The organism is Mycobacterium sp. MAC_080597_8934 (assembly GCF_000523975.1).
Lineage (GTDB): Bacteria > Actinomycetota > Actinomycetes > Mycobacteriales > Mycobacteriaceae > Mycobacterium > Mycobacterium avium.
Map to the genome: position 1 here is coordinate 57,672 of NZ_JAOS01000019.1, position 227,101 is coordinate 284,772.

Consider the following 227,101-nt stretch of genomic DNA (forward strand, 5'->3'; position numbering starts at 1 on the left):
GCAGATGACCGCCACCGCCGGCGATCCCGCTTCTTTGACGGCCTTAGCGACGCCGGCGGCGTCGACGGTTCCTGGGTTGACCGCCTCGATGCCCCCGGAAGCCAGCAGGTTCGACGCGAAGGTCGCGCGAATGTTGTTCTCGGCCAACGGCCCCAGCGGCAGCAACAACACCTGCGGGCGCGAGCCGGTGCGGGCCAGGTAGGCGTCGGAGCGGTCGCGCAACGCCTCGAAGTCGGTGGCGTACCGGATCAGCTTGCCCGCCGCGAGCGGCGAATAGGACGAATCGCTGTGCGGCAGCGCCGGTTCGGCGAGGTTGGGGAATTCGTTGACGCCGGTGATCGCGGTCCGCCGATGCGCGATGTCGTCGCGGCGGCGGGCAGCGATCTCGGCGATCTGGCCGGCGATGAAATCGCGGGCCTCGGCGAATCCCCCGCGCGCCTCGATGGCCTGGAAGTGCTGCCAGGCCTGCTCGGCCAGCCGCTGGGTGAGGTCCTCCACGAACCAGGATCCCGCGGCCGGGTCCAGCACCCGGCCCACGTGCGACTCCTCGAGCAGCAGCAGCTGGGTGTTGCGGGCGATGCGGCGGGCGAAACTCGTTGCGGTGCCCGGGAATCCACCGTCGATGGCCACATCGAACGGGAACACCAGCAGCGAGTCGGCGCCGCCGACGCCCGCCCCGAACGCGGCCAGCGTGCAGCGCAGCATGTTCACCCAGGGATCCCGCTGAGTCATCATCGGCAGCGACGTCTCGGCGTGCACCACGGCCGCACCGGCGTCCGGCTCGCCGACCACCTCGGCCACCCGCGCCCACACCGTGCGCGCCGCGCGGAACTTGGCGATGGTCATGAACTGGTCGTCGTCGGCGGCGAACCGGAAGCTGATCTGGCGCAACGCCGCAGCGATCGTCAGCCCCGATTCGGTGAGCACCCGCAGGTAATTGACCCCGGCCGCGATCGAGGCGCCCAGCTCCCATGACGCGTTGGCGCCCAGGTTGTGGAAGGCGGGCCCGTCGACGGTGATCGCCCGGACCCCGGTGTGACCGGCGGCCCGCTTGGCGACGGCGACCACGTCCTTGAGCTCCGGGGCGGGGCGCCCGCTCAGCGCCGCGGTCAGCGGGTCGCCGGCCAGGTCGATCGACACGGTGGCGCGCTGGTCGGGTTCGATCTCGTCGGCCAGGCCCAGCACCGCGTCGCTGGCCCCCGGGTAGTCGGCGCCGGCCTCCAGGATCAGCGGCGCCATGCTCAGGTAGACGCCCTGCAGGCTGTCGGCCACCTGGTCGGGCGCCACGCCCGACTCGCCGATCCGCAGCAGCACGGCGCCGGCGCCGTTGCCCAGCGCGTCGAGCACCGCGGAGTTGATGTCCTTGGCCGCGACGCCGGGCACCGGGGTGGCCGGGAACGCCTCGGCGACCTTCCAGCCGGACCTGACGTCGCGCAGCGCGTCGCCGCCGCGCACGAACGGCCACTCGCCCGGCAGCGGTGGTTCGGGCAGCTCGTCGAGCGCGGTGTAGAGCGCGCGGATCGCGATCCCGTCGTAGGTCGGGGTTTCCAGCAGCCGCTCCGGCGCGTCCCCCAACTGCTCGGGGTCCTTCCGGGTGCTTTTGGCCAGCACTCCGGCAACCGCACTGCGCCAACGCCCGCGAACCTGTTCCAGGTCGGCGAGTTCGGGTACATCAATGGACACCGATTGCTCCCTTTTCCCAGCATTTGGGCAACAGCTTTGGGGATACCACTTGACTACCGAGGCTAATTGATCGGGGCTCCGCGCTGAAAACCGCCGGCCGGCCCGCGCGGTCCGGATTTGGAGGGAAACGCCAGCCGCGGGAAACGCTGGATTCACCTGCGCCCCGTAATCTTGGAAGGCGTGACGGGTTCCGCCACCAGCAAAATCGCCGAAACACTGCGCGATCTCGGCTGCGCGATCGGCGCGGCCGCGCGCGGTGTGTCCCGGTCGCGGATCGCCTGGACAGTGGCGGGCATCACAGCGCTGGTGGTGCTGGCGTCGTTGATCCCGCTGCCCTCGCCGGTGCAGATGCGCGACTGGGCGCAGTCCGTCGGGCCGTGGTTCCCGCTGGCGTTTCTGCTCGCGCACATCGTGGTGACGGTGGTGCCCGTGCCGCGCACCGCGTTCACCCTGGCGGCCGGGCTGCTGTTCGGCCCGCTGCTGGGGGTGGCCATCGCGGTGGCCGCCAGCACCGCGAGCGCGATGATCGCGATGCTGCTGGTGCGCGCGGCCGGCTGGCGGTTGACCCGGCTGGTGCGGCACCGGTCGATGGACACGGTGGAAGAGCGGCTGCGGCAGCGGGGCTGGCTGGCGATCGTGTCGCTGCGGCTGATCCCGGCGGTCCCGTTCACGGCGCTGAACTACGCCGCGGGTGCGTCGAGTGTGCGGGTGCTGCCCTATGGGCTGGCCACCCTGACCGGGTTGCTGCCCGGCACCGCCGCGGTGGTGATCCTCGGCGACGCGCTGGCCGGTCACCCCTCGTCGCTGCTGTACCTGGTGTCGGCGCTCACCAGCGCGCTCGGGCTGACCGGGCTGATCATCGAGATCCGCCACTTCCGCCGGCACCACCGCCGCGCACACCGGCACCGCGACGACGAGCCCTCCCCCGAGCCGGCCACCATCGGCTGACACCGAATTTCGCTGAGCGACTTCGCTGAGAGCGCCGCGCGATGCGGCAAAGATCGATCTAATGGTGAGCGTGGACGCGCTGGAGCTCGCCAGCTGGGGGACGCCATACTCACCCGCTCGTACCGTTGCGCTGCCGCTCGGCGCGCTGGTGCTCGCGGTGCTGGCCGTGTTGGGTTTTCTGCCCGGCCGCGCCGAACGGCGGCGCAAGCCGGGCGCTTTCCCCGCCACCGATGTGCTGCCGCCGCGTCCGCGCACCCACACCACCTTGCTCACCCTGGCGGCGGTGTGCAGCATCACCGCGCTGGTGGCCGCGGTGTGCCTGCTGCCGAGGGCGGCCACGCCAGCGCAGCAGCCCACCCCGCCGCCCGTGCTGGCGCCGATCGACCTGCCCGCGGCCAGCGCCATCGGCCCGGGCGCCGGGATCTACGTCGACTACACTGACGGCTCCGGTGGAATGGGTTGCACCGCAGGGTTTTTGGTGCACACCAGCAGCGGCCAGGCCGGCATTCTCACCGCTGGCCACTGCAACCGTCCCGGCGAGCCGAGCAAGGTGACGATGAACCTAGGCGGCGTGCTGCCCTACGCGACCCTGGGCACGTTCAGCCAGACGATCAGCGAGGGCGTGCACGACGAACAGCACGACATCGGTTTGATCATCCTGGACGGCGACAACGTGCCACAGTCGCCGGCGATCGCGGCGTCGGTGCCGGTGTCCGGCGTCGCCGCCAATCTGCAAGTGGGACAACAGCTGTGCAAGTTCGGCATGGGCTCGGGCGCGGACGCCTGCGGGCAGATCGTCGAGATCACCGGCAGCAAGGTGAAATTCCTGGCCGGCGGCCAGTGCGGCGATTCGGGCGGGCCGGTGTACCGGTACGAGAACGACGGCACCGTCAGCGCCGTCGGCATCCTCATCCGCGGCGGTGACCCCTACACCCGCAAGGCCGGGTGCGCGGCCCGGGCCAAATTCTCGGTCGCCGAGCTGGTGCGGCCGTGGCTGGACACATGGCGGCTGACCATGGTGACGGCACCGTCGGCGCCGCGCTGATTCGTTCGTCTTCAGCTTGGCTTCAGGCTGGCGCCCTACCGTCTGCTGGTGACTGGTAATACGGTGCGGGACCGCCGTTTTCGCGCTGCGCCGATCGAGGATGGAGGGACATAGTGAGGATGAGACAAGCGATCGCTGGTTCGTTGATCGCGGGAGCGCTCGGGGTGGCCGCGGCGGGCTTCGGCGCCGCGGTGGCGAGCGCGGATCCCCCGCCACCGCCGCCGGGCCCGGGACAGCCGTGGGGGCCGGGGCCGGGCGGCCCGGGCGGGCCGGGTGGACCGGGTGGACCGCCCCCGCCGCCGGGTGGACCGCTGGGCCCGCCGCCGGGTGGGCCGGGCGGGCCTCCGCCACCGCCGGGCTGGTGATGCGTAGACGGGTGGCCGCCTCGAGCATTCGAGGCGGCCACCGTTCACTGTGTGGTCGCCCGCGGCAACGTGAGCCGGAACCGGGCGCCGCCCCGATGCGGCAGGCACACCAGGTCGCCGCCGTGCGCGCGGGCCAGCGCCCGGGCGATGGCCAGGCCCAGCCCGGCGCCGCCGTGGTCGCGGGCGCGGCCGGCATCCAGGCGCACCAGCCGGTCGAAAATGTGCTCCCGCTCGTCGTCCGGGATGCCCGGGCCGGTGTCGGTGACGGTGATCTCGGCGGCGCCGTCGCCGGCGCGCAGGTCGATCTCGATGGCGCCGCCGGCCGGGGTGTAGCGGCGGGCGTTGTCGAGCAGGTTGGACACGATCTGCGACAGCCGGGTGGCGTCGGCCCGGACGTTCAGCGCGGTGAGTCCCGTGCGGCGCACGCCGATTTGGGGTGCCAGCAGGGCCGCCCGGTCGGCTTCGTCGCGCAGCACGGCGGCGACGTCGACGTCGTGCAGTTCCAGCGGGAGCCCGGCGTCGATGCGGCTCAGGTCCAGCATGTCGTTGACGAGTCGCCCGGCGCGGCGCGCGTCGGAGAGCAGCAGGCCGGCCCGACGGTATTGCCCGTCGTCGGGGTGTTCGGAGGCGCCGTGCGCGAGTTGCTCGGCGGCGACCTGCATGCCGGCGATCGGGGTGCGCAGCTCGTGGGCGGCGTCGACGAGGAAGCGCCGGGTCGCCGTCTCGGCGCGCTGGGCGGCCTCGGCGGCCTGTTGGGCCCGGCGTTCCGACATCTCCAGGGCGTCCAGCATTGTGTCGAAAGCGCTTGCGGCGCGGCCTAGTTCGGTGTCGGCGCGGTGTGGGCGCAACCGGCGGCCGCGGTCCCCGGTGGTGATGGCGTTGGCCAGCGCGGTGAGCCGGTCCAGCGGGCGCAGGGCCGCCCGGCTGACCGCGATCAACAGCAGCGCCGCGATCAGCAGGGTCACGATGCCGGCGGCGATCATCAGACCCCGCAGTTGCCGGGTGACCTGAGTGGTTTGCGTGGTGTCGGCGACCAGGATCAGCCGCGCGCCGTCGGGCAACGGGTGCACGACGGCCGTCGCAGTCGTATCCGGCGGCGGGCCGGGCGGGGGCGGATAGGGCGGTGGGTACGGCGGCGGGTAGCCCGGCGGCGGATAAGGCGGCGGTAACGGCGGCGGGTACGGCGGGGGCGGTTCGACCGGCCCTCGGCCAGGTGGGGGCTGATCACGCGGTCCCCGTAGGCCTGGCCGTCCGCGGTGACGACGAGCGCGCGGATCCCGCCGCCGTTGAGCTCGGCGGCGAGCAGGTCGGGGGCGGTGTGCGCGGCGCTCAGCGCGTCGGCCCGCGACGTCGCGGCGAGCAGCCGGTCGTGCAGGTTGCGGCGGGCGAGCACGCCCATCGTGACGTCGATGGTGACGCCGAGCACCACCAGCAGCACGGTCAACAGCGCCAGCACCACCAGCGTCACCCGGCGTTGCAGCGACGGCGTCGGCGTCATGACCGCTCGGGTTGCAGACGGTAGCCGATGCCGCGGACGGTGTGCAGGATCCGCGGGCCGTGCGCCTCGAGCTTGCGCCGCAGCCCGCTGACGTGAACCTGCACCAGGTTAGGGTCGTAGGCGTCGTAACCCCACACCCCGTTGAGGATCTGGCCGGCGCTGACGATCCGGCCGCGCTGCTCCACCAGAAATGTCAGCACGCGCAGCTCGGTGGCGGTCAGGTCCAGCCGGTGACCGCCGCGCGCGGCGACTCCGGCGCCGGGGTCCAGCGTGACGTCGCCGACCTGGATCACCTGTGGCAGCCGTCCCCGCCGGCGCAGCACCGCGCCGACCCGCGACACCAGCTCGGCCAGCTCGAAGGGCTTGATGACGTAGTCGTCGGCGCCGCCGTCCAGGCCGCGCAGCCGGTCCGGCAGGCCGTCGCGGGCGGTGATCAGCACGATGCCGATGTCGCCCCAGTCGCGGATCACGTCGATCAGCGCGAACCCGTCGCGTCCGGGCAGCATCACGTCGAGCACCACCAGGTCGGGCCGGATGCCGTCGAGCAGCTCTTCGAGTCGCTCGCCGTCGCGGCGGGCCTCGGTGTGGTAGCCGACCTCGGTGAGCGCCTCGCTGACCATCTCGCGGATGGTCTCGGAGTCCTCGACGACCAGCACCCGCGGGGTGCCGACGGTGAATTGGCCGGCCGCCCCGCGGAGACAATCCGTCATGGCCACCATTGTCGGCGCCGGTGCTGAAACCAACCTGAAGGCGTCGGTGCGCCGGCGTCGCATCCCGCCCCGTTGGCACCAATCCTGCCCCGTCGGCACCAATCCTGCCCCGTCGGCACCAAACGCCCCGTTGGCACCAAGAAGTGGGGGTGTGTCAAGTGCCCGCCTCACAGCGACAACCTCGTTAGGACGTCTGACCTGCGGAAACGCGTTGTCGCTGTGAGGCGGGCACAACACCGCTTCTCTCCTCGGGAAACGCAAGTGGCGCCTGGGGCTCAGCGGACAGCCCTTCCTTCAGATCCACTTCAGCTGCGGCTCCTACCGTCGCGACCATGACCACGAACGACGACATCAGCACCACAACACCCGCGCCGCCGCCGGCCGCGCACCAACCGCCCGAGCGACGCCACTCCACCGGCGTGGTGATCGGCGCCGGCGTGGCGGGCGCGCTGCTCGGCGCGGTCGGCACCGTGGCGGCCATCGCCTTCGCCTGGATCATCAGCGTCGGACCGCCCGGCCCGCCGCCGCCGCCGCCCGGGCCGCCGCCGATGTGGGCCGCACCCCGATGCCGCCCCCGCCGCTGCACGGGCCGCCGGGACCCCGCACGGCTTCCCGCCGCCACCACCGGGCGAGGCGTTCCCGACGCCGCCGCCGCCCTCGCCGCGCCCCTGAGGGCAAGATGGGAGGCGTGTCGGCCGCCCGAGCCTCGTCGCTTTCCGCCAGCATCGCCGCGCGGCTGCTGCGGTCGCGCCGGCTGATGCGGGCACCGATCTGGATCTACCGCGCTCGCGGGGGCGCGGTGTTCGGATCACGCATCCTGCTGCTCGAACACGTCGGCCGAAAGTCCGGGGCGCCGCGCTACGCGGCGTTGGAGGTCGTCGACCACCCGTCGCCCGACGTCTACGTCGTCGCCTCGGGCTTCGGCCGAAAAGCCCAGTGGTTCCGCAACATTCGGGCCAATCCACGGGTCCGGGTGTACGCCGGCAGCCATCCGCCCCGGGCCGCCACCGCGCGCGTCCTCGACCAAGCCGAGGCCGACCGCGCCCTGGCGGCCTACCGCACCCGTCACCCGCGGGCGTGGCAGCGGATGCGGCCCGTGCTGGAAGAGACGCTCGGCGTGCCGATCACTGACACCGGCACCCCGCTGCCGATGGTCGAGTTGCGCCTCGATTAGCTCTCGTCGGGCCCCCGCACCGTCATCGCGGCGAACAACGCCACAAACAGCGCGGCCGGAAGACCGTTGACGACCTTGTCGCGCACCCGCACGTGCGCGCCGACCGCGAGCACGAAGTACAGCGTCAGCATCGCCGTCGTCAGCCGGGCCAGCCCGGGAAAGCGGGTGACCGACAGCAAACCGACCGCCGCGGCCGCCTTCACGACCGGCAGCACCGGCCGGATGTTGTCCGGAACACCCAGGTTGTCAAGGGTTTTGCGGATCGGGGCGACCTGGACGCCGCACGCGACCGCGTCGACGGCGTGGAACACGCCCAGCGCCGCGTAGGTCTTCGGTGAAGTCAACGCACTCATGCGGCAATCCTAGGGAGGCTATTGGGTCAGCTCCCCCGTCGGGCCGTCCGCCGGCTGGCGGGCGATCGCCTCGGCCTTGGCCACCGCCTGCGCGATCGCCGGATCGGTCTCGGTGGAGAACCAGTCCGCGACGTCGGCGTCGTCGTCGGCGCTGTGCTTGGGCACGTCCTCGACCGGCGACGGCTGGAACCGGAACACCCCGTCCTGGCCCGGCGTGCCCAGCAGCTTGGTGAATCCCTGCAGCGCCGCGCTGAAGTCGCTGGGCACCACCCACACCTTGTTGGCGTCGCCGCGCGCCATCTCCGGCAGCGTCTGCAGGTACTGGTAGGCCAGCATCTCCGGGGTGGGCCGGCCGGCCTTGATCGCGGCGAACGTCTTCTCGATGGCCTTGGCCTGGCCCTGCGCCTGCAGGTAGGCCGCGGCCCGCTCACCCTGGGCGCGCAGCATCCGGGACTGCCGGTCGGCCTCGGCCGCCAGGATCGCGGCCTGCTTGGCGCCCTCGGCGGCCAGGATCTGCGCCTGCTTCTGGCCCTCGGCCTCCTTGATCGCCGACTCGCGCATGCCCTCGGCGGTCAGGATCATCGCCCGCTTCTCGCGGTCGGCCTTCATCTGCTTTTCCATCGACGCCTGGATCGACGGCGGCGGGTCGATGCTGCGCAGCTCCACCCGCGCCACCCGCAGGCCCCACCGGCCGGTGGCCTCGTCCAGCACGCCGCGCAGCTGCCCGTTGATCTGGTCGCGGGAGGTCAGCGTCTGCTCCAGCGTCATGCCGCCGACCACGTTGCGCAGCGTGGTGGTGGTGAGCTGTTCGACGCCGACGATGTAGTTGCTGATCTCGTAGACGGCCGCCTGGGGAACGGTGACCTGGAAGTAGACGACGGTGTCGATGTTCAGCGTCAGGTTGTCCTCGGTGATCACCGGCTGGGGCGGGAACGACACCACCCGCTCCCGCAGATCCACCCGGGCCCGGATCCGGTCGATGAACGGCACCAGCAGCGTCAGCTGCCCGCTGACCGTACGGCTGTACCGACCCAGGCGTTCGATCACCGCGGCCTCCGCCTGGGGTATCAGCGCGACCGACTTGGCCACCACCACGATGGCGAAGATCACCAGAACGGCCAGCAGCACCAAACCAGCAACCGCACCTTGCATTGGAATTCCTTTCTCTTGCAGCCCTTTTCGCTAAAGACTGCTCTTGAAGACCACTGCGGTGGCGCCGTCGATCTGCATGACGGTGACCGGCTCACCGGGTTCGTAGACGTCGTTCTCGTCGAGCGGACGCGCCGTCCACACCTGGCCGTCCAGCTTCACCTGGCCGCGGTCGCGGGCGACCCGCTCGAGCACCAGCGCGGTTTTGCCCTCCAGCGCCTCGATGCCCAGCTGCGGCACCGCGGCCGGGGTCAGCCGGCGCCGCAGCGGCGGGCGCACCACCACCAGCAGCAGCACCGAGACGACCAGGAACACCGTCCCGTTCAGCCACACCGGGAAATCGGTCAGCCAACTGGTCAGCGCCGCGGCCAGCGCGCCCCCGCCGAGCATCACCAGGAACAGATGGCCGGTAAGGGCCTCCGCACCGGCCAGCACCAGCGCGAATATTAGCCAAAGCACCGCGGCGTGCATGCGGCAAGAATACGCGTGATCGGCCTTCCCGGGGCAAAACAACTACACTGCCTTCTCGTGTGGTGTCCCAGTGTTTCGCTGTCCCTGTGGGCCAATGCCTGGCTCGCCGGCAAGGCCGCGCCCGACGACGTCCTCGACGCGTTATCCGTTTGGGCGCCAAAGCAATCGGTGACCGCGTATGATGCCGTCGCCGCGGGCCACACCGGGCTGCCGTGGCCCGACGTGCACGACGCCGGGACGGTCACGCTGCTGCAGACGCTGCGCGCCGCGATCGGCGTGCCGGTGGGCTCCGGACTGATGCGCGGGACGATCAACGTGGTTTTGCCGGTACCGGGCGATGTGCGCGGGCTGGCCCCCGGCACCCAGTTCGAGCAGGACGCGCTGGCCGCCGGCGAGGCGGTGATCGTCAGCAATCCGCACCAGCCCGGCGCCGCCGTCGGGCTGGTCCCCGAATTCTGTTACGCCGACGACGACGATGGGTCCCAGGACTACGCGCTGACCGAATTGTGCGCGCTGAGCTGGACGGTCTATTCGCTGCCCGGGGCGCCGGTGCTGGACCATCACGAGCTCGGCGACGCCGAGTACACGTTGCGCTCCGCGGTGCGCTCGGCCGCCGAGACGCTGGGCGCCATCGGCCTCGGCTCGGCCGCGTCCGACGTCGACGACCCACGGGGGCTGGTCGAGCAGTTGCTGGAATCGGCACGGCAGCACCGCATTCCGGATCACGCGCCGTCGCGCGCGTTGCGGGTGCTGGAGAACGCCGCGCACGTCGACGCCATCATTGCGGTGAGCGCCGGGCTGAGCCGGTCGGATTCGCCGGACCGATTCGCCGCGCCGATCGCCGCTGGCCTGGAACCGCTTGGCACACAATCGTCGTCGGAGGCGCGCATCGCCGGCGATGCGCTGCGGCCGCTCACCGCGGTGGTGCGTTCGGCGCGGATGGCCGCGGTCACCGCGATCCTGCATTCCGCCTGGGGCGATTAGGTTCTAGCCGGTAGCTTGGGCCGCGCAGTGCGGCGGCCGGCACGGTGCACCGTTGACGCTGGCCAGACAACCGGGCACCTGGTCGGGGCCGGTCACCCGGGCGGGCGTTCGGCCGCAACGCAATTCGTCGATCAGGTCGGCCGCCAACCGCGCGAAACGCGGCTGGGCGTTGGGCGTCGACGCGCGCGCCATCAGCATCCCCGCCGACTCGGCCTGCGCGCGCAGCTCCTCGTCGAGGTCCCACACCACCTCGATGTGGTCGGCCACGAACCCGATTGGGCAGACGATGACGGCCCGGGTGCCGGATTCGGCCAGGGCGCGCAGATGGTCGGCGACGTCGGGTTCGAGCCAGCGGACCTGGGGTGGCCCGGAGCGCGACTGCCACACCAGGTCGTGCTCGGCGTACCCGGCGGCGGCCGCCACAAGCCTTGCGGCATAAGCGACTTGGCGGCTGTACAGTCGCGGCCCCACGCGCTCGTCCGCGGCCACCGGGACCGAATGCGCGGTGAACACCAGACGCGCCCCCGCGGGTACCTTCGCCGCCGCGTCGGCGATCGCGCCGGCGAACATCTCCACGAACAGCGGATGGTCGAAATACGGCCGCAGCTTGACCAGTTCGGGCGCGCCCGGCCCGGCCGCGGTGCGCGCCCGGGCGATGTCCTCGACGTACTGCGTGCAGCTGGAGTAGCCGCTCCAGGCGGAGGTGGTGAACACCGCGGCGCGCCGAATCCCGTTGTCGCGCATGACCTTCACCGTGTCTTCGACGTAGGGCTCCCAGTTGCGGTTGCCGAAGTAGACGGGCAGGTCCTGGGCGGCCCGCAGCTGCTCGATCAGCGCGCGGTTGATGCCGTTGATCGGTGACACCCCGCCGAAATGCAGGTAGTGCTCGGCGACGTGGTCGAGACGTTCCGGCGGCACGCCGCGGCCCCGGGTGACGTTCTCCAAGAACGGCCGAACCTGCTCGGGCCCTTCCGGCCCGCCGAAGGACAGCAGCAGGACGGCGTCGAAATCCATTGCCGTCTACAGCAATTGGGTGCTGGCGCCGCCGTCGGCGTAGATGATGGTGCCGGTGGTGGCCGGCAGCCAGTCGGACAGCAGCGCGCACACCGTCTTGGCCACCGGGGTGGGGTCCTTCATGTTCCAGCCGATCGGGGCCCGCTGATCCCAGCCCTCCTCCAGCAGCCGGATCTGCTCGGCCGCCTGGTCGCCGAGCACGCCGCCGACGATCCCGGCCATCGCCAGCGTGCGGATCGGGCCCGCCGCAACGAGATTCGAGCGCACGCCGTGCGGCCCGGCCTCCCGCGCCACGAACCGGTTGACCGACTCCAGCGCGCTCTTCGCGACCGTCATCCAGTTGTAGGCCGGCATCGCCCGGCTGGGGTCGAAGTCCATACCCACGATCGACCCGCCGGGGTTCATGATCGGCAGCAGCGCCTTGGCCAGCGAGGCGTACGAATACGCCGAGATATGAATGCCTTTGGAGACATCCTCGTACGGCGCGTCGAAGAACGGGTTGATGCCCATGCCGGTCTGCGGCATGAAGCCGATCGAGTGCACCACCCCGTCGAGCCTGTTGCCCTCGCCGATCTCGGCGGTCACCCGCTGGGCCAGGGTGTTCAGGTGCTCCTCGTTCTGCACGTCGAGCTCGATCAACGGGGCCTTCTCCGGCAGCCGGTCGACGATGCGCTGGATCAGCCGCAGCCGGTCGAAGCCGGTCAGCACCAACTGCGCCCCCGCCTCCTGGGCCACCTTGGCGATGTGAAACGCGATCGACGAGTCGGTGATGATCCCGGTGACCAGGATCCGTTTGCCGTCGAGCAGTCCTGCCATGTCCGTCCTTAATGTCCTTGTGTGCTGGTTGGAATCAGTGGCCCATGCCCATACCGCCGTCGACGGGGATCACCGCGCCGGCGATGTAACTGGCATCCTCGGAGGCCAGGAAGCTGACGGCCCCGGCGACCTCCGCGGCGGTACCGACCCGCTTGGCCGGGATGAACTCCAGTGCGCCCGCCTGGATCCGCTCGTCCAGCGCGCGGGTCATCTCCGTGTCAATGTAACCGGGCGCGACGACGTTGGCGGTCACACCCGCCTTGGACAGTTCGCGGGAGATCGAGCGGGCCATCCCGATCAGGCCGGCCTTGGCGGCCGCGTAATTGGACTGGTTGCCGATGCCCCACATGCCGGACACCGAGCCGATGTAGATGATGCGGCCGAACCGCTTCTTCTGCATGCTGCGCGCCGCGCGCTGGGTCACCCGGAACGCCCCGGTCAGGTTGGCGTTGATGACCTCGGTGAACCGCTCCTCCGTCATCCGGATCAGGAATGCGTCCTTGGAGATACCGGCGTTGGACACCAGCACCTCGACCGGCCCCTGGTGCTCCTCCACCTCTGTGAAGGCGCGGTCGACGGCGTCGTTGTCGGTGACGTCGCACTCGACACCGAACAGCCCGTCGGGCGCCCCGGATCCGCGGTGCGTGACGGCCACCTTGTGGCCGTCGGCGGCCAGCCGCTGGGCGATCGCCAGACCGATGCCCCGGTTTCCTCCGGTCACCAGGACGGAGCGGGAGACGAATGCCGGTCTGCCGTAGTCGGCGGCACTTTCGGTGGTGTTCTCGGTGGCCGTGTCAGTCACCCCGTCAACCTATCGCCTCGGCTGATCGGCCCGGAAACCGGCTGGCCCCGCTCGTAACGCCAGGGCGGAAATCCGGGCGAGTTTGCGCCGTGGCGTTACGAGCGCGCCACGGTGTCGGTGTGGCGCAGCACACTTTCGCCATGACGGACCCCTTCCTGGGCAGCGAAGCCCTGGCCGCGCGGTTGCTGTCTCGCCACGAGTTGCGCAGCCGGTACGTCGCGCTGCACCGGGACGTGTATGTCGCTCGCGACGCCGAGTTGACGGCGGTGGTGCGGGCGAAGGCGGCATGGCTGCGGTCGCGCCGGCGCGGCGTGCTGGCGGGTTTCTCGGCCGCCGCGCTGCACGGTTCGAAGTGGATCGACGCGGCGCGGCCGGCCGAGATCATCGACACCAATCGCCGTCACGCCCGCGGGGTGCGGGTTTGGGAGGAGCGCATCGAGTGCGACGAGATCACCGTCGTCGACGGCATGGCGGTCACCACGCCGGCGCGCACCGCGCTTGACCTGGCGCGCCGCCATCCCATGGGCGTGGCGGTCGCCGCCATCGACGCCCCTGGTGCAGGCGACGGAGCTGAAGATGGCGGACGTCGAGCTGCTCGTGGACCGCTACCGCGGTCGGCATGACATCAAGGCGGCCAGAGCGGCATTGGCACTGGTCGACGGCGGCGCCCAGTCGCCCAAAGAGAGCTGGCTGCGGGTGCTGCTGATCGACGCCGGGTTCCCGCGGCCGCAGACGCAGATCCCGGTGCGCAACGAATGGGGTTGGGCCGAGGCGTATTTGGACATGGGATGGGAAGAGATCAAGGTCGCCGCGGAGTATGACGGCGACCAGCATCGGGCGAGCCGCTATCAGTACGTCAAAGACATCCGCCGGCTCGAGATGCTCGAGCGGTACGGGTGGATCGTCGTACGGGTCATCGCCGAGGACCGTCCCGACGAGATCATCCGCCGGGTGCGCGACGTCCGGCGACGCCGCTCGTAACGCCACGGCGGAAATCCGGCCGAGATTCCGCCGTGGCGTTACGAGCGCGGCGAAGAGGGCGCGCCCGGCGAAGAGGGCGCAGCGCGGCGAAGAGGGCGCGCCCGGCGGGCGCGCCCCACCTAGGTGGGCAGGCGGCGGTTGATGAGCAGCGCGGTCAGCGCGGCCAGCGCCAGCACCAACGCACCCAGCCGCACCCAGCCCACGCTCGCGTCGCCCTTGATGGTCTCGTAGCCGATCTGCTGCTGCAGCGTCGCGTACACCGACTTCAGCTCCTGCAATGACGCTGCGTTGTAAGCGTTTCCGCCGGAGAGCTGGGCCACCTTCTTCAACGTCTCGTCATCGACCGGCACCGGCTGGCGCTGGTCGTTGATCTCCACGAACCCGTACGGGGTGCCGAACGAGATGGTCGAGATCGGCACGCCCTGATCCTTGGCGGTGCGCGCGGCGGTGAAGGCGCCCTTCGGGTTGTCCGGATTGGTCGGCATCGTCTCCTTGCCGTCGGAGAACAACACGATGCGCGCCGGCGGCGGCTTGTCGCCGCCGCCGATCACCGCGCCCACCGTCGCGATCGCCTGCAGGGCGGTGAAGATGCCCTCGCCGGTGGCGGTGCGGTCGGCAAACTGCAGCTTGTCCAACGCGTTCTTGGTGGCCTCCCGGTTGGTCGTCGGCGACACCAGCACCGTCGCGGTCCCGGCATAGGCGATCAGCCCCAGGTTGATACCGGGGGTCAGCTCGTCGGCGAACTGCTTGGCCGCCTCCTGGGCGGCCGCCATCCGGTTGGGCGCGACGTCGGTGGCCCGCATCGACTGCGACACGTCGATCACCAGCATCACCACCGCGCGGTTGCGGGGAATCCGGACGTCGTTCGTCGGGCCCGCCATCGCGATGGTGAACAGCACCAGCGAGGCCACCAGCAGGATCGCCGGCAGATGCCGCCACGTGGACGGCCGCTTGGGCGCGACGCTTTCCAGCAGCTCCATGTTGGCGAACCGCAGCATGCGCCGCTGCCGCGCCAACTGCATCAAGATGTAGAGCGCCGCCAGCCCGGCGACGACGAGCAGGAACAGGAAGAACCACGAATGTTCGAAGCCCGACAACGACATTGGGCCGAGGAACGGCAGGCTCATATTCGAGTCACTGCCGCCCCGCCAATGCCCCGCGCCGGCGGGATTCCACGAACCGCACGATGTCGGCGATCCAGTCGCGGTCGGTGCGCAGCGTCAGGATCGGCGCCCCGCAGCTGCGGATGGTGCGCGCGACGTCGGCCCGGTGCGCCGCGGCGGCCTTGGCGAAGTCGTCGCGCAGCTGGGCGTCGATGGTGAACTCACGGGTCACGCCCGTCTCGGCGTCCTGCAGCACCACGTCGCCGATGTCGGGCAGTTCGACGTCCCGCGGGTCGAGCACCTCGATGGCCAGCACCTCGTGCCGGGCCGCGATCGCCCGCAGCGGCCGCTGCCAGTTGATCGGACCGAGGAAGTCGCTGATGATCACCGCCATGCCGCGCCGGCGTTCCGGACGGCGCAGCGCGTCGATGGCCGTCGCCAGATCGCCGCGCACCCCGACCGGCGCCCGCGGTGTGGTCGCGATGGTGCGCAGCAGCGTCTGCTCGTGCTGGCGCCCGGACCGCGCCGGCACCCGAGTCATGGTGGCGCCGTTGGCAATCAGCGCGCCGAGCCGGTTGCCGCCGCCGCTGTTGAGGAAGGTGATCGCGGCCGCGGCCGCCACCGCCAGGTCGCGTTTCTCGCAGACGGTGGTGCCGAAGTCCAGGCTGGCCGACATGTCGACCACCAGCCAGGTCTCCAGCTCGCGGTCGGCGATCATCTGCCGCACGTGCGGATGCGTGGTGCGCGCGGTGACGGCCCAGTCCATCCGCCGCACGTCATCGCCGGGCTGGTACTCGCGCGACTCCCCCGGCTCGGATCCCGGCCCCGGGATCAGGCCCAGGTGGTCGCCGTGCAGCACCCCGTCGAGCTTGCGTTTGACGGTGAGCTCGAGCGTGCGCAGCGCCGCCGACAGCTTCGGGTCATCGATCTGCCCGCGCTGCATCGAGGGCGGATGCAGCACCGGCCTCTTGGGGTCGGTCACCGACCGCTGGCCGCACCGGCAGGCTGCATCACCGGGGGCACCGAATGCCCTTGCTGCGGAACGGCATTCACTTGAGGCAGGGCGACCGTCTGCAGCACCCGGTTGATGACGATCTCCGGCGAGATCTCGTCGGCCAGCGCGTCGTAGGTGAGCACCAGCCGGTGCCGCAGCACGTCGGGAATGACGTCCACGACGTCCTGCGGAATCACGTAGTCGCGGCCGCGCACCAGCGCCAGCGACCGCGCCCCGGCGATGATGCCCAGCGAGGCGCGCGGCGAGGCGCCGAACGAGATCCACGTCTTGACGTCGTTCATGCCCAGCTGTTCGGGGTGCCGGGTGGCGGTGACCACCCGCACCACGTAGTCGACCAGCGCGTGGTGGACGAAGACGTTGGCCGCGATGTCCTGCAGCCGGACCAGGTCGCCGGTGTTGAGGATCTGCTTGGGCTCCGGCGGGCGCACGCCCATCCGGTAGATGATCTCGCGCTCCTCCTCCGGCGACGGGTAGCCGACATTGATCTTGAACAGGAAGCGGTCGCGCTGGGCCTCGGGCAGCGGGTAGACGCCCTCGTGCTCGATCGGGTTCTGCGTCGCCATCACCAGGAACGGGTTGGGCAGCGGGAACGTCTTACCGCCGATCGACACGTGGCGTTCCTGCATGACCTCCAGCAGCGCCGACTGCACCTTGGCGGGCGCGCGGTTGATCTCGTCGGCGAGCAGGAAGTTGACCACCACGGGGCCCAGCTCGGTGTCGAACTCCTCCTTGCCCTGCCGGTAGATGCGGGTACCGATGATGTCGGTGGGCACCAGGTCGGGGGTGAACTGGATGCGCGCGAATGTCCCGCCCACCACCTTCGCGAAGGTCTCGACAGCCAGCGTCTTGGCGACGCCGGGCACACCCTCGAGCAGCACGTGGCCCTTGGACAGCAGGCCGACCAGCATCCGCTCGACGAGCTGGTCCTGGCCCACGATGATGCGTTTGACCTCGAAGATGGCCCGTTCCAGGGTCTGCACCTCGGCGGCCAGGCCATTGCCGGCACCGGCGCCGCCGGTCGGCGCTTCGTGCGCGCCCGGGCCGGACTGCCCGCCCGGGCCCGAGTAACCGCCGGCGCCTGGCGGCGGCCCACCTGCTGCTGTCATCGATAACCCTCCAGAGCTCAATCGGACACGACTGCCGGGCAGCGACGTGCCCTCGTCCAACTATTCCAGGCCCGCCGAATTCCGTCGACGCTCGCCCAGCCGATGGCCGGGCCGGCCCGCGATCAGTACTCGATGATCCTAGTCAGGAACGGCGTCATGCCGGGCTTGCGCACCGGGCTGACGGTGACCTTGCCGGCGCTGCCGGACGCCTCGAGCATCTGCCCGTTGCCCAGGTACATGGTGACGTGCTGGGACCCGCCCGGGCCGTAGAAGATGAGGTCGCCGCGGCGGGCCTGGTCCTGCGGGATGTGACGCCCGGCGTTGTACTGGTCGCCGGAGAACCGCGGGATCAGCACGCCGACCCCGGCGAAGCCGTAGCGCATCAGCCCCGAACAGTCGAACCCGGTGATGTTGGCGCCGTCGCCGACACCCTTGCTGGGACCGTCCAGCGAGCCGCCGCCCCACGAGTACGGCACCCCCATCTGCGACCCCATCCGCTTGATCACGTACTCGATGGCCTGCCGGCCGTAGACCCGCGGGATCTTGCCGCCCGGGTTGGACGGCGTGGCCGCGGCCGCGGGCGCGTCGTTGCCGCCCAGGTTGATGCCGAGCCCGCCGAGGAATTGCTTGCCCAGGTTCAGCGTGGTCTGGGTGGCCTGCGCGGTGGCCTGCAGCGAGGCGTTGGCGACGGCGAGCGGATCGCCCGGGGCGCCGGCACTGATCTGGGCCGGCAGGGTGGGATCCCACTCGCCGGGGTCGGCCAGCGCGGCCGGCGTCGGTGCCACGGAAAACATCAGCCCGGTCACCATCGCGGTGATCCAGGCGAAGACGATGAGACGAAACCGGTTGCGGCGCATGGCTCCTCGTTCACTGCTCACTTGCTCACCACTCGATGTAACGGACCACGTAGGGCGTCATGCCGCTGGTGCGGACGGGGGCGACGCGGACCTTCAACCCGATATCGGGCGCCTCGAGCATCTGGCCGTCGCCGAGGTAGATGGTGACGTGCTGGGAGCCGCCCGGTCCGTAGAAGATGACGTCGCCGCGGCGCATCTGCGAGGACGGGATCTTGCGGCCCAGGTTGTACTGCGAGCCCGAGTAGTGCGGCAGCTTGATGCCCACCCCGGCGAACGAATACAGCACCAGCCCCGAACAGTCGAAGCCGACGATGTTGGCGCCGGAGTCGATGCCCTTGCTGGGGCCGGCCGCGTTGCCGCCGCCCCAGGAGTAGGGCACCCCGATCTGCGACATGCCGCGACGGATCACGTACTCCGTCGCCTGCCGCCCGTACACCCGCGGGATGCGCGCCCCGACCCCGCCGGGCGCCGCGTTGGTGATGCCGGTGTCGTCGGGCTTGAGGATGCCGAGCTGCTGCAGGAAGTTGCGGCCGAGACCGGCGGTGACCTGGGTCGAGGTGGCCGAGATGCCCAGCACCTGGTTGATCACCGCGATCGGGTCGCCGGGAACGTTGGCGCTCGGGATCATCGGCAGGGTGGGGTCCCAGGCGCCGTCCCATTGCCGGCCCGCGGACGGCGCCGGCGCGCCCGCCGATCCCGTCTCCCAGCGGTCGCCCGAGCCCGGGGTGGACAGCTGACGTTTGGCCGCCTCCAGCTTGGCCTGGGCCTGGTCCCGCTCGGTGGCCAGCCGGATCATCTGCTCGCGCTGCTCGTCGAACTTCTGCCGGGAGTTGGTCAGCGCGGCCACCGCGGCGTCCTGGCTGGCCTTGGCGTCGGCGGCGGCCTTGTCGGCGTTCTGCTTGGCCAGCCGCGCCGCCGACTCCCTGTTGACCTGCTCGGTGCGGGCCTGCTGCAGTTTGGCCATCACCGTCTGCGAGCTGGCGGTCAGGCTCTTGGCGGCGGCCTCGGTGGCGATGATGTCGTCGGGGTTGCGGGCGGTCAGGTAGCTGTTCGACGGGCCGTTCATGTAGGCCGCCGCGGCAAACGTGTCGAAGCGGCGCTGCGCGCCGGCGATGGCGGCGTTGGCGTCCTTGACCGCTTGCTGGCTGGCTTCCAGGTCGTGCTGGGCGGCGGCCGCGTTGTCCCGGGCGGTCTCCACGTCGACCAGCGCCTTGTTGACGCTTTCCTGCTCGGTCTGGATTTCGGCGCTGAGGTTCTGCAGGCGCTGGTTGGCCTTGGCGACGTTGGCGATCAGGGCGGCCAGGTTGTCGGCGGCGGGATCAGCCTGCGCCAGGCCCGGGGTGCAGATCAGCAGGGCCACGCTCAACACCGACGGCACGACGGGCCGAACCAGCCTCGCGGCCGGCCGCGCGGAAGACCCCCAGCGTGTGCGTCTCATTCGACTCAGGTCTCCTACGGCTCAACGCAACGGGTGGCGCCGACCACGGAATAATCGTTAGGCACCAAAGACAACACCAGCATCATTTGCACCGTACGTCACACAATTGGGCGCGCAAACGCTCCACCGAAATCGCACTCTCTACGTGCGTTTAATGTGACCGAACGGTTATCTGCCGGGTTTGCCGCGGCGCGGCGGGCCGGTTGCGGCCCGAAGCCGGACGGGCGTGCTACGCGGTGTTTGTCGGCGTCACGGTGTCGGCGCCGGCCGCATCGGGCGGCGTTGCTGCGCCCCTGCTGCGGACCTGCAGCACGCGGGTGCCGACGGCCGCCGCGAAGACCGCGATCAACAGGAAGATGGTCAGCCCGGTCCAGGGGAACTCGGGCGTGTCGAGCTCGTGCAGAAAGTGCTGCGCGGAGACCACCGGGTTGCCGGTCTTGGCGATGTCCTCGCCCGCCTCGAGCGTGACGCGCGGGAACTGGGTGCTGTAGCTGCCGACGTAATTGGGGCTGAGGGTCAGCACCGTGGCGTCGTGGTAGTCCGCGCCGACCACCGTCGAGATGTCGCGCAGCGGGGTGTCGTTCGGCGGATTGTGGTCCAGCAGCACGATTTTGAGGTTGATGCCCTCGGCGCGCGCCTGGTTGACCACCTCGAGCAGGCCGGGCATGGCGGCCGGCGGCGCGCTGACCCCGGTGGCCGCGACCGCAGCCTTGACCATCGTCATGTCGACGTCCACCGGAATGTAGAGCGGTGGCGCAGAATCGTGCCCGGTCATCGTCGTCCCTCCTGCTGCGGCGGTCACGCTGGCGTGACGCTCGGCCCCGGCGGTCACTCTAGTGTGACGCTCGGCGGGCATTCGGGGCCGAACGGGGGTTTAAACCGGCGGGAACGGCGATAAGACTGAGATCAGGACCGCCGACGTAATGCAGGACAAGCGTACTGTTAAAGTTGGCACCGTCGCCGACACGGCCCGTCGGCGGAAGAACTAAATCCTTGGGAGTTGAAGTGACTGATTCTGTGAACTCGTTCGGAGCCCGCAACACCCTCAAGGTCGGCGACAAGAGTTACCAGATCTATCGCCTCGACGCCGTCCCCAATACCGAGAAGCTTCCCTACAGCCTCAAGGTGCTGGCCGAGAACCTGCTGCGCAACGAGGACGGCAGCAACATCACCAAAGACCACATCGAGGCCATCGCGAACTGGGATCCCAAGGCGGAGCCCAGCATTGAGATCCAGTACACGCCCGCCCGGGTGGTGATGCAGGACTTCACCGGGGTGCCGTGCATCGTCGACCTGGCCACTATGCGGGAGGCGATCGCCGACCTGGGCGGCAACCCGGAGAAGGTCAACCCGCTCGCGCCGGCCGACCTGGTGATCGACCACTCGGTGATCGCCGACCTGTTCGGCACGGCCGACGCGTTCGAGCGCAACGTCGAGATCGAATACCAGCGCAACGGCGAGCGCTACCAGTTCCTGCGCTGGGGGCAGGGCGCCTTCTCCGACTTCAAGGTGGTGCCGCCGGGCACCGGGATCGTGCACCAGGTGAACATCGAGTACCTGGCCCGGGTGGTGATGGAGCGCGACGGGGTGGCCTATCCGGACACCTGCGTGGGCACCGACTCGCACACCACGATGGTCAACGGCCTGGGCGTGCTGGGCTGGGGCGTCGGCGGCATCGAGGCCGAGGCCGCGATGCTCGGCCAGCCGGTGTCGATGCTGATCCCGCGGGTGGTCGGCTTCAAGCTGACCGGTGAGATCCAGCCCGGCGTGACCGCCACCGACGTGGTGCTGACGGTCACCGAGATGCTGCGCAAGCACGGCGTGGTCGGCAAGTTCGTCGAGTTCTACGGCGAGGGGGTGGCCGAGGTGCCGCTGGCCAACCGCGCCACCCTGGGCAACATGAGCCCCGAATTCGGTTCCACCGCAGCGATTTTCCCGATCGACCAGGAAACCATCGACTACCTGAAGTTCACCGGCCGCAACGCCGAGCAGGTGGCGCTGGTCGAGACCTACGCCAAAGAGCAGGGCCTGTGGCACGACCCCGCCCACGAGCCGGCCTTCTCGGAGTACCTGGAGCTCGACCTGTCCCAGGTGGTGCCCTCGATCGCCGGGCCCAAGCGCCCCCAGGACCGAATTGCGTTGTCGCAGGCCAAGTCCGTCTTCCGCGAGCAGATCCCCAGCTACGTCGGCGACGGCGACGGGCAGCAGGGCTACTCGAAGCTGGACGAGGTGGTCGACGAGACGTTCCCGGCCAGCGACCCGGGGGCGCCGTCCAACGGCCACGCCGACGACCTGCCCGCGGTGCAGTCGGCCGCCGCGCACGCCAACGGCCGCCCGAGCAACCCGGTGACGGTCCGCTCCGACGAGCTGGGCGAGTTCGTGCTCGACCACGGCGCGGTGGTGATCGCCGCGGTCACGTCGTGCACCAACACCTCCAACCCCGAGGTGATGCTGGGCGCGGCGCTATTGGCGCGCAACGCCGTTGAGAAGGGGCTGGCCTCCAAGCCGTGGGTGAAGACCACGATGGCGCCGGGCTCGCAGGTGGTCCACGACTACTACGACAAGGCCGGGCTGTGGCCGTATTTGGAGAAGCTCGGCTTCTATCTGGTCGGCTACGGCTGCACCACCTGCATCGGCAACTCCGGTCCGCTGCCCGAGGAGATCTCGAAGGCCATCAACGACAACGACCTGTCGGTGACCGCGGTGCTCTCGGGTAACCGCAACTTCGAGGGCCGCATCAACCCGGACGTGAAGATGAACTACCTGGCATCGCCGCCGCTGGTGGTGGCCTACGCGCTGGCCGGCACCATGGACTTCGACTTCGAAAAGCAGCCGCTGGGCAAGGACAAGGACGGCAACGACGTCTACCTGAAGGACATCTGGCCGTCGCAGAAGGACGTCTCGGACACCATCGCATCGGCGATCAACTCCGAGATGTTCACCAAGAACTACGCCGACGTCTTCAAGGGTGACGAGCGCTGGCGCAACCTGCCCACCCCGAGCGGCAATACCTTTGAGTGGAGCCCGGATTCGACGTACGTGCGCAAGCCGCCGTACTTCGAGGGCATGCCAGCCGAGCCCGAGCCGGTCGCCGACATCTCCAGCGCGCGGGTGCTGGCGCTGCTGGGCGACTCGGTGACCACCGACCACATCTCCCCCGCCGGCAGCATCAAGCCGGGCACCCCGGCGGCGCAGTACCTCGACGAGCACGGCGTGGACCGCAAGGATTACAACTCCTTCGGCTCGCGGCGCGGCAACCATGAGGTGATGATCCGCGGCACGTTCGCCAACATCCGGCTGCGCAACCTGCTGCTCGACGACGTGGCCGGCGGCTACACCCGCGACTTCACCCAGGACGGCGGTCCGCAGGCGTTCATCTACGACGCGGCGCAAAACTATGCGGCACAGAACATTCCGCTGGTGGTGCTGGGCGGCAAGGAATACGGGTCCGGCTCGTCGCGAGACTGGGCGGCCAAGGGCACCCGGCTGCTGGGCGTACGCGCGGTGATCGCCGAGTCGTTCGAACGGATCCACCGCTCCAACCTGATCGGGATGGGTGTGATCCCGCTGCAGTTCCCGGACGGCAAATCGGCCAAGGACCTGGGGCTGGACGGCACCGAGGTGTTCGACATCACCGGCATCGAAGAGCTCAACAAGGGCAAGACACCGAAGACGGTGCACGTCAAGGCGAGCAAAAACGGTTCGGACGCAGTCGAATTCGATGCGGTGGTGCGCATCGACACCCCCGGTGAGGCGGACTACTACCGCAACGGCGGCATCCTGCAGTACGTGCTGCGCAACATGCTCAAGTCCGGCTGACCCGGCCGACGACTCCCTGCCGGATGCCCAGCTAGATGCCAAAAGTCAGCGAGGACCATCTGGCGGCCCGGCGCCGCCAGATCCTCGACGGCGCCCGCCGCTGCTTCGCCGAATTCGGCTACGACAAGGCCACGGTGCGCCGGCTGGAGCAGGCCATCGGGATGTCGCGCGGCGCGATCTTCCACCACTTCCGGGACAAGGACGCGCTGTTTTTCGCCCTCGCCCACGAGGACGCCGAGCGGATGGCCGAGGTGGCGTCGCGGGCCGGGCTGATCCAGGTGATGCGCGACATGCTGGCCGCGCCCGACCAGTTCGACTGGCTGGCCACCAGATTGGAGATCGCCCGCAAGCTGCGCAACGATCCGGCGTTCAGCCGCGGCTGGGCGGAACGCTCCGCCGAACTGGCGGCCGCGACCACCGACCGGCTGCGTCGGCAGACCGAGGCGCACCGGGTGCGCGACGACGTGCCCGGCGATGTGCTGCAGTGCTACCTGGAGTTGGTGCTCGACGGGCTGGTGGCCCGGTTGGCGTCCGGCGAGGATCCGCAGCGGCTGTCCGCGGTGCTGGACCTGGTGGAAAACTCGGTGCGGCGCAACGACTCCCGGCCGGGCTAGGCGCGCGCCGCCTTGGCCGTGCGGTTGGGCCCGCCGCGGCTGCGCATCGTGGTCCCCGACTCGCGCAGCATGCTGTGAATCGACCCGTAGGACCGGCCGGTCCGCGCGACCAGACTGCGGATGCTGGCGCCGCTTTCGTAGGCGTGACGTAGCTCGTCCAACAACTGGTCGCGCGAGTTGGCCGACCGCTGCACTGTTCTTCTCATGGCTCCTCCGACGCCCGGACACATCGCAAGCCCCTAGAGTAGAAAGCCGTCGCCGGGTGCGGGCGGATTTCGCCGAATCGCCTGCGGCGGCGTGCCGTCAGATCAGGCGAGCTCGATGAGATCGCGGTATTCGTCGGACCAGTAGTCCTCGGTGCCGTCGGGCAACAGCACCACCCGCTGCGGGTCGAGGGCCTCGGCGGCGCCCGGGTCGTGCGTCACCAGCACCACAGCGCCGGTGTAGCTGCGCAGCGCGTCGAGCACCTGCTCGCGCGAGGCGGGATCGAGGTTGTTGGTCGGCTCGTCGAGCAGCAACACGTTGGCGGTCGACGCGACCAGACCGGCCAGCGCCAGCCGGGTCTTCTCGCCGCCGGACAGCGTGCCGGCCGGTTGGTCGAGTTGGGGCCCGCTGAACATGAACGCCCCCAGCAGGCCGCGCAGGTCCTGCTCGCCGGAATCCGGTGCGGCGTGGCGGATGTTCTGCCAGACGGTCGCATCGTTGTCCAGCGTGTCGTGTTCCTGCGCGAAATAGCCGATCCGCAAACCGTGTCCGGGCTCGATCCGTCCGGTGTCGGGCGTCTCGGCGCCGGCCAGCAGGCGCAGCAGGGTGGTCTTGCCGGCGCCGTTGAGGCCCAGCACCACCACCCGGGAGCCGCGGTCGATGGCCAGGTCCACCCCGCTGAACACCTCCAGCGACCCGTAGGACTTGCTCAGCCCGGTGGCGGTCAGCGGGGTGCGCCCGCAGGCGGCCGGCGTGGGGAACTTGATGCGGGCCACCTTGTCGGCGACGCGCTCCTCGTCGAGCGCGGCCATCATCCGGTCGGCGCGACGCAACATGTTCTGTGCCGCAACGGCTTTGGTGGCCTTGGCGCCCAGCTTGGCGGCCTGGGTGCGCAGCGCGGCGGCCTTGCGTTCGGCATTGGCGCGTTCCCGGCGGCGGCGCTGTTCGTCGGTGGCCCGCGCGTCGAGGTACTTCTGCCAGCTCATGTTGTAGACGTCGACCTCGCCGCGCACCGCGTCCAAAAACCAGACCCGGTTGACGACGTCGGCGAGCAGCTCGACGTTGTGGCTGATGATCACCAGCCCGCCGGTGTGGGCCCGCAGGAAGTCGCGCAGCCAGCCGATCGAATCGGCGTCCAGGTGGTTGGTCGGCTCGTCGAGCAGCAGCGTGGTCGCCGAACCCGAACCGGTGGCCCCACCCTCAGCGGCGGCGAACAGGATGCGGGCCAGCTCCACCCGGCGGCGCTGCCCGCCGGACAGGGTGCGCAGCTGCTGCGTCAGCACCCGTTCCGGCAGGCCGAGGCTGGCGCAGATGCGGCTGGCCTCGCTCTCGGCGCCGTAGCCGCCCAGGGCCACGAAACGCTCCTCGAGCTGGCCGTACCGGCGGATCGCGCGGTCGCGGGCGTCGTCGTCGGCGACCTCGGCCATCAACGCCTGCTGCTTTTCCAGGTCGGTGAGCAACACGTCCAGCCCGCGCGCCGACAGCACCCGGTCGCGGGCCAGCACGTCCAGGTCGCCCTCTTTGGGATCCTGTGGCAGATAACCGATTTCGCCGCTGCGGGCGATCGTCCCGGCGTACGGCTCGGTCTCCCCCGCCAGGATGCGTAGGGTGGTGGTCTTGCCGGCGCCGTTGCGGCCGACCAACCCGATCCGGTCGCCGGGCTGCACGCGCAGGTCGGGCCCGTCGGGTGAGAGCAGGATGCGCGCGCCCGCGCGGACCTCGAGGTCCGTGGCCGTGATCACGATCGCTCTCCTGAACTGAAAACTATTTGTCGTCGGTGAACACCGGCGGCCGTCGTTCCGCGCGCGCGGCAACCGCTTCCTCGAAGTTGGCGGTGAGCAGGCGGACGAAAAGCTGTCCCAAGCCCTCGGCTTGCATGTGCCCCTCCAGGCTACCGGCGTCCAGTCCACTCCACAGCGTGCGCTTGGTCAACTCGATTCCCGGCCGGGAGAACGCCGCGATCCGCGCGGCGATGGCGTAGCAGGTGTCCAGCAGTTGCTCCTCGGGCACCTGGCAGGACACCAGGCCGATCCGCTCGGCCTCTTCGGCGGTGACGTCGCGGCCGGTCAGCATGATCTCGAAGGCCCGCGACGACCCGATCGCCCGCGGCAGCAGGTAGGACAGGCCCAGCTCGCTGGCGGTGAGCCCGTTGTTGATGCCCGCGGCGCGGAAGTAGGCGCTGGTGGAGGCCACCCGGATGTCGGCGGCCAGCGCCAGGCACAGGCCGCCGCCGATGGCCGGGCCGTTGACCGCGGCGATCACCGGTTGATGCAGCCGGCGCAGCGCCAGGATGACCTCGTCGAGGATCTCCATGGACCGCAGCGCATAAGTGGGCCGGGTCAGCCCCTCGACGTGGGGCACCGCGCCCGCGGACTTGTGGTCGGCGCCCGAGGAGAAGCCGCGGCCGGCCCCGGTCAGCACGACCACCCGCACCGCGTTGTCGTAGGTGACCTTCTGCAGGGCCTCCTTGAGCGGGACCATGACGTCGAACGCCATGGAGTTCATCCGCTCGGGGCGATTGAGGGTGATCAGCGCGACGCCGGGCCGCGGGTGGTCTACCAGTACCAAACTCACCCGTGCACGGTAGCGCGTCGGGTTATTCGCCTTGCTCGGCGATGGCCGCGTCCACGTCGAACGCGCGGACCTGCTGCACCAGGTCTTCCAGAGCGGCGGGCGGCAGCGCGCCGGGCTGGTTGAACAGCAGTTTGCCCTTCTTGAAGGCCATCAGCGTGGGAATGGACCGGATCTGGGCGGCCGCGGCCAGCTGCTGTTCGGCCTCGGTGTCGACCTTGGCGTGCACGATGTCGGGGTGTTTCTCCGACGACGCCTGGAAAGTGGGCCCGAACTGGCGGCAGGGGCCGCACCAGGACGCCCAGAAGTCGACGAGCACGATGTCGTTGCCCTCGATGGTTTCGTTGAATTTCTCGGCGGTGAGATCGACTGTTGTCACATTTGCTCCCAACGCGCGGCGGCCACCCGATGTTCCCGGACCTGAGCGGCGCCGGCCTGGTTACGGTTGCGTACGTTTTCTCGCGTCCGACAGACTGAGCCTGACGCTCCGCCGCCCGCAACGAGCAGTGAGGGAATCACGTTGGGCCACTACATCGCTAACGTTCGTGATCTCGAGTTCAACCTGTTCGAGGTCCTCGATGTCGGCGCCGTGCTGGGCAGCGGAGGCTACGGCGACCTCGACGAGGAGACGGCGCGCACCATCCTGGCCGAGGCCGCGCGCCTGGCCGAAGGCCCGGTGGCCGAGACCTTCGCCTTCGCCGACCGCAACCCGCCGGTGTTCGACCCGGCCGAGCACGCCATCACCGTGCCCGAGGAGCTGGCCAAGACGGTGGCCGCGCTCAAGGAGGCCGGCTGGTGGCGGCTGGGCATGGCCGAGGAGATCGGCGGCATGCCCGCCCCGCCGCCGCTGGCGTGGGCGGTCAACGAGATGCTGATCTGCGCCAACCCGTCGGCGAACTTCTTCTGCCTGGGCCCGTTCATGTCCCAGGCGTTGTACTTAGAGGGCAACGAGCAGCAGCGGCGCTGGGCCGCCGAGGGTGTGGAGCGCGGCTGGGCGGCCACCATGGTGCTCACCGAACCCGACGCCGGCTCCGACGTCGGCGCCGGCCGGGCCAAGGCCATCGAACAACCCGACGGCACCTGGCACATCGAGGGCGTCAAGCGTTTCATCTCCGGCGGGGATGTGGGCGACACCGCCGAGAACATCTTCCACCTGGTGCTGGCCCGCCCCGAGGGCGCCGGCCCGGGCACCAAGGGGCTGAGCCTGTTCTACGTGCCCAAGTACCTGTTCGACCCGGAGACATTCGAATTGGGGCCCCGCAACGGGGTTTTCGTCACCGGCGTGGAACACAAGATGGGCATCAAGTCCTCCCCCACCTGCGAATTGACTTTCGGCGCAACGGATGTGCCCGCCGTCGGCTACCTGGTCGGCGACGTGCACCGCGGTATCGCGCAGATGTTCACCGTGATCGAGCAGGCGCGGATGACGATCGGGGTCAAGGCCGCCGGCACGCTGTCCACCGGCTACCTCAACGCGCTGGCCTTCGCCAAGGAGCGGGTGCAGGGCGCGGATTTGACGCAGATGGCCGACAAGACCGCGCCGCGGGTCACCATCATCCACCACCCCGACGTGCGTCGCAGCCTGATGACCCAGAAGGCGTATGCCGAGGGCCTGCGCGCGCTCTACATGTACGCCGCCGCACATCAGGATGATCAAGTGGCGCAACGTGTTTCGGGTGCCGATCACGACATGGCGCACCGGGTCGACGATCTGCTGCTGCCGATCGTGAAAGGGGTGAGCTCGGAGCGGGCCTACGAGGTGCTGACCGAGTCGCTGCAGACGCTGGGCGGTTCGGGCTTCTTGCAGGACTACCCGCTCGAGCAGTACATCCGCGACTCCAAGATCGACTCGCTGTACGAGGGCACCACCGCCATCCAGGCGCTCGACTTCTTCTTCCGCAAGATCGTGCGCGACCGCGGCCAGGCCCTGCAGTTCGTGACGGCTCAGATCACCGCGACCGTCGACGACTGCGACGAGGCGCTGCGGCCGATCGCCGAGCTGCTGCAGACCGCCTTCGACGACGTCACGGCGATGACGGGTGCGCTGACCGGCTACCTGATGTCGGCGGCCGAGCAGCCGACCGACATCTACAAGGTGGGGCTGGCGTCGGTGCGCTATCTGCTCGCGGTCGGCGATCTGCTGATCGGGTGGCGGTTGCTGGTGCACGCCGACGTCGCACAGCGCGCGCTGGCGGCCGGCGCCGGCGGCGACGACGAGGCGTTCTACCGGGGCAAGATCGCGACCGCGGCGTTCTTCGCCAAGAACATGCTGCCGCGGCTGAGCGGGCTGCGCGGCATCATCGAAGCCATCGACGACGAGATCATGAAGCTGCCCGAAGCGGCGTTCTGAGCAGCTCCGCCGGCGAACCCACAGGTTAGGCACAGTTTCAGCGGGTAAACCATGACGTTGGCGTTAAACCGGCGATTGGAGAAACCTTGATGTCTGCCAGCTGTCACGGGCTCGCCCGCGTCGCGGTGTTCGCCGTGGCGGGAGCCACCGCGGTGTCCCTGTCCGCCTGCGGCACGTCGAACAAGTCCAGCCCCACCTCGACGTCCACCTCGACCTCCACGGTGACCTCGACCAGCACCTCCGCCGCCCCGAACGCCGAAGCGAAGGTCAGCGGCCTGATCGCGTCGGTGGCGGGCAACTCCATCCAGGTCACCAAGGAAGACAACGGCACCGCCGCGGTGAACTTCACCTCCACCACCAAGATCACCGAGGCGGTCCCGGCCGGGCTGCCCGACGTCACCCCGGGCAGCTGCGTCAGCGTCAAGCCGACCGAGGGCTCGGCGCCCGGCCAGCCGGTCACCGCCGCATCGGTCAAGATCAGCCAGTCCGTCAACGGCGCCTGCCCGAAGCCGCACCAGCCCACCCCGGGCGGATCCAGCAGCCCGGCCCCGTCGCTGCCGCCGTCGCAGGCGCCCGCCAAGCCGGCCCTGGTCCGCGGCTCGGTGGCCTCGGTCTCCGGTAACACCATCAACGTCACCGGCACCGACCCCAGCGGCAACACCACCCAGACCACTGTGACGGTCGACGACAAGACCAAATACACCAAGCAGTCGTCGGCCAACACCGACGCGATCACGCCCGGCAAATGCCTGTCCGCGCGCGGAACCAACGACAGCGGCGGCGCGCTGCAGGCGACCAGCATTCAGCTACGTCAGGCCGTCGACGGCAAGTGCGGCAAGCCCAAGCAGCCCGGCCACGGCGGATGAGCCCGGCCGGCCCCGCCTGAGATTGCCGTCACTTCTGCCGGGCGCGGCGTGAGAACCGCGGCCGGCGGGGGTACTTGCTGACGACGGCGAACCGCGCGATCGGAGAAGAGTCTGTGCCTGCCTTTTCGTTGAAGCCGCGGCGGACGCAGATCGCGATCGGCGCGGTGATCGCCCTCATCGTGTTCGGGGTGGCCATGTGCGGGCCCTCGCACGACTCGTCGAGGAGCAGCGCCCCGCCGGCCGTCACCGCCGTCCCGCCGCCGGCACCCAGCGCGGCGCCCCCCGCGTCACCGGCGCCGCCGCCGGCGGGCAGGGACTACGTCGAGGGCATGGTCCAGTCGAATTCGGGCGGCACCATCGCGCTGCGGACCCGCACCGGCTCGGCCACCGTGGACTACACCCCGCAGACGCGGGTGGTTCAGGTCGGCCCGGCGAAGCTGGCCGACGTGACGCCCGGCAGCTGCGTGAACGTGCGCGCCACCCCGCAGAGCGCGCCGCCGCCCGGCGCGATCACCGCGCAGTCGGTGACGGTGACCCCGGCCGCGGACGGCAAATGCCCGCCGCCGGCCGGGTTCTTCGGCACGGTCGCCTCGGTGGACGGCAACACCATCGCCGTCACCGGCCTGGGCCCCGGCGGCCCCACCAACGTGACCGTCGCCGACTCGACGTCATACCAGAAGCAGACGCCGTCGGACGCCCAGGCGATCACGAATGGAAAGTGCTTGGGGGCCAATGGAACTCAAGACGGCGGGGTGCTGCACGCGACGATGATCAGCCTCGAGACCTGCCCGCCGATGGGGCATCCGCACCACCACCCGCACCTGCCACACCTGCCGCTGCACCTTTAGCGGCTGTTCAGGCGGGCTGCTTTAGACGGTTCTAGACGGTGAAGCCGAGCGCGCGCAGCTGCTCGCGGCCCTCGTCGGTGATCTTGTCCGGGCCCCACGGCGGGTTCCACACCCAGTTGATCCGCAGGTCGTCGACCAGGCCGGCGCCCACCAGCGCGCTGCGCGACTGGTCCTCGATGACGTCGGTCAGCGGGCAGGCCGCCGACGTCAGCGTCATGTCGATCAGGGCGACCGTTCCCTCGTCGCCCTCCTCGACGTTGAGCCCGTAGACGAGCCCCAGGTCGACGACGTTGATGCCGAGTTCGGGGTCGACGACGTCGCGCATCGCCTCCTCGACGTCGGCGAGCAGTTCGTCATCCGGCGCGGTGGTTTCGCTCATCGGTCACCTCTCTTCTCGAATAGGCTTGGGCCAGCGCGTCTTTGCACGCCATCCAGCCCAGCAGCGCGCATTTCACCCGGGCCGGGTATTTGGCCACTCCGGCGAACGCGATCCCGTCGCCGAGCACGTCCTCGTCGCCCTCGACGGCGCCGCGCGAGGACACCATCTCGGCGAACGCACCGATGGTGTCGAGCGCCTCCTCGACGCTGCGGCCGATCACCTGCTCGGTGAGCACCGAGGTGGCCGCCTGGCTGATCGAGCAGCCCTGGCCGTCATAGGAGACGTCGGCGACGGTCTCGCCGTCGTCGGACAGCGTCACCCGCAGGGTGACCTCGTCACCGCAGACCGGGTTGACGTGAAACACCTCGGCGCCGAACGGTTCCCGCAACCCGCGATGCTGCGGGTGCTTGTAGTGATCGAGGATCACGTCCTGATACATCTGTTCCAGACGCACGGCTCACGCTCCGCCGAAGAAGTCCAGGGCGCGGCGCACACCCGCCACCAGGCGGTCGACCTCGTCGGCGGTGTTGTACACCGCGAAGGACGCCCGGGCGGTGGCCGCCAATCCGAACCGGCGGTGCAGCGGCAGCGCGCAGTGGTGGCCCACCCGCACCGCCACGCCCTCGTCGTCGAGCACCTGCCCGACGTCGTGCGCGTGCACCCCGTCGACGACGAAAGACACCGGCGAGCCACGGTTTTCGGTCGACGTCGGCCCGACGATGCGGACCGCGTCGATACCGGACAGGCCCTCGATGGCCGCGGCGACCAGCCGCTCCTCGTGGGCCTGCACGGCGTCCATGCCGAGGGCGCCGAGATAGCGGGCGGCCGCGGCCAACCCGACCACCTGGGAGGTCATCGGGGTGCCGGCCTCGAACCGCTGCGGCACCTGCGCGTAGCTGGAGGACTCCATGGTCACGGTCTCGATCATCGAGCCACCGGTGAGGAACGGCGGCAGCTGCGACAACACCTCGCGGCGCCCGTAGAGCACGCCGATCCCGTTGGGGCCCAACATCTTGTGCCCGGAGAACGCGGCGAAGTCGACGTCGAGCGCGTGGAAGTCCACCGGCTGGTGCGGCACCGACTGACAGGCGTCCAGCACCGTCAGCGCGCCCACCGCGCGGGCCCGCCCCACCAGCTCGGCAACCGGCGACACCGCCCCGGTCACGTTCGAATGATGGCTGAAGGCAACCACTTTGACCCGCTCGTCGAGCTGCAACGAGTCCAGGTCGATCCGCCCGTCGTCGGTGACGCCGTACCAGCGCAGGCTGGCGCCGGTGCGCCGGGCCAACTCCTGCCACGGCACCAGGTTGGCGTGATGCTCCAGCTCGGTGGTGACGATCACGTCGCCGGGGCCGACGGCCCGCTCGAAACGGTTGTCCCCCAACACGTACGACACCAGGTTGAGCGCCTCGGTGGCGTTCTTGGTGAACACCAGCTCGTCCGGGTCGGCGCCGACGAACGCCGCGATGTCGGCGCGGCCCTGCTCGTAGGCGTCGGTGGACTCCTCCATCAGCTGGTGCGCACCGCGGTGCACGGCGCCGTTGGAGGTCAGCAGGAATTCCCGCTCGGCGTCGAGCACCTGCAGTGGGCGTTGCGACGTCGCACCGGAATCCAGGTACGCCAACTGGTTTCCGCTGCGCATGATCCGTTTCAGAATGGGGAAATCGGCGCGGATCGCGGCCACATCCAGTTGTGTCGCCGTCATGCTTACGCCCCCGCTGCCGCCGCTTGGGTGAAGCGCACGTAGCCGTTCTGCTCGAGTTCGTCGGCCAGCTCCGAGCCACCGGATTCGGCGATCCGGCCGCCGACGAAGACGTGCACGTATTCGGGGTGGATGTAGCGCAGGATGCGGGTGTAGTGGGTGATCAGCAGGATGCCCCCGTGCTCGGCCTGCGCGTAGCGGTTGACGCCCTCGCTGACCACCCGCAGCGCGTCGACGTCGAGCCCCGAGTCGGTCTCGTCGAGGATGGCGATCTTGGGCTTGAGCAGCTCCAGCTGCAGGATCTCGTGGCGCTTCTTCTCCCCGCCGGAGAAGCCCTCGTTGACGTTGCGCTCGGCGAACGCGGGGTCGATCTCGAGGGCACCCATGGCCGCCTTGACCTCTTTGACCCAGTGCCGCAGTTTGGGGGCCTCGCCGCGCACCGCGGTCGCCGCCGAGCGCAGGAAGTTCGACACCGAGACGCCGGGCACCTCGACGGGGTACTGCATGGCCAGAAAGATGCCGGCGCGGGCGCGCTCGTCGATGCTCATCGCCAGCACGTCCTGGCCGTCCAGGGTGATGGAGCCAGAGGTCACCGTGTACTTGGGGTGACCGGCGATGGCGTAGGACAGCGTCGACTTGCCCGAGCCGTTGGGGCCCATCAAGGCATGCGTCTCACCGGATTTCACCGTCAGGTCGACCCCGTTGAGGATGGGGATCTCGCGCTCGGACTCGGCGGCGTTCGGGTTCACGACGCTGACGTGCAGGTCTTTGATTTCCAGAGTGGTCATGAAGCTGTTGCTCTCGATTCGGTGAAGGCCAGTTCGTGTTCGATGGCCGCGGTGAGGCGTTCCCGGATCTCGGGCACCGCGATCTTGGAGATGATTTCGGCGAAGAAGCCGCGGATCACCAGGCGCCGCGCCTGCTCTTCGGGGATGCCGCGGGAACGCAGGTAGAACAGCTGCTCGTCGTCGAAACGGCCGGTGGCACTGGCATGTCCGGCCCCGGCGATCTCGCCGGTCTCGATCTCCAGGTTGGGCACCGAGTCGGCGCGGGCGCCGTCGGTGAGCACCAGGTTGCGGTTCACCTCGAAGGTGTCGGTGCCGGTGGCTTCGGCGCGGATCAACACGTCGCCCACCCACACGGTGTGCGCGTCGGGCAGCGCGGAGGCCGGATCGCCTTGCAGCGCACCCTTGTACAGCACGTTGGATTTGCAGTCCGGCTGCGCGTGGTCGACCAGCAGCCGCGACTCCAGGTGCTGGCCGTCGTCGGCGAAGTACAGGCCCAACAGCTCGGCGTCGCCGCCGGTGCTCGTGTAGCGCACGTTGGCGGTCAACCGCACCACCTCACCGCCGAGGGTGACCGCGACGTGGCGCAGCACCGCGTCCTTGCCCAGCCGGGCGTGGTGCATGCTGACGTGCACGGCGTCGTCGGCCCAGTCGGCCAGCCACACCACGGTGAGCCGGGCGGCGTCGTCGACGACGAATTCGACGTTGTCGGCGAGGGTTCCGCTGCCGCGGTGGTCGATCACCACCACCGCCTCGGCGAGCTCTTCGACGCGGATCTGCAGATGCCCGTAGGCCACCGCACCCTCCCCGGGCCCGGTGACGGTGACGCCGATCGGCTCGGCGATTTGGGTATCGCGCGGCACGGTGATCAGGGTCGCGGAGTTGAACGACGAAAACGCCTGCGCGGCAACACGGTCCGTCGGGATGCCGCCCTGGCCCAGCCGCTCGTCGCCGCGGCGCACGGTCTGTACCCGCAGGCCGGGTTGCTCTCCGACGCTGACCTCGGCCTTGCCGGTGGCGGGCGCCGAGCCGTCGTGCAGGCCGCGCAGCCGGCGCAGCGGGGTGAACCGCCAGATCTCGTCGCGGCCGTGCGGCACCTCGAAGGCGTCCACGTCGAAGGAGGCGAACAGCTCCCCCTTGTTCGCGGCGGCCAGGGACGAACCCTCAACCGCTTCAGTCAGATTCGTCACTACCCGACCGCGCCTTCCATCTGCAGCTCGATCAGCCGGTTGAGCTCCAGCGCGTACTCCATGGGCAGCTCCTTGGCGATCGGCTCGACGAAGCCACGCACCACCATCGCCATCGCCTCGTCCTCGGTCAGCCCGCGGCTCATCAGGTAGAACAGCTGGTTCTCGCTGACCTTGGACACGGTGGCCTCGTGCCCCATGGTGACGTCGTCCTCGCGGATGTCGACGTACGGGTAGGTGTCGCTGCGGCTGATCGTATCCACCAGCAGCGCATCGCATTTCACGCTGGAACGCGATCCGTGCGCGCCCTTGTTCACCTGGACCAGGCCGCGGTAGGAGGTGCGGCCGCCGCCGCGGGCCACCGACTTGGACACGATGTTGCTCGACGTGTTCGGGGCCAGGTGCAGCATTTTCGCACCGGTGTCCTGGTGCTGGTCCTCGCCGGCGAAGGCCACCGAGAGCACCTCGCCCTTGGCGTGCTCGCCGGTCATCCACACCGCCGGGTACTTCATGGTGACCTTCGACCCGATGTTGCCGTCGATCCACTCCATGGTGGCGCCGGCCTCGGCCCGGGCCCGCTTGGTGACTAGGTTGTAGACGTTGCCCGACCAGTTCTGGATGGTCGTATACCGAACGCGCGCATTGGGTTTCACGATGATCTCGACGACCGCCGAGTGCAGCGAGTCGGACTTGTAGATCGGCGCCGTGCAGCCCTCCACGTAGTGCACGTAGGAGCCCTCGTCGGCGATGATCAGCGTCCGCTCGAACTGGCCCATGTTCTCGGTGTTGATCCGGAAGTAGGCCTGCAGCGGGATGTCCACGTGCACGCCCGGCGGCACGTAGATGAACGAACCGCCGCTCCACACCGCGGTGTTCAGCGCGGAGAACTTGTTGTCCCCGGCCGGGATCACGGTGCCGAAGTACTCCTGGAAGATCTCGGGGTGTTCGCGCAGACCGGTGTCGGTGTCCATGAAGATGACGCCCTGGGCTTCCAGGTCCTCGCGGATCTGGTGGTAGACCACCTCGGACTCGTACTGGGCCGCCACCCCGGCGACCAGCCGCTGCTTCTCGGCCTCCGGGATGCCCAGCCGGTCATAGGTGTTGCGGATGTCCTCGGGCAGGTCCTCCCAGCTGGCGGCCTGCTTCTCGGTGGAGCGCACGAAGTACTTGATGTTGTCGAAGTCGATGCCGTCCAGGTTCGAGCCCCAGGTCGGCATCGGCTTGCGCTCGAAGATGCGCAGCGCCTTCAGCCGGGTCTGCAGCATCCACTCGGGCTCGTTCTTCTTCGCCGAGATGTCGCGGACGACGGCCTCGGACAGGCCGCGCTGGGCGCTGGCGCCGGCGACGTCGGAGTCCGCCCAGCCGTAGCCGTACCGCCCCAGCGAAGCGATCGCCTCTTCCTGGGTCAGCGGCGCGACGGCCGTCTTGCTGGCCTCGGGCGTGAGGGTCATAGGGACGCTCCTTTGTTGCTCGTGGTGTGGCGGCGCGGGCTGGGCGCCTTGGCTGTCTGAGCCAGCGGCACGTGCGTGGTGCACGCGCAGTCGCCGTTGACGATGGTCGCCAACCGCTGGACATGGGTGCCCAGCACCTCGGCCATCGCCTGCTGTTCGGCGTCGCACAGCTCCGGGAACTCCTCGGCGACGTGCGACACCGGGCAGTGATGCTGGCAGATCTGCACGCCGTGGATCGGCCCCCCGACCTGCGTGGTGGTGGCGACATACCCCGCCTTGGTCAGCGCGGTGGCGATCCGCTGGGCGGCCGCCTCGATGTCGTCGTCGGCCGCGCTGGCGGCGCCGGGGACACCGGCCAGAATGGCGTCGATGCGCTGCCGGGCGAACGCCTGAACCGCCTCCTCACCGCCGATTTCACGCAGCTGGCGCATGGCCGCGGCGGCCAGATCGTCGTAGGCGTGGTCGAGCTTGGCCCGGCCGGCCGACGTCAACCGGTAGCGCTTGGCCGGACGGCCGCGACCCGCGTGCTGCCACGCCGCGGGTGCGATGGACTCGGCGTCGCCCGCCTCGATCAGCGCGTCGAGGTGGCGCCGCACCCCGGCGGCCGCCAGACCCAGCCGGTCACCGATCTCGCCGGCGGTGATCGACCCGGATTCCAGCAGCAGGCGCACGATGGCGCGGCGGGTGTGACCATCCGGCACAGCCGCGCCCGCCGCGCCCACGGCAGCGTCATCGAGGCTGGTTCGGATTTTCACAACACCAGTGTGACGCAATTGCGGGGATCGGTCTAGCAAGGGTGCCCTGGGTGGACGGTTGCCCTGGTCACACCGGATAGGCTGCACTGATGGCAGCCCGCCACCACACGCTGAGCTCGTCGATCGCGAGTCTGCACGGCGACGAGCAGGCAGTGGGCTCGCCGCTGAACGATACCGAGCTCACCGCGCTGCGCCGCACCCGGCTGTTCGGCGCCAGCGGCACCATGCTGATGGCGATCGGCGCGCTGGGCGCCGGGGCCCGGCCCGTGGTGCAGGACCCCACATTCGGCGTGCGGCTGCTGAACCTGCCGTCGCGCATCCAGACCGTGTCGCTGACCATGACCACCACCGGCGCGGTGATGATGGCGCTGGCCTGGCTGATGCTCGGCCGGTTCGCGCTGGGCACCCGCCGGATGTCGCGCGGCGACCTCGACCGCACCCTGCTGCTGTGGGTGCTGCCGCTGCTGATCGCCCCGCCCATGTACAGCAAGGACGTTTACTCCTATCTGGCGCAGAGCCAGATCTCGCTGGAGGGGCTCGACCCGTACCGGGTCGGCCCGGCCTCCGGGCTGGGGCTGTCGCACATCTTCACGCTGTCGGTGCCCACGCTGTGGCGCGAGACGCCCGCCCCGTACGGCCCGCTGTTCCTGTGGATCGGGCGGGGCATCTCGGCGATCACCGGGGAGAACATCGTCGCCGCGGTGCTGTGTCACCGGCTGGTCGAGCTGATCGGGGTGGGGCTGATCGTGTGGGCGACGCCCCGCCTGGCCCGGCGCTGCGGCGTCGCCGAGGTGAGCGCGCTGTGGCTGGGCGCGGCCAACCCGCTGCTGATCATGCACCTGGTGGCCGGCGTGCACAACGAGGCGCTGATGCTCGGGCTGATGCTGGCCGGGGCCGAATTCGCGCTGCGCGGAATCGATTCCGCGCGGCTGCTGCCGCACTCGCTGCGGCCCGGCCCGGACTGGGAGCCGCTGGGCATGCTGCTGGCCGGCGCCGTGCTTATCACGCTGTCGTCGCAGGTGAAGCTGCCGTCGCTGCTGGCGCTGGGCTTCGTCACGATGGCGCTGGCCTACCGCTGCGGGGGCAACCTGCGCGCGCTGCTGCTGGCCGGCGGCGGCATGGCGGCGCTGTCGCTGGCAGTGATGGCGCTGGTCGGCTGGGCGAGCGGGCTCGGGTTCGGCTGGATCTACACGCTGGGCACCGCCAACGTGGTGCGCAGCTGGATGTCGCCGCCGACGCTGCTGGCGCTGGGCACCGGGCAGGTCGGCATCCTGCTGGGTCTGGGCGATCACACCACCGCGGTGCTGGGGCTGACCCGCGCGATCGGTGTGCTGATCATCACGGTCATGGTGGGCTGGCTGCTGCTGGCCGTGTTCCGCGGCCGGCTGCACCCGATCGGTGGGCTGGGCGTCGCGCTGGGCGTCACCGTGCTGCTGTTTCCCGTCGTGCAGCCCTGGTATCTGCTGTGGGCGATCATCCCGCTGGCCGCCTGGGCGACCCGCACCGGTTTCCGGGTGGCCGCCATCGTGATCAGCCTGGTGGTCGGCATCTTCGGCCCCACCGCCAACGGCGACCGGTTCGCCCTGTTCCAGATCGTCGACGCCACCCTGGCCAGCACCGTCATCGTGGCGGTGCTGATCGCGCTGACCTACACCCGGCTGCCGTGGCGGCCGCTGCCGGCGCCGCAGCGGGCGCCCGACGGTCAACCGGTGATCGATCCGGTGGCCCCCGCGCGGTCCCAATCGACCCCCCGGCCGGCGCCGGCGCATGACGCCTACGCTGATTCCACGTGAGCGCGGACGTTCCTGAAACGGTCGTGCGGCTGCGCGGGGTCAGCAAGCACTACGGATCCACCACGGCGGTCCGCGATCTCGACCTCGAGGTGCACGCCGCCGAGGTGCTGGCGCTGCTCGGCCCCAACGGGGCGGGAAAGACCACGACGGTCGAGATGTGCGAGGGCTTCGTGCGCCCGGACGCCGGCACCCTCGAGGTGCTCGGCCTGGACCCGATCGCCGACAACGCCCGGCTGCGGCCGCGGATCGGGGTGATGCTGCAGGGCGGCGGCGGCTATCCCGCGGCGCGCGCCGGCGAAATGCTCAACCTTGTGGCCGCCTACGCCGCCGACCCGCTGGACCCCGCCTGGCTGCTGGACACGCTGGGCCTGACCGACGCCGCCCGCACCACCTATCGGCGACTCTCCGGCGGCCAGCAGCAGCGGCTGGCGCTGGCCTGTGCGCTGGTCGGGCGGCCCGAGCTGGTGTTCCTCGACGAGCCCACCGCGGGCATGGACGCACATGCCCGGCTGCTGGTGTGGGAACTGATCGACGCGCTGCGCCGCGACGGGGTGACCGTGGTGCTGACCACGCATCAACTCAAGGAAGCCGAGGAGCTGGCCGACCGGCTGGTGATCATCGACCACGGGGCGACGGTGGCCGCGGGCACGCCCGCGGAGTTGATGCGCAGCGGAGCCAAGGACCAGTTGCGGTTCAGCGCACCGCCGCGGCTGGACCTGTCGCTGCTGAGCGCCGCCCTACCCGAGGACTACAAGGCCACCGAGCTGACACCGGGCGAGTATCTGGTCGAGGGCCCGGTCGACCCCCAGGTGCTGGCCACGGTCACGGCGTGGTGCGCCCGGATCGACGTGCTGGCCACCGACATGCGCGTCGAACAACGCAGCCTCGAGGATGTGTTCCTCGACCTCACCGGCAGAAAGCTACGGCAGTGACTGATTCCGGCGTCTTCCCCGTGGGCACCTTCACCCCCAACCCGCGGCCCAGTGCGGTGCCGAAAATGCTTGCCGCGCAATACGGTTTGGAGCTCAAGCTGTTGCTGCGCAACGGCGAGCAGCTGCTGCTGACCATGTTCATCCCGATCACACTGCTGGTAGGGCTCACCCTGTTGCCGCTGGGCTCGTTCGGCCAGCACCGCGCCGCCACCTTCACCCCGGTCATCATGGCGCTGGCCGTGATCTCCACCGCGTTCACCGGGCAGGCCATCGCGGTGGCCTTCGACCGCCGCTACGGCGCGCTGAAACGCCTTGGGGCGACACCACTTCCCGTGTGGGGCATCATCGCGGGCAAGTCGCTGGCCGTCGTCACGGTGGTGTTCTTGCAGGCAATCCTGTTGGGGGCAATCGGTTTTGCGCTGGGATGGCGGCCGGCGTTGGCCGCGCTGGCGCTGGGTGCGGCGGTGATCGCGCTGGGCACCGCGGTGTTCGCGGCCCTGGGGCTGCTGCTCGGTGGGACGCTGCGGGCCGAGATCGTGCTCGCGCTGGCCAACCTGATGTGGTTCGTCTTCGCCGGCCTGGGCGCGTTGACCGTGGACAGCGGGGTGATCCCGGCCGGCGTCAAATGGGCGGCCCGGTTGACGCCCTCGGGCGCGCTCACCGAGGCGCTCTCCCGGGCGATGACCCTGTCGGCGGACTGGTTCGGGATGGCCGTGCTGGTGGCGTGGGGGGCGCTCGGCGCGCTGGGGGCGCTGCGCTGGTTCCGCTTCACCTGACGGCCCGGGTGCCGCTCGCCCTGGGTGCCCGGGTGCCGCCGGGGCACGACGCGGGGGCCGCCGGGGCACGACGCGGCCCGGGTGCCCGGGGCACGACACGTACATGGTGGCGAAGACACGCCGACACCCGTGTGCGTGGTTTAAAACTCGTGGACCCGGCGGGCTTACTACGGGCTGTAGTTTTCGGTCGCATACCATCGGGCAATGCTCGGACGAACACTGCTGCGGTTGGTGGACCTGCTGCCCAATCCCAGCGTGGGCGTCCAGCGCCTGATCGCCCTGGCCGTCATCCTGACCCAGGGCGGAATCGCCATCACCGGCGCGATCGTCCGCGTCACCGCCTCGGGCCTGGGCTGCCCCACCTGGCCGCAATGCTTCCCGGGCAGCTTCGTCCCGGTGCCGCACGCCGAGGTGCCGCGCATCCACCAGGCCGTCGAATTCGGCAACCGGATGATCACCTTGGCGGTCGTCGTCGCCGCGGCGCTGGCCGTGCTGGCGGTGACCCGGGCGCGGCGACGGCCCGAGGTGCTCGTCTACGCCTGGCTGATGCCGGTGTCCACCGTCGTGCAGGCGGTCATCGGCGGCATCACCGTGCGCACCGGGCTGCTCTGGTGGACGGTGGCCATTCACCTGCTGACCTCGATGACGATGGTGTGGCTGTCGGTGCTGCTGTACGTGAAGATCGGCGAGCCCGACGACGGGGTGGATCAGCCGCGGGTGCCCACCCCGCTGCGGGTGCTCACGGCGCTGTCCGGCGTCAACCTGGCCGCGGTGCTGGTCACCGGCACGCTGGTGACGGCCGCCGGGCCGCACGCCGGTGACCGCAGCCCGACCCGGACGGTGCCGCGGCTCGAGGTGCAGGTCGACACCCTGGTGCACCTGCACTCCTCGCTGCTGGTCGCCTACCTGGCGCTGATCGTCGGGCTGGGTTTCGGGCTGCTGGCCGTGCGCGCCGCGCGGCCCATCCTGCTGCGGCTCGGCGTGCTGCTGGTGCTGCTGTGCGCGCAGGCCGCCGTCGGCACCGCGCAGTACTACACGGGGGTGCCCGCCGCGCTGGTGGCCGTGCACGTGGCGGGGGCGGCCGCGTGCACCGCGGCCACCGCCGCGCTATGGGCGTCGATGCGACAGCGGGCCCAGGCCGAGCCGCTCACAGGCTGACTCGACCGCCAGCGCGAACCGGCGCTGCGCGGCCTCGCGGCCCGGGGTGTCGAGGTGTCGCCAGCCCAGTTCCGGCGCGACCAGGTCCAGCCGCACCAGCCGGTCCCCGGCCAGGTCGGCGCGCGCGAACAGCACCTCCGGCACGCCGATCCCGGTGTGGTCGGCGGCCACGGCGAGCGCGGCGTGGCCGAGGTCCCAGGACTCGAATTCCGGCTCGGCCGGCCAGGCGTGCGACTGCGCGCCGCCCAGGAAGATCAACGATGTCTCGGGCTGAGCGCCCGGCCGCGTCGGCACACCGCCGTCGCGCAGGTCGCGCAGATAATGCGCGTCAAGGTTCCACGCCAGCGCCGCGGGCGGGTTGAGCACGTGGCGCGGGCGGCCGGTCCAGGCCAGGAACTCATCGCGCCGCGCGGCATCCGGGCCGGCCCGCACGATCACCAGGTCGGCGTGCAGCGTCTCGGGGTCCTCCCAGGGCAGCCGGCGCGCGTGCAGGCCACGCCGGCGCAGCGCGGACACCAGCCCGGGATCGTCGCGGCGACCCGCCAGCACGATGCGGGGATGGAAGACGTCCGGACGGGCGAGTTTCATGCCCGGGCATGATAAGCACATGCACGCAATCGAAGTCAGCGAAACCGGCGGCCCCGAGGTGCTGCGCTACGTCGAAACCCCCACACCCACGGCCGGGCCGGGGCAGGTGCTGATCAAGGCCGAGGCCATCGGCGTCAACTACATCGACACCTATTTCCGCTCCGGGCAGTACCCGCGCGAGCTGCCGTTCATCATCGGCCAGGAACTGTGCGGTACCGTCGCCGCCGCCGGTGACGGCGTCGACGGCTTCAACGTCGGGGACCGGGTGGTCAGTGCCGCGGCGACGGGCGGCTACGCCGAATATGCAACGGCCCCAGCGTCTTTGACCGCACACGTGCCGGACGAGGTGGCCGCCGACGTGGCGGCCTCGGCGCTGCTGAAGGGGCTGACCGCGCACTACCTGCTGAAGTCGGTGTATCCGGTGCAGGCCGGCGACACGGTGCTGGTGCACGCCGGCGCCGGCGGGGTCGGGCTGATCCTGACGCAGTGGGCGCACCTGCTGGGCGCGCGGGTGATCACCACGGTGTCGACGCCGGAGAAGGCGCGCCGGTCGGCGCAGGCGGGTGCCGACGAGGTGCTCTCCTACCCCGACGACGCCGACGAATTCGGCAGCCGGATCCGCGCGTTGACCGAAGGCGCCGGGGTGGCCGCGGTGTACGACGGCGTGGGCGCGAGCACGTTCGACGCCAGCCTGGCCAGCCTGGCGGTGCGGGGCACCCTGGCGCTGTTCGGGGCGGCCAGCGGCCCGGTTCCGCCGTTCGATCCGCAACGCCTCAACGCCGCCGGCTCGGTGTTCCTGACCCGGCCGTCGCTGGCGCACTTCATCCGCACCGGCCAGGAATTCAGTTGGCGCGCAGAGGAATTGTTCGCGGCGATCGCCGCCGGCGACATCACCGTCGAAGTGGGCGGACGCTATCCGTTGGCCGACGCGGCCCGCGCCCACCGCGACCTGCAGGGCCGCAAAACCACCGGCTCGATCGTGCTGCTCCCCTAGGCATTTCACTCAGGCCACATGGGCCACGGCGCGAGGACGATGGACGAAGTGCCCGCCTTTGAGCGACAACCGTTGAGGCGAGCCGATTGTCGCTGCGAGGCGGGCACACGCGGTCCACTTCCGCGCAGCGACGGGCGTGACGGATGTGACGCGGGACCGGGCCCGGCGCCAGCAGCTCACAGCAGCGTCGGCAGCCCGATCGCCGAGTCGATCGCCAGCGCGCAGAACACCACCGCCAGGTAGTTGTTCGACTGCAGGAACAACCGCAGCGGCTTGACCGGCTCGCCGGCGCGCACCCCGGCATAGAGCTGGTGGGCCATCGCCAGGAACCACACCCCGGCCACCACGGCGACCGCCGCGTACAGCCAGCCCGTGGCCAGCGCCAGCGCCAGCGTGGCCAGCACCGTCAGCCAGGTGTAGACCAGGATCTGCTTGGTCACCTGACGCTCGGTCGCCACGGCCGGCAGCATCGGGACACCCGCCGCCTTGTAGTCGTCCTTGTACCGCATCGCCAGCGCCCAGGTATGCGGCGGCGTCCAGAAGAAGATGATGGCGAACATCACCAGCGCCGGCCACTGAATCGTGCCGGTGACCGCCGACCAGCCGATCATCACCGGCATGCAGCCGGCCGCGCCGCCCCACACCACGTTCTGCGAGGTGCGTCGCTTGAGCAGCAGTGTGTAAATGAACACGTAAAACGCGATCGTCGCCAGCGCCAGCAGCCCCGACAGCAGGTTCGTCGTCCACCACAGCCACAAGAACGAGCCGGCCGTCAGCACCAGCCCGAACACCAGGGCGTTGCGGGTGGGCACCGCCGCCCGGGCCAGCGGCCGGCGTGCGGTGCGCTTCATCACCTTGTCGATATCCGCGTCGGCCACGCAGTTCAGCGCGTTGGCGCCGCCCGCGGCCAGCATCCCGCCGATCAGCGTGTTGACGATCAACAGCGGGTTCACGGTGCCGCGCTGGGCGAGCAGCATCGCCGGAATCGCGGTCACCAGCAGTAGTTCGATGACCCGCGGCTTGGTCAGCGCCAGATACGCCAGCACGGTGCCTGGTATCCGGCTTGGCGTTTGGCTCGGCGCGACGCGCCCGCGAACGCTCACGCAATAACTCCTTGGGGTCGCAGCGGCGCGCAGCATCTACTACACACGATGGTAGACCGGGTGGCGGCGATGCCGGGCCCGTGGGTCCCTTCCCGGCCGACTTTTCCCGGATTCCCGAACTGAATGTTAAGGCCTGACGACGGGCGCGTAATTTTCACTCCTACCGGCCGCGGGTACCCGAAAACCTGCACTGCACCAGCCGGCCCTCCCGCACTAGGGTGGGATTGATCAGCTCGATGACCCAAGGACTGAGTCTGTGACGACACTTGAAGAGATCTCTGCGCTGACCCAACCGCACCTTCCCGACGACTGGTCCGAGCTGGACTCGGCCGCCGTCGACACCATTCGGGTGCTGGCCGCCGACGCGGTGCAAAAGGTGGGCAACGGACATCCCGGGACGGCGATGAGCCTGGCTCCCCTGGCCTACACGCTGTTTCAGCGGGTGATGCGGCACGACCCCAGCGACACCCACTGGCTGGGCCGGGACCGGTTCGTGCTGTCAGCCGGGCACAGCAGCCTGACGCTGTACCTGCAGCTGTACCTGGGTGGCTTCGGTCTGGAGCTGTCCGACATCGAGTCGCTGCGCACCTGGGGCTCCAAGACGCCCGGGCACCCGGAGTTCCGGCACACCAAGGGTGTGGAGATCACCACCGGCCCGCTGGGCCAGGGCCTGGCCTCCGCGGTGGGCATGGCGATGGCCTCCCGCTACGAGCGCGGGCTGTTCGACCCGGACGCCGCCGCCGGCACCAGCCCGTTCGACCACTTCATCTACGTGATCGCCTCCGACGGCGACATCGAGGAGGGCGTCACGTCGGAGGCCTCGTCGCTGGCGGCCGTGCAGCAACTGGGCAATCTGATCGTGTTCTACGACCACAACCAGATCTCCATCGAGGACGACACCAACATCGCCCTGTGCGAGGACACCGCCGCCCGCTACGAGGCCTACGGCTGGCACGTGCAGCGCGTCGAGGGTGGCGAGAACGTCGTCGCCATCGAGGAGGCCATCGCCGCCGCCAAGGCCGTCACCGACCGGCCGTCGTTCATCGAGCTGCGCACCATCATCGGCTATCCGGCGCCCAACGCGATGAACACCGGCAAGGCGCACGGCGCGGCGCTGGGCGAGGAGGAGGTGGCCGCGGTCAAGAAGATCCTCGGCTTCGACCCGGACAAGACGTTCCAGGTGCGCGACAAGGTGATCGCCCACACCCGCAAGCTGGTCGACCGCGGCCGGGAGGCACACCAGAAGTGGCAGACCGATTTCGACGCCTGGGCGCAGCGCGAGCCCGAGCGCAAGGCGCTGCTGGAGCGGTTGACGGCCGAGAAGCTGCCCGACGGGTGGGACGCCGACCTGCCGCACTGGGAGCCGGGCTCCGACGCGATCGCCACCCGCAAGGCCTCCGGCGCGGTGCTCAACGCCGTGGCGCCGAAACTGCCCGAGCTCTGGGGCGGCTCGGCCGACCTGGCCGAGAGCAACCTCACCACCATCAACAACGCGGATTCCTTTGGGCCCCCGTCGATTTCCACCAAGGAGTTCACCGCCTCCTGGTATGGCCGGGTGCTGCATTTCGGTGTCCGCGAACACGCCATGGGGGCGATCCTGTCCGGCATCGTGCTGCACGGCCCGACCCGCGCCTACGGCGGCACCTTCCTGCAGTTCTCGGACTACATGCGTCCGGCGGTGCGGCTGGCCTCGCTGATGGACATCGACACCATCTACGTGTGGACGCACGATTCCATCGGGCTGGGTGAGGACGGGCCGACGCACCAGCCGATCGAGCACCTGGCGGCGTTGCGCGCCATCCCCAAGCTGTCGGTGGTGCGTCCGGCCGACGCCAACGAGACCGCCTACGCCTGGCGCACCATCCTGGCCCGCGGCAACGGCAGCGGCCCGGTCGGATTGGTCCTGACCCGCCAGGGCCTGCCGGTGCTCGAGGGCACCGACGCCGACGGTGTCGCCCGGGGCGGCTACATCCTGGGCTCGGACGGCGAGGAGGCCGGCCAGGAGCCCGACGTCATCCTGATCGCCACCGGCTCGGAGGTACAGCTGGCCGTCGAGGCGCAGAAGTTGTTGGCGGACAAGGACATTGTGGCGCGGGTGGTGTCCATGCCGTGCGTGGAATGGTTCGAGTCCCAGCCCGACGACTACCGCGACAGTGTGCTGCCGCCGTCGGTGTCGGCCCGGGTGGCCGTCGAGGCCGGGGTGGCGCAGAGCTGGCACAAGCTGGTCGGCGACACCGGGAAGATCATCTCGATCGAGCACTACGGCGAATCCGCCGACTACAAAACGTTGTTCCGTGAATTCGGCTTCACTGCCGAAGCCGTCGCTGCCGCCGCGGAAGAAGTCGTGGACAACTGAGGAAAGGGTAATTCACATGACCGCTCAGAACCCTAACCTCGCGGCACTGAGCGCCGCGGGGGTTTCCGTGTGGCTGGACGACCTGTCCCGGGACCGGCTGCGGTCGGGCAACCTGCAAGAGCTGATCGACACCAAATGCGTTGTCGGCGTGACCACCAACCCGTCGATCTTCCAGAAGGCGTTCGCCGAGGGCCACGCCTACGACAGCCAGATCGCCGAACTGGCCGCGCGGGGCGCCGACGTCGACGCCACCATCCGCACGGTCACCACGGACGACGTGCGCAACGCCTGCGACGTGTTGACCCGCGAGTGGGAGAACTCCGACGGTGTCGACGGCCGGGTGTCCATCGAGGTGGACCCGCGGCTGGCCGGCGACACCGACAAGACCATCGCCCAGGCCGTCGAGTTGTGGAAGATCGTCGACCGGCCCAACCTGTTCATCAAGATCCCGGCGACCCAGGCCGGGCTGCCGGCCATCACCGCCGTTCTGGCCGAAGGGATTTCGGTCAACGTCACGCTGATCTTCTCCGTCGAGCGGTACCGCGCCGTGATGGACGCCTACCTTGCCGGCATGGAGAAGGCGCGCGAAGCCGGCCACGACCTGTCCAAGATCCATTCGGTGGCTTCGTTTTTCGTGTCCCGGGTGGACACCGAGATCGACAAGCGGCTGGAGAAGATCGGCGGCGAGCGGGCGCTGGCGCTGCGCGGGCAGGCCGGCGTGGCCAACGCCCGGCTGGCCTACGCGGCCTACCAGGAGGTGTTCGAGGGCGGCCAGCGCTACCAGGCGCTCAAGGCCGACGGGGCCCGCGTGCAGCGCCCGCTGTGGGCGTCGACGGGGGTGAAGAACCCGGACTACTCCGACACCCTCTACGTCACCGAACTGGTCGCTCCCAACACGGTGAACACCATGCCGGAGAAGACGATTGACGCGGTCGCCGATCACGGCGTGATCCGCGGCGACACCGTCACCGGCACCGGTCCGGACGCCCAGCGGGTGTTCGACGAACTGGCCGCGGTCGGCGTCGACCTGCCGGACGTCTTCGTGGTGCTGGAGAACGAGGGCGTGGAGAAGTTCGTGGATTCCTGGACCGAGCTGATGGAGGAAACGCAGAAGCAGCTGGGCTCCGCCTCCAAATGAGCCCGGCTCGCACCGCGCAGCAATGGCATAACCCGTTACGCGACAAGCGCGACAAGCGGCTCCCGCGCATCGCCGGGCCGTGCGGAATGGTGATCTTCGGCGTCACCGGCGATCTGGCCCGCAAGAAGGTCATGCCCGCCATCTACGACCTGGCCAACCGCGGGCTGCTGCCGCCCAGCTTCTCGCTGGTCGGCTTCGCCCGAAGGGATTGGAGCACCCAGGATTTCGGCAAGGTGGTATACGAGGCCGTCAAGGAGCACTGCCGCACCCCGTTCCGGCAGGAGAACTGGGATCGGCTGGCCGAGGGATTCCGTTTCGTGCCAGGCGCTTTCGACGACGACGAGGCGTTCGGCCGGCTCGCCGAGACGCTGGACAAACTCGACGCCGAGCGGGGCACCGGCGGTAATCACGCCTTCTACCTGGCCATCCCGCCCAAGTCCTTCCCCGTCGTGTGCGAACAACTGCACAAGTCCGGGCTGGCCCGCCCGCAGGGCGACCGCTGGAGCCGAGTTGTCATCGAGAAGCCGTTCGGCCACGACTTGGAGAGCGCGCAGAGCCTGAACAAGGCCGTCAACGCCGTCTTTCCCGAGGAGTCGGTCTTCCGCATCGACCACTACCTGGGCAAGGAGACGGTCCGCAACATCCTGGCGCTGCGGTTCGCCAACCAGTTGTTCGACCCGATCTGGAACTCGCACTACGTCGACCACGTGCAGATCACCATGGCCGAGGACATCGGCTTGGGCGGGCGGGCCGGCTACTACGACGGCATCGGCGCCGCGCGCGACGTCATCCAGAACCACCTGATGCAGCTGCTGGCGCTGACCGCGATGGAAGAGCCGGTCAGCTTCAGCCCGTTGGCGCTGCAGGCCGAGAAGATCAAGGTGCTCTCGGCCACCCACCTCGCCCACCCGCTCGACGAGACCACCAGCCGCGGCCAGTACACCGCGGGCTGGCAGGGCGGCGAGAAGGTGGTCGGGCTGCTCGACGAGGAGGGCTTCGCCAAGGACTCGATCACCGAGACGTTCGCCGCCATCACCCTCGAGGTGGACACCCGCCGCTGGGCCGGGGTGCCGTTCTACCTGCGGACCGGAAAACGCTTGGGCCGCAGGGTGACCGAGATAGCCCTGGTGTTCAAACGCGCGCCGCATCTGCCGTTCGACGCGACGATGACCGATGAGCTGGGCGCCAACGCCATGGTGATCCGGGTGCAGCCCGACGAGGGTGTCACGCTGCGGTTCGGTTCCAAGGTGCCGGGCACCGCGATGGAGGTCCGCGACGTCAACATGGACTTCTCCTACGGGTCGGCGTTCGCCGAGGAATCACCGGAGGCCTACGAGCAGTTGATCCTCGACGTGCTGCTGGGTGAGCCGTCCCTGTTCCCGGTCAACGCCGAAGTCGAATTGGCTTGGCACATCCTCGATCCCGTGCTCGACAACTGGGCGAGCGGCGGCAGGCCCGAGCCCTACGAGGCCGGCACCTGGGGCCCGGATTCGGCGTTCGAGATGCTGCACCGGACGGGCCGCGAATGGCGGCGGCCATGATACGCAGCGATGAAAAGGAGTGGCGCAATTGATCATTGACATGCCGGACGCCACTACCACCGCGGTCAACAAGAAGCTGAACGAACTGCGGGAAAGGGTCGGCGCCGTCGCCATGGGTCGGGTGCTGACCCTGATCATCACTCCCGACAGCGAGGAGATCCTCGAGGAGTCGCTGAAGGCGGCCAACGACGCCAGCCATGAACACCCCAGCCGGATCATCGTCACGCTGCGGGGCAACCCGTACGCCGACAAACCCCGCCTGGACGCGCAGCTGCGCGCCGGCGGCGACACCGGGGCCAGCGAGGTGGTGGTGCTGTGGCTGTCCGGGGCGCTGTCCGGGCACGCCGCCAGCGTGGTCACCCCGTTCCTGCTGCCCGACATCCCGGTGGTGGTCTGGTGGCCGGACGTGGCGCCCGCGGTTCCCGCGCAGGATCCGTTGGGCCGGTTGGCGATTCGCCGCATCACGGACGCGACCAACGGGGTCGACCCGCTGGCGGCGATCAAGAGCCGGCTGCCCGGCTACACCGCGGGCGACACCGATCTGGCCTGGGCACGCATCACCTATTGGCGGGCGTTGCTGGCCGCGGCCGTCGACTTGGCGCCGCACGAGCCGATCGAATCGGCGCTGGTGTCGGGTTTGAAGACCGAGCCGGCGCTCGACGTCCTGGCCGGCTGGCTGGCCAGCCGCATCGACGGCCCGGTGCGCCGGGCGGTGGGCGAGCTCAAGGTCGAACTGGCGCGCAGCAGCGAAACCATCGTGTTGAGCCGCCCGCAGGAGGGCCGCACCGCCACGCTGAGCCGCACGTCCCGCCCGGATGCCCTACTTCCGTTGGCGCGCAGGGAAACCGGCGAGTGTCTGGCCGAAGACCTGCGCCGGCTGGACGCCGACGAGATTTATCAATCAGCGCTGGAAGGCATCGAGAAAGTGCAATACGTGTGAGCACCCGCATCGAAATTTTCCCGGACAGCCAGGCCCTGGTCACCGCCGCCGCGGCGCGACTGGTCGACACCATCGCCGACGCCGTGGCGGCCCGGGGCCGGGCGCTGATCGTGCTGACCGGCGGCGGCAACGGCATCGGGCTGCTGAAGTCGCTGGCGGGGCGGCCGATCGACTGGTCGGCCGTGCACCTGTTCTGGGGCGACGAACGCTACGTTCCCGAGGACGACGACGAGCGCAACGAGAAGCAGGCGCGTGAGGCGCTGCTGTCCCATGTCGACATTCCGTCCAGCCAGGTGCACCCGATGCCGGCCAGCGACGGCGAATTCGGCAGCGACCTGGCCGCGGCGGCGCTGGCCTACGAGCAGCTGCTGGCCGCCAACGCCGCGCCCGGGCAGCCGGTCCCGAATTTCGATGTGCACCTGCTCGGCATGGGCCCGGAAGGCCACATCAATTCGCTGTTCCCGGACACCCCCGCGGTGCTGGAGACCACCCGCATGGTGGTGCCGGTCGAGGACTCCCCCAAGCCGCCCCCACAGCGAATCACGTTGACGCTGCCCGCGATTGCGCGCTCCCGCGAGGTGTGGCTGATGGTGTCGGGCGCCGGCAAGGCCGACGCGGTGGCCGCGGCCATCAACGGCGCCGCCCCGGTCTCGGTGCCCGCGGCCGGGGCGGTCGGGCTGGACACCACGCTGTGGCTGCTCGACCGGGAGGCCGCCGCCAAGCTGCCGCCGGGCACTGCCGTCCAGGGCTAGCCGCACCGTCGGGGCCTGCCGCGGCCCGGGGCGGGTGATAATGACGGGCATGGCAGACAGAACCGTGCGCGGGGGCCAAGAGCGAAGCCGGATCAAGACGCTCACCCAGGCCGCGCTGAACGCCGACAAAACGGTCGAGCAGGTCGAAGACGTCCTCGACGGTTTGAGCAGCACGCTCAAGGAGCTCAGCAGTTCCCTCGCGGCGCTGAACGCCACGGTGGAGCGGATGGAGACCGGCCTGGACCACCTGGACGGCACGCTGGCCAGCCTGGATGATCTGGCCAAGCGGCTGATCGTGCTGGTCGAGCCGGTGGAGGCGATCGTCGCGCGGGTCGACGACTTGGTGAAGGTGGGCGAGACGGTGATGTCGCCGCTGTCGGTCACCGAGCACGCGGTGCGCGGCCTGGTGGATCGGCTGCGCAACCGGACCGCACAGTAGCCGCCCGGCGGAACCTCGATGGCCACCCTGCTGCTGCACCATCCCGACTTCGCCGCCCACCGGACCGCACCCGGCCATCCGGAGCGCCCGGATCGGTACCGCGCCGTGGCGGCCGCGCTGAGCCGGCCCGGGTTCGACGCGCTGGTGCGCGAGACGGCCGAGCCGGCCGAGTTGGCGACCACGCGCTACGTGCATTCCAACCGCTACGTCGACGCGCTGGAAGCGGCGCGGCCGCAACACGGTTACGTCTACCTCGACGGCGGCGACACCATGATGGAGCCCTCGACCTGGGAGACGGCGCTGCGCGGGGTGGGCGCCACGCTGCAGGCCGTGGACCGGGTGCTGGCCGGTGACGTGCAGAACGCGTTCGTGGCGTGCCGTCCGCCGGGGCATCACGCCGAAACCGAACGGGCCATGGGCTTCTGCTTGTTCAACAACATCAGCATCGGCGCGCGGCACGCCCAGCGCAAGCACGGGCTGATGCGGGTGGCCATCGTCGACTTCGACGTCCACCACGGCAACGGCACGCAGCAGATCTTCTACTCCGATCCCAGCGTGCTGTACGCGTCCACCCACCAGATGCCGCTGTTTCCCGGCACCGGCGCGGCGGCGGAAACCGGGGTGGGCAACATCTTCAACTCTCCGCTGGCACCCGGGGACGGCGGCGCCGAATTGCGGGCCGCCTTCACCGATCGGATTGTGCCTGCGCTGCAAGCCTTCTCACCCGAGTTGATCATCGTGTCCGCCGGCTTCGACGCCCACGAACGCGATCCGCTCGGCTCACTGACCATGACGACCGACGACTTCGGCTGGGTCACAAGGGAATTGATGAAGTCGGCGGAAAAGCTCTGCGACGGCCGGCTGGTGGCGGTGCTGGAAGGCGGTTATGACCTGCAGGCCCTTGCCGATTCCGTCACCGCGCATGTCGGTGAGCTGCTGAAGGGCTGACTCAGCTCGCCTTCTGGTGCATCTCGGGATAGGGCCCGCCGACCGGTGTCGCCGCCGCCAGGACGTTGTCGACGGCGGCCAGGTCGGCATCCGACAGCGTGACGTCGGCCGCGCGGGCGCTCTCCTGCAGGTAGTGCAGGTGCTGGGCGCCCACGATGGCGACGTGCACACCCGGCTGCGCCAGCACCCGCGCGATCGCCAGCTGGCTGATCGTCACCCCCAGGTCGGACGCCAATTCCTGAAGCTGCGCAACGACTTCCAGGTTGCGCAGGAAGCCGTCACCGCTGAAGATGTCGCTCTTGGCGCGCCAATCCTGCGGGGCGAACCGGGTGTCCGGCTTGACCGTCCCGGTCAGCAAACCGTGCGCCAGCGGGCCGTACACCATCACCCCGATGTCGTGCTCGCGGGCATACGGCAGCAGCGTGTCCTCGATGTCACGCCGGAACAGGTGATACGGCGGCTGCACGACCTCCACCGGCAGCGTGGCCGAAAACTCCTCCACCTGAGCGGTGTCGTAGTTGGACACCCCGACATGCCGAATCTTGCCCTCCGACACCAATTCCGCGAGCGCCCCGGCGGTTTCGGCGGCCGGCATCCGGGGGTCGGGCCAGTGCACCAGGTACACGTCGATGTGGTCGATGCCCAGCGCGGTCAGGCTGGACTCCACGCCCTTGCGCAGCCATTGCGGGCTGGCATCGCGGACCAGTCCGCTGTCGGTGGCGCGCAATCCACCCTTGGTGGCGATCACCACCTCGTCGCGTGCGCGGGCGAGGTCGTCGCGCAAAGCCTTGCCCAGCAGGCGTTCAGACGCCCCGAAGCCGTACTGCTGGGCGGTGTCGAAGAAGTTGATCCCGAGGTCGCGGGCGCTGCGGATCATGGTGATCGCGGCGTCCTCGTCGGCATGGCCCCAGTCACTGCAGAACTCCCAGGTGCCGAACGCCAACCGGGAAACCTCGAGCCCCGTCTTGCCGAATGTGATGGTCTTCAAATGCCAACCTCCCCCGTTGGTGTAGGCGCCCCCGGCACGCGGGCGGCGCGGCCAACTCAACCATAACGACGCCGCAGCGCGGTGACGCAACGCCAACGCTCAGCGCGGGAAGTAGCGGCTGTCGTTGTCGACGGCGTCGAAAATGTCCAGGGCGTGCTGGAACGGCCCGGACGTGATGCGCTGATCGGTGGCATACGAGTGGTCGAGTTCGAACACGGTGCACAGCAGCAGCGCAAGCAGCACCGCGACGGTGCCGGACACCACGACGTGGCCGACGGTGCTGCCCAGCCGCAGGAAACCGGTGAAGGCGACCAGCACCACCGCGCCGAAGATCAGGCCCGCCCACAGCAGCGGGGGTATGCGCGGTTTGGTGCCGACGATCCGCTCGTTGCGGTCGGATGCCAGCTCGCTCAGCTGGTTGAGGAATTGCTGATTGATCGGCCGGGCGGCGATGTTGGGCTGCTGGCGACCGACGGTGCGATACATCCGGGTGATCGCGGCGCGGGCGCCCTCGTTGCGCTGCTTGTTCCACTCCGGACCGGCCACCGCGCCGGCGTATTTGCGCAGCAGCTCCTGGATTTCGGTGCGTTCCGGTTCCGGCATGGCCACGCTCTGGCGGTACATGGTGGTCAGCGCCGACGCCTCGGCGGACACCACGACCTGGGTGGACGAGAAGTGCTCCCAGGTGGCCACCACGGTGAAGCCCAGCAGCGCACCGTAGACGAACCCGACGACGGTGAGAAACGACGCGATCGCCGGGTTCTGTTGCCGGCCGTGCAGCAGCCGGCGCCCCAGCCAGATGGCACCCACCGCGACCGCGATCGCGGCGGCGACCGCGCACACCAGCAGCAGCCACAGGGGAAGGCCGGGTCCGCTCACGGGTCTCCTTGGTCGAGGTCGCGTCGGCTCAGCGTATGCGCGACCGGGCCGCCGGGGTGAGCAATTCGCGTGTCGTCAGCCGCTGTTTCGCAGCGCGCTGGCCAGTCCGTTCATCGTCAGCAGGATGCCGCGCTGCACCAGTTCGTCGTCGTCGCCGCTGCGGTAGCGGCGCAGCAGCTCCACCTGCAGGTGGTTGAGCGGCTCGAGGTAGGGGAAGCGGTTGAACACCGAACGCGCCAGCGCGGGGTTGTCGGCGAGCAGGTTGTCCTGGCCGGTGATCAGCTTGTGCATGGCGATGGTGCGGCGGTGCTCGTCGGCGATCTTGCCGAACACCCGCCGCCGCAGTGCCGCGTCGTCGACCAGCTCGGCGTACTGCGCGGCCAGGCCCAGGTCGCTTTTGGCCAGCACCTGGGCCAGGTTCGACAGCACGCTGCGGAAGAACGGCCAGCGACGGTACAGGTCGTGCAGGATGTCGACCCGCTCGGCCCGGCTCTGCGGGCCGGCCGCGATCCACTGCTCGAACGCCGAACCGGTGCCGTACCAACCGGGCAGCATCACCCGGGACTGACTCCAGGCCAGCACCCAGGGAATGGCGCGTAAATCCGCGATGGACTCGGTGGGCTTGCGTGAGGTGGGCCGGCTGCCGATGTTCAGCGAGCCGATCTCGCTGACCGGGGTGGAGGCCATGAAGTAGTCCACGAAACCCGGTGTCTCGTGCACCAATTCGGCGTAGGCGCGCTGCGCCAGCACCGCCACCTCGTCGAGCACGGCATACGCGGGTTCGGCGGTGTCGCCCAGGCCCTCGACGTCGAGCAGCGTCGACTCCAGCGTGGCGGCCACCAGGCTTTCCAGATTGCGTTGCGCCACTTGAGGTTCGGCGTATTTGGCGGCGATCACCTCGCCCTGCTCGGTGAGCCGCAGCGAGCCGTTCACCGCGCCGGGGGGCTGTGCCAGGATCGCTTCGTAACTCGGCCCGCCGCCGCGCCCGACGGTGCCGCCGCGACCGTGGAAGAGCCGCAACCGAATTCCGGTTTTGTGGGCCACCTCGACCAGCGCCAGCTCGGCGCGGTACACCGCCCAGCTCGACGCCAGGTACCCGCCGTCCTTGTTGGAGTCGGAGTAGCCCAGCATCACCTCCTGGCTCTGTCCGCGGGCGGCCACCAACGCCCGGTACAGCGGGAGCTCGAGCATCGCGTGCAGGATCGCCGCGCCGTTGTGCAGGTCCTCGATGGTCTCGAACAGCGGCGAGATGCCCACCGGGCAATAGGGTTCGGGGCCCGACGCGTCGATCAGCCCCGCCTCCTTGAGCAGGATCGCGGCCTCGAGCACATCGGAGACCGAGCGGCACATCGAGATGACGTAGTTGGGCACGGCGGCCGGGCCGTACCGCCGGATGGCGTGCGCCGCCGCGCGCACCACACCCAGCTCCTTGTCGGCCAGCTCGGACAGTTCCGCGCGGTCCCCGACCAGCGGCCGGCGGGTGCCCAGCTCGGCCGCCAGCAGCTCCACCCGCTCGTCCTCGGGCAGCGACCGGTAGTCCGGGTGCACGCCCGCCCAGGCCAGCAGCTCGGCCACCACTTCCTCGTGCACGTCGGAGTTCTGCCGCATGTCCAGGCCACACAGGTGAAACCCGAAGACCCGCACGCCTTCTCGCAGCAGGGCCAGGCGGTCGTCGGCCAACAGTGCGCTGCCGTGCGCGCGCAACGACGCGTCGACGGTGTCGAGGTCGGCCCGCAGTTCGGCCGGCGTGGCGTACGGCGGCAAACCCAGGTCCAGCTCGTGTTGCGGTCGGCGGTCCAGGATCTCGGCGGCGGTGGCGGTGAGCCGGCCGCGGATCACCCGCAGCGCCCGCCGGTACGGCTCGTCGGCGCGGGCCTTCTCGGCGCAGTCCTCGGCCAGCGCGGCCAGCTCGGGGGTGACCGCGACCAGGCGCGCCGACATCGACAGCTCCTGCTCGCAGGCGGTCAGCTCGGCCAGGTAGTGCGCCAGCGCGGTGTAGGCGGCGTCGCCGGTGGCCCGGCGCACCACGTCGGCCGTCACGTTGGGGTTGCCGTCGCGGTCGCCGCCGATCCAGGAGCCGGGTGCCACGATCGGCTCGTCGAGCAGGTCGGCGCCGGGCCAGCGGGCCCGCAGCGCGTTGCGGACCTCGGCGTTGACCTGCGGGATGACCTTGAAGAAGGCGGCGGCGTAGTAACGCAGCCCCACCTCGATCTCGTCGGTGATCTGCAGGCGGGACAGCCGGATCAGCGCGGTCTGCCACAGCGTGAGGACCTGGCGGCGCAGCTCCAGCTCGATGTTGCGGCCGTCGTCGGTTTCGGTGTGCCCCTCGGCGTGCAGCCGCATCAGCTCGGTGATCCGGTGCTGGGTGACGAAGACGGTGCGCCGCCGGGTCTCGGTGGGGTGGGCGGTGATCACCGGGGACACCACCGCGCCCCGCAGCGCCTCGGCCACCGTGGCCGAATCGAGTTGTGCGCGATCGAGTTTGGCGTAGGTGGCGGCCAGGCTGCTGTCCTGCGGCGGTTCGCCGGCGGCGACGTGGATCGCCCGGCGGCGCTCCCGGTGGATGTCCTCGGCGACGTTGGCCAGCAGCGCGAAATGGCTGAAGGCGCGGATGACCGGGATGGCCTGGTGGATGTCGATGCCCGCGAACATCCGGGCCAGCTCGGCCCGGTCGATCTCGGAGCGCCGCACCCGGAACGATTCCACCCGGGCGCGTTCGACGAGCTCGAACACCTGCTGGCCGTTCTGCTCGCGCACCGTGTCGCCCAGGATGGCGCCGAGCAGCCGGATGTCGGCCCGCATCGGCTCGGTGGCCTCGCGCCCCACCAGGGTGCGCTGGACGGCGCCGATCGGTTCCAGCGTGCCCTCGGATGCCTCAACCATGGAACCCAGTATCGGTGCCGGCGCCGGCGGCCGCCCGTCGGCGCAATCGCGGCGCCCGGGGCCGCCCGGAATTGTCGCGCGGCCGCCCGCGTTGGTTGACGACATGTCCGCCGGAATCATTCTCATGGCCCACCCCGACGCCGCCAATCTGGTCGACGACGTGATCGCCCAGGCACGACGCGCCCACGAGCTCGGGGTCGGGCAGGTGTGGCTGGCCCAGCAGCAGAGCTATGACGCGATCGCGCTCGCCGCGCTGGTCGGGGCCGCGGTGCCCGGGCTCGGCGTCGGCACCTCGGTGGTGCCGATCAACCCGCGTCACCCGCTGATCGTGGCCTCGTTGGCGCAGACGGCGCAGGCCGCCGCGCACGGCAACTTCAGCCTCGGGCTGGGGCTGGGCGCGGCCGACCTGGAACGCCGGACATTCGGCACCGAATGGCCCAACACGATCACGCGGCTGCGCGAGCACCTGACCATCCTGGGGTCGGTCTTTCACAGCGGCGCCGTCGACTTTCACGGCAGCGAACTGTCCGCCGCCCCCAGCTTTCCGGTGCGGGTCCCCGGCGGCACCCCGATCCCGGTGTACGTGGCGGCGATGGGACCCAAGGCGCTGCAGGTCACCGGCGAACTGGCCGACGGGACGCTGCCCTATCTGGCGGGGCCCCGGACCATCGAGGAGTTCATCGTGCCCCGGATCACCAAGGCGGCCGCCGAGGCGGCCCGCCCGGCGCCGCGGATCATCGCCGCGGTGCCGGTGCTGCTGTCCGACGACGTGGAGGGCGCCCGCGCCGCCGCCGCACAGCAGCTGAGCTTCTACGAGACCATCCCGTCGTATCGCAATGTGATTGCCCGAGAAGGACTTTCCAATGCCGTTGAGCTCGCCGCGATCGGGCCGGAGGAGTCGGTGCTGCGCCAGGTGCGCCGCTATTTCGACGCCGGAGCAACCGATGTGGTGCTGAGCCCGCTGGACCGCTCGGCTTCCGTCGACCGCGAGGCGCTGTGGCGGCTCACCGCCGCGCTGTGAGCCGCGCGGGCAGTCGGTCAGCGGTACTTGATCAGCAGGGCCATGCCGATGATGCAGACCAGCCAGATGCCGGTGATGAACAGCGTCAGCCGGTCCAGGTTCTTCTCCACCACCGTGGACCCGGACAGGCTGGACTGCACGCCGCCACCGAACAGCGTGGACAGCCCGCCACCCTTGGCGCGGTGCAGCAGCACCAGCAACACCACCAGGATGCTGGTGACGACCAGGGTGATCTGCAAAGCCAACTGCATGACGGCCAGCCTACCGGGGCGGGCTCGTTCTCACGGCAGCGGCCCGCCGGCGGCGATGGCGGCCAGGGTGGCGAACTGCTCGCCGTCCAGCGACGCGCCGCCCACCAGGCCGCCGTCGATGTCGTCCTGGGCAATCAGCTCCCCGACGTTCTTCGCGTTCACCGAGCCGCCGTAGAGCACCCGCACCGAGTCGGCGATCTGCGCCGAGGCGAGTGACGCCAACTCTTTCCGGATGGCCGCGCACACCTCTTGAGCATCGGACGCACTGGCCACCCGTCCGGTTCCAATCGCCCACACCGGCTCGTAGGCGATGACGACCTTGCCGATCTGCTCGGCGGACAGCCCGGCCAGCGAGCCGCGCAGCTGCTCCTCGCAGTGGATGACGTGGTTGCCCGCCTCGCGGACCTCGAGGTGCTCGCCGATGCAGATGATCGGGGTCAGCTCGTGCTTGAGCGCGGCCGCGGCCTTGGCGGCGACCAGCGCGTCGTCCTCGTTGTGGTAGGTGCGCCGCTCCGAGTGCCCGACGACGACGAACGTGCAGCCCAGCTTGGCCAGGAACGCGCCGCTGATGTCGCCGGTGTAGGCGCCCGAGTCGTGCTGGGACAGGTCCTGGGCGCCGTAGCTGAGCCGCAGCTTGTCGCCGTCGACCAGGGTCTGCACGCTGCGCAGGTCGGTGAACGGCGGCAGCACCGTGACGTCCACCTTGTCGTAGTACTTGTCCGGCAGCGCGAACGCGATCTTTTGCACCAGCGCGATGGCCTCGAAGTGGTTGAGGTTCATCTTCCAGTTGCCGGCGATCAGTGGCTTGCGGCTCACGCGGCGCCTCCCGTCGGTTGCGGACGTCCCAGCACCTCGATGCCCGGAAGTGCCTTGCCCTCAAGGTATTCCAGCGACGCCCCGCCGCCGGTGGAAATGTGCGAGAAGCCGCTCTCCGGGATGCCCAGCGCGCGCACCGCGGCCGCCGAGTCGCCGCCGCCGACCACGGAGAAGGCGCCCTTGCCGGTCGCCGCGGCGATCGCTTCGGCCAGGCCCTTGGTGCCCGCGGCGAACGCCGGGAACTCGAACACGCCCATCGGCCCGTTCCAGAAGATCGTCTCGGCGTTGGACAGCAGCGCGGTGAACCGCTTGACCGATCCCGGCCCGATGTCCAGGCCCATCAGGTCGTCGGGGATGGCGTCGGCCGGCACGGTCTGCGGCGCCGCGTCGGCGGCGAACCTGTCGGCCGCCACGATGTCCACCGGCAGCCGCAGCACGTCGACGTAGGTGTCCAGCAGCCGGCGGCAGGTGTCCACCATCTCGGCTTCCAGCAGCGACTTGCCGACCGAAAACCCTTGCGCGGCAAGGAAGGTGAAGCACATGCCGCCGCCGATGACGATGCTGTCGGCCTTGGTGGCCAGCGACTCGATGACGCCGAGCTTGTCGGACACCTTGGACCCGCCGAGCACCACCGCGTAGGGGCGTTTGGTGGAGCCGGTCAGCTGCTCCAGCACGGCGATCTCCTCGGCCACCAACGTGCCGGCGTAGTGCGGCAGCAGGGTGGCGACGTCGTACACCGAGGCCTGCTTGCGGTGCACCACGCCGAAACCGTCGGAGACGAAAGCGCCTGTGGGACCGACCAATTCGGCCAGCTGCCGGGCCAGCGCGAGCCGCTCGGCGTCGTCCTTGGACGTTTCGCGGGCGTCGAACCGGATGTTTTCCAGCAGCAGGACGTCGCCGTCGGTCAACCCCTCGGCGCGGGCCAGGGCGTCGGTGCCCACCACGTCCGAGGCCAGCTGCACGTGCCGGCCCAGCTGCTCGCCGAGCGCGGCGGCCACCGGGGCCAGCGACAACGCCGGGTCCGGCCCGTTCTTGGGACGCCCGAGGTGCGCGGCGACCACCACCTTGGCGCCCGCCTCGACCAGTGCGCTCAACGTCGGCACCGACGCGGTGATCCGGCCGGGGTCGGTGATCCGGCCTTGCTCACCATCGGAGTCCAGCGGCACGTTCAGGTCCGAACGCACCAGCACACCGCGTCCGGAAACACCTTCGGCGAGAAGGTCTTTGAGATTGTGGACAGCCACGGCTTACAGCGACTTGCCGACCAGGGCGACCAGGTCGACGAGGCGGTTGGAGTAGCCCCACTCGTTGTCGTACCAGGACACCACCTTGGCTTGGTTGTCGATCACCTTGGTCAGCCCGGAGTCGAAGATCGAGCTGTGCGGGTCGGTGACGATGTCGCTGGAGACGATCGGCGCGTCGTAGTACTTCAGGATGCCCTTGAGCCGGCCCTCGGCGGCGGCCTTGAACGCCGCGTTGATGTCCTCGACGCTGGCCGGCTTCTTCAGCTCGGCGGTCAGGTCGGTGACCGAGCCGGTGGGGATCGGCACCCGCAGCGCGTAGCCGTCCAGCTTGCCCTTGAGGTTGGGCATGACCAGCCCGATCGCCTTGGCCGCGCCGGTGGAGGTGGGGACGATGTTCAGCGCGGCGGCGCGCGCCCGGCGCAGGTCCTTGTGCGGCCCGTCCTGCAGGTTCTGGTCCTGGGTGTAGGCGTGGATCGTGGTCATCAGGCCGCGGACGATGCCGAACTCGTCGTCGAGCACCTTGGTCAGCGGCGCCAGGCAGTTGGTGGTGCACGACGCGTTGGAGATGATGTTCTGGCTGCCGTCGTACTTGTCGTCGTTGACGCCCAGCACCACGGTGATGTCCTCGTCGGTGGCCGGCGCGGAGATGATCACCTTCTTGGCGCCGGCGTCAAGGTGGCCCTTGGCCTTGGCCGCGTTGGTGAACAGCCCGGTGGATTCGACGACGACGTCGACGCCCAGGTCGCCCCAGGGCAGCGCGGCCGGGCCCTCGCGCACCTCCAGCGCCTTGATCTTGGCCGGGCCCACCACGATGGTGTCCTCGCCCTCCAGGCTGACGTCGTAGGGCAGCCGGCCCAGGATGGAGTCGAATTTCAGCAGGTGAGCCAGGGTGCTGTTGTCGGTGATGTCGTTGACCGCGACCACCTCGATGTCGGCGGTGCCCTGCTCCTGTTGAGCCAGCAAGGCCCGGTAGAAGTTGCGCCCGATTCGACCGAAGCCGTTGATGCCTACCCGGACCGTCACTTGTCTCTCCTCCGTCTTCTTTCCTGTGTCGGCTGATTTGCGCTCGTCGCCAGCCTAGATCAGTGCCGCGGCCGGTTGCCGCTCCGGTATCGCCCCGGTGACCTCGGCCACAGCCTGCGCAAGCTAGCCGCCGCGGCGGCGCAGCCAGGCCAGCGCGGCCTCGGCGGCGTGATAGCCACACAGCCCGTGGATGCCCGGTCCCGGCGGCGTGGACTGCGAACACAGATAGACACCGGGCACGCCGGTGGCGTACGGGGTGACCGAGACGCGCGGCCGGAGGATGACCTGCAGCCCGTCGTTGGCGCCGCCGAGGATATCGCCGCCGATGTAGTTGGCGTTGTAGGCGGCCAGGTCGGCGGTGCCCCTGCTGACGGTGGCGACGACGCGGTCGCGGAATCCGGGCGCGAACCGCTCGATCTGGTCGACGACGAGGGCGGTGGCGTCGCCGGTGTAGCCGAACGGCACGTGCGCGTAGGCCCAGATCGGGTTGATGCCGCCGGCCGAGCGGGACGGGTCGGCCAGGTATTGCTGTCCCACCAGGACGAACGGGCGCGGCGCCAGCTTGCCCTGCGCGCGTTGGCGTTCGGTGTCGGCGATCTCGGCGAAGCTCCCGCCCAGGTGCACGCTGCCGGCCCGGGCGCAGTGCGGGTTGGTCCACGGGATGTCGCCCTCGACGGCGAAGTCGACCTTGAACGCCGAGGAGCCCTGCCGGTAGCGGCGGTAGGACCGCGCGATGCGCCCCGGCATCAGCTCGCCGTAGAGCCGCAGCGCCGCGGCGGGGGTCAGGTCGAGCATGACGATGTCGGCGTCCGGGATGTCGCGCCGGTCGCTGACCGTGACGCCGGTGGCGACGTCGCCGCCGTGCGCGCGCAGGGCGGCGACCAGGGCATGGATGATCGAGCCCGATCCCCCTTCGGCGACCGGCCAGCCGTACCGGTGCCCGCTGGCCAAAAACAGCAGGCCCAGCGAGGCGGTCAGCGGACGGTCCAGCCGGGTGTAGATGTGCGCGGCGGCGCCGCCGAACAGCGCCCGGGCCTGCTCGGTGTGAAACCAGCGGGCCAGCACGGTGGCCGGCAGCAGCGCGCGGGGCCCGAACCGGGCGAGGCGCACCGGATGGTGCGGGACGCGCAGCACCGGGCGCATCAAATCGCTTGCCAGCTGGTCGAATCCGGCCGCCAGGTCCCCGACGGCGCGCCGCCACCGGGTGGCGTCGGGCCCCATGCCGGCTGTCGTCTGCTCGATCGACCGGTACAGCACACCGGCGCTGCCGTCGTCGAGCGGATGGGCGCAGTCGATCTGCGGCCACTTCCACACCAGCCCGTAGCTCGGCAGGTCGATCTCCATCCAGAACGGCGAGCCGACCCCGAACGGGTGGGTGGCCGAGCACAGGTCGTGGATGACCCCGGGCACCGTCAGCTCACCCGACCGCGCTCCCCCGCCGGGCGTCTCGCCGGCCTCGAGCACCTGCACCTCGACGCCGCGGCGGGCCAGCTGGATCGCCGCGGCCAGCCCGTTGGGCCCGGCCCCGACCACCACCGCCCTAGCCATGGACGTGGACGGGGTATTCGTCGCCGGGCTCGGGCCAGGGCTGCCGGCTCAGCATGCTCGCGACGTCGACGTGGCCCGCTTCGATCAGCCCGGTCTTGGCGTCGACGATGCGGTAGGCCTGCGTCTGGCGCTGGATGGGTTGGGCTTCCAGGATGATCACCCGCACCTCGCCCTCGTCGAAGTTGCAGCGGCGCTGCACGGCGGCCAGCAGCTGTTCGTTGTGCAGGTGGCCCTCGCCGAAGTTCCAGCCGATCAGCGGGCCGGCGACGATCTCGCCGTCGCGCAGCAGGTAGTCGGCCTCGTCGGCACCGCCGGGCAGGGCGCGCGGCACCAGCCCGCCCAGCGCCCGCCCGTGCGTGTGCATCGACCGCCAGCCCATCAACTTGTCGATCATCAGTTCGGCGGATTGCGGATCATAAAGGCGAGCAAGCTGATTCGGAACCAGCGCCGACGCCTTGGTGATGTTGGCCTCGATCTTGTCTTCGGCGCCCCTGCGGAAGCACCAGGTGCTGGTGGCCCAGTTGCCCGCGTAGTAGCGCATCGCCGGCAGGAACGAGATCTGTTGCGGGAAAAGGTTTCCCAGGATCGGCACCACGGCCAGCGCGGCGATCAGGATGCTCAGCAGCAGCGGTGAGCTCAGCCCGGTGGCCGTGACGCCCGCGTAGTGCCCGAACAGGTAGAACAGCGAGAAGATGAAGAAGACGTTCCACTCCAGCGGGACTCCCATCGGAATGGTGGAGGCGATGTTGAGGTGGAACAGCACCATGAAGGCGATCAGGAACCAGGCCCAGCGGTGTCCGTCGGCGACGAACACCAGCACCAGCGGGACCAGGAATTCGGCGGTGGTGCCGCCGACGTGGGCCATCACCTTCGGGATCCAGGACGGCCGCAGGTCGTCAACGGGGTCGAGATAGAGCCGGCGTTTGAACCAGTTGAACGCCCGGGCGCGCAGCAGCGGGCTGTTGCTCATCATGACCGCCACCACGTAGGGGAAGTGGTGGTTGAGCTTGGAGGTCGCCGCGCCCCACCACAGCGCCAGCATGATGATCTTGAAGGCGGCGATCTGGTCGGTGAAGCCGAAAAAGAAGACCAGCAGCGTCAATCCGTAGTGTTCGCCCCGCGCGGCCAGAAAGATCGTCTTGTCCCGCAACCCCAGCAGTGCCAGCGCGACGATGGCCGGCACCACCAGGACGGGATCGATCAGGCCGACGTCGCCGGCCGCGGTGACCGGCCCGCCCCGCCCCGGCGACAGCAGCGCCGCGACGCCCGAGCCCAGCACCACCAGATACAGCGCGACGTCGACGACGGTGCGGCTGTCCCCGGCGGTGAACGGGACCTTGTCCGGCCACGGCGGCAGCCGAATCGTGTTGGGCCGCAACCAGTACAGGAAGCCGCCGAACGGCGGCCAGAACCGCGCGGTCAGCGGCCCCGATCCGCAGCCCAGGCCCAGGATCTCGAACAGCAGCGTGAAGACGACCAGCTTCTGGTACACGATGGGCTGCGTCCACCAGTCGGCGATGCGCCCGAGCCCGCCCAGGCCCGGCGTCAGCGAGATCACCGCGGCCGCGCCGGCGACGTAGCCGGCGATCTTGAACACGTAGAACAGGTACACCGCATACGGGGAGCCGAAGCCGTGCTCGACCCAGTGCCGGGTCATGATCTGCCGCCGGGTCGACCGCGGCAGGCCGGTCCAGGTTTGGGGGTCGACGTCGGGAAACTCCGGGGTCATGAATCCCATGGGAGGCCTCGTTCCTCTGCACCGAACAGCTGGCCCATCGAATGTATCGGCACCGCCGGGCGGGTGTGTCGATTCGGTGGGTGCCGGTCGCGGCCGCGCCCGCAATTGGTCGGCGACTGGTGGGCCGGCGGTGGCCGGGTGGTGGCGAAAAGCGCTGCGGGAGCGGCGGTTTCAGGTCCGCCGGGCGAATCGCCGGCGCAGTTTGTCGATCAGGCCGTCCACCGCCTGCCGATCCTGCTCGGCGATGCGGGTCAGGCGCCGCAATCCGGCCACCGCGTCGGCGTCGCCTTTTGCCTCGGCTTTCGCGATCTTCTGCCGATACCCGTCCAGGCGCTGGTCGATCAGGCCGCGCCGCCCGGTGAGCAGGCGCATGAAGTAGTCGGCCTGCTGCTGGTCCGCGGTGTCCGGCACGGTGTGCGGCTGGGTGACCGGCTTGGTGATCGGCACGGCGTCCGGCTTGGTGGCCGGCCGGCGCCCGCGCCGGTCGGGGGTGCCGGCCGTGCGGTGCGGAGCGCTCGAGCGCGCGCGGCGCTCGGGGGACAGACCGGCTACGTCCATCGCATTCCGTTTCTCCGGGGGTCAGTCGGGGCGTCGTAACAGTAACCTCCCGGCCGGGGCCGCGCCACGCGCCGGAACGAAAAAGGCGAAACACCATGACAGCGGCCCGCCGCCGGTCGCTACCATCGAGGGACTCGACGCGGCCCCGGCGGCCTCGGGCGAGCGTCAAGGGAGGAACGTGACCGACAGCGACAACGCCGACGGCGGGGACATCGGCAAATTCGACCCCGTCCTGACCCAGCGCCTGATGACGGTGATGCGCCCGGTCCTCAAGGCCTACTTCCGGTCGGAGGTGCACGGCCTGGAGTCGTTCCCGCCCGGCGGGGCGTTGGTGGTCGGCAACCACTCCGGCGGCATGTTCCCGATGGACGTGCCGATCTTTTCCGTGCACTTCTACGACAAATACGGCTACGACCGGCCGATCTACACGCTCAGCCACGACATCCTGATGACCGGGCCCACCGGGGACTTCTTCCGGCGCACCGGCTACATCCGGGCCAACCGGGAGAACGCGGCCGAGGCGTTGCGGTCCGGCGGCGTGGTGATCGTGTTCCCCGGCGGCGACTACGACGCCTACCGTCCCACCCTGGCCGAGAACGTCATCGACTTCGACGGCCGGAAGGGGTACGTGCGCACCGCGATCGAGGCCGGCGTGCCGATCGTGCCGGCGGTGTCCATCGGCGGGCAGGAGACCCAGCTGTACCTGACCCGCGGCACCTGGCTGGCCGAGCGGCTGGGCATCAAACGCCTACTGCGTAGCGCGATCCTGCCGGTGTCGTTCGGCTTCCCGTTCGGGCTGAGCGCGGTCATCCCGCCGAACCTGCCGCTGCCGGCCAAGATCGTGACCCGGGTGCTCGACCCCATCGACATCGCCAAGCAGTTCGGCGAGGACCCGGACGTCGACGAGGTCGACGAGTACGTGCGCTCGGTGATGCAGCAGGCGCTGAACGAGCTCGCCGCCGAGCGCCGGTTCCCGATCCTGGGCTGAGCCATGCCGAATCCTGTGCGCGAGACCCTGGGCCTGATCGCCACCATGCGCCGCGCCCGGCTGCTCGCACCCATGCGGCCGGACCGCTATCTGCGGATCGCCGCGGCCATGCGCCGCGAGGGCATGGGCATGACGTCCGGATTCGCCGCCGCCGCGCAACGCTGCCCGGACCGGCCCGGGCTGGTCGACGAGCGGGGCAGCCTGACCTGGCGGCAGCTCGACGAGCGGTGCGACGCGCTGGCGGCCGCGCTGCAGGCGCTGCCGTCCGGTGCGCCGGCGGTGATCGGGATCATGTGCCGCAATCACCGCGGCTTCGTCGAGGCGCTGGTGGCCGCCGACCGGATCGGCGCGGACATCGTGTTGCTCAACACCTCGTTCGCCGGGCCCGCGCTGGCCGACGTGATCACCCGCGAGGGTGTGGACGCCGTCATCTACGACGAGGAGTTCACCGCGACGGTGGACCGCGCGCTGGCCGGCAGGCCCGACGCGATCCGCATCGTGGCGTGGACCGACACCGAGCACCAGCACACCGTCGACAAGCTGATCGCTTCGAAGGCCGGGGCGCAGCCCATCCGCACCGGGCGCAAGGGCAAGATGATTCTGCTCACCTCCGGCACCACCGGAACTCCCAAGGGCGCCAAGCAATCCGGCGGCAACGCCGGCATCGGCACGCTCAAGGCGATCCTGGACCGCACGCCGTGGCGGGCCGAGGAGCCCGTCGTGATCGTGGCGCCGATGTTTCACGCCTGGGGCTTTTCCCAACTGCTGCTGGCCGCGTCGTTCGCCTGCCCGGTGATCACCCGGCGCAAATTCGACCCGGAGGCCACCCTGGACCTCATCGACCGGCACCGGGCCACCGGCCTGGTGGTGGTGCCGGTGATGTTCGACCGGATCATGGATCTGCCCGCCGGGGTGCGCCGCCGTTACGAGTGCCGGTCGCTGCGCTTCGCGGCGGCCTCGGGGTCGCGGATGCGTCCCGACGTCGTCGTCGCGTTCATGGACGAGTTCGGCGACGTGATCTACAACAACTACAACGCCACCGAGGCCGGCATGATCGCCACCGCCACCCCGGCCGACCTGCGGGCCGCCCCCGACACCGCCGGCCGGCCCGCCGGCGGCACCGAAATCCGGATCCTGGACCCGGAATTCAACGAGCTGCCCGCCGGCGAGGTGGGCACCATCTACGTCCGCAACAACACCCAGTTCGACGGCTACACCTCGGACAGCAGCAAGGACTTCCACGAAGGCTTCATGTCCTCGGGCGACCTCGGGTACCTGGACTCCGCGGGCCGGTTGTTCGTGGTCGGCCGCGACGACGAGATGATCGTCTCCGGCGGCGAGAACGTCTACCCGATCGAGGTGGAGAAGACGTTGGCGACACATCCCGACGTGGCCGAGGCGGCGGTGATCGGCGTGGACGACGAGCAGTACGGGCAGCGGCTGGCGGCGTTCGTGGTGCTGGCACCGGAGGCGCGGGCGACGCCCGAGGCGCTCAAGCAACACGTGCGCGACAACCTGGCCAACTACAAGGTGCCCCGCGAAATTTCGGTCCTCGACGAGCTGCCCCGCAGCAGCACCGGCAAGATCCTGCGCGCCGATTTGCGGGCCCGGGTGGGCGGCTGATGCGGCTGATGCGAACGCTCCGCAAGCCCCGGCCGCTGGCGCGCGCCACACTGGAATTGGCCAACGCCGCCAATGGATTTCGGCCATTGGCCCGCAAGGGCTACAGCACCGTGCTGATCTTCTGGTTCGGCTGGCCGGCCTCCGAGGTGCCGGGCATCTACTTCTCCGCCTCGCTGCTCGATGCGCTGCGGCGCGGGCGCCGGGGCGACTTCGCCGGCCGGCGCGGTAAGGCGGCGCTGGCCCTGACCGCGGCGTCCTGGGCGATCCTGGGCGTGATCAAGTATCGGGGCATCACCACCCCGGGCCCGGTGCTGGAGGCGGGGTTGCGCGACCAACTCGGTGACGACTACACCGAGGCGCTGAACAAGCTCCCCCAGTCCCGCCCGACCCGCAGCGGGCGGCGCACCCTGCCGCTCGGCAACATCGTGGCTCGGCGGCGCTATGTCGAGAAGACGAACGTGGTGTCCTACGGTCCGCACGGCCGCGCCAACCTGGCCGACATCTGGCGGCGCCGTGATCTGCCGCGCGACGGCAAGGCCCCGGTGCTGCTGCAGGTGCCCGGCGGCGCCTGGGCGATCGGAATGCGCCGGCCGCAGGCCTATCCGCTGATGAGCCATTTGGCCGCACGTGGTTGGGTGTGCGTGTCGATCGGCTACCGGGTGTCGCCGCGGCACACCTGGCCCGACCACATCGTCGACGTCAAGCGCGCGCTGGCCTGGGTGAAGGAGAACATCGCCCGCTACGGTGGTGATCCGAATTTCGTGGCGATCACCGGCGGGTCGGCCGGCGGGCATCTGTGTTCGCTGGCGGCGCTGACCCCCAACGACCCGAAGTACCAGCCGGGCTTCGAGGATGCCGACACCTCGGTGGTGGCCGCGGTGCCGGTGTACGGCCGCTACGACTGGTTCACCACCGAAGGCGAGGGGCGGCGCGAATTCGTCCAGCTGCTCGAAAAGTTCGTCGTCAAAAAGAAATTCGCCACCCACCGCGACATCTACGTCGACGCCTCGCCGATCCGGCGGCTGCGGGCCGACGCGCCGCCGTTCTTCGTCCTGCACGGCCGCGACGATTCCCTGATCCCGGTCGGCGAAGCGCAGGAGTTCGTCGAGGAGCTGCGCGCGGTGTCGAAGTCGCCGGTCGCCTACGCCGAATTGCCGCATGCCCAACACGCTTTCGACATCTTCAGCTCGCCGCGGGCGCATCGGTCTGCGGAGGCCGTGGCGCGGTTTTTGTCCTGGGTGTACGCGACAAATCCGCCCGAGCGCGACTGAGTCTCGTCGCCGGGGCATCGTACTTGTCGCCGGCCCGGGTTTCTCTGGGGCTCGAGCGTCACGCCAGAGTGGCTCCCGGGCTCGAGCGTCACGCTGGCGTGACGCCCGGGGGTGTGGATAGGCGGGCCGTACTGAACTGTCGTTCGTTGCGGTTTATGCGACGCTGCCGCGATGGTGGAGCCATTCATCGGCAGTGAGGCCGTCGCGGACGGAGAAGTAGTCAAGAGCGCGTTGCGAACGCGCTACAAGAGATTGTTCCGCGATGTGTATATCCATCCTGGCGCCGAACTCTCGGCGCTGACTCGCGCCCGCGCAGGATGGCTGTGGTCGCGTCGGCGCGGCGTCATCGCTGGCCTGTCGGCTGCCGCCGTTCACGGCGCCCGGTGGGTGGACGCGACGGCACCGCTGGAGATTCTGCATAGCAACAGAAACCCGTTGCCGGGATTGCGGATTCACAGTGACCGTCTTGAAAGCGACGAATACGCCCTGATCGACGGTGTTCCCGTGACGACGCCGGCCCGGACGGCTGTCGACCTGGGATGCTGGCATCCGGTCAACGACGCGGTGGCCGTGATCGACGACCTGCTTCGCGCAACCGACTGCAAGGTAGCGGAGTGTCAGCTGCTCGCCGATCGGTATCCGGGCCGACGCGGCATGCAGTCGGCGCGCGCGGCGGTTGGGCTCGCGGATGCCGGCGCGCAGTCGCCAAAGGAAACGTGGTTGCGACTGTTGCTGATTCGGGCGGGGCTTCCCCGACCACAAACGCAGATCCCGGTCAGTGACGAGTTTGGCGGCGTGACGTACTACCTCGACATGGGTTGGGAGGAGTTCATGGTCGCTGCCGAGTACGACGGTGAGCAACATCGCCGGGACCGCTGGCAATACACGTGGGACATCAGGCGCCGCGAAACGCTCGAGCGCCTGGGCTGGATCGTCATTCAAGTGGTCGCTGGGGATCGCCCCGCCGACATTGTCAGCCGGGTCAGCGCCGCCTTGGCCCGGCGCGGCGTCACGCTAGCGTGACGCTCGCTTGCGGCGGTCACGCTAGCGTGACGCTCGCCGAAGAGACTTCCGCTCGCTAAAGCAAACTCGCGCTCAGCCGGTCTCGCCCGCGGCGGCCTTCTCCAGATCGGTCAGGGCCGGCTCGATCCGATCGGCCATGTCGTCGATGTCGTTGGCCACCTCGGGGGTGGTGACGAAACCGAAGTCCAGGTAGTCGGTGTAGGAGAAGCAGGTGATGTTCAGCGCGACGTCCATGACCGGCGGCCCCAGCGGCACCAGCGAGTCCAGCTTGGCGCCGGCCATGTACAACGGGAACGGCGGGCCGGGCACATTGGACACAACCAGGTTGATGGGAGCCAGGTTTCGCGACAACCCGCTGGCCGTGTAGGCCCGCGCGGCCAGGTGCAACAGCCCCGGCGGGGTGGTCTCCGTCAGCCCCATGATCTGATGCGCCGACAACGCCTTGGCCATCAGCTTGGCGCTCTGGGTGCTGTCGTGGATGGCCCGCAGCCGCTCGCCGGGATCCTCGATGTGGGTGGCCAACGACACCGTCATCGAGCTGACCTTGTTGCCGATGTCGTCCTTGTTCTCGTCGGTGCGGGTGGAGACCGGGATCTGCGCGATGAGCGGCTTGGCCGGCAGCTCACCGCGCTTCTGCAGATAGTCGCGGACGGCGCCGGCCACCAGGGCCAGCACCACGTCGTTGAGCTTGACGTCGTAGGCGTCCTTGATCGCCTTGGCGCGGGCCAGTTCCACCCGGCAGCCGGTGACCCGGCGGTGCGGCGAAACCGGCGCATTGAAGCGGGTTTTCGGCGCTTCGAAGTAGCGTGGCGGCCGGCTGCGCACGCCGAGCGTGGCAACCTGCTGGCGCACGGTCTGCTCCAGCAGCCGCGCGATGCGGAACGGCGTCTTGACGCCGACGTTGATCAGCGCCCCCACCGCGCGCCGCTCCAGCCCGGGCAGCTGGAACCCGACCAGCGATCCCACCGTCTCCTGTTGCGGCGGCCGGGGTTCCGGCGTGGCGTCCAGCAGGATCTCGCCCAGCCCGGCGCCGGAGACACCGTCGACGATGGCGTGATGCATCTTGGTGAGCGTCGCGAACCGGCCGCCCGCGTTGCCGTCCAGGCCCTCGATCACCCACATCTCCCACAACGGCCGCGAGCGATCCAGCTTGTAGGACATCAACCGGCCCACCAGCTCCTCGAGCTCGCGGCGACCGCCCGGAGCGGGAACACCGATGCGGCGGAGGTGGAAATCGACGTCCAGCTCCTCGTCTTCGACGAACCACGGCCGGTCCAGTCCCAGCGGCGCGCCGGTGACCCGCCATCGCAACTGCGGCACCTCCGGCAGTCGCTCGATCAGTAATTGACGGAGTCGTTCAAAGCTGTACTCCGCGGACCCCTTCGGGTCGCAGATCGCCAACGCCCCCACATGCATATGCCAGCCGGCGGTTTCCGCCGACCAAAACGCCGCATCGACACTCGAAAGCCGTTTCATCACCCGACCGTAGCCCCCCAACCCCCGTCGCGACCAGCAATGGCAAACAAACTACCCGCCGCCTCGGCGCCGGAAGCGTCCACATGGCCAGCGGTCCGACGCGGCTACCGGCGGGCACCCGTCTGCGTCGGTAGCGGTAGCGGGCGGGTGGCTCACTGGCTCCGATCGAGGGGAGCCGCCGGCGAATTCGGCGACGCCGGGCTCGGCATCGATCTGGTCCACGCCGGTGGGACCGACAAGATCCCGATCGCCGCGCCCCGCCCGACGCTCACCCGGGGCGCCGCGGGATTCGTGCCGCCGCCCGCGCCGGGCCGCGGCGAGCACATCACCGCGGCCCTGCCCAGCGCGGCGGCCTTATTGAGGGCACTGAGGTGGTTGAGCGCGAAGTCCAGCGGCGCCGACAGCGAACTCAACCTGGACAGCGCCCCCGTCGCCGACAGCAAAGACGTATCGAAGGTGGCCAGTGGCGAGACGGACAGCGCGCCGAGCGCGTCGGAGATGGTCGAGATCACTTGTCGGCCAGTCGTTATGACCTCCGGTGCGGCGGTCAGAGCCCAGTTGCGCGACGGTGAGGTGCCCCCGGCGGGCGCGGGGTCGGCGGCGGGTGGCGGCGATTCGAACGGTGTCAGCTTCCAGACGCCGGCCGAGGCGCGGGCGTAGGCATACATGGCGGCGGCGTCTTGCGCCCACATCCGTTCGTAGTCGGCGTCGGCATCGGCGACCGCCGGGCTGAGCTGACCCAGACAGTTCGCCTCGGCCAGCGAGATCCGTCGCAGCCGGTTGGCAGCGATCACATGGGGTGCCACCACCGCCGCGAGCGCCAAGCCGTAGGCACCCGCGGCCGCCGTGGCCTGGGTGGCCGTCTGCCGGGCCCGCGCGGCGGTGGCGTCCAGCCACGCCAGATAGGGCGCGACGGCCTGGGTGATCGCGGTGGTCGACGCGCGCTGGTCTCCCCGATCCAGCTCAGCGATCACCGCCCGGTAGGTCAGCGCCGTGTCCGCGAGTTGGGCGCCCAGCACACCCCAGGCCTTGGCGGCGTCCATCAGCGATCCGGCGCCGGGGCCCGAATGCATCCGGCCCGAATTGCTTTCCGGCGCACGGGTGCCGAAATCCATCACTGGCCCCAGCTCAAGGGCAGGCGTTTGGTGCTGCAACATCAGGCTTTTCTTTTCAACGGTGATGGATACGCCGCGGCAGTGGGTGTTGATCAGCCGCCGGCCTTACCGGCCTCGGCGGACTCGAGTTGACGTGGGCAGTACGACTTCGCCGATATCGTCGCGAACTGGGCGGCGCCGTTGGTGGTCAGTGCGGGGTTGTTGTCCCGCAGGTCGTTGAGGAGTTGAAGGCCGGAGACGCCGCGAGCGAGCAAGCCGCACACCGCTTTTCCGGCGCTCACGGCTTGGCCCGGGTCCTGAAAACTGATCCCCACCTTGTGCAGATCGGCGATGAAGACCTCATTGTTGTCATCGGCGGCCGCCTCGTCCTCTCCCGGGACGGCGTGCGCGGGTACCGCGGTGACGATGCCCAGCGCTACACCGAGAAGCGCTAGCAGCAGTTTCATGCATCCTCCTTCGATGCTCTATGGCGGTGTGCGGCGGCGACGCGGAAACCGTTGCGCTACCCCAGTTTCGATGCGGGCGATCCGACCGCGACTTGCTCTCCGTCCGTCACGTGCACGGCGTGCACGCCCGGCGTCGTCCTGAGCCTGGCGACCAGGTCGTCGAGGCCGGCCTCGTCGACGTTCCAGTGCTGCACCTGCTCGGGCATCTCCTGCAGTTGAGCGATGATGCGGTCGAGCCTGACCGGTCCCTGCCGGCGCTCGCCGGTGATCGCGCGGGTTGGGATGCCCGTTGTGCTGACGACGCGCGCCGCCGGGCTGCCCAGCGCGCCGCCCGCCAGACTGCCCAGGGTCGCCTCGTTCACCACGCCCGAGAAATCCGACGCCGCGGCCGCGGCCAGGCTGGTGGACGGCAGCGCGGTGGAGGCCAGCCTGATCGCCGGGGCGGCCGTCGCCCAGCCGGCCGGCACCGACAGCTTGCCCACTGTCGGCGCATTACCCAGCACGGCCGATACGGGCTTTGCCGCGATGCCGGAAGCGATGTGGCCGGGCGACGCCAGCCCGGCGCCCAACGACGATTTGGCCATCGCGGCACTCCACGGCGCATAGATGAAGAAGTTCTTCCACTGCGAAACCCCAAGGCCGATGGTGGCATTGACGACGTTGGTCCACGTCGCCTGAGTGCCGACCTGCGAAATGCTCGAATACAGCGTCTCCCAGAACGGTGCTATCTCCGTGCTCCCCGTGGCACCGCCGATCAAGTTCTGCCAGAACTGGGTGTATTGACCGGTGAGCGAGGTGATGTAGGCCTCTAGCTGTTTCAGCCAGGACGACAGCGACGTCGACTCCGCCGCGGCCGCGGCGGCCGCCTGGGTCGCCGGTCCGGCGTCATTGGTGGTGGCCGGCGCCTGCTCGAACGGCGTCAGCTCACCGGCCGATTCCGACGCGGCGGCATAACTGAACATGGCGGCGACGTCTTGGGCCCACATCTGGCCGTACTCGTCCTCGGTCGCCGCGATCGCCGCGTCGTTCTGCCCCAGGATGTTGGTCTGCAACAGCGTGGCGAGCAGGCTGCGGTTCGCCGCCACCACCGCCGGCGGCACGGTGGCCGCGATGGCCGCCTCGTAGGCGGCGGCCGCGGCCCGGGCCTGAGCGGCAGTCTGCTCGGCCAGGCCGGCCGTGGCCGAAAGCCACGCCACGTAGGGCGCCGCCGCGGCGGCCATGGACTCCGACGACGAGCCCTGCCACGATTCGCCGACCAGTTCCGAGATCACCGAGGCGTAGGAAGCCGCGGTGCCGTGCAATTCGGCGGCCAGCCCGTCCCATGCCGCCGCGGCGGCCAGCAGCGGAACGGCGCCCGGGCCGACATGGATCTGGGTGGAGATGACCTCCGGTGGCAGCGTCGCGAAATCGCTGAAAACCATTGCTGTATCTCCTATTTCGCGTTCGGCGGAATGACGATGACGGTGGACGTGGTCGCGAGGTCGTCGACGGCCACGGCACCGGGCACACGCACGGTCGACCCGGCGGCGGCGCGGGTCGCGGTCCCGCCGACCGCGCGTCCGGCCATGCTCGACAGGGCCGTCGGGCCGAACATGCCCTGCTGACCGTTGACGGCCATCGCCGGGGCGGCGTCCAGCATGGTCTCCGGCAGCTCGGCGGCCACCGTCCGGACCGCCGGGACCGCCGAGGCCCAATTCGCCGGCACCGACAACGCTCCGACCAACCCGGCACGGCCCGCCGACGCCGAAACCGTGCCCGCACTCGACAGCGCGGTCGAGCCCGTCAGCAGATCGCTGCGCAGCAGCGGCGCCAACACCCCGGTGAGCGCTTTGGGGTGCAACAGGGGTCCGATTCCTTGGATGCCCGTCCCCACGCTCGGGATGCTGAGCGCGATCTGGTACCAGTTCTTCGCCAGATTGGCCACGCCGAGCGGCGTGTACGGCCCGGAGATGGTGCCCATGACGCTGTTGAAGGTCTTCAGAATCCCGGTGATGTCCGTCAGGCTCAGCGGGAGTTGAGCCGTCGCCGTCACCGCGGTCGCGTTCACCTGCGCCGCGACGGGGACTTGCGTAACAGCTTGTGACAGTGCGGATTCCACGCTGGATGCGGTCGACGACTGCAGCGCGGAGGCAGCCGCGGCCGATTGGTCGGCCGCGGCGTTGGCGTCGGCGGTCTGTGGTGGTGCACCGAACGGGGTGAGCCGGGTCGCGACCGCCGATGCGCCGGCATAGGCGTACATCGCGGCGGCGTCTTGGGCCCACATCTCGGCGTAGTGGGCCTCCGTGGCCGCGATCGCCGGGGTGTTCTGGCCCAGCACGTTGGTCGCGATCAGCGACGCCAGCAACGCCCGGTTGGCGGCGATCACCGGCGGCGGGACGGTGGCCGCGAAAACCGAGTCATAGGCCGCCGCCGCCGCCGTGGCCTGGGCGGCGGTCTGCTCGGCCTGCGCCGCGGTGCCGTCGAGCCAGGCGATGAAGGGCGCCGCCGCGGCGGCCATCGCCGTCGACGAAGGCCCATGCCACAAGGTGCGCAGCTCCGCGATCGCCGAACTGTACGACGCTGCGGCCGAATGCATTTCGGCCGCCAGCCCGTGCCAGGCCGCCGCCGCTGCCAGCAACGGCGCCGACCCCGGTCCTGAGTAGATCCTGCCCGAGTTGATCTCCGGCGGTAACGACCCGAAATCCATGCATTCCTCCGCCTCCGGCCGTGTCGCCACGTCCGGCCTAATCCGTGCCGCCGCCAGCGCATCACCATGAGTTTGCTGGGCGGCGGTCATGTCCGCGTGTAGCCGAGACACTAGCCAGGGGTTACGGAATCGCCCTTCGCCACGATCGGCCGGTATCGCCGGCGCCGCCGGGCCGCGCCGCGAGCGCTGGGAGTCGGCGCTTCGGCGAACAAGTCGCCGATATACCGCTTTACCTCGGGCGAATCCGGCACGGCGAGGCGGTGAATGGGTGTCGCAAAGCCGGAGCGGGCGTTCCCCGGGCGCCTATCGGTGAATAAAAATCTCGATACCACAAATTGTGTTGGCCGCGGATTTGTTTAGCTACCGCACCCGCACGGCGGCGCGCGACCGCCCATCGGAACGAGCCCGCCAGCGCGGCGTCAGCGGGAAAATGGGTGGAGGAGCACGTAATCCGACGCGGTGCGGCCGATATGCCCGTGACTCATATCGATTTCAAAGAAATTATGTCATCGCTATGAAATTTGCTGTCCAGGAGACGCGCCTTTAATCGGCACTTGACCGAACCGGCACGCCAAGTTACGCGCGGGAATTTACCCCGTCAGCACATTATCGAATACGCCGACCCATATTCAATTCATAGAATTCGGCGCGGCAGGGACACGGCAGGGGCGAAAGGGTGACTCGGGACGGCGTGCCCGCGGCCACGCACGCCGACACTCTCGGCGAATCGGGCGCTGCGAGCCAGGGGCGCCCCACGACTCCGCGCCGCGCTCCGGGCTTTGCCAGCGCGACGACGCGCCGTCGGCGCGCATCGCCACCGCGCTAGGCGTCCTCGAGCAGGTCCGGCGTCACCGCCGACTCGGTGTCGGGAATGCCCTCGATCTTGGCCTTGCGGTCGGCCATCGACAACAACCGCCGAATACGGCCCGCCACAGCGTCTTTCGTCATCGGCGGGTCGGCGAGGCGGCCAGCTCCTCCAGCGAGGCCTGCCGGTGCTCGACGCGCAGCTTGCCGGCCGAGGCCAGATGGTCGGGCACGGTGTCGCCGAGGATCTCCAGCGCCCGCTCCACCCGGGCCGCCGCCGCCACCGCCGCCCGCGCCGAGCGGCGCAGGTTGGCGTCGTCGAAGTTGGCCAACCGGTTGGCCGTCGCGCGCACCTCGCGCCGCATCCGGCGCTCCTCCCAGATGAGCCGGGTGTCCTGGGCGCCCATCCGGGTCAGCAGCGCGCCGATCGCCTCGCCGTCGCGCACCACCACCCGGTCGGCGCCGCGCACCTCGCGGGCCTTGGCACTGACCCCCAGCCGGCGCGCCGCGCCCACCAACGCCAGCGCGGCCTCCGGCCCGGGGCAGCTGACCTCCAGCGCCGACGAGCGGCCCGGCTCGGTCAGCGACCCGTGCGCCAAGAACGCTCCGCGCCAGGCGGCTTCGGCGTCGGCGATGCTGCCGCCCACCACCTGGGCGGGCAGCCCGCGCACCGGGCGGCCCCGGTTGTCCAACAGGCCGGTCTGGCGGGCCAGCGCCTCACCGTCGTTTGCCACCCGCAGCACGTACCGGGTGCTCTTGCGAATCCCGCTGGCGGACAACACATGCACGACCGCGTTGTAGCCGTAGAGCTCGAAAATGTCCTTGCGCAGCCGCCGCGCCACGTTGCCCAGATCCACCTCGGCCTCGACCACGACGCGACCGCCGACGATGTGTAGGCCGCCGGCGAACCGCAGCAGGGACGTGACCTCCGCCCGGCGCGCACTGACCGATTTCACGACCAGGCGGCTCAGTTCGTCCTTGACTTCGGTCGTCATCGCCACGCGTCGTCACCCCTTGGTCCGCTGCCGGCCGGTCCGTTGCCACCTGCCGGTGGGCTTGCACCGTCAACCCGAATATCCGCGGTGGCCGTGACCGGGGATGCGCCCGGGGCCTTGCGGGCCGCCCGGACCCCGTCCAGGGCCGCCGCGAGCTTGCCTGGATCATGTAAAGGTGTACCAGGTCTGGCCACGTCGGCGAAGTGGACCTCGGCCGAAAGCAGTGTGGCGGTGCGGCGCAATTGCTCGCGTTCCCGCTCGCTGGGCACCCGTTCGGCGTCGATGATGATGTCGTGCACGGTGAATCCCGGTGCGTGCTGGGCGAGTACGTGCAGATGACGCTCGACGGAGAAGCCCGCCGTCTCCCCCGGCTCGGCCACCAGGTTGAGCACCAGCGCGCGGCGGGCGGTGGTCGCCCGTAACGCCGCCGCCAGCCCGGGCACCATCACGTGCGGAATGACGCTGGTGAACCACGAGCCCGGGCCGAGCACCACCAGGTCGGCGGCCATGATGGCGTCGACGGCCTGCCGGGTCGCCGGCGGGTTGTCCGGCAGCAGCCGCACCCGACGCACCTTGCCGGGCGTGGTCGCGATCGCCACCTGCCCGCGGATGACCCGGAACATCCGCGGATCGGCCTCCAGGCCCGACACGTCGGCCTCGATCTGCAGCGCGATCGGGCACATCGGCAGCACCCGGCCCTTGACGCCGAGGATGCGGCCCAGCTCGTCGAGGGCGGCCACCGGGTCGGCCAGCACCTCCGAGAGCCCGGCCAGCATCAGGTTGCCGATCGGGTGCCCGGCCAGCGCGCCGCTGCCGCCGAACCGGTGCTGCAGGATGGTCGCCCACAGTCGGCCGTGCGGGCTGTCAGAAGCCAAGGCCGCCAACGCCATTCGCAGATCGCCCGGCGGCACCACGCCCAGCTCGCTGCGCAGCCGGCCCGAAGACCCGCCGTCGTCGGCGACGGTCACCACGGCGGTGACATAGGGGGTGAGCCGGCGGGCCGCCGAGAGCGTCGCGTACAGGCCGTGTCCGCCGCCCAGCGCGACGATGCCCCGGTTGATCGGCTCGCTCATTCGCGGCCCAGATCCCGGTGCAACACCCGCACCGACAGTTGGGCCTCACCGTGCTGGGCCTGCAGCCGTTGCATCAGCGCCTCGGCGATCGCCACGCTGCGATGCTTGCCGCCGGTGCAGCCGATGGCGACCGTCATGTAGCGCTTGCCCTCCCGGCGGTAGCCGTCGACGACCAGAGACAGCAACCGATGGTAGGCGTCGAGAAACTCGGCCGCGCCGGGCTGGCCCAACACGTAGTCGCGCACGGCGGGATCCTGCCCGGTGCGGGGCCGCAATTCGTCGACCCAGTGCGGGTTCGGCAGGAAGCGCACGTCCATCACCATGTCGGCGTCCATCGGCAGGCCGTACTTGAAGCCGAACGACTCGACGGTGACGCTGATGGTCGCGCTGGCGCCGCCGCCGAACGCCCGCTCGATGGTCTCGCGCAGGGCACGCACCGACAGCGTCGAGGTGTCGATGATCAGATCCGCGGTGGCCCGCACCGGCGCCAGCATCCGCCGCTCGGCGGCGATGCCCTCGGCTAGCGTCTGATCGCCCTGCAGCGGATGGCTGCGGCGGTTCTGCTCGTAGCGGCGCACCAACATGTCGTCGGATGCTTCCATGAACACCACCCGCGGAGCGATGTTGCGGGTGGCCAGTTCGGTGCGCACCGAGTCCAGATCGCCGGTGAAACCGCGCGACCGCACGTCCATCACCACCGCCAGCTGGGTGATCCGCGAGCCGGCGTCCATGCCCAGGTCGACCATCCGGGTGATCAGCTGCGGGGGCAGGTTGTCGGCCACATACCAGCCGAGGTCCTCGAGCACCTTGGCCGCGGTACCCCGTCCGGCGCCGGACAATCCGGTCACCAGCACGACGTCGATGCCGGCCCCGTTTTCCAGGTGCGCGTCCACCGGCCGGCTCCCCGCGAGCTCACCCGGGCCCGTCACGGCGCGGCCTTGGACTCGTCGGGCCGCAACGCCTCCAGGACGGCGGTCGCGGTGGCCACCCCGATGCCGGGTACGGCGGTGATCTGGTCGACGGTGGCCTCCTTGAGGCGGGCTATCGATCCGAAATGGCTTACCAACGCCTTGCGGCGATGTTCTCCCAATCCTGGCACCGAATCCAGCACCGATGCCGTCATTCGCTTGGATCGCTTGCTGCGATGGTAGGTGATGGCGAACCGGTGCGCCTCGTCACGGACGCGTTGCAGCAGGTACAACCCCTCGCTGTTGCGCGGCATGATGACCGGATCGGGCTCCGAGGGCACCCACACCTCTTCCAGCCGCTTGGCCAGGCCGATCACCGCGACGTCGGTGATGCCGAGCTCCTCCAGCACCGCGCTGGCCGCATTGACCTGCGGCGCACCGCCGTCGACCACGTACAGGTTGGGCGGGTAGGCGAACCGGCGCGATTTTCCTTCCGGCGAAAGCATATTCGGGTCGTTCTGCTCGCTCAGGTGTCGCGCGAACCGGCGCCGGGTCACCTCGGCGATGGAGGCGACGTCGTCGGAGCGCCCCTGCCCGGCGGCTTCCCGGATCGCGAAGTGGCGGTAGTCCGATTTGCGCGGCAGGCCGTCCTCGAACACCACCAACGACCCCACCACGTCGGTGCCCTGCACGTGGCTGATGTCCACGCACTCGATGCGTAGCGGCGCCTCGGACAGGCCGAGGGCCTCCTGAATGTTCTGCAACGCAGCCGATCTGGCGTTGAAGTCGCCGGCCCGCTTCAGCTTGTGTTGCTGCAGAGCCTCTTTCGCGTTGCGCTGCACGGTTTCGGCCAGCGCCCGTTTGTCGCCGCGGCGCGGCACCCGCAACGCCACCCGCGACCCGCGCAGCCCGGACAGCCAGCTGGTCAGCTCGTCGGCGTTGGACGGCAGGCAGGGCACCAGCACCTCGCGCGGCACCGGGTTCACCGATTCGTCTGCGGCGCCACCCAATTCGGCCTGCTCGCCGTAGAACTGGGCCAGGAACTGCTCCACAAGCTGTTCCTCGCCGGAATCGCCGGGGTCGGCGGACTTCTCCACGATCCAGCCGCGCTGACCGCGCACCCGGCCGCCCCGCACATGGAACACCTGCACCGCGGCCTCGAGTTCGTCGTCGGCGAAGGCCACCACGTCGGCGTCGGTGCCGTCGCCGAGCACCACGGCCTGTTTCTCCATCGCCTGCTTCAGCGCGCCCAGGTCGTCGCGCAGCCGGGCGGCCCGCTCGAAATCGAGTTCGGCGGCCGCGGCGTTCATCTGCTGTTCCAGCTCCCGGGCGAACCGGTCGGTCTTGCCGGACAGGAAGTCGCAGAAGTCGTCCACGATCTGGCGGTGCTGCTCGGCGCTGACCCGACCGATGCACGGCGCCGAGCACTTGTCGATGTAGCCGAGCAGGCAGGGTCGGTCAATCTGCTTGTGTCGCTTGAACACTCCCGCGGAGCAGGTGCGGGCCGGAAACACCCGGGTGAGCAGGTCCAGCGTCTCGCGGATGGCCCAGGCGTGCGAGTACGGCCCGAAATAGCGCACCCCCTTGCGGCGCGGGCCGCGATAGACCATCAGCCGCGGGAACTCCTCGTTGAGGGTGACGGCCAGCACCGGGTAGGACTTGTCGTCGCGGTAGCGGACGTTGAAGCGCGGGTCGAATTCCTTGATCCAGTTGTATTCGAGCTGCAGCGCCTCGACCTCGGTGTTGACCACCGTCCACTCGACCTTGGCCGCGGTGGTCACCATCTGCCGGGTGCGCGGGTGCAGGTTGGCGACGTCGGCGAAGTAGGACGTCAGCCGGCTGCGCAGGCTCTTGGCCTTGCCGACGTAGATGACCCGCCCGTGCGGATCCCGGAATCGGTACACGCCGGGCTCGACCGGGATGGACCCGGGTGCGGGGCGATAGGTGGCGGGATCTGGCACAGATCCAGGCTAGTAGCCGGCGGCGACGCGGCCGGCACGGTGCGGCGGCCGGTCTACTGTGGGGCATACCGCTCGCCACGGGCGACCCGTTGCGACTGAGGGGTTGGGAGGGAATTGGCCGTCGAGTCCTCGCTTGCCTGGTTGCTGCGGCCCCTTGGGGTCGACGCCTTCCTGAACGAGATCTGGGCGACCCGGCACCATCACATCGACCGCTGCCGGCCCGGCTACTTCGACGGGCTGTTGCCGGGACCCTCGGCCGTCGACGGGCTGCTGGAGCAGGTGCGGCCGGACCCCGCCGCGGTGCGGCTGGTCAAGGACGGCGAGGACCGGGATCCGGCCGGTTACCGTCGCGGCGACGGCACGCTGAACGCCGGCGGCGCCCGCGACGGCCTGGCCGACGGTTACACCCTGGTGCTCAATGGGCTGGAGCGGTATCTGCGCACGGTCGCCTCGCTGTCGCACGCGATCGAGGTCGAGCTGAACTTCCCCACCCGGGTCAACGCCTACGTCACTCCCCCGCACTCCACCGGGTTCGTCCCGCACTACGACCCGCACGACGTGTTGGTGCTGCAGATCGAGGGCTGCAAGACGTGGCGGGTGTCCGACGGGCCGCCCGTGCCACCGCAGCAGATCCAAAGCCGCAAGGGCGTCGGCGCCGACGGCCCGGCGTCGTGGACCGATGTGTGCCTGCGACCCGGCGACGTGCTGTATCTGCCGCGCGGCCAAGTGCATTCGGCCCGAACACATTCCGAGCCGTCGGTGCATCTGACCGTGGGGCTGCACGCGCCGACGGTGCTCACCCTCGTCACCAGCGCGCTGCACGCGCTGAGCCTGCGCGATCCCCGGGTGCACGACCGGCTGCCGCCGCGCCATCTGGACGACGCCCATGTTCGCGCCGGCTTGGGCGAGGCGGTGCGCGACGCGGTGCGGGCCCTGGACGACGACGCCGTCATCGCCGACGGTCTCGGCGCGATGGAGGAGGTGTTGGTGCGGCGCGGCCGGTGCCCACCGGTCGGGTCGGTGCGCGACACGGTCGGGGTGGACGGGCACACGCTGGTGCGCAAACACCAGCCGCTGTATGCCCGGGTGACGCGCGCCGGCGACGGCGTGGTGCTGCAGTTCGCTCAACTGTCGGTGAGCGCCGGATCCGACCACGAGGCCGCGATGCTGTTCCTGGCCGGCCGCGCCGAGCCGTTCCGGGTGGCCGAGCTGCCCGGGCTGAGCGCCGCGCAGCAGATCGGGCTGGCGCAGACGCTGATCCTGAACGGGTTTCTGGCCCGGCTGTCCGACGACTGACAGTCAGCTTCGCATTTCCGGTGAATCCGCCGGAATCTATCCGTATCTGCGGATATCTTCGGGTTACCCTCCATTACCTACGGGTCGCCTCGTTCGTCGGGGAGGAGCGCGTCATGGCAGCAGGGTCCGCCGCGGGGAGACGGCGATGACCATGCCGATCTGGGCCGCCTTCCCGCCGGAAGTGCATTCGGCGGCGCTGTCCAGCGGACCCGGCCCCGGGTCGTTGCTCGCGGCCGAGCAGGCCTGGCAGGCGCTGAGCGCCGAATACGCCTCGGCCGCCGCCGAACTCGGCGACCTGCTGGCGGCGGTGCAGGCCGGCACCTGGCAGGGCCCCAGCGCCGAGGCGTTCGTGGCCGCGCACGTGCCCTATCTGGTATGGCTGTTGCAGAACAGCACCAACAGCACGGCCGCGGCCCGGGAGGCCGAGACGGTGGCCGCGGCCTACACCGCCGCGCTGTCGGCGATGCCGACGCTGGAGCAGCTGGCCACCAACCACGCCGTCTTCGCGCAGTTGGTGGCGACGAACTTCTTTGGCGTCAACACGATTCCGATCGCGCAGAACGAGATCGAGTATCTGCAGATGTGGCTGCAGGCGGCCACCACGATGGCGATCTACGAGGCGGTGTCGGAGACCGCGATGACGTGGAAACCGCCCACCGCGCCGCCGCCGCAGATCCAGAAAACCGGCGTCGCCAACCAGGACGCCGGCGGCGGCCCCACCCAGCTGAGCTGGTGGGTGACGCGGGTGCAGGAGGTGGCCAGGGCCATCAGCGGCGACCTGAGCCAGTCGCTGTCGAACCCGTCCGCGACGTTGTCGGACCTGATGAGCGATCCGCTGCTGGCCACCGAGGTGCCGCACTGGGCGGGCGAGTCGCTGCTGTACTTCACTCCGCAGGTGCCGCAGTTGACCCAGCTCTCGTTCGGCCTGATCGCGCCCTTCATCCCCGCCGCCGTGGGGGCGCCGGGTGTGGCCGGGCTGGCCGGACTCGCCGGGTTGGCGGGGGGCGCCCCCGCGCCGTCCTGCCCGGGGTGGCGGCCGCGCCCTCCGGCGGTGGAGCCGCTGCCGTGCTGGCCCCCGGCCGGGCGCCTCCGCCGCGACCGTGTCGCCGGCCCGGCGCCGCGGCACGCCGGCCACCGCACCGGCCCCGGTCGGACCACCCACGCCGCCGCCAGCCACCGGCGTTCCCGGCTTCAGCGCCCCGTACGCGGTCGGGCCGCCCGGCCTCGGGGCCGGCGGAAACCTGTCCGCCGGGACCCGCGCCGGACAGACGTCACCCGATTTCGCGACGGCGGCGGCGCCGGCCGCGGCGGACCGGCGCGAACAGGTCCGCCGCCGGCGGCGCCCGCGGCCGGGTCAGATCGACCCCGGATACCGCCACGAATACCTCGACACCGACCCCGGCGGGGACCCCGAATCCGTGACCGCCTCGGACCGCGGCGCCGGCTCGATCGGGTTCGCCGGCACCACCGGCACGACCGGTTCGGCACCCGTGGGGTTGACCACAGTCGCCGGTGATGCGCTGGACGACGGCCCGCGAATGCCGCTGCTGCCCGGCAGCTGGAGCGGCGAAACCGAGGACCCGGAAAACGGGCAGGTCGGGGGCGGCTGAGCGGGCCGCGGGGCGGGGCGGCCGGTTTGGCCGGCCTCAGTTCCGGCTACCAAGCTTCTAGCTCAACGTAGAGTGGGTGCGAAGCGATGGAGGGAGTCCGTAAATGATGAAGCGCTCGTTGGCCAAACTGGCCGTCACCGTCGGCGGCCTGGCATTGGCGTCGACCGCTGGGGCCGGGGTCGCGTCGGCCGACCCCGATTACGGTCCGATGATCAACACCACCTGTAGCTACGACCAGGCGATGCGCGCGGTCCACGCGGAAAACCCGATGGCCGCGCAGTACCTCGACCAATCGCCGCCCAACCAGCAATTCCTGCAGCAGTATCTGGCGTCGTCGCCCGATCAGCGGGTGAACCTGCTGCATGCGATCGAGCACAACCAGGGCGCCCAGCAGGCGCTGCCAATCTTCCAGCAGATGATGACGGACTGCACCCGGTACTGAGCGTCCGCTGACCCGGCCCCCTGCGCGGCCGGGTCAGCCCTGCAGGTCGGGGCGATAACGCGCCAGCAGTGAGCGCACGGTGTCCATGGCGTCCACGGCACGGCCCTTGTCGACGGCCTGGATGGCCATCACCGGGATGTACTCGTCGTCGGGCAGGTCGATGCGCGCCCACCGGTGACCCACCGGGAACGAGACGCCGACGACGTCGGGCCATTCGATCAGCTTGTCGCCCAACAGGTTTCGGACCGACACACCGGCCGGACCGATCCGCAGCCGGGGCCGCGCGAACAACAGCACCACGCCGGCGATCACCAGGCCCAACACCGCGATGGCCACCTGGTCGGAGGTGCGGAACACCACGCCGGTGGATCCGACCTTGAGCAGCAGGCCCAGGGCGATGTGCGCGGCGGCGATGAGAACCGCTGCCCCGTAGACGAATAACGGGGTGCGGTGCGGGCGCAGTACCACATCCCAGCGTTCGGGTTCCGGCGGGGTCACGACCGAGCGCGCAACTCACGCAGGGTGAGCGCGGCGGACAGCGCCGCCCCGGCCGCCTGCGCCCCCTTGTCCTCGGCCGAGTCCGGCAGCCCGGCCCGGTCCAGCGCCTGCTGCTCGTTGTCGGTGGTCAGCACGCCGTTGGCGACCGGCGTCGACGCGTCCAGCGAAACCCGGGTGATGCCCTGGGTGACGGCGTCGCAGACGTACTCGAAATGCGGTGTCTGCCCGCGGATCACGACGCCCAACGCGACGACGGCGTCGTGGTTGCGGGCGAGTTCCTGTGCGACCACCGGGATTTCGATGGCACCGAGCACGCGGACCACCGTGGGGTTCTCGACTCCCGAGTCGGCGGCGACTTTGCGGGCACCGGCCAGCAGCGCGTCACAGATCCGACTGTGCCAGGTGCTCGCCACGATGCCCAGCCGCACGCCGGACGCGTCGAGCGCCGGCATCTCCGGCACGCCGGCGGCTGGGCTCATGGGCGCCACTCCTCCTCATCGCTTCGCTCTGCACCATCGCTCCGCTCTGCATCATCGCCGGCGCGGCTCACAGGGCGCCGCCGAATTCGCCTGGCAGATGGACCGATTCGTGAAAATCATCCAGGCCGGCCAGATCGTGGCCCATCTTATCGCGCTTGGTCATCAGGTAACGAATGTTCTCGGCGTTGGCGCGCACCGGCAGCGGCACCCGCTCGATGATGTGCAGACCGTAGCCGTCCAGCCCCACCCGCTTGGCGGGGTTGTTGGTCAGCAGCCGCATCGAACGCACCCCCAGATCGACCAGGATCTGCGCGCCGATTCCGTAATCCCTTGCGTCAGCAGGCAATCCGAGTTTGAGGTTGGCGTCGACGGTGTCCTCGCCGGCGTCCTGCAGCTGGTAGGCCTGCAGCTTGTGCATCAGCCCGATGCCGCGGCCCTCGTGCCCGCGCATGTACAGCACGATGCCGCGCCCCTCGCGGGCCACCATGGCCATGGCGGCGTCGAGCTGGGGTCCGCAATCGCAACGGCGCGAACCGAACACGTCACCGGTCAGGCACTCCGAGTGCACCCGCACCAGCACGTCGTCGCCGTCGGAGTTGGGGCCGGCGATCTCGCCGCGAACCAGCGCGACGTGTTCGACCTCCTCGTAGATGCTGGTGTAACCGATGGCGCGAAACTCGCCGTGCCGAGTCGGGATCCGGGCCTCCGCGATGCGCTCGATGTGCTTCTCGTGCTTGCGGCGCCACTCGATCAGGTCGGCGATGGTGATCATGGCGAGGTCGTGTTCGTCGGCGAACACCCGCAGCTCGTCGGTCTGCGCCATCGAGCCCTCGTCCTTCTGGCTGACGATCTCGCAGATGGCGCCGGCCGGCTGCAGGCCGGCCATCCGGGCCAGGTCCACGGCGGCCTCGGTGTGACCGGGCCGGCGCAGCACGCCACCGTCCTTGGCGCGCAACGGAACCACATGACCGGGCCGGGTGAAATCCTCGGCGATGCTGGTGGGATCGGCCAGCAGGCGCATGGTGGTGGCCCGGTCCGAGGCCGAAATCCCGGTGCCCACACCGTTTCTCGCGTCGACCGTGACCGTGTAAGCGGTCCCGTGCTTGTCCTGGTTGACCGCATACATCGGCAGCAGGCCCAGGCGGTCGCAGATCGCCCCGTCCAGCGGCACACACAGGTAGCCCGAGGTGTAGCGCACCATGAACGCCACCATCTCCGGCGTCGCCTTCTCGGCGGCGAAGATCAGATCGCCCTCGTTCTCCCGGTCTTCGTCGTCGATGACGATGACGGCCTTGCCGGCCGCAATGTCGGCAACCGCCCTTTCGACGGAGTCCAACCTCGTCATCTCTGCTACCTCGCCGTCCCCGCTTGGCGGCGGGAACACTGTAGAAACGGCTCACACGAGAAGCCCACGTGTTGCATTCAGTATGAACCACGGCGGCGCCGCGGTTATTGCCATGGCTTGATCAGCGGGACATCAGCCGCTCGACGTACTTGGCAATCACGTCGACCTCGAGATTGACCTGCGTCCCCACCGGGGCGCCGCCCAGCGTGGTCAGCTCCCGGGTGGTGGGGATCAGCGACACCTCGAACCAGTCGCGGGGCTCGCCGCCCAGCCCGGACACCGTCAGCGAGATGCCGTCGACCGTGATCGACCCCTTCTCCACCACGTAGCGGGCCACCTCCGGCGGCACCTCGATGCGCACCACCTCCCAGTGCTCGGACGGGGTGCGCGCCACGATCCGCCCGGTGCCGTCGACGTGGCCCTGCACGATGTGCCCGCCCAGCCGGCTGTTGACGGCGGCCGCGCGTTCCAGGTTCACCCGGCTGCCGACCTGCAGCGCGCCCAGGTTGGACCGGTTCAGCGTCTCGCCCATCACGTCGGCGGTGAACCGGCCGTCGGGCAGCAGCTCGGCGACGGTCAGGCAGACACCGTTGACGGCGATCGAATCGCCGTGCCCGGCGTCGGCGGTCACCACGGCCCCGCGGATGGTCAGCCGCGCCGCATCGGCGAGCACGTCGCGGGCGGTCACCTCGCCGAGCTCCTCGACAATTCCGGTAAACATCCCCCCAGGCTAATTCGCCCCCGCGCAGGCTGGTGAGCAGGGCAAACACCGCCGCCTGTGAGACACCGGCCCCCCGCGTTCACCAGGGCAGTCACCGGCACCCTCTACGATGCTGGGTATGCAGACCCGCCGCCGCCTATCGGCCGTTTTCGCATCCCTGACCCTCGCCACCGCCTTGATCGCCGGCTGCTCGTCGGGCTCGAAGCAGAGCGGTGCGCCGCTGCCCGACCCCACCAGCCTGGTCAAGCAGTCGGCCGACGCGACCAAGAACGTCAAGAGCGTGCACCTGGTGCTGAGCATCCAGGGCAAGATCTCCGGGCTGCCCATCAAGACGCTGACCGGTGACCTCACCACCACGCCGGCCACCGCCGCGAAGGGCAACGCCACGATCACCCTGGGCGGCTCGGACATCGACGCCAACTTCGTCGTCGTCGACGGCACCCTGTACGCCACCCTCACCCCGAACAAGTGGAGCGACTTCGGCAAGGCGTCCGACATCTACGACGTGTCGGTGCTGCTCAACCCCGACAACGGGCTGGGCAACGCGCTGGCGAACTTCAGCAACGCCAAGGCCGAGGGCCGCGAAACCATCAACGGTCAGAGCACCATCCGGATCAGCGGGAACGTCTCGGCGGACGCGGTGAACAAGATCATGCCGCAGTTCAACGCCACCCAGCCGGTGCCGAGCACCGTGTGGGTCCAGGAGACCGGCGACCACCAGCTGGTTCAGGCCAACCTGCAGAAGAGCTCCGGGAATTCCGTGCAGGTGACGCTGTCGAATTGGGGCGAGCAGGTCCAGGTCACCAAGCCCCCGGTGAGCTCGTGACCGCTCAAACCGGGCGTCGCGTCGCGATCAGCGCGGGCAGTCTGGCGGTGCTGCTGGGCGCCCTGGACGCCTACGTGGTCGTGACGATCATGCGCGACATCATGACCGACGTCCACATCCCGATCAATCAGCTGCAGCGCATCACCTGGATCATCACGATGTACCTGCTGGGCTACATCGCCGCCATGCCGCTGCTGGGCCGGGCGTCCGACCGGTTCGGCCGCAAGCTGGTGCTGCAGGTCAGCCTGGCGCTGTTCATGGTCGGCTCGGTGGTCACCGCGCTGGCCGGGCACTGGGGCGACTTCCACCTGCTGATCGGCGGCCGCACCATCCAGGGTGTGGCCAGCGGCGCGCTGCTGCCGGTCACGCTTGCGCTGGGCGCCGACCTGTGGGCGCAGCGTAACCGGGCCGGCGTGCTCGGCGGCATCGGCGCCGCCCAGGAACTCGGCAGCGTGCTCGGCCCGCTGTACGGGATCTTCATCGTCTTCCTGTTCCACGACTGGCGCTACGTGTTCTGGATCAACGTGCCGCTGACCCTGATCGCCATGGTGATGATCCAGTTCAGCCTGCCCTCGCACGAAAAGGTGGAGCAGCCCGAGAAGGTCGACCTGGTCGGCGGGGTGCTGCTGGCGGTCGCGCTGGGCCTGGCGGTGATCGGCCTGTACAACCCGGAGCCCGACGGCAAGCAGATCCTGCCCAGCTACGGGTTGCCGCTGGTGCTCGGCGCGGTCGTGGTGGGGATCCTGTTTCTGCTCTGGGAGCGCTTCGCCCGTACCCGGCTGATCGAGCCGGCCGGGGTGCACTTCCGCCCGTTTTTGGCCGCGCTGGGCGCGTCCCTGTTCGCCGGCGCGGCGCTGATGGTGACGCTGGTGGACGTGGAGCTGTTCGGCCAGGGCGTGCTGGGCCAGGACCAGACGCAGGCCGCCGGGCTGCTGCTGTGGTTCTTGATCGCGTTGCCGATCGGCGCGGTACTGGGCGGGTGGATCGCCACCCGGGTCGGCGACCGGGCGATGACGTTCGTCGGGCTGCTCATCGCCGCCTACGGCTACTGGCTGATCCACTACTGGCGCCAGGACGTGTTGAGCCAGAAGCACAACGTGCTCGGGCTGTTCAGCGTCCCCGTGCTGCACGCCGACCTGTTGGTGGCCGGCGTCGGCCTGGGCCTGGTGATCGGGCCGCTGACCTCCGCCGCGCTGCGGGTGGTTCCGTCCGCCCAGCACGGCATCGCCTCGGCGGCCGTGGTGGTGGCCCGGATGACCGGCATGCTGATCGGTGTGGCCGCGCTGAGCGCGTGGGGCCTGTACCGGTTCAACCAGATCGTGGCGAACCTGACCGCCGCGATCCCGCCCAACGCCAGCCTGCTGGAGCGCATCGCCGCGCAGGGGACGATGTACCTCAAGGCGTTCGCCATGATGTACGGCGACATCTTCGCGGCCACCGTGGTGATCTGCATCGCCGGTGCGCTGCTGGGCCTGTTGATCGGCGGCCGCAAGGAACACGCCGAGGAACCGGAAATCGTTGAGCCGCAAGCGGTCTCGCTGGGTGAGCGTTAGCCGCTGCGCGGTATCAAGCTGAGCAGCAGGTCGGGGCCCACCCGGTCGACCCCGTCGAACTGCCAGCGCAGCGCCTTCGCGATCGTCGGCACCCCGACGTCGTCGACCGCGGTGACCGGGCCACCCAGCAGGGTGGGCGCGAGGTAGACCAGGATCCGGTTCACCAGCCCGGCCCGCACGAACGCGCCGGCCAGGGTGGGGCCGCCCTCCAGCAGCACGTCGGTGCGGTCCGACACCGCCTTGAGCACCTCGGCGGGATCATGCGTGCGGATCACCATGGTCCGCGAATCGTCGTTGAGAACCTTTGCCTCCGAAGGTATTTCGCGCATCCCGACGACCACCCGCAGCGGCTGCCGGTCGGCCAGCGTGCCGTCGGGCAGCCGGGCGGTCAACGCCGGGTCGTCGGCCAGCACCGTGCCGGTCCCCACCACGATCGCGTCGGCGGCCGCGCGGCGGCGATGCAGGTCCAGCCGCGAGGCTTCGCTGGAAATCCATCGGCTGGACCCGTCGGCGGCCGCGCTGCGCCCGTCGACGCTGCTGGCGTATTTCCAGGTCAGATGCGGCAGCCCGGTGCGCTGCTTGTGCAGCCACTCCCGCAGCGGGCCGCCGGACACCTCGTCGGCCAGCAGCCCGGAGCGCACCGTCACGCCCGCCTCCTGGAGCCGACCGGCGCCGCCGGCGGCCTGCGGGTTCGGGTCGGCGACGGCGTAGACCACCGTGCTCACCCCGGCCTCCAGCAGCGCGTCCACGCACGGCGGCGTCTTGCCGTGGTGGTTGCACGGCTCGAGGGTGACGACGACGGTTCCGCCGGCGGCCAGGTCGCCGGCGCGGCGCAGCGCCAGGATCTCGGCGTGGTCGCCACCGGCCGGTTCGGTGCCGCCGACGCCGACCACCTCGCCGCGGCCGTCCAGGACGACCGCGCCCACCGGCGGGTTGGGATAGGTGTTGCCCTTGACCTGATTGGACTGTTCGATCGCCAGGCGCATCGCGGCGTCCAGGCGGTCGCCCAGCGACGCGGTCATCGACGCAGGTGCTGGGACGCGCCCAGGGCCTGCCGGCGCAGCGCCTCGACCGCGGCGGCCGGGTCGTCGGCGCCGTACACGGCCGACCCGGCGACGAAGCAGTCGACGCCGGCCTCGGCGGCCTGCTCGATGGTGTCGGCATTGATGCCGCCGTCGATCTCGACCAGGATGGTCAGCTCACCCGCGTCGATCAGCTTGCGGGCGGTGCGCACCTTGCCGAGGACTTCGGGGATGAAGCTCTGGCCGCCGAAGCCGGGCTCCACCGACATGATCAGCAGGGTGTCGAACTGCGGCAGGATCTCCAGGTACGGCTCCAGCGGGGTGCCCGGCTTCACGCTGATCCCCGCCTTGGCGCCGGCGGCGCGGATGTCGCGGGCGACGCCGATCGGGTTGTCGGTGGCCTCGGCGTGGAAGGTGACGTTGTGGGCGCCGGCCTCGGCGTAGGGCGGCGCCCAGCGGTCCGGGTTCTCGATCATCAGATGGCAGTCCATCGGGATCGTGGTGGTGGCCAGCAGGCTCTGGACCACCGGCAGCCCGATCGTGAGATTCGGCACGAAGTGGTTGTCCATCACGTCGACGTGCAACCAGTCGGCGCCGGTCACGGCGGCGGCTTCGTCGGCCAGCCGGGAGAAGTCGGCGGACAGGATCGACGGCGCGATCAGCGGTCCCCGCGGCTGTCCCGTGTTGCAAGGCATGAGCGCCAGACTACTGAAGCGGCGCCGCTCGGTTCACATCCGGAGACCGTCCTACTCCGCTTCGCGGCGCAGCGCGGACGCGGCCAGGTCCATTTGTGTCGCGGCCGCCCTACCCCGCTTCGCGGCGCAGCGCGGACGCGGCCAGGTCCATTTGTGTCGCGGCCGCCCTACCCCGCTTCGCGGCGCAGCGCGGACGCGGCCAGGTCCATTTGTGTCGCGGCCGCCCTACCCCGCTTCGCGGCGTAGCGCGGCCGCGAACATTGCGTCGGTGCCGTGCCGGTGCGGCCAGAGCTGAACATGCGGCCCGTCGCCCAGGTCGGCGACCGGCTCGAACAGCGGCCGGGCGTCCAGCGCGCTGACCGGGTGGCGGCGCAACGCGTCGGCGACCACGCCGACCGTCTCGGCCAGGTGCGGCGAGCAGGTCGCATAGAGCACCACCCCGCCCGGCCGGGTCAGCGCGATCGCGGCGCCCAGCAACTCGCGCTGCAGCTTGGTCAGCGTCGGCACGTCGCCGGGCTGCCGCCGCCACCGGGCCTCCGGCCGGCGGCGCAGCGCCCCCAGCCCGGTGCACGGCGCGTCGACGAGCACCCGGTCGAACGCCGGCTGCAGGCCGGTGTGCCGCCCGTCCACCCGCAGCACCTCGACCGGCAATCCGCGGGTGTTCTCGACCACCAGGTCCGCGCGACGCGGCGCCGGCTCGACCGCGGTGACCCGGAACTGTGGCCCCGAAAACCTTTGGGCGCCAAGGGAAGCCAGCAGAGCCGTCTTGCCGCCCGGCCCGGCGCACAGGTCCAGCCACCGTCCGCAGTCGCCGTCCACCGGGGCCAGCGTCAGCGCCCGGGCCACCAGTTGGCTGCCCTCGTCCTGGACCAGGGCCAGCCCGTCGCGCACCGGCGCCAGCCGGCCGGGGTCGCCGCCGGCCAGATACACCGCGAAGGGCGAGTGGCGGCCGACCGTGCCGCCCACCGCGTCGGCCAGCTCGGCGGCGGTCAGCGCGCCCGGTCGCGCCGCCAGATGCACCTGCGGTCGTTCGTCGTCGCTGGCCAGCACCGCGTCGAGTTCGGCCGCGGCGGCGCCCAGCGCGTCGGCGAAGGCCTGGGCGATCCACCGGGGATGGGCGTGCACGAACGCGGCGTGTCCGATCGGATCGCGGGCCGGGTCCGGGGCTAGCTCCTGCACCCAGGACCGCTCGTCGCGGCCGGCGATCCTGCGCAGCACCCCGTTGACGAAACCTGCTCGCGCCGAGTCGAATTCGATGGCGGCCTGCTCGACGGTGGTGGACACCGCGGCGTGGGCATCCACCCTGGTGCGCAGCAACTGGTAGGTGCCCAGGCGCAGCAGGTCGAGCAGCACCGGGTCGATGGCTTCCGGCGGGCGCCCGGCCGCCGCGCCGATGACCGCGTCCAGCAGGCCCCGGGTGCGGCAGGTGCCGTAGGTCAGCTCGGTGGCGAATGCGGCGTCACGGCCGGTGATTCCGCGCTCGCGCAGCAGTGCGGGCAGCGCCAGGTTCGCATACGCGTCGCGCTCGCTGACCGCCCTCAACACCTCGAAGGCCGCACCCCGGGCCGGGTCCAGCGGCCGGCGCCTCTTGCCGCGCCCCCGCTGCTGTGGCCGGCTCATGTGGCCCGCGCCGCGGGATCGAGCCGGGCGCCGCGCGCCCAGTCCACGGCGTTCATGAATTTCTTTCCGGGCGGCTGGATTTGATCCAACCGCACCGGATCGGATGCGGTGCCCACCCAGACGCTCTTGCGGTCGACGTGAATTGCGCCGGGCGGCAACGGTTCCGGCGGAGCGGGCAGGTCGGAGGCCGCGCCGAGCCGCACGGGTCCGAGTTTGATGCGCAGGTCGCCGATCACCGTCCAGGCGCCCGGGTTGGGCGTGACGGCGCGGATGCGGCGCTCCACCACCGGCGCCGGCAGGTCCCAGCGCACCCGGGCCTGCTCGACGGTGATCTTGGGCGCGATGCTGACGCCCTCGGCTGGTTGCGGTCGCGGCGTCAGCGTCGAGTCGGCGATGCCGTCCAGGGTGGCGGACAGCAGCTCCGCGCCCGAAACCGCCAGTCGCGCAAGCAGTTCCCCGGCGGTGTCGGTGGGGCGGATCGCCTCGGTCACGACCCCGTAGATCGGGCCCGAGTCCAGGGCCGGCTCGATCCGGAACGTCGTCGCCCCGGTGATGGTGTCCCCCGCCGCGATGGCCGCCTGCACCGGCGCCGCGCCGCGCCAGGCCGGCAGCAGCGAGAAGTGCAGGTTGATCCACCCGTGCGGGGGAACCGCCAGCAGCTCGTCGCGCAGCAGCGCGCCGTAGGCCACCACCGCGCAGCAGTCCGGCGCCAACTGCGCCAGTTCGGCGACGAATTCGGGCGAGTTCGGCCGCGCCGGCCGCAGCACCGGGATTCCGCGGTCGAGCGCCTCGCGGGCCACCGGCGACGGCTCGGGCTTGCCGCGCCGGCCGGAAGCGGCGTCGGGCCGGGTCAGCACGGCGATCACCTCGTGGCGCGGCGAGTCGAGGAGGCGACGCAGCGCCGGCAGCGCGGGTTCGGGCGTACCGGCGAAGACGAGGCGCACCGGCACAGTCTAGAAAGCCCCGGCGAAGTACGGCCGCGGCGTCGCACAGAAATTGCGTGCGTACACTATTGCTTGTGGCTACTATTGCTCAGAGCAATTGTTTGTCCGGGGTGGTCCCACCTCGCGACATCGCCTTTCCGTCCCACCAGGAGGCCAGATGACCCTCGACACCACCACTGCCGACGCTTCGGTGGCCGCCCGCCATCGCACGGTATGGGCGCTGGGCGACTACGCCCTGATGGCCGAGGAGGTGATGGCCCCGCTGGGTCCCACCCTGGTCGAGGCCGCCGGGATCGGGCCGGGCGTGCGGGTCCTCGACGTCGCCGCCGGCTCGGGCAACATCACGTTGCCGGCCGCCGCCGCCGGCGCGTCCGTCGTCTCCACCGACCTCACCCCCGAACTGCTGCAGCGGTCGCGGGACAGGGCCGCCGGCATGGGGCTGACGATCGACTACCGGGAGGCGAATGCGCAGGCGCTGCCGTTCGGCGACGGCGAGTTCGACGCGGTCGTCTCCGCGATCGGCGTGCAGTTCGCCCCCGACCACCAGCGCGCCGCCGACGAGCTGGTCCGGGTGTGCCGGCCGGGCGGACGGATCGGGCTGATCAGCTGGACCCCGGAAGGCTTCTTCGGCCGGATGCTGGCCACCATTCGGCCCTACCGTCCCAGCCTGTCGCATCCGGTGCCGCCGGCGGCGCTGTGGGGCCGCCCGGGTTATGTGCGCGCGCTGCTGGGCGAGCGGATCGGCGAGATCACCACCGCGCGGGGCATGTTGCCGGTGAACCGGTTCGGCAGCGCCGAGGACGTGCACGCCTACTTCAAGCAGCACTACGGCCCGACGATCGAGGCGTACGCGAACATCGGCCACAACCGGGTGCTGGCCGCCGAACTCGACGCCCAGCTCGTCGAACTCGCCGCGCAGCACCTCAGCGACGGCACCATGGGCTGGGAGTACCTGCTCGTCACCGCCGAAAAGCGAAGCGGCTGAACGGTTTACAGGTCGATCTCGGCGTCCAGGTGGACGTCGGGCTCGCCCCCGGCAGCGGTGAAGGCGGTCAGCGCGCGCACCAGGCCGTGCCGCTCCGCGGGCGGCATCTTCGCCACGATGGCCGCGATCTCGGCGCGCCGGTGCGCGGTGACCTGGTGCACCACGTCGCGGCCGCGGGTGGTCAGCGCGGCGAGCAGCTCGCGCCGCGAGGTCGGGTGCGGCAGGCGGTCGATCAGCCCCGCGGCCACCAACCGGTCGACCATCCGCCCGGTGGCCGACGGTTGCACACCCAGCAGCCCGGCCAGGGTGGCCAGGTTGACCGGGCCGCGGTTGGACAGGATGACCAGGGTCCGGAACTGCGGGATGGTGATGGTCTCGTCGACCTGCCCGACCGAGCGGGCCGAGATGGCCATCAGCAAACGGGAGGCCGTCAGCAAAGCGTCGGTGATCGCGTCCAGCGACTCGTCAACCGTGGTGTGGTCCGCGGCCATATCGCCCCTCTCGGGATGGTCTCCGGCCTGTCGGCGGCGAAGGAAAGAAAGTGTAGCAACCTTCTAATGTCGTAAACAGTGATTATTGCATGCGCATACTATCGCCTAGGTTAACGGTTTGTGGCGGTCAGCCGATGTGCAGCGGGTCGATCTGCACCCTGGCCGGTTCGTGGGTTTGCCGGGCGCTGAGCACGCCGACGCCGCGGCGCAGCGCCGCCGCCAGCGCCAGGCCGTCGCGGCGCGGCACCCGCACCAGCATCCGGGTCACCGGGGCGCCGGGCGGGGTTCCCGCCGGGCGGCGCGCCCCGGGCGGCAGGTCCACCGGCCCGAGCAGGTCGGCGTGCAGGGTTTGCCCGCCGGTCAGTCCGGCCTCATCCAGCAGCGCGTTCACCGCGGCCGGGGTTCCGTCGACGGCGGCCATGTGCACGCTGGGCGGCAGCCCGACCTCGGCCCGCGCGGTCAGCTCGGATTCCGCGTGGCCCACCGGATCCCAGCGGATCAGCGATTGCACGGTGGGAAGCGACGTTTCGGCGACCACCATCACCACCCCGCCGTCCCCGCGGGGCCGCACCAGCGCAGCGGCGGTCATCCAGCGCCACAACGCGTCCTCGGCCGCGCGCAGGTCCTGCCGGCCCAGCAGCGCCCAGGTGTCCAACAGCAACGCCGCCCCGTAGTCGCCGCGCGCCCGCGGTTCGGCCCCCGGCGTGGCGACCACCAGCGCGGGCCCGTCGGCGACCTCGGGCACGACGGCGTCGCCCGACGAGGTGATCACCGTCGTGCCCGCAAACGCGCGGCCGAGCTCCTCGGCGGTGCGGCGGGCGCCGACGACGACGGCGCGCACCGCGTCGGAGCCGCACCGCGCGCACCGCCGCGTCGGGTCGACGCGCCCGCACCAGCGGCAGACCAGCCCGCCGCCGCCCTCCCCGGCGACTCGGCCAGCGAGAGCGGCCCCGTGCAGTGCCGGCAGCGGCGATGGTGCGGCAGCGCGCGCAGGCCAGCGACGGGACGTAGCCCCGACGCGGCACTTGCACCAGCACCGGCGCCCGTGCTGCAGCGCCGAGCGGGCCGCGCGCAGCGCGACGGACGGGATGCGCGCGGTGCGCGCCGCCGGGTCGCGCTCGTCGGCGTAACCCGTGTCGTCGAGCGCGATCACCCGCGGGGTGCGGGCCCGCACCACCGGCCGGGCGGCGACGATGTCGTGCGCCCAGCCGCTGCGCACCAGCGCCTGGGCCTCCGCGGTGCGCGCGTAACCGCCGATCAGCGCGGCGCAGCGGGCCTGGTGCGCGCGCAGCATCGCCACCTCGCGGGCGTGCGGATAGGGCGCCCGCGGCTCGGCCAGGCTGTCGTCGGCGTCGGCCCACACCATCACCAGGCCCAGGTCGCTCAGCGGCGCGAACACCGCGCTGCGGGTGCCGATCACCACCCGCGCGCTGCCGCGCAGCGCCGCCAGCCAGCGCCGGTACCGGGCGGCCGGGCCCAGCCCGGCCGACAGGGCGACCACGCCGGCCGCGTCGATGCGGGTCGTCACGGCGTGGCTGAGCGCGTCCAGATCGCGCTGGTCGGGGACGATCGCCAGCACCGACCGGCCGGCGCGCACGGTCTGGGCGGCGGCCTCGGCGAATCGGTCGGTCCACGGCTCGCCGGGCAGCGCCTGCCAGACCGCCCGGGCGGCCCGCGACTCGGCCAGCGCGGCCAGGAACTGGGCGCCGCGGCCGTAGCCTTCCCAGCCGGACGGGTCGACCGGCGCCGGCATCGGTATGCCGGCCGCAGCCCGGGCCTCCCGCTCCACCCTGGCGTGCCGGCCGGCACCGCCAGCCGCAACACGTCGGGGCGGGTACCCGCGTAGCGGGCCGCCACCGCGTCGACCAGCCGCCGGATCTCCGCCGTCAGCACCGGCTCGGGCGACACCACCCGATCCAGCCAGCCCAGCTTGCCCTGGTGGTCGGTGTCGTGGCGGCGCTCCAGCAGGAACCCGTCGACCAGCCGGCCGTGGAAGCGCACCCGCACCCGCACGCCGGGCTGGGCGTCGTCGGACTGCTCGGCCGACACCAGGTAGTCGAATTCGCGGTCCAGGTGCGGCACCGACAGCATCGGCAGCACCCGGGCGATGGGTTCCACCTCGACCGGCGTGCGCGGACCCGGGCTCACGGCCGCCCTGGGCCGCGAAACGCGTTGCTACTCAACGGGTTCCACGGCATCACCGATCGCGTCGCCGGTCGCTTCGCCGGCCGCGTCGCCGGCCGCTTCGCGACCGAAGAAGAATCCCGCCGTGATCAGGATCTGGGCCGCCGCGTACGCCCACCAGATCGGCACCGCCAGCGCCTCGTTGCCCAGGATGAACCGGCCGATGGCGATCATCGAGTCCGACGCCGCGAAACACACCGCGCCCACCGCCGTCCAGATCGTCGGCAGTTTCGCCAGCAGCGCCGCGCACACCATGGCGGTCAGCACCACGATGTACAGCGTGACCGGCAGCGTCAGCTTGTCCGGGCCCAGACGCGGCCAGAACCAGACCAGCAACCCGATCGACGCCAGGCACATCAGGACCGCCGCGGCGATCCGCGGCGTCGACGGCCGACCGGGCCCGGACGCGCCGGAGGGCAGCGGGACCAGCGGCAGCAGGACGCCGATGAAACACATGTGCGCGAACAGAAACGCCGCCAGGCCGACCAGGAAGGACAGCGTCCACCACGGCAGGGCGAGCACCCAGTCGCCGACCGCCGACAGCAGCAGCGCCGGCATCAGCCAGCGCCGCTCCCGCACCTGTCCGTGCCCGGCGGCGGCCAGCGTCAGCAGCAACGCCATCGAGGCCTTGAACGCCGGCTGCAACACCCAGTGCCCGGTCAGCTCCACCCCGGGCGGGGAGCGCAGCGCCAGCACGGTCAGATAGATGCCGTAAGCCAGGGCCACCCAGCCGGCCACCACCCAGGCGCCGGCGACCAGACGGGGTGCGTACGGTACCTCCATGCCCCGCTTGGACAACCCTGCCGACGAGAAACCCGGGATCGACCCCATCCTGCAGAAGGTACTGGATGCGGTTCCCTTCCGGCTATCCACCGAGGACGGAATCGACGCGGCCCGGCAGCGGTTCCGCGACCTGCCGCGCCGGCCGCTGCATCCCGAGCTGCGGGTCGAGGACCGCACCATCCCCGGCCCGCAGGGCGCGATCGCGGTCCGGATCTATTGGCCGCCAATCCATTCCGAGAGTCGCCCGGCGCCGGTGGTGCTGTACTTCCACGGCGGCGGTTTCGTCATCGGCGACCTGGACACCCACGACGGCACGGCCCGCCAGCACGCGGTCGGCGCCGGGGCGATCGTGGTGTCGGTGGACTACCGGCTGGCCCCCGAACACCCCTACCCAGCCGCGGTCGAAGATGCTTGGGCCGCAACGCTTTGGGCGGCCGAGAACGCGGCCGGGCTGCACGGCGACCCGGGCCGGATCGCCGTGGCCGGGGATTCGGCCGGCGGCACCCTCGCCGCCGTGACGGCACAGCGGGCCCGCGACCGCGGCGGGCCGCCGGTGCGGTTCCAGCTGCTGTGGTACCCGTCGACCATGTGGGACGCCTCGCTGCCCTCCTTCGCCGAAAACGCCACCGCGCCGATCCTCGACGTCAAGGCCGTCGCCGAGTTCTCCCGGTGGTACGCGGGCGATGTCGACCTGTCCGACCCGCCGGCCGACATGGCGCCGGGACGGGCGACGGACCTGAGCAATCTGCCACCGGCCTACATCGGGGTGGCCGGGTATGACCCGCTGCGCGACGACGGCATCCGCTACGGCGAGCGGCTGGCGGCCGCAGGTGTCGCCGCGCAGGTGCACAACGCCGAGACGCTGGTGCACGGCTACCTGGGCTATGCCGGTGTGGTGCCGGCGGCCACCGCCGCGATGGAGCGCGGCCTGGTCGCGCTGCGAACCGCCCTGCAGGGCTGAGGCCCGGGCGTACGGTGGATCCATGACACAGCCAGGCGGGCACCGATGAGCTCACCAGCAGTTCCCGACCACCACACGCTGATCATCGGCGCGGGATTCTCCGGCATCGGCGCGGCCATCAAGCTGGACAAGGCGGGGCTGCCCGACTACCGGGTGATCGAGGCCGGCGACGGGGTGGGCGGCACCTGGCACTGGAACACCTATCCCGGTATCGCCGTGGACATTCCGTCGTTCTCCTACCAGTTCTCCTTCGAGCAGAGCCGGCACTGGTCGCGCACCTACGCGCCCGGCCGCGAGCTCAAGGCCTACGCCGAGCACTGCGCCGACAAGTACGGCATCCGCTCGCGAATCCGGTTCAACACCAAAGTGTTAGCCGCCGAGTTCGACGACGAACAGCGGCTGTGGCGGGTGCAGACCGACCCCGGCGGCGAAGTCACGGCGAGGTTTTTGATCAGCGCGTGCGGCGTGCTGACGGTGCCGAACCTGCCCGACATCGACGGCGTGGACTCGTTCGCCGGCATCACGATGCACACCGCGCGGTGGGATCACGGCCAGGATTTGCGCGGCAAGCGCGTCGCGGTGATCGGCACCGGCGCGTCGGCCGTGCAGGTGATCCCCGAGATCGCGCCAATTGTCTCGTCGCTCACCGTGTTTCAGCGCACCCCGATCTGGTGTTTCCCGAAGCTGGACGTCCCGCTGCCCGCGCCGGCGCGCTGGGCGATGCGCTTCCCCGGCGGCAAGGCGCTGCAGCGGCTGCTCAGCCAGGCGTACGTGGAACTGACCTTCCCGATCTCGGCGCACTACTTCACGGTGATCCCGCTGGCCAAGAGGATGGCCGCGCTGGGACGCGCCTATCTGCGGCGGCAGGTCCGCGACCCGGCGGTGCGCGAGCAGCTCACCCCGCGCTACGCCGTCGGATGCAAGCGCCCCGGCTTCCACAACGGCTACCTGGCCACGTTCAACCGCGACAACGTGCGCCTGGTCACCGAACCGATCGACAAGATCACGCCCGACGCGGTGGCGACCACCGACGGCGAAACCCACGAGATCGACGTGCTCATCCTGGCGACCGGCTTCAAGGTGATGGACCCCGACAGCGTCCCCACGTTCGCGGTCACGGGCAGCGGCGGTCGCTCGTTGAGCCGGTTCTGGGACGAGCACCGCTTGCAGGCCTACGAGGGTGTCACCGTTCCGGGCTTCCCCAACCTTTTCACGGTGTTCGGCCCGTACGGTTACGTCGGCTCTTCGTATTTCGCGCTCATCGAGGCGCAGACCCATCACATCGTGCGGTGCCTCAAGCGGGCCCAGCGCCTGGGCGCTACCCGCGTCGAGGTGAGCGAGGAAGCCAACGACCGCTACTTCGCCGAGATGATGCGCCGGCGGCACCGGCAGATCTTCTGGCAGGACAGTTGCCGGTTGGCCAACAGCTATTACTTCGACAAGAACGGCGACGTGCCGCTTCGGCCGGGCACCACGCCGGAGGTGTACTGGCGCAGCCGGCGATTCGATCTCGACGACTACCGCTTCACCGGCTGAGTCACAGGCAACCGAGAATCGCGTCCGCGAGGTAGTCGAGCTGCTCGACCGAGGCGGAGGTCGGATGGAAGAGCAAGCGGTCGAAGCCGAGGTCCCGATATCGGCGGACGGTGTCGCGGGCGTCGGCTGCCGAACAGACCATGTCGGCGACGTTCACCTGGGCATACCCCGGCGCGAATGCGTAATACCGCGCCAGGTGGTCCCTTCCGGCCGCTACGGTCTCGGCCGGACCCAGCGCGAAATTCACCGATGCCTGGAGGTACGGGCGCGCGGGGCGGCCCGCGTCCTGCCAGCCGCTGCGGATGCGCGCCGCCACGTCGGCCTGTTCGTCATAGAGGCGCACCGCCCCGGCCGCCCACCCGTCGCCGGTGGTGACGACCCGGCGCACGGTGGCCGCGGACCGCCCGCCGAACAGCAGCGGAATCCGCACGGGCGCACCACATAAGGCGGTGCCATCGGCGAGAGGTTCGCCGGCCCAGAGGCTGCGCAGCCGCTCGACCTGCGCATCGAGGGCCCGGCCCCGCCGGTGAAAGTCGGCGCCGGTACCGGCATATTCGTCGCTCCGGTTGCCCACACCCAGTCCGACGGTTAGCCGACCGCCCGAGACCCGCGCCAGGCTGACGAGTTGCTTGGCCAGCGGGATGACCGGATACATCGGGGCCAGTAGGACATTGGTCACCAGGGTCAGTTCGTTGGTGGCGCCGGCCGCGGTGGCCAGCGCGATCAACGAGTCGACACCCGAAGAGAACAGCCGATCGATCGTCGCGACGGATTCGAAGCCGAGCTCTTCGCCGCGACGTGACCACTGCGCGACGGCGGGTCCGGGAACGTCGGCGATGTGGTTCGGCAGGCCGATTCCCAGTTTCACCGCGCTTCCTCCGCCGCCGGGATGGTGTTGCCGGCCTGTTGCATTGGGCGCCTCCGATGCCGAAAGTGTGTGGCTCCATGGTGGGCGGCACCGCACCTTTTAGCCAGCAGAACCGCGTCGGGCGTCAAAAACAGACCATCCATCGCGAATTCATGTAGATTTTTCCCACGATGGAGGCGCTGGACGGTCATATTCTGCACGCGCTGCAGCTGTCACCGCGCGCGCCCTTCCGGCGTATCGCCGAGGTCGTCGGCGCCGGTGAACAGACCGTCGCGCGTCGCTATCGCGCGCTGCGCCGCGACGGAGTGCTCCGCGCCGTCGGCGTGGTCAACCCGCGGGTATACGGCGAGTGCCAGTGGATAGTCCGGGTGCGCGCCAAGCCCGACGACCTACTCCGGCTCGCCGAGGCGCTGGTCCGCCGAGCCGATGTCACCCACGCCAACGTGTTATCGGGCGGCACCGAGCTGGTGTGCGTTGTCCGCGCTCCCCTGGACGACACCGAGGCCGGTCTGCTACACCGCCTGCCCCGCACGTCAACGGTCCTCGACATGCGGGTCGACTTGGTAATCAACGTTTTTGGCGCACCGATGCACGCGCACTGGACCGGACATGGACACGCCCTGGACGGGCACCAGGTCGCCGCGCTGCGGCCAGCGCACTGCGCACACCCGGATCGGCCCGTCGGACCGACGCCGGAGGATCAGCCGCTGCTGGATGCGCTGGCCGAGGACGGCCGCATTTCCGACAGCGCCCTGGCCGGGCTCACCGGGTGGTCACCGGCCCGCGTCAAACGCCGGATGGTCGCCCTGCAGGGCAGTGGCACCCTCTCCTTCGACCTCGACGTGCTGCCGGAGCGGCTCGGATTCATGCTGCACGCCATAATCTGGATATCGGTTGTGCCGCAACACCTCACGTCGGTGGCCGAGCAGATCGTGCGGCACGACGAGGTCGCGTCGGTCGCCACGGTCAGTGGCCCCGCCAACCTGATGGTCGTGGTGATCTGCCGCGACCCCGAACACTTCTACCGCTACCTTGCTGAGCGCCTGGCCAGCGTCGACCACATCCAGGCGTACGACGTCAGCGTCCGCAGCAAGCGGCTCAAGCAAGTCGGCTCGCTGATCGCACACGGCAGGTTGGTCCGCGCCGCACGCTAGGCTCGGCGCATGGCGAAGGAATTCGGAAGCATCGACGAATCGCTGCGCGACTTCATCCGCGAACAGGCCGTGTTCTTCGTCGCCACCGCGCCCTCCGAGGGAGGACGAATCAACCTGTCGCCCAAGGGATATTGCGACACGTTCGCGGTGCTCGACGAGCGCACCGTGGCCTACCTGGACCTGTTCGGCAGCGGCGTGGAGACCATCGCCCATCTGCGCGACAACGGCCGCATCACTGTCATGTTCTGCTCGTTCACCCGCAACTCGCGGATCCTGCGGCTGTTCGGAACCGGGCGGGTGATCCGGCCCGACGACGCCGAATTCGCCGATCTCATCACGCATTTCGGTGACCGGCATGCGGGGATCCGCGCCATCATCGTGGTCAATGTGGAGCGGATCGCCGACGCGTGCGGATTCGCGGTGCCCTACTACGAGCTGGTCGACGAGCGACCGGTCCTCAACGCGTATCACCACAAGGCCTCCGACGAGGCCTACACCCGGCTGATCAACCGCAACCGGCGCAGCATCGACGGGCTGCCCGCGCTCGATTCCGACCACCCGGGCCCACCGCGGTGACCCGTCGAACGTGACACTGTGGTCACGCTCGGCGCCGAGCGTGACTGCGACGTCACATTCGAGGCGGCGGCCACTCTAGATGGCGCGCTTGAGGTCGTCGACCTTGTTCAGCTGCTCCCAGGGCAGTTCGACGTCGGTGCGGCCGAAGTGCCCGTAGGCGGCGGTCTGCGCGTAGATCGGGCGCAGCAGGTCCAGGTCGCGGATGATCGCGCCGGGACGCAGGTCGAACACCTCCGGGACGATCTTCTCGATCTTGACCGGGTCGACGGTCGCGGTCCCGAAGGTCTCGATGAACAGCCCGACCGGCGCGGCCTTGCCGATGGCGTAGGCCACCTGCACCTCGACCCGCTCCGCGAGCCCGGCGGCGACGATGTTCTTGGCCACCCAGCGCATCGCGTACGCCGCCGAGCGGTCCACCTTGGACGGGTCCTTGCCGGAGAACGCCCCGCCGCCGTGCCGCGCCCAGCCGCCGTAGGTGTCGACGATGATCTTGCGCCCGGTCAGCCCGGCGTCACCCATCGGGCCGCCGACGACGAACTTGCCGGTCGGGTTGACCAGCAGCCGCGTCGAGGAGGTGTCCAGCGTGTCGTGCGCCAGGTCGTTGAGCACGGTGTTGAGCACCTTTTCCCGGATGTCGGGGGTCAGGGTGTTCTCCAGGTCGATGTCGGCCGCGTGCTGAGTGGAGATGACCACGGTGTCCAGCCGGACCGGGACGTCGTCCTCGAATTCGATGGTCACCTGCGTCTTGCCGTCGGGGCGCAGGTAGGGCAGCACGCCGTTCTTGCGGACCTCCGTCAGCCGGCGCGACAGGCGGTGGGCCAGCGCGATGGGCAGCGGCATCCGCTCGGGGGTGTCGTTGATCGCGTAGCCGAACATCAGGCCCTGGTCGCCGGCGCCCTGCGCGTCCAGCGGGTCGGCGGCACCCTCGACGCGGGTCTCGTGGGCGGTGTCGACGCCCTGGGCGATGTCGGGCGACTGCGCGCCGATGCCGATGTTGACCCCGCAGGACGCCCCGTCGAAGCCCTTGTCCGACGAGTCGTAGCCGATGTCGAGGATGCGCTCGCGGACCGTGTTGGTGATGTCGGCGAAGGCCTCCTTGGCCGTCGTCGTCACCTCGCCGACCACGTGCACCTGCCCGGTGGTCACCAGGGTCTCGACCGCGACACGTGAGCGGGGGTCCTGCGCCAGCAGGGCGTCGAGGACCGAGTCGCTGATCGCGTCACAGATCTTGTCGGGATGTCCCTCAGTCACCGACTCACTGGTAAACAGGCGACCCTTTTCGCTCATGCCAATCCTTCCAAATAGTTAGTCAACCGAATTATATCGGCCCGCATCAGCCCGGCCGGCACCCCGTCCCGGTGCCGGGAAGAACTCGACCGCTTTACCCGCTGTCCCCGTGCAGGAACGCGGCGATCGCATCCACGATACGACTGGCCATCAATGTCTTGGAGCCGTGCTGCAGTGCGGACTCGGTGCCGTCGGAGGCCAGCAGCCAGCCGTCGTTGCTGTCCACCTCGAACGCGCGGCCCTCGCCGACGGCGTTGACCACCAGCAGATCGCAGCCCTTGCGCTGCAGCTTGGCCCGGGCGTGAAACAGCACGTCGCCGCTGGCGTCGCCGGTCTCGGCGGCAAAGCCGACGATGGCCCGCATGTTGGGCAACTGCCCGTGGGCGCGGGCCCGCACCGCCCCGGCGAGCACGTCGTCGTTGCGCACCAGCTCGATCGTCGGGGGCGCCGTCTCATTCGAGGCGCTCTTTTTGATCTTCGCGGCGGCAACGTGCGCGGGCCGGAAGTCGGCGACCGCGGCGGCCATCACCAGCACGTCGGCCTCCGGGGCGCGCTTGGACACCGCGTCGCCCAGCTGGGCCGCGGAGCTGACGTGGACGACCTCGACACCGGCGGGATCGATCAGCCCGGCGGTGTGCCCGGCGATCAGGGTGACCTCGGCGCCGCGCTGGGCCGCCACCCGCGCCACGGCATAGCCCTGCTTGCCAGAGCTGCGGTTGCCGATGAAGCGCACCGGGTCGACCGGTTCGCGGGTGCCGCCGGCGGTGACCAGCATCTTGCAGCCGGCGAGGTCGTAGGGCAGCGCGTCGTGGCGTTCCAGCAGCAGGTGGGCCAGGGTGGTGATCTCCTCGGCTTCGGGCAGCCGGCCCGACCCGCTGTCCGTCCCGGTGAGGCGCCCGGCGGCGGGCTCGAGCACCACCGCGCCCCGCCGGCGCAACGTGGCCACGTTGTCGACGGTGGCCGGGTGCAACCACATCTCGGTGTGCATGGCCGGCGCGAACAGCACCGGGCATCGGGCGGTGAGCAGCGTGGCGGTCAGCAGATCGTCGGCCCGGCCGTGCACCGCGCGCGCCAGCAGATCCGCCGTCGCCGGCGCCACCACGACCAGGTCGGCCTGCTTGCCGAGCTGGACGTGCGGGACCTCGGGAACGTCGTTGAAGACGCCGGTGTGCACCGGCTGGCCGGAGAGCGCCTCAAAGGTGGCCGCGCCGACGAAACGCAGCGCGGACTCGGTCGGGATGACCCGGACCGAATGACCGGCCTCAGACAGCTGGCGGACGACGGTGCACGCCTTGTAGGCGGCGATGCCGCCGGAGACGCCGACGACGATCCTCGCGGCCCGTGTAAAAGCCCGATTGCGGTCGTACACAGCGCGCCCGGCCCGGCCCCGTTACTCGCCCTCGGTGTGCTCGAGCAGGTCGCCGTGGATCTCGCGCAGCGCGATCGAAAGCGGCTTCTCCTGCAGCCCCGGCTCGACCAGCGGGCCCACGTATTCGAGGATGCCCTCGCCGAGCTGGTTGTAGTAGTCGTTGATCTGGCGAGCCCGCTTGGCCGCGTAGATGACCAGCGCGTACTTGCTCGAGACGCGGTCCAGCAGCTCGTCGATGGGCGGGTTGGTGATGCCCAGCGGGGTGTCGTAGGCGCCCGGGCCCCCGGCGGACGGATCGAACCGGTCGGGGACGGCGGCCAGCGCCGCGTCGGACTGCGAGTTAGTCACGTAGGTCAATCTCCTGGCGGATTGGAGCGGCTCGTCGCTACCGGAAAGCCACTGAAAAATATTGAGGATTCGGTGCTCAATCGGGATGGGAGGTGCTCTGGCGCCCGGTCCGGCCAGACGTATCGTGCCGGTCCGGCGCAGTTCCCACCAGCAAGGATACCAATTCGGCGCAGGCAGACTCCAATCGACTGTTGACCACCACCCGGTCGAAGTCGTGTTGGGCCGCCATTTCGACGCGGGCGGTCTGCAGGCGCCGGGCGATGACCTCCGGGGTTTCGGTGCCCCGGCCGATCAGCCTGGCCTCCAGGTCCTCCCAGCTGGGCGGGGCCAGGAACACGGTGAGCGCCTCGGGCATCGCCTTCTTCACCGCCCGGGCGCCGGCCAGGTCGACCTCGATCAGCACCGGGCAGCCCCGCGCGACGGCGGCCCGCACCGGCGCGGCCAGGGTGCCCGACCGGTGCAGCCCGGAGTGGATTTCGGCCCACTCCAGCAGCGCGCCCTCGTCGATGAGCTGCTGGAATCGGGCGGGGCTGACGAAGTGGTAGTCGACGCCGTCGACCTCGCCCGGCCGCGGTGCCCGCGTCGTGGCCGAGACGGAGAAATGCAGGTTGGGGACCCGCTCGCGCAGGCACCGAACCACTGTCGATTTGCCGACCGCGGAGGGACCGGACAGCACGACCACACGTCCGTCACCTGATGGTTCGGGACGCGTCCCATGCCGGACGTCCGGTCCCCCGTCGGCAGTCACGGGCGCTCCCGGTCGGATGCGCCCACGGCTCGGGTCCGATGGCCCGCCTCCTCAGGCCGTGCGGCCTGCATCGTCGGCGGGCGGGTTAGGAGCCGAACTTTTCCAGCAGAGCCTTGCGCTGACGATCGCCGAGACCGCGCAGGCGGCGGGTGGGGGCGATCTCCAACTCAGTCATGATTTCCTGCGCCTTGACCTTGCCCACCTTGGGCAACGCCTCGAGAAGCGCCGAAACCTTCATCTTGCCCAGGACTTCGTCGGTCTCGGCGTCCTTGAGCACCTGACTGAGGTTGGTGCCGCCGCGCTTCAGCCGGTCTTTGAGCTCGGCTCGGGCTCGACGTGCGGCAGCCGCCTTCTCCAACGCGGCCGCGCGCTGCTCGTCGGTCAACTGGGGAAGGGCCACGATTCCTCCGTATCTGATCAATCAATCTCAATCGATCTCTTTGTGTCTCTGCCGGGTACTTCAGCCAGCGGAGACGACCGTACTCAGGCCTCCTGACGAAATCTAACCCGCCCCCCTGCTTAACGGGGCAAACTCCCAGCATGTACCGGCGTGTGGGGGGCCGCGGCGACGTGGCGTGCGACGTCGATCGAGGTTGCGCGCGGCGCCGCCGGGGCGGCTCCCGCATGGTCGTTTCGGGCCGTCGCCGCGCCCGCGACCTGCGGCTTTGACGTTTCCCGGCGGCGTGGGCCCGCGGCGCCGGGGTGGTTGCGCGACGCGGCACCGGCTGCGGCGGGCGCCCGGTGCGACGGATCACGTATTCGTCACGGCGTGTCGCGCGTGTCGCGCTGCTGGTCGATAGCGGGTCGATCGCCGGTCACGGCGGGTCACGGCTTCGCTTGCGGCCGATCCGGGGGTCGCGATCGGATACCATCGGGGCGTGTCGAACCTGCGAATTCGCCAGGCGGCTGAGCTGCTCGGCGTCAGCGACGACACGGTGCGCCGCTGGATCAACCAGGGCGCATTGGAGGTCGGTCACGACGCCGCCGGCCGCAAGGTGATCGCCAGCGAGGACCTGGCCCATTTCTCCCGCACCAACGCCCCCGCCCCGCCGGCCGACCCGCTCAGCATCGGCAGCTCGGCCCGCAACCGGTTCGTGGGCCTGGTCACCTCGGTGGTCAGCGACAAGGTGATGACCCAGGTCGAGATGCAGTGCGGCCCGTTCACCGTGGTGTCGCTGATGAGCACCGAGGCCGCCGAGGAGCTGCAGCTGCGCCCCGGCAGCGTCGCGGTGGCCGTCGTCAAGGCCACCACCGTCATCGTGGAAACCGCCCGGCCCAGCACGACCGTCGCGTCGGACTGAGTCCGCTACACGTCCAGGTAGGCGACGGCGTCCAGCATCCGGTCGGCCGCCCCGCGCAGCTCCGCCACGTCGGGACCGGCCCGCAGCACCTCGCGGGCCACCGCGGGCAGCAGCTGCCCCGGTTCCGCCCCGCCCAGCCCGGCCAGCGCCTCGGGCCGCCCGCCCTGCACGCCGAGCCCGGGCACCAGCACCGGGCCGCCCAGCGCGCTCAGATCGGGCGGCTGCAGCACCGTCGCCCCCACCACGACGCCGACGTAGCCGGGCCCGGCCGGGTTCGTCGACCGATTCACCACCGCCGCCTGGTCGACCACCAGCTGGGCCACCGTGCGGCCGTCGAAGGCGGCCCGCTGCACGGTGGCGCCCTCCGGGTTGGAGGTGGCCGCCAGCACGAACACCCCGCGGTCGTGCGCGGCGGCGGCTTCCAGCAGCGGCCGCAGCGAGCCGAACCCCAGGTAGGGCGAGGCCGTCACCGCGTCGGCGGCCAGCGGCGAGTCACCGGCCCAGGCGGCGGCGTAGGCGGCCATGGTGGTGCCGATGTCGCCGCGCTTGGCGTCGGCCAGCACCAGCACCCCGGCCGACCGCAGCGCGGCGATGGTGCGTTCGAGCACCGCGAATCCGGCCGCGCCGTAGGCCTCGAAGAACGCCACCTGCGGCTTGACGACCGCGAATCCGGCGAACGCCTCGACGCAGATGTCGCAGAAGGCGGCTAGCCCGTCGGCGGTGGTCGGCAGGTCCCACGCCCGCAGCAGCTCGGGGTGCGGGTCGATGCCCACGCACAGCGGCCCGCGTTGCGCTTTCGCGGCGGCCAGCCGGGCGCCGAACCCGGTCACCGCGGCCCCTTGTCCGAGGCGATCTGGCTATGCAGTTCCTGCAGGCTGCGCACCCCGATGTCGCCGCGGATGCCGGCCTCGATGCCCTGCACGGCGGCCGAGGCGCCCTGCACGGTGGTCACGCAGGGAATGTTGACCGACACTGCGGCGGAACGGATTTCGTAGCCGTCGATGCGCGGGCCGGAGTTGCCGTAGGGCGTGTTGATCACCATGTCGACCTCGCCGGCCTTGATCGCGTCGACGGCCGACATCTCGGGGCGGCCGGGCTGCGGGTCCTCGAAGTGCTTGCGCACCTCGTCGCAGGGAATTCCGTTGCGGCGCAACATCTCCGCGGTGCCCTCGGTGGCCAGCACCCGGAAACCCAGGTCGGCCAGCCGTTTGACCGGGAACACCAGTGAGCGCTTGTCCCGGTTGGCGACCGACACGAACACGGTGCCCTGGGCCGGCAGCGACCCGTAGGCGGCGGTCTGACTCTTGGCGAAGGCGCTGCCGAAGTCGCGGTCGATCCCCATCACCTCGCCGGTGGACTTCATCTCCGGGCCGAGCAGCGAGTCGATGCCGGCGCCCTCCACGGTGCGGAACCGGTGGAAGGGCAGCACCGCCTCCTTGACCGCGATCGGGGCGTTCAGCGCGGCGTGCGCGCCGTCCCCGGACGCGGCCAGCATTTCCTCCGCGCGAAGCTGGGATATGGTGGCGCCCAACATGATCCGTGCACACGCCTTGGCCAGCGGGATGGCGGTGGCCTTCGACACGAACGGCACCGTGCGGCTGGCGCGCGGGTTGGCTTCCAGCACGTAGAGCACGTCGTCCTTGAGCGCGTACTGCACGTTGAGCAGCCCCACCACCCCGATGCCGTGCGCGATGGCCTCGGTGGCGCGCCGCACCTTCTCGATGTCGCTGCGGCCCAACGTCACCGGCGGCAGGGCGCACGCCGAGTCGCCGGAGTGGATGCCGGCCTCCTCGATGTGCTCCATGATGCCGCCGATGTACACCTCGGTGCCGTCGCACAGCGCGTCCACGTCGATCTCGACCGCGTCCTCGAGGAAGCGGTCGACCAGCACCGGATGCTCGGGTGAGAGCTCGGTGGCGCGGGTGATGTAGTCGCGCAGCGTCTCCTCGTCGTAGACGATCTCCATGCCCCGGCCGCCCAGCACGTAGGACGGCCGCACCAGCACCGGGTAGCCGATGTCCACGGCGATCCGGCGGGCCTGCGCGAAAGTCGTTGCGGTGCCGTACTTCGGCGCGGGCAGGCCGGCCGCGGTCAGCACGTCGCCGAAGGAGCCGCGGTCCTCGGCCAGGTCGATGGCCTCCGGCGGGGTGCCCACGATCGGCACGCCCGCGTCGGCGAGGCGTTGCGCCAGCCCGAGCGGGGTCTGCCCGCCGAGCTGCACGATGACGCCCACCACGCCCGGGCCGCCGGCGCCGGACTGCTGCTCGGCCCGGAACACCTCGAGGACGTCCTCGAAGGTCAGCGGCTCGAAATACAGCCGGTCGGCGGTGTCGTAGTCGGTGGACACCGTCTCGGGGTTGCAGTTGACCATCACGGTCTCGAAACCGGCCTGGCTCAACGTCGTCGCGGCATGCACGCAGCTGTAGTCGAATTCGATGCCCTGGCCGATCCGGTTGGGGCCCGAGCCGAGGATGAGCACCTTCGGCCGCTGCGGCTGCGGGGCGACCTCCGTCTCGGCGGCCGGGTCGAGTTCGTAGCTGCTGTAGTGGTAGGGGGTCTTGGCCTCGAACTCGGCCGCGCAGGTGTCGACCGTCTTGTACACCGGGTGCACGCCGAGGCGTTCGCGCAGCGACCGCACCCCGTTCTCGCCGGCCAATTCCGGTCGCAGCGCGGCGATCTGGCGGTCCGACAGGCCGTGGTGCTTGGCCCGCCGCAGCAGGTCGGCGTCCAGCACGGGGGCGCCGATCAGCTCGCCGCGCAGCGCGACGAGTTCGCCGATCTGCGCGATGAACCACGGGTCCACGCCGCTGGCCTGCGCGACCCGTTCCACCGGGGCGCCCAGCCGCAGCGCCAGCTCGAGGTCGTAGAGCCGGCCCTCGGTGGGCGTCTGCAGCCGGGCCAGCACGTCGTCGAGGCCGCCGTCGGGGTCGGGCTTGGTCCAGAATCCGGCGCGGCTGGTCTCCAGCGAGCGCATCACCTTGCCCAGCGCCTCGATGAAGTTGCGGCCCAACGACATTGCCTCGCCGACGGATTTCATGGTGGTGGTCAGCGTGGGGTCGGCGCCGGGGAACTTCTCGAACGCGAACCGCGGCGCCTTGACCACCACGTAGTCCAGGGTGGGCTCGAAGCAGGCCGGCGTCTCCTTGGTGATGTCGTTGACGATCTCGTCCAGGGTGTAACCGATGGCCAGCTTGGCGGCGATCTTGGCGATCGGGAACCCGGTGGCCTTGGAGGCCAGCGCGCTCGAGCGCGACACCCGGGGATTCATCTCGATGACGATCAGCCGGCCGTCTTTGGGGTTCACCGCGAACTGGATGTTGCAGCCGCCGGTGTCCACCCCGACCTCGCGCAGGATCGCGATGCCCAGGTCGCGCATCCGCTGGTATTCGCGGTCGGTGAGCGTCATCGCCGGGGCGACGGTGACCGAGTCGCCGGTGTGCACGCCCATCGGGTCGACGTTCTCGATCGAGCACACCACGACGACGTTGTCGTTGCCGTCGCGCATCAGCTCGAGCTCGAATTCCTTCCAGCCGTAGATGGATTCCTCGATCAGCACGTTGGCGCTGGGGCTTTCGGCCAGCCCGGCGCCGGCCATCCGGTCGACCTCCTCGACGGAGCGCGCCATCCCCGAGCCCAGGCCGCCCATGGTGAAGCTGGGCCGCACCACCACCGGCAGGCCCAGCTCGGCGACGGTCTCGCGCACCTCGTCCATGGTGAAACACACTCGGCTGCGGGCGGATTCACCGCCGACCTTGGCGACGATGTCCTTGAACCGCTGCCGGTCCTCGCCGCGCTGGATGGCGTCGAAGTCGGCGCCGATCAGTTCCACCCCGTAGCGGTCCAGCGCCCCGTTCTCGTACAGCGCGACGGCGGTGTTCAGCGCGGTCTGCCCGCCCAGGGTGGCCAGCAGCGCGTCGATCTTGTTGCCCCGCTCGGCCTGCTGCGCGATCACCCGTTCGACGAAGGCCGGCGTGATGGGCTCGACGTAGGTGTGGTCGGCGTACTCCGGATCGGTCATGATCGTGGCCGGGTTGGAGTTGACCAGGCTGACCTGCAGGCCCTCGGCCTTGAGCACCCGGCAGGCCTGGGTGCCGGAATAGTCGAACTCGCAGGCCTGCCCGATCACGATCGGGCCCGAGCCGATCACCAGGACGTGGTTGAGGTCGGTGCGCCGGGGCACTAGCGGTCCCCTTCCATCAGCTCGATGAATTGGTCGAAGAGGTAGTTCGCGTCGTGCGGGCCGGCCGCCGCCTCCGGGTGGTACTGCACCGAAAATGCCCGTCCGTCAGCGAGTTTCACGCCCTCCACCACCCCGTCGTTGGCGCAGGTGTGGCTGACCACCGCCGCGCCGAACGGCGTGTCGAAGGCCTGGCCGGCCTCGCCCTGCAGCGCGAAGCCGTGGTTCTGCGCGGTCACCGCCACCCGCCCGGTGGCGTGGTCGATCACCGGGATGTTGATGCCGCGGTGACCGAACACCATCTTGTAGGTGGACAGGCCCAGCGCCCGGCCCAGGATCTGGTTGCCGAAACAGATGCCGAACAATGGGATTCCGGCGCCCAGCACCTCGCGGGTGACCGCCACGATGTGGTCGGCGGTGGCGGGGTCGCCGGGCCCGTTGGACAGGAACACGCCGTCCGGCCTGAGGTCGGCGATCTGCTCGAAGGTCGCCGACGAGGGCAGCACGTGGCTGCGGATGCCGCGACGGGCGAAGTTGCGCGGCGTGTTGGTTTTGATGCCCAGGTCCAGGGCGGCGACGGTAAACCGCGGCGGCCCTTCGGGTTCCACGATGTAGGCGTCCGGCGTGCTGACCTCGCCGGCCAGGTCGGCGCCCAGCATGGACTGCTGGCCGCGCACCCGCTGCACCAGTTCGTCCGGATCGGCCAGGGCGTCACCGGAGAACACCCCCGCCTTCATCGAACCGCGGGTCCGCAGGTGGCGCACCACCGCGCGGGTGTCGATGCGAGCGATGCCCACGATGCGCTGGCGGATCAGCTCGTCCTCCAGGCTTCCGGTGGCGCGCCAGTTGGACACGCGCGGCGACGGGTCGCGCACCGCGTAGCCGGCCACCCAGATCTTGTCGCCGCGGCTCTCGGCGTCCTCGCCGTTCCAGCCGGTATTGCCGATCTGCGGCGCGGTGGCCACCACGATCTGGCGGTGGTAGCTGGGGTCGGTCAACGTCTCCTGGTAGCCGGACATGCCGGTGGAAAACACGGCCTCGCCCAGGGTTTGGCCGATCGCCCCGAACGGTGTGCCGGTGAAGACGCGGCCGTCCTCGAGCACCAGTTGCGCCTTGCCACTCACGAACGCCGCTCCTCCCGCCCCGGCTGCAGCCAGCCGTCGTATTCGCCCCGGTTGTTGGCCCGGAAGCCGGTGTCGATCTCCACGCCCGACGGCAGCCGCCACCGGATCGCCAGAATCGAGTTGCGGGCCGCGACCTTTCCGGCCATGCCCCGCTCGGTGCGGACCGCGCTGATCGACTGCTGGGGGATCCAAATCGGGGTGGCGCGAATGCGTTCCAGCAGGATCCCCTCCGGGTAGCGGGTCAGCGCCGCCTTGCTCCGGTAGCCCAGATCGCCGGCCGTCACCCGGTCGTTCCAGGCCGGCGACAGGGTGCACCCGACATAGACGCCCTGCAGGGTGGCCGTCGCGGTGCCGACCTTGTCGGGCACCCCGGGCAGCTCGCCGATCAGCTCGGCCTGCCGCCGGGCGCGGCGCACCCAGCCGCGCATCATCAGCTGGATCACGACCGCGATCACCACCACCAGCACGGCCGCGAAGATCAGCGAGCCCACCAGCGTGCCGGAATTCATTGGCCCCGCTCCTCCTCAGTGCCGCCGCTCATGCGGCGCACCGCATCCTCGCCGGCGCGGTTCATACCGGGCACTTCCCATCGCGGGCGGTGACCTTGCCGCGCAGCAGGGTCGCGGTCACGGTGGCCGGCAGCGTCATCGCCTCGTAGGGGGTGTTGGCCGACCGGCTGGCCAGGTCCGACCCGGCCACCGTCCAGCTGGCGTCGGGGTCCACCACCGTCAGGTTGGCCGGCTCCCCCACCTCCAGCGGGCGGCCGTGATCGGGCAGATTTGCGATGCGCGCGGGGTTTTCGCTCATCACCTTGGCGACGTCCCGCCAGGTCAGCAGCCCTGGGCGGACCATCGTGTGGACCACGATCGACAGCGCCGTCTGCAGCCCCAGCATGCCGGGGCGGGCCGCAGAGAACTCCACGCACTTCTCGTGCTCGGCGTGCGGCGCGTGATCGGTGGCCACACAGTCGATCACGCCGTCGGCCAGCGCCCGGCGCAGCGCGGCCGCGTCGGCCGCCTCGCGCAGCGGCGGGTTGACCCGGTTGCGCCCGTCGTAACTGGCCAGCCGGGAGTCGTCCAGCATCAGGTGGTGCGGGGTGACCTCGGCGGTGATCGAGATGCCTTGCTGCTTGGCCCATTTCACGATCTCGACGGTGCCCGCGGTGGAGGCGTGGCAGATGTGCACCCGGGCGCCGGCGTCGCGGGCCAGCAGCGCGTCGCGGGCGACGATCGATTCCTCGGCCGCCCGCGGCCAGCCCGCGAGTCCCAGCCGGGCGGCGGTGGGCCCCTCGTGGGCGACCGCGCCGACGGTCAGCCGCGGCTCCTCGGCGTGCTGGGCGATGAGCACGCCCAGGCCGGTGGCGTATTCCAGGGCGCGGCGCATCACCAGCGGGTCGTGCACGCAGACGCCGTCGTCGGAGAACATCCGCACCTGCGCGGCCCCCGCCGCCATCATGCCCATCTCGGTGAGTTCCTTGCCGGCCAGACCCATGGTGACCGCGCCCACCGGGTGCACGTCGACCAGGCCGACCTGCTGGCCCCGGTGCCATACGTGGTCGGTGACCACCGGGCTGTCGGCGACCGGGTTGGTGTTGGCCATCGCGAACACCGCGGTGTAGCCACCCAAAGCCGCAGCGGCCGAACCGGTTTCGATGTCCTCGGCGTATTCGCGGCCCGGCTCGCGCAGGTGGGTGTGCAGGTCGACGAACCCGGGCAGCAGCACCTGGCCGGTGGCGTCGATGACGTCGGCGGTGTCGGGGATGTCGAGCCCGGCGCCGATGTCGGCGATCTGCCCGTCGTCGACCAGGACATCGACCCGGTCGCCCTCGCCGTACAACCGGACTCCGCGCAGCAACACGCTCATGCGGCGATCTCCTCCGCGCCCACCAGCACGTGGAACAGCACCGCCATCCGCACGTGCACACCGTTGGAAACCTGTTGCAGCACAGCAGATTGCGACGAGTCCGCCACCGAGGAGGCGATCTCCATGCCGCGCAGCATCGGGCCCGGGTGCAGCACCACGGCGTGGCCGGGCAGCATCGCCTGGCGGCGATCGGACAGCCCGTACAGGGACGAGTACTCGCGCACCGACGGGAAGAAGCCACCGTTCATCCGCTCGGCCTGCACGCGCAGCATGAGCACCGCATCGGCGGCGGGCAGCTCGGCGTCGAAGTCGTTCGACACGGTCACCGGCCAGCCCTCGACGCCGACCGGCAACAGCGTCGGCGGGGCGACCAGCACCACCTCGGCGCCCAGGGTGGACAGCAGCATCACGTTGGAGCGGGCCACCCGGCTGTGCAGGACGTCGCCGACGATCACCACGCGCCGGCCCTCGATGCCGCCGAGCCGCTGGCGGATGGTCAGCGCGTCCAGCAGCGCCTGCGTCGGGTGCTCGTGGGTGCCGTCGCCGGCGTTGATCACCGACGGCCCGGCGTCGCTGGAATCGCCGTTGCCGCAAGTCCATTCGGCAAGCAGGTGCGCGGCGCCGGAGGCCGGGTGCCGGATGATCAGCGCGTCGGCGCCGGCCGCCCGCAGCGTCAGGGCGGTGTCGCGCAGCGACTCCCCCTTGCCCACCGAGGACCCGGCGGCGCTGACGTTGATCACGTCGGCGCTCATCCACTTGCCGGCCACCTCGAAGGACACCCGGGTGCGGGTGGAGTTCTCGTAGAACATGGTGACGACGGTGCGGCCACGCAGCGTCGGCAGTTTCTTGATCTCGCGGCCCACCAGCGCCTGGGCGAACCGGTCGGCGTCGTCGAGGATGGCGGTGGCGTCGTCGCGGCTCAGGTCGCCGGCGGCGAGCAGGTGGCGGGTCATCGCGAGATCACCACCCCGTCGGCGCCGTCGTGCTCGGCCAGCAGCACGTGCACGCTCTCGCTGCGCGAGGTGGGGACGTTCTTGCCGACGTAGTCGGCGCGCAGCGGCAGCTCGCGGTGACCGCGGTCGACCAGCACCGCCAGTTGCACCACCCGGGGGCGGCCCACGTCGCGCAGCGCGTCCAGTGCCGAGCGCACCGAGCGGCCGGAGTAGAGCACGTCGTCGACCAGGATCACCAGCGCGTCGTCGATGCCGCCGGCCGGGATCGAGGTGGCCTCCAGCGGCCGCGGGGGTTTTTGCATCAGGTCGTCGCGATACAGGGTGATGTCCAGGGCGCCGTGGCCGACCTCGACCCCGCTGTATTCGCCGATGTTGCGGGCCAGCCGGTCGGCCAGGGTGACGCCGCGGGTCGGGATGCCCAGCAGCACCACCCGCGGCCCGTCCGGACCGTCCAGCGCGGTCTTTTCGATGATCTGATGCGCGATGCGGGAAACGGTGCGGCCGACGTCGGCCGCCGACATCAACTCCCGGGAATCACCGGACGAGCCGGTGTTGCCCGCAGCACCCATGCGAAACTTGACCTCCTTCTCCGCCTCACCGGACGGATCGTTAAAGGATGTCGACTGCACGGCAGCGTAGCACTAATTTCGCGGGCGACCGCGCGCGGCGGCCGTGGCGGCCCGCCCGCTAACCTGACCAGGTGAATCGCGTGACCCTCGACGCCAACAGCGTCTCCATCCGCGAAGTGTGCGACGCCGGCCTGCTGGCCGGGGCGGTGACGATGGTCTGGCAGCGCGGAGAACTGCTGCAGGTCAACGAGATCGGCTACCGGGACGTGGAGGCGGGGCTGCCGATGCGCCGCGACACCCTGTTTCGCATCGCGTCGATGACCAAACCGGTGACCGTCGCGGCGGTGATGAGCCTGGTCGACGCGGGCAAGCTGAGCCTGAAGGATCCGGTCACGCGCTGGGCGCCGGAGCTGGCCGGCGTGCGGGTCCTCGACGACCCGCACGGCCCGCTGGACCGCACCCACCCGCTCGACCGCGCCATCCTGATCGAGGACCTGCTCACCCACACCAGCGGGCTGGCCTACGGATTCTCGGTGTCCGGGCCGATCTCCAAGGCCTACATGCGGCTGCCGTTCCAGCACGGGCCGGACGCCTGGCTGGCCGAGCTGGCCAAGCTGCCGTTGGTGCACCAACCCGGCGAGAAGGTCACCTACAGCCACTCGATCGACCTGCTGGGTGTCATCGCCGCCCGCATCGAGGACAAGCCGTTCCACCAGGTTCTCGACGAACGGGTGCTGGGCCCGGCGGGCATGACCGACACCGGGTTCTTCGTCTCGCCGCAGGCGCGGCACCGGGCGGCGACCATGTACTCCCTCGACGAGCACAGCCGGCTGCAGCACGGCGTGATGGGCCCGCCGCACGTCACGCCGCCCGCGTTCTGCAACGCCGGCGGCGGGTTGTGGTCGAGCGCCGACGACTACCTGCGCTTCGTGCGAATGTTGCTGGGCGACGGGACGATCGACGGGGTGCGGGTGCTCTCGGAAGAGTCGGTCCGGCTGATGCGGACCGACCGGCTCACCGAGGCGCAGAAGCGGCACAATTTCCTGGGCGCGCCGTACTGGGTGGGCCGCGGCTTCGGGCTGAACCTGTCGGTGGTCACCGACCCGGCAAGGAGCATACCGCTTTTCGGCCCGGGCGGGGTCGGCACGTTCAGCTGGCCCGGCGCCTACGGGACGTGGTGGCAGGCCGACCCGACGGCCGAGCTGATCCTGATCTATCTGATCCAGAACCTTCCCGACCTCACCGTCGACGCCGCCACCGCCGTCGCCGGCAACACGTCGCTGGCCAAACTGCGCACCGCCCAGCCCCGGTTCGTCCGCACCACCTATCGCGCGCTCGGCCTTTGAACCGCACCGCCATGCCCGAATACCCTCCCGACCGCATCACCGGGCCCCGGCTGTCGCTGCGGCTGCCGGTGCTCGACGACGCCGGCCCGCTGTTCCAGCGGGTCGCCCGCGATCCGCAGGTCACCAAATACCTGCTGTGGGCGCCGCATCCGGACGTGGCGGCCACCCGGCGGGTGATCACCGAGAAGCTCAACGCCAGCGCGGACGAGAAGACCTGGGTGATCGAGCTGCGGCACCGCGGGGAGGTGGTCGGGCTGCTCAGCTGCCGGCGCACCGCGCCGCACTCGGTGGAGATCGGCTACTGCCTGGGCCGGCGGTGGTGGGGCAAGGGCCTGATGTCGGAGGTGCTCGGCATGCTGCTCACCGCGCTGGACGCCGACCGTGAGGTCTATCGCGTGTGGGCCACCTGCAGCGTCGACAACCAGCGCTCGGCGCGCCTGCTGGAGCACGCCGGGTTCTTCCTGGAGGGCCGGCTGGCCCGGCACGCCGTCTATCCCACCATGGGGCCCGAACCGCAGGACAGCCTGCTGTATGCAAAGATCCTGCGCTGACTAGCTTTTCACGGCCCGCTCGCGGTGTTCCAGCGCCCGGCGCGCGTACGCGCGCACGTCGGCGTCGGTGTCCTTGAGCGCGATCCCCAGGGCGTCGCGGGCGGCCGGCTCGCCGGCCCACCGGGTCAGGGCGAGCACCGCGGCCTTGCGCACGTCCAGGTGCGCGTCGCCCAGCGCCTCGCCCAGCAGCGGCACCGCGACCTCGGCGGCCGCACCGGCCAGCGCCCGCGCCGCGCCTTCGCGCACCTGCCACGCCGACGCGCGCAGCGCCTGCGTGATGGCCCCGTAATCGTCTGGGCCGCAGCCCAATTCGCCGAGCGCGGCCAGCCCGGCGGCACGCACCAGCGGGTCGGGGTCGGCGACCAGCGCGCGCACCGCCCCGCCGGCCGGACCCGTCCCGTCGCGCAGCGTCGCCAGCCCGGCGGCGGCCGCGATGCGCACCTCCCGGTTCTCGTCGCCGGCGGCGTCGACCACCCCGTCCACGTCGTCGACGGACACCAGCGCCCGCACCGCCTCGATGCGCACCCGGTGATCGGGATCGCCCAGGGCGCGCCGGTACCGGGCGGCGTCGCCGGCGCGGCGCGCGGCCAGCACGTACAGCGCGGCCGCCCGCACCACCCGGTCGGACGAATCCAGGTGGGCGCGAACCGATTCCGGTTCGGGCAGCACCTCGACCAGCTCCCGGACGCCCTCGGCGGCGGCGGCGCGCACCGCGGCGGCGTCGTCGCCCAGCGCGGCCAGCAGGGCGGGGGCGTATCCCTCGGGGGTGTTCTCGGTCAGCGTCGCCACCGCGGTGCGGCGCACTCCGGGATCCGGGTCACCCAGGTAGGGCGCCAGCTCGGCCACACTCGGCTCGTCGAGTGCCAGCACCGCGGCGATGCGCGGCGACGGCGGCTCGAAACCCGTTGCGGGGGAAGCGATGCGGGAGGCAGCGCTGGCCGGGGCCTGGCCGCCGATCAGCGGCGGCTGCTGCACCGGGTGCACGGTCTGGTCGACCGGCGGCAGCCCGTCCAGCTCCGGAACCGGCACGAAATACGGTGCCACCGGCCGTTTGAGGAACACCATCCGGCCGTCGTCGCCCTTGCGCAGGTTGAGGTGATAGCCCCATTGATTGTCGTCGCGGCCCGGCAGGTCGGCCCGGTCGTGGTAGAGGCCCCAGCGCGATTCGGTGCGGGTGTGCGAGGACCGGGCGGCCATCTCGGCGCAGTCCCGGATGAACGACACCTCCACCGCGCGCATCAGCTCGTGCGGGTTGCGGGCGCCCATCTCGGCGATCTCGGCGCTCATCCGCTCGAAGGTGCGGATCGCGATGGACAGCTTGGCCGCCGTCTTGGGCGGCGCGACGTAGTCGTTGACGAACCGGCGCAGCTTGTACTCCACCTGCGGCTGCGGCGGCCCGTCCGGGTGGCGCAGCGGCCGGTAGATGAGCTCGTGCGCCTCGCGCAGCTGGTCGGCCGGAAGCTGTTGCGGCGCTGCCACATCGGCCAGGGTCGAGGCGGCATGGGTGCCGGCCAGGTCGCCGAACACGAACGCCCCGATCATGTAGTTGTGCGGGACGCAGGCCAGGTCGCCCGCGGCGTACAGGCCGGGCACCGTGGTGCGGGCATGCTCGTCGACCCACACACCCGACGCGGAATGCCCGCTGCACAAACCGATTTCGGAGATGTGCATCTCGATGTCGTGGGTGCGGTAGTCGTGGCCGCGGTTGGCGTGGAAGGTGCCCCGGGTGGGCCGTTCCGTGGTGTGCAGGATGTTCTCCAGCGCGGTCAGCGTCTCGTCGGGCAGGTGCGACACCTTGAGATAGATCGGTCCGCGCGCGGAGTCGATCTCGCGTTTCACCTCGGCCATCATCTGGCCGGACCAGTAGTCGGAGTCCACGAACCGCTCGCCCTGCGCGTTGACCTGATACCCGCCGAACGGATTGGCGACGTAGGCACACGCCGGGCCGTTGTAGTCCTTGATCAGCGGGTTGACTTGGAAGCACTCGATGCCCGAGAGCTCCGCGCCGGCGTGGTAGGCCATCGAGTAGCCGTCGCCGGCGTTGGTCGGGTTCTCGTAGGTGCCGTACAGGTATCCCGACGCGGGCAGCCCGAGCCGGCCGCACGCCCCGGTCGCCAGGATGACCGCCTTGGCGCCGACCGTGACGAATTCGCCGGTGCGGGTGTGCAACGCGGCGGCGCCGACGGCGCGGCCACCGCTGTCGGGGTCGACCAACACCCGCACCGGCATCAGCCGGTTCTCGATGCGGATCCGCTCGCGCATCGAGCGTTGCCGCAGCACCCGGTACAGCGCCTTCTTGACGTCCTTGCCCTCGGGCATGGGCAGCACGTACGACCCGGAGCGGTGCACGCGGCGCACGGCGTATTCGCCGTGCTCGTTCTTTTCGAACTTCACCCCGTAGCGCTCCAGCCGCTGCACCATGGCGAAGCCGCGGGTGGCGGTCTGATAGATGGTGTGCTGGTTGACGATTCCATCGTTGGCGCGGGTGATCTCGGCGACGTAGTCCTCGGGTTCGGCCTTGCCCGGGATCACCGCGTTGTTGACGCCGTCCATGCCCATCGCCAGCGCGCCGGAGTGCCGCACGTGCGCCTTCTCCAGCAGCAGCACCTGCGCCCCGTGCTCGGCGGCCGACAGCGCGGCCATGGTGCCCGCGGTGCCGCCGCCGATCACCAGGACGTCACAGTCCAGCCGGAGCGGGGCGGTGGGGTCGGGTATCTGCATCAGGCGGCCTCCGCGTGGTTGAGTGCGTCGATGATCTGCGCCCGCAACTCGGCGTGCGGGCGGTCGCTGCGCGGCTCGGGCACCTCGACCGACGCCCGCGGCGGCTCGCCGGCGCGGCCCAGCACCACGATGCGGTCGCCCAGGGCCAGCGCCTCGTCGACGTCGTGGGTGACGAACACGATGGTGGTCGGGTGGGTGCGCCAGGTGTCGATCAGCAGCCGCTGCATGGCCGCGCGGGTCCGGGTGTCCAGCGCGCCGAACGGCTCGTCCATCATCACCGCGCGCGGCGCCCCGGCCAGGCCGCGGGCGAGCTGGACGCGCTGGCGCATCCCCCCGGACAGGCTCTTGGGCAGGTAGTCGCCGAACCCGGCCAGCCCCAGCTCGGAGATCCACCGCTCGGCGGCCGCGCGCCGGCCGGCCCGCGGCTGGCCGCGCAGCCGCAGCGCCAGTTCGATGTTGGACCGCACCGTGCGCCACGGCAGTAAGGCGTTGTCCTGGAACACCATTGCGCGATCACCCGAGGTACCGGTGACCGGCACGCCGTCGGCCAGCACCCGGCCGCCGTCGGGGGTCAGCAGGCCGGCCAGGGCCCGCAGTACCGTCGACTTGCCGCAGCCCGACGGCCCGGTCAGCACCAGGATCTCCCCCGGGCGCACCACCAGGCTCAGCTCGTTGATCACCGCGGGGCCGTTGTAGGACAACCGAACTCGGTCCAGCTCGAGGCGCATGGCGGTCACCGCGCACCGTCCTGGGCGCGCGGCAGCCACCGGGTCACCCGCCGGCCCACCAGTTCGACGGCCGCCGACGTGGCGAACCCCAGCACGCCGATGGTGATGATGCCGACGAACACCTGCGGGTAGGCCAGCACGGTGTAGTCCTGCCAGGTGCGGTAACCGACCCCGAGACGGCCCGAGATCATCTCGGCGGAGATCACGCAGATCCAGGCCACGCCCATGCCGACGGACAGGCCGCCGAACACGCCCGGCAGGATGCCGGGCAGCACCACCTGGGTCAGCACCTGCCAGCGGCCGCCGCCCAGCGTGCGCACCGAGTCCTCCCACAGCGTGGGCAGCGCCCGCACGGCGTGCCGGGTGGAGACCATGATCGGGAAGTAGGCCGCCAGGAACGTGATGAACACGATGCCGGCCTCGTCGGTGGGGAACAGCAGGATGGCCACCGGCACCATCGCGATGGCCGGGATGGGCCGGGCCAGTTCGGCTAGCGGCCCGAACACGTCGGCGAACAACCGCGAACGGCCCAGCAGCACACCGGTCGCCACCCCGATGACGGCGGCCAGCCCGAAGCCGGTCAGGATCCGCAGCAGCGACTGCGCCAGATCCAGCCAGTACTCGCCGGCCGCCAGCCGGCGGTGCAACGCGCCGACGATCTCGGTGACGGTGGGCAGCGTGTCGAAGCGCAGCAGCAGCCGCACCTTGTCGGCGGTGAGCAGCTGCCACAACCCGATGGCGGCGGCCACCGAGACCACCCGAAGCACCCGCGACTGCCACCGCAGCGTGCCGCGGCGGGGGCGGGCCAGCGGGGGCGCCGAAATCACGCCGCCCACCACCTGATCGGCCACCACTTGGGCTGTCATACCGAACCTCCCAGTGCCTGTTGGTAATTCACGGCGATGCTGCCGGGGTGCGCGGCCAGGTAGCGGCCCGCCCCGGCTGCGGTGCCGAACGGCAGATAGTTCTGCCCGTCTTTGACCCAGAACGCCTTGTCGGCGAACCAGCGGGTGCCGAACTCGGTGTCGGGGACGTAGGCCGCGCGGACCCGCGCGCCGCGGCCGAGCGCGTCGCGCACCGCCCGCAGCAGGCTCGCCGGGTCGGCGGTGGTCTGCGTCGTGTCGGCGCCGTCCAGCCACAGCTCGCCGGCTAGCGCCGGGTCGCCGCGCAGCGTGGACGGGTTGGTGGTGCGCGCCCGGGCGGCTTGGTAGTCCAGCCCGCGCGCGGTGAACACCGCCCGCAGTGGCTCGTCCACGACGAACTTGTCCACGTCCAGGTCGGCGAAGTCGCCGATCGACTTCAGGTAGGGCACATCGCTTTTCAGCGCTTCGGTCAGCGACGGCTTGAGCGTGGTGTCGAACGAGGTGCCGCCCGGGCCGTTGTAGAGGTACACCACCTCCGGGGGCAGCCCGCTGGCGTCGGCGACGATGCGGGCGGCCTGCAGCGGGTGCGTGTTGAGGAAATCGGTGGCGTCCAGTTGCGCCTGCAGGAAGGCGGCCAGCACCTCCGGGTGGGCCGCCGCGTAGGAGCGGCGCACCACCACACCGTGCAGGGTGGGCAGGTTCAGCTCGGCCCCGTCGTAGAGCAGTTTGGCCTTGCCCTGGAACACCAGCAGACCGGGCCAGGCCACGAACTGCGAAAGCGCTTGCACCTGACCGGATTCCAGCGCCGACGCCCCGACCTGGGGCTGCTGGTTGAGCACCTCGACACCGTTGACGCCGGCCCGGCTCAGGGCCCGCACCAGGGTGCCGTGGCCGGCCGAGCCCACGCTGGCCGAGACCTTGGCGCCGGCCAGGTCGGCCAGGTCCTTGGCCCGCGACTCCGGGCTGACCACCACCATGTTCAGCGCGCCCTTGGGGTTGTAGCCGGTGATGGAGACCATCTCGGTGCGGGCCAGCGGGTTGGCCTGCGTCTTGGAGCCGTTGATCAGCATCGGGTAGTCGCCCATCGAGCCGATGTCGATCTTTTCGGCGAGCATCTGCGCGGTGATCGGCGCCCCGGTGTCGTAATCCTGCCAGCGCACCGCGTATTTGGTGCCGGTGCGGGTGGTGATGTCGGCCAGGCGGCGCTCCAGGTAGCCCTGGGCGCGCAGCAGCGTGCCCGCGGTGACGGTGTTGATGGTCTTGGACTGGTAGCCCACCACCACGTTGACCACCCCGGCCGACTGGGACAGGGATTCCAGCGAGCACCCGGTGCCCAGCGCGGCGACCGCGATCAGCACCGACGCCAGCAGGGCGGCATGTCTTCTCATGGAAGTTCCTGGGGGTGAACGCTTTTCAGCGAAGCAGGTAGGGCATGTTGACGGTGACCGCGCCGGTCGGGCAGCGGGCGGCGCACGGGCCGCAGTACCAGCATTCGTCGACGTGCATGTAGGCCTTGCCGGTGTCGGTGTCGATAGCCAGGGCATCGAGCGGGCAGACCTCGACGCACAGCGTGCAGCCCTCGATGCACAGCGACTCGTCGATGGTCACCGGCACGTCGACGCGGGTGTTGTGGATCAGCGTCATGAGTTGCTCCTCATCGGCTCGGCTCTGAACAGGTTGCCGCGCATGGTGATTCGATCGCCCCGCATCCGGATGTACTCGAGGTCGACGGGAGTGCCGTCGGCCAGGCTGGTGAGCCGCTCCAGCATCAGCAGCGCCGCGCCGTCGGGCACCTGCAGCGTGGCCGCCGAATGCGCGTCGGCGGGGATGGCCTCGAGCGCCAGCGCCGCCGAGCCCAGCCGCTGCCCGCTGACCTGTTCGATGAGGGCGAACACGTCGTTGGTCTCCAGCGAATGCTCCAGCACCTGGCGGCCGATCGGGGGGGCCAGGTAGGTGAGGTCCAGGCTGAGCGGCAGCTCGCCGAGGTAGCGCAGCCGCTCGATGAACACCGCCTGCTCCCCCGGCGCCAGCCGCAGTCGGCGGGCCACCGACGGCGGCGCCGTGACCGGCATCGCCGCGCGCACCTCGTTGCGCACCTCGCCGAGGCCCTTGAACGTCTCCTTCAGCCCCAGCAGCGCGTCCAGGGCGTGGTCGTATTTGCGCTGCGCGACATGGGTGCCCACCCTGGGCCCGCGGTCGATCAGGCCTTCGCGCTTGAGCACGGCCAGCGCCTCGCGAATCGTGTTGCGCGACACCGAGAATTCGTCGGCCAGCTCCAGTTCGGCGGGCAGGCCGTCCGGGTAGGCGTCGGCGTGGATCTGCTGGCGCAACACGTCGGCCACCCGTCGGGCCCGGTCGGCCCGCGGTCCCCCGATCGGTACTGGATGCGCCACGACGGTCACGCTAACGCAGCTCAGGGGCGGTTTCCGGGCCGGCGACCGGGGTCGCAGCCGGCGACCGACGGCATTGCGCCGGGTGGCGTTCGGGCCCGACCAGCCAAAACCGCGGCGCGCCGGGTCATTGCGCCACCCGCGGCCACCGGCGGGGTTTGTGATCCGGATGAGCAGAACTGCCGGCCCGGTCACGCTACGGTGGGCATGCTGAACATCCCGATGACGGAGGATGACCGCACATGAGCACAGCTGACGGGGTGTCGAGCCAGACCTGGACCAAGGTGCCCGCGATCACGCTGGGCTTCTGGGTGATCAAGGTGTTGGCGACGACGCTGGGCGAAACCGGCGGCGACACCGTCACGATGACGCTGGATTGGGGCTACGCGGCCGGGGTGGCGCTCTTCGGTGTCACGCTGGTGCTGCTGGTGGCGGCGCAGATCCTGGCCGCGCGCTTTCACCCCGTCCTCTATTGGGCGACGATCGTGGCGTCGACCACGTTCGGCACCGTGCTGGCCGACTTCGCCGACCGTTCGCTGGGCATCGGCTACACCGGCGGGTCGCTGCTGCTGTTGGCTTGTCTGCTGGCCACTTTGGGTCTTTGGCGCTGGTCGCAGGGCACGGTGTCGGTCGCGACCGTGCACACGCCGAAGGTCGAGGCCTTCTACTGGGCGACCATCACGCTCTCCCAGACGCTGGGCACCGCGCTGGGCGACTGGCTGGCCGACACCCGCGACTTCGGCTACCGGCGCGGCGCCCTGGTCTTCGCGGCGGGCCTGCTCGTGGTCGCCGGCCTGTACTTCTGGACGGGCGTGTCGCGGGTCGCCCTGTTCTGGGTCGCGTTCATCCTCACCCGGCCGCTGGGGGCGACCGTCGGCGATTTCATCGACAAGCCCGTCGCCCAGGGTGGCCTGGCGTGGAGCCGCCCGCTGGCCACGGCGGTGCTGGCGGCGCTGATCGCCGTGCTGCTCATCGTGATACCGCAGCGGCCGGGCCGGCACCCCGGAAGGCCGGAAACCGGTGCGGCGCAATCCCCCACTGCGACCTGACTCTCAACGATTTCACAGCGAATTCTGCGTACCGTCGTCGGCGGCGAGACCAAATCAGGACCGGACGAAGGAGCGGGCATGCCACCCGTGCCACGGCAGCGGGTCGGGGCGCCGCTGATGATGCTTCCCCCGATGGGCTTGCGGGAACAGCCGATCCACGAATGCCCCACCATGTGGTTCAACCGCGATTTCTTCGAATCCCCTTGGCCCGGCTGGACGGTCGACGTCGATCTGACCCGGCCGACGACGTTCGTCAGCCACACCGATCCCGGCGAGACACTGCGCGGCCACCCGGTGCGCATCAGGCTGGAGCATCCGGGCGTGCTGTGGGTGGCGACGAACCGGTTCGCCCGGATGGGCGGCCCGTTCGCCGAGGTGCTCATCGAGGCCCGCTGGCCCGACTAGCGGGGGTCGACGTAGCGTGAACGCATGAAAGTCCTGCTCGTCGAGGACGAGCCCCGGCTGGCGGCGACGGTGGCGCGGGGACTCAAGGCGGAGGGATTCGTGGTGGTGACCGTCGGCAACGGCGTCGACGGCCTGGCCGAGGCCACCGAAAACCCTTTCGACGTCGTCATTCTCGACATCATGCTGCCCGGCCGCAGCGGGTACGAGGTGCTGCGGCGGATGCGGTCGAACAACGTGTGGACACCGGTGCTCATGCTGACCGCCAAGGACGGCGAGTACGACGAGACCGACGCCTTCGATCTGGGTGCGGATGACTATCTGACCAAACCGTTTTCGTTCCGGGTGCTGGTGGCGCGGCTGCGGGCGCTGGTGCGCCGCGGCGCGCCGGAGCGGCCGGTGGTGCTAACGGCCGGGTCGCTGTCGCTGGATCCGGCCCGGCACACCGTCCAGCGCGGCTCCACGCCGATCGCGCTGACGCCGCGCGAGTACGGGGTGCTGGAGTTCCTGATGCGCAACAAGGACGTGGTGGTGACCAAGGCCGACATCCTGGCGAACGTGTGGGACGCGCATCACCACGGGCCGGACAACGTGGTCGAGGTGTACGTGGGCTACCTGCGCCGCAAGATCGATGTTCCGTTCGGCACCAACACCATTGAGACGATCCGGGGGGTCGGTTACCGGCTGCTGTGCTGAGCCGGGTGTTGCGGCAGGGCCACCGTCAGGGTGGTGCCCCCGCCCGGCCGGTCCCCGATGGTGACGGTGCCGCCGTGCGCCGCGACCACCTCGGCGACGATGGCCAGGCCCAGCCCGGCCCCACCGCCGCTGCGCGCGCGATCGGTGTCCAGCCGCACGAACCGCTCGAACACCCGGCTCCGCTGCGCCGGCGGTATGCCCGGGCCGTCATCGCCGACGGTGAGCACCGCCGTCCCGTCACGGCTGCCGACCTCGATGGCGACGCACGAAACCGCGTGGCGCACAGCGTTGTCCACCAGGTTGCGGATCATGCGCGTCATGGCCGTCGGGTCGGCGAGCAGCCGCGCCGGGCGGATATCGGTGTGGACCGCGCAGTCGGCGTCGCGGCGCACCCGGGCAGCTTCCGCCTCGGCGAGGTCGTCGAGAGCCACCGGCTCCTTGCGCCGCAACAGGTTTCGCTCGTCGGCGCGGGCCAGCAGCAGCAGGTCGTCGATCAGGGCGCGCATCCGGTGCGCCTCGGGCAGCAGGGTGTTGACCGCCAGCTCGGCGTCCAGCAGCTCGGGGTGCGCCTCGGCCACCTCCAGCCCGGAGATGATGGTGGTCAGCGGGCTGCGCAGCTCGTGCGACGCGTCGCCGACAAAGCGTTGCTGAGCACGGTGTCCCGCTTCCAGCCGGGACAGCATCTCGTTCATGGTGACCGCCAGGGCCGCGATCTCGTCGCGGCCGTCCGGGACCGGCACCCGCTCGGCCAGGTCCGACGCCGAGATGTCGGCCACCCGGGCGCGGATCGCGTCCACCGACTTCAGCGACCGACGCACCAGCCAGTACGTCGCGCCGGCCGCCACCGCGACGATGACCGGCGCGGTAGTGGCCAACAGGATCGCCAGGGTGCGTGCGGTCGCCTCGACCGCCTCGCTGCCCCCGCCGACCAGCACCGTGTACACCCCCGAGCGGGTGGCGACCTTCTGGCCGCTGACCCGCATGTCGTCGCCGGACACCGCGTCGTCGGGCAGGCCGCGGCGCAGGGTGAAGTCGAAATCAGCGGTCGGCACCAACGGGGTGGCCGGCGCGGAGCCGGACCGCTTGACCACGCTGCCGTCCGGACCGATCAACTGGGTGGCCACCACCCGCTGGTCGGTGGTCAGCAGGGCGTTGTCGAGTTCCTCGCGTGAATCCGACTGCAGCGCCTTGGCGATGTCGCGAACCCGTTCGGCCGCAGCGTAATCCACGCCGGACAGCAACGACCGGTACAGGATGGCGTCCAATCCCGCGCCGGCCACCGTCAGCGCGCAGAACACGACGATCGCCGCGACCGCCGCCGAGCGGGCGGAGATACCCAGGTGCACGCCTTCGATTCTGCAGGCCCGCGCCCCGCCGGAGAACACCGAGAACGGTGCGCTTCTCAGCGGCCTCTCAGCGGCCCCGTCCTAGGCTGGCACCGACATGGTTGGTACTGCACGCCCGCCGCGCGGTGAGCATCGAGCGATGGCCCGGATGCTGGTCGCCGCCGTCGTCGCGGTGGGCTCCGGGGTGCTGGTGGCGGCGCCGGCCGGCGCCGACCCGAGCCCGTTCGGCACGCTGAGTTCGAGTTGCCGGGACCAGGCCGCGGCCGGCCGGGACGCCCTCATCCAGGGCATCCACCGCGGTGTGGCCGACTGGCCGGTGAGCGCCCCGCACACCTCGGCCCGCACCACCTGCCCCGCCGGGCCGACCCCGGCCACCGGCTGAGAGCTCAGCCTCCGTCGGCGACCGACGGCACCGCGCCGGCGCCGTTGTGCGCGCCGTTGCCGCCGGAGGCGTCCGCGGGCAACTCGAAGGCCGCGGTCACCGAACCCACCGCGGCGGTCGCGGCGTTGCGCTGCGCCTCCATCCGCGCCAGCGCGGTGTCGGTGAACACCGACAGCCCCAAATCCGGGTTGTAGCCGTGGATTTCCTTCACGTCGAGCTGGGCCAGGAAGTAGACGATCTCCTTGGACACCACCTGGCCGGGCACCAGCACCGGGAAACCCGGCGGGTAGGGCACCACGAAGGTGGTCGACACCAGGTTCTTGCCCTCGGCCAGCCGCCGCCCGGCCGTGCCGATCAGCACGTGCTCGCGGTCGGACTCCTCGTACCCGGCGTAGAACGCCGACCGCATGTCGCCGAAGTTGCATTCGTCGACCGGCCGGAAGGCAACGTCGAATTCGCTGAAGTCGGGCAGGTGCGGCAGGTCCTCGGTGATCTCCTCGACGTGGCGTCGTTGCAGCGCCCGGTCGGCGGCGCTGGCCTCCTTCTGGATGCGATCGAAATCCGTTGCCACCCTTCGTAACACGTCGAGCAGATAGTGGACGCTGGACCAGGTGACGCCGATGGTGAAGATCAGCAGCACGCTGTTGATCGAGGTCTTGTTGATCTGGATGCCGAAGCGTTCCATCAGGATCTTCTCCCGGAAGTCGTACCCGTTCATGCCGGTCGCGCCGACGAACAGGGTGACCCGGGTGGCGTCCAGCACGAACTGGTCGGAGCGCCACGCCTCGTTCCACTCGGCCAGCGCCCCCTGCCGAACCTCGCGGTAGGAGCTCACAGACGACGCCCGGAACTCCTCGGGCACCAGGTCGGACTCGTCGAGGATGCGGAACCACTTGCTGATCAACCGGTCCTTGCGGACCCGGTGCCGGAACACCAGCGCCATGTCGTAGACCTGCCGGACCAGCTGGAAGCCCTCGATGTCGACCTGGCGGCGGGCCAGATCCAGCGACGCCAGCAGCTGTTGGTTGGGCGAGGTCGAGGTGTGGGTCAAAAACGCCTCACCGAACGCGTCGCGGGTGAGCGCGTTGAAATCCTGGTCCCGCACGTGGATCATCGACGCCTGGCGCAGCGCCGAGAGCGACTTGTGCGTGGAATGGGTGGCGTAGACCCGCACCCGAGCGGTGGCCGGGTCGGGCAGCAACTCCCGCTCGATCCACTCCGAACGGTCCACGCCCTGCATCGACGCGGCCCATTTCCGGTACTGCTCAACGTAATCCGGCGAGGCCAGCATCTGCTCGAGCCGCTCGGCGGCCACCATCGCGGTGCGCTGCCGGGCCCACGGCACGGCGGTGGCGAACGCGTACCACGCCTCGTCCCACAAAAAGCAGATGTCCGGTTTGATCGCCAGCACCTCCTGCATGACCTGCAGCGGGTTGTAGACGACGCCGTCGAAGGTGCAGTTGGTCAGCAGCAGCATCCGCACCCGGTGCAACTGCCCGGCCGCCTCCAGGTCGAGCAGGGTCTGCTTGATGGTGCGCAGCGACACCGCCCCGTAGATCGCGAACTGCGGCAACGGATAGGCGTCCAGGTACAGCGGGTACGCCCCAGCCAGCACCAGCCCGTAGTGGTGCGATTTGTGGCAGTTGCGGTCGATCAGCACGATGTCGCCGGGCCGGGTCAGCGACTGCACGACGATCTTGTTGGCGGTCGACGTGCCGTTGGTGACGAAGTAGGTGTGGTCGGCGTTCCAGGTCTTGGCCGCCTTGTCCATCGCCTTCTTGATGTTGCCGTGCGGGTCCAGCAGCGAGTCCAGGCCGCCGGAGGTGGTGGAGGTTTCGGCCATGAAGATGTTGCGGCCGTAGAACTCCCCCATGTCCTGCAGCGAGCGGGAGTTGAAGATGCTGGCCCCGCGCGCCACCGGCAGCGCGTGGAACTGGCCGACCGGGGCCGCCGCGTACGCCCGCAGCGCGTCGAAAAACGGTGTGGCATAACGGTTCCGCAGCCCGGCGAGCACCGTGCTGTGCAGGTCGGTGACGTCGTTGAGCCGGTAGAAGGTGCGGTCGTAGACGTCGGGTTCGGTGTCGTCGCCCGCCGCGATCGACTCGTCGGTGAGCAGATACAGGTCGATGTGCGGGCGCAGCTCGCGGATCCACTCGCCGCACTCCACCCAGTCGTTGGCGCGGTCGGGGATGACGCCGTCCGCGTCCTCGTTGGGCCCGAGCAGGGTGTTCATCAGCGGCAGCCGGTCGCGGGAGCGCAGCGGCAGGTCGTCGCGGATGATCGCGGCCTGGATCTCGCCGTTCAGCGCGACCGCGGTGATGGCGTCCTCGACGCTGGGCACCACCAGGATCTCGAACTGCACGTCGTCGGACGGGTTGCGCAGCGCCCGCAGGCATTCGGCCAGGCTGTCCGGTGCGGTGCTGGGGGCGTCGTCGGCCAGCAGCACGGTGTAGAAATGCTGCTGCTTGGCCTGGGCCACCAGCTCCTGGTCGTCCAGCGGCGCCGACGTGTCGAAAAGCCCTGCGCGATCGCCGTATTCGCTCAACAGCCGCACCGCCAGGGAGACCTCCTCGGTGAGCCGCACCGTGGACAGGCTCTCCAGGTGGGCGCGGAAGATCGCCAGGTTCTCCGCGCCGGGGTACAACCAGTAGCGCTCGTAGGCGGCGATGCGGTCCAGCAGGCGCTTCACCCGGGCCACGTCGTGCGTCTTGTCCAGCCCGGCCAGGTCGACCTCGGCGAGGTGCCGGCAGGCGTCGTCGAGCAGATTCCAGGTGTCCACCCGGGCGTACGACGGGTTGGCCACGGCCGCCAGCGCGGACACCCGCAGCCGTCGCGGCTGGGTGCTGTATCGGATCATGACCTCACCTGCTCTTCTCGCATCGCCGCCGCTGCAGTCCAGCTCGTATTGTCATCCCGCCGCGCCCCCGCCCGTGGTCGTTTCACCTCAGCTTGGTCAGCGATCCGGCTCGTCGTCACCGTCGATCACCCGCCGGTTACCCCGGCCGCCGTCCACCCAGCGCAGCACGGGCAGCTCCCAGCGGCGGGCCGGCAGCTCGGTGACGTCGGACAGTGAGCGCACCACGCCCTGGGTCAGGCCCATGATCGCGGCCATCACCGGCAGCAGCGGCCGCAGCGGCGTGGCCGCCGAGCGCACGGTGCTGATCCGGCGGGCCACCGCCACCCGTTCGACGCAGTGATACAGCCAGGCGCCCACGCCCAGGGCGTGGATCGCCAGCACCGAGGCGACGATGCTCAGGTGGTAGGCGGCGCACACCACCGCGCCCACCACCACCGTCGCCGCCAGCACGGCCGCGACGACCAGGCGCAGCTCCAACCGGGTCACGTGTCCCGGGGACCCCGCACCGCCCGGGCGGCCGCCCTGATCTGCGGCGTCACCAGCATGACCTGGCCCAGCACGCCGTTGACGAAGCCCGGCGAGTCGTCGGTGGACAGCTCCTTGGCCAGCTGGACGGCCTCGTCGACGGCGACCGGCTCGGGCACGTCGTCGGCGTACAGCAGCTCCCACACCGCCACCCGCAGGATGGCGCGGTCCACGGCGGGCAGCCGGTCCAGCGTCCAGCCCTGCAGGTGCGAGCTGATCAGGTCGTCGATGTGGGCGGCGTGGTCGCCCACCCCGCGGGCCACCGCGGCCGTGTACGGCTGCAGGGGCGCCACTTCGGGGTTAGTGTCGGCCAGGCCGGTCCGGACGTCGACCACCTCGGCCGGGCTCAACCCCCGCGCCTCGGCCTCGAACAGCAGGTCGACCGCGCGCTTGCGGGCCTGATGGCGTCCCCTCAGGGGTTTGCTCACGCGTTGACGCGCCCCAGGTAGCTGCCGTCGCGGGTGTCCACCTTGAGCTTGTCGCCGGTGTTGATGAACAGCGGCACCTGGATCTCCGCGCCGGTTTCCACGGTGGCGGGTTTGGTGCCCGCGCTGGACCGGTCGCCCTGCAGGCCGGGCTCGGTGTGGGTGACCTCCATCTCGACCGACACCGGCAACTCGATGTACAGCGGCGACCCGTTGTGGAACGCCACCTGCACCGGCATGCCCTCCAGCAGGAACCGGGCCGCGTCACCCACCAGCGACTCGGGCAGCGGGTGCTGCTCGTAGTCCTGGCTGTCCATGAAGACGAAGTCGCTGCCGTCGCGGTACAGGTAGGTGGTGTCGCGGCGGTCGACGGTGGCGGTCTCCACCTTCACCCCCGCGTTGTAGGTCTTGTCGACGACCTTGCCGGACAGCACGTTCTTCAGCTTGGTCCGCACGAACGCCGGGCCCTTGCCGGGTTTGACGTGCTGGAACTCGACGATCTGCCACAGCTGGCCGTCGATCACCAGGACCAGTCCATTCTTGAAATCGGCAGTGCTTGCCACGGTGCGCCTATATCTCCTCGGGGATGGACGGCCGGCGGTGCGGCCGTCGTGGGACTTGTCGGCCAGTTTAGAGGGCGCCGGCGGGCGTCAGGCCAGGACGGCCAGCTCCTTGGGGAACCTGGTCAGCAGCTCGGGGGGCTTGCCGGCGGTCTCCGGCGGCACCACCAACGTGTCCTCGATGCGCACGCCGCCGCGGCCGGGCAGATAGACGCCGGGCTCCACGGTCACCACCGATTCGGCGCGCAGCGTGCCGGTGGAGGTGGCGCCGATGCCCGGCGCCTCGTGGATCTCCAACCCGACGCCGTGGCCCAGGCTGTGGCTGAACTGCTCGCCGTAGCCGGCGTCGGCGATCACCCGGCGGGCCGCGGCGTCCACCTCGCGCAGGTCGGCGCCGGCCCGCAGCGCCTCCCGGCCGGCCCGCTGCGCGTCGGCGACCAGCCGGTAGATCTCCAGCTGCCAGTCGGCCGCCTTGGTCAGCACGAAGGTGCGGGTCATGTCGGAGTGGTAGCCGCCGACCAGCGCCCCGAAGTCGATCTTGACGAAGTCGCCGTCGGCCAGCACCGCGTCGGTGGGGCGGTGATGCGGGATCGCCGAGTTGGCGCCGGTCGCCACGATGGTCTCGAAGGAGATCCCGTCGGCGCCGTGGTCGAGCATCAGCGCCTCCAGCTCCCGGCTGACCTCGCGTTCGGTGCGGCCGGGCCGCAGCCCGCCGCCGTCCACCAGCGCGGTGAGCGCGGCGTCGGCCGCCTCGCAGGCCAGCCGCAGCAGCGCGACCTCGCCGGCGTCCTTGACCTCGCGCAACGCCTCGACGGTGCCGGCGGCCTTGACCAGCTCGGTGGCCGCCTTGCGGCCGTCCAGCTCACCCGTCAGGGCGTCGAATCCGTCGACGGTGACCACGTTGCTCTCGAAGCCCAGGGTGCGTGCGCCCGCCTCGGCGGCGCGGCCGGCCAGATAGCGGCCCAGCGCGCGTTCGATGGCGACGTCGAGGTCGGGGGCCTGCTCGGCGGCCTGGGTCCGGTACCGGCCGTCGGTCGCCAGCACCGGGGGCCGGTCGTCGGCGAACACCAGCAACGCGCCGTTGGAGCCGGTGAATCCGGACAGGTAGCGGACGTTGATCAGGTCCGTGACCAGCAGCGCATCCAGTCCGTCGGCCTCGAGTCGTGCCCTGAGCCGGTCCCGGCGTTGAGAATGTGTCACGGGTCTTGACGGTACTCGCTACGCTTTTGGGCCATGAGTAACTGGATGCTGCGCGGATTGGTGTACGCCGCGGCGATGGTCGTCGTCCGATTGTTCCAGGGTGCGCTGATCAACGCGTGGCAGACGCAGGCCGGGCTGTTCAGCGTGGTGCTGCTGCTGTTGTTCGTCATCGCGGTGGCGGTCTGGGGCGTGTTCGACGGCCGGGCCGACGCGATCGCCAACCCCGACCCGGACCGCCGCGGCGACCTGGCGATGACCTGGCTGCTGGCCGGCCTGGTCGCGGGCGTGCTCAGCGGCGCCGTCTCCTGGCTGATCGCCCTGGTGTACAAGGGCCTCTACACCGGCGGGCTGATCAACGAGGTGACGACGTTCGCGGCGTTCACCGCGCTGTGCGTCTTTCTGCCCGGCATCATCGGCGTGACCATCGGCCGCTGGCGGGTGGACCGCAACCCGCCGCCGCGCCGGCCCGGCCACGACGACGAGCGCGCCGACACCGACGTTTTCTCCGCGGTGCGCGGCGACGACGCGCCCACCGGCGAGATTCCGGCGGCCGGCGCCCAGACCGAGGCGCACACCGCGGCGGTCGCCACCGCCGAGCGGGAGGCCGAATCGCCCACCGAGACGATCCCCAGCGCCGGGGACGACCCGAAGACCGAGGTGATCCGCACCGAGCCCGAACCGGGCGGCGAACCCGGCAAGGCCTAGGCGGGCCGGCCGGCCAGGTAGCGCAGGGCGAGCAGATAGCCCTGCACCCCTAGCCCGACGATCACCCCGGTGGCCACCGGGCTCAGGTAGGAATGCCGCCGAAACTCTTCGCGCGCATGCACATTCGAGATGTGCACCTCGATCAGCGGGGCGCTCAGCTCCGCGCACGCATCACGCAACGCCACCGAGGTGTGGGTCAGACCGCCGGCGTTGAGGATCACCGGCTGGTTCGCGTCGGCCGCCCCGTGGATCCAGTCCAGCAGTTCGGCTTCGCTGTCGCTTTGCCGCACAATGGCTTTCAGCCCCAGCGCGGCGGCCTCGGCCTCGATCAGCGCGGCCAGCTGGTCGTGCGTGGTGTCGCCGTACACGTCGGGCTCGCGCCGGCCCAGCCGGCCCAGGTTCGGGCCGTTGATCACCTGCACGATCATGAGGCGTCCTCGTCGGCCAGGGCGGCATACGCCGCCGCCAGCAGCGACGGGTCCGGGCCGGCCAGCCGGCCCGGCTTGGCCAATCCGTCCAGCACCACGAACCGCAGCACCCCGGCGCGGGACTTCTTGTCCCCGGCCATGTATTCCAGCAGCTGCGGCAGCGCGTCGGCGTCGTAGCTGACCGGCAGGCCGAGCGCGGACAAGATGGTGCGGTGCCGCCGCGCGGTGGCGTCGTCGAGCCGCCCGGCCAACCGGGCCAGCTCGGCGGCGAAGACCAGGCCCACCGACACTGCCGCGCCGTGCCGCCACCGGTAGCGCTCGCGGCGCTCGATCGCATGCCCCAACGTGTGCCCGTAGTTGAGGATTTCGCGCAGCTCCGACTCCTTCTCGTCGGCGGCGACGACGTCGGCCTTGACCGCGATGGCGCGCTGGACCAGCTCGGCCAGCACCTCGCCGGACGGGTCCACCGCGGCCCGCGGATCGGCCTCGATGAGGTCGAGGATCGCCGGATCGGCGATGAAGCCGGCCTTGACGACTTCGGCCATGCCGGCCACCAACTCGTTGGGCGGCAACGTGTGTAGCGTCGCGAGGTCGACCAGCACCGCGAGCGGCTGGTGGAAGGCGCCGACCAGGTTCTTGCCGGCGTCGGTGTTGATGCCGGTCTTGCCGCCGACGGCGGCGTCGACCATGCCGAGCAGGGTGGTGGGCACGTGCACGATGTCGACGCCGCGCAGCCAGGTGGCCGCCGCGAAACCGGCGACGTCGGTGGCCGCGCCACCGCCCAGGCTGACCAACGCGTCCTTGCGGCCGATTCCGATGCGGCCCAACACTTCCCACAGGAAGCCGACGACCGGGAGGTCCTTGCCGTCCTCGGCGTCCGGGATTTCGATGCGGTGCGCGTCAACACCCTTGTCCGCCAACCGCTTTCGGATCACCTCGGCGGTCTCGGCGAGTACGGGCTGGTGCACGACGGCGACCTTGTGCCGGGCGCCGAGCAGTTCGTCCAGCTCGCCCAGCAGCCCGGTGCCGATGATCACCGGGTAGGGCGGGTCGACGGCCACCTGCACGGTCACCGGTTCGCGGGTGGTTCTCATGTGGCGGCCCGGCAGGCATCGGTGGCGGGCAGCCGCGACACGATGTAGCGCACCACCGCGCCGGGGTTGCGCCGGTTGGTGTCGACCCGGATGGTGGCGGCCCGCCGGTACAGCGGGCTGCGCTCGGCCAGCAGCGCGCGGTACTTCTCGGCGCGATCCGGCCCGGCCAGCAGCGGGCGCACCGTGTTGCCGCCGGTGCGCCGCACCCCCTCGGTGGCGCTGATCTCCAGGTAGACGACGGTGTGGCCGGCCAGCGCCTCGCGCACCCCGGGGCTGGTGACCGCGCCGCCGCCCAGCGACAGCACGCCGTCGTGCTCGGTCAGCGCCGCGCGCACCACCTCCTCCTCGATGCGGCGGAACTCCCGCTCGCCGTCGGTGGCGAAGATCTCGGCGATGGGCCGGCCGGTGCGCTGCTCGATGGCCGCATCGGTGTCCAGGAAACCCACCCCGAGCGCCTTGGCCAGCCGCCGCCCGATGGTGGACTTGCCGGAGCCCGGCAGCCCGATCAGCACCGCTTTGGGCGCCATCACGCGGTTCCCGGGCGGCCGGCGCCTCGCGCTCGGCGACCGCCGCCGGTAGGCGTCGATGTTGCGGCGGGTCTCGGCAGCGAGTCGCCGCCGAACTTCTGCAGCGCCGCGCGGGCCAGCACCAGCGCCACCATGGCCTCGACCACCACCCCGGCGGCCGGCACCGCGCACACGTCCGAGCGCTGGTGGATGGCGACGGCCTCGTCGCCGGTGGCCATGTCGACGGTGGCCAGCGCGCGCGGCACGGTGGAGATCGGCTTCATCGCGGCGCGCACCCGCAGCGGCTGGCCGTTGGTCATGCCGCCCTCCAGCCCGCCGGCCCGGTTGGTCGAGCGGACCACGCCGTCGGGGCCGGGGTACATCTCGTCGTGGGCCTGGCTGCCGCGGCGGCGGGCGGTGGCGAAACCGTCGCCGATCTCCACCCCCTTGATCGCCTGGATGCCCATCACCGCGGCGGCCAGCTGGCCGTCCAGCCGGTTGTCGCCGCTGGTGAACGAGCCCAGCCCGACGGGCAGCCCCAGCGCCACCACCTCGACCACGCCGCCCAGGGTGTCGCCGTCCTTCTTGGCGGCCTCGATCTCGGCGATCATCGCCTGTTCCGCCGCCTCGTCGTAGGCGCGCACCGGGCTGGCGTCGATCGCGGGCAGGTCGCCCGGGCCCGGGGGCGGCCCTTCGTACGGCGCCGACGGGCCGATCGCGATCACGTGCGAGAGCACCTCGACGCCGAGCGCCTGGCGCAGGAACGACCGGGCGATGGTGCCCGCGGCCACCCGCGCCGCGGTCTCGCGGGCGCTGGCCCGCTCCAGCACCGGCCGGGCGTCGTCGAACCCGTACTTGAGCATGCCGGCGTAGTCGGCGTGGCCGGGCCGCGGCCGGGTCAGCGGGGCGTTGCGGGCGCTGTCGGCCAGCTGCGCCGGGTCGACCGGGTCGGTGGCCATCACGGTTTCCCACTTGGGCCATTCGGTGTTGCCGATCTCGACGGCGATCGGTCCGCCCAGGGTGAGGCCGTGCCGCACCCCGGACAGCACGCTCACCGCGTCCCGCTCGAAGCTCATCCGGGCGCCGCGGCCGTACCCGAGGCGGCGCCGGGCCAACTGTTCGGAGATGTCGGTGGAGGTGATCTCCACCCCGGCGACCATGCCTTCCAGCACGGCCACCAGCGCGCGGCCATGCGACTCCCCGGCGGTGATCCAACGCAACACGGGTCCCATCTTCCCATGTCGAGTTCCGAAAGGCCGATTCGCGCAGGCCCCCCACGTTCAGGAGGGGGACAGCGCCGGATGCGCCAGCCGCCGGCCCGGGACCGCGTCGAGCAGCGCGCGGGTGTAGTCCGCGGCCGGCGCGGCGAACACCGCCGCGGTGTCCCCGGTTTCCACGACGCGCCCGGCGCGCAGCACCACGACGCGGTGCGCCAGTCGCCGCACCACCGACAGATCGTGCGAGACGAACAGATAGGTCAGCCCCAGCTGCCGCTGCAGCCGCAGCAGCAGGCCGACGATCTGGTCCTGGGTGACGACGTCGAGCGCGGACAGCGGTTCGTCGAGCACCACGATCTGCGGGCGCAGCACCAGGGCGCGGGCGATCGCGACCCGCTGGCATTCACCGCCGGAGAGCTCGCCCGGCCGCCGGTCCAGCTTGTCGTCACTCAAGCCGACACTGGCCAGGGCCTCGGCGATGCGCTGCGCGCGGCGGGCCCGGTCGTCCACCCGGTAGGACCGCAGCGGGCCGTCCAGGATCTGGCGCACCGTCCAGCGCGGGTCCAGCGCCGACCCCGGGTTCTGGTAGACGAACTGGATGTCTTGCCAGTGCCGGCGCCGGGCCCGCGCCGGCAGCGCGGCGACATCGCGGCCCAGCACCCGCACCGTGCCCCGGGTGGGGGTGAGCAGGCCGACGACCATTTTCGCCGTCGTCGACTTGCCCGACCCGGACTCCCCCACCAGCGCCAGCGTCTCGCCCCGCCGGACGGTGAAGGCCACCTCCGCCACGGCGGTGTGCCGGGCCCGGGCACCGAGCCGGAACTCCTTGGCGACGCCGGCGACCTCGATGACGTCCTCGGAGCCGGCGGGCGCGGCGGCCGGCGCCGGAGCCGTGAGCCGGCGGACGAGATGCGCGGCGTACTCGGTGCGCGGGGCCGCGACGATGGCCTCGGCCGGCGCGTCCTCGACGACGACGCCGCCGCGCATCACCACGATGCGCGACGCGTGATCGGTGGCCACCCCGATGTCGTGGGTGATGAAGACGACGGTGGTGCGCTGCTCGGCGACCAGCCGATCGAACACGGCCAGCACGTGCCGCTGGACGGTCACGTCGAGGGCGGACGTCGGCTCGTCGGCGATCAACAGCCCGGGGTTGAGGGCGAACGCGATCGCGATGAGCACGCGCTGGCGCATGCCGCCGGAGAGCTCGCCCGGATACTGTTTCAGGCGCTGCGCGGGGCGGTCGATCTCCACCCGGTCCAGCAGCTCGATGCAGCGCCGCCGCGCCTCGCGCCGGGACAACCGCTCGCCCTTCAGGGGGAAGATCTCGGCGATCTGGGATCCGATGCTGCGCACCGGGTTCAACGACGTGGCGGGATCCTGCGGCACCAATCCCACGGTGCTGCCGCGCAGCCGGCACCACTGCCGTTCGCTCAGGCCCAGCACGTCGCGACCGGCGATGGTTAACGACCCCGCGGTGATCCTCGCGGCCGCCGGCAGCAATCCGACCACCGCGTTGGCCAAAGTCGTTTTGCCCGAACCGGATTCACCGACCACGGCGACGAATTCGCCCGACGACACCGCCAGGTCGACGCGGTCCAGCGCCACCCTGGGCACCGCACCGGGATAGGTCACGGTCAGACCGGACACGTCGAGCAGCGGTGGACCCATTGTGCGTTCTCTTCTCGTTCAGATGCGGTGCGACGTCAGCGCCCGGCGGCTGAGCACGCCGAGCGCCAGGATCACCGACAGGACCACGGCGCCGGGCAGGGTGGACAGCCACCACGCGGTGGCCAGATAGCGGCGGCCCTCGGCGACTAGCAGTCCCCACTCCGGTGTCGGCGGCGGGGCGCTGTAGCCGAGGTAACCCAACGCCGAGATCAGTAGGATCGCACCGCTGAGATCGATCACCGCCAGCGCGATCACGGCGCCGGCGGCGTTGGGAACGATATGGCGGCGGATGACCGACCAGCGGGTCTCGCCGGACAGAAAGGCGGCCTCGACGTAGTCCAGCGCCCGCACCCGCAGCACTTCGGCGCGAAACACCCGCGCGAAGACGGCGATCGATCCGATGCCCACACCGATGCCGACCGACAGCGGTCCGGGGCCGTAGGCGGTGACGATCCACACCGACGTCAGGAACCCCGGCAGCGCCAGCAACACGTCGGACGCTCGCATGGCGACGGCATCGACCACGGGCCCGCTGACGCCGGCGGCGATGCCGACGGAACTGCCGAGCAGCAGCCCCACCGCCACCGCCAGCCCCGCGGTGGCGACGGTGTGCGAGGTTCCGTAGATGACCCGGGTCAGCACGTCGCGGCCCAGGTGGTCGGTGCCGAACCAGTGCGCCGCGCTCGGCGGCTGGAACTTGTCAACCGGCCTGCCCTTCAACGGGTTTCGATCGGTGAACAGCCCTGGAGCCGCCGCCCAGGCGGCGGTCAGGATCAGCACCGCCGCGGAGATCCGCACCGGCCAGGACGCCGTGCGCGCGCTCATCCGAACCTGCCCAGCCGGGTGGTGAACCCGCGGCGCTGCACCCGGGTGACCCGCGGGTCGAGCAGCGGATAGATCAGGTCCACCGCCAGGTTGGCCGCCACGATCGCCACCGCCGTCAGCAGCACCAGGCCCTGGATCAGCGAGATGTCCTGGCTGGACACCGCCTGCAGCAGCACCGCACCCACTCCGGAGCGGGAGAACACCGTTTCGGTGACCACCGAGCCGCCCAGCAGTGCACCGACGGTCGTCGCGGTCACCGTCAGCGCCGGCCCGGCGGCGTTCTTCACGACGTGCTTGCGGATCACCCAGCCCGGGGTGCCGCCCTTGGCCCGCGCGGTGTTGACGTGCGGCAGCGCCAGCGTGGCGTCGATGTTCTTGCCCAGCACCTGCGCGATCGGCGCCGAAACGGGCACCGCGAGCACCAGCGCGGCGACCAGCAGCGACGTCACGGATCCGTCCGGGAACAACGAGATCAGGCCGAGCTGCACCGAAAACACTTGCAGCACAACCAATCCGAGCCAAAACGTGGGGACCGCGCCGAACAGCGGCGGGATCGCGCGCAGCACCGACCGCACCGGCGCGCAGGTGGTCGCCAGCGCGGTGACCGACACCGCGAACAGCACCGCGAACGCGGTGGCGGTGGCCGCCAGTTTCAGCGTCTCGCCGATCACCCCGCCGATCCGGTCGGTGACGGCCTGACCGCTGGACAGCGAGAAGCCGAAATGCCCGTGCAGCACCTGGTTCAGCTGCGCGAAGTACTGCACCCACAGCGGCCGGTCGTAGCCGTAGAACGCCTTGACCTGCGCGACGATGTCGGGGTTGAAGTAGCCCTCCCCCTTGGCCACGAAGATCGCCGCCGGATCGGCCGGCAGGATGCTGACGCCCCAGAACACCAGGCTGAAGACCGCCAGCAGCACGATGGCCGACTGGCCGATCCGGGCGAGAACGTAGCCGAGCATCCCCCTCACGCCTTCCAGGCGCTCTGCAGCAGCGGCTCGGTGTAGCGGGTGAATTCCACGTGCACGTTGGGTGCGGCCGCGTGCACCTGCACCTCATCCCACAGCACCAACGCCAGCTGGTCGTCGATGATCCTGCGCTGCTCGCGGGCGACGACGTCTTTGAGCCGCGTCGGGTCGGTCTGCCGCAGTTCCTCCTCGGACAGCGCGAGCAACGCGTCGTTCTGCGCGAACGTCAGGTTGCTTTTCGGGCGGCCGAACAGCAGGCCCAGCCCGATGTTGTACTGGATCCTGGTGCCGAACAACGGAGTTGACGATTGACTGCTGGAGGCATTGAAGAACGTCGTGTCGCCTGCCCGGTTCTGCAGCACCACGCCCAGCTCCCGCCACTGCTGTTCGATGAACTCGAACGCCGGGCGGAACACCACGCTCTGGTTGGACGCCGCCAGCGTCAGAACAAGTTTCTTGCCGTCCTTTTCGCGCACCCCGTCGCCGCCCGGCTTCCACCCGGCCGCATCGAGCAGGCCGGCCGCCCGCTGCGGCTGATACCCGATGTCGGCGCTCACATCGGCGAACAACGGATCGTCGTGTCCCAGCACGGAATCGGCCGCGCGATAACTGTCGGAGAGCACCGTGTCCACCACCGCCCGACGGTCGATGCCCAGTTGCAGCGCCCGGCGCACCCGGACGTCGTCGACGACCTGGTTGTTGATCCGGAACCCGACCAGGTTCGCGGTCTCGGCGGGAGCCGCCACCGGGATCACCTGCAGGCCACCCTGTTTGAGCGCGGGTTCGTCGGTGGGCTGGATTCCGCGGGCCACGTCCACCTGATGGGATTGGACCGCGCCCGCGCGCAGGCCCGGCTCGCCGATCACCCGGAAGACGACCTTGTCGACGTAGGCCGGCCCCTGGTTGGGCCACGACGACGGCGGCCACGCGTAGTCCGGGCGCCTGGTGAGCACCACCTGCTGGTCGGGGATCTGCGACTGGTACACGAAAGGGCCTGAGCCGATGACGTTTTCAACCTTGGCCTGGCGCTGGTAGTCGAGCGCCAGCGTGGCCGGTGCGCGGATGCCCGCGCGGCTGTAGGACAGCACCTTGTAGAAGTTGGTGTTGGGCCGGTCGAGGAACACGGTGACGACGTTGCCGCTGACCTCGCTGTGGTCGTAGCCGACGAAATCGGCGAAGGCCGGCATCTTCTTGGCCGGGTCACCCTTGCCGAGCTGGTCGAAATTCGCCTTGACCACCTCGGCGGTCAGCGGTGTGTGGTCGCTGAAGCTCACCCCGTCGCGGATGGTGAAGGTGTACCGGGTGGCGTTCTGGTTGCGGGAGAAGGTTTTCGCCAGCCACCCGCGCACCGCGTCGGTTTTCGGGTCGACGTAGACCACCCGGTCGAGCAGCTGGAACATCAGGTTGTTGGCGCTGTAGTTGGCGGCCATGGTGTCGGTGACGAACTGCACGTCCGAGTAGGTCAGGGTGCCGCCGCGCACCGGCGGACCCGTGGGTCCGGTGCTCGCGGTGTGCCGATGGCCGGAACACCCCGCCGCCAGGACGCACAGCATCGCGCCCAGCGTCGCGGTGCGCGATGCTACCTTCGCCATGCGAGCGGGTCAGAAGAAGCTGGTGTCGGGCAGGGCGGCGCCGTTGACGACGACATCGCCGAGCACCCGCGCCTTGTAGACCGTCGGGTTGTGCGAGAACAGCGTCCGCAGATTACGCCAGTGCCGGTCCAGCAGCGCCGACGCCTGGACAGCGGACGCACCGCCGGCGTCGAACACGCGTGACGCCGCCCGCAGCGCGGGCTCCTGGATCGCCACCTTGACACGGGCGGCGGCGATCGATGCCGCGGCTTCCAGTTCCGGATCGATCCCGGTGTCGCGGGCGGCCTGCAGCGCCGGGGCGAGCTCGGCCGCCGCGTTGCGCACCAGGGCGTGCGCGGTGTAGGCCACCGCGTCGATCTCGCCGACGATCTGCAGCAGTTGCGGGTCAGCGGTCGGGGTGTCGGCGCTGGCGAACGTGTAGGTCCGGCGCCGCCCGCGCACCAGCGCCGCGGCGTCCTCGGTCAGGCTGCGCAGGATTCCGGCGGCCACCGCGTGCAGGTACAGCTGGACCAGCGCGCCGCGGGCCCGGTTGACGCCGATGGTCGAACCGAGCGGGAACACTTCGTCGTCGGCGACCGCAACGTCGTTGAATACCGTTGTGCCGCTTCCTGTCTGGCGCTGACCGATGCCGTCCCAGTCGTCGAGGTGCTCGACCCCGGCCCGGTCGACCGGAATCACCACGGCGGTCGGCGCGCCGTCGTCGTCCTGCGCGGTGATCCGCAGGTAGTCGGAGAACTGCGCGCCGGTGCTGTAGAACTTCCTGCCGCGCAACCGCAACCCGTCGGGAGTGGTGACCAGCCGGGTGTCACGGTGGTTGCCGCCCACCGACTTCTGGCTCTGTTCGGCGTTGGCGCCGCCGATCAGCCCGCCCTCGGCGACCACCGCGATCCACCGGTCGCTGCCCGGGCGTCGCGGCGTGACTTGCAGCTCCTCGACCAGTGCGTAGTGGATCCGCAGGATGTGCGCCAGGTCGGGGTCGGCGGCGGCGAGCGCGACGAGGTAGTCGAAAAACTCCGGCGCCGTGTAGCCGGCGCCGCCCAGCTCGCGGGCCAATCGCAGCGCGCCGAGCCGATGGTCGCGAACGAGTTTGAGCCCACGCAGCGGCGGTTCGGTGCCCCCGTCGGCCAACCGCAGGCGGTAGTCCGCGGCGATCTCGGCCAGCACGGGCTGCACCGCCGCCGCGCCCGCGGGTGTGTCCTGCCGGTGAAATGCAACGGGCATACGTGTCAGAGCCTTCCGGATGCGTCCGCGCCGCGGCGGTCCGCGGCAACAGCGACCAAACCTAGGCGCCGCCGCGCAATGCCGGCAACGGTTTACCGCGTCACAATTTTTAAGCGGAACACGCTGTGGTCAGCCATCTTTCGGCCCGCGACGATCGCGGGAGTTGCATCGCGCAGGCGGCCACGTAGCGTCCTGGTTCATGGCTGTTGCGCTGTCCGTCGGGATCGAGCTGGCCGGCGACGGAATCGGGGAACGCTCGCCCGCTTCGGGTATCGCCGGTCTGGCGCACCGCCTGGAGTCCGCCGGTGTGCACTACTGGGTGATCGGCGCCGACCGGGCCGAACCGCCCGCCGCGCCCAGCCTCGACGCGTCGGTGATCGCCACCGTCGCGGCCCGGCACAGCAGCCACCTGGGCCTGGTCGTCGCGGCGGCACCGCACCGCGACCACCCCTACAACCTGGCCCGCCGGCTGGTCTCGGTCGACCACGCGGCGCGCGGGCGGGTCGGGTGGTTCGCCCTGGACGCCGACCGGCGCATCGCCCTGGGCGCCGGCGCCGACACCTGGACCGGCGCCGCCCTGGGTCCGGCGCACACCGCGGAGGCGATCGCGGCGGTGCGAACACTATGGCGCACTTGGCCTTTCGCGTCGGTGCTGGGCGACCGCTCGACCGGCGTCTTCGCCGACACCACCCGGCTCCGCCGGGCCGACGTGCGCGGTGCCTATCGCATCGCCGGGCCGCTGAGCGTGCCCGGCTCGCGGCAGGGCGACCTGCCGGTGTGGCAGCACGCCGGTGCGGCCACAGCGGATGCGGACGTGGTCGTCGTCGAGGACGGCGCCCCGGTGCCCGACGGCGCCGTGGTCCGGGTCCGCTCGGTCGATCACGCGGCGCTCGACCGGGTCGCGGGCACGCCGGGCGCCGCCGGCGTGCTGCTGCGGGTGCCGGCCGACGCGCTGACCGCGGTGCTGGACGACGTCGTGGCGGCCGCGTACCGCCGCGGCCTGCTGGCCACGCCGGGCGCGGGCACACTGCGGCAACGACTTTCGCTACCCGTCCCGGCCGCCCCCGACCTGTCGCATCATCCCCGCGCCTTCGACGATGCGCCGAACGCGGGGGCCCGGCTGTGAGCCGCCGCGAGCGCGGCCTGACGCTCAACGTCAACGTGTTGAACCTGGGCATCCACACCGCGTCGTGGCGGCGATCGGCCGAGCCGCCGACCGCGTTCACCGATCCCGGCTACTACGTGCGGATGGCCCGGATCGCCGAACGCGGAACGCTGGATGCGCTGTTTTTGGCCGACGGGCCGGCGGTGCGCGATCATCCGGCGCTGCGCCCGTCGCAGGCCCTGGAGCCGAGCGTGATCCTGGCGGCCGTCGCCGCCGAAACCGAGCATCTCGGGCTGATCGGCACGTTCTCGTCGACGTTCAACGACCCGGTGGAGCTGGCGCACCGGCTGCTCAGCCTCGACCAGCTCTCCGGTGGTCGCCTGGCGTGGAACATCGTCACCACGTATTCGGAAGCGGCGGGCGGCAACTTCGGCCTGGCCGATCTGCCGGACCGCTCGACGCGGTACCGGCGGGCCGCGGAGTTCGTCGACGTGGCGCTGGCGCTGTGGCGCGACGCCGCGACCGGCGGCGGCGTCGATCACCGCGGCGAATTCTTCGCCGTCACCGGCTCGTTGCCGCAGGGCCCGTCCCGCAGGGCATCCGCTGCTGGTCCAAGCCGGCGGGTCGCCGCAGGGCCGGGAACTGGCCGGCCGCGTCGCCGACGCCGTGTTCAGCGCCGAATTGGACCTGGACGCCGCGATCGAGCACTACCGCTACGTCAAGGACGCCGCCGTGGCGCACGGCCGCGGTCGCGACGCGGTGCGCATCCTGCCGGGACTGATCACCACCATCGGCAGCAGCCGCGCCGAGGCGCAGCGGCGCTACGAGGAGCAGAACGCGCTGCTGCCCGCCGGCCACGACGTCGAGCGGTTGTCACAGACCCTGGGCGCCGACCTGTCCGGGCTGCCGCTGGACGAACCCATCCCCGCCCGGCTGCTCGGCAGTGTGCCGGATCCGTCGAAATTCGTTGGCTCCCTGGGTTTTCGGGAGTCGGTGGTGCGCCTGGTCGTCAGCGGCGGGCTCACGCTGCGGCAGACGCTGCGGGCGTTCAGCGGGTCGGGTCACCGGGTGATCGTGGGATCGCCGGTCGACGTGGCCGATACCATCGAGCAGTGGTTCGGCGCCGGCGCCGCGGACGGCTTCAATCTGATGCCCGACGTCTTCCCCGACGGTCTGGAGGTGTTCGTCGACGAGGTGGTGCCGATTCTGCGGTCGCGCGGGCTGTTTCGCGCGTCGTACGCCGAGGCGACGCTGCGCGAAAGGCTCACCGGCGACCGGCACGTCGTCGCGGCATGAACGCAAGAAGGAAGGTGCGCGGTGCCCGCCGAGGCTAGCCGATTTCTCTGGTACATCCCGAACACCGTCGAGCCGGGCCATCGCGGTGACGACACCGTCGACGGCTGGGGCAGCCTGGACTACTCGGTGGACCTGGCGTCGCGCGCCGAGCAACACGGTTGGGAGGGCGCGCTGATCGGCACCGGCTGGGGACGGCCGGACACCTTCACCGTCGCCACCGCGATCGCCGCGCGCACCACCGCCTTCGCGCCGCTGGTGGCGGTCCGGCCCGGCTACTGGCATCCGGCGCATTTCGCCAGCGCGGCCGCCACCCTGGACCGGCTCAACGGCGGCCGGCTGTTGGTCAACATCGTCAGCGGGGCCGACGACGTCGCCGCCTACGGCGACACCGAGGTCGACAAGTCCCGCCGGTACGACCGCACCCGCGAATTCATCCGGCTGCTCCGCCGGTTGTGGACGCAGGACGACGTCACCTTCCACGGCGAGTTCTTCCGCGTCGAGCACTCGACGCTGCGGCCGCGCCCGCTCGGTGCCGAGCAGGGCCGGCACCCGAAGCTGTATTTCGGTGGGGCCTCGCCGGCCGCCGAGCAGGTCGCCGCGACCGACGCCGACGTCCAGCTGTTCTGGGGCGAGTCGCTGGACGGCATCGCCGAACGCATCGACCGGCTGAAGTCGTTGTCGGACAAGCTCGGTCGCGAGCACCCGCCGCTGGAGTTCGGCCTGCGGGTGACCACCCTGGTGCGCGACACCTCCGAGCAGGCCTGGCGCGACGCCGAGGCGAAGGTCGCCAAGCTGGCCGGCACCCCGACCATGATGCTGCTGCACGACCCGGCGGGCTCCGAGGGGCAGCGGCGGCTCAACGACCTGGCCGCGCGCGGCGAGGTGATCGATTCCTGCCTGTACACCACGCCGAGCAAGTACGGCGGCGAGGGCGCGGGGACGACCTGGCTGGTCGGCTCGGCCGCCGAGGTCGCCGCCGCGCTGCGCGCCTACGCCGACCTGGGGGTGAGCCATTTCGTGCTGTCGGACACCCCGTACCAGTCGGAGGTGGTCCGGCTCGGCGATCAGCTGTTGCCGCTGCTGCGCCATACCGCCCTGGCGAACTGAGGCCGATCAGAACAGGGCCAGCCCGGCGCCGGCCGCGGCGGCCAGGCACAGCGAGGGCCCGTGCGGCACCGCCGGGCCGGCCCGGCGCACCCGGGCGAGCACCCCGACCAGCGCGGTGAGCAGCGGCGCGGCCAGGGCAGCCAGAAACCACACGCCCACCCCGCCGCAGCCGGTCAGCGCGCCCACTCCGAGCGCCAGCTTGACGTCCCCGGCGCCCATCCCGCCCGGCGCCACCGCATGGACCAGCAGATAAATCGCGGCCAGCGCGGCGGCTCCGGCCAGCGCCGACGGCCCGCGCCCGGCCAGGCCGGCGGCCGCCAGGATCGCGGCGGCCCCGGTCAGGGTCAGTGCGTTGGGCAGCCGGTGTTGCCGGATGTCGTAGCAGCTCAACACCGCCAGCCAGGTCAGCACCGCGCCCGCGGCCGCAATTCGCATGCGCGGCAGCCTAATCCGCGTCGGCCGCCGCGCAAGTCATCGCTTCGCGCGGGGCGGGCAGCCCGGTGAACTGTTCCACCTGGGCGAAGGCCTGGTGCAGCAGCATCTGCATGCCGCTGATCACCCGGCCGCCGGCGGCGCTCACCGCGGCGGCCAGCGGGGTGGGCCAGGGGTCGTAGACGGCGTCGAGCAGCACGCCGACGCGCGCCAAGGTGCCGGCATAGCGTTCGGCCACCTCCGCCGGCAGGGTGCTGACCAGCACCTCGGCCGCGGCCACCTCGTCGGCCAGCCCCGCGCCGTCCAGGGCGCAGAACCGGGTCGGCACGCCCAGCTCGTCGCCGAGGCGCACCAGCCGGGCCGCCTTGTCGGGGTTGCGGGCCACCACGGTGATGCCGGCGACGCCCAGCTGGGCCAGGCCCGCGACGGCCGCCGGCGCGGTGCCGCCCGATCCACAGACCAGCGCCCATCCCGAAGCGGCGCCCAGCGCGCCGGCGACGCCGTCGATGTCGGTGTTGTCGGCCCGCCAGCCCGTCGCGGTGCGCACCAGGGTGTTGGCCGATCCCACCCGCCGCGCCCGCTCGGTGCGCTCGTCGGCGAAGCGCAGCGCGGCGAATTTGCCGGGCATGGTCACCGACACCCCGACCCACTCGGGGCCGAACCCGCCGACCACGCCGGGCAGCTGGTCGGCGTCGCATTCGATGCGCTCGTAGGTCCAGTCGTGCAGGCCCAGCGCGCGGTAGGCGGCCAGGTGCAGCTGCGGGGATTTCGAGTGGGCAATCGGCTTGCCCAGCACGGCCGCCCTGCGGGGCCCGGCGGCTTGACCGGGCGGCGACCCGCTGCGCCCGGCTCCGCCGCGCTTGCGATCGCCGCTAGCGGGGGGTGCTGTCGAGGACACCGTTGTGCTTAGCCAGCTCGATGTTGGCCAGGTGCTGCTGATAGTCCTTGGTGAACAGCGTCGTCCCGGCGGCGTCGATGGTGACGAAGTAGAGCCAGTCCCCCGGCGCGGGGTGCTCGGCGGCGTGCAGCGCGTCGATGCCGGGCGAACAGATCGCGGTGGCCGGCAGGCCCTGCGACACGTAGGTGTTCCACGGCGTCTTCTGGCCCCGGTCGGCGTCGCTGGTGGCCACCTCGCGGCGGTCCAGCGGGTAGTTGACCGTCGAGTCGAATTCCAGCGTGTGGTGGGCGTGCAGCCGGTTGTAGATCACCTGCGCGACCTTGGCGAAGTCCGGGGTGTTGGATTCCTGCTGCACCAGCGACGCCACCACCAGGATGTCGTAGGGCGACAGGCCCATCGCCTGGGCGGTGTCCACCAGCCCGGACTTCAGGTACTCCTCGGCCCCGGCGCTGATCAGCCCGGCCAGGATGCTCTCCGGGGACGCCGACGGGTCGACGTTGAAGGTGCCCGGCGCGATCAGCCCCTCGATCCGGCGGTGGTCCCTGCCCAGCTCGTTGACCGGTTCCAGCGCCCACGGCGGCACCGACAGCGCCGCGGTGGTGCTGTTGGTCGCGGCCGCGCGCAGCTGCTGCACCGGCACGCAGCGCCGGTTGCCGTCCAGGTCCACGCAGGTGGCCTGGGAGATCAGGGTGAAGATGCCGGGGTTGACCTTGTTGGTCTTCATGTCGGTGGTGTCGTCGAGCTGACGGCCCTCCGGGATGACCAACCGGCCCACCCGGCTGTTGGGGTCGGCCAGCCGGGCGACGGCGTCGGAGGCCGGGATCTCGGTGCGCATCCGGTAGAAGCCGGGCTGGATGGAGTCGATCTTGCTGTTGCCGTGCGCGGCGTTGACGAACGCCCGCACCGTCTTGACCACGTGCTGGTTGTGCAGCGTCTCGCCGACCATGGTGGTGGAGTCGCCGGCCTGGATCTGGATCACCAGGTCGCGCTCGCCGCTGCCGCTGTAGTCGTCGCCCGGCCCGAACACGGTGTGCCACAGCTTGCCGCCGGCGAACACCCCGGCCAGCACCACGACGACCAGCAGCGCCAGCGCGGCGCGTAGGGCGAAGCGCCGCCGGCGCCGGCCCCGCTCGGCCCTGTTCCGGGCCATCCGGCTGGACCTGCGCCGCGGCGGTCCCACCGCCTCGGGCTCGGCGCGCTCGCGGCGGGCGCTGTCAACCATCGCCGGCCTCCCGGACCGCCGCGCGGCGCTGGTCCAGCCAGCTCTGCAGGATGGCCACCGCCGCCGCCTGGTCGATCACCGCACGCTGTTCCTTGGCGCGCACCCCGGCGGCGCGCAGCGAGCGCTGCGCGGCCACGGTGGTCAGCCGCTCGTCGGCCAGCCGCACCGGGGTGGGCGCGATCCGCCGGGCCAACTGGTCGGCCAGGTCGATGGCGTCCAGCGCCGACGCGCCGGTGCGGTCGGCCAGGGTGCGCGGCAGCCCGACGACGACCTCGACGGCCCCGAGCTCGGTGACCAGCGCGGCCAGCCGGCGCAGGTGTTTGCCGGAGCGGTCGCGGCGCACGGTCTCCACCGGGGTGGCCAGCACGGCGTCGGGGTCGCTGCAGGCCACCCCGATGCGCACGCTGCCCACGTCGATGCCGACCCGCCGGCCCCGGCCGGGGTCCTGGTCAGGGTCGCCGGGCCGGTCGGGGACGCGGTGCTGTGTCAAGACCACTCAACCGACCCGCGCTATCGCGGCGATCTCGGAACGCACGGCGTCCAGCGCCGCGTCGATGCCGGCCGGATCCTTGCCCGATCCCTGCGCCAGGTCCGCCTTGCCGCCGCCGCGCCCGTCGACCGGCGCCGCCAGCTGCTTGACCAGGTCGTTGGCCCGGATGCCGAGATCCTGGGCGGCCTGGTTGGCGGCGACTGCGTACGGCACCGACCCGCCCTCACCCTCGGCGATCAGCGCGACCACCGCCGGATCGCTGCCCAGCTTGCCGCGGATGTCACCGACCAGCGAGCGCAGGTCGGCCGCCGTCATCCCGCCGGACATCCGCTGCGCCACCACGCGGACGTTACCGATCCGCTCCGCGCCCGCGGCGGCGTTGCCGGCCGCGGCCCGCGCGGAGGCCAGCCGCATCCGCTCGAGTTCCTTCTCCGCGGCCCGCAGCCGCTCCACCAGGTTGGCCACCCGGGCCGGCACCTCCTCCGACGGCACCTTCAGCGACGACGCCAGCCCCGCCATCAGCGCGCGTTCCTTGGCCAGGTGCCGGAACGAGTCCAGCCCGACGTAGGCCTCCACCCGGCGCACCCCGGAGCCGACCGAGGATTCGCCCAGGATGGTTACCGGCCCGATCTGCGCGGAGTTGTGCACGTGCGTGCCGCCGCAGAGCTCCAGCGAGAACGGGCCGCCGATCTCCACCACCCGCACCTGCTCGGGGTAGCTCTCGCCGAACAGCGCGATGGCCCCCATCGCCTTGGCCTTCTCCAGCTGCTCGGTGAAGGTGTGCACCTCGAAGTCGGCCTGCACGGCCTGGTTGGTCACCTCTTCGATCTGGGTGCGCTGCTCCTCGGTCAGCGGGCCCTGCCAGTTGAAGTCGAAACGCAGGTAGCCCGGGCGGTTCAGGGAGCCCGCCTGAACGGCGTTGGGCCCCAGCACTTGTCGCAGCGCGGCGTGCACCATGTGGGTGCCCGAGTGGCCCTGGGTGGCGCCGCGGCGCCACTGCGGGTCGACCGCGGCGATCACGGTGTCGCCCTCCACGAATTCACCGGACTCGACGTTGACCCGGTGCACCCACAGGGTTTTGGCGATCTTCTGCACGTCGGTGACGGCGGCCCGGGCGCTCTCGCCGGCGCCGGTGCCGCTGATGGTGCCCTCGTCGGCGATCTGCCCGCCGGACTCGGCGTAGAGCGGGGTGCGGTCCAGCACCAGCTCGACCCGGTCCGCGCCGTCGCCGCCGTGGGTGACCACCGGCACCCGTTTACCGTCCACGAAGATCCCCAGAATCCTTGCCTCCGAGGACAATTCGTCGAAACCGGTGAACTCGGTGGGGCCCGCGTCGACCAGTTCGCGATACGCGGTCAGGTCGGCGTGCGCGTGCTTGCGGGCGGCGGCGTCGGCCTTGGCCCGGCGGCGCTGCTCGGCCATCAGCTCGCGGAAGCCCACCTCGTCCACCTGCAGCCCGGCCTCGGACGCCATCTCCAGCGTGAGTTCGATCGGGAACCCGTAGGTGTCGTGCAACGTGAACGCGTCGGAGCCCGAAATCGATTTCGCCCCAGTGGCTTTGGTGGTGCTGGCCACTTCGTCGAACAGTTTGGAGCCGGCCGCCAGGGTGCGGTTGAACGCGGTCTCCTCGGCGACGGCGATGCGGGCGATCCGGTCGAAGTCGGTGACCAGTTCGGGATACGACGGGCCCATCGCGTCGCGCACGGTGGCCATCAGGTCACCGACGATGGGCCCCTCGATGTCGAGCAGCCGGGCCGAGCGGATGACCCGGCGCAGCAGCCGGCGCAGCACGTAGCCGCGGCCGTCGTTGCCCGGGGTGACGCCGTCGCCGATCAGGATGGCCGCGGTGCGGCTGTGGTCGGCGATGATCCGGTAGCGCACGTCGTCGTCGTGGTTGCCGGCGTCGTAGGGCCGCGGGGCGCGGGCGGCGACCGCGTCGATGACGGGCCGCAGCAGGTCGGTCTCGTAGACGTTGTGCACGCCCTGCAGCACGAACGCGACCCGCTCCACACCCATGCCGGTGTCGATGTTCTTGCGCGGCAACGGCCCCAGGATCTCGAAGTCGGTCTTGGAGGTGCCCTCGCCGCGCTCGCTCTGCATGAACACCAGGTTCCACAGCTCGACGTAGCGGTCCTCGTTGGCGATCGGCCCGCCGCCCACGCCGAACTCCTCGCCGCGGTCGTAGTAGATCTCCGAGGACGGGCCGCACGGGCCAGGGATGCCCATCGACCAGTAGTTGTCCTCCATGCCGCGGCGCTGGATGCGCTCCGCGGGCAGCCCGGCGATCTCCTGCCACAGCCGCACGGCCTCGTCGTCGTCGAAATAGACCGTCGTCCAGATGCGTTCGGGGTCAAGGCCGTAGCCGCCCTGCTCGACGCTGCCCGTCAGCAGCGTCCACGCCAGTTCGATGGCCTCGCGCTTGAAGTAGTCGCCGAACGAGAAGTTGCCGGCCATCTGGAAGAAGGTGTTGTGCCGGGTGGTGATGCCGACCTCGTCGATGTCGGGGGTGCGGATGCACTTCTGGATGCTGGTGGCCGTCGGGTACGGCGGCGTGCGCGCGCCCAGGAAGTAGGGCACGAACTGGACCATGCCCGCGTTGACGAACAGCAGGTTGGGGTCGTCGAGGATCACCGACGCGCTCGGCACCTCGGTGTGGCCCGCCTTCACGAAGTGATCAAGAAATCGCTTCCTGATCTCGTGTGTCTGCACTTTCCAGCCCGCTTCTTCCCGTTGCTTTTCTGCGTTGACGTGTAATCCCAGCCTATTCGCTGGAATATTGGACCACCGCGCCGCTAGCCCTCCAAAAAGCTCAGCCGCACGGAGCGTTGCGGGTTGTCGCGGTTGAGGTCGACCAGCACGATGCTCTGCCAGGTGCCCAGCATCGGCTCCCCCGCCGAAACCGGGACCGTCACCGACGGCGCGACCAGGGCCGGCAGCACGTGGTCGGCGCCGTGGCCCGGGGAGCCGTGCGCGTGCCGGTACCGGTCGTCGCGGGGCAGCAGCCGCTCCAGCGTGTCGACCAGGTCGTCGTCGGAGCCGGCGCCCGTCTCGATGACGGCCACCCCGGCCGTCGCGTGCGGGACGAACACGTTGCACAGGCCGTCACCGCGGGACCAGCAGAACCCGCGCACCGCCTCGGTGAGATCGACGATGCGGCGACGGGAGGTGTCCACGTCCAACACATCGGTATGCATTCGAACCAGCCTACGGCGCGGGCGTCGCGACCAGCCAATCGTTTGTGAGCGCGACCACATTTGGGCATTGCGGGCCGCCACCGGTGAGAGGAAGGTAACTGGTGGGACCGGTGGCGCCACCGGGGTGCCACCCCGACACGGAAGGGGTCGACCGTGTACGCACGCTCTACCACCATCCAGGCGCAACCCCTGTCGATCGACATCGGAATTGCGCACGTTCGCGATGTCGTCATGCCCGCCCTGACCGAGATCGACGGGTGCGTGGGGCTGTCGCTGTTGGTGGACCGGCAGTCCGGCACCTGCATCGCGACCAGCTCGTGGGAGTCGATCGACGCCATGCGGGGCAGCGCCGCGCGGGTGGCGCCCATCCGGGACCGGGCCGCGTTGATGTTCGACGGCAGCGCGCGGGTCGAGGAGTGGGACATCGCGCTGCTGCACCGTGACCACCCGTCCCGGGACGGCGCCTGCGTGCGCGCCACCTGGCTCAAGGTGGTGCCCGACCAGCTCAGCCGGTCGCTGGAGTTCTACCGGTCCTCGGTGCTGCCCGAGCTCGAGCAGCTCGACGGGTTCTGCAGCGCCAGCCTGATGGTCGACCACCCGGCCTGCCGCCGGGCCGTGGCCTGCTCGACGTTCGACTCGATGGACGCGATGGCCCGCAACCGCGACCGGGCCACCGAGCTGCGCAGCAGGCGGGTGCGCGAGCTGGGCGCGGAGGTGATCGACGTCGCCGAGTTCGAGCTGGCGATCGCCCACCTGCGGGTGCCCGAGCTGGTCTAGGGGGCGCGCTCGCGAGCGTCACGCCAGCGTGGCGGCGGCGGTCGAGCGTCACGCCAGCGTGACGCTCGGCGCGCTTAGGGCAAGGCGTCGCCGGGGAACCCGCGGCAGGCGTGCACCTCGTAGGTGAAGACGCCCGCCGCGACCCCGGGGTCCTCGCTCATGATCCGGGTGGTCTCGTCGACCGTCGCCGCGAACACCCCGACGCCGCAGACGTCGGACCCGTCGCTGACCGGCAGCACCACCGCGAGCACGCCGTCGTCGCGCAGCCCGAAATTGCGCCGGCCGTGCTCCCAGATCACGCCGGCCGCTGACTCGTCGCCGAACCCGGGGCCGCGCTTGAGGATGACGACGCTGTAGGGCTTGGCGGTGGTCAGCAGCCGGCCCATCTCCTCGTCGGTGAAGACTTTCATGACCGTCCCCTCTTGTTGCGGATGATCGCGCGCAGCCGGTCCAGCCGCCCGGCCATTTCCCGCTCGGCGCCGCGGCCTGTGGGCCGGTAGTAGTCCACACCGACCAGCTCGTCCGGCGGATACTGTTGTGCCACAACACCATCCGGGTGGTCGTGGGAGTACTGGTAGCCCTGGGCGTGGCCCAGCGCCGCCGCACCCGAATAGTGTCCGTCGCGCAGGTGGGCGGGCACCAGGCCGGCCTTGCCGGCCTTGATGTCGCTCATCGCCGCGCCCAGCGCGGCGGTGACCGCGTTGGACTTCGGCGCGGTGGCCAGATAGACGGTGCAGTGCGCCAGGGTGAGCTGCGCCTCGGGCATGCCGATCAGCGCCACCGTCTGAGCGGCCGCCACCGCCACCTGCAGCGCGGCCGGGTCGGCCATGCCGATGTCCTCGCTGGCCAGGATCATCAGCCGGCGCGCGATGAAGCGCGGGTCCTCCCCCGCCACCAGCATGCGGGCCAGATAGTGCAGCGCGGCGTCCACGTCCGAGCCGCGGACCGATTTGATGAAGGCGCTGATCACGTCGTAGTGCTGGTCGCCGTCGCGGTCGTAGCGCACCGCGGCCTCGTCCAGGGACTGCTCGACGGTCTGCACGGTGACCGATTCGCCGGCCTCGGCGGCCACCTCCAGCGCCGTCAGCGCCCGCCGGGCATCGCCTGCGGCCAGCCGCACCAGCAGGTCGACGGCCTCGGGCGCGACCCGGACCCGCCCGCCCAGGCCGCGCGGGTCGTCGATCGAGCGGCGCACCACGGTGCGGATGTCGTCGGCGCTCAGCGGCCGCAGCTGCAGGATCAGCGACCGGGACAGCAGCGGCGCCACCACCGAGAAGGACGGGTTCTCCGTGGTGGCCGCCACCAGCAGCACCACCCGGTTCTCCACCGCGGACAGCAGGGCGTCCTGCTGGGTCTTGGAGAACCGGTGCACCTCGTCGATGAACAGCACGGTCTGCTCGCCGCGCAACAGCGCGGTGCGCGCGCTCTCGATCACCGCGCGCACGTCCTTGACACCCGCCGACAGCGCCGAGAGCGCCTCGAACCGGCGGCCGGTCGCCTGGGAGATCAGCGCGGCCAGCGTGGTCTTGCCGCTGCCCGGCGGCCCGTACAGGATGGCCGATGCCACGCCCGAGCCCTCCACCAGGCGGCGCAGCGGCGACCCGGGGGCCAGCAGGTGGTCCTGCCCTACCACCTCGTCCAGCGACGCCGGGCGCATCCGGACCGCCAGCGGCGCACCGGCCGGCACGCCCAGGCCGTGGTCGCCCGGCGGCGGCGCGCCGGGCAGGTCGAACAGACCGTCGGACACGGCTTCAGGCATACCACGCGGCGGCGACGCGCAAGCCGGCTCGCGGCCGTCGACCCGCGCGCGCCGGCGTCATCTTTGCTAAGTTCCGGTTTGCCGAATCCGGTGCGCGTTCGCTCCCGGTAAGTCGAGCCGGCGGAAATCCAACAGCAAGGACGGACATGAGCCAGCCCCCCGAATATCCAGGCACGCCGCCCGAGCCGCCGCCGGGGTACGGCCCGCCGCCGGGGTACGGCCCGCCGCCGGGCTACGGCACGCCTCCCCCACCGCCGCCGGGCTATGGCCCGCCGCCCGGCTACGGGGCGCCCCCGCCCGGCTACGGCCCGCCCCCGGGCTACGGCCCCCCACCCGGGTTCGGCGGCCCGCCCAAGCCCGCGTTCAGCGTGGGCGAGGCGTTCGGCTGGGCGTGGAACGCCTTCACCAAAAACCCTGTGGCGCTGATCGTTCCGACGCTGGTCTACCTGGTGGTGCTGGGCGGTGCCTCCACGCTGATCGGGCTGAGCCAGGACGTCGGCACCTCCGGCGGCGGCTCCGGCGACGACTACTTCACCTTCACCGCGAACCTCAACGGCGGCGGGATGGCGCTGCTGGTGCTGGGCTACCTGGTCGCCTACCTGGTGGGCGCGTTCGCCCAATCCGCCTACCTGTCCGGCTGCCTCGACCTGGCCGACGGCCGCCCGGTGACCATCGGGTCGTTCTTCAAGCCGCGCAACTTCGGCATGGTGTTCCTGGCCGCGCTGCTGGTCGGCATACTCACCTCGATCGCCTCGGCGCTGTGCTTCCTGCCCGGCCTGATCCTGGGCCTCTTCGCCCAGTTCACCATCCCGTACGCCATCGACCGGTCGGAGTCGGCCGTCAAGGCACTCAGCTCCAGCTTCTCCACCGTCACCGCGAACTTCGCCAACGCCCTGCTGGTTTGGCTGGCCGAGTTCGCGCTGGTGGTGGTCGGAGCCCTGGCATGTGGAGTCGGGCTGCTGCTGGCCGCGCCGGTCGCCGCCCTGGTCGGGATCTACGCCTACCGCAAGCTGTCCGGCGGCCAGGTGGCGCCGCCGCCGGGCTACCAGCCCGGCCCGCCGCCCGGCTATCAGCCCGGCCCGCCGCCGGGGGCCCCGCCGGCGTAGCGGCCGGCCGCGGCCACTCCCGGCGCGCCGGGCTCCCCCGGCCGCGCCGCGTGCGTACCGTGCAGCTGTAATGGCGTTTGCGGACAAGACATTCGGCACCGGTGGACCCTCGGCGGCCGCCGGCGGCTCCTACGACGCCGACCGCCTGCTGGCCGGGTACCGGGCGGCGCGGGCCCAGCAGGCGCTGTTCGACCTGCGACAGGGCCCGGCGAGCGGCTACGACGAATTCGTCGGCCCCGACGGCAAGGTGCGCCCGGCCTGGACCGAGCTGGCCGACGCCATCGGCGAACGCGGCCGCGCCGGGCTGGACCGGCTGCGCTCGGTGGTCCGCGGCCTGATCGACCACGACGGCATCACCTACACCGACGTCGAGCCCGGCGGCCGCGGCCAGGAGCCGCGGCCCTGGCAGCTGGACACCCTGCCGATCGTGCTGTCGGCGGCCGACTGGGAGCCGCTGGAGGCCGGGCTGCTGCAGCGGTCGCGGGTGCTCGACGCGGTGCTGGCCGACCTGTACGGGCCGCGCAGCCTGCTCACCGAGGGCGTGCTGCCCCCGGAGCTGCTGTTCGGCCATCCCGGCTACCTGCGCGCCGCCAACGGCATCGAAATCCCGGGCCGTCACCAGCTTTTCATGCACGCCTGCGATGTCAGCCGGCGCCCGGACGGCGGCTTCGCCGTCAACGCCGACCGCACCCAGGCGCCCTCGGGCGCCGGCTACGCGCTGGCCGATCGGCGGGTGGTGGCGCACGCGATTCCCGACCTGTACGAGCGGATCGCACCGCGGCCCACCACACCGTTCGCGCAGGCGCTGCGGCTGGCGCTGATCGACGCGGCGCCCGACGTCGCCCAGGACCCGGTGGTGGTGGTGCTGTCGCCGGGCATCTACTCCGAGACGGCGTTCGACCAGGCCTATCTGGCCACCCTGCTGGGTTTCCCGCTGGTGGAGAGCGCCGACCTGGTGGTGCGCGACGGCATGGTGTGGATGCGTTCGCTGGGGACGCTGAAACGGGTCGACGTGGTGCTCCGCCGGGTCGACGCCGAGTACTGCGATCCGCTGGACCTGCGCGCCGACTCCCGGCTCGGGGTGGCCGGCCTGGTGGAGGCGCAGCATCGCGGGACGGTGACCGTCGTCAACACCCTGGGCAGCGGAATTCTGGAAAACCCTGGGCTGCAACGTTTTCTGCCGGAGATGGCACGGCACCTGCTGTCCGAAACGCTGCTACTGCCCAGCGCGCCGGTCTACTGGGGCGGCATCGACGCCGAACGTTCACACCTGCTGGCCAATCTGGCGTCGCTGCTGGTGAAGTCCACGGTGGGCGGGAAAACGCTTGTCGGGCCGGCGCTTTCGTCGCGGCAGCTGGCCCAGCTGGCGGCCCGGATCGAGACGGCGCCGTGGCAGTGGATCGGCCAGGAGCTGCCGCAGTTCTCCTCGGCGCCGACCGATCACGCCGGCGTGTTGTCGTCGGCCGGGGTCGGCATCCGGCTGTTCACCGTGGCCCAGCGCGGCGGCTACGCGCCGATGATCGGCGGCATCGGCTACCTGCTGGCCGCAGGACCGGCGGCGTACACGTTGAAAAGCGTTGCGGCCAAGGATGTCTGGGTGCGTCCGACCGAGCGGGCCCGGGCCGAGGCGGTCGGCGTGCCCGCCGTGGAGCCGCCGGCGAAGACGGCCGCGGGCACCTGGGCCGTCAGCTCCCCGCGGGTGCTGTCCGAGCTGTTCTGGATCGGGCGGTACGGCGAGCGCGCGGAGAGCATGGCCCGGCTGCTCATCGTCACCCGCGACCGCTTCCACGTCTACCGCCATCACCAGCACAGCGAGGAAAGCGAGTGCGTGCCGGTGCTGATGGCCGCGCTGGGCCGCATCACGGGCACCGACACCGGCACCGGCGCCGCGGCCGGTGGCGATGCGGCCGAGACGATCGCCGTCGCGCCCTCCACGCTGTGGTCGCTGACCGTCGACCCGCAGCGGCCCGGCTCGCTGGTGCAGTCGGTGGAGGGGCTGGCGCTGGCCGCGCGGGCGGTGCGCGACCAGATGTCCAACGACACCTGGATGGTGCTGGCCGGGGTGGAGCGGGCGCTGGCGCTGGACAGTGAACCGCCGGACTCGCTGGCCGAGGCCGACGCGCTGCTCACCGCGGCGCAGACCCAGACGCTGGCCGGGATGCTGACCCTGTCCGGGGTGGCCGGCGAGTCGATGGTGCGCGACGTCGGCTGGACCATGATGGACATCGGCAAGCGGATCGAACGCGGCCTGTGGCTGACGGCGCTGCTGCGGGCCACGCTCACCGTGGTGCGCGGCGCGGCCGCCGAACAGACCATCCTCGAGTCGACGCTGGTGGCCTGCGAGTCCTCGGTCAGCTACCGGCGCCGCACGGCGGGCAAGGTGAGCGTGGCCGCGATGGCCGAGCTGATGCTGTTCGACGCGCAGAACCCGCGGTCGCTGCTCTACCAGGTGGAGCGGCTGCGCGCCGACCTCAAGGACCTGCCCGGTGCATCCGGGTCGTCGCGCCCGGAACGGCTGGTCGACGAGATCGGCACCCGGCTGCGCCGGTCGCATCCCGCGGAGCTGGAACGCATCAGCGACGACGGGCGGCGCGCCGAGCTCGCCGAGCTGCTCGATTCGGTGCACGCCGAGCTGCGCAGCCTGGCCGAGGTGCTCACCACCACCCAGCTGGCGCTGCCCGGCGGCATGCAGCCGCTGTGGGGTCCCGACGTGCGCCGCGTGATGCCGGCCTAACCGGCCCCGTCGACCACGGCGTGGATGAACTGCATCTTCTCCAGCACCGCGGCCGGCAGCACGAACGGGTACAGGTCGTCGTGGCCCATGGACCGGTTCACCATGTTCAGTGACCACGACAACGGCAGCCACGTGTCGATGATCGTCTGAAAAGCGCTGGGCCCCAACGCCGGACGATCGATGGTGGCCGACGCCGGGGCCAGCCCGCACCACGCCGAGGTGTCCAGCGTGTCGCGGATGTGCAGGTAGTGGGCGAACGTCTCGGCCCAATCCTCGCTGGCGTGCATGGTGGCATATGACGAGACGAAGTTCTCCTGCCAGCCCTCCGGCGCGCCCTCGCTGTAGTGCCGGTCCAGCGCCTGCTGATAGTCGGCGTCGGGATCGCCGAACAGCTCGTTGAACCGGCGCAGGTGGTCGGGGTGCGGGGCGATCAGCCGGTAGAAGTAGTAGTGCCCGATCTCGTGCCGGAAGTGCCCGAGCAGCGTCCGGTACGGCTCGTCCATCTCGACCCGCAGCTGTTCGCGGTGCACGTCGTCGCCCTCGGCCAAATCCAGTGTGATGACCCCGTTCTGGTGACCGGTCAGCACGTTCTCGTGCGCGCTGGACAGCAGCCGGAAGGCCAGGCCGTAGTCGGGGTCCTGATCACGCCCGACGATCGGCAGCCGCAGCTCGTGCAGCTCGGCGATCAGCCGGCGTTTGGCCGCCTCGGCGCGGGCGAACTCGGCCAGCCCCACGGTGTCGGCGTCGTTGGGCCGCTCGGTGGTCAGCACGCAGGACGCGCACAGCAACCGCGGCTCGTTCACCGGGACCAGCCAATTGCATTCGGCCAGAAGCAGATTGGCGCACAACTGGTATTCGCTGGCGGGCACGAAGCCGGCGTGCCCGCTCGTCTCGTCCTCCGAGATCACCAGCAGTGCCATCTGCTCGATCGAAAACCCCAGCGCGCTACCGCAATTCAGGCAGGTGGAGTTCTCGAAGGTTAGGCGCTGGCCGCACTTGGGGCAGGTGAAGTCACGCATAGGGCACCACGTCGACGGACACGTCGATCACGCTGTGCTGTGAGTTGGTGTAGATGATGCCCCGCAGCGGCGGGACGTCGGCGTAGTCGCGGCCGCGTCCCACCACGATGTAGCGCTCGTCGATCATCTGGTCGTTAGTGGGATCCACTCCCAGCCACTCGAATTGACCGGGCTCGTGCGGGGTCCACACGGCGGCCCAGGCGTGGGTGGCGTCGATGCCGATCATCCGGTCCTTTCCGGGAGGGGGGTCGGTGGCCAGATACCCGGACACGTAGCTGGCCGCCAACCCGTGGGCGCGCAGGCAGGCGATCGCCAGCCGCGCAAAGTCCTGGCATACCCCTTCGCGGGCCGCCAGAACCTCGGCGACCCCGGTGGAGATCGTCGTCGACCCGCTCCGGTAGGTGAAGTCGGTGAAGATCCGCGACGCCAGGTCCCGCAGCACCTCGATCAGCGGCCGCCCGGGCGCGAAACTGGGTGCGGCGTAGTCGCGCACCTCGTCGGTGATCTCCGGCGGGTCGAGGTCCAGGGTGAATTCGGTTGCCAGCGCCCCGCGGCGGCCGGCCGGGCGGGCCGCCTCCCAGGGCTGCACCGCCGGCCCGGTGGTGTACAGGCCCGGCGCCGGCGGGTTGACGTCGACGATGGAATCGCTGGTCACCGTCAGGCTGTGGTGCGGTTCAGTGACGTGGAAATAGGAGCTGATGTTGCCGTAGCAGTCGGTGCTGGTGGAGCTGTCGGCCGGGGCCGGGTCGATGGTCAGCCGATGGGCGACGCAGCGCTGCCGCAGCGAGTCCCGCGGCGTCAGGAAACCCCGGCCGTAGGAGCTGGTCACCACGTCGGAGTAGCGGTACTCGGTGCGGTGGGTGACGCGGTGGCGGCGGGCGGCCCCGCCGTCGGCCTGCTGATCGGCTTCGGGCACAAGGCTGATCACATCACACCGGGGCCGCCGCCGCGGTCGCGATGCCGCCGCGTTTGCCGATCCGGCGGCGGCCGCGCCGAAACGGGAGCACAATCGAGAGCGTGGCCACGTGGTACGACGTCGCCCGCATCGTGGGTGAGCTGGCCCTCACCTCCGAGCCGTCACCGCACGACTGGCGGGTCGGCAAGAAGTTGCTGGCCTGGGAGCGCCCGCTGCGGCCCTCCGAGCGGGAAGCGCTGGCCCGCACCGGCGCCGAGCCCACCCCGGGCGACGTCCTCGGTGTCCGGGTGGCCGACGAGGGCGTCAAGTTCGCGCTGATCGACGACGCGCCGCAGACCTTCTTCACCACCCCGCATTTCGACGGCTATCCCGCGGTGCTGGTCAACCTGGACGCCATCTCGGTGCGCGACCTCGAGGAGCTGATCACCGAGGCGTGGCTGACCCAGGCGCCGCGGAAACTGGTGCAGGAGTTCCTGGCCGACTCGCGGTGAGCCCCTCACCCCGGCCGCAGGTCGATCACCCGTTGCAGATCGTCGACGCAGGCGCCGACGGCGTCGGCCAGCGCGACGTGCGGCTCCCGGTCGCCGCCGTCGCCCGAGCGCAGCCGCGCGGCGTGCCGGCGCGCCGAGCCGAGGTACACGCACGCGCCGGCCGGATCGCGGTCGGCCAGCGCGGTCGCCGCCGCCAGCACCAGCAGCACCGTCGACACCGGCTGCCCCTGCCGGTCGCCGGGGCCGGGGGCCACCGCGCGGGCCAGCTGCAGCACCGAGCCGGCCAGCAGCGCGACGTGCACGGCCTGATGGTCGGCGGCGCGCACGGCGTCGCGCAGGCCCCAGCGTCGCGGCGCGATGGCGACGACGTGCCGGGCGGTGGTGCGCGCCTCCAGCAGGCCGCTGAGCTGTTCGTGCACCCGGTCGACGGCGCTCAGCGGCCAGTCGGGCGGGGCCGCCCGGCGGCCGGAGGAAACGTCGGCGGCCCGGGACAGCACGTCGTGCAGCACCGCCAGCACGCCGGCCCGGGCGGCGCCCAGCACGGTGCGCGGGTCGGCCGGGAACAGCAGCACGGCCACGACGATGGCCACCGCGCCGCCGATCAGCGCGTCGAAGATGCGTTCCGGCCCGGCGCCGCCGCGGTACAGGGCCAGCACCAACAGCGCCGAGACCACGGTCTGGTTGGCGAACATCATCCCGTGCCCGATGAAGCCGCCCCCGATGAACACCGCGGCGCCCAGCGCGACCAGCGCGGCGACCGCGATGGGCAGCGCGCCGGGACCGAGCATCCCCTGCACCACGGTGCCCAGCCCGATGCCCAGCGTCACCCCGATCATCATCTGGACGGCCCGTTGGGCGCGCAGCACGTTGCTGGTCGACAACGACACCGCGGCGGCGATCGGCGCGAAGAACGGTTGCGGATGGTCCAGCACGTCGTGGGCCAGGTACCAGGACAGGCCGGCGGCCAGCGACGTCTGCAGCAGGTTGAACCACACCGCACCCAGCCGCTTGCCGCCCGCCCGCACGGCGGTGCGCATCAACGAGGGCACCGCCGAGCCGCGCATCGGTCAGGTCCGGATCAGCTGGAACAGGGGGATCACCCGGCTGGTCTTGGCCTGGTACTCGGCGAAGCCGGGGGCGGCCGCGGCGACCTGGGCGAACAGCGCGTCGCGCTCCTCGCGGGGCAGCTCGCGCGCGGTCACGTCGAAGCTGTCGGTGCCGATCTCCACCCGCGCGGCGGGGTTGGCCCGCAGGTTGTGCACCCAGGCCGGGCTGACCGGGGCGCCGGCGAACGAGCCGATCACCAGGAGCTTGCCGTCGATGCGGAAGTAGGCCAGCGGCGACACCCGGGGCTGACCCGACTTGGCGCCGGTGGTGTGCAGCAGCAGCAGGTCGGCACCCTCGAACTGGCCGCCCACTTTGCCGTCGTTGGCCCGGAATTCGTCGATGATGCTCTGGTTGAACGCGTTGATGGTGCCGGTGTCCGGAATATCAGTCATGCCTGCTCAACCCGGTCCGGCTTGACGTCTATTCCGGACTTCGTGCTGCTCGTTTGTTGCTGTTAGCTGTGATGGCTGCGCAAGAAACACCCTGGTCAGGATAGTTGGTTCTGACGGGTGCCTAAAGTGCTGTTGAATCTACTGCGGACTGACTGCGGACCGGGACTACAACGGTACGGTCCGTCACTTGTCGGGGCCCGCGCCGGTAAACGTCGTGGGGAACGGAATGTCGTCCGGGGCAACGTCATGCGGGAAGTACACCACGTCCATGGACTTGATTGAGCGGTTACACGCGGGCCGTTGAATGGCCTCGGAGAATCCGCTCGACCCGATCCAGCAGCTCGCTCGGGTTATCGTCGGTGGCATCTTTCCAGGCCGCGAGGGCGTTGAGGAGGTTAATCGGCTGGACGCTGAGCTGGGGGCCCAACAGTACAGTGTGGTCACTGTTGGAATCCGCCGCGCAATAGGAGATCTCGACTTGGTATGACCGGCTGCCCGCCCCATTCGGGATCTTGGGCACGATCGACAGAACGCACTCACGCGGGATTTTGATGAACTCGGCCTTGGGCGCGGCCAAACGCACGGTCAGCGCCGACGGGGAAATACACAAAATGCATCGGCGCCACATCCGAACTGCGGAGTAAACGAACAGCGGTGTCGGAATCAGCAGGATGATGCCCGTGACACGAAGCCATACCGGATTGCCGGGGGCAAACCCCGCGCCGACGCTGGCGGCCCCTAGCAGGGGGACCAGCACGTTCAAGACGTACGCATTTCCCTCGTACCACGGGAGATACCTGCACACGATCTCGTTCCCCGACCGGTTGACTCCCGGCCGAAAAATCCGGCGTCTGCCGAGGACGAAGAGGAGTGCCGTGCAGAATCCGATCAGCGACAAGTACCACTGCACTCCCGCCGACGTTGCCACCACTGTGACCAGAAGTAGGGCGACGCCGAACGCGTACCGCAGTACCCGCCCCCACCCCCCGCTGGCCTCACTGTTGGGCATCAGTGACGGTCTCGCATTGTGGTTGCCGGAGCACTGCGGTGGTGATCGTCGGAAGCTGGACCTGCCACCGCCGCACGCTTGTGGACAGCCAGCCAGATATTCGCCCGCTCCACCGGTGAATCGCGTAGCACGGTCATCGTGAGTTGCGCGATCAGCGTCTCCTCTTCAGCCGTAATGATCCGCGATCGTGACACGCTCTCGATCGCGCCCAGCTCGTGGGTAATCTGCATCGCAAGCAACCCCTGAACTCCGACAGATTCACCGGCAAGGCCGAGTTCACGATTTAGTTCGCAACACCCAGGCGCCGTCTGCAACTGCTGCTCGACCAGCATCGCGAACACGTCAGCAGGGTCCAAAGCGGCCTGGACTCGATGCATCGTCAACACGGCGTTGGCGCCAAACACGTCGATGCACGGGTCGGTGCGACAAACCCACACGGACTCCGACGGCCGAATCGAAGGGTTCCCAGCCCCGCGGTACCCCCACCTCCACGACAAGCCCGGCAAACCGCTCGACCGGAGACACAGCCAGGCCGTGCTTCTCCGTGTATTCATCGAATCGCATCGTCGCCGTCCTACCCGAAACCGAAGACCGATTCCACGCCGTGCACCGCACTACCGACGGCATCCGCGACCGGCTCCCAGGCCACTTCGACCAACTTAGATCCCCCCCAGGCGGCGACCGCTCCCACACCGGCGCCCACCACCAGACCAACTGCGGTCCCGGCACCCGGAATGACCGAGCCGATCGCTGCACCAGCTGCCGCGTCCGCGGCAAGACCACCAACCGTCGCGCCAGCCCATAGCCCGGCAGCAGTTCCTGCAGTCTCTCGGGTGACGGCCTCGGCCGCCGAGTTGCCGTCATGCATGTCGGACATGACGGCCGGTATGGCGCTGGCCGCAGCAACCACCCCACCGATACGAGAGAACCCCCTCAGCTCGACGCCGCCGACCTTGGGGTCCTCCAACCACTTCAATAAGCCCGGATCAGCCTTGCCGGGACCGGTGCCGGGGGACTCAGCGATCAAGTTGGTCGTAGCCTGACGCACACCGTCGGCGGTACCACCGGCGACCGCACCCGCAGCCCCGATTGCCACATCCCCCGTCGTCGGGGTCAACGCGGGCCCCCCGCCGGGGTGGTCGACCGGTGCCGGGACGGGTCCCGCCTGGACGCCGGTGGAGTCATACCCGTCTGCGTGTAGCGTTCCCAGTGCATTCTGAAACGAGCTTGAGTACCCGTCGCGTGTCGCTTGCAGCTGACCCAGCGCGGCTTTGGTATCGCGGATGGCGTCGTCTTCGCGGGCAGTGATGAACGCATCAAGTGCATGTCGATCTTCTGCAGTGAGTTTGGGATCTTTTTCCATCTCTACCGCTTGGCCGATGAAGCCATCCAGTTGCTGCAGCCGAATTTCCAACGCTGCGATCTGCCCCGCCGCGGTTTTTTGCGCCTCGGCCAGGCTCGCGGCGATGTTTTCCAGGTCCGCACCGATCTTGGGCAACTGAAGAGATTGCGCCCCTAGGGATTTCGTCACCCGCTGCACTTCAGCCGAGTCGTTGATCGGGTGGTCTCCGTCTTGATGATTCCAAGCAGCGTCAAAGCGGTCGCGGGCTTGCTCAAACGAGTGGTTCGCCTCGGCGGTACACCGCCCGGCAGCATGAAAGGCCTCCGCGAGCTAGAAATCCGAAAGGGACTACCGGCCTGCAAGCTCCGGTCGACTGCCCATGGGTCACCACCGGCTTCAGCGATCAGCGCAGAAATGCTGATGTAGCGGAGTTGCATGGAATCGTCAGGTGTTCTTGATCAGCCCGGGCCCGAGCACGCCCACCATCGGTGACGGGTCGTCGACACAACGCGGCAGACCGACAAGCATCGCTACTCTTCCGCGCACGGGAAAAGACTACCGCCCGGCTTGTCGATCAATTCACTTTCGGACTGTGCGCGGCGTAGGTGCTCAAGCCGCATACTTCGTCAATTCAGTTACGGCCATCTGTGGCCTGATGCCGCCGAATCCACCCGCACGGCTATCCGCGCGGTGATCGCGGAGCGGATGAACACCACTGCGGACCAGCTGCGGCCCACGAGCACCTGAGCGAGCCGTTCGCTGAGGTCAATGGGGTTTGCTGGGCTCCGGCTTGACGTCTATTCCGGACTCCTTGCGCTGCTGTTCGGTGATGGGCGCCGGCGCGTCGGTGAGCGGGTCGACGCCGCCGCCGGTCTTGGGGAAGGCGATCACCTCGCGGATGGAGTCGACCCGGGACAGCAGCGCGTTGATCCGGTCCCAGCCGAACGCGATCCCGCCGTGCGGGGGCGCGCCAAAGGTGAACGCCTCCAACAGGAATCCGAACTTCTCCTGAGCCTCGGCGTGGTCCAGGCCCATCACCGCGAACACCCGCTCCTGGATGTCGCGGCGGTGGATACGGATCGAGCCGCCGCCGATCTCGTTTCCGTTGCAGACGATGTCGTACGCGTCGGCGAGCACGTTGCCGGTGTCGGTCTCGATCGCGTCCTCGTATCCCGGCTTGGGTGCGGTGAACGCGTGGTGCACCGCGGTCCACGCCCCGGAGCCGACGGCGACGTCACCGGCGGCGGTGGCGTCGTCGGCGGGCTCGAACAGCGGCGGGTCCACCACCCAGACGAGCGCCCACGCATCGGGGTCGATCATGTCGAGCCGGCTGGCGATCTCGCTGCGGGCCGCGCCCAGCAGCGCCCGCGACGGCTTGGCCGGCCCGGCCGCGAAGAAGATGCAGTCCCCCGGTGCGGCGCCGACGTGCCCGGCCAGCCCGGCGCGCTCGGCCTCGGAGAGGTTCTTGGCCACCGGCCCGCCCAGCTCGCCGTCCTCGCCGACCAGCACGTAGGCCAGGCCCTTGGCGCCGCGTTGCTTGGCCCACTCCTGCCAGCCGTCCAGGGTGCGGCGCGGCTGCGAGGCCCCGCCCGGCATCACCACCGCACCCACGTACGGCGCCTGGAAGACGCGAAATGTGGTGTCTTTAAAGAACTCCGAGCACTCGACGAGCTCGAGTCCGAACCGCAGGTCGGGCTTGTCGGAGCCGTAGCGGGCCATCGCGTCGGCGTAGCTGATCCGCGGGATCGGCCGGGGGATCTCGTAGCCGATCAGCGCCCACAGCGCGGACAGGATCTCCTCGGAGATCGCGATGACGTCCTCGGCGTCGACGAAGCTCATCTCCATGTCGAGCTGGGTGAACTCGGGCTGGCGGTCGGCGCGGAAATCCTCGTCGCGGTAGCAGCGGGCGATCTGGTAGTAGCGCTCCATCCCGGCCACCATCAGCAACTGCTTGAACAGCTGCGGGCTCTGCGGCAGCGCGTAGAACGAGCCGGGATGCAGCCGGGCCGGCACCAGGAAGTCGCGCGCCCCCTCCGGGGTGGAGCGGGTGATGGTCGGGGTCTCGATCTCGACGAAGTCGTGCCGCGCCAGCACTTCGCGCGCGGCGGCATTCACCTTGGAGCGCAACCGGATTGCCGCGGCTGGCGCGTCGCGGCGCAGGTCCAGGTAGCGGTATTTCAGCCGCAGCTCCTCGCCGGCGGGCTCGTCGAGCTGGAACGGCAGCGGCGCGCTTTCGCCCAGCACGGTCAGCGACGACGCGTTGACCTCGATGTCGCCGGTGGCGATCTCGGGGTTGGCGTTGCCTTCCGGGCGGATCTCGACCAGCCCGGTCACCGCGACGCAGAACTCGGCGCGCAGCCGGTGCGCCTGCTTGAGGACGTCCGGGTCGCGGAACACCACCTGGGTGATTCCGGAGGCGTCGCGCAGGTCGATGAAGATGACGCCGCCGTGGTCGCGCCGGCGCGCCACCCAGCCCGCCAGCGTTACCTGCTGCCCGGCGTCGCTACTTCTCAGCGAACCGGCGGCGTGGCTGCGCAGCACAAAAACACTCCCCTTGGTCTGAAACGAAAGCCAAGTCTAGAGGAGGTAACTTTGGTCCTATTGCCACCACCATCGCACTCGTCGGTCCCGGCGCCGTCGGTACGACGGCGGCCGCGCTGCTGCACCGGGCCGGTCATTCGGTGGTGGTGTGCGGCCGCACCCCGCGCGAGCGCATCGAGCTGCGCCCCGACGGCGCCGACCCGATCGTCGTCCCCGGCCCGGTGCACACCGATCCCGGTCGGGTGAGCGGCCCGGTGGACGTGGTGCTGCTGGCGGTCAAGGCCACCCAGAACGCCGGCGCCGCCGGCTGGCTGGCCCGGCTGTGCGGCGAACACACCGTCGTCGTGGTGCTGCAGAACGGCGTCGAGCAGGTCGAGCAGGTGCGGCCGCTCTGCCCGGACTCGCCGGTGATCCCGGGCATCGTCTGGTATTCGGCGACGACCCAGCCGCAGGGCTGGGTGCGGCTGCGGACGGAGCCCGCCCTGGTGCTGCCCAGCGGGCCGTCGGCGCAGGCGGTGGCCGCCCTGCTGCGCGACGCCGGCTGCCGGGTGGACTGCGACCCCGACATCATCACCGCGGCCTGGCGCAAGCTGCTCACCAACGCGCTGGCCGGGTTCATGGCGCTGTCGCGGCGCCGGTCCGGGATGTTCCGCCGCGACGACGTCGCCGCCCTGTCCCGGCGCTACGTCGCCGAATGCCTGGCGGTCGCGCGGGCCGAGGGCGCCCGGCTGTCCGACGACGTGGTCGACGAGCTGGTCGAGCTGTTCCGCAGGGCTCCCGAGGACATGGGCACCTCGATCCTGTCCGACGCGGAGGCTCACCGGCCGATGGAGTGGGACGTCCGCAACGGGGTGATCGCCCGCAAGGGACGCGCCCACGGGCTGCCCACCCCGATCAGCGACGTGCTGGTGCCGTTACTGGCCGCGGCCAGCGACGGCCCCGGCTAGATTGATCCCATGTTCGATTGCGAGCGCGTCGGCCTCGACTTCATCGACTCGGCGCCCGTGGTGTTCCGCAACAGTGTCGATTTGGCCATCACCCCCGAGCAGCTGTTCGAGGTGCTGTCCGACGCCGCGGCCTGGCCGCGCTGGGCGACGGTGATCACCAAGGTCACCTGGACCAGCCCCGAGCCGCGGGACGTGGGCACCACCCGGGTCGTCGAGATGCGCGGCGGTATCGTCGGCAACGAGGAGTTCCTGGCCTGGGAACCGTTCACGCACATGGCATTTCGGTTCAACGAGTGCTCGACCCGGTCGGTGGCCGCGTTCGCCGAGGACTACCGGGTTCAGGTCATCCCCGGCGGTTGCCGGCTGACCTGGACCATGGCCCAGAAACCCGCCGGGCCGGCGAAACTGGCGATGGCGGTGGTCAGGCCGCTGCTGAACCTGGCCCTGCGCCGCTTTCTGCGCAACCTGCGCAGCTACACCGACTCCCTAGCGACCCGGCAACCTTAGGAGCGTGTCATGACCTTCAACGAGGGCATGCAGATCGACACCAGCACCGCGTCCTCGTCCGGCGGCGGCGGGATGGGAATGGCCGTCGGGGGCGGCGGCCTCGGGCTGATCATCCTGCTCGGCGCGTTGTTCCTCGGCGTCGACCCGGGCCGCGTCATGCCCCAGCAGCAGACCAACACCGGCGGCTACTCGGCGCCCGGGTTCGACCTGAGCCAGTGCAAGACGGGCGCCGACGCCAACAAGTACGTGCAGTGTCGCGTGGTCGCCACCGGGAACTCGGTGGACGCGGTGTGGCATCAGCTGATGCCGCGCTACACCCGACCGCACGTGCGGTTGTTCACCGGCCGGGTGAACACCGGCTGCGGCCCGGCCACCACCGCGGTCGGGCCGTTCTACTGCCCGGTGGACCAGACGGCGTACTTCGACACCGACTTCTTCCAGGAGCTGGTCGACCGATTCGGTTCCAGCGGTGGGCCTTTCGCGCAGGAGTACGTGGTGGCCCACGAGTACGGTCACCACGTGCAGAACCTGCAGGGCGTGTTGGGCCGCTCCCAGCAGGGCGCGCAGGGCGCCGGCGGCAACGGGGTGCGCACCGAGCTGCAGGCCGACTGCTACGCCGGCATCTGGGCGCACTACGCCTCCACGGTCAAGCAGGAGAGCACCGGTGTGCCCTACCTGGAGCCGTTGAGCGACAAGGACATCGCCGACGCGCTGTCGGCCGCCGCGTCGGTGGGCGACGACCGCATCCAGAAGCAGGCGACCGGCCGGGTCAACCCCGAGTCCTGGACGCACGGTTCCTCCGAGCAGCGCCAGAAGTGGTTCACCATCGGGTACCAGACCGGCGACCCGAAGCAGTGCGACACCTTCTCCGCGCCCGACTTGGGTTAGGCCGCAAGCAGTTTGCGCAACTCGGCGCGGCCCTGCTCGTCGAGCGGCAGCAACGGCGCGCGCGGGTCGCCGACTTTGAAATCGAGCAACTCCAGGCCGGCCTTGACGGTGGTGGCCAGCCCGCCGGCCACGATGAAGGTGAGCAGCGGCTTGAGGTCGTCGTAGAGTCGCTGCGCGGTGTCGAGGTCGTTCGCGCGCACCGCGTCGTACAGGTCGATGCATGGTTGCGGCCGCAAACACGGTGCGGCCGTGCACCATCCGGACGCCCCGGCCTTCAGCGCGTCGAGCACCAGCGGGTTGCTGCCGTTGTAGAAGGGCAGCCGGTTGCCGGACAGCTCGGCGATGCGCTGCATCCGGGTCAGGTCGCCGGTGGACTCCTTGACCATGGCCACGTTGTCGATGGATTCGAACATCCGCACCAGCAGCTCCGGCGGCATGTCCACGCCGCTGGTGGCCGGGTTGTTGTAGGCCATGATCGGGATCGAGATGGCGTCGCTGATGCTGCGGTAGTGATGGAAGATCTCCCGCTCGGTGAGCTTCCAGTAGGACACCGGCAGGATCATCACCGCGTCCGCCCCGGCGCGCTGCGCGTATTGGGCGCGCCGAATCGTCTTGGCGGTGGTCACATCCGACACTCCCACGATCACCGGCACCCGGGCGGCGACGGCGCTCAGGGTGGTGTCGATCACGGCGTCGACTTCGGGCTCCTCCAGGTAGGCCAGCTCGCCGGTGCTGCCCAGCGGCGCGACCGCGTGCACGCCGGCGGACACCAGCCGCTCGACCAACGCGGCCAGCCGCTCGGTGTCAATCCCGTTGTCGGCGAAGGGCGTAACCGGGTAGGCGATGATGCCGTGGATCTTGGGTTCGGTCAAGGGTTGGCTCCTCAGCTGGTTAGCGCGTCGGGATGGCGGGCCAGGGCCCGGCGGGCGTAGTAGGCGAAGTTGGCCCGGCTGCGCTGCGGCGACAGCGTCCAGTCGTGGGCCTCGCGGGCCAGCTCCTCGGGCAGCTGCTTGACGGTGCCGGCGGCCATCGCGGCCAGCTGCAGCTTGGCGGCGCGCTCGATGAGGATTCCCAACGAGCACGCCTCCTCGATGCTGGCGCCGGCGATGACGTGGCCGTGGTGGGCCAGCAGCACCGCCTTCTTGTCGCCCAGCGCGGCGGTGATGATCTCCCCCTCCTCGTTGCCGACGGGCACGCCCGGCCAGTCCGCCAGAAACGCGCAGTCGTCGTACAGCGGGGTGGTGTCCATGTGGGATACCACCAGCGGGACCTCCAGCATGGACAGCGCCGCCACGTGGAACGCGTGGGTGTGCACGATGCACTGCACGTCGGGGCGGGCACGGTAGATCCAGCTGTGAAAGCGGTTGGCGGGGTTGGCCATTCCGTCACCCTCGAGGACATTGAGGTCCTCATCGACCAGCAGCAGATTGCCGTCGGTGATCTCGTCGAAGCCCAGGCCGAGCCGCTGGGTGTAGTAGGTGCCGTCGGCCTCGGCGCGGGCGGTGATCTGCCCGGCCAACCCGGAGTCGTGCCCGGCGTCGAACAGCGCCCGGCAGGTCAGGGCCAGCTTCTGGCGGGTGGTCAACGGCGAATCGGCGGCGTCCCGGCCCTGCAACGCCGTCAACTGCTCGGCAGCCCGGCGCATCAATTCCGATTTCGAATCGGTGAACGTGCTGGCCATGTGACACAATGTAGCAGGTTAGGAAACCTTGTGTCATAGGAGCCTCGTGACAGCACTGCTGCGCCCCGTCCGCAGGCAACGCGGCCTCACCCTGGAGGCGCTGGCTGCGCAGACCGGCCTAACCAAGAGCTACCTGTCCAAAATCGAACGCGGCCAGAGCACCCCGTCGATCGCGGTCGCCCTGAAGGTCGCGCGAGCCCTCGACGTCGACGTCGGGCGGCTGTTCTCCGACGAGGCGGCCCGGGAGAAGATCGCCGTCGAGCGCGCCGGTGGCCCCGAGGGCCGGCGCTACCGGGTACTGGCCTCGTCGATGCTGGGAAAGACCATGTCGCCGTTCGTGATTCGCCCCACCGAACAGCTGGCCGACGACCCGCACCCCGAGCACGCCGGCCAGGAGTTCCTGTTCGTGCACGCCGGCAGGGTCGAGCTCGACTACGGCGACCAGACGTTCACGCTCGGGCCCGGCGACAGCGCGTATTTCGACGCCTCGGTCAGCCACAAGGTCCGCTCGGTCGGGCCGGAACCCGCCGAGGTCGTCGCGGTGGCGCACGCCGAACCGGGAAGCGCGGCGTTCGCCGGCTGACTAGCTGGGCCGGCAGGTGACGGTGGTCGTTGCGTCCTGCTGCACGACCACCTGGCCGTCCACGGCGATCTCGCAGTGGAACTGGGCGGGGCCGTTTCCCGAGTCCGGCCAGTGCAGCATGCCGCTGGCCGTGATGCTGGCGAACTGGTTCGGGTTTGCCAGCGTGGCGGTGTAGGTGACCGGCGTTCCGCCGCTGAGCGGGGCCTGCACGCTGGTCGAGAATTTCGACGGGTCGGCGTTGAAGGCGGCCTGGCTGGGCGGGTCGGCGTTCACGTAGGAGACGTTGGCGGTCACATTGTTGGGGCTCGTCACGGTGTAGGTCACCTGGTGGCCGTCCGCATGCGCCGCCGCCGGCGTGAGCACCGCCGCCACGGCCATCGTCACCGCTGAGATCGCGCTCGCTGTCCTGTGCACGTTCGTCATATCGAAAACGCTACCGGATTCGTTAGCGACGGTTCGCTGTTTACCGGCGGCTGCGCCCGCGCTCACCCGGCTCGGGTATGAAGCAGACATGAGCGATGAGCCCACCCAGCCCCCGAACCCGGCCGGCGCCGACGCGCCCGGCGTCACCCGCCGCCGGTTGCTGACCACCGGCGCCGTGTCGGCGGCGTTGGGGGTGGGCATCGGCGGCGGCGCCACGCTGCTGTGGTCGCAGTCCGCGCGCTCGAGAGGGCCCTGGCCGTGGCTGCAGCCCGACCGCAACGGCGCACCGCCGGTGGCCGGGCTGCACCTGCAGTTCGGAAAGAACGCCGGCACCGAGGTGGTGGTGTCTTGGCACAGCACCGACGCCGTGCGCAATCCGCGCGTCGTGTTCGGAACCCCGGCGTCCGGGTTCGGCCGCACGGTGGCCGCCGACACCCGCACCTACCGGGATGCGAAGTCGGGCATCGAAGTTCGGGTCAACCATGCCCGGCTGACCGGCCTGACGCCGGACACCGACTACGTCTACGCCGCGCTGCACGACGGCGCGCAGCCCCAGCAGGGCACCGTGCGGACCGCGCCGATGGGCCGAAAACCCCTGCGCTTCACCAGCTTCGGTGATCAGTCGACGCCCGCGCTGGCCAAGATGCCCAACGGGCGGTACGCCACCGACAACATCGGCTCGCCGGCCGCCGCGGACACCACCATGGCCATCGAGCGGATCGGCCCGCTGTTCAACCTGGTCAACGGCGACCTGTGTTACGCGAACCTGGCGCAAAACCGGATCCGCACCTGGTCCGACTGGTTCGAGAACAACTCACGCTCGGCGCGGTTTAGGCCGTGGATGCCGGCGGCGGGCAATCACGAGAACGAATTGGGCAACGGCCCAATCGGTTACGGCGCCTACCAGACGTATTTCGCATTGCCCGACTCGGGGTCCAGCCCGCAAACCCGCGGCCTGTGGTATTCGTTCACCGCCGGGTCGGTGCGGGTGATCAGCCTCAACAACGACGACGTGGCCTTTCAGGACGGCGGCAACTCCTACGTGCACGGCTATTCGGGCGGGGAGCAAAAGCGTTGGCTGGCAACCGAACTCGCCGCCGCGCGGCGCGACCCGGACGTCGACTGGCTGGTGGTGTGCATGCACCAGACGGCGATCTCCACCGCGGACCGGACCAACGGCGCCGATCTGGGCATCCGGCAGGAATGGCTGCCGCTGTTCGACCAGTATCAGGTCGATCTGGTGGTGTGCGGCCACGAGCATCACTACGAGCGCTCGCACCCGTTGCGCGGCGCGCTGGGCACCGACACCCGTACCCCGATACCGGTGGATACCCGCAGCGACCTCATCGACGCCACGCGCGGCACGGTGCACCTGGTCATCGGCGGCGGCGGCACGTCGGCGCCGAGCAACGCGATGTTCTTCCCCGAGCCCCGCTGCCGCGTGCTGACCGGCGTGGGCACGTTCGACCCCGGGCTGGGGCGCAAGGCGCCGATCTATGTCATCGAGGACGCGCCGTGGTCGGCGTTCCGTGACCGCGACAACCCTTACGGCTTCGTGGCTTTCGACGTCGACCCCGGCCCGGCCGGCGGCAATACCTCGATCAGCGCGACGCATTACGCGCTGACCGGCCCGCTCGGCGAGATGTCGGTGATCGACCGATTCACGCTGACCAAGCCGCGCGGCGACGGAGCCCGCTGAGTTCTCGGAGTGTTCGGGTTTTCCGGCTTGTCAGAACAGCGTCGGCTGAGCGGGTTCGGGCGCCGGCGCGGCCGCAACCGCTCGGGAGAACGGGCGGTGATCACCGCCCAGCCGGTACTTGGCGATCAGCGGTGCGGCGCGGTGCCGCAGCATGTCGCGATAGCTCGGCGGCAGGTAGGCGCCGCGACGGTACAGCTCCCGGTAGCGGCCGACCAGCTCGGGATGCGAGCGGGCCAGCCATTCCATGAACCAGCCCCGCGTCGAGCCGCGCAGGTGCAGGCCGAAGACCGTGACGCTGCCCGCGCCGGCGGCCGCGATCTGGCCGAGCAGGTCGTCGAGGTGCTCGACGGAATCGGTGAGGTAGGGCAGCACCGGCGCCACCATCACGTGGCAGTCCAGCCCGGCGGCGCGGATCGCGCTGATCAGACCCAGGCGCGCCTGCGGCGTCGGGGTGCCCGGCTCGACGTCGCGGTGCAGCTCCGCGTCGCCCACCGCCAGCGACACCGCCACCGAAACCGGAACCTGCGCCGCGGCGTTCGCGATCAGCGGCAGGTCCCGGCGCAGCAGCGTGCCCTTGGTCAGGATCGACAGCGGGGTGCCCGATTCGGCCAGCGCGCCGATGATGCCGGGCATCAGCGCATACCGGCCCTCGGCCCGCTGGTAGGGATCGGTGTTGGTGCCCAGCGCGACGGTCTCGCGCCGCCACGACGGCCGCCGCAGTTCCCGGCGCAGCACCTGTGCGACGTTGGTCTTGACGACGACCTGGGTGTCAAAGTCATTGCCGCAGTTCAACTCCAGGTATTCGTGGCTGGGCCGGGCGAAGCAGTACCGGCAGGCGTGCGAGCAGCCTCGGTAGCCGTTGACGGTGTAGCGGAACGGCAGCGCCGAGGCATTCGGCACCTTGTTCAGCGCGGACTTGCACAGCACCTCGTGGAAGGTGATGCCCTCGAACTGGGGCGCGCGCACGCTGCGCACCAGACCGAGGCGTTGCAGCCCCGGCAGCGCCCCGTCCTCGACGGGTTTCCCGTTGACCGCGACGGCCTGACTCGCCCACCGCATGCCAGTAATTCGAACACCAGTTCGAGATCGAGTCAAGGGCCTCTGCGGTCAGAAGGGTGGCGGCTCCTCGTCGTCGGGGTCGGGTGGCGGTGCGGGTCCGGGTGTCGCGGGCTGGGTGTCGAGTCGGGTGCGGCGGTTGTGGTTGCGTTCGGTGGTGATGCGGTGGGCGCGGGTGTGGCGGCGCAGCGGCATCATGGCGGTGCGCTCGCCGCAGCGGTGCTCGGTGTCGGGCTTGGCCGGCGACACGGCCCCGGTGGGTGTGCATAGCGTCGGGAACAGCAGCGCGCTGCCCGGGGTGGTGACGTAGGTGTCGCCGTCGGGCAGGGTCCAGATCACCGTGCCGTCGGGCAGTTGCCGGTCGCGCCAGCCCCAGAACGTTTTCAGCAAATGATGGCCACGGCACAGGCATTTGAGGTTCGACGGGTGGGTGGGCCCGCCCTGGGCGTACGGGATCGTATGGTCCACATCGCAGTCGACGGCGGGGCGATCACACCCGGGCGCCCGACAGGTCAGGTCCCGGCAGCGGATGAAGTCGGCCAGCCGGGCCGACGGGGTGTAGCCGGGTTCGGGCCCGCCCTCGGGCACCGCCACCGGCACCAGCCGCGCCGAGGCGGCCAGCTCGGCGATGACCTGCGCCGGGATCAGCCCGTCGAGCCCGGCCACCACAGCGGGCGTAGCCCCGCGGCCGGCGACGGTGGCCTGTTCGGCGACCACGTGGATCACCACAGTGCTGCGCGGCGCCGGCGCGGCTGCGCTCGGGCAGTCCGGTGATCCGCAGCCACACGCCAGCCGCCCGGCACCGGCGGCCAGCGCCCCCAACGCGTCGGCGCGCCGCTGGGCGCGGCTGCGCGGATCCCCCGCACACACTCCACTGGCCAGCTCGTCGAGCCGGCGATCCAGGGCATGCCCGTCGGGCCCGAGGACGTTGCCTTCCACCCAGGCCATCCCCGACTCGTTGGCCCGCACATCCAGATACCGGCCGGTCACCGCGTCGCATGCCCGGCGCACCGCATCGGCATCCACGGCCGCCACTACCCGATCCACCGCGGCGGCCAGCCCACCGCGGGTCAGCGACGGCCGCCGCGACACCAAGACGGCCAGCGTGGCGTCCACCCGGGCCAACACCTGCGCATCAGTGATCAAATCGGTGCGAAACACCAGGGTCTGAAACGCCCGGTAATCGATGCCCCCGGCCGCGAACACCGCCCCGACCTGCGGCAACCGTTCCCGCATCGCCATCGCATAACGCAGATAGCTGTGCCCCATCGCCACGCTGCAGCCCAGCGCCGCCCCCACCTGCGCGGCCACCGCCTCCCAGGCATCGGCGGCCCAATCCGCCCGCTCCCCCGTCTCCCGGCAACGCAACACCAACAACTCGGCAACCGCCACCAGCCGGGCCGCGGCGGCCCGCGCCTCGGCCCGGGCCGCCTCCCGCGCCCGATCGAGCAGCGCCACCGCCTCCGGCGTGGACCGCGACGCCACCACATACTCGAATATGTGTTCGACCATAGCACCGTCCACCGACCGCGTTGACTCGTCGGAAATGCGCGCGTATGGATGGGTCGTTGCCTCATGGGAAATGCGCGCGTACGCCCAGTGGATGGGGTTGACGTTGGCACAGCGCAGAGCAATCACCGAGGCGGCTGCGACCCGCTACCAGCAGGCGAGCAAGCGCGGGAAGGGCCGGATTCTTGACGAGTTGTGCGCCAATACCGGGTGGCACCGAAATCACGCGCGCAAGGCGTTTAAAGCGGCGCTGCAGCCCAAGAGCATTCAGGAGCCTCAACCCACCCAGGAAGGTCAGGAAGCGCGTGTTGTATCTCTCCGGCTCACAAGTGATTACGAACGCTTGTTGTACGTCGTTTTGCCGGCGTTTCATCTGATGACCGACGTGCTCAAACTGTTCGATCAACTCTCAAAGACGCCGACATGAGATTAGCGAATTCGGTACTCAGCCATGCGATCCGAGTGGCACCATTCCGGTATGACTTACTCGTTTCGCAACTGATTCAGGCTGGACGCTAGCCGGGTCGATTCCAAAGAGTCTGAGCTTGAACCGGATGGCGACGGCGGGGAAAAGATCGTTATCGGGAGAAACTACCGACTGCCCGCGAGGTTATGATCCGGATGGAAACTGTCCCTAACCTGCGGCGATGAGTTTTAAATCTGCTGGGGAAACGCAATTCGTGGTCAGCTCAACGTGTGTTCCGAAGGGTCGAGAGGGTCAGGAATTCATAGCGATTGGTCGGCGCTCACCCTTGCGCCACAACGTGTTTCGTCAGATCGCGGTGAGAGACGCTCGCCGAATCCCTACTCGGGAGTCGTGCTCGTGCGCGATCTATTTCTTGTCGCGCGGTAGTCGGCAGCCCGTGTAGCCCGACACAACGAGGTTTCCCCGGTAACCCACTTTGATGAAGATGCCGGTGGGGCCGTAGAAGCCGACGTCGTGGTTTCCGGGGTTGTTCTGCATCACCTGGATTTCAGTGGCGTCGATCTTGGCCGCGGCTTGTTTGGCGGCCTCTTGGATGGTCGCCCACTGCTGCTCGGAGACCGACACGTTGGCGGCAACTTGATCCGGCAGGAAGTAGCCTCGCCCGTCCGTTTGTTCATACGGTTTTTCGCAGCCTAAGCCTGAGCCCTCGTGCGGTGTTTCCCACGTAACCGAGGGGACCACTTTGCCTGCTGCCGCAGTGATTTCGTTCATGGCGGCCTGGACCTGAGCTTGGGTGTCCTCGAACGACGGCAGAGATTTCAGCACTTGCAGGGCCTTGGCGGCGTCGTTGGGTGGTGTCGGCGCATCGGGTTGGTTCACGTGGCATCCTCCTGCGGCTAGTGCAATTGCGGCCACGGCCGTGCACAGGATCCGGTGGCGTTGTTGGTTCTGGCGTCGTGTCATCTGGTGGTCGCTCACTTCGTGATAACCGCCTTGTCTCCCAGGCCAGCGAGGACGGCGAATCCTGGGGCTGTTCTTCTCGATCCTGACCCTGATCGTCGTCATCGTCATCCCCAGCAAGAAATGACGGGACGGCGCCAGCTAAGGCTAGCGGCCCAGTTGTGAAAGAACTTCGGCGACAACGGAATCCAGTTCCACCGACACCTGCGAGCCGGTCTGCAGATCCTTCACGCCCACCGTGCCGGCGTCGATGTCGCGATCGCCGAGAACCAGGGCGATGCGGGCACCGGAGCGGTCGGCCGCGCGCATCGCGCCCTTGAGCCCCCGCGCGCCGTAGGCCATGTCGACGCGCACGCCGGCGGCGCGCAGCCCGGCGGCCAGCACGGCCAGCCGCAGCTTGGCCTGATCGCTCAGCGGGACGCCGAAGACGTCGCAGCGCGCCGCCGAGCCCACGCTCTTGCCCTCGGCGCGCAGCGCCAGCAGGGTACGGTCCACGCCGAGCCCAAAGCCGATGCCGGACAAGTCTTGTCCGCCGAGCTGACGCATCAGCCCGTCGTAGCGGCCACCGCCGCCGATGCCGGACTGGGCGCCGAGACCGTCGTGCACGAACTCGAACGTGGTCTTGGTGTAGTAGTCGAGCCCGCGCACCATGCGCGGGTTGATCACGTAGGGCACCCCGAGCGCGTCCAGGTGCGCCAGCACGGTGTCGAAGTGCTGCTTGGCCGCATCGGAGAGGTGATCGAGCAGCACCGGCGCGTCGGCCGTCATCGCCCGCACCTCGGGCCGTTTGTCGTCGAGGACGCGCAATGGATTCAGCCGAGCGCGCCGCCGGGTTTCTTCGTCGAGGTCGAGACCGAACAGGAAGTCCTGCAACAGTTCCCGGTATTGCGGACGGCAGCTGTCGTCGCCCAGCGAGGTGATCTCCAAGCGGAACCCGTCCAGTCCCAGCGAGCGGAACCCGGCGTCGGCGATGGCGATCACCTCGGCGTCCAGCGCGGGGTCGTCCACCCCGATCGCCTCCACACCGACCTGCTGCAGCTGGCGGTAGCGACCGGCCTGGGGGCGCTCGTAGCGGAAAAACGGTCCCGCATAACACAATTTGACCGGCAGCGCGCCCCGGTCCAGGCCGTGCTCGATCACCGCGCGCACCACTCCGGCCGTACCCTCGGGCCGCAGCGTTACCGAGCGGTCGCCGCGGTCGGCGAAGGTGTACATCTCCTTGGACACCACGTCGGTGGATTCGCCGACGCCGCGGGCGAACAGCGCGGTGTCCTCGAAGATGGGCAACTCGATGTCGCCGTACCCGGCGCGGCGGGCGCCGTCCAGTAGGCCGGAGCGGACCGCGACGAACTGCGCCGAGTCCGGCGGCACGTAGTCGGGCACACCCTTGGGAGCGCTGAATTCCGGCACGGGCTACAGGCCTTCGAGGAACGGGTTGAGGCGCCGTTCGGCGCCGATGGTGGTGGCGTTGCCGTGCCCGGGCAGCACCACGGTGTCGTCGTCGAGCACCAGGAGTTTGTCGACGATCGACGTCAGCAGGTCGCGTCCGCTGCCGCCGAACAGGTCGGTGCGTCCCACCGAACGTTCGAACAGGGTGTCGCCGGTGAACACGACCTGCTTGTCCGACGACACCCGGAAGCACATCGATCCGCGGGTGTGCCCCGGCGTGTGGTCGACGTTGACGGTGACGCTGCCCAGGTCGAGCTTGTCGCCGTCCCGGTCCAGCTCGACCACCTGCCTGGGCTCCCGGAAGAAGGCGCCCGCCGCCAGCTGCGCCAGCCGCGGACCCAGGCCGTAGATGGGGTCTTTCAGCATGAACCTGTCCTCGGGATGGATGTAGGTCGGGCAGCCGTAGGTGTCGGACACCTTCTGCGCCGACCACATGTGGTCGATGTGCCCGTGGGTCAGCAACACCGCCGCCGGGGTCAGCCGGTGCCGGTCCAGGATGCGCCGCAACGGGCCCATCGCCCGCTGCCCCGGGTCCACGATCACGGCGTCCGTCCCCGGCCGCTGCGCCAGCACATAGCAGTTGCACGCCAACATGCCGGCGGGAAATCCGGTGATCAACACGGTTCCCAGTTTCCCACGGGGCCCACTTGACACGGCTCGCGGCGCCCACATTAGCCTGAGCTGGCCAGCTGGGGCAGCAAGATTCACCGACCATGGAGGCATAGCGGCCGTGCCGACCAACGAACAACGACGCGCCAACGCCAAACGCAAGCTGGAACGGCAGCTGGAGCGCCGCGCCAAGCAGGCCAGGACGCGACGGATCCTGCTGATCGCGGCCGGCTCGATCGTGGCGGTGGCGGTGATCGCGGCGGTGGTCGTCACGGTCCTCAACAACAGGCACGAACACAAGGCCAGCACCGCGGCACCGTCCACCAGCACCGCCGCGCCGGAGACCACGACGCCCGGGCAGCCGAGCCAGGTTCCGCCGCTACCGCCGTTCAAGCCGTCGGCCGACGTGGGCGCCAACTGTCAGTACCCGCCGTCGCCGGAGCCGGCGGCCAAGCAGGTCAAGCCGCCCCGCACCGGCAAGGTGCCCACCGATCCCGCACAGGTGAGCGCCAGCATGGTGACCAACCAGGGCCACATCGGCCTGATGCTGGCCAACAACGAATCCCCTTGCACCGTAAACAGTTTCGCGAGTCTGATCGGTCAGAAGTACTTCGACAACACCAAATGCCACCGGCTCACCACCTCGCCGTCCCTGGGCGTCCTGCAGTGCGGCGATCCCAAGGGCGAGGGCACGGGCGGACCGGGCTACCAGTTCGCCAACGAATACCCGACCGACCAGTACCCGCCCAACGACCCCAAGGCGCAGCAACCCGTCCTCTACCCGCGCGGCACCCTGGCCATGGCCAACGCCGGGCCCGGCACCAACGGCAGCCAATTCTTCATGGTGTACAAGGACTCCCAACTGCCGCCGCAGTACACCGTTTTCGGCAAGATCCAGGACGACGGGCTCGCCACGCTGGACAAGATCGCCAAAGCCGGTGTCGCCGGGGGCGGCGAGGACGGGGCCCCCGCCACCGAGGTCACCATCACCTCGGTGCTGCTCGACTGATTCGCGCCGTCGACGGCTTATGGTCATGGGGTGACGCTGGATCCGGACTCGTTCGGTCACTACCGAATCCTGGAGTTGCTGGGTCGCGGCGGGATGGGGCGGGTGTACCGCGCCTACGACGCGACGACGGACCGGGTGGTCGCGCTGAAGGTGCTGCCGCCGCACCTGGCCGAAGACCAGGACTTCCAGCAGCGTTTCCGCCGGGAGGCACGCATCGCCGCCGGTCTCAACGACCCGCACGTGGTGCCGATCCACGGCTACGGCGAGATCGACGGCCGGCTCTATGTCGACATGCGGCTGATCGAGGGCCGGGACCTGGCGCACTACATCACCGAAAACGATGGCCGGCTCAGCCCGCAGCGGGCCGTCGCGGTGATCGAACAGGTTGCGGCGGCGCTGGATAGCGCGCACCGGGCGGGGTTGATCCACCGCGATGTCAAGCCGATGAACGTCTTGGTCACCACCGCACGCGATTTCGTCTATCTGATCGACTTCGGCCTGGCCCGCGCGCAGGCCGACACGGCGCTCACCCAGACCGGCGCCACCATGGGCACCGTCGCCTACATGGCCCCCGAGCGCTTCACCGGCACCACCGATCACCGCGCCGACGTCTACTCGCTGGCCTGCGTCTTGCACGAATGCCTGACCGGGAAGCGCCCGTTCGCCGGCGACAGCCTCGAAGAACAGCTCAACGCGCATCTGAACACGGCGCCACCGCGGCCGTCGGCAACCGCGCCGGAGGTGCCTGCGGCCTTCGACGCGGTGATCGCCCGCGGCATGGCCAAGGACCCCGAGCGGCGGTACCAATCGGTGACCGAGCTGGCCGAGGCGGCCAGGGCCGCCCTGGCGCCGGGGGCGGTCGAAAAGCCTTCCGCGCCAACGCCGCAACCCCGGGCTGCGCGCCGGGTGCGGGCGGCCGTCGTCGGCGCGTCGGCCCTGACGCTGGCCGTGGTGGCGGCGGTGGTCGTCGCGATGGTGACGCACGGCCACGGCTCGCGCGGGCGGCGCCGAAGACGCCCGGCTCCCCGGCACCCGGCCGGACCGCGCCGCCGCTGCCGGCCTTCGTGGCGCCGCCGGACCTGGGCGCCAATTGCCAATACCGGGCGGTGCCGGATCCGTCCTCGCGGCCGGTCAGCCCGCCCCCGTCGGGCCGGGTGCCGACCACGCCCGGACAGATCGGCGCGGTCATCGCCACCAACCTCGGCGACATCGGCATCAACCTGGCCAACTCCGAATCACCCTGCGCGGTCAACAGTTTCATCAGCCTGGCCCGGCAGCGGTTCTTCGACAACACCCAGTGCGCCCGGCTGGTCGACTCCCCCGACGGCGGATCGCTGTTGTGCGGCGGCCCCGACGTGGACGGCTCCGGCGGCCCCGGCTACGAATTCGCCGACGAGTATCCCGCCAACCAGTACCGGCCCGACGACCCCGCGCTGCGAGCGACGCTGCTGTACCCGCGCGGCACCGTCGTGATGGCCACCGAGGGCCCCAACACCAACGGCAGCCAATTCGCGTTGATCTTCCACGATTCCGAGATGGACCCGCAGAGCACGGTTTTGGGCACCATAGACCCGGCCGGGCTGGCGACGCTGGACAAGATCGCCCGGGCCGGCATCGCCGGTAACCGGCCGAGCGGCCCGCCGGCCAACCCGGTGACCATCACCTCGGTGCGAATCGGCTAGGGCTCAGGCGGCGGAGGTCACCCGGTAGACGTCGTAGACGCCTTCGACGTTGCGCACCACGTTGAGCAGGTGGCCGAGGTGCTTGGGGTCGCCCATCTCAAAGGTGAAGCGGCTGATGGCAACCCGGTCACCGGAGGTGGTGACCGACGCGGACAGGATGTTGACCTTCTCGTCGGCCAGCACCCGGGTGACGTCGGACAACAGCCGGTGCCGGTCGAGCGCCTCGACCTGAATGGCCACCAGGAACACCGACGACGGCGACGGCGCCCAGTGCACCTCGATGATGCGCTCGGACTGCTGCTGCAGCGAGGCGGCGTTGGTGCAGTCGGTGCGGTGCACGCTCACCCCGCCGCCGCGGGTGACGAACCCCATGATCTGGTCCCCAGGCACCGGCGTGCAGCATTTGGCCAGCTTGGTCAGCACGCCCGGGGCACCGGGCACCGACACGCCGACGTCGTCGCTGCTGCGCGGGCGGCGCAGCATGGTGGTCGGGGTGGACCGCTCGGCGAGGTCCTCCTCGGCCTGGTCGATGCCGCCGAGCTCGGCCAGCAGCCGCTGCACCACGTGCCGGGCCGACACATGCCCCTCACCGATCGCGGTGTAGAGGGCCGACACGTCGGCGTAGTGCAGTTCGCGGGCCACCGCGCTCATGGATTCGGCATTGACCAAGCGCTGCAACGGAAGTCCGCCGCGGCGCACCTCGCGGGCCATCGCGTCCTTGCCGGCCTCCAGGGCCTCCTCGCGCCGCTCCTTGGCGAACCACTGCCGGATCTTGGCCTTGGCCCGCGGTGACACCACGAACTGCTGCCAGTCCCGCGACGGGCCGGCGTTGGCCGCCTTGGAGGTGAAAACCTCGACGACTTCCCCGTTTTCCAGCTTGCGTTCCAGCGCCACCAGCCGGCCGTTGACCCGGGCGCCGATGCAGCGGTGCCCGACTTCGGTGTGCACGGCGTAGGCGAAGTCGATCGGCGTCGACCCGGTGGGCAGGGTGATCACGTCGCCCTTGGGGGTGAACACGAAGATCTCTTGTACCGCAAGGTCATAGCGCAGCGACTCGAGGAATTCGCCCGGGTCGGCGGCTTCCCGCTGCCAGTCGAGCAGCTGGCGCATCCAGGCCATGTCGTCAATCTCGGCGGCGGCGTGCGGGTGCGGAACGCCGTTGCGGCCCTTGGCTTCCTTGTAGCGCCAGTGCGCGGCGATGCCGTACTCGGCGGTGCGGTGCATGTCGCGGGTGCGGATCTGCACCTCCAGCGGCTTGCCCTCCGGCCCGACGACGGTGGTGTGCAGCGACTGATAGACGCCGTAGCGCGGCTGGGCGATGTAGTCCTTGAACCGCCCGGCCATCGGCTGCCACAGTGAATGCACCACGCCCACAGCGGCATAGCAGTCCCGGATCTCGTCGCACAGGATGCGGATGCCGACCAGGTCGTGGATGTCGTCGAAGTCGCGGCCCTTGACGATCATCTTCTGGTAGATCGACCAGTAGTGCTTGGGCCGGCCCTCCACCGTCGCCTTGATCTTCGACGCGTTCAGCGTGTTGATGATCTCGGCCCGCACCTTGGCCAGGTAGGTGTCCCGCGACGGGGCCCGGCCGGCGACCAGCCGGACGATCTCGTCGTACTTCTTGGGATGCAGGATGGCGAACGATAGGTCCTCCAACTCCCACTTGACACTGGCCATACCCAGCCGATGGGCAAGGGGCGCAATGACTTCCAGCGTCTCGCGGGCCTTGCGGGCCTGCTTCTCCGGCGGCAGGAACCGCATGGTGCGCATGTTGTGCAGCCGGTCGGCGACCTTGATCACCAGCACCCGCGGGTCGCGGGCCATCGCGGTGATCATCTTGCGGATGGTCTCGCCCTCGGCGGCGCTGCCCAGCACCACCCGGTCCAGCTTGGTCACCCCGTCGACCAGATGACCGACCTCTTCGCCGAATTCCTCGGACAGCTGGGCCAGGGTGTAGCCGGTGTCCTCGACGGTGTCGTGCAACAGCGCGGCCACCAAAGTGGTGGTGTCCATGCCCAATTCGGCCAGGATGGTGGCGACGGCCAGCGGATGGGTGATGTAGGGGTCGCCGGAGTGGCGCAACTGGCTGGCGTGCCGCTGGTCGGCGACCTCGAAGGCGCGCTGCAGCAGCTGCACGTTGGCCTTGGGGTAGATCTCGCGGTGCATCGCCACCAGCGGCTCCAGCACCGGGTTGAGCGTGCTGCGCTGGGCGGTCATCCGCCGGGCCAGCCGGGCGCGGACCCGGCGCGACGCGCTGCTGGACGTCTTGAGCGATTCGGTCGGCGGCTCGGGAGTCTCGATCACCGGGTTGGGCGGCGACTCCGCCGGCGCGTCAAGCGCTTGCGCCGCGCTGTTTTCCTCCGCCACGATGCTCACCTCCGAATTCGAGGATATCTCCGATGTCGCGGGGCTACTGGCAAGTCAGGCTGTGCACCGGCAACGGCGCCAGCGCCGCCCGCCCGCCCAGCGCACCGAGTTCGAACACCACCGCCGCCGCGGTCACGGTGGCGCCGGTGCGCCGCAGCAGCCGGGCCGCCGCGGCCAGGGTACCGCCGGTGGCCAGCACGTCGTCGATGATCACGATGCGCCGCCCACGCAGGTCGATGCCGTCGGCGGGGATCTCCAGGGTGGCGCTGCCGTATTCCAGGTCGTAGCGCTCGGCGTGCACCGGCGGCGGCAGTTTGCCGCCCTTGCGGATGGCCAGCACCCCGGTGTGCAGCCGGTCGGCCACGGCCGCCGCGACCAGGAACCCGCGCGAGTCGATGCCGGCCACCAGGTCGGCGCCGGACGCGTGCCGGGCCAGCGCGCCGGTGACGGCGGTCATCGCCGTCGCGTCGGCGAACAGCGGGGTGAGGTCCTTGAACTGGATGCCGGGCTTGGGGAAATCGGGCACCTGCCGGGTCAGCGACGCGACGAGCTCCGCGACCGGCGTCGCTTCGCCGGCGTCCGTCATGCCGACCTCACTGCACCAGGGCCCATCGGTCCATGTTCCACCCCGCGCCCCACCGGGTGGGGTTCTTGCTCACCGCGTACATCTTCTTGGAGATCAGCAGGGTGCGCTGCTGCCGGTACAGCGGCAGCGTGGGCAGGTCGCCCCACAGCACCGGGGCGGTCTCGGCCAGCAGCCGGACCCGCTCGGCGGGGTCGGCCGACACCGCCAGCGCCCCGATCGCGTTGTCCACCTGCGGATTGGAGTAGCCGGACAGGTTGTTGCCGTTGCCGGTGTGCAGGGCGTAGGCGTCCATCGCCGACGACCCGCTCGACCCGCTGCCGGTCGCCCCGCCGGTGCTGGCCAGCAGCGCGTCGATCTTGCCGTCCCGCAGCGCCTGCGGGCCCGCGCTGTCCAGGGTGACCCCGGAGACGGTGATGCCGGCCGGGGCGCAGGCCTTGGTGATGACGCCGACGTTGACCGCGAGCCGGGCGTTGGGCCCCTGGTAGCCGATGCGCACCGCGAGCGGCGCGCCGCCCAGCGCCTCGCGGGCGGCGAGCGGGTCGGCCTTGCCGAACGGGGCGGCCTCGGCGGCGCCGTCGCCCGCGGAGACGGCGTCGTCGACGGCCGGGTCCAGGCGGGAGTTGGCGATCGGCGTCCCGGCGTCCTTGGCCAGCACGTCGCGGGGGGTGCACAGCGCGAACGCGCGGCGGGCCTTGGGCGCCGACAGCGGCCCCTGCGGGGCGAAGATCAGCTGCTCGATGCCGTCGGAGGGGGCGTCGGAGCGGTCGTAGTTGTCCGGCGTGGCCAGCGTACCCGAGGAGCCGGCGGCCACGTCGACCACGTCGACGCTGCGGTTGTTGACCCGGTCCTGGATGTCGGGGCCCTGCGGCCACACGGTGATCCGCTTGGTGATGGCCTTGGGGCCCCACCACCGGTCGTTGGCGACCAGCACCACCGCGCCGCCGTCCAGGACGGCCTGCAGCTTGTAGGGCCCCGACGACGGGAAGTGCTTGACGATCTCCTCACCCTTCAGCCCGGGTTTGAGGTCCCAGATGGTGTTCCACAGCCTGGCGATCTGCGCCACCAGCGGCGCGTTGTGGCTGAGCAGGGCCGCGGTGACGTCGACGTTGAGCTGGTCGGCGATGACGTGCGACGGCATCAGCGTGGTCGCGGTGAACAGCTGGTTGTAGTCGACGATGCCGCGGTCGGGGACGAAGGACACCCGGGCCTTCTTCTGCCCGGGCATGCATTCGACGTTGGCGATGTCGAGGTAGCCGGCCTGGGTGGCGGCGTTGAACTCCGGGTACCGGCCGGACTGGGCGGCCCAGGCCAGCACGATGTCGTCGCAGGTCACCGGCTTGCCGTCGGAGTAGACGGCGTTGTCGGCGATCTGGTAGTCGAGCACCAGCGGGGTGCCGCCGACCACCGAGACGGTGCCGAAGTCGCGGTCGGGGACGGTTTGCCCGTCGGGGCCGTGATAGCTGAACCCGACGAGGGTGCGGGCGAACGCCTGCGCTCCGGCCGAGGCGGCGCCGACGACGGTGTTGGGGTTGTAGCTGCTCAGCGGCCCGTCGACGACGTAGTCGATCTCGGCCGCGGCGCTGCCCGCGCAGCCGGCCAGGGTGACGCCCGCGACGACCAGCACGGCCACACCGATGCCCACCCACCCCGTCAGGCCGCGACGGCCGATGCGGATGGCCACGTGTCTACCGCCGGCCGATGTTCCGCTTGCCGGTCGGACGCCGGGCGCCGGTGGGCCGCACCGGGCGGGCGCCCGGCGCCGGCTTGCTCGGCGCGGGCCGGGACGACCGCGACTCCCGCTCGGCCTCGGTGGCCTCGTCCCCGGACCCGGCGGGAGTCTCGGCGGCGTCGTCGGCGGTGCTCTCGGCGCTCGCCCGCGCGCCGCCGGCGCGCCGCTTGAGCACCCGGCGGGTGTGGGTGCGCACCAGCTCGGTGCGCTCGCGCAGCGTGACCAGCAGCGGGGTGGCGACGAAGATCGACGAGTAGGTGCCCACCAGGATGCCGACCAGCTGCACCAGCGCCAGGTCCTTCAGCGTGCCGACGCCCAGCAGCCAGACCGCCACCACCATCAGCGCCAGCACCGGCAGCACGCCGATCAGGCTGGTGTTGATGGAGCGCATGAACGTCTGGTTGATCGCCAGGTTGGCCTGCTCGGCGAAGGTGCGCCGGTTGGTGTGCTGGAAGTCGCGGGTGTTCTCCTCGACCTTGTCGAACACGATGACGGTGTCGTAGAGCGAGAAGCCCAGGATCGTCAGCAGGCCGATGACGGTGGCCGGGGTGACCTCGAAGCCCACCAGCGAGTACACGCCGGCCGTCACGGTCAGGTCGAAGAACATCGCCGCGATGGCGGCCAGCGTCATGTACCGCTCGTAGCGGACGGTGATGTAGAGCCCGACCAGCGCCAGGAACACCACCAGCGCGATCAGCGCCTTGTCGGTGATCTGGTCGCCCCAGGTCTCCGAGACCGCCGAGTCGCTGATGGCCTGCTTGCTGGGCTTGCCGTCGGCGCCCTTGGGTCCGAACGCGTCGAACAGCGCGTTGCGCAGCTTGGTGGTCTGGTCGTTGGTCAGCGTCTCGGAGCGGATCTGCACGGTGGCCGCGGCGCCGTTGCCGACCACGACCACCGACTCCGGGTCGGTGCCGAGGGTCTTGCGGAACACCTCCTGCACCTGCGCGGTGTGCACCGTGCCGTGCGTCCCGGCGGCGGGCATCGACACCGTGGTGCCGCCGTTGAAGTCGATGCCGAAGGTGAAGCCGCGCAGCGCGATGGACAGGATCGCGACCGCGACGATCGCGCCGCTGATGCCGAACCACAGCCGGCGCCGCCCGACCACCTCGAACGCGCCGGTGCCGGTGTAGAGGCGGGACAGGAAGCTGTGCCGCGGCAGCCCGGCCGCGGCGGCGTCGCTGTCGGTCAATTCCGAAGCGCCCGAAGAGGTTTCGGTGATCTCGGTCGCGCCCTTGGCGGCTTTGGAGGCCTTGGAGGAAGTCATCGCTATCCCTGTCCCGTGCTCACGTGCGCCGCCGCCCGGCGTTCGCGGGCGACCTGCTGAACAGCGCCCAGGCCGTTGTAGGCCGGCTTGGCCAGCGTCGGCGACTTGGACGCCAGGTATACCAGCGGCCAGGTCACCAGGAACACCACCACCAGGTCCAGGATCGTGGTGAGGCCCAGCGTGAACGCGAAGCCCTTCACCTGGCCGATGGCCAGGAAGTACAGCACGGCCGCGGCCAGGAAGGTGACCGCGTTGCCCGAGACGATCGTCTTACGCGCCCGCGTCCAACCGCGGGGCACCGCCGAGCGGAAGGTGCGGCCTTCGCGGATCTCGTCCTTGATGCGCTCGAAGAAGACCACGAAGGAGTCGGCGGTGGTGCCGATGCCGATGATCAGACCGGCGATGCCGGCCAGGTCCAGCGTGTAGTTGATGTACCTGCCCAGCAGGATCAGGATCGCGAAAACCATTGCGCCCGAAGCGGCCAACGACAGCGCGGTGAGCAGGCCCAGCACCCGGTAGTACAGCAGCGAATACAGCAACACCAGCAGCAGGCCGATGGCACCGGCGATCAGCCCGGCGCGCAGCGAGGTCAATCCCAGTGTGGCCGAGACGGTTTGGGCCTCCGATGACTGGAAGGACAGTGGCAACGACCCGTACTTGAGGACGTTGGCCAGCTGCTTGGCGGTGGCCGCGGTGAAGGGCGGGTCGCCGCCGCTGATCTGGGTGCGCCCGCCCGGGATCGCTTCCTGGATCATCGGGGCGCTGACGACCTGGGAGTCCAGGGTGAACGCGGTCTGGGTGCCGATGTGGGCGGCGGTGAAGTCCGCCCAGGTGTTGGCGGCGGCGGGTTTGAACTGCAGGTCGACGACGAAGCCGATGCCGCGCTGGTTCTGGCTCGCGCTGGCGTCCTTGATCTGGTCGCCGCTGATGATCGACGGGCCGAGCAGGTAGGCCACCTTGTGGTCGGTCGAGCAGGTGATCAACGGCTGGGCGGGGTCGTCGTTGCCGGCCAGGATGTCGTCCTTGTCGCAGCGAGTGGCCTGGAATTGCAGGGCCAGGAACTGGATGCCCTGACGGGTGCTCTGCCGCCACTTCTTCTCCTCGGCGATGCGCTCGGCGAGGTCCTTGCGCGGATCCGGCGGGGCGGGTTGCTCGCCGGGCGGCGCCTCCCCTGGAGCCGGGGCCGGAGCGGGCGCCGGGGCCGGGCCGGGCGCCGGGCGGAGCGGCGCCGGGCCGGCCGGCGCCGGGCCGGAGCGGCGCCGGCTGGGCGACGGCGCGGTCCTGCGGGTAGGCCGCGGCTGAGCGGTGCGGCGCCGGCTGGCGGCGCGGGCTGGCGGCGCGGGTACGGCTGGCCGGGGGCCGGCTGCCCCGGCGCGGGCGCGGCTGGCCCGGTGCGGCTGGCCGGGCGCAGGTTGCCCGGGCTGGCGCGGCGCGGGCTTGGGCTCGCCGCTTTGCGCCGGCATCGAGTTGAGCACCGGGCGGATGTAGAGGCGGGCGGTCTGGCCAGGTTGCGGGCCTCGTTGCCGTCGTTGCCGGGGACCGTGATGATCAGGTTGTCGCCGTCGACCACCACCTCCGAACCCGACACGCCCAGCCCGTTGACCCGGGCGCTGATGATCTGCTGCGCCTGGGCCAGCGCCTCACGGCTGGGCGCCGACCCGTCGGGCGTGCGCGCGGTCAGCGTGACGCGGGTGCCGCCCTGCAGATCGATGCCGAGCTTGGGCGCGGCCCGCTTGTCCCCGGTGAGGAACACCAGCAGGTAGACGCCCACGAGCAGCAGCAAGAAGACCGAGAGGTAGCGGGCGGGGTGCACCGGCACGGACGACGATGCCACGTTCCTTCAATCTCCTCGAGAATCGGTTCCTTGCCCCGGACAGAGCCTAGAAAAGACTACGTGGCCGCGGCCCGACGGTTGCGCGAGCGGTCCGCCGGCGCGGCATTCGGCGCGGGATGGCCGTCAGGAATCCTTGCTGACCGAGCCCTCGCCGGCGGAATCGTCGCCGTCGACCAGGTCGTCCTCGTCGTCGGGCAGGATCCGGTCGCGGATCGCCAGCTTCATCCAGGTGGTCACCACACCCGGCGCGATCTCCAGGTCGACGGTGTCGTCGGTGAGCCCGACGACGGTGGCCTGCAGCCCGGACGTGGTGTGCACCCGGTCCCCCGGCCGCAACGACTCGTGCAGCTCGATGGTGGCCTGCATGGCGCGCCGCTGCCGGCGTGACGCGAAGTACATGAACCCGCCCATGATGAGCAGGAACGGCAGGAACAGGATCAGACTCTCCATGGACACGCCTGTCTTTCGTCGGGATTCTCGGGGCAATCGGGGGTCGAGTGTGCCCGTTCAGTCTGGCAGGCCGCGGGTCGCGCGCGGCCGCGGTGCCCGCCGGCGCCAAGCTCGATAGGCTTTGGACGCGACGTGACACGCGCGCCGCGGGGAGGAGCAACTGGTGGCCAGGCTCGAGCAGACTCGCCGGCTGGTCACCGAGATCCCCGGCCCGGCGTCGCTGGAACTGAGCAAACGCCGCGCGGCCGCGGTGTCGCACGCGGTGAACGTGTCGGTGCCGGTGTTCGTCGCCCGCGCCGGCGGCGGCATCGTCGAGGACGTCGACGGCAACCGGCTCATCGACCTCGGCTCCGGGATCGCCGTGACCACCATCGGCAACTCGGCGCCCCGGGTGGTCGACGCGGTGCGCGCCCAGGTGGCCGAGTTCACCCACACCTGCTTCATGGTGACGCCGTACGAGTCCTACGTCGCCGTCGCCGAAACGCTGAACCGGATCACCCCCGGGGCCGGTGAAAAGCGCTCGGTGCTGTTCAACTCCGGCGCCGAGGCCGTCGAGAACGCCGTCAAGGTCGCCCGCGCCTACACCCGTAAGCCGGCCGTGGTGGCCTTCGACCACGCCTACCACGGCCGCACCAACCTGGCGATGGCGCTGACCGCGAAGTCGATGCCCTACAAGGGCGGCTTCGGCCCGTTCGCGCCGGAGATCTACCGGGCGCCGCTGTCCTACCCCTACCGGGACGGGCTGCTCGACAAGGAACTGGCCACCGACGGGGAGAAGGCCGCCGCGCGGGCCATCAACATCATCGACGGCCAGATCGGCGCCGACAGCCTGGCCGCGGTGATCATCGAACCGATCCAGGGCGAGGGCGGGTTCATCGTTCCCGCCGAGGGATTCCTGCCCACCCTGCTGGACTGGTGCCGCCGCAACGACGTGCTGTTCATCGCCGACGAGGTGCAGACCGGGTTCGCGCGGTCCGGCGCCATGTTCGCCTGCGAGCACGAGGGCATCGAGCCCGACCTGATCTGCACCGCCAAGGCCATCGCCGACGGGCTGCCGCTGTCGGCGGTCACCGGCCGCGCCCAGATCATGGACGCCCCGCACGTCGGGGGCCTGGGCGGCACCTTCGGCGGCAACCCGCTGGCGTGCGCGGCGGCGCTGGCCACCATCGAGACGATCGAGAGCGACGGCCTGATCGAACGGGCCCGGCAGCTGGAACGCCTGATCACCGAACCGCTGCTGCGCCTGCAGGCCCGCGACGACCGGATCGGCGACGTCCGCGGTCGGGGCGCCATGATCGCCATCGAACTGGTGAAGTCCGGCACCGCCGAGCCGGACAAGGACCTGACCCAGCGGCTGTCCGTCGCCGCGCACGCGGCCGGCGTCATCGTGCTCACCTGCGGCATGTTCGGCAACATCATCCGGCTGCTGCCGCCGCTGACCATCAGCGACGAGCTGCTCGCCGAGGGCATCGACATTCTCGGCGGGTTGTTGGCCGACCTGTAAACCCCGTCGGGTCTCCGGCTCGGGTGCGCAATCTCACAGACACCACGGCGGCCGGGTCATGGTGGAATACCGTTACTTTAGCTAACGTTCTATACATCAGCGCCATGTCAATGCCGACAGCGCTCATTTGACTCGTTATTTTTCATTCGCAAGGGATCTGTTATGTCGACTGCCACCCATGACGAACGACTCGACCGTCGCGTCCACGAACTCATCGCCACCGACCCGCAATTCGCCGCCGCCCAACCCGACCCGGCGATCACCGCCGCCCTCGAACAGCCCGGGCTGCGGCTGCCGCAGATCATCCGGACCGTGCTCGACGGCTACGCCGACCGGCCGGCGCTGGGACAGCGCGTGGTGGAGTTCGTCACGGACGCCAAGACCGGGCGCACGTCGGCGCAGCTGCTCCCCCGGTTCGAGACCATCACGTACGGCGAAGTGGCGCAGCGTGTTTCGGCGCTGGGCCGCGCCCTGTCCGACGACGCGGTGCACCCCGGCGACCGGGTGTGCGTGCTGGGCTTCAACAGCGTCGACTACGCCACCATCGACATGGCGCTGGGCGCCATCGGCGCCGTCTCGGTGCCGCTGCAGACCAGCGCGGCAATCAGCTCGCTGCAGCCGATCGTGGCCGAGACCGAGCCCACCCTGATCGCGTCCAGCGTGAACCAGCTGTCCGACGCGGTGCAGCTGATCACCGGCGCCGAGCAGGCGCCCACCCGGCTTGTGGTGTTCGACTACCACCCGCAGGTCGACGACCAGCGCGAGGCCGTCCAGGACGCCGCGGCGCGGCTGTCCGGCACCGGCGTGGCCGTCCAGACGCTGGCCGAGCTGCTGGAGCGCGGCAAGGACCTGCCCGCCGTCGCGGAGCCGCCCGCCGACGAGGACTCGCTGGCCCTGCTGATCTACACCTCCGGGTCAACCGGCGCCCCCAAGGGCGCGATGTACCCGCAGAGCAACGTCGGCAAGATGTGGCGCCGCGGCAGCAAGAACTGGTTCGGCGAGAGCGCCGCGTCGATCACCCTGAACTTCATGCCGATGAGCCACGTGATGGGCCGAAGCATCCTCTACGGCACGCTGGGCAACGGCGGCACCGCCTACTTCGCCGCCCGCAGCGACCTGTCCACCCTGCTCGAGGACCTCGAGCTGGTGCGGCCCACCGAGCTCAACTTCGTCCCGCGGATCTGGGAGACGCTGTACGGCGAATTCCAGCGTCAGGTCGAGCGGCGGCTCTCCGAGGCCGGGGACGCCGGCGAACGTCGCGGCGTCGAGGCCGAGGTGCTGGCCGAGCAGCGCCAGTACCTGCTCGGCGGGCGGTTCACCTTCGCGATGACGGGCTCGGCGCCCATCTCGCCGGAGCTGCGCAACTGGGTCGAGTCGCTGCTCGAAATGCACCTGATGGACGGCTACGGCTCCACCGAGGCCGGAATGGTGTTGTTCGACGGGGAGATTCAGCGCCCGCCGGTGATCGACTACAAGCTGGTCGACGTGCCGGACCTGGGCTACTTCAGCACCGACCGGCCGCATCCGCGCGGCGAGCTGCTGCTGCGCACCGAGAACATGTTCCCGGGCTACTACAAGCGGGCCGAAACCACCGCGGGCGTCTTCGACGAGGACGGCTACTACCGCACCGGCGACGTGTTCGCCGAGATCGCCCCCGACCGGCTGGTCTACGTCGACCGCCGCAACAACGTGCTCAAGCTGGCGCAGGGCGAATTCGTCACGCTGGCCAAGCTGGAGGCGGTGTTCGGCAACAGCCCGCTGATCCGCCAGATCTACGTCTACGGCAACAGCGCCCAGCCCTACCTGCTGGCGGTCGTGGTGCCCACCGAGGAGGCGCTGGCCTCGGATGACCCCGAGACGCTCAAGCCCAAGATCGCCGACTCGCTGCAGCAGGTCGCCAAGGAGGCCGGCCTGCAGTCCTACGAGGTGCCGCGCGACTTCATCATCGAGACCACCCCGTTCAACCTGGAAAACGGTCTGCTGACCGGGATCCGGAAGCTGGCGTGGCCGAAACTGAAGCAGCACTACGGGGAACGGCTGGAGCAGATGTACGCCGACCTGGCCGCCGGACAGGCCAACGAGCTGGCCGAGCTGCGCCGCAACGGTGCCCAGGCGCCGGTGCTGCAGACCGTGAGCCGCGCCGCGGGCGCCATGCTGGGTTCGGCCGCCTCCGACCTGTCCCCCGACGCCCACTTCACCGATCTGGGCGGAGACTCGTTGTCGGCGTTGACATTCGGCAACCTGCTGCGCGAGATCTTCGACGTCGACGTGCCGGTGGGCGTCATCGTCAGCCCGGCCAACGACCTGGCGGCCATCGCGAGCTACATCGAGGCCGAGCGGCAGGGCAGCAAGCGCCCGACGTTCGCCTCGGTGCACGGCCGGGACGCGACCGTGGTGCGCGCCGCCGACCTGACGCTGGACAAGTTCCTCGACGCCGAGACGCTGGCCGCCGCGCCGAACCTGCCCAAGCCGGCCACCGAGGTGCGCACCGTGCTGCTGACCGGCGCCACCGGCTTCCTGGGCCGCTACCTGGCCCTGGAATGGCTGGAGCGGATGGACATGGTGGACGGCAAGGTCATCGCCCTGGTCCGGGCCCGCTCCGACGAGGAGGCACGCGCCCGGCTGGACAAGACCTTCGACAGCGGCGACCCGAAGCTGCTCGCGCACTACCAGCAGCTGGCCGCCGATCACCTGGAGGTCATCGCCGGCGACAAGGGCGAGGCCAATCTGGGCCTGGGCCAAGACGTTTGGCAACGACTGGCCGACACGGTCGACGTGATCGTCGACCCCGCCGCGCTGGTCAACCACGTGTTGCCGTACAGCGAGCTGTTCGGGCCCAACGCGCTGGGCACCGCGGAGCTGATCCGGCTGGCGCTGACGTCCAAGCAAAAGCCGTACACCTACGTGTCCACCATCGGCGTGGGCGACCAGATCGAGCCGGGCAAGTTCGTCGAGAACGCCGACATCCGGCAGATGAGCGCCACCCGGGCGATCAACGACGGCTACGCCAACGGCTACGGCAACAGCAAGTGGGCCGGCGAGGTGCTGCTGCGCGAGGCGCACGACCTGTGCGGGCTGCCCGTCGCGGTGTTCCGCTGCGACATGATCCTGGCCGACACCACGTATGCCGGGCAGCTCAACCTGCCGGACATGTTCACCCGGCTGATGCTGAGCCTGGTGGCCACCGGGATCGCGCCCGGCTCGTTCTACGAGCTCGATGCCGACGGCAACCGGCAGCGGGCGCACTACGACGGCCTGCCGGTCGAGTTCATCGCCGCGGCGATCTCGACGCTGGGTTCGCAGATCACCGACAGCGACACCGGCTTCCAGACCTACCACGTGATGAACCCCTACGACGACGGCATCGGTCTGGACGAGTACGTCGATTGGCTGGTGGACGCCGGCTATTCGATCGAGCGGATCGCCGACTACTCCGAATGGCTGCGGCGGTTCGAGACCTCGCTGCGGGCCCTGCCGGACCGGCAGCGCCAGTACTCGCTGCTGCCGCTGCTGCACAACTACCGCACGCCGGAGAAGCCGATCAACGGGTCGATAGCTCCCACCGACGTGTTCCGGGCAGCGGTGCAGGAGGCGAAAATCGGCCCCGACAAAGACATTCCGCACGTGTCGCCGCCGGTCATCGTCAAGTACATCACCGACCTGCAGCTGCTCGGGCTGCTCTGACGGTCAAGAACGCAATCGCCCAGTCCCGTTGCGGGACTGGGCGATTGGCGTTGATCGACGGATAACTACTGCTGCGGGTGCGGCCAGCGCAGGTACGCGGCGTTGCCGCCGGCGCGGTTCTTGCGCCATCCCCGCTTCGGCTCGGGGTCGGCCGAGGTCCGCGGTTTGGTCAGCGCCCCCGAGGAGACGTCGGCCGGGTCGTAGGCCGGATCCCGGTACGGCTCAACGGCCGGCGCCGCCGGGGCGTCGGACGCCAGTGGCTGCACGTCACGGGCCAGGCGCGCGCTGGCGCGGGCCAGCACGACGCCGCCCACGAAGATGATCAGCGCGCCCAGGCCCGAGAAATAGGTGACCTCGAGCAGCGCGCGCTTGCGCTCGGTCGCGGCGATCGGGTCACCGGCCGAGCCGATGCCCAGCAGCGGGGCGAGCTGACCGCCCACCACGAACCAAGCGCCGGCCAGCACGGCCAGCCAGCCGCCCAGCATCGCCGCGACCCGGTTGCCGGCGACGATCAGCAACAGCCCACCCAGCGCGGTGGCCGCGCCCGGCGCCACCTCCAGCCAGCCGCGGGCCGAGCTCCAGGCCCAGTCTCTGTCCGGCGTGTAGGCGAAATTGAAGTGTGGACCCACAAACGGTATTAACGCCCCCCAAGCTCCCAGGATCACCAGGAGCAGTCCGCTGACCGCGCCGCGCGAGCGCGGCATGCTCAGCCCGCGGGTGTGGCCGTCCTCTGCGTATTTCATGACATCCCCTCGTTGAATACCGGCGTATTTCCGGCTGGACATGGGTACCCGGCGGTTTCCACTAGTAACCCACGCGGCGGGGTCAAAGCCACCGCCCCCGGTGGCCATTGAGGCTGGTGAGGCTGCTGTTACTGGTGAAGTCCGGCGACCCGCGGCCCTCGTCGGGGCCGCCCGCAGCCGCCCGGGGACGGTACGGCCCGCGCCCCGCTCCGCGCAGACCCACCGGCGGCACCGCCGCCGCGGCCCTCGACCCGACACCGGCGCACACACCAATGGCCTTGTGCCCCAAGAGGATTGCGTCGGTTCCCGAGGCGCCGACGGCGGCAGGGGAACGGGTTGGTGGAAGCCGGGCGCCGCGGTGGTCTCGGTCCCCGCCGGCGGTGGCGCCGACGGCGGCCCGGGCGCGCGGCGAGGTCCAGGCCAACGATTCCATCACAAAGATGTGGAGGGGCAGTAACACCGCCGGGTGGTCGAGCCGGTCAGTCGAACAGACCGGGTTGACCCAGCCCGGCGGCCCCGGCCGGGGGGACCATGCCCAAGTGTGTCCAGGCCTGGGCGGTGGCCACCCGGCCGCGCGGCGTGCGGGCCACCATGCCGGCGCGGACCAGGAACGGTTCGCACACCTCCTCGACCGTGGCGGCCTCCTCGCCCACCGCCACCGCCAGCGTCGACACCCCGACCGGGCCGCCGCCGAAGCTGCGGGTCAGCGCGGTGAGCACGGCGCGGTCCAGCCGGTCCAGGCCGAGTTCGTCGACGTCGTAGACGGCCAGCGCGGCCTTGGCGACGTCACGGGTGATCACCCCGTCGGCGCGCACCTCGGCGAAGTCGCGGACCCGGCGCAGCAGCCGGTTGGCGATCCGCGGTGTGCCGCGCGAGCGCCGGGCGATCTCCTCGGCCGCCTCGGCGCCCAGCTCGATGCCCAGGATGCCGGCCGAGCGGGCCAGCACCTGCTGCAGCTCGGCCGGCTCGTAGAAGTCCATGTGCGCGGTGAAGCCGAACCGGTCCCGCAGCGGGCCGGTCAGCGCGCCGGACCGGGTGGTGGCGCCGACCAGGGTGAACGGCGCCACCTCCAGCGGGATCGACGTCGCCCCCGGGCCCTTGCCGACCACCACGTCGACCCGGAAGTCCTCCATCGCCAGGTAGAGCATCTCCTCGGCCGGCCGGGCGATGCGGTGGATCTCGTCGATGAACAGCACGTCGTGCTCGACCAGGTTGGACAGCATGGCCGCCAGGTCGCCCGCGCGTTCCAGCGCCGGGCCGGACGTCACCCGCAGCGACGAGCCCAGCTCGGCGGCGATGATCATGGCCAGCGACGTCTTGCCCAGCCCCGGCGGGCCGGACAGAAGGATGTGATCGGGGGTGCCGCCGCGGTTCTTGGCGCCCTCGATGACCAGCTGCAGCTGTTCGCGCACCCGCGGCTGGCCGATGAATTCGCGCAGCGAGCGGGGTCGCAGGCTGACGTCGATGTCGCCTTCGCCGGGTACCAGGGCGCCCGAGACGTCGCGGTCCGACCAGTCGGCGTCATGGGCGGTCATCTGCGCCGCTCCTCCTCATCGCTTCGCTCTGCATCGTCGTCGGCGGTGGCGGTCATCGGGACTTCCCCAGCAACGACAGGGCGGCGCGCAGCGCGCCGGAGGTGCCGGCCTCGGGCTCGGCGGCCAGCACCTTGTCGGTGGCCTCCTCGGCCTGCTTGGCGGCGAAGCCGAGGCCGACCAGCGCCTCGACCACCGGGCCGCGCACCGCGTGGCCGTTGCGGGCCGCGCCCGCCGGGGCGCCCGCGGCCCCGGCCGCGCCGATCTTGTCGCGCAGCTCCAGCACCATCCGCTCGGCGCCGCGCTTGCCGATCCCGGGCACCCGGGTCAGCGCGGCGACGTCGCCGTCGTGCAGGGCCTGGCGCAGCGCGCCGGCGTCGTGCACGGCCAGCGTCGCCATCGCCAGCCGCGGGCCGACGCCCGACACCGACAGCAGGGTCAGGAACAAATCGCGGGTCTCGGCGTCGGTGAAGCCGTACAACGTCATCGAATCCTCGCGGACGATCATCGCGGTGATCAGCCGGGCCTGCGTCCCGGTGCGCAGCGTGGACAGCGTCGAGGGCGTCGCGTTGACCCGGTAGCCGACACCGGCGGCCTCGATCACGGCATGGTCGAGCGCCACCTCGAGCACCTCGCCGCGCACCGAGGCGATCATCGCGCGGCCCTCAGCGTCGCGTCCACCTTGTCCTTGTATTTCTGCCGCTGCTGGGCCGCCAGCGCCTCGGCCCGCGCCATCCGGGCGATCATCGGCGCCCGCCAGCAGTGGCAGATGGCCAGCGCCAGCGCGTCGGCGGCGTCTGCGGGTGTCGGTTTGGCTTGCAGCGCAAGGATTCTGGTGACCATGGCGGTGACTTGGGCCTTGTTGGCGGCGCCGTTGCCGGTCACCGCGGCCTTGACCTCGCTGGGGGTGTGGAAGTGCACGCCGATGCCGCGTTTGGCCGCCGCCAGCGCCACCACGCCGCCGGCCTGGGCGGTGCCCATCACGGTCGTCACATTCAGCTGGGAGAACACCCGCTCGATGGCCACCACGTCCGGCTGATGGGTGGCCAGCCAATGCTCGACCGCGTCGCTGATGCTCAGCAGCCGCTCGGCCAGCGGCGCGTCCGACGGGGTGCGCACCACGTCGACGTCCAGCGCGACGACGGTGCGACCGCGCCCGCTTTCCACCACCGACAGCCCGCACCGGGTCAGGCCGGGGTCGACGCCCATCACCCGCATTACCCGCTCCCACCTAGTAGAACAGCTGTTCGATAGCCTAGCGGCCGGCGCCGACCGGCCCGGGTAGGACACGCGGCGCGGGCGCCGATTCCCGGTCGAGACGTTACGGCGCCGCGGCCACCGAAAAGCTGTTAGCTTTAGCCCACGTTCGCTCGAGCAAGGTGGCAACGGAGGGGTTGGCGTGGGATCTCTGCTGGTCATGCTCGCCATCGTGCTGTTCATCGCGTCGATCGTGGTGCTCGTGGTGGCTTTGCGACGGCCCAAGCAACCCGCGCGCCCGGCCGGGCGGCCCGATCCGCTCGCCGCGGACGCGCTGCCGCAGTTCGGTCCGCGCCAACTCGGGCCTGGCGCCGTCGTCAGCTACGGCGGCACCGACTACATCGTGCGCGGCTCGGTCACCTACCGCGAGGGCCCGTTCGTGTGGTGGGAGCACCTGTTGGAAGGCGGCGACCAGCCGCTGTGGTTCAGCGTCGAAGAAGACGACGGGCGGCTGCAATTGGCCCTGTGGGTGACCCGCAAGGACCTGTCGCTGCGGCCCGGCGACAACTACGTGGTCGACGGCGTGACGTTCCACGAGTCCGAGCGCGGCCGCGCCTCCTACACCACCGAGGGCACCACCGGGCTGCCGGCCGGCGGCGAGATGGAATTCGTCGACTGCACCAACGCCGACGAGACGGCGCTGCTGTCGTTCGAGCGCTGGGCCCCGGACATGCCGTGGGAGGTGTCGACGGGCAAGCCGGTGTCGCCCGGCGAGATCACCGTGTATGCCGCGCCGCCACCGAGTTCGGCCTGACGCGCAGAAGGTCAACCCGGTGCCCCTTCATCAGCTCGCCGTGACCCCCGCGGACGTGTCCGGGGAGAAGCTGGGCCTGGCGCTCAACGCGCCGGTGCCGGCGCCGCTGGTCAGCCATCGGCTGGACCATCCCGGCGGCGGCGCGCTGTTGCTCGGGGTGCTGGGCGCGTCGCACGTCGTCGCGGTCGAGCATGCGTTCTCCGAGGAAATCTCTTGCACCGCACGCAGTTTCGGCGCCGACCTGCCCGCGCGCGCCGAGGCGCCCGGCTACCGCCTGCGCTCCCGCACCGACGCCCGTGACGCGGCGAGCTTTCGCCGGCTCGCCGACGACCTTCGCGACCGGTGCGCGCGCCGGCCCGGCTGGCTGGGCGGCAGCTTCCCCGGCGACGGCGCCGCGCTGACCGTGCTGGCCGCCCGGCCCGACGGCGCCGGCTGGCGCTGGCGGACCTGGCACCTGTATCCCGACCGCCCCGCCGGCCGCGGCGGGACCGTCGTTCGCACCGCCAGCCGGTGGCATCCGTGAGCCGCAACCGCCTGTTCGTCATCGCCGGCGCCCTGGCCGTCGCCGCGGTGGTGTGCCTGGTGACCGGAATCATCTTGCTGCAGAAGAACATTGCGTCCTATGTGGCCGGCCACTACCACGAGTACGCCCGCGACGTGAACGGCACCCGCTACCAGTGCACCGGCTCGCCCGAGCAGGTGGCCGACACGCTGTCCGAGTACGCCGAGCCCGCGGCGCGGGCCGACGACAACAAGACCGAATACCTGCGCTACAGCAACGACATCGTGATCGTCGGCCCGGACGGCAACTACCCGTGCAGCATTCGCGTCGAGCCGCTGAGCGCCGGATACAGCCACGGCGCCTTCGTCTTCCTCGGCCCGGGCTTCTTCCCCGGGTCGCCGTCCGGCGGCGCCGGAGGCACCCCCGGCGGGCCGGGCGGCACCAAGTGACGGCCCGGCCGTAGCAGCGGATCCACAACGCAAAGGAGACAACCATGTACCTCGCCGTCGAGATCGGCACCGTCGACCTCAATCCCGTCCTCAAGGGCGCGGTCGCGACCATCCTGTACTTCGCAGTCGGCATGGCCGTGCTGCTGGTCGGGTTCTACGCGGTCGACCTGCTGACCCCGGGCAAGCTGCGCCAACTGGTGTTCATCGACCGCCGGCCCAACGCCGTCGTCGTGGCGGGCGCGATGTACATCGCGCTGACCGCGGTGATCATCACCGCCATCGCCAACAGCTACAGCCAGCTGGGCCAGGGCCTGGTCGGGGTGGCGGTGTACGGGCTGATGGGCGTCATCCTGCTCGGGGTGGCGCTGCTGGCGATGCACCTGCTGATCCCGGGCAGCTTCCACGAGCACGTCGAGGAGCCGCAGCTGCACCCGGGATCGTTCGCGGTGGCGCTGATCCTGCTCGCGGTGGGAGGAGTGACCGCCGCGGCGGTGTCATGAGCACCGTCGAGGTCAGCGCGCCCGAGGCCGCGCCGCCGTCGCCGGGGCGGTGGCGGGCGCTGCTGCTGGCCGCCGTCGCGGCGTGCGCGGCCTGCGGCATCATCTACGAACTCGCGCTGCTGACGCTGTCGGCCAGCCTGGACGGCGGCGGCATCGTCGCCACCTCGCTGATCGTGGCCGGCTACATCGCCGCGCTGGGGGTGGGCGCGCTGCTGGCCAAACCGCTGCTGGCGCACGCCGCGCTCGGCTTCATCACGGTCGAGGCGCTGCTGGGCGTGGTGGGCGGGCTGTCGGCGGCCGCGCTGTACGTGGTGTTCGCGTTCCTGGACGGCTCGGTCGGGTCGACCTGGGTGCTGGCGGTCAGCACGGCGCTGATCGGTGGCCTGGTCGGCGCCGAGGTGCCGCTGCTGATGACGCTGCTGCAGCGCGGACGGACGGCCGGGCCCGCCGACGCCGGCCGCACGCTGGCCAACCTCAACGCCGCCGACTACCTCGGCGCGTTGCTCGGCGGGCTGGTGTGGCCGTTCCTGCTGCTGCCGCAGCTGGGCATGATCCGGGGCGCGGCCGCCACCGGCATGATCAACCTGGCGGCGGCCGCCGTGGTGGCGATTTTCCTGCTGCGGCAAGTGGTTTCGGCGCAGCAACTGGCGCTGGCGCTGTGCGCGCTGGCCGCCGCGCTGGCGCTGCTGGCCACCCTGCTGCTGCGCTCGGCGGACGTCGAAACCACCAGCAGGCAAAGGCTTTACGCCGACCCGATCATCGCCTACCGGCACACGCCCTACCAGGAGATCGTGGTGACCCGCCGCGGTGACGACACCCGGCTGTACCTGGACGGCGGGCTGCAGTTCTCCACCCGCGACGAGTACCGCTACACCGAGAGCCTGGTCTACCCCGCACTCGGCAACGGCGCCCGGTCGGTGCTGGTGCTCGGCGGCGGCGACGGCCTGGCCGCGCGCGAATTACTGCGCCAGCCCGGCATTTCCAGGATCGTGCAGGTCGAACTCGACCCCGCCGTCATCGAGATCGCCCGCACCACGCTGCGCGCCGCCAACGGCGGTTCGCTGGACAACCCGCGGGTGCGGGTGCTGACCGGGGACGCGATGGCCTGGCTGCGCGGGCCGAACCCGGATCGGTTCGACGCGGTCATCGTCGACCTGCCCGACCCCGACACCCCGGTGCTGGGGCGGCTGTACTCCACCGAGTTCTACGCGCTGGCCGCCCACGCGCTGGCGCCCGGCGGGCTGCTGGTGGTGCAGGCGGGCAGCCCGTTCTCCACCCCGACGGCGTACTGGCGCACGGTGTCGACCATCCGGGCGGCCGGCTACGCCGTCACGCCCTATCACGTGCATGTGCCCACGTTCGGCGACTGGGGCTTCGTGCTGGCCCAGCGCGGCGACACCCCGCCCGCGCCCAAGGTGCCGCCCGACGCGCCGCCGCTGCGCTTCCTCGATCAGCGGGTGCTGCAGGCCGCGGTGGTGTTCTCCGGCGACGTCGGGCCGCGCCCGCTGGAACCCTCGACGCTGGACAATCCGCGCATCGTCGGCGACATGCGGCACGGCTACGACTGATCGGCCTGCGTCACTCCTCGATCTGGGCCAGGATCTCGTCGGGAATGTCGGCGTTGGTCCACACGTCCTGGACGTCGTCGCTGTCCTCGAGCGCGTCGACCAGCCGCATCACCTTCTGCGCGCCGTCGGCGTCCAGCGGCACCGTCACCGAAGGCTGGAATCCCGCCTCGGCGGAGTCGTAGTCGATGCCCGCGTCCTGCAGCGCCGTCCGCACCGCGACGAGATCGGTTGGCTCGCAGATGATTTCGAAGCTATCGCCGAGGTCCTCGACCTCTTCGGCGCCGGCATCCAGCACGGCCGCCAGGATGTCGTCCTCGGTCAGGCCGTTCTTCTCACAGGTGACGACGCCCTTGCGGGAGAACAGGTAGGACACCGAGCCGGGGTCGGCCATGGTGCCGCCGTTGCGGGTCATCGCCACCCGCACCTCGCTGGCGGCGCGGTTGCGGTTGTCGGTCAGGCACTCGATCAGCACCGCCACGCCGTTGGGCGCATACCCCTCGTAGGTGATGGTCTGCCATTCGGCGCCGCCGGCCTCCTCGCCGGCGCCGCGCTTGCGGGCCCGCTCGATGTTCTCGTTGGGCACCGAGCTCTTCTTCGCCTTCTGGATCGCGTCGTAGAGCGTCGGGTTGCCCGCCGGATCACCGCCACCGACGCGGGCCGCGACCTCGATGTTCTTGATCAGCCGGGCGAACATCTTGCCGCGGCGGGCGTCGATGACGGCCTTCTTGTGCTTGGTGGTGGCCCACTTGGAATGGCCGCTCATCGGTGTGTCGTACCTCTTCTATCTCGTCGAAAGTCGCCAGACGAGTCTACGTGGGCGCCGAAAGCGCCGAGCGTCACGCCAGCGTGACCGTCGTCGCCGAGCGTCACGCCAGCGTGACGGCCGGCGCTCAGACCACCCCGGTGACCAGGTCGACGAACAGCCGGTGGATGCGCCGGTCGCCGGTCATCTCGGGGTGAAACGCCGTCGCCAGCCTGGCGCCCTGGCGCACCGCGACGACGTGACCGGCGGCGCGGGCCAGCACCTCGACGCCGTCGCCGGCGCGCTCCACCCAGGGCGCGCGGATGAACACCGCGCGCACCGGCCCGTCCAGTCCCGCGAACGCGATGTCACCCTCGAACGAGTCGACCTGGCGTCCAAAAGCATTGCGGCGCACCGTCATATCGATCGCCCGCAGCGGCAGCGCCTCCCGCCCGCCGGCGCCGGCGTCCAGGATCTCGCTGGCCAGCAGGATCATCCCGGCGCAGGCGCCGTAGGCGGGCAGGCCGTCGGCCAGCAGCCCCCGCAGCGGCTCCAGCAGGTCGAGGTCTTTGAGCAGGTGGCTCATGGTGGTCGATTCCCCGCCGGGGATGACCAGCCCGTCGACCGCCTCGAGCTCGCCGCGGCGGCGCACCGGCATCGACTCGGCCCCGGCCTCGCGCAGCGCGGCCAGATGCTCGCGGGTGTCGCCCTGCAGCGCCAGCACCCCGATCCGCGGGGCGCTCACTGCCGATATCCCCGCTGGAAGCGGGTCAGCCCCTCCTGCATGACCGCGGCCACCATCTCGCCGGACTGGGTGAAGATCTTGCCCTGGCACAGCGAGCGGCCGCCGTTGGCCGACGGCGAGGACTGGTCGTAGAGCAGCCACTTGTCGGCGCGGAACGCCCGCATGAACCACATGGCGTGGTCCAGCGACGCCACCTGCAGGTGCTCGCGCACATCGAGGTGGGTCACCTGCGCCGAGCCCAGCAGCGTCAGGTCGCTCATGTAGGCCAGCGCGCAAATGTGCAGCACCGGGTCGTCGGGCAACGGGTCGCGGTGGCGGAACCACACCTGCTGCTGGGACGCCTTGCCCGGGGTCAGCTGCAGCTTCTCCCGCGGCACGATGCAGACGTCCCACTCCTCGAACTGCTTGAACCCGGCGTCGTCGAACACCTTGATCGAGTCCAGGCCGGGCAGGCCGTCCGGGGGCGGCGCGGCCGGCATGGCGTCCTGGTGGTGGATGCCCTCCTGGTCGGTCTGGAACGACGCGCCCATGGAGAAGATGATCTCGCCATGCTGAATGGCGTTGACCCGCCGGGTGGCAAACGAGCCGCCGTCGCGGGTGCGCTCCACGATGAACACCGTGCGCTCCTTGGCGTCCCCGGGCCGCAGGAAGTACCCGTGCAGCGAGTGCACCTGGTAGCGCGGGTCGACCGTGCGCACCGCCGACACCAGCGACTGGCCGGCCACATGGCCGCCGAAGGTGCGCTGGAAATATCCGGAATCCGGGCTGAAGACGCCCCCGCGGTAGATGTTGACCTCGAGTTGCTCGAGATCAAGGATCTGCTCGATCGACACGGATTGTTCTTACCAGCCGCGTTCCGCCAGCCGTTCGGGCTGCGCGATCTGCTCGACGTTGATGCCGACCATCGCCTCGCCCAGCCCGCGTGACACCTTGGCCAGCACGTCGGGGTCGTCGTAGAAGGTGGTGGCCTTGACGATCGCGGCGGCGCGCTGGGCGGGGTCGCCGGACTTGAAGATGCCGGAGCCGACGAACACGCCCTCGGCGCCGAGCTGCATCATCATCGCCGCGTCGGCCGGGGTGGCGATGCCGCCGGCGGTGAACAGGGTGACCGGCAGCTTGCCGGCCCGGGCCACCTCGACGACGAGTTCGTAGGGGGCCTGCAATTCCTTTGCGGCGACGTACAACTCGTCTTCCGACAGCGACATCAGGCGGCGGATCTCGCCGCCGATGGCCCGCATGTGGGTGGTGGCGTTGGAGACGTCGCCGGTGCCGGCCTCACCCTTGGAGCGGATCATCGCCGCGCCCTCGTTGATGCGTCGTAACGCCTCGCCCAGGTTGGTCGCCCCGCACACGAACGGCACGGTGAACTTCCACTTGTCGATGTGGTGGGTGTAGTCGGCGGGGGTGAGCACCTCGGACTCGTCGATGTAGTCCACGCCCAGGCTCTGCAGGATCTGCGCCTCGACGAAATGCCCGATGCGGGCCTTGGCCATCACCGGGATGGTGACCGCGGAGATGATGCCCTCGATCATGTCCGGGTCGCTCATCCGCGACACCCCGCCCTGGGCGCGGATGTCGGCGGGCACCCGCTCGAGGGCCATCACGGCGACGGCGCCGGCGCCCTCGGCGATCTTGGCCTGCTCGGGGGTGACGACGTCCATGATGACGCCGCCCTTGAGCATTTCGGCCATGCCGCGCTTGACCCGCGCGGTCCCGGTTCGCCCGCTGCCGTCCGGTGAATGGGCGGTGTTCACTGCTCGATCTCCTTCAACGTTGTCGACCCAGTCTAGTGAGGCGACCCGGCCCCGCGTTGACCGGCGGAGTCAGCGGATCGACAGCAGCGGGCCGGGGGTGCGGCCGCTGGCCAGCGCGGCCGCGTCGGTGAGCAGCCCGGACAGCTGCAGCGGGTACACCGTCTCCCCCGCCGCGACGAGCTGGGCGATGTCGGCAGCGTCACACCAGCGGTGGCCGTGGATGTAGCTGTGTTCCAGTTCGGTTCGGCCCGTCCGGGACGGCTCGAAGCGCTGCGTGCGGTAGACGAAGTAGAACTCCTCGCTGTCAATCAGCGAGCCGTTGAACTCGAAGACCTCGTCGCGCCGCCACACCGGTCCGACCAGCTCGGACGGCGCGACCCGCAGGCCGGTCTCCTCGGCCAGCTCCCGCGCGGCGGCCTCGGCCAGCCGTTCGCCCGGCTGCACCTCGCCGCCCACGGTGAACCACCACTTGGGTGCCGGCTGGCCGGCCAGGGCCGGGTCCGACCCGCGCAGCAGCAGCACGGCGCCGCGGTCGTCGAGCAGCACCACCCGGGCCGAGGTGCGGTGGTTGAGCACGCCGTGATCGCCGTGCGCCAGCGCGTGCGGCCGCTCCACGATCTCGAAATAGCTGGGCAGCGCGGCGGTTCCACCGAGATGCAGCAGCCGCACCAGGCGCCGTTCGGCCAGGGCCAGGGTGTCGCGGACCGCGTCGTTGTGGAAGCGGCGGCCAGCAGCACCCGGGCCTCGGCGTCGGCCAGCTCGGCGATCAGCCCGGCCGGCAGCGACGCCGGGTCGACGGCGGCCAGCGCGGCCGACAGCTCGTTCTCGCGCGCCTCGCGGGCGGCCCGGGGCGCGGCCTCGGCGGCGTCGGCCAGCGCCGCCAGCCGGCGCCCTCGGAGGCACCGCCGTAGGCGTCGATCGCCACGGCGCGCGCCACCACCGCGCGCCGGGCCAGCGCGCCATCGAGCGCCTGCCAGGACAGGTCGTAGCGGACGTGCAGCCGGTCCAGTCGGTTGGCGGTCCGGTACGCCCAGACGCCGACCACCGCCAGCACCGCGACCAGGATCGCGATGCCGACCATCACCCACGTCATCAACTGGCCACCTCAACCTTGGCGCCCGTCGCGGCGACCGTCTCGTACACCCGCATGATCTGGCTGGCCACCACCGACCAGTCGTAGCTCTGGACGGCCGCCTGCCCGGCGGCCACGTAGCCGTCCCGCAGCACATCATCCTCCAGCACCGCGATCAGCGCATCGGCGAGCGCGTCGCCGTCGCCGACGGGCACCAGAGCGCCCACCTCGCCGTCGCGCAGCACCCGCCGGAAGGCGTCCAGGTCGCTGGCCACCACCGGGGTGCCGGCGGCCATCGCCTCGACCAGCACGATGCCGAAGCTCTCCCCGCCCAGGTTGGGTGCGCAGTACACGTCGGCGCTGCGCATGGCCGACGCCTTGCCGGCGTCGTCGACCTGGCCGAGGAAGCGGATGTGCTTCACCAATTCGCCTGCCTGCGTGCGCAATTGGTCCTCGTCGCCGCGACCGACCACCAGCAGCTGCACGTCGGCGAACCGCTCGACCAGCCGCGGCAGCGCGTCGAGCAGCACCGCCATGCCCTTGCGCGGCTCGTCGTAGCGCCCCAAAAACAGCACCGTCTTGCCGGCCCGCGGGAAACCGTCCAGCCGCGGCGCCGAGGCGAACGAGGCGACGTCGACGCCGTTGGGGATCTCCACCGCGTCGGTGCCCAGCGCCTCCATCTGCCAGCGCCGGGCCAGGTCGGAGACCGCGATCCGGCCGACGATCTTCTCGTGCATCGGGCGCAGGATCCCCTGGAACACGGTCAGGGTCAGCGATTTGGTGGTCGAGGTGTGAAACGTCGCCACGATCGGCCCCTCGGCGATGTTCAGCGCCAGCATCGACAGGCTCGGCGCGTTGGGCTCGTGCAGGTGCAGCACGTCGAAATCGCCGTCCACGAGCCACTTTTTCACCTTGCGGTGGGTGGCCGGGCCGAACCGCAGCCGGGCCACCGAGCCGTTGTAGGGAATCGGGACGGCCTTGCCCGCCGAGACGACGTAGCCGGGCAGCACGGCGTGCGGCGAGGCCGGCGCCAGCACGCTGACGTCGTGCCCGCGGCACCGCATCACCTCGGCCAGCTGCAGGACGTGCGACTGCACCCCGCCCGGAACGTCGAACGAGTAGGGGCAGACCATCCCGATCCGCATCAGCTGTCCCTCAACCGGGCCCGCGTGGAGTCGGGGAGGTCGGCCAGCCACTGCGGCTGCATCATGTGCCAGTCCTCGGGGTGGGCGGCGATGTTCTTCTCGAAGTGATCGGCCAGCACCTGGGTGATGGCGCCGACGTCGCCGCTGCTGCAGTCCAGCGCCGGGTAGATCAAAAACCGCCAGCCCTCGCCCTCGAAATGCACGTGCACCGGCAGCAGCGCCGCGCCGGTCGCGATGGCCAGCTTCGCCGGCCCGGCCGGCATCCGGGTGGCCTCGCCGAAGAAGTCGACCTGCACACCGGTGCGGGTCAGGTCGCGGTCGGCCATCAGGCACACCACCCGGTTGGCCCGCAGCCGGTCGCACAGCACCTCGAAGGGCGGCCGCTCGCCCCCGGACAGCGGCAGCACCTCGAACCCGAGCCGTTCGCGGTAGGCGATGAACCGCCGATACAGCGACTCGGGTTTGAGACGTTCGGCGACGGTGGTGAAGGTGCCGTGCGATTGGGCCAGCCAGACGCCGGCCATGTCCCAGTTTCCGCTGTGCGGCAACGCGATCACCGCGCCGCGTCCCGCGCGCAGCGCGGCGTCCAGGTTGTCCTCGCCGCGCACCGAGTCCTGTAGCCGGCGGCCCAGCTCGGTCAGGTCCATGCTGGGCAGCCGGAAGGCCTCGCGCCAGTAGCGGGCGTAGGAGGCCAGCGAGGCCCGCATCAGCGCGTCGGGGACGTCGGCGGGCGGCACCCGCAGCACCCGGGCCAGGTTCTTGCGCAGCTGGTCGGGGCCGCCGCCGCGGGCCGCGTAGCGCGCGGCGGCGTCAAAGGCGTTGCGGGCGGCGAACTCCGGCATCGCCCGCACCGCCATCCAGCCCGTCGCGTACGCCCAGTCGGCGCCGACGCCGCCCACCAGCCGGCCGGCCAGCCGGCCCGGCGCGGTGATCGCCCTCATCCCCGGCGGGGTGGGCATCACGGCGCGTCCGATCCTCGGTCGGTGGCGCCCGGCGAGGTCCGCACGGTGTGCAGCCGCTGCGCGCAGGTGACCAGGCTGGCCGCCGCCAGCGCCCACATCGCCACCGGCAGCGCCCACGGCAGCGGGTAGCCGGGAAGGTCGGACAGCCCGGCGCCGACCAGCACGATGATCAGCCGCTCGGGCCGCTCGATGATGCCGCCGTCGCCGCGCAGCCCGCTGGCCTCGGCCCGGGCCTTGATGTAGGAGATCACCTGGGAGGTGACCAGGCAGATCAGCGTGGCCGCCGCCAACGGTTCGTCGTGCAGGCCGAAGGCCACCCACCACAGCAGCCCGCCGAACACCGCGCCGTCGCTGAGCCGGTCACAGGTGGCGTCCAGCACCGCGCCGAACCGGGTGCCCCCGCCGCGCTCCCGCGCCATCGCCCCGTCGAGCATGTCGAACAGCACGAAGAACCAGACCACCAGCGTGCCGACGAACAGCTCGCCGATCGGGAACAGGATCAGCGCCCCGGCCACCGCCACGATGGTGCCCGCGACGGTGACGACGTCGGGGGTCAGGCCCAGCCGCAGGCAGGCCCGGGCGGTGGGAGTCGTCAGCCGCGCGAACGCCGCGCGGGATAAAAACGGCACCTTACTCATGGCGGTGTGGGCTCACGACTGCTTGGCCCACTCGGTGGCCAGCAGCTGGCGGGTTTCGCGCAGCAACTGCGGGATCACCTTCGACCCGCCGATGATGGTGATGAAGTTCGCGTCCCCACCCCAGCGCGGCACGACGTGCACGTGCAGATGCTCGGCCAGCGACCCGCCGGCCGAGGTGCCCAGGTTCAGGCCGACGTTGAACCCGTGCGGGCGTGACACGTTTTTGATGACGCGAATCGCCTTCTGTATGAACGACATCAGCTCCGCGCTCTCCGCGTCGGTCAGGTCCTCGAGCTCGGAGACCCGCCGGTAGGGCACCACCATCAGATGCCCCGGGTTGTAGGGGTAGAGGTTGAGCACGGCGTAGACCAGTTCGCCGCGCGCGACCACCAGGCCGTCCTCGTCGGTCAGCTGCGGAATGTCGGTGAACGGCTGCTCGCTCTTGCCCGACGAGTTGGGGCCGCGCTTCATCGGCGCCTCGGCCAGATAGGTCATCCGGTACGGCGTCCACAACCGCTGCAGGTGGTCCTGCTCGCCGACACCGCGGTCCAGGATGGTGCGCTCGGCGTCCTGCTCGGCCTGTTCGGGATCACTCACCACTGGACACTTTCACGAGTTCGGCGCTGGGGACGGAATTCTCGCGGTCGGCGATCCACTTGACGATCGCGTCGACCGCGCTGTCGCGGGGCACGCCGTTGATCTGGGTGCGGTCGCCGAACCGGAAGCTGACCGCCCCCGCGGCCACGTCCCGGTCGCCGGCCAGCAGCATGAACGGCACCTTCTGCGCGGTGTGGTGCACGATCTTCTTGGCCATCCGGTCGTCGCTGGCGTCCACCTCCACCCGCACCCCGTGCGACTTCAGCTGTGCGGCAACGCTTTCCAGGTAGGGCACGTGCTCGTCGGCGACCGGGATGCCCACCGCCTGCACCGGCGCCAGCCAGGCCGGGAACGCGCCCGCGTAGTGCTCGGTCAGGATGCCGAAGAACCGCTCGATCGACCCGAACAGCGCGCGGTGGATCATCACCGGCCGCTGCCGGGTGCCGTCGGACGCGGTGTATTCCAGCTCGAATCGCTCCGGGAAGTTGAAGTCCACCTGGATCGTCGACATCTGCCAGCTGCGGCCCAGCGCGTCGCGGGCCTGCACCGAGATCTTCGGGCCGTAGAACGCCGCCCCGCCCGGATCGGGCACCAGCTCCAGGCCGGACTCGGCGGCCACGTCGGCCAGCGAAGTGGTGGCCTGCTCCCACATTTCGTCGGAGCCGACGAACTTGTCCGGGTCCTTGGTGGACAGCTCCAGGTAGAAGTCGGTCAACCCGTAGTCGCCCAGCAGCTCGAGCACGAACCGCAGCAGCGAAGCCAGCTCGCCGTGCAGCTGCTCGCGGGTGCAGAAGATGTGTGAGTCGTCCATGGTGAACCCGCGCGCCCGGGTCAGCCCGTGCACCACGCCGGACTTCTCGTAGCGGTACACGGTGCCGAATTCGAAGAGCCGCAACGGCAATTCGCGGTAGGACCGCCCGCGGGACCGGTAGATCAGCGTGTGCATCGGGCAGTTCATCGGCTTGAGGTAGTAGTCCTGCCCGGGCTTGCGCACCGTCCCATCGTCGTCGTATTCGGCGTCGAGGTGCATGGGCGGGAACATCCCGTCGGCGTACCAGTCCAGGTGCCCGGAGGTGTGGAACAGCTGCGCCTTGGTGATGTGCGGGGTGTTGACGAACTCGTAGCCGGCCTCGATGTGCTTGCGCCGCGAATACTCCTCCAGCTCCCGGCGCACCACCCCGCCCCTGGGGTGGAAAACCGCCAAGCCCGAACCGATTTCGTCGGGGAAGCTGAACAGGTCCAGCTCGCTGCCCAGCTTGCGGTGGTCGCGCCGCTGGGCTTCCTCGATCAGCCGCAGGTGGTCGTCCAGCGCCTCCTGCGACTCCCACGCGGTGCCGTAGATGCGTTGCAGGCTGGCGTTGTTCTGATCGCCCCGCCAGTAGGCCGCCGAGCTGCGGGTCAGCTTGAAGGCCGGGATGTGGCGGGTGGTCGGGATGTGCGGCCCGCGGCACAAATCACCCCAAACCCGTTCCCGGGTACGGGGATTGAGGTTGTCGTAGGCGGTGAGCTCGTCGCCGCCGACCTCCATGATGTCGGGGTCACCGGACTTGTCGTCGACCAGTTCCAGCTTGTAGGGCTCGCCGGCCAGCTCGGCGCGCGCCTGCTCCTTGGACTCGTACACCCGCCGGGAGAACAGCTGGCCCTCCTTGACGATCTGGCGCATCCGCTTTTCCAGCTTGTCCAGATCCTCCGGCGTGAACGGCTCGGGCACGTCGAAGTCGTAGTAGAAGCCGTCGGTGATGGGCGGGCCGATGCCCAGCTTGGCCTGCGGGAACAACTCCTGCACGGCCTGGGCCAGCACGTGTGCCGCCGAGTGCCGGATGACGCTGCGGCCCTCGTCGGTGTTGGCCGCGACGGGGACGACCTCGGCGTCGGTGTCGGGCACCCAGCTCAGGTCGCGCAGCGTGCCCGAGGCGTCGCGCACCACCACGACGGCGTCGGGCGCTCCCCGGCCCGGCAGCCCCGCGTCGCGCACCGCGGCGGCGGCGGTGGTCCCGGCCGGCACCCGGATCGGGGCTGGCCAGGAATCGGTTGCGGGGACGGTCATTGTGGCGGTCTCCAAGGCTCGCAGGGTCGACGACCATGCTATCGGGGCGGCCGAAGGGCGAGCAGGGCCGTCGAGTAGCCACCGTCCGGTCCGGCACAATGAGGTCGATGGGCGCGCAGACGGCTTTGACCTTGCTGCTCGCCGCCATCGCGGTCATCGTGCTGGTCGACTGGATCAGCGAGCGCACCCGCCTGCCCAGCGCGACGCTGCTGGTCCTGGTCGGCATCGGGCAGGCGCTGCTGCCGGGGCCGACCATCGGCCTCGAGCCCGACGTGGTGATGACCTGCATCCTGCCGCCCCTGCTCTACCACGCGGCGCTGGAATCGTCACTGGTCGGCATCCGCCGCAATCTGCGCACGGTGGTCAGCCTGTCGGTCGTCCTCGTGCTGCTGACCGCTGCGTCGGTCGGTGTCGCGTTCAGCCTGCTCGTGGGCGGCGCGACGCTCGCGGTGGGCATGGTGCTGGGCGCGGCGGTGGCGCCGACCGATCCGGTGGCCGCGCTCGCCGTCGCCCGCAAGGAGGGCCTGCCGCTCAACATCGTCACGCTGATCGAGGGCGAGGGGCTGCTCAACGACGCGACCGCGCTGACCACGCTCGCGGTCGCCGTCACCGTGGCGCGCGGGGCCGCGTTCTCGGCGCCGTCGGCGATCCGGGAGTTCGTGCTGGCGGCAGTCGGCGGCCTGGTGGTGGGCCAGGTGTTCGCCTACGCCCGGCGCCTGCTGCGCCGGTGGCGGCACGACGTGCTGACCGCCAACGCCATCTCGCTGGCCACGCCGTTTCTCACCTATCTGGTCGCCGAGAAGCTGTCCGCCTCCGGCGTGCTGGCCGTCGTGGTGTGCGGGCTGATCGTCGGCCACGACTCGCCGCGGGTGGAATCCGGGGCGAGCCGCCTGCAGACCCGCGCCGTCTGGCGGCTGGTCAACTTCCTGCTCGAGGGCGTGGTGTTCCTGCTGATCGGCCATCAGGTGCCGGTGATCCTGGACGAGCTGGGCGGCTACGCGTTGTCGACGATCCTGGTGGCGGTCGGGGTGACCGTCGCGGTGGTTCTGCTGGTCCGGCCGCTGTGGCTGCTGCTCACCCAGTCGCTGCCCCGGTCGCTGCACACCCGGCTGGGCAACGTTGACGATTCGGCGACCGATGACGCCGAGCCGCGGCCCGAGCGCACCCGCGAGCGGCTCAGCGGCCGCGAGATCGTCGTGCTGAGCTGGGCCGGCACCCGCGGCGTGGTCAGCCTCGCCGCGATCTTCGCGGTGCCGGTGCTGACCGAGGGCAACGCGCCGTTTCCCGACCGCGACCTGCTGCTGTTCTGCACCCTGGTGGTGGTGCTGGTGACGCTGATCGGACAGGGTGTCACCTTCGGTCCGCTGGTGCGCGCCCTGGGCCTGCGCGCCAAGACCACCGACGAGCTGCGGCTGCGCAACCGGGCCCGGGCGGCCGCGCTGCGGGCCGCCCTGGACCGGCTCGACTCGCTGGACCCCGAGGACGGCGCCGACGTCGATCCCCGGGTGATCGACGGTGTGCGCCAACAGTTGTCGGCGCAGCTGGAGCGCTACGAACACCGGCTCACCCTGTTGTCGGACGTCGACGAGTTGCCCGCCGCCCCCGCCTACGAGGCCGCCGTGGGGCTGCGCCGGGTGGCCATCGACGCCCAGCGCGACGAACTCGTGCGCTGGCGCGACGCGGGCATGCTGCCCGACCAGAGCCTGCGCGCGATCGAACGCGAACTTGACCACGAGGAGAGCATGCTGCCGATGGGGTTGCCGCGATCCCCCCGACGCAGTCAAAAGCGTTGAGCCCCAGTTGATTTCAGGACGCGCTAGGGGCCAGCCAGGCCAGCGCGGCGACGGTCAGCGCCTCGGTGCCGGTGTCGAGGGTGGGCTGGATGACGGGGGCGAACCTCCCGGAGTGGTTGACGGGGATGTCCTCGGCCAGCCGGCCCGCCGCCTCGGCGCGCCGATACGCGCCGGGGTCGGCTCCCCCGAAACCCCAATAGCTGTACGGCGCGTCGAGCCCGGTGGCGATGTTGCTGAAGTCTTCGCTTCCGGTCTGCGCGGGAATCTCCGTCGCCCGGTCGCCGAAATGCTCGGCGAACACCGCCCGCACCCGCGCGGTGACCGCGGGGTCGTTGTCGGTGGCCGGGAAGTGGTTCATCATCTCGAACTCGGGGTCCCGCGGAGACCCGGACGCCTGGCATTCGGCGGTGACGATGCGCCGGACCGCGTCGAGCATCCGGTCGCGGGTCCGGCCGCTGAAGGTGCGCAGGTTCAGCTCCAGCACCGCGTGGTCGCCGATCACGTTGCTCTTGGCGCCCGACTCGATCCTGCCGATCGTCAGCACCGCGGTCTCGGTGGGCGCCACCTCGCGCGAGACGACGGTCTGCAACCGGATCACGATCATGGCGGCGAGCACGACGGGATCGACGGTCGTCTGCGGCATCGACCCGTGGCCGCCCCGGCCGTACACCGTGACCCGCATGCTGTCGGCGGTGGCCATGAAGGGCCCCGATCGGGTGACGATCTGGCCGGCCGGAAACGGCAGCACGTGCTGGGCCAGGGCGACGTCGACGTGACCGACCAGCCTCGCCAGCCCGTCGTCGACCATGCGGCGCGCGCCGTCGCCGAGCTCCTCGGCGGGCTGGAAGACCGCGACCAGGCTGCCGCGCCAGTGTTCGCGCGCCCCGGCGAGCAGCGACGCGGCGCCCAGCAGGCAGGTGACGTGGATGTCGTGCCCGCAGGCGTGCATGACGGGCCGTTCGTCGCCGCGCGGGTCGGTGGCGGTGACGGCGCTGGCGTACGGCAGGCCGGTGTCTTCGCGCACCGGCAGCGCGTCCATGTCGGCGCGCAGCAGGACGGCCGGGCCGGTGCCGTTGCGCAGCACCCCGACCACGCCGGTGCCTCCGACGCCCTCGTGCACGTCGTAACCGAAGCCGCGCAGCCGCTCGGCCACCACCGCCGCGGTGCGGTGTTCCTGGTGTGACAGTTCCGGATGCCGGTGCAGGTCGCGGTACAGGTCCTCCTGCCAGCCACGGATCCCGGGCAAACCCGCGAGCACCGGGCCGCGGGGCGATGCGGATCCAGTCATGCGGGGTGGGTACCCACTCGGATCACGGTTGGCCGGGTTTGAGCCGCACGAACAGCGCGTCGGCCTCGGTCAGCAACCGCTCGCCGTGGGTCAGCCGGCCGGACACGAAGATCTTGCGCCCGTCCACCCGGTCGACGCCGGCGTCGAACTGCAGCTCGGTCTCGATCGGGACGATGCTGCGGTAGTCGATCTTGAGGTAGGCGGTGCGCTGGCGCCGGCTGCCGGTGAGCACCGAGGCGGTCAGGCCCAGCACGGTGTCGAACAGCATCCCCAGCGACCCGCCGTGCACGGCGCCGTTGCGGCCCAAGTGAAAGCGGGCGAAGCGGGCCCGGCCGTGCATGCGGCCGTCCGCACCCTTCTGGGCCGACATCGGGATGGTCAGGATGTTGCCGCGCATCGGCAGATCCATCCGCCGGCCCGACGGCGACGCCCACTCGTCGGCGTCGAACGGCGCCAGCAGCGCCGACACCTTCTCCAGCTGGTCGGCGGCCTGGGTGATCACCTCGTCGGGGGCGTCGACGGCGCGAGCGTGATCCTGCAGCGCGCGCACGGCGTCGATGAACCGGCCGTAGTCGGGCCCGCCCTTGGTGGTCGGTTCGGGCGGATTGAACCCACCGCCGGGGTGTCGTTGATGTTCGGCCACCACCACACCGTATTGCCCGGCGGGCGCGGTTTCGCGCGCCGGCTACACCGTCTGCTGGGTCCCGGCCGTCGACAGCGCCTCGAATTCCTCGTCGGACAGCGTGATCCGGGCGGCGGCCACGTTCTCCTCCAGGTGCGCCACCTTGGAGGTCCCCGGAATGGGCAGCATCACCGGCGAGCGTTTCAGCAACCAGGCCAACGCCAGCTGCGACGGCGTCGCGTCGTGCTCGGCGGCGATGCGCTGCAGCGGGCCGTCGGGCGCGGCCAGCGGCCCGGCCGCCAACGGGAACCACGGGATGAAGGCGATGCCCTGCCGGGTCGCGGCGTCCAGCAGCGGCTCGGCGCGCCGGGCCGTCACGTTGTACATGTTCTGCACCGACACGATCTCGGTGATCTGCTGGGCCGCGGCGAGCTGATCGGGCGTGATCTCCGACAGCCCGATGTGGCGGATCTTGCCCTCGTTTTTCAGGGTGAGCAGCTCGCCCACCTGATCCTGCAGCGGGAAGTTGGGGTCGATGCGGTGCAGCTGGAACAGGTCGATGGTGTCGGTGCCCAGCCGGCGCAGGCTCATCTCGCATTCCTGGCGCAGATAACTGGGGTTGCCCAACGGGATCCAGATGTCGGGGCCGGTGCGCAGCAGCCCCGCCTTGGTCGCGATCACCAGGCCGTCGTACGGGTGCAGCGCCTCGCGGATGATCTCCTCGGACACGTACGGGCCGTAGGAGTCGGCGGTGTCGATGAAGTTCACCCCGAGTTCGACGGCCCGCCGCAACACCCGGACGCACTCGTCGCGGTCCGCGGGCGGGCCCCACACCCCCGCGCCGGTCAACCGCATCGCCCCGAAGCCGAGGCGGTTGACGGTCAGGTCGCCGCCGAGGGTCAACGTTCCGGATGCCTGGGCAATAGTCTGTGGCGCGCTCACCCCTCCGACCGTACCCGCCGAACCTCGCCGCGCGCCCCGGCGTGGCAAGCTGGCCGGGTGGACCTACGAGCGCTCGAGGAACTTCCGCTGACCTATTCCGAGGTGGGGGCGACGGCCTCCGGCGACCTGCCCGCCGGATATCACCATCAACACGTCGAGCGCCAAATCGGTACGGGTGCAGCGCGTTTCGAGCAGGCCGCCGGGGCGGTGCTGCGCTGGGGCATGCAGCGCGGCTCGGGGCTGCGGGTGCAGGCCAGCTCCGAGGTGGCCGTCGTCGACGCCGTGGTGGTGGTGCGGCTGGGGTTTGTGCCCGCCCCCTGCCGCGTCGTCTACGTCGTCGACGAACCCGACATCCGCGGCTTCGGCTATGGCACGCTGCCGGGCCATCCGGAGTCCGGCGAGGAACGCTTCGTGGTCCGCCACGACCCGGCCACGTCCGCGGTGTACGCGGAGGTGACGGCGTTCTCCCGGCCCGCGACCTGGTGGGCCAGGGCCGGCGGGCCGGTGCTGCGGGTCGGTCAGCGCGTCATCGCCCGGCGCTACCTGCGCGCGGTGTAGCCACCGCGGTTTCGTCGCCGAGGGTCACGCCAGCGTGGCGACCGCCGCTGAGCGTCACGCCAGCGTGACAACGGAGGCGGCGATCGCCGCCGAGGGTCACGAGCCCCAGCGGGACAGCAATTGCTCTGCGCCACTGCACATTTCGTCGATGACCTCCGCGACCGTCGCGTCATTGCGGATCATCCCCACCCCCTGGCCGGCATCCACCGGCGCGACCCGGCAGTCCCCGGCGGCGATCGCGGCGGCCAACTCCTCGCAGGCCCCGGCGTCCAGCGTTTCCTCCCGGCCGGTCCACCGCTCGACGAAGTCGTTGGCCAGCACCCGGGACGGGAACCGGGCCGGCCAGGGCAACCCCTTGGCGACGTCGAAGGCCCGGGTGACGGCGGTGTCGGTCTCGGCGGCCTCGACCAGGGCCCGCCGGTTGCCGTCGGCGGTCAGCGCCTCCGGGCAGGCCGACAGCCGGGTGCCCACCCACGCCCCGCTGGCGCCGGCGGCCAGCACCGCGGCCAGGCTGCGCGCCGAGGCGACGCCGCCGCCGGCCAGCACCGGCACCGAGACGGCGTCCAGCACGGCGTCGAGCAGCGGCAGCAGCCCCAGCTTGACCTCGCCGTGCCCGCCGCCCTCCGAGCCGCGCGCCACCAGGATGTCGACGCCGGCGTCGACCGCCTGCCGCGCGCCGAGGCTGTCGTAAACCTGTGTGACGGTGGGGATTCCGGCGTCGTGCGCCTTGGCGACCCAGGACCAGTCGGTGCCGAAACTGACCGACAGCAGGGCGGGCCGGGCGGCCAGCGCGTCCTCGAGCAGTCCCGCCTCGTTGCGCATCACCCAGTCGACCAACCCGATCCCGAACCGGCCGTCGACGTATTGCAACTGCTCGGCCAGCAGCCGCCGGGTGGCCACGCTGCCCATCCCGACCATGCCCAGGCCACCGGCGGCGGTGACCGCCGCGGCCAGCCGGCCGCCGGCGACCCCGCCCATCGGGGCGTTGACGATGGGTACCCGCAGGCCGAAACCCGCGGACCACGGTGTGGACAACATGGCCGGCTAGTGCGCCGACGGGATGGTTTTCAGCACGGTCAGCAGGACCACCGAGTCCTCCACCGCGTGCAGGGCATGCCGTTCGGCCGGGATGGCGACATACTCGCCGGCCCTGCCCTCCCAGGCGTCGCCGCCGGTGGTCAGCCGCACGTGACCCTGCAGCACCTGCAGCGTGGCCTCGCCCGGGCTGTCGTGTTCGGACAGGTCGTGGTCGGCCAGCAGCGCGAGCACGGTTTGCCGCAGCTCGTGGGTGTGCCCGCCGTGGATGGTGTGCGCGGCACGCCCGCTGTGCGATTGTTTTGCCTCGGCCAGCTTTTCGGCCGCAAGGTCGGTCAACGAGACGGAATCCATGATCGGGTCCTTCGAAGTCGCAAGGCCTTCGCCTTGAGGGTTGGCCGTCAACCGCTCAGTAGCAGTATCCCCGCCGCGATCAGCGCGACCACCTTGACCGCCTCCAGCGCGACGTAGCCATAGTGGGCCCGGGAGCGGGGTCCGTCCGCCCCGGCCAGCACCCGGTCGGACCGGCGGGTCAGGGCGGGCCGGACCGCCACCAGCTGGACGGCCAGGGCGGCGACGGCCACGCCGATGGCCACCGCGACGCCCGCCCGGGTGGGGCCGGCCACCACGATCGCGCCGATGACGAGGGCGAAGACCACCTCGACGGTGTTGAGCGCGCGAAAGACCAAACGTCCGATGCCCAGCCCGATCTGCAGGGTCACGTTGGGCGCCCGGAACTTCAGCGGCGCCTCCAGGAACGAGATGGCCAGCACCATGCCGAGCCAGACGAAGGTGAGCGCGACGGCGATCGCGGTTCCGGTGCTCATCTGCCCGCCCCTTGCAGCGTCAGGTGAGCCAGACACAGGTCCGGCTCGACGAACGGGTCGAGCCGGTCCACCGAGACCGGCGCGCCCCAGCTTTCCATGGCCCCCTGCATCAGGCCCAGATGCACCGGGCACACCACATTCGAGGAGTTCTCGGCCAATTCCAGGAACGGGCAGTGCCGCAGGCCGACCTGCTGCTCTCCGTCGATCACCCGGCGCTCGGGTGCGAAGCCGAGCTCGTCGAGCACGTCGACCAGCTGGGCGATGGCCTGCTCGGCGCCGGCCGCGTCCCGCGGCAGCCGTTCGGCGTCCAGCTGCTGCCCCCAGGCCCGGCCGGCGGCCAGCGCCTTGGGCGCGGGATCGGTTTCGGCGGCGAAGGCCTTCGCCAGGATTTCGGCCAGCAGCCGGTAGTGCCGCGTCCCGCCGCGGTCCATCTGCCGCACCGCCCGGAACATCAGCGGTGGGCGGCCGGGCCCCTTGCGGTCTAGCTCGACGTGCTCGACCTGGCCGTCGGCGACCAGGCTGTCCAGATGGAAGCGCACCGTGTTGGGGTGCACGCCCAGCACGTCGGCGATCCCGGCGATGCTCATCGGCTCGGGCGAGGCGCGCAGCAACCGCAGCACCGCGCGGCGGCGGCCGGCCGATTCCCCGGCCGAGGTGGCCAGCAACTTCCGTGACTTGGTCAACGGGTCCCCCACGCTCCTCGTCGGTCAGGAGCCGTCCGAATGGGCGGCACTGGGCTGGCTTGCCACCAGCGGGGTGTCGACGCCGAGCGGGCCCAGCTTCGCCGCCCCGCCCGGGGATCCCAGGGGCGCGTCGCGGCCCGGCAGCGGTTCGGCGAAGAACGCTTCATTGTCGGCCAGGTGCGGTTTGAGGTCCTCGGGCAGGTCATCTTCGTAGTAAATCGCCTCCACCGGACACACCGGCTCGCACGCGCCGCAGTCGACGCACTCGTCGGGATGAATGTAGAGCGCCCGGCCGCCCTCGTAAATGCAATCCACCGGACACTCGTCGACGCAAGCGCGGTCCATCACATCGATGCATGGCTTCCCGATCACGTAGGTCATGCGCTAGAGTTTACACAATCAATCTTGTAAAAACTAGGCTCACCGTCGGAGAATCCATGGCCGCCAACGAACTTCGCACAGGTTCCGAACCTCCGCTCCCCGGGTCGCACCGCGCCGACGAGGCGGTGGCCGGGCATTGGCTGCTGGCGCGGCTCGGCAAACGGGTACTGCGGCCCGGCGGTGTCGAGCTGACCCGCACCCTGCTGTCCCACGCGCAACTGCCCGGCGCCGACGTCGTCGAGCTGGCGCCGGGCCTGGGCCGCACCGCCACCGAGATCGTGGCCCGGGCGCCGCGCTCCTACGTGGGCGCCGAGGCCGACCCCGATGCAGCCAACGTGGTGCGCGGCGTGCTAGGCGATCTCGGTGCGCACAACGCCGCCGTGCGGGTCGCCGACGCGGCCGACACCGGATTGCCCGACGCCAGCGGCGATGTCGTCATCGGCGAGGCGATGCTGACCATGCAGGGCGATGCGGCCAAGCGGGCGATCGTCGCCGAGGCGGCGCGCGTGCTGCGCCCGGGCGGCCGCTACGCCATCCACGAACTCGCGCTGACGCCGGACACCGTCTCCGAGGAGGTCAGCACCGACATCCGCCGGGCGCTGGCCCGGGCCATCAAGGTGAACGCCCGTCCGTTGACCGTTGCGGAGTGGTCGGCGCTGCTGGCCGAGCACGGATTGGTGGTCGATCACGTCGCGACCGCGCCGATGGCGCTGCTGCAGCCGCGCCGGCTGGTCTCCGACGAGGGGTTGTTCGGGGCGCTGCGGTTCGCCCGCAACGTGCTGGTGCACCGCGACGCCCGCAAGCGGGTGCTGACCATGCGCCGCACGTTCCGCAAACATCGCAGGCAACTGGCCGCCGTCGCGATCGTCGCCCACAAGCCGACGGCGTCGCAGACCGGCTGACCGCGGCCGACTTTGGGCCCTTTCCGCAATCGCGGCGTGACGGATTAGTGACGCCCCCTGACGTAACTTGGCTGCGGCGGTCGCGGAGAACAAAGGAGCATGCCGGTTATGGGGGCCAGTCCAATGACGGAGTCCGACCTCGATGCGTTGGCGTCGGATTTCCTGCAGTCGCACTACCTCGGCTCGACGTACGCGGATTGGTCGCCCGATCGCCGGCTCGACATGTTCTTGCGGCGGCGGGGCCTGGCGCGGGTGGCCAACGACGGCGACCTGTCGCACAACGTGTTGCAACGCATCATGGCCCGAGCGGGCCGTGCCTCGTTGGCGCGGCACTGATCGGCCCGCTCGTCGCGACGGGAGAACCAGGTGGGCGATCACGATGACCGAAGAGCGGAAAAAATCGGGATATTTCACGGTCAAAACAACGACCGGCGCAATGGTACACACGTACTATTGTGCTCGAGAGCTGGACGTGCCGCCGGAGTCGAATGAGTCGTTGAGGCTAGCGGGGAGGGGACGATGAATTCACCGAAATGGATGGTTCATTGGCCGCAGCGCAGGCCGACGGCCACCATCTACCAGCTGACCGACCGACTGCACCGCGGGCATGTCGCCCGGGTGCCCGCCCACCAGATCACGGCGACGGTGTCGGCGTGGCTGGCCGATCTGGGCGCCGACAGCCCGCTGGTCGACGAACTCGAACGCGCGGTGCGCGGCGGCGACTGGGCGGCCGCGCACGCCCTGGGCGAGTGCCTGTCCATCGAGATCGCGGTGGCCGACTGAGACGCCCGATCGCTCACCGCTCGGGACGCACCCGCGCGGCGCGGCGCAGCGTCTCGTCGATCACCCGGTCGACGGCGCCGA

208 protein-coding genes and 12 pseudogenes (2 of these 220 only partly in view) are annotated in these 227,101 nt (G+C 70.5%); 75 read left to right on the forward strand and 145 right to left on the reverse strand.

Annotated features, from left to right (window positions below; all coding sequences use genetic code 11):
* Window positions 1–1,683: the 5' portion of a methylmalonyl-CoA mutase small subunit gene (gene mutA, locus NF20_RS09110; protein ID WP_033710662.1), read on the reverse strand. 195 nt of this gene lie to the left of the window's left edge; only the first 1,683 of its 1,878 coding nucleotides appear in the window; it begins with the start codon at window positions 1,681–1,683; its stop codon lies off the left edge, out of view.
* Between the two features lie 180 nt (window positions 1,684–1,863).
* Between mutA and NF20_RS09115 the strand changes: the two genes are divergently transcribed.
* Together NF20_RS09115 and NF20_RS09120 are read left to right on the forward strand one after the other, a co-directional pair.
* Window positions 1,864–2,631 (forward strand): TVP38/TMEM64 family protein, encoded by a 768-nt coding sequence (locus NF20_RS09115; RefSeq protein ID WP_033710660.1) that lies wholly within the window; start codon window positions 1,864–1,866, stop codon window positions 2,629–2,631.
* Between the two features lie 61 nt (window positions 2,632–2,692).
* On the forward strand, window positions 2,693–3,676 hold the full coding sequence (locus tag NF20_RS09120) for an endopeptidase (RefSeq protein WP_033710658.1): 984 nt from the start codon (window positions 2,693–2,695) through the stop codon (window positions 3,674–3,676).
* Between the two features lie 409 nt (window positions 3,677–4,085).
* Here the strand turns inward: NF20_RS09120 and NF20_RS09125 are convergent.
* Window positions 4,086–5,539, reverse strand: a pseudogene (locus NF20_RS09125) (ATP-binding protein).
* Window positions 5,536–6,258, reverse strand: a complete 723-nt coding sequence (locus NF20_RS09130; protein WP_009977526.1) for a response regulator transcription factor — start codon at window positions 6,256–6,258, stop codon at window positions 5,536–5,538. The pseudogene NF20_RS09125 and the gene NF20_RS09130 overlap by 4 nt, the downstream one beginning before the upstream one ends.
* A gap of 323 nt (window positions 6,259–6,581) precedes the next feature.
* Between NF20_RS09130 and NF20_RS26205 the strand changes: the two genes are divergently transcribed.
* Together NF20_RS26205 and NF20_RS09140 are read left to right on the forward strand one after the other, a co-directional pair.
* Window positions 6,582–7,007 (forward strand): hypothetical protein, encoded by a 426-nt coding sequence (locus NF20_RS26205; protein ID WP_255343452.1) that lies wholly within the window; start codon window positions 6,582–6,584, stop codon window positions 7,005–7,007.
* Window positions 6,929–7,423, forward strand: a complete 495-nt coding sequence (locus NF20_RS09140; protein ID WP_033710653.1) for a nitroreductase family deazaflavin-dependent oxidoreductase — start codon at window positions 6,929–6,931, stop codon at window positions 7,421–7,423. The genes NF20_RS26205 and NF20_RS09140 overlap by 79 nt, the downstream gene beginning before the upstream one ends.
* On the opposite strand, the gene NF20_RS09145 is transcribed toward NF20_RS09140, so the two are convergent.
* From NF20_RS09145 to NF20_RS09155, 3 genes are read right to left on the reverse strand one after another with little or no spacing between them, the layout of a single operon-like run.
* Window positions 7,420–7,776 carry a DoxX family protein gene (locus NF20_RS09145; protein ID WP_023869463.1) on the reverse strand — a complete coding sequence of 119 codons (357 nt, stop codon included), beginning with the start codon at window positions 7,774–7,776 and terminating at the stop codon, window positions 7,420–7,422. The genes NF20_RS09140 and NF20_RS09145 overlap by 4 nt on opposite strands.
* A gap of 18 nt (window positions 7,777–7,794) precedes the next feature.
* On the reverse strand, window positions 7,795–8,928 hold the full coding sequence (locus NF20_RS09150; protein ID WP_003876107.1) for an SPFH domain-containing protein: 1,134 nt from the start codon (window positions 8,926–8,928) through the stop codon (window positions 7,795–7,797).
* Between the two features lie 30 nt (window positions 8,929–8,958).
* Window positions 8,959–9,396, reverse strand: a complete 438-nt coding sequence (locus tag NF20_RS09155; RefSeq protein WP_019734119.1) for an NfeD family protein — start codon at window positions 9,394–9,396, stop codon at window positions 8,959–8,961.
* 57 nt (window positions 9,397–9,453) lie between these two features.
* Here NF20_RS09155 and NF20_RS09160 point away from each other — a divergent pair, with 57 nt between their 5' ends.
* A complete protein-coding gene (locus tag NF20_RS09160; RefSeq protein ID WP_009977543.1) occupies window positions 9,454–10,380 on the forward strand; it encodes a hypothetical protein in 927 nt (308 codons plus the stop codon).
* Window positions 10,381–10,383: 3 nt separating this feature from the next.
* On the opposite strand, the gene NF20_RS09165 is transcribed toward NF20_RS09160, so the two are convergent.
* Genes NF20_RS09165 through fabG1 form a run of 3 tightly spaced genes read right to left on the reverse strand, consistent with a single transcriptional unit; the run spans window position 10,384 to window position 13,012 of the window.
* Window positions 10,384–11,394, reverse strand: coding sequence for a ferrochelatase (locus NF20_RS09165; protein WP_033710650.1), 1,011 nt, complete (start codon window positions 11,392–11,394; stop codon window positions 10,384–10,386).
* Window positions 11,395–11,400: 6 nt separating this feature from the next.
* Window positions 11,401–12,210, reverse strand: coding sequence for an NADH-dependent enoyl-ACP reductase InhA (inhA, locus tag NF20_RS09170; RefSeq protein ID WP_003877667.1), 810 nt, complete (start codon window positions 12,208–12,210; stop codon window positions 11,401–11,403).
* 34 nt (window positions 12,211–12,244) lie between these two features.
* The gene (fabG1, locus tag NF20_RS09175) at window positions 12,245–13,012 is read right to left on the reverse strand and encodes a 3-oxoacyl-ACP reductase FabG1 (protein WP_003876102.1); all 768 of its coding nucleotides are present in this window, start codon (window positions 13,010–13,012) and stop codon (window positions 12,245–12,247) included.
* Window positions 13,013–13,152: 140 nt separating this feature from the next.
* On the opposite strand from fabG1, the pseudogene NF20_RS09180 reads away from it, so the two are divergent.
* Window positions 13,153–13,993, forward strand: a pseudogene (locus NF20_RS09180) (hypothetical protein).
* 119 nt (window positions 13,994–14,112) lie between these two features.
* Here NF20_RS09180 and NF20_RS09185 read toward each other — a convergent pair.
* The 6 genes from NF20_RS09185 to NF20_RS09210 all read right to left on the reverse strand — a co-directional run bounded on the left by NF20_RS09185 (window position 14,113) and on the right by NF20_RS09210 (window position 20,287).
* Window positions 14,113–15,120: a VWA domain-containing protein gene (locus NF20_RS09185; RefSeq protein WP_003876099.1), complete on the reverse strand. Its 1,008-nt coding sequence runs from the start codon at window positions 15,118–15,120 to the stop codon at window positions 14,113–14,115.
* 7 nt (window positions 15,121–15,127) lie between these two features.
* A complete protein-coding gene (locus NF20_RS09190; RefSeq protein WP_009977550.1) occupies window positions 15,128–16,078 on the reverse strand; it encodes a DUF58 domain-containing protein in 951 nt (316 codons plus the stop codon).
* Complete coding sequence (locus NF20_RS09195; RefSeq protein ID WP_003876097.1) at window positions 16,075–17,217, reverse strand: AAA family ATPase; 1,143 nt, start codon at window positions 17,215–17,217, stop codon at window positions 16,075–16,077. The genes NF20_RS09190 and NF20_RS09195 overlap by 4 nt, the downstream gene beginning before the upstream one ends.
* 122 nt (window positions 17,218–17,339) lie before the next feature.
* On the reverse strand, window positions 17,340–18,074 hold the full coding sequence (gene ripB, locus NF20_RS09200; protein WP_003876096.1) for an NlpC/P60 family peptidoglycan endopeptidase RipB: 735 nt from the start codon (window positions 18,072–18,074) through the stop codon (window positions 17,340–17,342).
* Window positions 18,075–18,099: 25 nt separating this feature from the next.
* Complete coding sequence (ripA, locus tag NF20_RS09205; protein WP_033710648.1) at window positions 18,100–19,512, reverse strand: NlpC/P60 family peptidoglycan endopeptidase RipA; 1,413 nt, start codon at window positions 19,510–19,512, stop codon at window positions 18,100–18,102.
* Between the two features lie 229 nt (window positions 19,513–19,741).
* A complete protein-coding gene (locus NF20_RS09210) occupies window positions 19,742–20,287 on the reverse strand; it encodes a DUF6676 family protein (protein ID WP_033710647.1) in 546 nt (181 codons plus the stop codon).
* 230 nt (window positions 20,288–20,517) lie between these two features.
* Here NF20_RS09210 and NF20_RS09215 point away from each other — a divergent pair, with 230 nt between their 5' ends.
* The gene (locus tag NF20_RS09215; RefSeq protein WP_023900045.1) at window positions 20,518–23,331 is read left to right on the forward strand and encodes an aconitate hydratase; all 2,814 of its coding nucleotides are present in this window, start codon (window positions 20,518–20,520) and stop codon (window positions 23,329–23,331) included.
* Between the two features lie 35 nt (window positions 23,332–23,366).
* A complete protein-coding gene (locus NF20_RS09220) occupies window positions 23,367–23,945 on the forward strand; it encodes a TetR/AcrR family transcriptional regulator (protein ID WP_003876092.1) in 579 nt (192 codons plus the stop codon).
* On the opposite strand, the gene NF20_RS09225 is transcribed toward NF20_RS09220, so the two are convergent.
* The 4 genes from NF20_RS09225 to trxA all read right to left on the reverse strand — a co-directional run bounded on the left by NF20_RS09225 (window position 23,942) and on the right by trxA (window position 27,099).
* Entirely contained in the window at window positions 23,942–24,151 is a 210-nt protein-coding gene (locus NF20_RS09225; protein WP_003876091.1) for a helix-turn-helix domain-containing protein, read from the reverse strand. The genes NF20_RS09220 and NF20_RS09225 overlap by 4 nt on opposite strands.
* 102 nt (window positions 24,152–24,253) lie before the next feature.
* Window positions 24,254–25,891: an ABC-F family ATP-binding cassette domain-containing protein gene (locus NF20_RS09230; protein ID WP_003876090.1), complete on the reverse strand. Its 1,638-nt coding sequence runs from the start codon at window positions 25,889–25,891 to the stop codon at window positions 24,254–24,256.
* A 22-nt stretch (window positions 25,892–25,913) separates the two neighbouring features.
* Window positions 25,914–26,723, reverse strand: coding sequence for an enoyl-CoA hydratase (locus NF20_RS09235; protein ID WP_023866263.1), 810 nt, complete (start codon window positions 26,721–26,723; stop codon window positions 25,914–25,916).
* A 22-nt stretch (window positions 26,724–26,745) separates the two neighbouring features.
* Window positions 26,746–27,099, reverse strand: coding sequence for a thioredoxin (gene trxA / locus NF20_RS09240; RefSeq protein WP_003877663.1), 354 nt, complete (start codon window positions 27,097–27,099; stop codon window positions 26,746–26,748).
* A 141-nt stretch (window positions 27,100–27,240) separates the two neighbouring features.
* Between trxA and NF20_RS09245 the strand changes: the two genes are divergently transcribed.
* From NF20_RS09245 to NF20_RS09260, 3 genes are all read left to right on the forward strand, one after another.
* A complete protein-coding gene (locus tag NF20_RS09245; RefSeq protein ID WP_009977561.1) occupies window positions 27,241–29,070 on the forward strand; it encodes an acyl-CoA dehydrogenase in 1,830 nt (609 codons plus the stop codon).
* Between the two features lie 89 nt (window positions 29,071–29,159).
* Window positions 29,160–29,936, forward strand: coding sequence for a DUF5666 domain-containing protein (locus NF20_RS09255; protein ID WP_011725388.1), 777 nt, complete (start codon window positions 29,160–29,162; stop codon window positions 29,934–29,936).
* A gap of 128 nt (window positions 29,937–30,064) precedes the next feature.
* The gene (locus tag NF20_RS09260; protein WP_033717268.1) at window positions 30,065–30,784 is read left to right on the forward strand and encodes a DUF5666 domain-containing protein; all 720 of its coding nucleotides are present in this window, start codon (window positions 30,065–30,067) and stop codon (window positions 30,782–30,784) included.
* Between the two features lie 31 nt (window positions 30,785–30,815).
* On the opposite strand, the gene NF20_RS09265 is transcribed toward NF20_RS09260, so the two are convergent.
* The 7 genes from NF20_RS09265 to NF20_RS09295 are packed head-to-tail and all read right to left on the reverse strand — an operon-like array spanning window position 30,816 to window position 37,121.
* On the reverse strand, window positions 30,816–31,163 hold the full coding sequence (locus NF20_RS09265) for a metal-sulfur cluster assembly factor (RefSeq protein WP_003876084.1): 348 nt from the start codon (window positions 31,161–31,163) through the stop codon (window positions 30,816–30,818).
* On the reverse strand, window positions 31,138–31,602 hold the full coding sequence (gene sufU / locus NF20_RS09270) for a Fe-S cluster assembly sulfur transfer protein SufU (protein ID WP_031344234.1): 465 nt from the start codon (window positions 31,600–31,602) through the stop codon (window positions 31,138–31,140). The genes NF20_RS09265 and sufU overlap by 26 nt, the downstream gene beginning before the upstream one ends.
* An 18-nt stretch (window positions 31,603–31,620) precedes the next feature.
* The gene (locus tag NF20_RS09275; RefSeq protein ID WP_033710643.1) at window positions 31,621–32,868 is read right to left on the reverse strand and encodes a cysteine desulfurase; all 1,248 of its coding nucleotides are present in this window, start codon (window positions 32,866–32,868) and stop codon (window positions 31,621–31,623) included.
* 2 nt (window positions 32,869–32,870) lie between these two features.
* On the reverse strand, window positions 32,871–33,653 hold the full coding sequence (gene sufC, locus NF20_RS09280; RefSeq protein ID WP_003876081.1) for a Fe-S cluster assembly ATPase SufC: 783 nt from the start codon (window positions 33,651–33,653) through the stop codon (window positions 32,871–32,873).
* Window positions 33,650–34,840 carry a Fe-S cluster assembly protein SufD gene (gene sufD / locus NF20_RS09285; protein WP_003876080.1) on the reverse strand — a complete coding sequence of 397 codons (1,191 nt, stop codon included), beginning with the start codon at window positions 34,838–34,840 and terminating at the stop codon, window positions 33,650–33,652. Before sufD ends, sufC begins: the two co-directional genes overlap by 4 nt.
* A complete protein-coding gene (gene sufB, locus NF20_RS09290) occupies window positions 34,840–36,288 on the reverse strand; it encodes a Fe-S cluster assembly protein SufB (RefSeq protein WP_019732424.1) in 1,449 nt (482 codons plus the stop codon). Before sufB ends, sufD begins: the two co-directional genes overlap by 1 nt.
* Window positions 36,285–37,121: a helix-turn-helix transcriptional regulator gene (locus NF20_RS09295; protein WP_170937420.1), complete on the reverse strand. Its 837-nt coding sequence runs from the start codon at window positions 37,119–37,121 to the stop codon at window positions 36,285–36,287. The genes sufB and NF20_RS09295 overlap by 4 nt, the downstream gene beginning before the upstream one ends.
* A gap of 11 nt (window positions 37,122–37,132) precedes the next feature.
* On the opposite strand from NF20_RS09295, the gene mptB reads away from it, so the two are divergent.
* From mptB to NF20_RS09315, 4 genes are all read left to right on the forward strand, one after another.
* Window positions 37,133–38,836, forward strand: a complete 1,704-nt coding sequence (gene mptB / locus NF20_RS09300) for a polyprenol phosphomannose-dependent alpha 1,6 mannosyltransferase MptB (RefSeq protein ID WP_019732426.1) — start codon at window positions 37,133–37,135, stop codon at window positions 38,834–38,836.
* Window positions 38,833–39,768, forward strand: coding sequence for an ABC transporter ATP-binding protein (locus tag NF20_RS09305; RefSeq protein WP_003876076.1), 936 nt, complete (start codon window positions 38,833–38,835; stop codon window positions 39,766–39,768). Before mptB ends, NF20_RS09305 begins: the two co-directional genes overlap by 4 nt.
* 65 nt (window positions 39,769–39,833) lie before the next feature.
* Complete coding sequence (locus NF20_RS09310; RefSeq protein WP_224097632.1) at window positions 39,834–40,544, forward strand: ABC transporter permease; 711 nt, start codon at window positions 39,834–39,836, stop codon at window positions 40,542–40,544.
* A 204-nt stretch (window positions 40,545–40,748) separates the two neighbouring features.
* Window positions 40,749–41,702: a COX15/CtaA family protein gene (locus tag NF20_RS09315; protein WP_033710640.1), complete on the forward strand. Its 954-nt coding sequence runs from the start codon at window positions 40,749–40,751 to the stop codon at window positions 41,700–41,702.
* On the opposite strand, the gene NF20_RS09320 is transcribed toward NF20_RS09315, so the two are convergent.
* Window positions 41,652–42,290: a hypothetical protein gene (locus NF20_RS09320; RefSeq protein WP_033710637.1), complete on the reverse strand. Its 639-nt coding sequence runs from the start codon at window positions 42,288–42,290 to the stop codon at window positions 41,652–41,654. The genes NF20_RS09315 and NF20_RS09320 overlap by 51 nt on opposite strands.
* 19 nt (window positions 42,291–42,309) lie before the next feature.
* On the opposite strand from NF20_RS09320, the gene NF20_RS09325 reads away from it, so the two are divergent.
* A complete protein-coding gene (locus NF20_RS09325; protein ID WP_019732679.1) occupies window positions 42,310–43,284 on the forward strand; it encodes a quinone oxidoreductase family protein in 975 nt (324 codons plus the stop codon).
* Window positions 43,285–43,460: 176 nt separating this feature from the next.
* Here NF20_RS09325 and NF20_RS09330 read toward each other — a convergent pair whose 3' ends face one another.
* Entirely contained in the window at window positions 43,461–44,387 is a 927-nt protein-coding gene (locus tag NF20_RS09330; RefSeq protein ID WP_033710634.1) for a heme o synthase, read from the reverse strand.
* 256 nt (window positions 44,388–44,643) lie between these two features.
* Between NF20_RS09330 and tkt the strand changes: the two genes are divergently transcribed.
* The 7 genes from tkt to NF20_RS09365 are packed head-to-tail and all read left to right on the forward strand — an operon-like array spanning window position 44,644 to window position 52,501.
* Window positions 44,644–46,743, forward strand: coding sequence for a transketolase (gene tkt / locus NF20_RS09335; RefSeq protein WP_011725398.1), 2,100 nt, complete (start codon window positions 44,644–44,646; stop codon window positions 46,741–46,743).
* 16 nt (window positions 46,744–46,759) lie between these two features.
* On the forward strand, window positions 46,760–47,881 hold the full coding sequence (tal, locus tag NF20_RS09340) for a transaldolase (protein ID WP_003876069.1): 1,122 nt from the start codon (window positions 46,760–46,762) through the stop codon (window positions 47,879–47,881).
* Window positions 47,878–49,422 carry a glucose-6-phosphate dehydrogenase gene (zwf, locus tag NF20_RS09345; RefSeq protein ID WP_009977591.1) on the forward strand — a complete coding sequence of 515 codons (1,545 nt, stop codon included), beginning with the start codon at window positions 47,878–47,880 and terminating at the stop codon, window positions 49,420–49,422. Before tal ends, zwf begins: the two co-directional genes overlap by 4 nt.
* 28 nt (window positions 49,423–49,450) lie before the next feature.
* Window positions 49,451–50,362, forward strand: coding sequence for a glucose-6-phosphate dehydrogenase assembly protein OpcA (gene opcA, locus NF20_RS09350; protein ID WP_024637748.1), 912 nt, complete (start codon window positions 49,451–49,453; stop codon window positions 50,360–50,362).
* The gene (pgl, locus tag NF20_RS09355; protein ID WP_011725402.1) at window positions 50,359–51,114 is read left to right on the forward strand and encodes a 6-phosphogluconolactonase; all 756 of its coding nucleotides are present in this window, start codon (window positions 50,359–50,361) and stop codon (window positions 51,112–51,114) included. Before opcA ends, pgl begins: the two co-directional genes overlap by 4 nt.
* A gap of 40 nt (window positions 51,115–51,154) precedes the next feature.
* Window positions 51,155–51,553 carry a hypothetical protein gene (locus NF20_RS09360; protein ID WP_003876065.1) on the forward strand — a complete coding sequence of 133 codons (399 nt, stop codon included), beginning with the start codon at window positions 51,155–51,157 and terminating at the stop codon, window positions 51,551–51,553.
* An 18-nt stretch (window positions 51,554–51,571) separates the two neighbouring features.
* The gene (locus tag NF20_RS09365; RefSeq protein ID WP_023871203.1) at window positions 51,572–52,501 is read left to right on the forward strand and encodes a histone deacetylase family protein; all 930 of its coding nucleotides are present in this window, start codon (window positions 51,572–51,574) and stop codon (window positions 52,499–52,501) included.
* A gap of 1 nt (window position 52,502) precedes the next feature.
* Here NF20_RS09365 and NF20_RS09370 read toward each other — a convergent pair whose 3' ends face one another.
* From NF20_RS09370 to ppc, 3 genes are all read right to left on the reverse strand, one after another.
* On the reverse strand, window positions 52,503–53,489 hold the full coding sequence (locus NF20_RS09370; protein ID WP_011725405.1) for an aldo/keto reductase: 987 nt from the start codon (window positions 53,487–53,489) through the stop codon (window positions 52,503–52,505).
* Between the two features lie 99 nt (window positions 53,490–53,588).
* Complete coding sequence (locus NF20_RS09375) at window positions 53,589–54,368, reverse strand: DUF4239 domain-containing protein (protein WP_011725406.1); 780 nt, start codon at window positions 54,366–54,368, stop codon at window positions 53,589–53,591.
* Window positions 54,369–54,443: 75 nt separating this feature from the next.
* A complete protein-coding gene (ppc, locus tag NF20_RS09380; RefSeq protein ID WP_023863988.1) occupies window positions 54,444–57,251 on the reverse strand; it encodes a phosphoenolpyruvate carboxylase in 2,808 nt (935 codons plus the stop codon).
* Between ppc and NF20_RS09385 the strand changes: the two genes are divergently transcribed.
* Complete coding sequence (locus NF20_RS09385; protein WP_170924274.1) at window positions 57,250–58,272, forward strand: LLM class F420-dependent oxidoreductase; 1,023 nt, start codon at window positions 57,250–57,252, stop codon at window positions 58,270–58,272. The genes ppc and NF20_RS09385 overlap by 2 nt on opposite strands.
* Before the next feature lie 17 nt (window positions 58,273–58,289).
* Here the strand turns inward: NF20_RS09385 and secG are convergent, their stop codons facing one another.
* From secG to NF20_RS09420, 7 genes are all read right to left on the reverse strand, one after another.
* Window positions 58,290–58,523, reverse strand: coding sequence for a preprotein translocase subunit SecG (gene secG / locus NF20_RS09390; RefSeq protein WP_003876059.1), 234 nt, complete (start codon window positions 58,521–58,523; stop codon window positions 58,290–58,292).
* A 30-nt stretch (window positions 58,524–58,553) separates the two neighbouring features.
* Entirely contained in the window at window positions 58,554–59,339 is a 786-nt protein-coding gene (tpiA, locus tag NF20_RS09395; RefSeq protein WP_009977607.1) for a triose-phosphate isomerase, read from the reverse strand.
* A complete protein-coding gene (locus tag NF20_RS09400) occupies window positions 59,336–60,583 on the reverse strand; it encodes a phosphoglycerate kinase (RefSeq protein WP_023863989.1) in 1,248 nt (415 codons plus the stop codon). The genes tpiA and NF20_RS09400 overlap by 4 nt, the downstream gene beginning before the upstream one ends.
* 3 nt (window positions 60,584–60,586) lie before the next feature.
* Entirely contained in the window at window positions 60,587–61,606 is a 1,020-nt protein-coding gene (gap, locus tag NF20_RS09405; protein ID WP_003876056.1) for a type I glyceraldehyde-3-phosphate dehydrogenase, read from the reverse strand.
* A gap of 123 nt (window positions 61,607–61,729) precedes the next feature.
* The gene (locus NF20_RS09410; protein ID WP_023863990.1) at window positions 61,730–63,154 is read right to left on the reverse strand and encodes a phytoene desaturase family protein; all 1,425 of its coding nucleotides are present in this window, start codon (window positions 63,152–63,154) and stop codon (window positions 61,730–61,732) included.
* Window positions 63,147–64,892 carry a DUF3556 domain-containing protein gene (locus NF20_RS09415; protein ID WP_033711557.1) on the reverse strand — a complete coding sequence of 582 codons (1,746 nt, stop codon included), beginning with the start codon at window positions 64,890–64,892 and terminating at the stop codon, window positions 63,147–63,149. The genes NF20_RS09410 and NF20_RS09415 overlap by 8 nt, the downstream gene beginning before the upstream one ends.
* Window positions 64,893–65,063: 171 nt before the next feature.
* Window positions 65,064–65,450, reverse strand: coding sequence for a hypothetical protein (locus NF20_RS09420; RefSeq protein WP_019732460.1), 387 nt, complete (start codon window positions 65,448–65,450; stop codon window positions 65,064–65,066).
* Between the two features lie 178 nt (window positions 65,451–65,628).
* Between NF20_RS09420 and NF20_RS09425 the strand changes: the two genes are divergently transcribed.
* From NF20_RS09425 to NF20_RS09440, 4 genes are all read left to right on the forward strand, one after another.
* On the forward strand, window positions 65,629–66,438 hold the full coding sequence (locus NF20_RS09425; RefSeq protein WP_009977616.1) for a lysophospholipid acyltransferase family protein: 810 nt from the start codon (window positions 65,629–65,631) through the stop codon (window positions 66,436–66,438).
* A 3-nt stretch (window positions 66,439–66,441) separates the two neighbouring features.
* Window positions 66,442–68,061 (forward strand): acyl-CoA ligase FadD12, encoded by a 1,620-nt coding sequence (gene fadD12 / locus NF20_RS09430; protein WP_033711556.1) that lies wholly within the window; start codon window positions 66,442–66,444, stop codon window positions 68,059–68,061.
* On the forward strand, window positions 68,061–69,332 hold the full coding sequence (locus NF20_RS09435) for an alpha/beta hydrolase (RefSeq protein ID WP_023871207.1): 1,272 nt from the start codon (window positions 68,061–68,063) through the stop codon (window positions 69,330–69,332). The genes fadD12 and NF20_RS09435 overlap by 1 nt, the downstream gene beginning before the upstream one ends.
* Before the next feature lie 171 nt (window positions 69,333–69,503).
* On the forward strand, window positions 69,504–70,355 hold the full coding sequence (locus tag NF20_RS09440; protein ID WP_019732463.1) for a hypothetical protein: 852 nt from the start codon (window positions 69,504–69,506) through the stop codon (window positions 70,353–70,355).
* A gap of 72 nt (window positions 70,356–70,427) precedes the next feature.
* On the opposite strand, the gene NF20_RS09445 is transcribed toward NF20_RS09440, so the two are convergent.
* The 9 genes and pseudogenes from NF20_RS09445 to uvrC form a co-directional block, all read right to left on the reverse strand.
* Complete coding sequence (locus NF20_RS09445) at window positions 70,428–71,831, reverse strand: WS/DGAT/MGAT family O-acyltransferase (protein WP_003877642.1); 1,404 nt, start codon at window positions 71,829–71,831, stop codon at window positions 70,428–70,430.
* A gap of 152 nt (window positions 71,832–71,983) precedes the next feature.
* Window positions 71,984–72,946, reverse strand: coding sequence for a PPE family protein (locus NF20_RS09450; protein ID WP_019732464.1), 963 nt, complete (start codon window positions 72,944–72,946; stop codon window positions 71,984–71,986).
* A 92-nt stretch (window positions 72,947–73,038) separates the two neighbouring features.
* Window positions 73,039–73,392 (reverse strand): DUF732 domain-containing protein, encoded by a 354-nt coding sequence (locus NF20_RS09455; protein ID WP_023861222.1) that lies wholly within the window; start codon window positions 73,390–73,392, stop codon window positions 73,039–73,041.
* 56 nt (window positions 73,393–73,448) lie between these two features.
* Entirely contained in the window at window positions 73,449–74,813 is a 1,365-nt protein-coding gene (locus tag NF20_RS09460; RefSeq protein ID WP_023861221.1) for a PPE family protein, read from the reverse strand.
* 11 nt (window positions 74,814–74,824) lie between these two features.
* Entirely contained in the window at window positions 74,825–76,078 is a 1,254-nt protein-coding gene (locus NF20_RS09465; protein ID WP_019734115.1) for a PPE family protein, read from the reverse strand.
* An 822-nt stretch (window positions 76,079–76,900) separates the two neighbouring features.
* Window positions 76,901–77,877: pseudogene (gene whiA, locus NF20_RS09470) on the reverse strand (DNA-binding protein WhiA).
* A complete protein-coding gene (gene yvcK, locus NF20_RS09475; protein WP_024637268.1) occupies window positions 77,874–78,938 on the reverse strand; it encodes a uridine diphosphate-N-acetylglucosamine-binding protein YvcK in 1,065 nt (354 codons plus the stop codon). Before yvcK ends, whiA begins: the two are co-directional and overlap by 4 nt.
* Before the next feature lie 8 nt (window positions 78,939–78,946).
* The gene (rapZ, locus tag NF20_RS09480; RefSeq protein WP_009977630.1) at window positions 78,947–79,843 is read right to left on the reverse strand and encodes an RNase adapter RapZ; all 897 of its coding nucleotides are present in this window, start codon (window positions 79,841–79,843) and stop codon (window positions 78,947–78,949) included.
* Window positions 79,844–79,875: 32 nt separating this feature from the next.
* A complete protein-coding gene (uvrC, locus tag NF20_RS09485; protein WP_023871210.1) occupies window positions 79,876–81,819 on the reverse strand; it encodes an excinuclease ABC subunit UvrC in 1,944 nt (647 codons plus the stop codon).
* 114 nt (window positions 81,820–81,933) lie between these two features.
* On the opposite strand from uvrC, the gene NF20_RS09490 reads away from it, so the two are divergent.
* The 4 genes from NF20_RS09490 to NF20_RS09505 all read left to right on the forward strand — a co-directional run bounded on the left by NF20_RS09490 (window position 81,934) and on the right by NF20_RS09505 (window position 85,167).
* Window positions 81,934–83,115 (forward strand): cupin domain-containing protein, encoded by a 1,182-nt coding sequence (locus NF20_RS09490; protein WP_023863995.1) that lies wholly within the window; start codon window positions 81,934–81,936, stop codon window positions 83,113–83,115.
* 145 nt (window positions 83,116–83,260) lie between these two features.
* Window positions 83,261–84,631 (forward strand): PPE family protein, encoded by a 1,371-nt coding sequence (locus NF20_RS28695; protein ID WP_179944209.1) that lies wholly within the window; start codon window positions 83,261–83,263, stop codon window positions 84,629–84,631.
* A complete protein-coding gene (locus NF20_RS28110) occupies window positions 84,564–84,725 on the forward strand; it encodes a hypothetical protein (protein WP_322887918.1) in 162 nt (53 codons plus the stop codon). Before NF20_RS28695 ends, NF20_RS28110 begins: the two co-directional genes overlap by 68 nt.
* Before the next feature lie 103 nt (window positions 84,726–84,828).
* Window positions 84,829–85,167, forward strand: a complete 339-nt coding sequence (locus NF20_RS09505; RefSeq protein WP_003872536.1) for a hemophore-related protein — start codon at window positions 84,829–84,831, stop codon at window positions 85,165–85,167.
* A gap of 33 nt (window positions 85,168–85,200) precedes the next feature.
* Here NF20_RS09505 and NF20_RS09510 read toward each other — a convergent pair whose 3' ends face one another.
* From NF20_RS09510 to NF20_RS09525, 4 genes are all read right to left on the reverse strand, one after another.
* Entirely contained in the window at window positions 85,201–85,665 is a 465-nt protein-coding gene (locus tag NF20_RS09510) for a PH domain-containing protein (RefSeq protein ID WP_003872537.1), read from the reverse strand.
* Window positions 85,662–86,144, reverse strand: coding sequence for a 6,7-dimethyl-8-ribityllumazine synthase (gene ribH / locus NF20_RS09515; RefSeq protein ID WP_009977644.1), 483 nt, complete (start codon window positions 86,142–86,144; stop codon window positions 85,662–85,664). Before ribH ends, NF20_RS09510 begins: the two co-directional genes overlap by 4 nt.
* A gap of 67 nt (window positions 86,145–86,211) precedes the next feature.
* A complete protein-coding gene (locus NF20_RS09520; protein WP_003872539.1) occupies window positions 86,212–87,489 on the reverse strand; it encodes a bifunctional 3,4-dihydroxy-2-butanone-4-phosphate synthase/GTP cyclohydrolase II in 1,278 nt (425 codons plus the stop codon).
* A 121-nt stretch (window positions 87,490–87,610) separates the two neighbouring features.
* Window positions 87,611–88,210, reverse strand: coding sequence for a riboflavin synthase (locus NF20_RS09525; RefSeq protein ID WP_023871214.1), 600 nt, complete (start codon window positions 88,208–88,210; stop codon window positions 87,611–87,613).
* A 118-nt stretch (window positions 88,211–88,328) separates the two neighbouring features.
* Between NF20_RS09525 and NF20_RS09530 the strand changes: the two genes are divergently transcribed.
* A complete protein-coding gene (locus NF20_RS09530; RefSeq protein WP_003877628.1) occupies window positions 88,329–89,036 on the forward strand; it encodes an LppX_LprAFG lipoprotein in 708 nt (235 codons plus the stop codon).
* Window positions 89,033–90,589, forward strand: a complete 1,557-nt coding sequence (locus tag NF20_RS09535) for an MFS transporter (RefSeq protein ID WP_003872542.1) — start codon at window positions 89,033–89,035, stop codon at window positions 90,587–90,589. The genes NF20_RS09530 and NF20_RS09535 overlap by 4 nt, the downstream gene beginning before the upstream one ends.
* Here NF20_RS09535 and ribD read toward each other — a convergent pair.
* From ribD to fmt, 4 genes are all read right to left on the reverse strand, one after another.
* Window positions 90,586–91,611, reverse strand: coding sequence for a bifunctional diaminohydroxyphosphoribosylaminopyrimidine deaminase/5-amino-6-(5-phosphoribosylamino)uracil reductase RibD (gene ribD, locus NF20_RS09540; protein WP_019732541.1), 1,026 nt, complete (start codon window positions 91,609–91,611; stop codon window positions 90,586–90,588). The two genes, NF20_RS09535 and ribD, sit on opposite strands and share 4 nt — an antisense overlap.
* Window positions 91,608–92,306 carry a ribulose-phosphate 3-epimerase gene (gene rpe / locus NF20_RS09545; RefSeq protein WP_003872544.1) on the reverse strand — a complete coding sequence of 233 codons (699 nt, stop codon included), beginning with the start codon at window positions 92,304–92,306 and terminating at the stop codon, window positions 91,608–91,610. Before rpe ends, ribD begins: the two co-directional genes overlap by 4 nt.
* Before the next feature lie 225 nt (window positions 92,307–92,531).
* Window positions 92,532–93,926 carry a 16S rRNA m5C967 methyltransferase gene (locus NF20_RS09550; protein WP_023861217.1) on the reverse strand — a complete coding sequence of 465 codons (1,395 nt, stop codon included), beginning with the start codon at window positions 93,924–93,926 and terminating at the stop codon, window positions 92,532–92,534.
* The gene (gene fmt, locus NF20_RS09555) at window positions 93,923–94,870 is read right to left on the reverse strand and encodes a methionyl-tRNA formyltransferase (RefSeq protein WP_031347726.1); all 948 of its coding nucleotides are present in this window, start codon (window positions 94,868–94,870) and stop codon (window positions 93,923–93,925) included. The genes NF20_RS09550 and fmt overlap by 4 nt, the downstream gene beginning before the upstream one ends.
* A gap of 157 nt (window positions 94,871–95,027) precedes the next feature.
* Between fmt and NF20_RS09560 the strand changes: the two genes are divergently transcribed.
* Window positions 95,028–95,855, forward strand: a complete 828-nt coding sequence (locus tag NF20_RS09560; RefSeq protein WP_011725430.1) for a class I SAM-dependent methyltransferase — start codon at window positions 95,028–95,030, stop codon at window positions 95,853–95,855.
* A 5-nt stretch (window positions 95,856–95,860) separates the two neighbouring features.
* Here NF20_RS09560 and NF20_RS09565 read toward each other — a convergent pair whose 3' ends face one another.
* The 3 genes and pseudogenes from NF20_RS09565 to NF20_RS09575 all read right to left on the reverse strand — a co-directional run bounded on the left by NF20_RS09565 (window position 95,861) and on the right by NF20_RS09575 (window position 99,313).
* Window positions 95,861–96,346, reverse strand: coding sequence for a MarR family winged helix-turn-helix transcriptional regulator (locus NF20_RS09565; protein WP_003872548.1), 486 nt, complete (start codon window positions 96,344–96,346; stop codon window positions 95,861–95,863).
* A gap of 127 nt (window positions 96,347–96,473) precedes the next feature.
* Window positions 96,474–98,437, reverse strand: a pseudogene (locus tag NF20_RS09570) (primosomal protein N').
* Window positions 98,438–98,521: 84 nt separating this feature from the next.
* On the reverse strand, window positions 98,522–99,313 hold the full coding sequence (locus NF20_RS09575) for a lysoplasmalogenase (RefSeq protein ID WP_011725432.1): 792 nt from the start codon (window positions 99,311–99,313) through the stop codon (window positions 98,522–98,524).
* Here NF20_RS09575 and NF20_RS09580 point away from each other — a divergent pair.
* Both NF20_RS09580 and NF20_RS09585 read left to right on the forward strand, forming a co-directional pair.
* Window positions 99,312–100,274, forward strand: coding sequence for an alpha/beta hydrolase (locus NF20_RS09580; protein ID WP_011725433.1), 963 nt, complete (start codon window positions 99,312–99,314; stop codon window positions 100,272–100,274). The two genes, NF20_RS09575 and NF20_RS09580, sit on opposite strands and share 2 nt — an antisense overlap.
* A gap of 45 nt (window positions 100,275–100,319) precedes the next feature.
* Window positions 100,320–101,810 carry a flavin-containing monooxygenase gene (locus tag NF20_RS09585; RefSeq protein ID WP_011725434.1) on the forward strand — a complete coding sequence of 497 codons (1,491 nt, stop codon included), beginning with the start codon at window positions 100,320–100,322 and terminating at the stop codon, window positions 101,808–101,810.
* Between the two features lies 1 nt (window position 101,811).
* On the opposite strand, the gene NF20_RS09590 is transcribed toward NF20_RS09585, so the two are convergent.
* Entirely contained in the window at window positions 101,812–102,678 is an 867-nt protein-coding gene (locus NF20_RS09590) for an LLM class flavin-dependent oxidoreductase (RefSeq protein ID WP_011725435.1), read from the reverse strand.
* Window positions 102,679–102,848: 170 nt separating this feature from the next.
* Here NF20_RS09590 and NF20_RS09595 point away from each other — a divergent pair, with 170 nt between their 5' ends.
* Window positions 102,849–103,832 (forward strand): Lrp/AsnC family transcriptional regulator, encoded by a 984-nt coding sequence (locus tag NF20_RS09595; protein WP_011725436.1) that lies wholly within the window; start codon window positions 102,849–102,851, stop codon window positions 103,830–103,832.
* 9 nt (window positions 103,833–103,841) lie between these two features.
* Entirely contained in the window at window positions 103,842–104,408 is a 567-nt protein-coding gene (locus NF20_RS09600; RefSeq protein WP_011725437.1) for a pyridoxamine 5'-phosphate oxidase family protein, read from the forward strand.
* A gap of 75 nt (window positions 104,409–104,483) precedes the next feature.
* Here the strand turns inward: NF20_RS09600 and metK are convergent, their stop codons facing one another.
* The 5 genes from metK to mihF form a co-directional block, all read right to left on the reverse strand.
* Complete coding sequence (gene metK, locus NF20_RS09605) at window positions 104,484–105,695, reverse strand: methionine adenosyltransferase (protein ID WP_008258192.1); 1,212 nt, start codon at window positions 105,693–105,695, stop codon at window positions 104,484–104,486.
* Window positions 105,696–105,789: 94 nt separating this feature from the next.
* Window positions 105,790–107,064 carry a bifunctional phosphopantothenoylcysteine decarboxylase/phosphopantothenate--cysteine ligase CoaBC gene (gene coaBC / locus NF20_RS09610; RefSeq protein ID WP_011725438.1) on the reverse strand — a complete coding sequence of 425 codons (1,275 nt, stop codon included), beginning with the start codon at window positions 107,062–107,064 and terminating at the stop codon, window positions 105,790–105,792.
* A 21-nt stretch (window positions 107,065–107,085) separates the two neighbouring features.
* A complete protein-coding gene (rpoZ, locus tag NF20_RS09615; protein ID WP_009977666.1) occupies window positions 107,086–107,412 on the reverse strand; it encodes a DNA-directed RNA polymerase subunit omega in 327 nt (108 codons plus the stop codon).
* 76 nt (window positions 107,413–107,488) lie between these two features.
* On the reverse strand, window positions 107,489–108,160 hold the full coding sequence (gmk, locus tag NF20_RS09620; RefSeq protein WP_023861214.1) for a guanylate kinase: 672 nt from the start codon (window positions 108,158–108,160) through the stop codon (window positions 107,489–107,491).
* An 85-nt stretch (window positions 108,161–108,245) separates the two neighbouring features.
* Window positions 108,246–108,560 carry an integration host factor, actinobacterial type gene (mihF, locus tag NF20_RS09625; protein WP_003872557.1) on the reverse strand — a complete coding sequence of 105 codons (315 nt, stop codon included), beginning with the start codon at window positions 108,558–108,560 and terminating at the stop codon, window positions 108,246–108,248.
* 478 nt (window positions 108,561–109,038) lie between these two features.
* Between mihF and NF20_RS09630 the strand changes: the two genes are divergently transcribed.
* The gene (locus tag NF20_RS09630; RefSeq protein WP_003872558.1) at window positions 109,039–109,461 is read left to right on the forward strand and encodes a TOBE domain-containing protein; all 423 of its coding nucleotides are present in this window, start codon (window positions 109,039–109,041) and stop codon (window positions 109,459–109,461) included.
* A gap of 5 nt (window positions 109,462–109,466) precedes the next feature.
* Here the strand turns inward: NF20_RS09630 and pyrF are convergent, their stop codons facing one another.
* The 7 genes from pyrF to pyrR form a co-directional block, all read right to left on the reverse strand.
* Window positions 109,467–110,291, reverse strand: a complete 825-nt coding sequence (pyrF, locus tag NF20_RS09635) for an orotidine-5'-phosphate decarboxylase (protein WP_011725440.1) — start codon at window positions 110,289–110,291, stop codon at window positions 109,467–109,469.
* Window positions 110,288–113,641 (reverse strand): carbamoyl-phosphate synthase large subunit, encoded by a 3,354-nt coding sequence (carB, locus tag NF20_RS09640; protein ID WP_011725441.1) that lies wholly within the window; start codon window positions 113,639–113,641, stop codon window positions 110,288–110,290. The genes pyrF and carB overlap by 4 nt, the downstream gene beginning before the upstream one ends.
* A complete protein-coding gene (gene carA / locus NF20_RS09645) occupies window positions 113,641–114,762 on the reverse strand; it encodes a glutamine-hydrolyzing carbamoyl-phosphate synthase small subunit (RefSeq protein ID WP_009977672.1) in 1,122 nt (373 codons plus the stop codon). The genes carB and carA overlap by 1 nt, the downstream gene beginning before the upstream one ends.
* Complete coding sequence (locus tag NF20_RS09650) at window positions 114,759–115,271, reverse strand: hypothetical protein (protein ID WP_009977674.1); 513 nt, start codon at window positions 115,269–115,271, stop codon at window positions 114,759–114,761. Before NF20_RS09650 ends, carA begins: the two co-directional genes overlap by 4 nt.
* A 61-nt stretch (window positions 115,272–115,332) precedes the next feature.
* Window positions 115,333–116,625 (reverse strand): dihydroorotase, encoded by a 1,293-nt coding sequence (locus NF20_RS09655; RefSeq protein WP_009977676.1) that lies wholly within the window; start codon window positions 116,623–116,625, stop codon window positions 115,333–115,335.
* Window positions 116,622–117,578 (reverse strand): aspartate carbamoyltransferase catalytic subunit, encoded by a 957-nt coding sequence (locus NF20_RS09660; RefSeq protein ID WP_003872564.1) that lies wholly within the window; start codon window positions 117,576–117,578, stop codon window positions 116,622–116,624. Before NF20_RS09660 ends, NF20_RS09655 begins: the two co-directional genes overlap by 4 nt.
* On the reverse strand, window positions 117,575–118,147 hold the full coding sequence (gene pyrR, locus NF20_RS09665) for a bifunctional pyr operon transcriptional regulator/uracil phosphoribosyltransferase PyrR (protein WP_009977677.1): 573 nt from the start codon (window positions 118,145–118,147) through the stop codon (window positions 117,575–117,577). The genes NF20_RS09660 and pyrR overlap by 4 nt, the downstream gene beginning before the upstream one ends.
* A 140-nt stretch (window positions 118,148–118,287) precedes the next feature.
* Here pyrR and NF20_RS09670 point away from each other — a divergent pair, with 140 nt between their 5' ends.
* Together NF20_RS09670 and NF20_RS09675 are read left to right on the forward strand one after the other, a co-directional pair.
* Window positions 118,288–119,493, forward strand: coding sequence for a serine hydrolase domain-containing protein (locus tag NF20_RS09670; protein WP_009977678.1), 1,206 nt, complete (start codon window positions 118,288–118,290; stop codon window positions 119,491–119,493).
* Window positions 119,494–119,504: 11 nt separating this feature from the next.
* Window positions 119,505–120,044: a GNAT family N-acetyltransferase gene (locus NF20_RS09675; protein WP_003872612.1), complete on the forward strand. Its 540-nt coding sequence runs from the start codon at window positions 119,505–119,507 to the stop codon at window positions 120,042–120,044.
* Here NF20_RS09675 and NF20_RS09680 read toward each other — a convergent pair whose 3' ends face one another.
* From NF20_RS09680 to NF20_RS09705, 6 genes are read right to left on the reverse strand one after another with little or no spacing between them, the layout of a single operon-like run.
* On the reverse strand, window positions 120,045–122,765 hold the full coding sequence (locus tag NF20_RS09680) for a fumarate reductase/succinate dehydrogenase flavoprotein subunit (RefSeq protein WP_011725443.1): 2,721 nt from the start codon (window positions 122,763–122,765) through the stop codon (window positions 120,045–120,047).
* Window positions 122,765–123,502: an ABC transporter ATP-binding protein gene (locus NF20_RS09685; protein ID WP_003877618.1), complete on the reverse strand. Its 738-nt coding sequence runs from the start codon at window positions 123,500–123,502 to the stop codon at window positions 122,765–122,767. Before NF20_RS09685 ends, NF20_RS09680 begins: the two co-directional genes overlap by 1 nt.
* Window positions 123,499–124,359, reverse strand: a complete 861-nt coding sequence (locus NF20_RS09690; RefSeq protein ID WP_003872615.1) for an ABC transporter permease — start codon at window positions 124,357–124,359, stop codon at window positions 123,499–123,501. The genes NF20_RS09685 and NF20_RS09690 overlap by 4 nt, the downstream gene beginning before the upstream one ends.
* Window positions 124,356–125,744: an ABC transporter substrate-binding protein gene (locus NF20_RS09695; protein ID WP_011725444.1), complete on the reverse strand. Its 1,389-nt coding sequence runs from the start codon at window positions 125,742–125,744 to the stop codon at window positions 124,356–124,358. The genes NF20_RS09690 and NF20_RS09695 overlap by 4 nt, the downstream gene beginning before the upstream one ends.
* A 25-nt stretch (window positions 125,745–125,769) precedes the next feature.
* Window positions 125,770–126,000, reverse strand: coding sequence for a 4Fe-4S dicluster domain-containing protein (locus tag NF20_RS09700; RefSeq protein ID WP_011725445.1), 231 nt, complete (start codon window positions 125,998–126,000; stop codon window positions 125,770–125,772).
* Complete coding sequence (locus tag NF20_RS09705; protein ID WP_019733709.1) at window positions 125,997–126,758, reverse strand: GntR family transcriptional regulator; 762 nt, start codon at window positions 126,756–126,758, stop codon at window positions 125,997–125,999. The genes NF20_RS09700 and NF20_RS09705 overlap by 4 nt, the downstream gene beginning before the upstream one ends.
* Window positions 126,759–126,988: 230 nt before the next feature.
* On the opposite strand from NF20_RS09705, the gene NF20_RS09710 reads away from it, so the two are divergent.
* From NF20_RS09710 to NF20_RS09720, 3 genes are all read left to right on the forward strand, one after another.
* Window positions 126,989–127,795, forward strand: a complete 807-nt coding sequence (locus tag NF20_RS09710) for a hypothetical protein (RefSeq protein WP_019733708.1) — start codon at window positions 126,989–126,991, stop codon at window positions 127,793–127,795.
* An 87-nt stretch (window positions 127,796–127,882) separates the two neighbouring features.
* Complete coding sequence (locus NF20_RS09715; protein WP_009977687.1) at window positions 127,883–128,200, forward strand: hypothetical protein; 318 nt, start codon at window positions 127,883–127,885, stop codon at window positions 128,198–128,200.
* Window positions 128,201–128,224: 24 nt separating this feature from the next.
* Window positions 128,225–128,893: a response regulator transcription factor gene (locus tag NF20_RS09720; protein ID WP_009977689.1), complete on the forward strand. Its 669-nt coding sequence runs from the start codon at window positions 128,225–128,227 to the stop codon at window positions 128,891–128,893.
* Here NF20_RS09720 and NF20_RS09725 read toward each other — a convergent pair.
* Entirely contained in the window at window positions 128,875–130,278 is a 1,404-nt protein-coding gene (locus NF20_RS09725) for an ATP-binding protein (protein ID WP_003872622.1), read from the reverse strand. The genes NF20_RS09720 and NF20_RS09725 overlap by 19 nt on opposite strands.
* A gap of 100 nt (window positions 130,279–130,378) precedes the next feature.
* Here NF20_RS09725 and NF20_RS09730 point away from each other — a divergent pair, with 100 nt between their 5' ends.
* Window positions 130,379–130,621, forward strand: coding sequence for a hypothetical protein (locus NF20_RS09730; RefSeq protein ID WP_003872623.1), 243 nt, complete (start codon window positions 130,379–130,381; stop codon window positions 130,619–130,621).
* A 4-nt stretch (window positions 130,622–130,625) separates the two neighbouring features.
* Here NF20_RS09730 and NF20_RS09735 read toward each other — a convergent pair whose 3' ends face one another.
* The 5 genes from NF20_RS09735 to NF20_RS09755 form a co-directional block, all read right to left on the reverse strand.
* Window positions 130,626–133,478 carry an aminotransferase class I/II-fold pyridoxal phosphate-dependent enzyme gene (locus NF20_RS09735; RefSeq protein ID WP_009977695.1) on the reverse strand — a complete coding sequence of 951 codons (2,853 nt, stop codon included), beginning with the start codon at window positions 133,476–133,478 and terminating at the stop codon, window positions 130,626–130,628.
* Between the two features lie 96 nt (window positions 133,479–133,574).
* Complete coding sequence (locus NF20_RS09740) at window positions 133,575–133,964, reverse strand: hypothetical protein (protein WP_009977697.1); 390 nt, start codon at window positions 133,962–133,964, stop codon at window positions 133,575–133,577.
* The gene (gene nusB / locus NF20_RS09745) at window positions 133,961–134,431 is read right to left on the reverse strand and encodes a transcription antitermination factor NusB (RefSeq protein ID WP_003872626.1); all 471 of its coding nucleotides are present in this window, start codon (window positions 134,429–134,431) and stop codon (window positions 133,961–133,963) included. Before nusB ends, NF20_RS09740 begins: the two co-directional genes overlap by 4 nt.
* The gene (gene efp / locus NF20_RS09750) at window positions 134,428–134,991 is read right to left on the reverse strand and encodes an elongation factor P (protein WP_003872627.1); all 564 of its coding nucleotides are present in this window, start codon (window positions 134,989–134,991) and stop codon (window positions 134,428–134,430) included. Before efp ends, nusB begins: the two co-directional genes overlap by 4 nt.
* An 87-nt stretch (window positions 134,992–135,078) precedes the next feature.
* On the reverse strand, window positions 135,079–136,188 hold the full coding sequence (locus NF20_RS09755) for a M24 family metallopeptidase (protein ID WP_003872628.1): 1,110 nt from the start codon (window positions 136,186–136,188) through the stop codon (window positions 135,079–135,081).
* A 33-nt stretch (window positions 136,189–136,221) separates the two neighbouring features.
* On the opposite strand from NF20_RS09755, the gene NF20_RS09760 reads away from it, so the two are divergent.
* Window positions 136,222–136,893 carry a B-4DMT family transporter gene (locus tag NF20_RS09760; RefSeq protein WP_003877611.1) on the forward strand — a complete coding sequence of 224 codons (672 nt, stop codon included), beginning with the start codon at window positions 136,222–136,224 and terminating at the stop codon, window positions 136,891–136,893.
* Here NF20_RS09760 and aroQ read toward each other — a convergent pair.
* The 9 genes and pseudogenes from aroQ to NF20_RS09805 form a co-directional block, all read right to left on the reverse strand.
* A complete protein-coding gene (aroQ, locus tag NF20_RS09765) occupies window positions 136,890–137,321 on the reverse strand; it encodes a type II 3-dehydroquinate dehydratase (RefSeq protein ID WP_003872630.1) in 432 nt (143 codons plus the stop codon). The two genes, NF20_RS09760 and aroQ, sit on opposite strands and share 4 nt — an antisense overlap.
* Window positions 137,318–138,415: a 3-dehydroquinate synthase gene (gene aroB, locus NF20_RS09770; protein WP_003877609.1), complete on the reverse strand. Its 1,098-nt coding sequence runs from the start codon at window positions 138,413–138,415 to the stop codon at window positions 137,318–137,320. Before aroB ends, aroQ begins: the two co-directional genes overlap by 4 nt.
* The gene (locus NF20_RS09775; RefSeq protein ID WP_003872632.1) at window positions 138,412–138,942 is read right to left on the reverse strand and encodes a shikimate kinase; all 531 of its coding nucleotides are present in this window, start codon (window positions 138,940–138,942) and stop codon (window positions 138,412–138,414) included. Before NF20_RS09775 ends, aroB begins: the two co-directional genes overlap by 4 nt.
* A 10-nt stretch (window positions 138,943–138,952) precedes the next feature.
* Window positions 138,953–140,144 (reverse strand): annotated as a pseudogene (gene aroC, locus NF20_RS09780) (chorismate synthase); the annotation flags it as partial.
* Between the two features lie 57 nt (window positions 140,145–140,201).
* Window positions 140,202–141,809: an ABC transporter ATP-binding protein gene (locus NF20_RS09785; RefSeq protein WP_011725454.1), complete on the reverse strand. Its 1,608-nt coding sequence runs from the start codon at window positions 141,807–141,809 to the stop codon at window positions 140,202–140,204.
* Between the two features lie 18 nt (window positions 141,810–141,827).
* Window positions 141,828–142,634 (reverse strand): ABC transporter permease, encoded by an 807-nt coding sequence (locus NF20_RS09790; RefSeq protein WP_009977702.1) that lies wholly within the window; start codon window positions 142,632–142,634, stop codon window positions 141,828–141,830.
* The gene (locus tag NF20_RS09795; RefSeq protein WP_009977703.1) at window positions 142,631–143,593 is read right to left on the reverse strand and encodes an ABC transporter permease; all 963 of its coding nucleotides are present in this window, start codon (window positions 143,591–143,593) and stop codon (window positions 142,631–142,633) included. The genes NF20_RS09790 and NF20_RS09795 overlap by 4 nt, the downstream gene beginning before the upstream one ends.
* A gap of 5 nt (window positions 143,594–143,598) precedes the next feature.
* A complete protein-coding gene (locus tag NF20_RS09800; protein WP_011725455.1) occupies window positions 143,599–145,191 on the reverse strand; it encodes an ABC transporter substrate-binding protein in 1,593 nt (530 codons plus the stop codon).
* Between the two features lie 9 nt (window positions 145,192–145,200).
* Window positions 145,201–146,412, reverse strand: a complete 1,212-nt coding sequence (locus NF20_RS09805) for an acyl-CoA dehydrogenase (RefSeq protein ID WP_011725456.1) — start codon at window positions 146,410–146,412, stop codon at window positions 145,201–145,203.
* Between the two features lie 199 nt (window positions 146,413–146,611).
* Between NF20_RS09805 and NF20_RS09810 the strand changes: the two genes are divergently transcribed.
* From NF20_RS09810 to NF20_RS09820, 3 genes and pseudogenes are all read left to right on the forward strand, one after another.
* Window positions 146,612–147,538, forward strand: a complete 927-nt coding sequence (locus NF20_RS09810) for a luciferase (RefSeq protein ID WP_033710731.1) — start codon at window positions 146,612–146,614, stop codon at window positions 147,536–147,538.
* A 35-nt stretch (window positions 147,539–147,573) separates the two neighbouring features.
* Window positions 147,574–148,813: pseudogene (locus tag NF20_RS09815) on the forward strand (NtaA/DmoA family FMN-dependent monooxygenase).
* 21 nt (window positions 148,814–148,834) lie between these two features.
* Window positions 148,835–149,920 (forward strand): LLM class flavin-dependent oxidoreductase, encoded by a 1,086-nt coding sequence (locus tag NF20_RS09820; protein ID WP_009977711.1) that lies wholly within the window; start codon window positions 148,835–148,837, stop codon window positions 149,918–149,920.
* A 6-nt stretch (window positions 149,921–149,926) separates the two neighbouring features.
* On the opposite strand, the gene NF20_RS09825 is transcribed toward NF20_RS09820, so the two are convergent.
* The 6 genes from NF20_RS09825 to NF20_RS09850 all read right to left on the reverse strand — a co-directional run bounded on the left by NF20_RS09825 (window position 149,927) and on the right by NF20_RS09850 (window position 156,144).
* The gene (locus tag NF20_RS09825) at window positions 149,927–150,355 is read right to left on the reverse strand and encodes a prepilin peptidase (RefSeq protein WP_009977712.1); all 429 of its coding nucleotides are present in this window, start codon (window positions 150,353–150,355) and stop codon (window positions 149,927–149,929) included.
* Between the two features lie 10 nt (window positions 150,356–150,365).
* On the reverse strand, window positions 150,366–151,250 hold the full coding sequence (locus NF20_RS09830; protein WP_011725460.1) for a shikimate dehydrogenase: 885 nt from the start codon (window positions 151,248–151,250) through the stop codon (window positions 150,366–150,368).
* Entirely contained in the window at window positions 151,225–152,472 is a 1,248-nt protein-coding gene (locus NF20_RS09835) for an endolytic transglycosylase MltG (RefSeq protein WP_011725461.1), read from the reverse strand. The genes NF20_RS09830 and NF20_RS09835 overlap by 26 nt, the downstream gene beginning before the upstream one ends.
* Window positions 152,465–152,968 (reverse strand): Holliday junction resolvase RuvX, encoded by a 504-nt coding sequence (gene ruvX, locus NF20_RS09840; protein WP_033710732.1) that lies wholly within the window; start codon window positions 152,966–152,968, stop codon window positions 152,465–152,467. Before ruvX ends, NF20_RS09835 begins: the two co-directional genes overlap by 8 nt.
* Entirely contained in the window at window positions 152,969–155,671 is a 2,703-nt protein-coding gene (gene alaS / locus NF20_RS09845) for an alanine--tRNA ligase (protein WP_033710734.1), read from the reverse strand. It lies immediately after the preceding gene.
* Window positions 155,672–155,754: 83 nt separating this feature from the next.
* Window positions 155,755–156,144 (reverse strand): secondary thiamine-phosphate synthase enzyme YjbQ, encoded by a 390-nt coding sequence (locus tag NF20_RS09850; protein WP_170924229.1) that lies wholly within the window; start codon window positions 156,142–156,144, stop codon window positions 155,755–155,757.
* Between the two features lie 165 nt (window positions 156,145–156,309).
* On the opposite strand from NF20_RS09850, the gene NF20_RS09855 reads away from it, so the two are divergent.
* Window positions 156,310–156,933 (forward strand): hypothetical protein, encoded by a 624-nt coding sequence (locus NF20_RS09855; RefSeq protein ID WP_009977718.1) that lies wholly within the window; start codon window positions 156,310–156,312, stop codon window positions 156,931–156,933.
* A 74-nt stretch (window positions 156,934–157,007) separates the two neighbouring features.
* Here NF20_RS09855 and NF20_RS09860 read toward each other — a convergent pair whose 3' ends face one another.
* Window positions 157,008–157,343 carry a hypothetical protein gene (locus NF20_RS09860; protein ID WP_009977719.1) on the reverse strand — a complete coding sequence of 112 codons (336 nt, stop codon included), beginning with the start codon at window positions 157,341–157,343 and terminating at the stop codon, window positions 157,008–157,010.
* Entirely contained in the window at window positions 157,340–158,692 is a 1,353-nt protein-coding gene (locus NF20_RS09865) for a replication-associated recombination protein A (RefSeq protein WP_033710735.1), read from the reverse strand. The genes NF20_RS09860 and NF20_RS09865 overlap by 4 nt, the downstream gene beginning before the upstream one ends.
* A gap of 146 nt (window positions 158,693–158,838) precedes the next feature.
* On the opposite strand from NF20_RS09865, the gene NF20_RS09875 reads away from it, so the two are divergent.
* Both NF20_RS09875 and NF20_RS09880 read left to right on the forward strand, forming a co-directional pair.
* Window positions 158,839–159,798, forward strand: coding sequence for a hypothetical protein (locus NF20_RS09875; RefSeq protein WP_080687449.1), 960 nt, complete (start codon window positions 158,839–158,841; stop codon window positions 159,796–159,798).
* Between the two features lie 70 nt (window positions 159,799–159,868).
* Window positions 159,869–162,532: a circularly permuted type 2 ATP-grasp protein gene (locus NF20_RS09880; RefSeq protein WP_033710738.1), complete on the forward strand. Its 2,664-nt coding sequence runs from the start codon at window positions 159,869–159,871 to the stop codon at window positions 162,530–162,532.
* Here NF20_RS09880 and NF20_RS09885 read toward each other — a convergent pair.
* Window positions 162,529–163,551: a zinc-binding metallopeptidase family protein gene (locus NF20_RS09885; RefSeq protein WP_019733914.1), complete on the reverse strand. Its 1,023-nt coding sequence runs from the start codon at window positions 163,549–163,551 to the stop codon at window positions 162,529–162,531. The two genes, NF20_RS09880 and NF20_RS09885, sit on opposite strands and share 4 nt — an antisense overlap.
* On the reverse strand, window positions 163,544–164,467 hold the full coding sequence (locus tag NF20_RS09890) for a transglutaminase family protein (RefSeq protein WP_095762102.1): 924 nt from the start codon (window positions 164,465–164,467) through the stop codon (window positions 163,544–163,546). Before NF20_RS09890 ends, NF20_RS09885 begins: the two co-directional genes overlap by 8 nt.
* A 101-nt stretch (window positions 164,468–164,568) precedes the next feature.
* On the opposite strand from NF20_RS09890, the gene NF20_RS09895 reads away from it, so the two are divergent.
* Complete coding sequence (locus NF20_RS09895) at window positions 164,569–164,958, forward strand: MmcQ/YjbR family DNA-binding protein (protein WP_009977728.1); 390 nt, start codon at window positions 164,569–164,571, stop codon at window positions 164,956–164,958.
* Window positions 164,959–164,963: 5 nt separating this feature from the next.
* Here NF20_RS09895 and NF20_RS09900 read toward each other — a convergent pair whose 3' ends face one another.
* The 6 genes and pseudogenes from NF20_RS09900 to aspS form a co-directional block, all read right to left on the reverse strand.
* A complete protein-coding gene (locus NF20_RS09900) occupies window positions 164,964–166,022 on the reverse strand; it encodes an FUSC family protein (protein WP_033710740.1) in 1,059 nt (352 codons plus the stop codon).
* 3 nt (window positions 166,023–166,025) lie between these two features.
* Window positions 166,026–166,457: a nitroreductase family deazaflavin-dependent oxidoreductase gene (locus NF20_RS09905; protein ID WP_033710741.1), complete on the reverse strand. Its 432-nt coding sequence runs from the start codon at window positions 166,455–166,457 to the stop codon at window positions 166,026–166,028.
* A 286-nt stretch (window positions 166,458–166,743) separates the two neighbouring features.
* Complete coding sequence (locus NF20_RS09910; protein WP_033710742.1) at window positions 166,744–167,466, reverse strand: hypothetical protein; 723 nt, start codon at window positions 167,464–167,466, stop codon at window positions 166,744–166,746.
* Window positions 167,466–168,030 (reverse strand): annotated as a pseudogene (locus tag NF20_RS09915) (hypothetical protein). Before NF20_RS09915 ends, NF20_RS09910 begins: the two are co-directional and overlap by 1 nt.
* Window positions 168,031–168,616: 586 nt before the next feature.
* A pseudogene (locus NF20_RS28700) lies at window positions 168,617–169,245 on the reverse strand (hypothetical protein); the annotation flags it as partial.
* 328 nt (window positions 169,246–169,573) lie between these two features.
* On the reverse strand, window positions 169,574–171,349 hold the full coding sequence (aspS, locus tag NF20_RS09925; protein ID WP_033710743.1) for an aspartate--tRNA ligase: 1,776 nt from the start codon (window positions 171,347–171,349) through the stop codon (window positions 169,574–169,576).
* 59 nt (window positions 171,350–171,408) lie between these two features.
* Here aspS and NF20_RS09930 point away from each other — a divergent pair, with 59 nt between their 5' ends.
* The 3 genes from NF20_RS09930 to NF20_RS09940 are packed head-to-tail and all read left to right on the forward strand — an operon-like array spanning window position 171,409 to window position 173,691.
* Entirely contained in the window at window positions 171,409–172,296 is an 888-nt protein-coding gene (locus NF20_RS09930; RefSeq protein WP_179151733.1) for an oxidoreductase, read from the forward strand.
* 9 nt (window positions 172,297–172,305) lie between these two features.
* Window positions 172,306–172,803: an SRPBCC family protein gene (locus NF20_RS09935; RefSeq protein WP_033710745.1), complete on the forward strand. Its 498-nt coding sequence runs from the start codon at window positions 172,306–172,308 to the stop codon at window positions 172,801–172,803.
* Window positions 172,804–172,812: 9 nt separating this feature from the next.
* Window positions 172,813–173,691, forward strand: coding sequence for a neutral zinc metallopeptidase (locus NF20_RS09940; RefSeq protein WP_003872663.1), 879 nt, complete (start codon window positions 172,813–172,815; stop codon window positions 173,689–173,691).
* On the opposite strand, the gene NF20_RS09945 is transcribed toward NF20_RS09940, so the two are convergent.
* Together NF20_RS09945 and NF20_RS09950 are read right to left on the reverse strand one after the other, a co-directional pair.
* A complete protein-coding gene (locus tag NF20_RS09945; protein ID WP_033710746.1) occupies window positions 173,688–174,563 on the reverse strand; it encodes a dihydrodipicolinate synthase family protein in 876 nt (291 codons plus the stop codon). The genes NF20_RS09940 and NF20_RS09945 overlap by 4 nt on opposite strands.
* Window positions 174,564–174,574: 11 nt before the next feature.
* Window positions 174,575–175,372: an aldolase gene (locus NF20_RS09950; RefSeq protein ID WP_033710747.1), complete on the reverse strand. Its 798-nt coding sequence runs from the start codon at window positions 175,370–175,372 to the stop codon at window positions 174,575–174,577.
* A 46-nt stretch (window positions 175,373–175,418) separates the two neighbouring features.
* On the opposite strand from NF20_RS09950, the gene NF20_RS09955 reads away from it, so the two are divergent.
* Window positions 175,419–175,955 carry a helix-turn-helix domain-containing protein gene (locus tag NF20_RS09955; RefSeq protein WP_033710748.1) on the forward strand — a complete coding sequence of 179 codons (537 nt, stop codon included), beginning with the start codon at window positions 175,419–175,421 and terminating at the stop codon, window positions 175,953–175,955.
* On the opposite strand, the gene NF20_RS09960 is transcribed toward NF20_RS09955, so the two are convergent.
* Window positions 175,956–176,378: a hypothetical protein gene (locus tag NF20_RS09960; protein ID WP_016705509.1), complete on the reverse strand. Its 423-nt coding sequence runs from the start codon at window positions 176,376–176,378 to the stop codon at window positions 175,956–175,958.
* Between the two features lie 88 nt (window positions 176,379–176,466).
* On the opposite strand from NF20_RS09960, the gene NF20_RS09965 reads away from it, so the two are divergent.
* Window positions 176,467–178,077: a purple acid phosphatase family protein gene (locus NF20_RS09965; protein ID WP_033710749.1), complete on the forward strand. Its 1,611-nt coding sequence runs from the start codon at window positions 176,467–176,469 to the stop codon at window positions 178,075–178,077.
* Between the two features lie 30 nt (window positions 178,078–178,107).
* Here NF20_RS09965 and NF20_RS09970 read toward each other — a convergent pair whose 3' ends face one another.
* Both NF20_RS09970 and NF20_RS09975 read right to left on the reverse strand, forming a co-directional pair.
* Window positions 178,108–179,136 (reverse strand): Rv2578c family radical SAM protein, encoded by a 1,029-nt coding sequence (locus NF20_RS09970; protein WP_033710750.1) that lies wholly within the window; start codon window positions 179,134–179,136, stop codon window positions 178,108–178,110.
* Window positions 179,137–179,184: 48 nt separating this feature from the next.
* Entirely contained in the window at window positions 179,185–180,645 is a 1,461-nt protein-coding gene (locus NF20_RS09975; protein WP_033717269.1) for an HNH endonuclease signature motif containing protein, read from the reverse strand.
* 91 nt (window positions 180,646–180,736) lie between these two features.
* Between NF20_RS09975 and NF20_RS09980 the strand changes: the two genes are divergently transcribed.
* Window positions 180,737–181,069, forward strand: a complete 333-nt coding sequence (locus NF20_RS09980; protein WP_033711113.1) for a transposase — start codon at window positions 180,737–180,739, stop codon at window positions 181,067–181,069.
* Between the two features lie 405 nt (window positions 181,070–181,474).
* Here NF20_RS09980 and NF20_RS09985 read toward each other — a convergent pair whose 3' ends face one another.
* Window positions 181,475–181,948: an LppA family lipoprotein gene (locus NF20_RS09985; RefSeq protein WP_011725481.1), complete on the reverse strand. Its 474-nt coding sequence runs from the start codon at window positions 181,946–181,948 to the stop codon at window positions 181,475–181,477.
* 133 nt (window positions 181,949–182,081) lie between these two features.
* Between NF20_RS09985 and NF20_RS28915 the strand changes: the two are divergent.
* Window positions 182,082–182,156, forward strand: a pseudogene (locus NF20_RS28915) (deoxyribodipyrimidine photolyase); the annotation flags it as partial.
* Window positions 182,157–182,176: 20 nt separating this feature from the next.
* Here NF20_RS28915 and hisS read toward each other — a convergent pair.
* Window positions 182,177–183,439: a histidine--tRNA ligase gene (gene hisS, locus NF20_RS09990; RefSeq protein ID WP_033711104.1), complete on the reverse strand. Its 1,263-nt coding sequence runs from the start codon at window positions 183,437–183,439 to the stop codon at window positions 182,177–182,179.
* Between the two features lie 3 nt (window positions 183,440–183,442).
* Window positions 183,443–184,099 (reverse strand): MBL fold metallo-hydrolase, encoded by a 657-nt coding sequence (locus NF20_RS09995; RefSeq protein WP_019734048.1) that lies wholly within the window; start codon window positions 184,097–184,099, stop codon window positions 183,443–183,445.
* 109 nt (window positions 184,100–184,208) lie between these two features.
* Between NF20_RS09995 and NF20_RS10000 the strand changes: the two genes are divergently transcribed.
* Both NF20_RS10000 and NF20_RS28705 read left to right on the forward strand, forming a co-directional pair.
* The gene (locus NF20_RS10000) at window positions 184,209–185,096 is read left to right on the forward strand and encodes a peptidylprolyl isomerase (RefSeq protein ID WP_031354192.1); all 888 of its coding nucleotides are present in this window, start codon (window positions 184,209–184,211) and stop codon (window positions 185,094–185,096) included.
* Window positions 185,097–185,126: 30 nt separating this feature from the next.
* Window positions 185,127–186,778: pseudogene (locus tag NF20_RS28705) on the forward strand (protein kinase domain-containing protein).
* Window positions 186,779–186,781: 3 nt separating this feature from the next.
* On the opposite strand, the gene NF20_RS10010 reads toward NF20_RS28705, so the two are convergent.
* The 6 genes and pseudogenes from NF20_RS10010 to yajC form a co-directional block, all read right to left on the reverse strand.
* Window positions 186,782–189,148, reverse strand: coding sequence for a RelA/SpoT family protein (locus tag NF20_RS10010; RefSeq protein WP_009977758.1), 2,367 nt, complete (start codon window positions 189,146–189,148; stop codon window positions 186,782–186,784).
* A gap of 43 nt (window positions 189,149–189,191) precedes the next feature.
* Window positions 189,192–189,734, reverse strand: coding sequence for an adenine phosphoribosyltransferase (locus NF20_RS10015; protein ID WP_019733885.1), 543 nt, complete (start codon window positions 189,732–189,734; stop codon window positions 189,192–189,194).
* Window positions 189,735–189,741: 7 nt separating this feature from the next.
* Window positions 189,742–191,409 carry an ABC transporter substrate-binding protein gene (locus NF20_RS10020; RefSeq protein WP_050485464.1) on the reverse strand — a complete coding sequence of 556 codons (1,668 nt, stop codon included), beginning with the start codon at window positions 191,407–191,409 and terminating at the stop codon, window positions 189,742–189,744.
* 10 nt (window positions 191,410–191,419) lie between these two features.
* Complete coding sequence (secF, locus tag NF20_RS10025; protein WP_023861193.1) at window positions 191,420–192,727, reverse strand: protein translocase subunit SecF; 1,308 nt, start codon at window positions 192,725–192,727, stop codon at window positions 191,420–191,422.
* 2 nt (window positions 192,728–192,729) lie between these two features.
* A pseudogene (gene secD, locus NF20_RS10030) lies at window positions 192,730–194,561 on the reverse strand (protein translocase subunit SecD).
* Window positions 194,562–194,684: 123 nt separating this feature from the next.
* The gene (yajC, locus tag NF20_RS10035; protein ID WP_031344283.1) at window positions 194,685–195,011 is read right to left on the reverse strand and encodes a preprotein translocase subunit YajC; all 327 of its coding nucleotides are present in this window, start codon (window positions 195,009–195,011) and stop codon (window positions 194,685–194,687) included.
* 163 nt (window positions 195,012–195,174) lie between these two features.
* Here yajC and gabT point away from each other — a divergent pair, with 163 nt between their 5' ends.
* A complete protein-coding gene (gabT, locus tag NF20_RS10040) occupies window positions 195,175–196,515 on the forward strand; it encodes a 4-aminobutyrate--2-oxoglutarate transaminase (RefSeq protein WP_023861190.1) in 1,341 nt (446 codons plus the stop codon).
* 162 nt (window positions 196,516–196,677) lie between these two features.
* Complete coding sequence (car, locus tag NF20_RS10045) at window positions 196,678–200,199, forward strand: carboxylic acid reductase (protein ID WP_033717270.1); 3,522 nt, start codon at window positions 196,678–196,680, stop codon at window positions 200,197–200,199.
* 65 nt (window positions 200,200–200,264) lie between these two features.
* Here car and NF20_RS10050 read toward each other — a convergent pair whose 3' ends face one another.
* The 4 genes from NF20_RS10050 to ruvC all read right to left on the reverse strand — a co-directional run bounded on the left by NF20_RS10050 (window position 200,265) and on the right by ruvC (window position 203,692).
* Window positions 200,265–200,942, reverse strand: coding sequence for a hypothetical protein (locus NF20_RS10050; RefSeq protein WP_019733000.1), 678 nt, complete (start codon window positions 200,940–200,942; stop codon window positions 200,265–200,267).
* 479 nt (window positions 200,943–201,421) lie between these two features.
* Window positions 201,422–202,477: a Holliday junction branch migration DNA helicase RuvB gene (ruvB, locus tag NF20_RS10055; RefSeq protein WP_003872684.1), complete on the reverse strand. Its 1,056-nt coding sequence runs from the start codon at window positions 202,475–202,477 to the stop codon at window positions 201,422–201,424.
* Window positions 202,478–202,529: 52 nt separating this feature from the next.
* A complete protein-coding gene (gene ruvA / locus NF20_RS10060; RefSeq protein ID WP_003872685.1) occupies window positions 202,530–203,129 on the reverse strand; it encodes a Holliday junction branch migration protein RuvA in 600 nt (199 codons plus the stop codon).
* Entirely contained in the window at window positions 203,126–203,692 is a 567-nt protein-coding gene (ruvC, locus tag NF20_RS10065) for a crossover junction endodeoxyribonuclease RuvC (protein WP_003877574.1), read from the reverse strand. Before ruvC ends, ruvA begins: the two co-directional genes overlap by 4 nt.
* 181 nt (window positions 203,693–203,873) lie before the next feature.
* Between ruvC and NF20_RS10070 the strand changes: the two genes are divergently transcribed.
* Genes NF20_RS10070 through NF20_RS10090 form a run of 5 tightly spaced genes read left to right on the forward strand, consistent with a single transcriptional unit; the run spans window position 203,874 to window position 207,504 of the window.
* Window positions 203,874–204,485 carry a DUF4178 domain-containing protein gene (locus NF20_RS10070; protein WP_011725491.1) on the forward strand — a complete coding sequence of 204 codons (612 nt, stop codon included), beginning with the start codon at window positions 203,874–203,876 and terminating at the stop codon, window positions 204,483–204,485.
* 19 nt (window positions 204,486–204,504) lie between these two features.
* Complete coding sequence (locus tag NF20_RS10075) at window positions 204,505–205,008, forward strand: DUF2617 family protein (RefSeq protein ID WP_033712763.1); 504 nt, start codon at window positions 204,505–204,507, stop codon at window positions 205,006–205,008.
* Window positions 205,005–205,436: a DUF4247 domain-containing protein gene (locus NF20_RS10080; protein WP_003872689.1), complete on the forward strand. Its 432-nt coding sequence runs from the start codon at window positions 205,005–205,007 to the stop codon at window positions 205,434–205,436. The genes NF20_RS10075 and NF20_RS10080 overlap by 4 nt, the downstream gene beginning before the upstream one ends.
* A gap of 44 nt (window positions 205,437–205,480) precedes the next feature.
* The gene (locus tag NF20_RS10085) at window positions 205,481–205,936 is read left to right on the forward strand and encodes a DUF350 domain-containing protein (protein WP_023871238.1); all 456 of its coding nucleotides are present in this window, start codon (window positions 205,481–205,483) and stop codon (window positions 205,934–205,936) included.
* Window positions 205,933–207,504 carry a polyamine aminopropyltransferase gene (locus NF20_RS10090; protein ID WP_033712752.1) on the forward strand — a complete coding sequence of 524 codons (1,572 nt, stop codon included), beginning with the start codon at window positions 205,933–205,935 and terminating at the stop codon, window positions 207,502–207,504. The genes NF20_RS10085 and NF20_RS10090 overlap by 4 nt, the downstream gene beginning before the upstream one ends.
* 10 nt (window positions 207,505–207,514) lie before the next feature.
* Here NF20_RS10090 and NF20_RS10095 read toward each other — a convergent pair whose 3' ends face one another.
* The 10 genes and pseudogenes from NF20_RS10095 to thrS all read right to left on the reverse strand — a co-directional run bounded on the left by NF20_RS10095 (window position 207,515) and on the right by thrS (window position 217,206).
* Entirely contained in the window at window positions 207,515–208,267 is a 753-nt protein-coding gene (locus NF20_RS10095; protein ID WP_033712751.1) for a YebC/PmpR family DNA-binding transcriptional regulator, read from the reverse strand.
* Between the two features lie 127 nt (window positions 208,268–208,394).
* A complete protein-coding gene (pdxT, locus tag NF20_RS10100; protein ID WP_009977791.1) occupies window positions 208,395–208,991 on the reverse strand; it encodes a pyridoxal 5'-phosphate synthase glutaminase subunit PdxT in 597 nt (198 codons plus the stop codon).
* A complete protein-coding gene (gene tesB / locus NF20_RS10105) occupies window positions 208,988–209,824 on the reverse strand; it encodes an acyl-CoA thioesterase II (protein WP_033712750.1) in 837 nt (278 codons plus the stop codon). The genes pdxT and tesB overlap by 4 nt, the downstream gene beginning before the upstream one ends.
* 9 nt (window positions 209,825–209,833) lie before the next feature.
* A complete protein-coding gene (gene pdxS, locus NF20_RS10110) occupies window positions 209,834–210,745 on the reverse strand; it encodes a pyridoxal 5'-phosphate synthase lyase subunit PdxS (RefSeq protein WP_003878553.1) in 912 nt (303 codons plus the stop codon).
* A gap of 69 nt (window positions 210,746–210,814) precedes the next feature.
* Window positions 210,815–211,838: pseudogene (locus NF20_RS10115) on the reverse strand (NUDIX hydrolase).
* The gene (locus tag NF20_RS10120; RefSeq protein WP_019734308.1) at window positions 211,838–212,962 is read right to left on the reverse strand and encodes a glycosyltransferase family 4 protein; all 1,125 of its coding nucleotides are present in this window, start codon (window positions 212,960–212,962) and stop codon (window positions 211,838–211,840) included. Before NF20_RS10120 ends, NF20_RS10115 begins: the two are co-directional and overlap by 1 nt.
* Window positions 212,962–213,903: a phosphatidylinositol mannoside acyltransferase gene (locus NF20_RS10125; RefSeq protein ID WP_031347715.1), complete on the reverse strand. Its 942-nt coding sequence runs from the start codon at window positions 213,901–213,903 to the stop codon at window positions 212,962–212,964. The genes NF20_RS10120 and NF20_RS10125 overlap by 1 nt, the downstream gene beginning before the upstream one ends.
* 17 nt (window positions 213,904–213,920) lie before the next feature.
* Window positions 213,921–214,562 carry a phosphatidylinositol phosphate synthase gene (pgsA, locus tag NF20_RS10130; RefSeq protein WP_019733998.1) on the reverse strand — a complete coding sequence of 214 codons (642 nt, stop codon included), beginning with the start codon at window positions 214,560–214,562 and terminating at the stop codon, window positions 213,921–213,923.
* 12 nt (window positions 214,563–214,574) lie between these two features.
* Complete coding sequence (locus NF20_RS10135; RefSeq protein WP_003878557.1) at window positions 214,575–215,159, reverse strand: HIT family protein; 585 nt, start codon at window positions 215,157–215,159, stop codon at window positions 214,575–214,577.
* A complete protein-coding gene (gene thrS, locus NF20_RS10140; protein ID WP_009977800.1) occupies window positions 215,152–217,206 on the reverse strand; it encodes a threonine--tRNA ligase in 2,055 nt (684 codons plus the stop codon). Before thrS ends, NF20_RS10135 begins: the two co-directional genes overlap by 8 nt.
* A 98-nt stretch (window positions 217,207–217,304) precedes the next feature.
* On the opposite strand from thrS, the gene NF20_RS10145 reads away from it, so the two are divergent.
* Window positions 217,305–218,999, forward strand: a complete 1,695-nt coding sequence (locus NF20_RS10145; RefSeq protein ID WP_019732295.1) for a Na+/H+ antiporter — start codon at window positions 217,305–217,307, stop codon at window positions 218,997–218,999.
* 13 nt (window positions 219,000–219,012) lie between these two features.
* Here the strand turns inward: NF20_RS10145 and NF20_RS10150 are convergent, their stop codons facing one another.
* From NF20_RS10150 to NF20_RS10160, 3 genes are read right to left on the reverse strand one after another with little or no spacing between them, the layout of a single operon-like run.
* The gene (locus NF20_RS10150; RefSeq protein ID WP_019732297.1) at window positions 219,013–220,257 is read right to left on the reverse strand and encodes an amidohydrolase; all 1,245 of its coding nucleotides are present in this window, start codon (window positions 220,255–220,257) and stop codon (window positions 219,013–219,015) included.
* 52 nt (window positions 220,258–220,309) lie between these two features.
* Window positions 220,310–220,936, reverse strand: a complete 627-nt coding sequence (locus NF20_RS10155) for a PaaI family thioesterase (protein ID WP_009977804.1) — start codon at window positions 220,934–220,936, stop codon at window positions 220,310–220,312.
* Between the two features lie 36 nt (window positions 220,937–220,972).
* Entirely contained in the window at window positions 220,973–221,851 is an 879-nt protein-coding gene (locus tag NF20_RS10160; RefSeq protein ID WP_011725501.1) for an aldo/keto reductase, read from the reverse strand.
* Between the two features lie 57 nt (window positions 221,852–221,908).
* Here NF20_RS10160 and NF20_RS10165 point away from each other — a divergent pair, with 57 nt between their 5' ends.
* Window positions 221,909–222,409 carry a DUF1990 family protein gene (locus NF20_RS10165; RefSeq protein ID WP_023861179.1) on the forward strand — a complete coding sequence of 167 codons (501 nt, stop codon included), beginning with the start codon at window positions 221,909–221,911 and terminating at the stop codon, window positions 222,407–222,409.
* Between the two features lie 96 nt (window positions 222,410–222,505).
* Here NF20_RS10165 and NF20_RS10170 read toward each other — a convergent pair whose 3' ends face one another.
* Genes NF20_RS10170 through fdxA form a run of 5 tightly spaced genes read right to left on the reverse strand, consistent with a single transcriptional unit; the run spans window position 222,506 to window position 225,335 of the window.
* Entirely contained in the window at window positions 222,506–223,447 is a 942-nt protein-coding gene (locus NF20_RS10170) for an NAD(P)H-dependent flavin oxidoreductase (RefSeq protein ID WP_009977806.1), read from the reverse strand.
* Window positions 223,448–223,453: 6 nt separating this feature from the next.
* Window positions 223,454–223,798, reverse strand: a complete 345-nt coding sequence (locus NF20_RS10175) for a cupin domain-containing protein (protein WP_003875345.1) — start codon at window positions 223,796–223,798, stop codon at window positions 223,454–223,456.
* 47 nt (window positions 223,799–223,845) lie between these two features.
* Window positions 223,846–224,271, reverse strand: a complete 426-nt coding sequence (locus NF20_RS10180; RefSeq protein ID WP_023869562.1) for a hypothetical protein — start codon at window positions 224,269–224,271, stop codon at window positions 223,846–223,848.
* Window positions 224,268–224,966, reverse strand: a complete 699-nt coding sequence (locus NF20_RS10185) for a helix-turn-helix transcriptional regulator (RefSeq protein ID WP_033712745.1) — start codon at window positions 224,964–224,966, stop codon at window positions 224,268–224,270. Before NF20_RS10185 ends, NF20_RS10180 begins: the two co-directional genes overlap by 4 nt.
* Window positions 224,967–224,978: 12 nt before the next feature.
* Window positions 224,979–225,335 carry a ferredoxin gene (gene fdxA, locus NF20_RS10190; protein WP_003875342.1) on the reverse strand — a complete coding sequence of 119 codons (357 nt, stop codon included), beginning with the start codon at window positions 225,333–225,335 and terminating at the stop codon, window positions 224,979–224,981.
* 56 nt (window positions 225,336–225,391) lie between these two features.
* Here fdxA and NF20_RS10195 point away from each other — a divergent pair, with 56 nt between their 5' ends.
* The 3 genes from NF20_RS10195 (at window position 225,392) to NF20_RS10205 (ending at window position 227,020) form a co-directional block, all read left to right on the forward strand.
* Entirely contained in the window at window positions 225,392–226,237 is an 846-nt protein-coding gene (locus NF20_RS10195; RefSeq protein WP_033712744.1) for a class I SAM-dependent methyltransferase, read from the forward strand.
* A gap of 123 nt (window positions 226,238–226,360) precedes the next feature.
* Window positions 226,361–226,573, forward strand: coding sequence for a hypothetical protein (locus NF20_RS10200; RefSeq protein ID WP_003878561.1), 213 nt, complete (start codon window positions 226,361–226,363; stop codon window positions 226,571–226,573).
* Between the two features lie 183 nt (window positions 226,574–226,756).
* Window positions 226,757–227,020 (forward strand): hypothetical protein, encoded by a 264-nt coding sequence (locus NF20_RS10205; RefSeq protein WP_010949706.1) that lies wholly within the window; start codon window positions 226,757–226,759, stop codon window positions 227,018–227,020.
* Window positions 227,021–227,033: 13 nt separating this feature from the next.
* Here NF20_RS10205 and NF20_RS10210 read toward each other — a convergent pair whose 3' ends face one another.
* Window positions 227,034–227,101, reverse strand: the 3' end of a protein-coding gene (locus tag NF20_RS10210; RefSeq protein WP_033712743.1) for a lyase family protein. Its footprint extends 1,159 nt past the window's final position; 68 of the gene's 1,227 nt are visible here — the last part of the coding sequence; its start codon lies beyond the right edge, outside the window; the stop codon is at window positions 227,034–227,036.

What these genes read in the sequence shown, in the direction of transcription:
- NF20_RS09675 (WP_003872612.1), top strand. Translation starts at nt 119,505, where the DNA reads ATGCCCGAATACCCTCCCGACCGCATCACCGGGCCCCGGCTGTCGCTG.
- NF20_RS09690 (WP_003872615.1), bottom strand. Translation starts at nt 124,359, where the DNA reads ATGACAGCCCAAGTGGTGGCCGATCAGGTGGTGGGCGGCGTGATTTCG.
- NF20_RS10175 (WP_003875345.1), bottom strand. Translation starts at nt 223,798, where the DNA reads ATGGATTCCGTCTCGTTGACCGACCTTGCGGCCGAAAAGCTGGCCGAG.
- NF20_RS09315 (WP_033710640.1), top strand. Translation starts at nt 40,749, where the DNA reads ATGCTCGGACGAACACTGCTGCGGTTGGTGGACCTGCTGCCCAATCCC.
- fadD12 (WP_033711556.1), top strand. Translation starts at nt 66,442, where the DNA reads ATGCCGAATCCTGTGCGCGAGACCCTGGGCCTGATCGCCACCATGCGC.
- metK (WP_008258192.1), bottom strand. Translation starts at nt 105,695, where the DNA reads ATGAGCGAAAAGGGTCGCCTGTTTACCAGTGAGTCGGTGACTGAGGGA.
- pgsA (WP_019733998.1), bottom strand. Translation starts at nt 214,562, where the DNA reads ATGAGTAAGGTGCCGTTTTTATCCCGCGCGGCGTTCGCGCGGCTGACG.
- NF20_RS09325 (WP_019732679.1), top strand. Translation starts at nt 42,310, where the DNA reads ATGCACGCAATCGAAGTCAGCGAAACCGGCGGCCCCGAGGTGCTGCGC.
- NF20_RS09530 (WP_003877628.1), top strand. Translation starts at nt 88,329, where the DNA reads ATGCAGACCCGCCGCCGCCTATCGGCCGTTTTCGCATCCCTGACCCTC.
- NF20_RS09225 (WP_003876091.1), bottom strand. Translation starts at nt 24,151, where the DNA reads ATGAGAAGAACAGTGCAGCGGTCGGCCAACTCGCGCGACCAGTTGTTG.
- NF20_RS09900 (WP_033710740.1), bottom strand. Translation starts at nt 166,022, where the DNA reads ATGCGCGGCTCGGCGGTGCCCTCGTTGATGCGCACCGCCGTGCGGGCG.
- NF20_RS09660 (WP_003872564.1), bottom strand. Translation starts at nt 117,578, where the DNA reads ATGACCCGCCACCTGCTCGCCGCCGGCGACCTGAGCCGCGACGACGCC.
- NF20_RS09505 (WP_003872536.1), top strand. Translation starts at nt 84,829, where the DNA reads ATGATGAAGCGCTCGTTGGCCAAACTGGCCGTCACCGTCGGCGGCCTG.
- NF20_RS09785 (WP_011725454.1), bottom strand. Translation starts at nt 141,809, where the DNA reads ATGGGTCCACCGCTGCTCGACGTGTCCGGTCTGACCGTGACCTATCCC.
- NF20_RS10170 (WP_009977806.1), bottom strand. Translation starts at nt 223,447, where the DNA reads ATGTTGTCCACACCGTGGTCCGCGGGTTTCGGCCTGCGGGTACCCATC.
- NF20_RS09680 (WP_011725443.1), bottom strand. Translation starts at nt 122,765, where the DNA reads ATGCAGATACCCGACCCCACCGCCCCGCTCCGGCTGGACTGTGACGTC.
- NF20_RS09795 (WP_009977703.1), bottom strand. Translation starts at nt 143,593, where the DNA reads ATGCTCGGCTACGTTCTCGCCCGGATCGGCCAGTCGGCCATCGTGCTG.
- NF20_RS09320 (WP_033710637.1), bottom strand. Translation starts at nt 42,290, where the DNA reads ATGAAACTCGCCCGTCCGGACGTCTTCCATCCCCGCATCGTGCTGGCG.
- NF20_RS09965 (WP_033710749.1), top strand. Translation starts at nt 176,467, where the DNA reads ATGAGCGATGAGCCCACCCAGCCCCCGAACCCGGCCGGCGCCGACGCG.
- NF20_RS09825 (WP_009977712.1), bottom strand. Translation starts at nt 150,355, where the DNA reads ATGCGAATTGCGGCCGCGGGCGCGGTGCTGACCTGGCTGGCGGTGTTG.
- NF20_RS09810 (WP_033710731.1), top strand. Translation starts at nt 146,612, where the DNA reads ATGGCTGTTGCGCTGTCCGTCGGGATCGAGCTGGCCGGCGACGGAATC.
- zwf (WP_009977591.1), top strand. Translation starts at nt 47,878, where the DNA reads ATGAGCCCGGCTCGCACCGCGCAGCAATGGCATAACCCGTTACGCGAC.
- NF20_RS10200 (WP_003878561.1), top strand. Translation starts at nt 226,361, where the DNA reads ATGACGGAGTCCGACCTCGATGCGTTGGCGTCGGATTTCCTGCAGTCG.
- NF20_RS09310 (WP_224097632.1), top strand. Translation starts at nt 39,834, where the DNA reads ATGCTTGCCGCGCAATACGGTTTGGAGCTCAAGCTGTTGCTGCGCAAC.
- NF20_RS09585 (WP_011725434.1), top strand. Translation starts at nt 100,320, where the DNA reads ATGAGCTCACCAGCAGTTCCCGACCACCACACGCTGATCATCGGCGCG.
- NF20_RS09935 (WP_033710745.1), top strand. Translation starts at nt 172,306, where the DNA reads ATGTTCGATTGCGAGCGCGTCGGCCTCGACTTCATCGACTCGGCGCCC.
- NF20_RS09730 (WP_003872623.1), top strand. Translation starts at nt 130,379, where the DNA reads ATGGCCCGGATGCTGGTCGCCGCCGTCGTCGCGGTGGGCTCCGGGGTG.
- secG (WP_003876059.1), bottom strand. Translation starts at nt 58,523, where the DNA reads ATGCAGTTGGCTTTGCAGATCACCCTGGTCGTCACCAGCATCCTGGTG.
- NF20_RS10090 (WP_033712752.1), top strand. Translation starts at nt 205,933, where the DNA reads ATGAGCACCGTCGAGGTCAGCGCGCCCGAGGCCGCGCCGCCGTCGCCG.
- NF20_RS09885 (WP_019733914.1), bottom strand. Translation starts at nt 163,551, where the DNA reads ATGCGTGACTTCACCTGCCCCAAGTGCGGCCAGCGCCTAACCTTCGAG.
- NF20_RS10015 (WP_019733885.1), bottom strand. Translation starts at nt 189,734, where the DNA reads ATGACGGACGCCGGCGAAGCGACGCCGGTCGCGGAGCTCGTCGCGTCG.
- mptB (WP_019732426.1), top strand. Translation starts at nt 37,133, where the DNA reads ATGGCAGCCCGCCACCACACGCTGAGCTCGTCGATCGCGAGTCTGCAC.
- NF20_RS09120 (WP_033710658.1), top strand. Translation starts at nt 2,693, where the DNA reads ATGGTGAGCGTGGACGCGCTGGAGCTCGCCAGCTGGGGGACGCCATAC.
- NF20_RS10145 (WP_019732295.1), top strand. Translation starts at nt 217,305, where the DNA reads ATGAGGTCGATGGGCGCGCAGACGGCTTTGACCTTGCTGCTCGCCGCC.
- secF (WP_023861193.1), bottom strand. Translation starts at nt 192,727, where the DNA reads ATGACTTCCTCCAAGGCCTCCAAAGCCGCCAAGGGCGCGACCGAGATC.
- NF20_RS10095 (WP_033712751.1), bottom strand. Translation starts at nt 208,267, where the DNA reads ATGAGCGGCCATTCCAAGTGGGCCACCACCAAGCACAAGAAGGCCGTC.
- NF20_RS09735 (WP_009977695.1), bottom strand. Translation starts at nt 133,478, where the DNA reads ATGATCCGATACAGCACCCAGCCGCGACGGCTGCGGGTGTCCGCGCTG.
- NF20_RS09360 (WP_003876065.1), top strand. Translation starts at nt 51,155, where the DNA reads ATGACGGGCATGGCAGACAGAACCGTGCGCGGGGGCCAAGAGCGAAGC.
- NF20_RS09265 (WP_003876084.1), bottom strand. Translation starts at nt 31,163, where the DNA reads ATGAGCGAAACCACCGCGCCGGATGACGAACTGCTCGCCGACGTCGAG.
- NF20_RS09145 (WP_023869463.1), bottom strand. Translation starts at nt 7,776, where the DNA reads ATGAGTGCGTTGACTTCACCGAAGACCTACGCGGCGCTGGGCGTGTTC.
- NF20_RS09410 (WP_023863990.1), bottom strand. Translation starts at nt 63,154, where the DNA reads ATGGCTAGGGCGGTGGTGGTCGGGGCCGGGCCCAACGGGCTGGCCGCG.
- NF20_RS09440 (WP_019732463.1), top strand. Translation starts at nt 69,504, where the DNA reads ATGGTGGAGCCATTCATCGGCAGTGAGGCCGTCGCGGACGGAGAAGTA.
- NF20_RS10180 (WP_023869562.1), bottom strand. Translation starts at nt 224,271, where the DNA reads ATGAGCACCGGAACCGCGATCGCCGTCGCGCTCACCTTCGTCTGGCTC.
- NF20_RS09435 (WP_023871207.1), top strand. Translation starts at nt 68,061, where the DNA reads ATGCGGCTGATGCGAACGCTCCGCAAGCCCCGGCCGCTGGCGCGCGCC.
- NF20_RS09800 (WP_011725455.1), bottom strand. Translation starts at nt 145,191, where the DNA reads ATGGCGAAGGTAGCATCGCGCACCGCGACGCTGGGCGCGATGCTGTGC.
- NF20_RS09865 (WP_033710735.1), bottom strand. Translation starts at nt 158,692, where the DNA reads ATGCCTGAAGCCGTGTCCGACGGTCTGTTCGACCTGCCCGGCGCGCCG.
- car (WP_033717270.1), top strand. Translation starts at nt 196,678, where the DNA reads ATGTCGACTGCCACCCATGACGAACGACTCGACCGTCGCGTCCACGAA.
- sufB (WP_019732424.1), bottom strand. Translation starts at nt 36,288, where the DNA reads ATGACCCTCACGCCCGAGGCCAGCAAGACGGCCGTCGCGCCGCTGACC.
- NF20_RS09365 (WP_023871203.1), top strand. Translation starts at nt 51,572, where the DNA reads ATGGCCACCCTGCTGCTGCACCATCCCGACTTCGCCGCCCACCGGACC.
- NF20_RS09805 (WP_011725456.1), bottom strand. Translation starts at nt 146,412, where the DNA reads ATGCCCGTTGCATTTCACCGGCAGGACACACCCGCGGGCGCGGCGGCG.
- ripA (WP_033710648.1), bottom strand. Translation starts at nt 19,512, where the DNA reads ATGAGACGCACACGCTGGGGGTCTTCCGCGCGGCCGGCCGCGAGGCTG.
- NF20_RS10050 (WP_019733000.1), bottom strand. Translation starts at nt 200,942, where the DNA reads ATGAAATACGCAGAGGACGGCCACACCCGCGGGCTGAGCATGCCGCGC.
- NF20_RS09255 (WP_011725388.1), top strand. Translation starts at nt 29,160, where the DNA reads ATGTCTGCCAGCTGTCACGGGCTCGCCCGCGTCGCGGTGTTCGCCGTG.
- NF20_RS09595 (WP_011725436.1), top strand. Translation starts at nt 102,849, where the DNA reads ATGGAGGCGCTGGACGGTCATATTCTGCACGCGCTGCAGCTGTCACCG.
- NF20_RS09140 (WP_033710653.1), top strand. Translation starts at nt 6,929, where the DNA reads ATGGGAGGCGTGTCGGCCGCCCGAGCCTCGTCGCTTTCCGCCAGCATC.
- NF20_RS09980 (WP_033711113.1), top strand. Translation starts at nt 180,737, where the DNA reads ATGGGGTTGACGTTGGCACAGCGCAGAGCAATCACCGAGGCGGCTGCG.
- NF20_RS09465 (WP_019734115.1), bottom strand. Translation starts at nt 76,078, where the DNA reads ATGGATTTCGGGTCGTTACCGCCGGAGATCAACTCGGGCAGGATCTAC.
- NF20_RS09560 (WP_011725430.1), top strand. Translation starts at nt 95,028, where the DNA reads ATGACCCTCGACACCACCACTGCCGACGCTTCGGTGGCCGCCCGCCAT.
- NF20_RS09525 (WP_023871214.1), bottom strand. Translation starts at nt 88,210, where the DNA reads ATGTTTACCGGAATTGTCGAGGAGCTCGGCGAGGTGACCGCCCGCGAC.
- rpe (WP_003872544.1), bottom strand. Translation starts at nt 92,306, where the DNA reads ATGCCTTGCAACACGGGACAGCCGCGGGGACCGCTGATCGCGCCGTCG.
- NF20_RS09185 (WP_003876099.1), bottom strand. Translation starts at nt 15,120, where the DNA reads ATGAGCCTGCCGTTCCTCGGCCCAATGTCGTTGTCGGGCTTCGAACAT.
- NF20_RS09720 (WP_009977689.1), top strand. Translation starts at nt 128,225, where the DNA reads ATGAAAGTCCTGCTCGTCGAGGACGAGCCCCGGCTGGCGGCGACGGTG.
- pyrR (WP_009977677.1), bottom strand. Translation starts at nt 118,147, where the DNA reads ATGGGTGCTGCGGGCAACACCGGCTCGTCCGGTGATTCCCGGGAGTTG.
- NF20_RS09155 (WP_019734119.1), bottom strand. Translation starts at nt 9,396, where the DNA reads ATGCACGCCGCGGTGCTTTGGCTAATATTCGCGCTGGTGCTGGCCGGT.
- NF20_RS09875 (WP_080687449.1), top strand. Translation starts at nt 158,839, where the DNA reads ATGAGCCAGCCCCCCGAATATCCAGGCACGCCGCCCGAGCCGCCGCCG.
- NF20_RS09950 (WP_033710747.1), bottom strand. Translation starts at nt 175,372, where the DNA reads ATGGCCAGCACGTTCACCGATTCGAAATCGGAATTGATGCGCCGGGCT.
- NF20_RS09700 (WP_011725445.1), bottom strand. Translation starts at nt 126,000, where the DNA reads ATGACGCTGATCCACAACACCCGCGTCGACGTGCCGGTGACCATCGAC.
- NF20_RS09710 (WP_019733708.1), top strand. Translation starts at nt 126,989, where the DNA reads ATGAGCACAGCTGACGGGGTGTCGAGCCAGACCTGGACCAAGGTGCCC.
- NF20_RS09910 (WP_033710742.1), bottom strand. Translation starts at nt 167,466, where the DNA reads ATGCCCAACAGTGAGGCCAGCGGGGGGTGGGGGCGGGTACTGCGGTAC.
- NF20_RS09420 (WP_019732460.1), bottom strand. Translation starts at nt 65,450, where the DNA reads ATGGACGTAGCCGGTCTGTCCCCCGAGCGCCGCGCGCGCTCGAGCGCT.
- NF20_RS09210 (WP_033710647.1), bottom strand. Translation starts at nt 20,287, where the DNA reads ATGACCGGGCACGATTCTGCGCCACCGCTCTACATTCCGGTGGACGTC.
- thrS (WP_009977800.1), bottom strand. Translation starts at nt 217,206, where the DNA reads ATGACCGTCCCCGCAACCGATTCCTGGCCAGCCCCGATCCGGGTGCCG.
- fdxA (WP_003875342.1), bottom strand. Translation starts at nt 225,335, where the DNA reads ATGACCTACGTGATCGGGAAGCCATGCATCGATGTGATGGACCGCGCT.
- NF20_RS10205 (WP_010949706.1), top strand. Translation starts at nt 226,757, where the DNA reads ATGAATTCACCGAAATGGATGGTTCATTGGCCGCAGCGCAGGCCGACG.
- NF20_RS09650 (WP_009977674.1), bottom strand. Translation starts at nt 115,271, where the DNA reads ATGAATTCCGGCACGCTGGTGGGCTCGCTGATCTTCGCGGCCGTGCTG.
- NF20_RS09220 (WP_003876092.1), top strand. Translation starts at nt 23,367, where the DNA reads ATGCCAAAAGTCAGCGAGGACCATCTGGCGGCCCGGCGCCGCCAGATC.
- NF20_RS09975 (WP_033717269.1), bottom strand. Translation starts at nt 180,645, where the DNA reads ATGGTCGAACACATATTCGAGTATGTGGTGGCGTCGCGGTCCACGCCG.
- ripB (WP_003876096.1), bottom strand. Translation starts at nt 18,074, where the DNA reads ATGCGCCGCAACCGGTTTCGTCTCATCGTCTTCGCCTGGATCACCGCG.
- NF20_RS09940 (WP_003872663.1), top strand. Translation starts at nt 172,813, where the DNA reads ATGACCTTCAACGAGGGCATGCAGATCGACACCAGCACCGCGTCCTCG.
- aroQ (WP_003872630.1), bottom strand. Translation starts at nt 137,321, where the DNA reads ATGATCGTGCAGGTGATCAACGGCCCGAACCTGGGCCGGCTGGGCCGG.
- NF20_RS09450 (WP_019732464.1), bottom strand. Translation starts at nt 72,946, where the DNA reads ATGGATTTCGGCACCCGTGCGCCGGAAAGCAATTCGGGCCGGATGCAT.
- NF20_RS09385 (WP_170924274.1), top strand. Translation starts at nt 57,250, where the DNA reads ATGGAACCCAGTATCGGTGCCGGCGCCGGCGGCCGCCCGTCGGCGCAA.
- ppc (WP_023863988.1), bottom strand. Translation starts at nt 57,251, where the DNA reads ATGGTTGAGGCATCCGAGGGCACGCTGGAACCGATCGGCGCCGTCCAG.
- NF20_RS09195 (WP_003876097.1), bottom strand. Translation starts at nt 17,217, where the DNA reads ATGACAGCAGCAGGTGGGCCGCCGCCAGGCGCCGGCGGTTACTCGGGC.
- NF20_RS09600 (WP_011725437.1), top strand. Translation starts at nt 103,842, where the DNA reads ATGGCGAAGGAATTCGGAAGCATCGACGAATCGCTGCGCGACTTCATC.
- NF20_RS09860 (WP_009977719.1), bottom strand. Translation starts at nt 157,343, where the DNA reads ATGAAAGTCTTCACCGACGAGGAGATGGGCCGGCTGCTGACCACCGCC.
- NF20_RS09970 (WP_033710750.1), bottom strand. Translation starts at nt 179,136, where the DNA reads ATGCGGTGGGCGAGTCAGGCCGTCGCGGTCAACGGGAAACCCGTCGAG.
- NF20_RS10125 (WP_031347715.1), bottom strand. Translation starts at nt 213,903, where the DNA reads ATGAGGGCGATCACCGCGCCGGGCCGGCTGGCCGGCCGGCTGGTGGGC.
- NF20_RS09415 (WP_033711557.1), bottom strand. Translation starts at nt 64,892, where the DNA reads ATGGGATTCATGACCCCGGAGTTTCCCGACGTCGACCCCCAAACCTGG.
- sufC (WP_003876081.1), bottom strand. Translation starts at nt 33,653, where the DNA reads ATGACCACTCTGGAAATCAAAGACCTGCACGTCAGCGTCGTGAACCCG.
- NF20_RS09760 (WP_003877611.1), top strand. Translation starts at nt 136,222, where the DNA reads ATGAGTAACTGGATGCTGCGCGGATTGGTGTACGCCGCGGCGATGGTC.
- ruvB (WP_003872684.1), bottom strand. Translation starts at nt 202,477, where the DNA reads ATGACCGCCCATGACGCCGACTGGTCGGACCGCGACGTCTCGGGCGCC.
- NF20_RS09130 (WP_009977526.1), bottom strand. Translation starts at nt 6,258, where the DNA reads ATGGTGGCCATGACGGATTGTCTCCGCGGGGCGGCCGGCCAATTCACC.
- NF20_RS09790 (WP_009977702.1), bottom strand. Translation starts at nt 142,634, where the DNA reads ATGAGCGCGCGCACGGCGTCCTGGCCGGTGCGGATCTCCGCGGCGGTG.
- NF20_RS09550 (WP_023861217.1), bottom strand. Translation starts at nt 93,926, where the DNA reads ATGAGCCGGCCACAGCAGCGGGGGCGCGGCAAGAGGCGCCGGCCGCTG.
- ribD (WP_019732541.1), bottom strand. Translation starts at nt 91,611, where the DNA reads ATGACCGCGTCGCTGGGCGACCGCCTGGACGCCGCGATGCGCCTGGCG.
- yajC (WP_031344283.1), bottom strand. Translation starts at nt 195,011, where the DNA reads ATGGAGAGTCTGATCCTGTTCCTGCCGTTCCTGCTCATCATGGGCGGG.
- sufU (WP_031344234.1), bottom strand. Translation starts at nt 31,602, where the DNA reads ATGTATCAGGACGTGATCCTCGATCACTACAAGCACCCGCAGCATCGC.
- NF20_RS09445 (WP_003877642.1), bottom strand. Translation starts at nt 71,831, where the DNA reads ATGAAACGGCTTTCGAGTGTCGATGCGGCGTTTTGGTCGGCGGAAACC.
- ruvA (WP_003872685.1), bottom strand. Translation starts at nt 203,129, where the DNA reads ATGATCGCCTCGGTGCGCGGCGAGGTGCTCGAGGTGGCGCTCGACCAT.
- tal (WP_003876069.1), top strand. Translation starts at nt 46,760, where the DNA reads ATGACCGCTCAGAACCCTAACCTCGCGGCACTGAGCGCCGCGGGGGTT.
- ruvC (WP_003877574.1), bottom strand. Translation starts at nt 203,692, where the DNA reads ATGCGGGTGATGGGCGTCGACCCCGGCCTGACCCGGTGCGGGCTGTCG.
- NF20_RS09580 (WP_011725433.1), top strand. Translation starts at nt 99,312, where the DNA reads ATGCCCCGCTTGGACAACCCTGCCGACGAGAAACCCGGGATCGACCCC.
- NF20_RS09695 (WP_011725444.1), bottom strand. Translation starts at nt 125,744, where the DNA reads ATGAGAAGACATGCCGCCCTGCTGGCGTCGGTGCTGATCGCGGTCGCC.
- NF20_RS09455 (WP_023861222.1), bottom strand. Translation starts at nt 73,392, where the DNA reads ATGAAACTGCTGCTAGCGCTTCTCGGTGTAGCGCTGGGCATCGTCACC.
- NF20_RS09520 (WP_003872539.1), bottom strand. Translation starts at nt 87,489, where the DNA reads ATGACGAGGTTGGACTCCGTCGAAAGGGCGGTTGCCGACATTGCGGCC.
- NF20_RS28695 (WP_179944209.1), top strand. Translation starts at nt 83,261, where the DNA reads ATGACCATGCCGATCTGGGCCGCCTTCCCGCCGGAAGTGCATTCGGCG.
- NF20_RS09165 (WP_033710650.1), bottom strand. Translation starts at nt 11,394, where the DNA reads ATGGATTTCGACGCCGTCCTGCTGCTGTCCTTCGGCGGGCCGGAAGGG.
- NF20_RS09565 (WP_003872548.1), bottom strand. Translation starts at nt 96,346, where the DNA reads ATGGCCGCGGACCACACCACGGTTGACGAGTCGCTGGACGCGATCACC.
- NF20_RS09905 (WP_033710741.1), bottom strand. Translation starts at nt 166,457, where the DNA reads ATGACTGATATTCCGGACACCGGCACCATCAACGCGTTCAACCAGAGC.
- NF20_RS09460 (WP_023861221.1), bottom strand. Translation starts at nt 74,813, where the DNA reads ATGGTTTTCAGCGATTTCGCGACGCTGCCACCGGAGGTCATCTCCACC.
- NF20_RS09150 (WP_003876107.1), bottom strand. Translation starts at nt 8,928, where the DNA reads ATGCAAGGTGCGGTTGCTGGTTTGGTGCTGCTGGCCGTTCTGGTGATC.
- NF20_RS26205 (WP_255343452.1), top strand. Translation starts at nt 6,582, where the DNA reads ATGACCACGAACGACGACATCAGCACCACAACACCCGCGCCGCCGCCG.
- NF20_RS10085 (WP_023871238.1), top strand. Translation starts at nt 205,481, where the DNA reads ATGTACCTCGCCGTCGAGATCGGCACCGTCGACCTCAATCCCGTCCTC.
- aroB (WP_003877609.1), bottom strand. Translation starts at nt 138,415, where the DNA reads ATGAGAACCACCCGCGAACCGGTGACCGTGCAGGTGGCCGTCGACCCG.
- ribH (WP_009977644.1), bottom strand. Translation starts at nt 86,144, where the DNA reads ATGAGCCCAGCCGCCGGCGTGCCGGAGATGCCGGCGCTCGACGCGTCC.
- NF20_RS09775 (WP_003872632.1), bottom strand. Translation starts at nt 138,942, where the DNA reads ATGGCGCCCAAAGCGGTGCTGATCGGGCTGCCGGGCTCCGGCAAGTCC.
- NF20_RS09275 (WP_033710643.1), bottom strand. Translation starts at nt 32,868, where the DNA reads ATGACGGCGACACAACTGGATGTGGCCGCGATCCGCGCCGATTTCCCC.
- NF20_RS09880 (WP_033710738.1), top strand. Translation starts at nt 159,869, where the DNA reads ATGGCGTTTGCGGACAAGACATTCGGCACCGGTGGACCCTCGGCGGCC.
- NF20_RS09960 (WP_016705509.1), bottom strand. Translation starts at nt 176,378, where the DNA reads ATGACGAACGTGCACAGGACAGCGAGCGCGATCTCAGCGGTGACGATG.
- NF20_RS10120 (WP_019734308.1), bottom strand. Translation starts at nt 212,962, where the DNA reads ATGCGGATCGGGATGGTCTGCCCCTACTCGTTCGACGTTCCGGGCGGG.
- NF20_RS09575 (WP_011725432.1), bottom strand. Translation starts at nt 99,313, where the DNA reads ATGGAGGTACCGTACGCACCCCGTCTGGTCGCCGGCGCCTGGGTGGTG.
- NF20_RS10195 (WP_033712744.1), top strand. Translation starts at nt 225,392, where the DNA reads ATGGCCGCCAACGAACTTCGCACAGGTTCCGAACCTCCGCTCCCCGGG.
- NF20_RS09655 (WP_009977676.1), bottom strand. Translation starts at nt 116,625, where the DNA reads ATGAGCGTGTTGCTGCGCGGAGTCCGGTTGTACGGCGAGGGCGACCGG.
- inhA (WP_003877667.1), bottom strand. Translation starts at nt 12,210, where the DNA reads ATGGCAGGACTGCTCGACGGCAAACGGATCCTGGTCACCGGGATCATC.
- NF20_RS09835 (WP_011725461.1), bottom strand. Translation starts at nt 152,472, where the DNA reads ATGGTTGACAGCGCCCGCCGCGAGCGCGCCGAGCCCGAGGCGGTGGGA.